The organism is Aerococcus viridans (genome assembly GCF_002083135.2).
GTDB classification, from domain to species: Bacteria; Bacillota; Bacilli; order Lactobacillales; family Aerococcaceae; genus Aerococcus; species Aerococcus viridans_C.
The window spans coordinates 1,211,097-1,441,782 of record NZ_NBTM02000001.1 but is presented as its reverse complement, the minus strand read 5'-3'; the positions used below and the strand labels follow the sequence as shown (position 1 = coordinate 1,441,782).

Genomic DNA, 230,686 nt, shown 5'->3' with positions numbered 1-230,686 from the left:
AACAGATTACCATTTAAGGTATGACTTATCAAGTATAGGAGAATTATGCATGGCTTTTTTGTGGAATCAAGCTATAATATTAAATAGAGAGGAGTTCATCTCATCATGTCCTTAAATGATTCTTCAAGCAGAAGTCGTATTATTGAAGTTGCACGAAATAAGTTTATGTCAAGTGGTTATAAGGCTACCTCTACCAGAATGATTGCGAAAGAAGTTGGGATTACACAACCAAACTTGTATTATCATTTTAAAAACAAGGAAAGTCTTTATCTTGGGGTTTTAGATGAAATAGGTGGGGAAGTATACACTGACTTATTAGCGATTGTTGAAAATGACCAACTTGACCTAACTGGTAAACTATTGCAGATGTCTTATTATCTACAAGATAACCAAGACATGGATATATATACTATGATGCAAGATCTAGAAGCAGACATTTCCATTGAAAGTAGACGCATCCTATACCAAATCTTTCAAGAAAGTTATAAACGGCCATTCATTTTATTATTTGATGATTACGAAAAGCAATTAAAACACCAGCTTACTGGAGAGAAAATCGCCACATATTTCTTTGTGACACTAGCCCCTTATATTTCTTCTAAACACATAATCAGCAAAACGATTGCTTTAGAGGAAATGATTGATTTATTTCTACACGGGATTATCTAATAGAGTAAGTTGTTTTTTTCCAGAATACCTCCCGACTATCGGGCCAAAAAAGAGTTGTTCTGAGAGGTTTTAACTTAGTTCAATAGTTAGTTGGGCTGTGGTGAATACAAGGAGGTCATATAGATGTTATCAATCATCACAACCGCTCTAAGCGTGTTTGCAATGGTTATTGTTTCTTTCATGCTATGGTTTTATTTTAAACCGTTCTTTATAGGTATATGGTATATATTCTTAGCCTTTGCTGTAGTATGCATGATCATAGGAGCAGTTAAGGAGTTCAATGCAGGGCGTTCTGCTAAAGACAAAGAATAGCAGGAGCAGGACCTGTAGCATTAACAATAATAACTATACTAAGGAGCTCAGCAGTTTATACTGCTGGGCTCTTTTTATTGTTTATAAGCCTTTATATGTCTGTATAAGCCTCTATATCCCTGTATAAGCCCCTGCTTGCCCTCTTGCACCTATGCCCTAATATGTTGAAATATGATATATATCATATAAGTATTTTTAAGGGGCATTATAGGTGTTTTAATAGCTTGTAAGGTATTATTTTTATGCTAGTTGACGTCTAAAAGCTCTTACACAGACTTATTTTGCCTCTAGTGAGAAATCAGGGAGGGATAATACCATTATTGAGCAACAATAGTATTAGGGCATAAAAAAAGCAGAGGTTAATATCCCCCTGCTATGCACTTTCAATTATTTTATTGTTAACCTTATATCTCGCTATTGAGAGTTTGCCTCTCCCTGACATCTTAGCCTCAAAAATATCAGTACCGTTACCGGTCAGTCCATCCAATCTATCAAGCAAAGATCGCTTATTAAGTTGGCGGATCTCACATATATCTGCATGTTTGATAAAGTCATCCGCATATACAAGCCATTTATTTACTTCTTTCACGAGGTAAGCGCTATGCTTACGCAAATGTAAAATGCTTTATTATTGATCAGCTCCTATACATATACCTCTCTGTAGACCCTGCAGGTATTGATTGTAATAGCGCTGCAATTAGCCCATTAGTAGCCTTGCTGAGACTGTATCATAAAGAGAGGGTAAAGATTTTGCTTTCAAATCTTTACCCTCTCTTTTATTTGTATTAGAAAAGCCAAAATGAACACTTTATCAGTTTTCATCTCTTAACGAATTGAATAATAACTAAGTTGTGTGTCCATTTAGCATTTCATTTATGTATCTTTATATAGGATTATTATTCTACTGATGCTAAGAAGTGGTAAACTGGTTGGCCACCGTCTACGATCTCAACTTCAATATCTTCGTTGGCTTCTTCGACAGCTTCAGCGATCAATTCAGCTGTTGCTTGGTCGGTTTCTTCACCAAAGATTAAAGTCACTAACTCTTTGTCTGTATCAATCATTTGATTAATCATGTTGATGGTTTCTTTGACTAAGTCAGCATCTTCAGAGACGATTTTACCGTCTATGATGCCCATAAAGTGATCTTTATGGATTTCTAAGCCGTCAACTGTTGTATCTCGAACAGCCACTGTGACTTGACCACTGGTTACGTTAGCCATTTCAGCAACCATTGCTGCTTTATTATCTTCTAATGTCCCATCAGGGTTGTAACCTAACATAGCTGTTAAACCTTGAGAGATATATTTAGTTTCAACGACGGCAGCTGGAGTTTCTGAAACTTCAACAGCTTGGTTAGCAGCCATAATGATATTCTTATTATTTGGTAAGATGATCACGTTATCTGCATTCGCTTTATTGATAGCATCTAAGATGTCATTTGTTGATGGGTTCATCGTTTGACCACCAGAGATGATTGATTTAACACCCAAATCTTTAAATAGGTTTTCAATCCCTTCACCGGCTGCAACAGCGATAATTGCTAGATTCGTACGCTCAGCTGCTGGTGCTGATTCAGTTTGGTTTGATCCTTTTCCATCTAAGATATCGTCATGTTGTAGACGCATGTTATCTACTTTAATTTTCACTAATGACCCAAATTTTTGGCCATAGTTCATGACTTCACCTGGTGTTTCTGTATGCACATGAACTTTTACAATCTCGTCATCAGATACAACCAATAATGAGTCACCGATACCATCTAAGTGGTTACGGAATGTGTCATAATCAAATTCATCAGTAACGGCTTCACCTTCACCAATTTTGACCATGATTTCAGTACAGTAACCAAATTGAATATCTTCTGATGCTACAGAATGAGAAGTATTGAAGAAGTTTTCTTGGTGGGCTAATTCTGTGACATTCGCTTTGTTTGGATCAGCTGATTTAACTGGAATAGATTCACCTGTTAATGATTCTAAGAAACCATGGTAGATATATACTAACCCTTGACCACCTGAATCGACAACGCCTACTTCTTTTAACACAGGTAGTAAGTTAGGTGTGTTTTCTAGTGACGTTTGTGCTTCTTCTAATACAGCAGTCATCACTTCAATGATGTCATCTGTTTCTTCAGCCTTTTGCATACCTGCTGCTGCTGAATCACGTGCTACTGTTAAAATAGTACCTTCTACGGGTTTCATAACAGCTTTTACCGCTGTATCAATACCGCGTTGGAAAGCATTCGCTAAATCTTGGGCTTCAATGGTTGTTTTACCTTCGATTGCCTTAGCGAAACCACGGAATAATTGGGATAAGATAACGCCTGAGTTACCGCGTGCCCCCATCAATAATCCCTTAGCTAAATCTTCTCCAACCTCACCAACGGTATCGGAATGTTGTTTAATTACTCGTTCGATACCTGATGTGTATGTTAAATTCATATTTGTTCCGGTATCACCATCTGGCACCGGGAAAACATTTAATGAATTCACGTATTCAGCATTCTCTGAAAGTCGGTTACCCCCAACTTCAAGCATAGATATGAACGCTTCAACGTCTAATACTGTTCTTTTCACCTAAAAATCCTCCTTGATTACCGCAACTAGTCTTCAATCACACGGACGCCTTGTACGTACACATTCACTACGTTTGCAGCAATACCTAATTGACGACCTAATTCGTATTTCACAGAACTTTGTACATTGCGACAAATTTCAGAAATTTTCGTACCGTAGTTGACGATAATATATACATCCACTACTACTAAATCGTTGTTATCTACTGAAACAAGTACCCCTTTGGTATAGTTTTCTTGTTTAAGAATTTCTTGGATACCGTCACGGATTTGATGCTTGCTTGCCATACCAACGACACCGTAGTTTTGTGTTGTTGCCATACCTACGACTGTTGCGATAGATTCATTTGTAATATCAATTTCACCGAAGTCTGTTTGCATTTTTAATGCCATAAAAATTGTCCTCCTTTTGAAGGGTTGTCTTGCTAGATTCATCTAAAACTTTATCGTTCTAAACAAATATAACTTCATTTATAACACTCATTTTACCACATACTAGGCTATTATACCTAAATATTTGACAAGTCGCAATCCCTTATAAAAGGCACAAAAAAAGCCGTGGTCTTCCCTCACTGGAAAACTACGACCTTAATTTTGATTTTTATTAGATTCAAAATCTCTTAATGACTCAAATAATTTGATTGATTTTTGATGTAAATCGGTAACAATTTCGATTTTAAAAATGTAACTAGCGCCTTCTTTGTAATCTGCTTTATGCCTATAGTCTTTCATTTCCTTTAATTCTCTAATTATTTTTTGTTTCTCTCTTAAAGTTAAATCCACATTATAGTTTATAATTTTATCTATCACGTCATTATGAGAATTATTTCCACCACCTACCGTGGAATATCCATGCAGCTCGTTTAATTGTTTAACTTTGTGAAAGCAAGCATAGTAATCATTATGAATAATCGTTCGTAATGCAGCCTCTCTATGTTTAGCATCGATATTAGAAAAGTTTTCTAATAGATAACTACTAAACGCTAAATGATTCTCCCATAGATACATATCTATTCACCAATTACAAAAATAAAGTTTTTCTGCTTTTGGCTAGCAAATTCATTTAACGCTTTAGAATAATTATAGATTTCAATGGCGTTATCTTCATTGGCTGTTAAGTCTACATATACATAATCATTTTCATCTTTATAAATATTTAAATGAAAAGGTAATGACTTATGTAAATTTTCTTGGATAAACCTTGAGACTTCTTCTTCAATAACTTGAGTATTAATAAAATCTGCATCAGCTTGTTGCGTAATATCTCTTTCTAAAGAATTTGAATAAAGCTGAACTCTAGAATCCGTATCTGACATATACGATGAAGAGTAGGATAATGACCCTGTCATAGCTAAAGTTTGCACTAATTTAGGTGTTTTAATTTTTGCTGACATCGGTACTCTCCTCCTATATTTCTATATTCTGGTTGAAAACAGTGAAAGAATACTCTGCAACTTGTTCATCTTCAACATACAAAATCACTTTATGCAGACCATCATTTTTAAAAATAACATTTGATAAACTAAAATCAAAACTTAAAGTTGAATTCTCACTATCAGAATTGTCTGCGGATACGCCACCTTCTAGAGCTCCAAGCAGGTAATCAGTATGATCAATAACCTCTAATTTTATATCAAATTTTCTTTGATTTGAGTTAACAAAAAAACTACAAGAAATTGCAAATGATATAGTAGTAGGTAAAAATGGCACTTGAAGTGCAACAATAGGATTCACAACATGTAATTCACCATTAATATTTTGTGTTTTTTCACTAGCTATTACTTTACCGTACATGAACTCACCCCTTATCTGTGACTATATAAATTATACTTGACTCTGTTCATTTAAACAATTAATAAAATTGTACATTCTTTACTCTATTAATGCTTAATTATGCACAAAAAAAGCCGTGGTCTTCCCTCATTGGAAAACTACGACCTTATTTGATTATAATCATAAATGGATTACGCGCGGGTAACTAAACCAGCTTTGATTGCGTGTGCAGAAACCCATACACGCTTTTTGTTACCATTTTCGTCGATGATACGAACTTTTTGTAAGTTTGCTTTAAATGTACGTTTTGTAGCATTCAATGCGTGTGAGCGGTTGTTACCTGAAGTCGCTTTACGTCCTGTGTAATAACATTCTTTAGCCATTGTCATAATCCTCCTCTACAAATTTTCATACCATAACATATTACTATATTTAACGTCATAAATCAAACTTATTTATGATTTTAATGATTATTGTACTTAATCTCGGGCTTGGATAGCGAGGATAAGACCATCACTGAAGGCAATTTTCATGGTATTTTGACCTGGTAGAAACTCATTTGAAATCAAGGCCAAAGGTATTGGCATTTGATAATTGTCTAGTGGATAGACAACATTTTCTAAACATAAGTCTTTAACTGGCGTCATCGCCACGAAAGACAAATATTTCATGTCTTTTAAACGATCAAGTTGATGTTGCCCTGGTCTTAAGAATGAAACAGCATTATTTTCTTCTACTAAGTGAACACGATCAATAATCGACGCAAACCGTTCTTGATAGATGAGCCATAAGTTAGATAACAAATGGTCTACCCTACCCCCTAGCATACCAAAGAGATGGTATTCAGCCTGTGGATATAAGTCTGCAACAGTGCCTAAAGCATGTTCAGTGTCCGTTTCATCTTTCATCGGTGGTAACTTTTCAATTTTTTTGGCCTTATGTTCAACTTGTTGAAGGACACTTTCTTCAATTGAATCAAAATCGCCTACCGCTAAGTCAATGGGGAAATTAAGGTCTAACAGCTGTTTAGCCCCTAAATCAACCCCAACAAAGGCGGTTTCCGCATCTTTATGGGCTACTTTTCGTCCTTCTACATAGGCTTTAAAATACGCTGGGTCAAAAGGTCCAGACCCGATAAGGTAAACTTGCATGGGTTCACTTCTTTCTAGGAGTGCTTGGTAAGATGGAAGACAGATAGATCTATTTGATTGCCATTCTTAAGGCATCAATTGGTTGTTTCACGTCGTCTTTATTGAAGATGTATGAACCTGCTACAAAGGCGTCTGCGCCGTTTTCTGCACAGATTCTAGCAGTCTCATCGTTAATGCCGCCATCTACTTCGATTAAGAATGTTGCGTCATTTTCCGCCCTAAAGGCACTTAACTCAACCATCTTATCAACCGTCGATTCGATAAATGATTGGCCGCCGAATCCAGGGTTTACGGTCATGACTAAAATCATGTCGACGTCTTTTAAAATTGGCGCAATGGCTGATACAGGTGTTGCTGGATTAATGGCCACACCAGCCTTCATACCGTGTTTATGAATGGTTTGGATTAAGCCGTGTAAGTGGCTAGTGGCCTCGTAATGAACCGTAAAGTAGTCTGCCCCCGCGTTAGCAAATGTTTCAACATGTGCTTCTGGGTTAGCTACCATTAAATGGCAATCTAAAGTCATTTTTGTATTTGGTCGTAAGGCTTCAACGACGCCAGCGCCAAAAGTTAGATTTGGCACAAAATGGCCGTCCATGACATCAATGTGAACCCAGTCAGCGCCAGCTTCTTCGATTCGATTTACTTCGTTAATAAATTTACCAAAATTTGCAGATAAAATAGATGGTGCAATATACATGTACATTCCTACTTTCTAATATTTGGGTTTTGCATTATCAATTTCTTGGAAGATTTGTAGGTAAGAGTCATAGCGACTTTGTGCGATCTCACCAGCTTCTAAGGCGGCTTTCACTGCACATTTAGGTTCTTGAATATGGGTGCAACCACGGAACTTACATTGGTCTTGAATGGCCCGCATTTCAGGAAAATAATTTGACAGTGAAACCTTATCCAACTGGTCGATATCGATACTAGAGAAACCTGGTGTATCCGCCACTTTCCCTTCAAATATATCATGTAATTCGGTATGGCGGGTAGTATGGCGACCGCGTCCGAGTGATGTTGAGATTTCGCCTGTTTCAATGTCTAAATCAGGCAATAGTCGATTTAATAAAGTCGATTTTCCAACACCCGATTGACCAACAACCACCATGGTTCGATTGGCAACAATGTCTTTTAATTGATTGAAGTCCTCTTCATTTAAATCAGTTGATAAGATTACTTGGTAACCAATTTGACGATACACCTTAATAAACTGGTCGATCCGGTTTTTATCCGCTTGACTAGCTTGGTCAGTTAAGTCCATTTTGGAAAAATATAAAATCGGTTCAATATTCTCTGACTCTAAATAAACTAAAAAACGGTCTAATAATTTTGGTTGAATCTGGGGTTCGATAACAGATGCTACCAATAAGGCCAGGTCCACATTAGCTACTGCCGGTCGAATCATTTGGCTATAGCGTGGTAAGATTTTCATCACGTAGCCCTCTTCGGTATTGTCGGCTTGAAATTCCACAAAATCGCCCACCAATGGTGTTGTTTGCGTATTTCTAAATTGGCCACGTGCCCGTGTAGTATAAATCACTTGGCTTTCTTTCTCTTCTACATAATAAAAACCAGACAAAGCCTTAATAATCTGGCCCGTGTATGTCGGCGCATTTGGTTGAATATAATCATCTTTTCTCTTCATGCTTTTGAAAAATACCTCCTTATTGATTGAATTGTATATAGTCTAAATAGATATAAAAATTTGTGTCTGCATACTTATGCCTTATTTTAACCTAAATTCTATATAAAAAACACTCCGACAATTTTTATTCATTTGAAAGGTCTTTAAAATGACAAAAATGGCGTAAACAAACTGTCTACGCCTTTCTCTTGATTGATTTATTGATTTAGCTAATCTTCTACATTTGAACTTTCACGTTGGCTAGATGATGAACTAGCACTCGATGATGAGCTTGACGCTGAAGAACTTGAGCTTGAACTGCTATTAGATGATGAACTTGATGATGAGCTATCATCGTCTTCGTCGTCATCATCGTCATTGGATGATGAGCTTGAGGATGAAGATGAAGATGAAGAGCTTGAACTTGATGAACTAGATACTGGTTCCGGTCCATCAGACATCACAATATATAATTCATCTCCTACTACAAATTCTGTACCTGGTGTAATCGATTGCGAAATCATAACGCCATCCGGTACCCAACCTGAATATTGAGAATCGAATGAAGCAACTAAACCATTTGAATCAGCATATTGTTGAATTGACGCTCTATTCCAACCAGATAAATCGGCCATCGTAAAGGTTTCAACACCCGCAGAAACAACAAAGTTAATAGTTGTCTCACCAGGTATGACTGCTTTACCTTGTTCGATAGATTGACTCAAGATGTCGCCTGCTTCAACTGAATCAGAGTAGTCTTCTTCTTGGGTGACGGTAAAGCCTAATGCCGTTAATTCTTCTTCAATTTTCGTAAATGGTTGACCAGTGTAATCCTTTAATTCATACGGCTCAGGACCTTGCGAAATATTGACGTCAACTTCCGTATCATGTTTCACTTCTGTGTTTGCTGAAGGACTTGAGTTAATCACACGACCAGCTTCGACTTCTTCATCGTATACTTCTGTTACATCTCCTAGAACTAAATCTAAGCTTTCTAAAGTTAAGGAGGCCTCTTGCTCTGTCATACCCGCCAAGTCAGGTACAGTAATATTGCGGCCTGCCATATAGTTATAACCTAGGAAAGCAATCAATAGGAGTCCAACGATGATTCCTGTAATAATGGCAAGTGGTTTACGACTTTTCGGCTGTTTATTACTAGGTTTGCCACCTTGTTTATTAGGTTTACTTGTTGGCTTGTTACCACCGTTCTTACCCGTACCATTACCACTAGGACTTGGGGACGGGTCTGCTTGTAAACCGCTAACACCAGCTACATCCGCAGCGCCTGCGCTTCCACCACCTGCAGCCGTTCCTGTACCCGCTAAGGCGGCTCCAGCTAAACCAGCGCTTGCAGACAAAACAGCCTTATCTGCAATATCATGTTCATCTGAATCATCTAAAACAGTATCTTCAGGATTTTCATCGGTTGTATCCGGTGTGGTATCGTCATCAACTGCTTTTTCGCCAGCTGCCATTAACTTTACTTCATCGGACTCCCCTAGACGCATTTGATTTTCGATATCTTCCTTAGCCATGACAATCGTTTCATTGGCCATGTTAGCTGGGATAAATACGGGCTCATTTTTCCGGTTGTCAGAAAAGACCGTTTCTAAGTCATCAATCATTTCTTGTGTAGTTTGATAACGAGCAGATGGTTCTTTAGCTGTTGCTTTGGCCACCACATTAATTAAACTTTGTGGGGCGTCTTCCCGGTAAGCTTCGATTGGTGGTAGTGGCTCTTGGAAATGTTTTAAGGCTATTGAGACTGCTGATTCACCGTCAAATGGTACCCGACCTGTCAGCATTTCAAATAGGACTACACCTAATGAGTAGATATCTGAAAGAGTAGTGGCCATTGAACCACGTGCTTGTTCTGGCGATAGATAATGGACTGAACCAATAATCGAATTGGTTTGGGTGATACTTGTTTCAGAAGTCACCATAGCAATCCCAAAGTCCATAATTTTAATTGTACCATCGTGGTTGACCATAATATTTTGTGGTTTCAAGTCACGGTGGACAATACCGATATTATGGGCAGCTTGAACACCTGATAAGATTTGAATCATCAAGTTTTGGATAATATCTACTGGAATTGGATGGTTTTCACGGATATAGGCTTTTAAGTCCATACCGTCCACATATTCCATCACGATAAACTTGCCTTCCTCATCTTCACCCACGTCAAATAAATTGACTACGTTTGGATGGTTCAACTCTGATACGGATAGGGCTTCACGCTCAAATCGTTTGGTGGCATCCATGGCATCTGTTTTCCCTACACGCAAGAATTTGATGGCAACATCACGCTCTAAAATGGGGTCGTAAGCAAGATATACATCTGCCATACCGCCTGAACCGATATGGTTAACGATTTTGTAGCGTTCATCAATGACTTGACCAGATCTCATTAGCATTCACCCCTTTCATTTTCGATTTCCTCATTATAAAATGTTTCTTCAATTGTCTCTTTTCTTTCTGTAAATGGTGGTTTTCTATGGGCAATCACCACCGAAATATTGTCTCGGCCTCCATGGTCATTGGCCACATCCACTAATTGGTCAGCTTTTGCTTCAATTGATAGACTTTCATCCGTCAAAATAGCCAAGGCTTCTGTTTCCTCAACCATATCAGTTAATCCGTCTGAACATAATAGTAAGGTATCATCTACTAAAAAGTCTACAACATTAATATCTACATCAACGTTAGCAGCAATACCCACTGCCCGAGTCACGATATTCTTTTGTGGGTGAACCTGCGCTTCTTCTTTAGAGATCATATCCATATCTAATAATTCTTGGACAAAAGAATGGTCTTTGGTAATTTGCTTTAGTTCATCCACTTGATGAATATAGATACGCGAATCCCCTACATGGGCTAAAACCACTTGTGCCAAGTCCTCTAATGGTACAGCTGCGACGATTGTTGTACCCATACCTGATAAATCATGGTATTGGTTGGCTTTTTCAAATATATGGGCATTGGCCGTCTTAATTTGATCAGTCAACCATTCAGAAATGATATTGGCGTCCGTCATGTTTTCAGTGCTTTCCCAAGCATTTCCTACATGATAAATAGCCATTTCTGAAGCCACGTCTCCCGCGTTGTGGCCACCCATCCCGTCACAAAGCAATAAGATTGCTGCTTGGTCTTGGTTATAAAAAACGCCTACTTGGTCTTGGTTTTGTTTTCGTTCGACACCGACATCAGTTTTGCTTGCGATTTCCATGTATGCTCACTTTCCTTCGCTAGTTTTTTTCAAAGCTGGCGATAAAGAAACCATCAGACATATAGGTATGCGGTAGGATTTCAATTGTTCCATCTGCACCTATTGATTGGTCTAGGTTATCTCGCCAATGTTTAAATGACTTCAATGTTAGGTCTGGATGTTGGTCTAAAATGGCTTTGACCACATCTTCATTTTCTTCTCTTGTAATTGTACATGTAGAGTAGGTGATCACGCCACCCTTTTTCAACAATGGTAATGCTTGGTTCATAATTGTCACTTGAATATCATGTAAAGCATCCAAATCTTGTAATGTTTTATGGTATTTGGTGTCAGGTTTACGGCGGAATAGGCCCACACCTGAACATGGTGCGTCGACTAGAATCTTATCAAAGCTTGTCGGTTCGCTACCATTTTCCCCAAAACGGTCTAATAAGGCAGTTGCATCTTGATGGAGAATTTCCACGTGGTCAGCTACCTGCATCCGGTCCACATTTTCTTGAATTAAAGGCAATTTATTTTCTGCTATATCACAGGCAATCACATGACCTGTTCGGCCAACTGCTTCAGCAATTTGCACAGTTTTTCCACCCGGTGCGGCACATGCATCTAGGACGACTTCGCCTGCTTGTGGGTTCAACGCTTCTACAGCTAGAAGTGCTGATTCATCTTGAATGGTCATTTCTCCGTTGATGAATAAAGATGAATGGGCTGGATTTCCCTTAGTTACCCGTAAGGCAAATGGCGTTAAAGGACTAGGCGCTACTGTAAAACCTTCTGCCTCTAATATCTCTTGATATTCGGTCATTTTTTCTGTGTTTAGGTTATTAAATTTATTGTTGGCCCGTACTGTAATAAATGGCGTTTGATTGAGTGAATTAGCCAATTTTTCGGCTTCATCTAAGCCAAAACGGTCCACAAAATAGTCTACCCATACAGGCGGTAATGAGGCCTCTAGGGTTAATTTCTCTCTTGGATCTTCTTTGGTTTGGATAAAATCGGCCATTGTTTCATAACGTCTGGTGAAATTCCGTAAGACCCCGTTAGCGAATTTAGCCAGGGTCTGATTTCCACGTTTGCGGACAATCCGTACCGCTTCGTCAACTACCGCATAATTTGGAATATTATCTAAATAATACATTTGGTAAGCCGAAACAATTAGTAAAGACCAAACCCATGATTTGACTTTATTGGGCTTGGCTACAAAATCACGGACAAAAGCATCCAATGTATAGTAGTTTTGCACAGACCCATAAACCAAGTTGGTATAGAGGTTACGGTCTGCTTCTGCTACAGCTTCTTCAGTTAACACCCGATTTACTTCTTGGTTGATGAAGTGGTTGTGGCGGATGATTTGATTAACTGACTCCATGGCTTGAAAACGAGCGGATAATTTTAGAGGTGTTTGATAGCCCCCACTATGGCCGCCATTTCGAGCATTTGACCCTGGTTCTACTTGATTATTCTCCATCTACATCGTCCTCCACTTGGTCAAAGCTATCGCCGACCGTTAAGTTGCCGGCCCCACCGTTAATGAAGGCTGCAACATCCATTTGTTTCTTACCAGCTGGTTGTAATTGTTCAATAGCTAGAACGGTTTTGTTGCCTGTTGCTACCCATAATTGAGCCGGTTTCTTTTGAATTTTGACGATTGTGCCTGGTTTTTCGTCAGTCGATTCTTCTTTGACTGGTGCTACCTGCCAAATTTTCCACCGCTGCCCGTCCACTTTTGTATGGGCAACTGGCCAAGAATTAAAGGCCCGGACTTGGTTGTCAATTTGCTGCGCTTCTTTACGCCAATCAATTTGTTCTTGTTGGCTGGTAATATTTGGGGAAAATGTCGCCTCTTCCTCAATTTGGGCTTGCGGTGTAATTTCACCGGCAAATAATTTAGGCAAGGTGTCCATCAACAAATCAGTCCCTGCAGTCGATAATTTATCGAACATAGTCGCAACGGTATCGTCACTTTCAATTGGGACTATCACTTGGGTTAAAATGTCCCCTGCATCCATTTTTTTCACCATTCGCATGATGGTCACGCCTGTTTCCTTGTCCCCGTTCCAAATAGCATAGTGGACTGGTGCGCCACCACGATACTTGGGTAGTAATGACGCATGGACGTTTATTGCACCATATTTTGGCGCCTCTAATATGCTCGTCGGTAAGAATTGACCAAAGGCTGCAGTGACGATTAAATCGATGTCCTCAGCTAATAAATCTTTAATTTCTTGGTCCCGGCCGATTTTTTCCGGTTGGTAAACTGGGATGTCGTGTTTTAAAGCCGCTTCTTTCACTGGCGATGGGGTTAATTTCCGTTTGCGCCCTACTGGACGGTCGGGCTGTGTCACAACTGCAACCACTTCATACTGGTCATTTTGCGCCACTAATGCGTCTAATATATTCACTGAAAATGCGGGTGTCCCCATAAATACAATTCTTTTCAATTGTGTCTCCTTTAAATAAATCCTGTGCTTTCTTCCTATTATACCATTATTTTAATCTGAGATTTTCGCTGATCAGTGTCAGGTTTAGATTGAAATGACTTGCTTTTTTTACATGAAGGTTTGTGGGTCTACGTCAATGGATACGTAAATTTTGTCTTTAGACCAATCTTGAGCCTTGTCTTGAATTTCTTGCAAAACAGCTTGGATGGCCTGGTTGCCTCGGTGCTGGTACAAGAGTTGGTAATAGTATTGATTATTAATTCTTGAAATGGTTGACTGAGCGGGACCAATCACCTTGGTTGAATGAATGTCAGCCTGCTGTAAAATTGCAGCCACCTTAGCAGCCGTCGCTTGCGTTGTATGGTCGTCAAAATTAGAAATAGTAAAGCGGACAGTGTAGTAATACGGCGAATACTGGTTGAGTTTTCGGTATTGCATTTCGGTTTGATAGAAACGGTCATAATCATGATCTTTAGCCAAGGTTAAGGCATAATGGTCCGGATTATATGTTTGAATCAAGACTTGCCCGTCTAGGTCCCCACGGCCTGCCCGTCCTGACATCTGAGTCAAGAGCTGGAAAGTCCGTTCAGCTGCCCTAAAATCTGGCAGATAGAGTGTAGTATCTGCATTGATAATGCCTACTAAAGTAATATTTGGAAAATCCAGCCCCTTGGCAATCATCTGGGTACCTAGTAAAATATCTGCTTTTTTATCAGCAATTTGCTTTAATATCCGTTCGTGACTCCCTTTACGCCGGGTGGTATCCATATCCATTCGGGCCACGGTTCTATTCGGGAACAGCTCATTAATTTCTTGTTCCACCTTTTCTGTCCCCGTACCAAATTCCCGTAAGTGGGTTTGACCACAATGTGGACAGCGTTGTGGCCGTGGTTGGTTAAAGCCACAATAATGACACTGCAACTGTTTGTCATGATAATGGTAAGTCAGTGATACATCACAATTTGGACATTGGAAGGTATAACCACAGTCTCGGCATTGCATGAAATTGGCGAAACCACGCCGATTTAACATCAAAGCAACCTGTTCGCCCCGGTCCATTGTAGCCTGCATTTGGTCACGTAATTGCCGTGAGAATTGATAGTAATTTTTATGTTTAAATTCTTCACGCATATCAATCATTTCAACAGGCGGTAGTGGCTTTTGATTTGACCGTTCGGGCATTTCAAGTAGTTGATAAACCCCATTTTGGGCTCGTGCTCTAGATTCTAGACTAGGGGTTGCTGATCCTAGGATAACGGGCGAATGGTGGTAAGCTGCCCGCCATTTGGCCACTTCACGTGCATGATAACGAGGATTATCTGACTGTTTGTAGGTAGATTCATGTTCTTCATCTAAAATAATCAAACCGATATTGTCTAATGGTGCAAATATAGATGACCGGGCCCCAACAGCTATTTTAGCTTGGCCATTTTTTAATTTGCGCCACTCATCAAAGTGTTCACCTGTTGATAATTGACTATGCAAGACCGCTACTTGGTTCCCGAAGCGACTTTTCAACCGGTTGACCATTTGCGGGGTTAAGGAAATTTCTGGTACCAGTAAAATGGCTTCTTTATCTTTATCTAAGGCTTCTTGAATCAGTTGCAGGTAGACCTCTGTCTTCCCTGATCCTGTTACCCCTTGTAGTAAGAAGACCCGGTCTTCATGTTCGTCCATGGCTTTTTTTACAGCATTAAAGGCAGCTTCTTGTTGGGCTTGTAAGGGTAACTTTTCTGATTTTTCAATCGCAATATCTGCATAGGGATCACGGTTAACTTGTTGGTCGTAAAGTTTTAACCAACCCTTTTCACTACCCGCTTTTAAGGTAGCTGTGTGCAAGTCAAATTCATCTCTTAGGTATTTAGCCGGTACTTTCTTACCGTCAAGCTCCATTAACACTTCCACCAAGGCAAGTTGCTTCTTAGCTGTTTTTCGGATGCTGGTGACTTCTTCCTCTAGTTGGTCAAAGTCCATCAGTGGTTGTACCCATTTTTCCGTTTTATAGCGTTTACGGTCTTCTACCCGATAGTCTATGGACAGGTGACCTTTGTTTTTAAGGGCTATCAACTCGGCGAGAATTCCCCTTTTTTCGGCTTCAGACCAGGCGATTTCACTGAGGTCATCAAAGTATTGCTGATGGTCCAGATAGGAAATTTCAGGGGTTGGCAGGAAGAACTTTTCATAATTTACCTTGAGCAAGTTAGGCAGCATGGTGTGATAGGCTTCAACTAAGAAACAAAAGTTTTGCTTGGCCATATCCTTACCTAATTGCAACATTTCCGCGTTTAAAACCGGTTCATCGTCTAAAAGTGCAGTGATTGGCTTCAATTTGCCTTCAAAATCGGCGGTAGCTTTAGCTGGGGAAATGACATAACCTAAGAGGTTTCGACTGCCAAATGGGACTTGTACCCGCATACCTGGTTGAATAATATCCACCATTTCTTCTGGGATTTGGTATTCAAAAGGATGGTCCGTCTGCATGGTGGGGACGTCCACAATCACTTCTATTACATTTGCCTCAACCATTCCAGTCGCCTCCTTCATCGTATTCATCTATCTATTGTATAGTAATTGGTTGGAATTTAACATTAATTGCCTATGACATACATTTTCGCTTTTGCTTTGTATATTTGTTCGTTAATTTATCCTTTTTGTAAATAGATACTGATTAATTTGAAATATTATATTTTATTTACGAACATTCAACTTTAAATCTATTTACTTGTTCGTTAATTTATCTTAAAATGAGAAAGAAGGAAATATTTTTATTTAAAGGGAGCACAACATGATTGGATTAGAAAAAGCCATTTTAGCAACTTATTTTCATACGCCAGCACATGGTCAACTGGCATACCAAGAAGATGCACTCATTACCATTAATCAAGATGGTGTGATCGATAGAATTGTACCGGCTGATGACGGTGATTACATCCCCCTCATTCAACTATTTGAAGAACGTGGCACTTTAATTCGTCTACCAGACGGTCAATACTTATTACCAGGTTTCATTGATACCCATATCCATGCACCTCAATGGCCACAGGCCGGGATTGCTTTAGACGCCCCATTAGATGTTTGGTTAAATGAACACACTTTTCCATTAGAAGCTAAATATAAAGACGTTGACTTCGCGAAAGAAGTTTACGCAGACTTAGTGGCGACCTTACTCGCTCGTGGCACCACTACTGCCCTTTATTTCGGGACTATTCACAAAGAATCATCTTTTGAATTGGTTAAGATTGCCGCAGAAAAAGGACAACGCGCCTTAGTTGGTAAAGTTGTCATGGACGATCCACAAGGTAACCCTGATTTCTACCGAGATGTGTCAACAGAAATCGCCTTAAAAGAAACCGAAGAATTCATCCAAGAAGTGAGATCCTTCGGGAAAGACGTCATCCAAGGCGTTTACCCTGTTGTCATGCCACGGTTTGCCCCGTCTTGTACTGATGAGGCCTTGGCAGGTTTAGGCGCATTAGCACAAAAATATGATACTCATGTCCATACCCACTGTAGTGAAGGCCAATGGGAACATGATTTTACTTATGAACGCTTTGGTAAAACTGACACAGAAGCGCTTAGAGACTTTGGTTTATTCGGCAAAAAATCAGTCATGGCCCATTCTAACTTTATCAATGACGATGATGCTGCGATTTTTGCAGAAAACCAAACAGCAGTTGCCCACTGCCCTATTTCTAACGTTTATTTTGCTAACAGTATTATTCCCATTAAACACCTAAAAGAATTAGACGTACAAGTTGGCTTAGGAACAGATATTTCCGGTGGCTTCTCACCGTCTCTATATGACGGGATTAAACAAGCTGTGATGAGCTCACGTCAATTAGAAGACGGTGTTGATACCCGTTTACCGCAAGCCAAACGTGGTGTGCCAGATTCTCGCATTTCTGTTGTAGAAGCCTTTTCTCTCGCTACACTTGGTGGTGGTGAAGCCCTTGACTTACCAATTGGTTTAATCAAAGAAGGCTATGCTGCTGATTTCCAAGTAATTGATACCACAGTCAAGGAAAATCGTATCCAAGGATTTGGTGTCTTTGAAGACCTAGGACAAACCTTTGAAAAGATCCTATATTTAGCTAACCAAGCCAATATCCAACAAGTATATGTTCAAGGTAAATTAGTATTTGAAAGATAATGTTCAATTGATAATTAGAGGTGTGCTCATTTTGATGGTCACATCTCTTTTTTCGTATATTTCAATAGCATAGTCACTTCGTCTGTCCAGATTGAATAAGCAAAAAAACCAAGCAACGGGAAGCTACTTGGCTTAATTGAAGTTTATGTTTGTCAAAACTATGACTAGTTTTGTGATAGTGAATCTGGGTCAATCACTAGGTCATTAGAAGCGATTTCTTCTAAAGCTTGACCCACAAATTTAGGTGATTGGTATTCACTTAACATTGGGTTTTTCTCAACTTGTAATTCAGTTGCGCGTTTTGCTGCAATTGATACTAATGAGTATTTTGAGTCGATGCGGTCTAATAATTTGTCAATTGATGGATAGATAATCATTATTTTTCGTCGCCTTCCTTTAAGTAATTTTCTACAATATCGTCGACAAAGCGGTCAGTCTTTAAATGCTCAGCATTTATGATGGTTTGAATTCGTTCAACTGCTGAGTCTACATTGTCATTTTCAACAACATAGTCGTATTGCGTAACCAATTGTAACTCTTCACGTGCTTGATGCATCCGTTTTTCAATGACTTCTGGCGCGTCGGTACCACGGTTAACTATTCTAGATTCTAACTCATGCATAGTAGGCGGTGCAAGAAAAATGAATACCCCATCTGGCATACGTCTTTTAACCTGCAATGCACCTTGAACCTCTATTTCAAGGAAAACATCCTTACCTTGGTCAGTCATTTCTTCAACGTATTGAAGGGGTGTTCCATAGTAGTTGCCTACATATTCAGCATACTCCAACAAACGTTCGTCTTCAATCATACCTTCGAATTGGTCGCGCGATACAAAGAAGTAATCTTTTCCATCTACTTCGCCCGGGCGCGGTTGTCGGGTTGTTGCAGAAACTGAATAATAAAACTGATCATGATTTGTATCAGTCTCGAACAGCGCTTGTCGCACTGTTCCCTTCCCCACTCCAGAGGGACCGGATAATACAACTAATAGTCCTTTCGATTTCATAGAACACCTTTCACCCTTCACATTTTGATATAGCATTAATAGTACCACAAATTTAAGTATTTTTCTCAAAGACCTGAAGATTTTCTTTAATGTTAGGATTAATTTTCAATTAGAATGATACCATATTTAAGCTTCTAAGTAAAAAGTGAACAGACGTTCGAAAAAAGACTTGCATACCGAACAGATGTTCTTTATAATATTAATTGTAAAGCGAACAGACGTTTGCTAAATCGAGTTACGTCAATTCGTATCCATCGTTTTGATTACTGTTAAATATAAGGAGGCATATCATGCAAAACCCATTATCTTATCAATCAATCCGTAGTCTATTCATCCCCGTTGATCCAATGTTGCTTGAAGCTGAACAAACTAGCCAGTCAAATATCCTTTCTTTCAATAGTGAAGAGCGCAAAGCGAAAAAGGAAAGCAACGTATTGACAACCATTATGCCAATCAAAGACATTATCAAACACATTAACTATTCAAACGAATTAGCTGAACCCCTATATATTACCGTTACCCGTCAAATCGGTTCTATCAACACCAAAGATATTTTATTTGGTATCTTTCGGTCAAAATATACAGATAAAGACATTGTCCTATTTGAAGACGTTGATAACGATGTGATGCGGATTATTAAAGTCGATGAAATCATGGCTGTTCGTTCTGTTTATGATGATTAAATTAATCATCGTTATCACCAACAATTTCATAACACCGCAAAAAACCAGCTAATCAGATAGCTGGTTTTTTATTTTACCTATTATAAAACTGGTGAGAACAATCTCGAGAACCCTTGGCGGAATTTCTTCCATTTTGTTTGGTTTTTAAAATAATCCATATCTACTTGTGTAGATTCTTTTAGGTCATTTTGAAAAATTTCTTCTAGTTGAGCAACAAGTTTACGGTCATATACAAAGGCATTGATTTCAAAATTCAAAGCAAAGCTTCGAATATCAAAGTTTGCTGTACCAACGCTAGCTATATGACCATCGACGCACAATGTTTTGGCATGTAAAAAACCATCGTCACGATATTTATGGATATGTACCCCAGACTTTAATAAGGATTTTACGTAGTATTCCGTTGCTCGATAAACTAATGGGTGGTCAGGTTTTGACGGAATCATGATATGTACTTCCACGCCTGATAAAGCCGCCATTTCAACTGCCTCAAATACGGCTTCATCCGGAATAAAATAAGGTGTTTGAATATAAATATATTCTTCAGCGATATTGATCATTTGTAGGTAGCCCATTTTTATTTGGTCAGATTCTTCGTCTGGACCTGATGAGACAATCTGCATAGCAGTGTCCCCAGTAATTTCGGGCTCTGGAAAGTATTCATGGTCAAAATCACTTGGTTTAGCTTTCTTAGAAGCAAACCAGTCTACCATAAAACGGCTTTGTAAGGTTTTGACGGCATCGCCTGTTAGACGAAAATGGGTATCACGCCAATAACCTAAAGGTCCTTTACCAATATATTCTTTGGCAACATTAAAGCCCCCTACGTAACCGACTAAACCATCGATTACTACAATCTTACGGTGATTACGCCAATTTAGGCGAAAATTAAAAATAAAGAAGGGACTTTTTGAGAAGAAACTTTCAAACTGTACCCCTGCCTCTTCCATGCGTTTGACTGATTTCTTACTTAGCCGACGACTACCTACTGCGTCAGCCATCAGCTTGACCTCTAATCCCGCTTTGGCTCGGTCAACTAAAGCGTCTACTACCCGCATGCCCACTTCATCATCAGTAAAGATGTAGTATTGGACATGCACAGAATCTGTTGCGGCATAAATATCTTCTACTAGTCTGTCCATTTTTTTTCGACCATCAATAAAGATTTCGACATGATTGTTTTCAGTCAAGATTGAATAGTCACTCTTAAACAAGACACGCATCATCTTTTGAATACCACGCGGATAATGGTCAACATTTTTCTGTTTACCCTTGTCATTTAGGTACTTATCTTTTAATCCGTTCAATCCATAAACTTCTTGGTTTCGGATCCTAAAGATATTTTGGTCGGAAATCTTTCGACCAACAAAGTAGTAAATGATAAACCCTACACCCGGTAGCAGTATAAGGACCAGTAGCCAAGCCCAAATAGTCGCCACAGGACGGTCTTGTCTAAGGACGGTAATAACTGCGGCGATGGTATTTAGCACGAAAAGAATTAAAATCCCATAAAAAATATATAAACCCATGTTTTCCCCTTTTTTAAAAGTAAAAGAGCAAACAAGGTGGCCAATTGAAAATGCCAAGGACTAGTTGTTTGCTCTTACTTACTATTTATTGTTACAACGTATGTTTAGACTGATTGACTTAATCATTCAATAAACGCGAACGTTCTTTGCGCGAAATATATGGCGTATTCTTTGGAATCCAATATTTCGATGATACGTTCAAGATGATTACTAGGATGATTAGGGCCAAGGCTAAGTTAGCCAAGAATGACCATAACATACTCATCGCATACGTACCATCAGCCACTTGACCAACATTTAGCACATATTGATTAAAGATAAATTTTAGGATGAAGAATGCGGCAAAAGTCATAATTGTCCCGGTAATCAGGTTTAGATATACACTAGACATACGGCGGTTGAATAACGTCCGCTGTAAGTTTCGAGCAAATTTACCTGATAACCCAACCATAGCTGTTTGGATTGCACTAGCCACTAGCACCATCCACTCTGTTTGTACATTCTCTACTTGTAAATATCCCACTACTGCACCAAGTACTGCTCCAGCGATAAAGCCCGCTGTTGATCCTCTTCTATATGAATAGAAAACCAATAGCGTTAATGAAATCGCTACGGTAATATTGTAACTTGTAATGGTTTCTGGGAAGATACTTTCAATTAATAAAGCCAGGATGACAAACAATAAGCCTTCAACCCAGACTACTAGTTTTTGTGACGCGTTCATGCCGGACCCCCTTAGTTTTGTTTCCCATTTTTCTTATCTTTTTTGTCAGGATGGTAGTTTGAAGCTTCCATAATGACTGGTAAAATCATCGGACGACGTTGTGTTTCACTATATAATTTCTTACTTAGTGCATCACGGATGTCACCTTTCAATTTAGACCATTCAAAGTTCTTGTCTTTAAGATTTTCCTCAGTCACTTCAACGACAACGTCTTTTGATTCATCTAATAAAGTTTCAGAAGCCTTCATATAGATGAAACCACGAGAAATAATTTCTGGACCAGATAAGATTTTACCTAGACGACGTGAAATAGTTAGGACAACTAAGAAAATACCATCTTCAGATAAGATACGGCGGTCGCGAAGAACAATGTTGCCAATATCTCCAACACCTGATCCATCAATCAATACATTTGAAGCTGGTACGGCACCACCGATATGGATATTGCCATCTTTATAGGTCAAGATATCCCCTTTGTCTAATAAGAAGACATTCTCTTCTGGAATACCTACCTCTGTTGCCAAGTGTTTGTGGGCAGACATTAGACGGTATTCACCTGAAATTGGGACCACATATTTGGGTTTCAATAAACTGATCATTAATTGTAAGTCTTTTGGACTCGCATGACCACTTGACGCATACGCTTGAGCTAATTCAACCACTTCACCGCCTGCACGGTAAACATCGTTTTTAGTTTCTGCTACCACCTTTTCCATATCATAAGAAGGTGTTGTCACAATAATGACCTTATCACCGTCTTTAATAGATACAGCTGTGTGGCGACTTGAGGCCATTTTTTGTAAGGTTGTTAATGGTTCACCAGATTTCCCAGTTTCTAGGAAAATAATTTCATGATCTTCAAAACGGCCAAGGTCTTTCAAGTTGGCAATCAAGTCTTTTGACGGAATCGATAGTTTGCCTAAGCGAATAGCTACGTCAATAATTTCTTCCAATTCAGTATCATCTAAGAAAACACGACGCCCCAGTTTACTTGCAACATCTAAAACTTGTTGAATACGCATTAAGTTTGAAGCCACCGCCGCAACGATAACACGACCTTTAGCATTACGCACTTCCTTCAACAAACCTTGTTCAATTTCAATTTCAGTGGCATTAGGTTTCATATTTTCTGCTGCATTGGAATCTGATAGTAAGGCGAATACACCGTCACGACCAATTTCAACAATACGAGAAAAGTCTGTTTTATATGCATCTGAAACTGTCATATCAAACTTGAAGTCACCTGTATAAACGATTGAACCCTCTGGGGCAGAGACTTCAATCCCTACTGATTCAGGTACAGAGTGGGTAGTTTTAAAGAATTTGATCACGACATTACCAAAATCGATTTCATTATCTTCTGAAATAATATGGAAGTCTTGATAATTCTTCAAGCCAATTTTCTTCGTTTGAATTTTCGCTAGTTCAATCGTTAATTCTGTACCAAATACGGGTACTTGAATATCTTTTAATAAATACGGTAAAGCACCAATAGCATCCGCATGGCCGTGGGTTAAAAATACCCCTGCTACACGGTCTTGGTTTTCTTTTAAGTATGTAAAGTCTGGAATCATCATATCGATTCCTAATAACTCATCTGGTGGGTATACAAGACCACAATCTAAGACATAGATTGCTTCGTCAACTTCGACTAGGTACATGTTTTTCCCGTTTTCACGGACACCACCTAGAGCGATGATATTAATATCACTCATATTATTGCCTCCTAATATATTTGGTTTATTTTTATAAAGTCTGGATGCACGCTAAATAGTTAGTGCAGCCTGTATCCAAGCTGACGCAAATTGTTAGTCAGGTTGGATATATTTTTCACTCAAAAAAAGTGCGGTGCAATGACGCTTCGCCACATTGCCCGCACATCGCTAGCTTAAGTATACCATAAACTAGATTAAATTATCAGCTACCATTTGTTCTGCAATCTGAATTGAATTCAATGCGGCACCCTTCCATAAGTTGTCAGAAACAACCCACATATGGAATCCACGTGGGAAGTCTAAATCTTTACGGATACGGCCAACAAATGTTTCAGTTTTCTTCTCAGCATTCACTGCTTGTGGGTAAAGTTGTTGGTTGATATCATCTTCCAATACAACACCAGGTGCGTCTCGTAAAACATTTTGGATATCTTCAAGTGTCACGTCATCATTATCTACTTCAAAGTAAACAGACTCTGAGTGACCGTAAACAACCGGTACACGTACACATGTAGCAGAAACATCAATTGTATCATCGCCTAAGATTTTTTTGGTTTCATTGGTCATTTTCATTTCTTCATAAGTATAGTGGTTGTCTTGGAATTTATCGATTTGCGGCAATACGTTGTAAGCCATTTGATAATGTTTCTCGTCCCCACCAACTGGCAAGATTCCTGGTTCTTGGATGTCATTGCCCGCTTCGATATCACGGTATTGTTGACGCATTTCTTCAATAGCTGTCGCCCCTGCACCTGATACCGCTTGGTAAGTAGACACAATCACACGGTCTAATCCAAAGGCATCACGGATTGGATTTAAAGCCACAACCATTTGGATTGTTGAACAGTTAGGGTTAGCTATCAAGCCATTATGATTTTTCAATGCTTGTGGGTTTACCTCTGGCACTACTAAAGGCGTATTTTCATCCATCCGGAAGGCAGAAGTATTATCAATTACAACTGCACCAGCATCAATGGCTGCTTGGCTAAATTCGATTGAACGGTCTCCACCAGCTGAGAAAAAGGCAATATCCACACCTTCAAAAGCATCTTTTGTCAATTCTTCAACAACATAGTTTTTATCGCCCACTGGTAATTCTTTCCCCGCTGAACGCGCTGATGCTAATAGTTTTACATTTTTCACTGGGAAATTTGCTTTTGCAACTAAGTGACGTAATTGTTCTCCAACTGCCCCTGTTGCCCCGACAATTGCTACATTATACTCTTTTGCCATAATTGATTCATCCTTTTGTTTATATTCGATATTATTCGCACTCGCTGTTTCATTTTATCAGAGCTTAGTCTTTTTCTCAATGAAAATGACAGGATTATGAAATAAAAATGAGAAAACACTCAATTAATATAGAATAATTATCTGTTAAACTTCTTCATTTTGCACAATCAACAATTTAATGGTATCCACCCTTACTTAGCCCATGTCATGAGAATAGGAAAAGTATCAGTATTTTGATTGATACACTTTTCTTAGAAGTTAATCTCTTAACATTCATGACTTCCATATAAATATTCCATACCATTAGCACATCAAAAGTTTCTCAAAACTATGTAAATATAGCTCAACCTCGCCGTCATTTTGTTTGAATGGCATCCTGAATAGTCGAATTTTTGTATTTCAGTTGATGGCATTTATTGATGATACTGAACCTACTTTTCTTTATCCCTATATAAAAAAGCATCCAGCTAGAAAACCGGATGCTCTCTTATATAAAATATCTGAATATTATTCAGCGTCTAAACCTTTCATCGTCAAGTTGATACGACCACGGTTGTCGATTTCTGTCACTTTTACGCGGACTTTTTCGTCCATTGACACTACGTCTTCCACATTATTGGTTCGTTCTTCTTGCAGTTGAGAAATGTGCACTAAACCATCTTTACCTTTAGCGATCTCAACAAAGGCACCAAATTTTTCAATGCGTTTGACAGTTCCTTCATACACTTCACCTGCTTGAACTTTCAAGGTCAATTCAGCAATAATTTCTTTAGCGCGTTTGATCATTGCCGCATTATCTGAAGCGATATTCACGCCACCCTCTTGATCGATATCAATTTTAACACCTGTTTCATCGATAATTTTGTTGATGGTGTCGCCACCTTTACCGATAACCACTTTAATGTCATCTGGATCAATTTGCATTTGCTCAATTTTTGGTGCATAAGGACTTAATTCAGCACGTGGCGCGTCAATTGCAGTTGCTAGGTGACCTAAGATTTCAACGCGCGCTTTATGGGCTTGGTCTAAAGCTTCACGTAGAATTTGTTCCGTGATCCCTTTAATCTTGATATCCATTTGTAGCGCAGTAATACCGTTTTCTGTACCGGCTACTTTAAAGTCCATGTCACCTAAGTGGTCTTCTAGACCCTGGATATCAGTTAAGACTGTATAGTTTTCTTCGTCTTCATCCATGATTAGACCCATAGCGATACCGGCAACTGGCGCTTTAATTGGCACACCTGCGTCCATAAGCGCTAAAGTACCCGCACAAATAGATGCTTGTGATGATGAACCGTTAGATTCTAATACTTCAGCAACTAAACGGATTGCATAAGGGAAGTCTTCTTCACTCGGCAATACTTCGTTTAAGGCACGGTAACCTAAAGCCCCATGACCAATTTCACGACGACCAGGCGAACCGTAACGGCCGGTTGAACCTACTGAGTATTGAGGGAAGTTGTAGTGGTGCATGAAACGTTGGGTAACATCACCAGATAAACCATCAATACGTTGTTCTTCAGATAAGGGTGCTAATGTCGCTACTGACAAGGCTTGGGTTTGTCCACGGGTGAATAAACCAGAACCGTGTGTACGTGGCAATAAGCCAACTTCTGAAGCTAATGGACGAATTTCGTCAATTTTACGACCATCAGGACGTACTTTATCATCAGTAATTAAACGACGAACTTCTTTATATTCTAATTGGTTCGCAATTTGACGGACTTGGTCCATTAATGTCGCAACATCTTCATGTTCTGCATATAATTTGCTGTAGTGGTCGATAATCGCTGCTTTAACCGCTTCGATATTTTCTTCACGTTCCAACTTGTCAAACGTTTGGATTGCTTCAACCATTTGTTGGTTGTATTGTGCTGTTACTTCAGCAACCAATACGTTATCTGGTGTATTTAATTGGACGTCCATCTTCTCTTGACCAACTTTTTCACGGATCTCGTCTTGGAAGTAGCATAATTCACGGATTGATGTATGTCCAAACATTAAGGCTTCAAGCATTTCTGTTTCAGATAATTCTGCAGCTGAAGACTCTACCATGTTGATGGCATCTTTAGAACCAGCAACAATTAACTCTAAATCAGATTGTGCTTGCTGTTCTACAGTTGGGTTAATCACCAAATCACCATTTACACGACCAACGTTCACCCCTGCAATTGGACCGTCAAAAGGAATATCTGAAATCGTTAAGGCTGCTGATGAACCAAACATTGCGGCCATTTCTGGTGAGCAGTCTGGGTCTACTGATAAAACAGTATTAATCACTTGAACTTCATTGGTGAACCCTTCGTCAAACATTGGACGGATTGGACGGTCAATCAAACGTGCTGTTAATGTTGCATGTTCGCTTGGGCGACCTTCACGTTTGATGTAACCACCAGGAATTTTACCTACTGAGTACATTTTTTCTTCATAGTTCACTTGTAATGGGAAGAAGTCTTGCCCTGGCTTAGCTTCTTTTGCCCCTACTACGGCAGTTAATACGACAGTATCTCCGTAACGAACCAATACCGCCGCATTGGCTTGTTTAGCTACCTGACCATATTCGATCGATAACGGGCGACCGGCCCAATTCATTTTAAACACTTGCTTTTCTTTCATGTTCTAACATGCTCCTTTATTCGCTTACTGCCAACAAGTTTGCTACTAAACAAATTTCTAAGATCAAGACTTGATACTCACAAATTTGCATAGTAGTGAACAACTGTTGGCGTTTTTATTCCATACTAGTTTATTTTCCTATAAAAAGGGTTAAAAATCAACAAAAGCGAGACACAAAAGTATCCCGCTTTAAGATCATATTTATAAGAATTAACGACGTAAGCCTAATGCTTGGATTAATTCACGGTAACGTTGAACATCTTTGTTACGTAAGTAAGCTAACAAATTACGACGGTGACCAACTTTTTTCATTAAACCACGGTAAGAATGGTGGTCTTTTTTGTGTGTGCGTGCATGTTCGTTAAGAGAGTTGATATCTTCAGTTAAGATAGCGATTTGTACCTCTGGGCTACCAGTATCTCCTTCGTGACGTGCAAATTGTTGGATTAATTCGTTTTTACGTTCTTTTGAAATTGCCATGTGACAACACCTCTTTCATAATATTCGCCGTAAACTGCGACAAGCGTTGGTGATTCAACTCGCGAAGTAAACGGTCATAAGACATTATACACACCATTAACTTAGAATGCAAATAAAATTCTAGCGATAATCATCCGTCTTTAGTCTCTTGCTTAATTTATAGAAGCTATATACAATAAGGTATATTATTAACATGGAGGCATTGAATGAAAAAAGACCCAATTAGACCCTATCTAATAGCTTCGGCTATTGCTGGCATCCCTTTTATATTTATTTGTTTAACTGCAATGATTGATATCGAATTCCTTACTAGCGTGGATCAAGTTATCGGTCAACACTTCTATCATTGGGGTAACGACATTTTCACGTACTTTATCCAAAACTTTACCCTATTAGGAAACGCCCAAGGTATCATCCCCACCGCTATCATTATTGGTGGCTTATTCTATTACATCAGTCGAAGATGGCAGGTCTTCATCTGGCCTATTTTTACCATCCTAGTAGGTGTTGGTCCTGCCGTAGACCTCATCAAATATATCGTTCAACGACCACGACCAAGCTACATCGCACATTTAATTGACCAAGGCGGCTATTCCTTTCCCTCTGGTCACTCAGCAGGTGCAGTGATGGTTTGGGGCAGCCTGGCCTTTCTCATCTGGCACTATTACGGCGACAAATATCCAAAATTAGCCCCATACCTAATTGGTTTCGTCACCTTTATGATGGTTGCATTAGGTGGCTCAAGACTATATTTGGGCGTCCACTATCCATCTGACGTCATTGCTGGTTGGTCCCTAGGTGGCGTTTGGCTAGGTCTATGTATTTGCTACTTCAAACTCTTTGTACCTAGCCAACCAAAATTGGCAAAAGAACCCGGAAAAGCTAAGCTGACAGAAAAATAACATATAAAGTAAAAGCAGACACGCTGATTTTAACCAATGTGTCTGCTTTTTATATTTTGTACTAACTTTATAAGGATAACATAGTTCCTTTTAATAACTAATTCACTCCATATCACCAGACATATCAATAAATTCAACTTTACCTTCTTTTTGGACTAAATTTACAAAGTTCATTACCGGTAAAGTTAATGCTGGAAATTCATTAGATTTCAATGTTATATCGCTAACCATATTTCGCACATACGGATATAGTATGGCTAATGCGTTTGATGATAACATCTGTTTAAATTCAGACATATTATCATTTTTTTCAAATTTAACATCATCTAATTCAAAGAAGCCTGAAATTGTTACTTCTAGAGCAAACGGCGCATTATCTTGGTTTTTATTAATTTCCACATTAATTTCAACTACTGCTCTAGTGTTGGCATAATAAATTTTTGCAGAAAAATTGGGATCTATGGCAATATTGCCTTCTTCATTTTCATACTCGTCATTTCGAGTATAATCAATATTATTCACAATATAGTTTTCAAATTTAATCGCTACCATTAGGCTGCCTCACTTATTTTTAAATCAGGTTGATAAATGTAATTTCCCACATTATTTTCGTACTCGAAATCTGCCCTGGCATCTTTAATATAATCTTCTGATACATCGATCTCATAGTATACATCAGTTTGAATCGGATTATCCCCCTCAATAAATCTTAAGCTTGTAGCCTGAACTTCCTTTAAAGATAATTTTGAATGGTCTAATACCCCATATAAATCCATAACCGCTAAAATATCATCCGGTGAAACCTTCCATGTCGCTATTTCTTCTGTAGAATATGGTATTTTCATTGGCATTTCACAGTTCCTCCTTCTCATATCGTTCTATACTCTTTATAATATCTTTATTTCGTATATTCATTTCAGTACCATTTGGAACAGTCAAGTTGATACCATATCGTTCTTTCGTATAACTCTCCCCCATGACAACATTTACATGATAATTGCGTTTCCGTAATTCATGTATGAAAAGTTCTACTGCAATTCCTGTTGTCAAAACTTCGGGTTTATTAGAGGTTTTTCCAAATTTTTTAAGGTGATTTACAATTGCCCTTTCATTGGATTGGGCATATGACAGAAACTGTTTTTTCAGAATTTCATGTCTCAAATCTAACACGTTGTTCTCATCAACTTTGCAAAATACAGAACATACTTGTATATTTTCAGCAGCGTGAAATTTCTTTGCAAACTTAAATGCTAGTTGAGGATCACCTAAGAATGTATAAAACCCATACCCAAAATTCCCAGGTTCATTTCTATAATTGCCATTCAAAAATCCAGAAATGGAAACATTTGGTCCAGATTTTCCTATAATTTTCTGTGCGTTTGAAATATCCGTACCATGAAATCCATGATATTCCTCAATACTCATCTTTTCACCTTTTATTTTTTCTGCTTATACCTGTATATTTTACCACATTAAATCATTACATAATAGCACCAGCTACTCACAAAATTTTAAAGACTCAATCTCTATATCGCATATTCTGAATTAAGTCATCGACTAACGTTGCAACTATTTCTTCATTTCTGCTTTTAATTCCATAATAATGTCACGAAGTTCAGCCGCTTTTTCGAAATTTAAGTCCTTGGCAGCTTGTTTCATTTCTAATTCCACATTCCGTAGAGCTTGTTCTCTGTCATCCCGTTTTAAAGCCCGTAATTGTTCTGTTAAGGAATTACTCATTTCTTCAGAATTCACGTGGGTAATCCGAATAGCATCACGAATTTCTTTCTTGATTGTTTGCGGTACAATCCCATGTTCCTTGTTATAAGCTTGTTGGATAGCACGTCGACGGGCCGTTTCATCCATGGCCCGGCGCATAGAGTCGGTGATCCCATCAGCATACATAATTACATGACCATTTTGATTACGAGCTGCCCGTCCAATGGTCTGGATAAGAGATCGCTCATTACGCAAGAAGCCTTCTTTGTCTGCATCTAATATCGTGACTAAGGATACTTCTGGCACATCAATCCCCTCACGCAGCAAGTTGATTCCGATCAATACATCGAACACGCCTAGACGTAAGTCACGAATAATTTCCGTACGCTCTAACGTCTTGATATCAGAATGCAGGTATTTTACCTTGATGCCCACTTCTTCCAGGTAGTCAGTCAAGTCTTCTGCCATTCGTTTCGTTAAAGTAGTAATAAATACCCGTTCTTCTCGTTCAATCCGGTCATTAATCTCACTAATAATGTCGTCAATTTGACCTTCAATTGGACGGACTTCCACAGTAGGATCAAGCAAGCCAGTTGGTCGGATGATTTGTTCGACAATATCTTCTTCCCCTGCTTTCTCAACTTCATAATCAGCTGGTGTTGCAGATACGAATAGGGTCTGGTTTAATTTTCCTTCAAACTCTTCTAATTTTAATGGTCGGTTATCCAAGGCTGAAGGTAAACGGAAACCATGGTCAATTAAAACTTGTTTTCTAGCCTTATCTCCATTATACATCCCACGCACCTGTGGCATTGTCATATGTGACTCATCTACCATTAATAAGAAATCTTCTGGGAAGAAATCGAGCAAAGTATATGGTGCTTCCCCAGGTTTACGCCCGTCCATATGACGAGAGTAGTTTTCGATCCCGTTACAGTAACCCATTTCAAGAAGCATTTCGATGTCATAGCGGGTACGTTGTTCTAGACGTTGCGCTTCAAGCAACTTCCCTTCATCATTCAACTCTTTCAAACGATCTTCTAATTCAGCCTCGATTGATTTAACTGATTTCTCTACTTGTTCATGGTCTACCACAAAGTGGGTCGCTGGATAAATGGGAAAATGTTCTACTTCAGAATGGACTTCACCTGTTAAAGCATCCACTTCACGGATGCGGTCGATTTCATCACCAAAAAACTCCACTCGAATCGATGAAGAATCATGAGATGATAAGAACACGTCGACAATATCCCCGCGTACACGGAAAGTCCCACGCTGGAAGTCGATATCATTTCGTTCATATTGATTTTCAACTAAACGACGCATAAAGGCATCGCGCGATAATGTTTGCCCTTGTCTAATTGATATCACATGGTCCCGGTACTCGACTGGGTTCACCAACCCATAAATACATGAAACTGAGGCAACAACAATTGTATCCCGTCGCTCCAAAATAGAAGACGTCGCCGAATGACGCAACTTATCAATTTCATCATTCACTGAAGCTGACTTTTCAATATAGGAGTCACTTGACGGCACATAAGCTTCCGGCTGGTAGTAGTCGTAGTAAGACACAAAATACTCCACCGCATTATTTGGGAAGAACTCTTTCAGCTCCCCATATAATTGCCCTGCCAAGGTTTTATTATGGGCTAAAACTAAGGTTGGCCGATTTGTCTGGGCAATCACATTCGCCATAGTGAATGTCTTACCCGTTCCTGTACCACCCAGTAGAACTTGCGCCTTATCGCCAGCCTCCACTTGTTCCACAATTCTTCTGATGGCTTCCGGTTGGTCACCACTTGGTTCATATTCCGAAACTAAATCAAATTGGTTTATCATCATGAACCTCTCTTCCTTTTAAAATACACAATTACATACCCTAATATTATACCATCTAAGTGATTAAAGCCGAAACCTTAGCCCTTGGAAAAAGGGGGTTCGCGACTTGGCTGACGGTCCAATTGAAACAGGTATCAGTTTTCAAAATCACCGGGGTGTTTCCCTTCCTAATCCCAATAAATTTTTGACCAAAATCCTTTTACATGAGACAGATCATATTCACAATGATAGCTATTAGCTCGCTATTTCCACCAAGTTTGATCTGCCCAAGACAATTTCCCTTATGAATACTTAGGACATTATCACTTATTAATAACAGGTTAGATAAGACTCATTAAATTTACCTTGACTTATCCCTTATTATTTCTGTATAATATTGTCTGTTAGTGACAAGTTCACTTTTATAATTTGACAGGAAAGTGGGTGTTTTTAATGCCAAATATTGAATCAGCAATCAAACGTGCTCGTCAAAACGAAACTGCTAACGCTCGTAACAGCGCGAAAATCGCTTCTGTACGTACAGCTGTTAAACGTTTTGAACAAGCTGCTGCAGAAAACGCAGACAACAAAGACGAATTATTCCGTAACGCTTCTAAAATGTTAGATCAAGCTGCTAGCAAAGGATTAATCCACGCTAACAAAGCTGCTCGTGAAAAAGCTCGCTTAGCTAAAAAAGCATAATCGACCTTGGTAAATGGTGTTACCAAAACCGATCATTATAAAAAGCAGGAAAATGACGTACGCATTTTCCTGCTTTTTTTGTTGCCTGTTTTTTCTCATATATATGTCTTAACTAGCTGCCTTACCTGAACAAAAGTCTAAAATAAACCACTCAATCCCAAGATGCTGGTCTACCTTCCCCTGTTTAATATCAAAGTCCAATTCAATCAACTTCATATAACCCACCATGAGTAAATTCGGCGAATAAGGATGAATCGATTGGCCAGCCATTTTAATCCTGTATGGATGAACGCCAATGGTTTCAGCCATTGATCCCTGGTCGTAACCCGCTTTCTTCAATTGGATAATTTGCGTATACAAGCGGAAGTTAGACTGGAGTAAACCTAGAATGGCAATGGGTTGATTTTTCTGTGCGATTAGTTCGCGGTATAACCTTAAAGCAGCAGCCGAATCTTGACGCATTATATAGTCCGTTAGATGAAAGATATTGTCATCCAATGACGGTGTCACCAACAAGTCAACATCTCGCTGGTTGATCCTTTTCTCATCCCCTACATATAAAATCAACTTGTCCATTTCACGAATGGACTGGGAGAGCTGGTAATTGGTTCGTTTCAAGAATAGGGCCATAGCTTCTCTGGTCATATCGACGCCTTCTGATGCCACGTACCGCTGCATATAGTCTTTCACTTGGGGTTCGGCCATGACAGAGGTATCCACAAATGTGGCCTTCTTCTTCAGTTGTTTCACAATTTTCTTCCGGCCATCTAAGGATTCATAATCTGCCACAATGACTAAAACCACACCATCAGCTGGATTATCCAGGTATTCGAGTAAGGACGCGTCATCCTGCTTGATGGCATTCTTCTTCTGTGACCCCGTTAAAAAAGCTGGTTGCCGCATTAAAATCAGCCTCGGTTCATTGAAAAATGAAATGGTGTTGGCTTCAACCATGACGTCCGCCAAACTGTCTTCTTCCATATCAAAGGACATGTAATTCATGGCATTGGCGTCTTCTTGTAAGTACTGGCTTTCAATGGCCGTTAAAAACCGGTTGATTAAGTAGGTTTCAGGCCCTTGTAGTACATATATGGGGTCAATTTGCCCGTTATTTAGCGCCTGTAATGCCTTTTGTAATTCCATAACCTACCTCCTAATTTGATTGCACACTGTCTATTTTAGCGGATTTGGGCCAATAAATATAGTGGACAGCGCCCATTGTATCCGTCCGATATATTTTTGTTTGATTGGCTTCTAAATCAGCCACCACCCGGTCAGCTGGATGGCCATACCGGTTGTCCTTACCCACTGAAATCCAAGCGATTTTTGGGTCAGTCCTCTCGATAAAGTCAGCTGGCGTTGAATGGTCTGATCCGTGGTGAGCAACTTTTAAAATATCGACCGGTAGACTCGGGAGGGCATTTTCTGCTGCCCCATCAATATCTCCTGTAAATAGAAAGTCATGAAGTCCTATTCTACCATATAAGACTAAAGAATCCGCATTTTCTCCTGCACCTGATTTATCCGGCGCTAAAACCTGTAAGTTGGTTTTTTGGTCAAGGGCCACCTGGTCTCCCGATTTGAGCCAGACGATATTCATTTTAGGATTCTTCCCCACCTCGATTGCTTCCTGCAAGGTAGTTAAGGATTCTGTGTCCGCGTCCATTCCGATTGGTAAATATAAGGTTTCGATTTTAAAGGCCTTGGCGATTTCACCGAATGATCCGATATGGTCGAAGTCTCCGTGAGTTAAAAACACCCCATCAATCGTCCTTGTCCCCGTTGCTTTAAGCGCTGGAATAATTTGCCTTTCAGCGACACTTTCACTGTCCCGTAATTGCCATGATTTGGATGGATCTTGGTCAGCTAAAAGTGTAGTGAAGTTGATTTTCCCCGCTAAATCGATTAAATAGACCTTTCTTTGGTAAGGCATTTCCAGGAAAAAGGTATCCCCCTGCCCAATCGCTAGCATGGCTACTTGCCCGTATCTGTGTAAATAAGGGTTCAAATACAGTAAAACTAAGCTAATCGCTAATAGTCCGTGCAAGCTTTTACTGACTTTCGCTTTGGAAAGATTCGCTAGATACATGAGTAAAGTGACCACAAAAAATACCAAGACTGCAATTTGTGGTCTACCAGTCACCCACTGAAACCAAGTCCATTTTTCAGCGAAAAGAGCTAGCATTTCTATTCCCTCAATCAAATAAGCTAATCCAGCTTGTAGCCAGGTGAAATAAGGGCCTAAGCCGGTGATTTGAATGAGTAAAATCAAAAGGAGTCCGGGAAATAAAAAGGTGGCGAATAGCCAGGAGTAGCCGTAATTTAAGATAAGGGACACCCAGGAGAATTCAAAGTAGGTCATGGTTAAAAAGGGAATGGTGACTAAACTACAGATGAAACTTTGCCAGATTTCGACTTGTAGAGAGTGCCGGCATTTGGCTTGGATAAATTTCCCGGTAAATAAAATGGTATAGGACAGGGCATAAGTTAACTGAAAGGACATGGTAAAGATAATGCGTGGATCTATCATTAGGAGTAAAATCATGGACCAGGAAGTGCCTACGAGTGATGAAGGTTGCCCGCCCCGCCGCTTCTGGAGGACGTTATAGGTATAGGCCACAAAGGACCGAATCATGCCGTAGGGCCAACCTAAAAAGACGGTATATAGGAGTAGGATGGCAATGGCGAAATAATCAAAAGATTCTACTGTGATGCCTAATCGAAGAAGGATTTTCTTGAAAAAAGTTAAGAAATACTGGACGTGAAAACCGGAAATCGAAAACAAATGAATCAGGCCAATCGCTTGATAAGCGTCTAACACCTCCCCTTCAAGTGCATCCATTTTATTGAAAAAGAGAGACAAAGTATAGGCTGATACGGTCGGATTTTGAATGGTCCCCAGCCAGTTGATTATGGCTTGTCTTTGGTTGGCTAACCAAAATTGCCAGTGATTCAAATGACCCATCACGTTGATGGCATCCGGTGACATAATCCAATAAATATCCTGCCGTTTTAGATAAGTCCGGTAGTTAAACAGGTGAAAATTTTGGTTTTCATCGGCCATTTCCAAAGTACCCGTAATTACAGCTCGAAATGATTGGTCTTTGTTTAACCATGCTTTTTGGTCCGCTTCTTCGCCCAGCATATAAAATACTTGCACCTTTTCATTCTGTCCGTCTAAACGCACGGTCCCTTGAAAAGACAAGAGGTTCCCTTCGACTTTTACATCAGTGATGGCTACGTCCATAACCAATTCTTCTTCTGATCCAGTTAGGATACTGTGTCGACCTGCTTCTTGATAGACAAAGTAAGTGCCGAGTAAACAATGTACAAACACTAGTTGTAGCAGAAATTTACCCTCTTTTAAAGCAAGCACACGGACCATAAATAAGCCATAACAAAGCCAGGCCCAAGGACTATTGGTCAGGGCTACAATGGCAAGTAGAAGTATACCTAAACTATGGAGGACTAACTTATATTGCATCTTAATTCACCGTGATTAAAGGTCGTAACTTCTCCATCGTTTTCTCCCCAATACCTGAAACTTGGTCTAAATCATCGACGGTTTCAAATAAACCGTTCGTCTCCCGGTAATTAATGATATCGGCTGCCCGCTTCTCCCCTATACCAGATAAAGTCTGTAGCATTGTAATATCTGCAGTATTAATATTGACCAGGTCCCCGCCACTTGTAGCGTCCCCAGAACTCTCGGATACAGCACTTTCTGTGACCTGGGAATCAGCAACCAATGCTTCAGTTGGAGGACTGACCTCTTCGCCAACTTTAGGGATATAAATCACCATTTGATCAGTCACTAATTGAGCTAAATTCACCTGACTTTGGTCAGCCTCTCCAGTTACCCCACCCGCCATTTCAACCACATCATGAACCCGCATACCCGGGGTCACTGGGACAACTTGCGGAACTTTGATAGCCCCTTTAATGTCTACATACCAGGTTTCATTGGCTGCGCTATTAGCGTTAGTTTCGGATTCTTCATTAGCTTCTTCTCTAGAGATTTCGCTTGCTATACCACTCACCGCACTTGATGAAACTACAGTATTTTTAGACAAACGTTCTTCTGTCGCTAACGAGTCAGATGTTACTTCGTCCGTTTCTGCCTCTACCACTAAGGCGTTATTTTGGCCTTGTCTGCCTTGAAATACCTGACTAAGTCCGTAAATGCCTAGTCCACTCACAGTCAAAAAGACAACAAAAATACCCAGCAAGTAGGATCTATACAAGAACCACACTTGTTTGATATTCATTTCTTTGATATCTAACTTAAATTGTCTTAGCCACGCTCGCAACTGATTCATTATGATCACCTCACCTATTATATACGGCAAGTTCAGTTAAAAGCGTTGGCTCATTTTCCAAAACTTTGAACATTTATTTTCTAATATAGGTCAATCAAAATAAGGAAATCTCATAAAATACACTTCTCACATATACGACCTTAGATAATGAGGGTATTTTCCTGTCTTTTGGAAATATCTCCTTTCGGTGAAAAAGCCACACAAAAAAAGACTTATGCATATCACATAAGTCTAAGCCAGGTATATTTTTATTTTTTTAACTATTTACTTGTATTTTGTTCACCTTCAAGCATCCTGCGTCCTTCTTCAACAGTAGTGTTTGGATCTTCAGGTGGCGTATTTCTTAATATTTCTGGGGCAGCTGTTAAATCAGGTTCACCACCTGCCATAATGGGGTCACTACTATAGTGGAATTTGTTCCCATCACGGGCAGTTTCTCCTTCGAGTGCTTGGGAGGCTTCTCCTTCTGAGAAATTGTAAAGTGTATGTGTAAACTCCTTACCTTGTTTTTGTAAGTCTTGAGTACCATGTGGTACAACTGGACCGTATTTTTCTTCCAATTCTTCACAAGCTTTTAAGAATTGAAGCTGGTGCTGCGTTTCACGAGCCATGAGGTAGCTTAGCATATCACGAACACCTTTATCCTCAGTTTGCAGGAAGTTACGTGATACTTGAAGGCGAGCCTGTGATTCACGGACAACATTGAAACGCATATCAGCGAGTAAATTACCGCTTGAGGTGATGAAATTTGCGCTCCACGGGTTTCCGTTAGAATCAGATAGCCCTGCACCAAGACCATTGACGAATGCATGTTGAGGGTCCATACCACCAAGTATTGCAGCAGTGGCTGGATCACTATTTCTCGCAAACTCTTCTATCGTATCAGTAGGAGCGTCACGTAACAGGTCATTGATCATGGTAGCTAACATTTCCATATGGCCTATTTCTTCCGTACCAGTGTCTAATAATAAATCTTTATATTTTTCATTGCCAACGGTGTTCCAACCTTGAAGCGTATAGGCTAACATTCCTGTAGTTTCTCCCCATTGACCCCCTAAAATCTCCTGTAAACGTCGTGCGAGAATAGGATTACTTTTCTCAGGTTTTGCATGATATTGTAATTTTGCTTTTCTAATGTACATGTGACAGTCCTCCTAATGTATTATAATGTCTTACGTCGCATTAATTTCTTCTAAATAAGGATTACATAGTCAATGGTAATGCACATATATTCATATTTCAAATGAAACGATTTCAAAAAATATTATAAAAGAGGCCTAGATTGACTTAATTGAGAACGTCTTTTATAACTGATATATTCATTTAGTATTGTTCTATCGTTCTATAACTTAAAAAATTTAACCATTTAATTCAGCGTATTTGGCTTTAATGGCTTCGTTGACATTTGGCGGCACAACGCCAGACACGTCCCCGTTAAACTTCGCCACTTCCTTAATAATAGAGCTTGAAACAAAACGATATTTCTCACTTGATAACAATAGAACTGTCTCGATATCTGGTGCTTGATGCTTGTTCATTAAGGCGATGTTGGTTTCTTGTTCAAAGTCACTACCGTTACGCAAACCGCGGATCAAAATACCGCAGTCCAATTCTCTAGCGAAATTCACTGTTAGGCCAGATTTTAAGTAGATCACTTCCACATTATCTAGGTGTTTAGTGGCTTCCTGAGCTAAAGCAAATTTCTCCTCGCCAGTAAATAAAGAGGTTTTGGTGGTATTTGTTGCGACAGCGACGTACACGTAGTCAAACATCTTGGCAGCCCGTTCAATCATGTCCACATGGCCCATTGTTAAAGGGTCAAAAGACCCGGCGTATAAGGCTCTTCCTTTTGTTGTCATCTAGTCTTCCTCCATTTGGTATACCAGGATTCTAGTGATTCCGTAAGTCACATCTTTGATCAGTTTGAGTGGTCCAAAGGCTTCTGGCAGTGTGTCTCGCTTGTCTAATTCACAAATTAAGCGGGCATCCGGTGCCAGCCAATTATCCGCTAAAAAGCCGTTGATCACATCTTCTAATTGTTGGCCTTTATAAGGTGGGTCCAAAAATACCAAGTCAAATTGCAGGTCTTTATCTGCTTGACGTAATTGTTGGATGGCTTTGCGGTTGTCCCCTGACTTCAAAACATATTGGTCCTCAATCCGCACAGCAGCCACGTTTTCCTTAATCGTCGCTTGTGCTTGCCGGTTCTTTTCAAAACCGTAAACGACTGCTGCCCCTCTTGAAATGGCTTCTATTCCAAGCGCCCCAGACCCCGCATAGAAGTCCAGAACTCTTGTGTCCTCATCAAAATAAGGACCAATAATATTAAATAATGATTCTTTGATTTTATCAGTAGTTGGTCGGGTATTATCCCCTGGAACCGCCTTTAAACGATGTTTCCCAAATTTTCCAGCTATGACGCGCATAGACTTGTCACCCCACGATTTAAAATTTGTCTATATTTTACCATAGCAAAGCCCTCCCACCTATAAGTGACCCTTTGAAAAAAGAATCCCCAAGATTAAGCTGTGCATTTTTCTGATTTGAACCTCATCAAAAAAGAACGCCGTGCTTAACCACGTGACGTCCTTTTCCAATCAATATTTAAAAGATTCTAGACCATATGACCTAGGAAATAAGGCAGTTGCTGGCGCCACCAAATCCAGTCATGAGACACATTTGGCCCCCATTCTGCGAACCATGCTGGGATATTTTTGTTCTCAAAAGCTTCACGCAACTTGTAGTAACCGGGTAGACCATCTGCCTCCCAGTCACCTAAACCGGTACAAATGACGATATCTGCTTGGCGCAAGTGGTCGATAAACCATGGATCGTTCAAGGTCCAAATATAGTCCACTGGAGAGTTGTAGTAAACGGCTAGGTCACCGCCGAAATCACCACCAAAGTAACGGACGTCGTAAACGCCTGATAAGGCAAGGGTTTTATTAAAGACATCCGGATGCTTCAATTGAAAATTCAGGGCATGGTAAGCACCCATTGAGCAACCTGTTGTCATCATTGGGTCAAACCAACCTGTATAGTGCTTGATGAATGGGATAGCTTCATCAATAACATAACGTTCGTAGGCATTGTGGGCTTCAGCTCGGTCATGTTGGGACTTGCCCTTGTGTAACCAAGATTCTTGGTCATGGGATGATAAGGTGAAGAATTGAACTTTTCCTTCTTCGATAAAATAATGTGCGGCTTCAATCATGCCGAAGTCCGCAAATTCATCTTTAGAACCACCAGATGACGGGAATACCACTACCGGAATACCTGCGTGCCCGTAGCGATTTAAGTACATTTCTTGATTTAAGTGACCTGAATAATGGTGTAAGAATTCTGCGTTCATGGGGTTTCCTCCAGTTTTGGGTAAAATGACAGTCAATGTAAAGCTAGCCTTCTTTATGTTGGTGGACGTAGTTGAAGATCTCTTCAACTTCCTTTTCTGTATCCGCTAAAATACCATAGAATTGGTTACCTTGTAAGGCCGCAAAAGCGTCTGGTAAACGTTTTGAGAAGACAAGACGGTCGCCGTAATGACTGCGTAGATCCGCTTCATCGTGAGCATAAGTATTTTGATCACGGTGGGTAATAGCCACGCAATAACGAGCAGAATCAGTTGGTGTTTCAAAAGGTTGACCGTCCACAATGCGGGCAAATTGACGGAATAAATCCACATGGTTGGCATAGTTATACATATCAATAGTATAACCACCGGCCACTCGGTTGTTGTATTCAACCACTAGGTAGTCGTCCCCATTTTCAAAGAATTCAATATGGAAGAACCGCTCCTTCATACCGAATTGTTTGACGATAGCTTGACCGTACGTCCGTAATTTTTCTGGAATTTCCTTTTGAATAATATAGCCGTAGTCTAATTGGTACTTTAATACCTCCAAAGTTGGGTCACGGTAATACAAGCTTGTTTCAAAGACGACATTCCCATTTTGATCGATCAAGCCGTCATAAGATAGTAATTTTGCATTTTCAATATAAGGCTCAAAGAAATAGGCCTCCTTCTCATCCCACTCTGCAACAAATTTATCCACTGCTTCTTGGTCTTTTAACTTGTATGTCCCTGAAGAACCAACACCTGAATTGGGTTTAGCCACTAAGGGTAGTCCAAATTCTTTTACAATTCGATTAACCGTAACCTTCTTATTGGCTACCTTACCAGGGACAGCTGGAACCCCTGCTTTAGCAAACAACTTCTTCATTTCAGACTTAAATTTAACCTTACGCAAATCTTTGGGCTTGTTGCCAGGAATATTAAACTGTTCACGAATCTCAGCTTCCAAATTCAACCAATACTCATTTTGCGACTCAATCCGGTCAATTTTCCCGTGCTTGAAAAATAAGTAAGCAACAGCTTTTTTCACTTCTTCAGTATTTTCTAAGTCGTTGACTTTGTAGTATTCAGTCAAATCATCTTTTAATGATTGTGGTAATTGGTCATAGGGTTCTTGACCGATGCCAAGAACGTTGAACCCTTGCTGTTTTAACCGGTTAGTAAATAATTGAAAATTCTCTGGATAAAAAGGTGATGTCACAATAAAATTCATGTACTTTCCTCCGCTCAAGGTCTTTTGCTTGTATTCTACATTAATTTTTGATTAGAATCTCTCTTTCATTATAAGCGGTAATGGGTGCAAAAGCAATTGCAGTTAAGTTATGGGAAACGCATTCATTCGCCCTTTTTAAGCACCACACAACGGGCGCTCTGTATCATTTGAACTTAATATGCTCATCGGTTAGAATGTAAAATGGAGGTGTTTTATGACACAAGAAGTTACTTTAAGATCTGCCCAAGCTGCAGACTATCCAGCATTACACGCATTAAACCGAGGCGCTTGGTTTCAATCAGACTATGAAGAATACCCGGAGGCAACTGATGCTTACGTTGACTTAAACTTAAACAACTCATTGAGTGATGCCTCAATGGTAACCGTTGCGGAAGTTGACGGCCAGATTGCTGGTGTTATTTTAGTATCCGCAGATTCAGAGCCTAAATACGGCCGGATGCTGATGCAATCCACTATCGAATCAGCTGCAACGATTCATGCTCAAGGTCCTGAAGTTGCCGACTATTTTTATAACCGGATGAAAATAGAAAGTGAATACGATGCAAAATTACTAGAAAATGCTAAAAAAGATGTAGCTTACGATGGCCGTATTGTGCTATTTATTATGGATCCAAATTTTCAAGGTCTAGGAATCGGCAGCAAATTATTCCAAGCCGCTAAAGATTATTTTGAAGCTAAAAATGTAGCAAATTATTACCTATTCACTGACTCTTCATGTAATTATCCTTTCTATGATTACAAAGGAATGCGTCGCGCTGGTAGTTTAAGATTTGATCAATCAGGTTTATTCGAACAATTTGATGGTTCAGAATCAACGGAACCATTCGAGTTTTTCATATATGACAATCAATAATCAAAAAATCATGGACATTCATCCATGATTTTTTTAAATTTAAACATCTCGTGTTTATTTATTCGGGCAGAAAGACTAGGCCATTAAAAAGCCGCTGGACCATACCACCCAGAGCCATAGTTGGATCATCCTTTGACATCGGCTCGTGCACTCTGAATGTCTCTAGTTTCAAGAACTTCGCTGTTAGCCTAACAGCGACTTCATCACTAACCCTAACTAATTCACATTTTATCCTCTTAAGCGGCTGATGGCTAGTTATCCCTTCCCGTGTTTAAATAAATACATTGCACATAACTTTTCCAAACTTAGTGTACTTTTGAAAATGTACACTAAGGTCTTTAATCAAAAGTATGATGCTCTCGATATCTCCTTTAATTATCAAAGTTAACAACACGTATAAGTTATGCACCTTCTATTAAACCCAAACTATTAGAAAAATCTACGAAACGAAGCGATCCGTGATTAATCAAAACTACTAGTAACTATCGAAATAACAGTGTTTTTAATGATGTACGATTATTCATTTCAAAATAAGTCTCAACATCCTTGATGGGCTTAATCTGAATACTAAATATACTTGGGTTAGTAATTCAGAAGTCAAGACTGGTGCTTGCCCAGCATCGCATCCTGATTTTAAAGCAATGATAGGCAAAGCTAAAGCCGAAGGCTTCTTATTCTATACATAAAGTAATAGTTACGCTGAACTACATAATGTAAAGAGTAAGCCTTCGGCTTAGTTTATTGAAGCATGTCTTCAAAGTATTGCGGATCTAAGTAGTAGATGGCTTTACGTTTGAAGGAGATGCGCTCTTCTTCTTTGAGGTCATGGATAACTCTTGAAGCTGTTTCTCTGGTGGTGCCGGCTACTGCTGCTAGCTCATTTATTGTTAGCGGGTATTGAATGATATTGCCATCTTTGTATGGCTTTGCCATGTCATATTGCCAGAGAGCTAGGACAAATTGTACCCTTTCATAGGCGCTAGACCTAGTTGTGACTTGCAATCTTTTTTCCAAAAAATTAAGGTTCTTGGTGATTTGACTGTACATATACCGCAGTTGGGCGATGTTGACGTGCAGAATTTCTTCCAAGATATCGTTAGGAATCAATAGAATATCAATGTCTGTGGTGGCTGTGGCATCGTAAGTGTATTCCTTTTTGCCAAAGACGGACCCATATGGAAAGAAGGTCTGCTTCTCGATAAAATCGATATAGGAGAAGTCGCCTTGGTAAGCCACACTTTCGAGCTTGACCAGTCCTTTCAACAGATAGTAGGAATGGGTGCGGGGATCAGATTGAAAGAATAGGACTTGTCCTTTATTGTACTGATGAAACCTTGCTTTGTTCTCCAACAAGTTCATTTGCTCAGTGGTAAAATTTTCAAAGAATGGCTCGTCCTCTAACGACTCCATATATAGTTCTAAATCTCTGTTTACCAAAGTTCATATCCTTTCTGTAACAATCTCATTCTATACCGTCATCTCTAAGCCTAGTAATCGAAAGGCTAGATTGAATTCGTTCAAGGCTAATTGAATATCAGTAGTCATAACTGGCGGATACTTGTCCACTTCCTGGCACAAAATATTGAGGTATTGGGCGATGTAATAGGGTTCGTCTGCCATATAAGCTTGGTAAATCGCTTGTTTGAATGATTCACTTACATCTCCTGTGTTACTTGATGCAGTTTCTCCCAATTCTGCAAGTAAGAGATGGTAAGTTTTTGTTATATGTAAGGCGGTTGCCCCTTTTTCATCTACCATGGTGTCAAAGTCTAGGTCGATGCCTGCTAATCGTTTTTGATTTAATAAGGCATAGATTAGGCTATTACTAGCTATTTTGGCGATTTGATCATCCGTGTTCAGGAAAGTAAAGTCCCTGCTTTTACCTCTTAATTCTGCTTCTAATTTCTCTAGCAGATCATGAATATCTTTAATTTCATGCTTCAAATTGAAGTAGCGTTTACCCAATACGGCCGTATAGCCAAGCGCGTCGTGGATAAATTCGGCAGCGTCCACGTCTGTATATTTGTCTAAAGAAGCGACAACTTGATTAAAATGCGTGGTTTGTTCATTACCCACGACGTATAAGTTAAGGTTGCTTTGATATTTTTTAGCGGTGTCCGTAGCGGAAACGATATCCCGCGCCAAATATAACGGCTGGCCATTTTTCAACAAACCTAATGGCAAGTCATATTGTTCTAATGAAAGGGTCACTGTTTCTTCGTCCGCTTCGGCAATCCCTTTAGCCACCATCTTATCAATCCAGGCTTCTGCTTGGTCTAAATAGGCAGACTCATACCGATTTAAATCAAAGTGTACGTTAAAACGGTTGTAAATGCCATCAAAGGCTTGATTACTCTGCTTGTAAATATCTGCTAGAATTTTAGCAGCAGCTGAATCTTCTTTAGCTAACTGCTGCCTAACGTAATATATTTGATCTTCTAACTCCGGATTGAGGTCTACTTCTTCGTGGAATTTCCGTAATAACCGAGTAAATGCTCTGAGTGGGCATTTTTCAATGGTGACCTCGTCGCCCCAAGTTTGTATGGCGAAAACAAGGAGCGTTAAGTAGTCACCGGTATCCCCTTTATGGTTAATTGTGACGGTCTTATATCCTGCGTATTGATAGATATTTTGTAAAGCATGCCCAGTAATTGTCGAGCGAATATGATTTAAACTCATGAGCTTTCCAATATTTGGACTCGACATATCAATGGTGACACAAGCTGGTTGTGGGTAATTTTGGTCCGTGATATCGGCATGATCTGCGTGATTTGCATGATTTAACCAATAAGTCTCTTTAAAGTGGTCGATCTTTTTAAGTCTTGTTTCATTCGATTGAAATTTTTTCTGATCTTGCATGGATGCATTTGTTCCTTTCACCAACTCACCATCTTTCTCCGTACATATTCATATTTCTTTCTATTAAGGAGAAGTGATAACAAAAGGCGGTGTGACATCAGCAGCGTGTCGCCTATTTTATTTATGGTCTAAATTATTAAGGTCTGATCATTCATGTCTAACTTTTATGGTCTGTCTTTGACGATAATGGTACCTGCTTCATTCTCTATTAAGTTGCTTAAGTTTTCAAGAGAAGTGATGATGGCTTTAGATGCCGGCTTGTCTTTGACGAAGGCTTGGGCTGCTTGAATTTTTGGTAGCATAGAGCCCGCTGCGAATTGGTCTTCTGCAATATATTGGTCTAATTCTTCAACGGTGACAGTATCTAATTTTTGTTGGTTGTTCTTATTGAAGTTGATGTAGACATTGTCTACCCCTGTTAGGACAACAAACATATCTGCGTCAAGGTCTTTGGCCAAGATTTGTGAAGCAAAGTCTTTATCAATAACCGCTTCTTTCCCTTCAAGCTGGCCATCTTTTTCAATAACTGGAATACCACCTCCACCAGCTGCGATGACCACGTGTCCGTGATTGACAGCGTCGCGGATTGACACTAATTCTTTAATAGCTACAGGTTTTGGTGAAGCCACTACTTTTCGCCAGCCACGCCCTGCATCTTCTACGAATGTGGCGCCTGATTTGGCCATTTCTGCTTTTGCTTCTTCTTCCGTGTAAAATGGTCCGATTGGTTTTGTTGGTTTGTCAAAGGCTGGGTCATTTTCGCCCACAATGACCTGAGTAACCATTGAAACTATAGACTTATCTAGCTTGCGTTTAGCTAATTCATTTTGCATGGCAGATTGTAACCAATAGCCAATAGACCCTTGTGTCATAGCTACTAAAGAATCTAGTGGAAAGGCTGGGTTCTTGTCAGAATCCGCTGCGATATTTTGTAATAATAAGTTCCCTACTTGGGGACCGTTTCCGTGGGTAATGATGAGTTTATCCCCATTTTCAATGAATTTGACTAAATGGGCAGCAGTTTCTCTAAGGGTTGCTTGTTGTCCTGCTGCACTCGGGTCATCTTTTAGAATGGCGTTACCACCTAAAGCTACAACGATCTTCTTACTTGTCATTATAGTACACTCCTTTTCAATACGCTATTCATTTTCTGATTTATAAACCTAATAATGCGAACGCTACCAACAACACGACTGACACTAGGAATACCCCGGCAATCAATTTTGCCATGAACTTCCACCAAGTGGTCAATTCAATACCGGCGATGGCTAAGGCACCCATGACAACACCTGACGTTGGGGTAATCAAGTTAACTAAGCCGGCTGCTGATTGGTAGGCAGTAACGATTAAACTTTCTGCAACACCGGCGAAATTACCTAGTGGCGCCATAATCCCCATGGTCGCTGCTGCTAGTCCTGATGTTGATGGAATCAGGAAGGACATTGGGATGTAGAAGATGTAAGTAATGGCGATAAAGATACCTGATGATAGATTGGCTAATAAAAGTTCGCCCCAGTGCAATACGGTGGCGGTGATTTGACCGTCATTCATGATGACTTGGATACCGCGGGCAACCGCACAAATTAAGGCTACGCTCAAAATGTCTTTGGTCCCGTCGATAAAGTCATTAATGAATTTTTCTTCTGGAATTTTCGCTACGAAACCGATGATGATAGACATTAAGAAGAATAACACGGTAATTTCACTTAGGTACCAAGAACCAAATGGTAGTAAAGATTGACCGATTAAATCACCTAGGATTGGTGTGCCCATTATCATTCCGTGGAAATCTTCAAAGAATGTCAAATTACTTGATAAATCGGTCCAAGGAATCAGCCCCATAATCATGATGACAAAGCCAAGGATAAATAATGTTAAGACGGATTTTTGGGTTGATGTGATGTCACCTAAGTCCTCTTTAACCTTGAATTTCTCTTTCTGTTCGTCCATTTGATCATAGATAAGAGAGTTTTTAGGATCTTCTAGGACCTTGCTGGCATAACGTGATACGTAGAAAGCCCCAATAATGTACATGATGACAAACATGATTACACGCGGTAAAATCCCCTCCCCTAAACCGATGCCGGCCATAGAAGAGGCAATACCAGTCGCAAATGGGTTAACAGTAGATGATAGAACGCCTAAACCAGACCCCACTAAAATTACTGCGACTGCAACTAGTGAGTCATAACCAACGGTCACCATTAAGGGTATCAGTAAAGCATAGAATGGAATTGTTTCTTCAGCCATCCCGTATGATGAACCCCCTAAGGCAAAAATGAACATCAATATCCAAATAAGGCGAGTCATGTTATTCTTGTTATTTTGGATAACCGCATTAATTCCCGCGTCAATGGCCCCTGTTTGAGTAACCACATTCAAAAAGCCCCCTAATACCAGAATGAATAGGGAAATTTCAATTGCTCCTTGGGTTAAATCGTTTCCAATCATGCCGATAAAAGGTGCACTCAATACTTGCCAAATCCCTTGTGGCACTTGGTCTATGGTATAGTAAGTCCCTGCAATAAAACTACCATCTGCTGTGGTATCGTATTGCCCTGCTGGCACAATCCAAGTTAAGACTGCGATAATCGCTGTAATGATCATCAAAATGGTAAAAGAATTGGGCATTTTAAATTTCTTACCGGTTTTCTTATTATCTTTCTGATTATTTTCCTGGATTGCATCTGAATCGATATGGCCTTGTTTGATTTGTTCTTCAGCCATTTTTCTTCCTCCTTCTAAAAAATGTAAAAATGGATACCAAATAAAAAGCAGGCCAGCAAAGCTTTTATATTAAAAAGTCTGCTTGCCTGCTTATAGAAATCTATGTATTTTGTCGAATCAATGCTAATGAACACATAGAATGACTAAGTTGCTTCCAAAGTTTTTAATGCATCTTACACTCGGATAAATTAAACTTTTGGAATAAATAAGTGACCGTTAGTTGCTGCCATAATGGCTTTGATTGAATGCATCCGGTTTTCAGCTTGTTCGAATTGACGCGCTTGTTCGCTACGAAATACATCATCAGTCACTTCCATTTCACTGTAGCCAAATTGGTCTAGAATATTCTGACCGTATTTAGTTTCAGCATCGTGAAAGGCTGGTAAACAGTGTAGGAAGATATAGTCGCCTTTAATTCCGTCCACCAACTCCTTGTTAATTTGGTATGGATATAATAAGTTAACACGTTCTTCAAACTTATCTTCTTCACCCATTGATACCCAAACGTCTGTATACAAGGCATCTGCATCGCGGACAGCTGCTTTAATGTCTTCTGTCACTTCTAATTTAGCGCCAGATTCTTTAGCATATTTCTCCGCTAAATCAACCACTGATTGATCTGGGAATAATTCTTTTGGTGCTGCGATGGTGATGTTTACCCCAAGTAAGGCACCTGTTACAAATAATGAATTGGCCATGTTGTTACGACCGTCACCACAGTAAACCAATTTGCGGCCTTCTAATTCACCAAACTCTTCTTTCAAAGTCATGAAATCAGCGATCATTTGAGTTGGATGCCATTCGTCTGTTAAACCGTTCCAAACCGGGACACCAGCATATTTTCCTAGACCTTCAACAACTTCTTGGCTAAAACCTCTAAATTCAATCCCGTCAAACATTGAACCTAGAACTTTAGCTGTATCTTCAACAGATTCTTTCTTCCCTAATTGAATATCATTAGCGCCTAAGAATTCAGGTGCTGCCCCTAAATCGTTGGCTGCCACAGTAAAGGCTGAACGTGTACGAGTAGATGTTTTTTCAAATAGTAAGGCGATGTTTTGCCCTTTTAAATATTCATGTGGAATACCGCGCTTCTTCAAGTCTTTTAAGTGGATAGAAAAGTCGATTAAGTAATTTAATTCTTCCTTTGTAAAATCAATTTCTTTTAAAAAGTTACGTCCTTGAAACATATGTTTCCCTCCTATTAGTTGATTGGCGGATTATTTTTCAGGTAAATCTTCACGGTAGAATGGCATTGACATGCAGCGGGGACCTCCACGACCGCGAACCAATTCACTTCCGCGTAATTTATGCAATTCAATTCCTGCATCTTCTAACTTTTTGTTGGTTACTGTATTGCGGTCATAGACTACAACAACACCAGGTGCAATTGCTAGGGTATTTGAACCGTCGTTCCATTGTTCACGGGCTGCGGCAACGATGTCGTCACCACCGGTACGAATCAAGGTCACTTGTTCAACATCTAATGCATTGGCTAGCACATGCTCCAAAGTATCTTCCGTCAAGTCGATATTAACTTGGCCATCTTCACCTTTAGTAATTTCATAGACCTTCAAGCCTGATTCAATTTCTGGATGAATAGTAAATTTGTCGTAGTCAATCATGGTAAAGACTGTATCTAGATGCATGAACTTACGATTTGATGCAATAACAAAGCCTAAAACGCGGGTGAACTCAGTTTGTTCGAAAATATTTTTCGCTAATTTCTCTACTGAACGTGCATCAGTTCGTTGTGAAATACCAATTGCTAGGGTGTCTTTAGATAAAACTAATTCGTCCCCACCTTCAATACGAGTGGTCTCGTTGCGGTCGTAATATAAAGGAACTGCGCCGCCACCATAAACTGGATGGTGTTCGAAAATGTATTTACCGTAAATAGTTTCGCGATTACGGGTTTCTGAATACATACGGTTTAAGGAAACACCATTACCCATAGTTGCAAACGGGTCGCGCGTGAAATATAGATTTGGCATTGGGTCTACTAAAAGCGGGTAGTCCGTTTCGATTTCATCCGCTAGGTTTTTACCCTCACAAATATCTAACTCAGTCTTTTTGAAGCCTTCCATTGTTTTCAAGACCATCTCAAATGTATCTTCAATCGCTAACAAGTAGTCGCGGATAGCCTCTCTAGCCGCTTGACTGGCAACATCCGCCTCGTCCAACCATTGATCTACAAATGTTTCTCTTACATCCGCATGGTCAATGGCTTCAGCCATTAATTTCTCTAGGTACAATACCTCAACCCCGTTATCTGAAAGGATCTCTGCAAACGCATCGTGCTCGCGTTGTGCCTCTTCCAAATAAGGAATATCATCGAAAAGTAATCGATCAAGATAGTCTGGCATTAAATTTTCTAATTCCTTACCAGGTCGATGTAGCATAACTTTCTTCAATTGACCAATTTCTGAAGTAACATGAATTGGGTTGTTCATCTTATTGCCTCCTATAGTTTATTTGTTTTTCTTTATACTTTTATTATAAATATTTATAAAAACGCTTACATGATATCCTTGGTGTAGCTCGTGTGAAATTCTTAGGATTTCAAATGTGACGAATATCACATTATCTTTCGTGAAGGCCCAGAATTAGCTCGTTTTGACCTTCAATTGTCAAATTAAGTGCAACGATTCATTAAAAAATAACTCATAAGGGGTTTTCCGATTTAGACATTTCCGTGGTCGCGTGGTTAAATTATTCGCCCATTCTTGAATTTGACTATCGAAAATACCTGAAATATTTTCACCTTTGGGTGAATATTCTCGTAATAAACCATTAGTATTTTCGTTTGAACCACGTAGCCATGGAACATGTGGATCTGGAAAATGCACTTTAGTGCCATTTAACTCTAGCGTTATTCGACTAAGTTGGGAGAAATCTTTTCCTCTATCGGGTGTAACGGTTTTACATTTACCTTCTCCAACATTTCTTAGTAGATTGATCATACAATCAATCACATTTTTAGAGATTTTCTTTTCAACCTTACCAAGTAGGGAATAACGAGATTTACGATCGACTAGAGTTACAATACAAGCCCTACCAGTTTTACCGGCTACAGTATCTGCTTCCCAATGACCAATCTCAAGGCGCTCATTGGCAGCAGATGGCCGTTCATGAATCGTATTCGAAATTAGTATTTTTCCACGACGCTCTTGATAATTTTTTGTGTGCCGTGTTTTACTTCGATGTCTTAACTTACGAATGGCACCTTTATTGCCGTGAGAGAGATTCGGTTCATCAAAATCTCCGCGATATATTGCACGATAAATCGTATTATAACTAAGCGCTTGCTGATTTATTTCCAGTCTCATTCGGGCACTAATCTCCTCTGGAGACCATTGTTCTTCCAAAAAGAGTCGTTTTACCCGAGAATGAATTTCTGTATCTAGAAGTATGCGTTTATGACCACACTTTCTAGTCTTTCTTTGCTGATACTTTTCTTGTGCTTTTGAGGGAGAATAACTTTTTTCTTGAATAGTATTTCGCTTTAGTTCTCTTAAAATTGTTGATTTTGCACGATTTAGTTGCTTAGAAATATATCCTAAAGACTTACCTTGCTCATGCAGTAGGAATATTATTTCGCGTTCATTAATGGTAAGATGACAATATGGATTCATAGTTTTCTTCCTTTCTGTAGTTGGTGGTACATCTATTTTAAAGGAAAACTATGGTTCTTTTTTTGAAATTTTTATGTGTTGCACTTAAATTGTAAATTCGTCCCATAAAAATAGACCCCCAAAAGTTAGATTTTTGGTCTAACTTTTGGGGGCCTCTACATTATTCTCTTACGGTTTTATTCCACACTTTAATTATATTCCTAGAATTTCTAAAAAGTTATTACTTTTAGTTTTTCATGAATAACGAATATTCTTTTTTACTAACTAATTTACAAATAAAACCACTCTATTAATTCCCCTTATTAATTCTATTTTTTGATAGAGTTCACTTTAACTCGATGCAAATAATAATTCATCTAGATCAAATATTTCAATATATTTATGCGTATGTTGTTTAATTAAACCTTTATCCTCTAACAAAGAGAACTTCCGACTTATTGTTTCGGGTGTTGTACCCAAATAAGAAGCTAGCTCTTTTTTTGACATTGGTAATGTCACATAAGTATGATTTTCCTCATCTTCAACATATTCTGCTAGAAAATTAATAATACGAGACTCTACCTGCTCCATACCAACCTGCATCGTCTGCTTTTCTGATACCTGTAAACGTTTCGTAACATCTGAAAGTATTCGTCTCATAATTTCTGGGTAAGCGTCTAGATAGTTATCCATATCTTTTTTATGGATTCTACATATGCTTACTTCTGATATTGCTTCAGCATAATTAGAATGGTAACTGTCAGTTTGAAAAATAGCCACTTCGCCCATAAAATCACCAGGATTTAGTATGCGTACCGTTTGTTCCCGACCGGATTCATTTAAGTTATAAATACGTACACGCCCATTATTTACGATATATAGTGTGTCATCTTTATCACCATTTCCAAATAACAACGCATTCTTTGCATAATGTACTTCATGCGCTGATTGTGCAATTAAACTCATTTGTTCTTCGTTTAGATGGTTAAAAATTGGTACTAACCGTATACAATCTACATGACTATGGTGATGATGGTGTGCCATACAACTTTCCTCCTAATTAATCGTTATCTATATAATCATCGTCTTCTAACGCATCCTTATTAACAAAGGCTTGAAGTTGCCAAATATTTACATCTAAATAATCTTTATAACTAATTAGTAAATCCTCTAATGCATCATCTGCTTCTTCTTGAGCTAAACGCAATGCACGAACGGTAAATTCACGATTAGTTCTAAAATCTTCTACTAACTGTAACACCATTTCTTCAGCAGAATAATATTTTTCAGACGGATCTTCAGAAATTATTGTAAATTCCTGAAATTCAACAGTTGTTGATGCTGGCTTAAATCCTGAAGCTAGTAAACGTTCTGCAATTTTATCAAACCATATTTCATTCTCATTATACAGTTTTTCAAATAACTCATGCAATGAATAGAAATTTGCCCCTTTTACATACCAGTGATATTGATGTAATTTTACATGTAAGGTATGAATATTAGCCAGTACATGGTCTGTAACAGCTGCAGCATTAATCTTTGTATGGTGTATATGTTCTTTATAGGCTTGTTCAGCAGCTAATTTTTCTTGTCTTTCATTTACTGTTGTCATTTTATATACCTTCCTTCACTTTTGAACTAATAACGGAATATCCTAAGTTTTCAATAGCGTTTTCAATTGTACTCAAATTGACTTGTTCTTCATCAAAATCCACTTTTACCTTACTTGCATTGAACAGCACTTTTACAGAGTCCTTTTCTACACCAGCAGTTTGCTTTAACCCACTTTCAATTTTTTGTAAACATGATGGACAAGTTAATGTTTCTAATTTCAATGTTGCTTTAGTCATATCTATCACTCCTTTAAATAAATTATATAAGGTATTTTTTAAAAAATAATTGACACGGATCAATTATTTTAATTGATATCCTCTTAATCTCATTGCATTTAAAATAACGACCAAAATACTTGCCTCATGAACTAACATACCAATTGACATAGACATCCATTCACTGAATATTAAACTAAAGAGTAATATTATCACCACACCAACAGCAACAAGAATATTTTGTCGCATATTCGCATATGTCCCTTTAGCTAAACCTAAAGCATGGGGGAGACGATTAAAATTGGAATTCATCAAAACAATATCTGAACTTTCAATGGCTACATCTGTTCCATTTCCCATAGCTATCCCTACTTCTGCAGTAGCTAAAGAGGGACTATCGTTCACACCATCACCAATAAAAGCAACAATTTCACCATTAGACTGTCTTTCTTTTAGAAATGCTTGCTTGTCCTCAGGCAGCATATCGCCATGGGCCTCGGTTAATCCTAGCTCTTTTTTAACTAAATTAACTGTACCTTGATTATCCCCTGATAATACAATGAGATTTTTAACACCAAGTGATTTTAATCTTTGTAGGTCTTGTTTAACACCTGGTCGAACCTGGTCACGGATCCCCATTAAAATCATTAACTGATGATCAACTGCTGTTAATACAATTGAACTACCGTCTCTTTCTAATGTATCTAATTTTTTAAGCACATCAGCAGATAGTGGTATCCTTTCTTGTTCCATTAAGTTTTTATTCCCTACTGCAACGATGTGTCCATCAACGTGAGCAATTATGCCCCCTCCTTTTATAACCTGTGTACGCTCTACAGGTCGTAGTTTATATTGCGCTAACTTATTCGTAATAGCGACTGCTAAGGGATGATCAGATTCCCTTTCAACCGAGAATAATAGAGACAAATCCTCCTCTTGATTATTTCCATAGTAAACAAATTCACCCACTTCAGGCTTTCCTTCAGTTAAGGTACCTGTTTTATCAAATAGGACTGTATCTACATTCGCAAAATGACTCATCACTTCAGAACCTTTAAACAAAATACCATTCTTTGCACCATTTCCTATACCCGCCACGTTTGAAACAGGTACACCAATGACCAAGGCTCCTGGACAACCAAGTACTAATACAGTAACTGCTAGTGCCGTATCTTTAGTTAGTACCCAAACTAATAGCCCAATGATAAGTACCACAGGTGTATACCAACGAGAGAACTGGTCAATAAATCGTTCAGCTTCTGATTTAGAATCTTGTGCTTCTTCTACTAATTCAATAATTCGACCAAATGTAGAATCCCCTCCAACTCTATCAGCGACTATTTGAATAGTCCCATTATCCATAATGGTACCGGCAAATACTTCGTCACCTTTCTCTTTCTTTAGAGGTAAAGATTCGCCGGTGATATTAGCCTCATTTACATGTCCCTTTCCAGTAGTTACCCTACCATCTACTGGAATCTTAGCCCCAGTTTTTACTAAGAGAATATCTCCTTCCACTACTTCATCAATATTTACTTCTTCAAATTGTCCCTCCTGCAACTGCTTAAAAGCAGTCTCTGGAGCCATTTCCGTCAACTCTTTAATAGCAGATCGTGTTTGCTTAAGTGTACGCTGTTCTAAATATGAGCCAAATAGAAATAAAAAAGTAACAATAGCTGACTCTTCATAATTTTGGATAAAGAAAGCGCCAATAACCGCTATCGTTACTAAAACATCAATACTCACTACTTTTACTTTTATAGCCTGAAAAGCCTGTATCGCAATTGGCAAAACACCCAATATGGATGCAATGATAAAAGCACTATTAAAGATAACCGTATTAGTAAAAATGAAATGTGCAATAAAACCTATCATAATAAGTAAACCACTAATAACCGTAATATGATTTTTATGTTTCAAAATAGTCTGTTGCATATAAATCCCTCCTATACTTTTGTACAACTACAGTGTATTCATTTTTGAGAGATATAAAATTGATGCGCATCAATTTTATAAACACAATATAAAAAAGTTAAGATTTTTATTTTAGTCATTTTTCCAAAACTAATTATTATCCTAGAAACAGAGATGAAAATTATACTTGAATAAGAGTTTACTATTTATGGTTGATTGAATCTTTTTTATTTTTTTCGATTTTTAAAGATAAATACATCTCCTACAAAAAAGTCTTACACACTTAATAAGACCGTCTAAATTCTGTATATCATAAAGGATGGTCTGAAGAGTTTTATGCACTTGGTAGCTTTGTTCATCCTATTAACTACTTTAGATATTGAATTAATATCTTTATAGATAGCCCAAATTTACCGCAAAAAAAAAGAGGATTTACGTAGCTTGAATCTCAACCCGAAAACTGAACACTCAAAAAAGAGTGTTGTAAGTTTTCGGGTTATTTTTATGCAAAATTTTCGGTATACTCTATTTGAGTTATACAGAAGGGAATGGACAGGATGAGTAAAAAGATATATAGCCAAGCTGAGATTCAAGCTTTAAGAAACAATCCTAATGTGAAAAGTGTGACAGAGAAAAGTATTACCTATTCATCAGAATGCAAAATAAAGGCCATTAAACAAAGCAAACAAGGCATGAAATCCACTCAGATATTTGAACTTGCTGGACTTCCTTCTCATTTAATCGGAAAAGGAAAATCCGATCAATCGCTATCACGTTGGAAAAGATTATATAAAGATCACGGAGAAGATGTATTGTTACAAGAGGCGCTAGACAAAGCAAATGCCCGTATAGCCTATCTAGAGGGGAATCTTGAACTAGTTAAAAAATTAGAACTGCACGAGAGGAGCGTGAAAAACGACAAAAGAAACGACTTAAGTAAACAAGAACGCTTTAGATTAATTAACCAAATTATTCGTGAGAATCAACTTGCTGGGATGGTGAATCATTTATGCGACCTTGCAGGGGTAAGTAAAAGCGGCTACTATTACTGGCTAAATAGTAGCGATAAACGTGCTGAGCGTGTTCGAAATGATTGGGAAGATTTCCAATTGTTATATAGAATTTTTCTGGATAAGAAGAAGTGTGGGATTGATGAAATAAAAATGGCGTTAGAAACTGAATACGATGTAGTAATGAATCATAAAAAAATCAGAAGAATTTTGCGCAAGAATAACATCATATCATCAATACGATCAGCGAAACCATACCGTAAAATGATGAAGGCAACCCAGGAAAATGCTACCAAGAAAAACCTTGTCAATCGTCAGTTTGATCAAGGTATCCCGTACAAAGTATTTCTCTCAGATATCACTTATCTTCCTTATGGAAGTGGACAATGGGCCTATCTTTCAGCGGTTAAGGATGGTGCTACCGGCGAAATTGTTGCACATCACTTCTCAACTAGCTTAAAAATGAATTTAGTTTATGAAACGCTAGATAAATTAAATAATGTGATTAAGGATATGCCAGTAATGGAAAGGTATATCCACTCAGATCAAGGGGTTCATTATACCTACCCTGTTTTCCAGGAAAAAGTTCAGAATATGGGGCTAATTCAGTCTATGTCGAGGCGCGGTAACTGTTGGGACAATGCACCTATGGAATCATTCTTTGGTCATATGAAGGACGTTGTATTATCTGAAAAAACAGAAACACTACAAGATCTTTGGTATGCAGTTGAAGATTATATTGAATTTTACAACAATCGTCTCTATCAGAAAAAATTAAAAAAGATGACCCCGACAGCTTATCGGGGTCATCTTTTGTGGGTAGCGTAACTCTCTTTTTTATTTGTTCAGTTTAACGGTAGGGTTTCAACCTCTTCTTTTACTATTTTTTTAAAATGATTTGGTGGATTGTATCAGTTAAAAGTTTCTTTGTGAATTGTCCTGTTCTAAGTAAAAAGGCAAAATTTGCTACATTTTCTTTGATCATTTCATATTCTTCCTTATCAATTTTCGCAACTATTGTATCTGCTTCCTCTAGTGAATCAACGATAAAACCTAATTGATGGTCTTTGATTAATTGCGCATTGGATAAATTTCTTGAAACGATAACAGGAATCCCTGCTGCTAAATAGGTACCCAATTTATATGAGTTACACAAAGCAAAATATTCCTGAATATCGGGATTTTCTGTCCAAACTAACCCAAACCCTCCTTCAGACAAATGGTGAACTAACTTAGTATCTGAATACCATCCTAAATAAGTTACTTTTTCATTCAAGTTTTCCTCTACAGGATTTGAATATACCTTAAGTGGCGTCTCTCCAGACCAATCTTTTACAAAATCAAATTTTTCTGCATTTCCAGCAAAATGAATTTCTTGTTTAAAAGTTGTTTTGGCTAAATCATATGCTATTGGATGATCCCACATATGTTGAATAATGATATTTTGAACAGTTAATCCTTCTTCAATAAGACGATTTTTCATATTTTCTGACGGTACAATCAAACAATCAACTTGATTAAAAAGTTCAATATAATCGTTCATTAAATAATAATTAGATTTAAACTGTAAAGGAATCACATCGTGCAAATAAATAGCAATTTTTATATGCCAATAATTTTTTAATTTATTTACTAAGGCTTGTTCAAATGCTAACGAGTTCCATGTGGGCAGTTGTAGAATAACAATATCTTCTGCAGAGACGGAAGCAATAATGCCATCTAGACGTGTTGATAGTTCACTAGGACTGTCCACAGTTATGGGATAGTTATAAATGCCTAGCTCATTAACACCCAACTCTCTAGCTATTTGAGCCGTCATATTTTGCGATATCATTGCAGTCGAATCACTTGATTGGCCGTATAAATTTGTAATATGTGCGCGCATGTCTACCTCCTCTAAAATAACATCACAAGAATTCTAAGTAGTCCGAAAATCACCGATCCACCAATTATGATAGACATTAATGTCCCAATGGTATTCTTTGGTTTCTTTTTATTTGATTTATGATTTCTATCACGTTCAGCTTTCATTTGCTGACCAATTCTTGTTTGAAATAGGTCTTTACTTTTATTAGACATCAAAATATCCCTCAATCTCTCTAAATATTTTAACATAATCTCTTTTTGATACTGAATTCGCTGCTAGTTTTTGACTAACAAGCAACTTACTATGAATCTCAGGATTCTCAATACTCATTTTTAATAATTGAACCATTTCATCAAGTTGCATACGTTGGAATATAAGATTCGGATACATGAACTTTTGATTATGCGTTGTTTCATCAAAACTCACTATAACCATTTGATAATCAAAAGCAGATCGAACTGCATTCACTATTTCATTACCATAATTTAAATCTAAGAGCCAACCTACTTTTTCATATAAATTTCTGATTTTCTGCATGCTAGCGTTGGGATATAATTGAACATTTTCATAACGATTCAAGTTGGTTAATTTGGTGGACATCTCTGTTAGGGCTACTACATGGATTTTTAACTGAGGTAGTCTTTGAACTATCTCTTCTAAATGTAAAATTTGATCCGAATTTGTCGCAATGATTGCTTCATTTATCAGGTGATCATTCTTTTTAAATGTATAAATGTATCCCAAATCATAGATAGGAATATCACTGTCACTTGAAACAAGTGCCTTAAGATGATCAGCGTATAATTTATCTGTCACAACAATCTGTTTGGTACTCGTAGAACCATTTAAAATAAGCTGCATATTACCAGGTATTTCATCTCTCGTATCTTCTTGCCAAATTAGGGTACTTTCTTTAGTTTCCTTACTATGTAACACAACTAAGAAAGGCAATGCTAATGTATTATAGATGATATTTGAAAGGTCTACGTTGTGCGATTGTAGCGTATAAATGATAAAATCTATTTCTGTTTGGAATAATTGTAGTCCATATTCCTCCATTAAGATATAGGTCTTGGTGTGATGGTTATAAATAATTTTTTCACGACCTTTATTATCGAAATAAGTAGTCGTCACCATACGTTGATCCCTTGTTAAAACTGTCTGTTTATAACGTATGCCTTGTTTATTATAACCATCTATCCACCGTATATTTCCTTGCTCATCAAGCCATTCTACACGTCCTATAACCCTATCTTCACTTATTTTTGCAAAATGAATCTGTCCTCTTTTTTTATGATAGTCTACAATTTCACCTAACTGATTTGTCGCTGATATTTCCCAAAACTCTGGTACTGCAAGTTCATTAAAATAAAGTGGTTCACCATCTAACGGATTATCTAGCCAGAGTTGATAAATACTTTGTACATCATCAGGCAAAAAACCATCATCTTGGCAAACAAAGGTAGGATAGGAAAAGCCTGCTTTTATTAATGATTGGTGAAAATCTTTACTTTGTGAACTATAATCATTTAATAAATTAATCATCTAAAAGCTCCTTTACTAGGTTTTCCCACTTTTCTTGTACTTGATCTTCTAAAAATTTTTCTGCTAAAGCATAAGATACTTGTTGCATTTGTTGAATATCCTTTTGGTAAAACCGCACCAATGCATCTGATAAATGTTGAATGTGTTTTTCATTATTAAAAATATCATCAAATGGTAAAAGATAGCCATTTTCTCCATCGTTGATGAAAGTAATATTCCCATAGCGAACATCGAAACCTATTATTGGTAATCCAGAACCCACAGCCTCCATAAGGGTGAGCCCAAAGCCTTCACTTGTTGAAGCACTCAAATACAATTCATACTGCTTATATATATATTTTAAGTCAGCATGTCCTTTCAATTGAATGTAATCTGAAGCATCTAATTCTTCAATTAATTTTAGCAGTTTTTGCTTGCTACCCCCTTCACCATAAATATCAAATGTTAATTGTGGTAGTGTTTCTTTTGCTTTTGCAACTGCTTTAATTAACCAATCAATATGTTTTTCTTCAGCTAATCTAGAGGCCGTTAAGATTGCGTATGGGCTACGATGATCAGTCGGCTTCACTAATTCTCCTAAAGCACCTACTGGAATAGTAAAGATCTTAGACATCGGCTTGTTGTCTCGTGCAAAATGTGTGTTTAAGAGATTTTTTTGTGTTTCGGTTGCTGTAATGAAAAAGTCCATAGCTTGACGATTAGTGAATTGATACTCATAATAGTTATTCCACAATAAGTGTTTATCCGTGGAGCTTGATTCACTAAAATGCTCTGCATGCACAACTGTCCCAACCTTTGCAGTGCCTTTATTTTCAAGAATCGCTTGTGCAATATTCGTTGCCCGGTCTATGATGATAATATCATTGGCAGTAAGATTTAGTTGACGAATAAAATAGCCGATGAATTTTTCTTTACTATCAAAAATTTGATTGTGGGTTAAGAAAATCGACCCTGATTCATCAATAATTTCTTCTAACGCCGTCGTACCATCTTGGTTAAAAAATCTGCGTTGATATACAGTTGCTTTTTTCTCATGTGGTAGGTAATACTCAGAAAATACTCTTGTAAATGAATAATAGTCTTTTCTTGTTAAAATACCATTTTGAACAAATTCTACCCTTTGTAGAAAGTCGTCTTCTTCATTAGAGAGATAACCTGTACAATAATTTTGTTCCCCAGAAAAATACCACCGATATATTTTTCCATTACGTTCTTCATTAATAATAGGTTGACGTATAGTTTGTTTGAAATCATTAATTGTATAGGTTGTGGCTGCAATCGGGATATCTGAAAAATATTGATAAAGCCAAATAACTTCATCATCTTGAAAGCCGATATTCTCAGATAGATGTTGGATGTTCTCTCCGGTAAACATATCCGTAAAAATAAATTTTGCAGGTATTTTAGCACGATTTAGTAATTTTGCACGGTAAGCTTGTGCATATTCAACACCACTACTTGCCCAACCTAAACCTTTGTTAATGTTATAAATTGTCATCTAATCTCTCCTATGAGAATTGTATTATCCATTCACCTTTCTGATTTCTTTCAAAATAAGATAAGGCTAAATATTTTACCATGTTAGTATATATATTCTCTTTCATTTTTTTAAAAGCACAAGTTGCTTCTTTTTCATATTCTGTCATAACATTTCTTTGGGCTACTTGGCGACTGGTTACAATCTTCTTATATTGTTCCATGTAATCCACTTGCTCTATCCAACCTTCATCTATTGATTTTAAGACCGCTTTCTGTAAAAAGACCGCTAGTAAATCTGGATCCGTAATTTCCAACTGCTTAGTATGTAATTGATCTGCGAAAATTTGATGCAACAGTTGTTTCACTTCATCTAAATTCATCAAATCTATTTGGTTAATTTCCTGTGGTAGTTGATAGGATAGATGGTCAAATATATACCGTTTTAATCTTTTTTTTGTTAAAGGATGGTTATTTCTCAGAAAAATATCAAAAGCTTCATCAACTTTAGTCCGGATCATTTCAAAGGATAATTTCTTATCTCCGTTGATAATTTGGCTTCGGTCCTGATAAATAATTTCTCTTTGTATACGTAAACTCTCATCAAATTCCATAGACATATGTCTGTTAGATCTTCCGGCTGAGTCACTTGCATCCTGGGCTAAATCAAAAATTCTTATCATTTTCTTTTGACTCAAAGGGCGATTACCTTGGTTATACCTATCAATATTTAACTGTTGATCACTCCATTTAGTAATTAATTGGTCTTCTAATGAGCCAAAAAATTTACTTTTTCCTGGATCCCCCTGTCTCCCAGAACGTCCTCTCAGTTGTAAATCTATTCTTTTACTTTCCATCCGTTCTGTCCCAATAACATATAAGCCGCCAATTTCGGCAACTTTATTTCCTAACTTAATATCAGTTCCTCTACCGGCGATTGAAGTCCCGATAGTCACTGCACCCAGCTGTCCAGCTTCCTTGATAATCATTGCTTCCTTGGGTAAGTTATAAGCATTTAATACATTATGTGGAATGCCAATACTTAATAAAATATCTGAATACAGTTTAGACATACCAACTGAACCTGTAGCTAATAGAATTGGCTGGCCAGTAGCATGAACACTATTTACTAAATCGATTACAGCAGTTACCTTTTCTTCCAAAGTCATAAAGAATTGATCAGGTTCATCAATTCTTGCTACCGGTTTATTAGTTGGCACAACGGTCACATTTAACCCATAGGTTTCTTGAAATTCTGCTTCCGCAACTTTTGCAGTACCACTCATTCCAGCAATTTTTGGAAATCTTTTAAATAGATTTTGATAAGTAATAGAAGCCATAGCTCGTTGGTTAGCTGTTAATTCAACCTCTTCTTTAGCTTCAAGCGCTTGGTGGTACCCAGACTGTAATTTTGTACCTTCCATTATACGTCCGGTTTGATCATTTAATAACTTTACTTCCCCTTTAGAAACAATATAGTTACGATTTTTTTCATATAAAAAATTAGCTCTTAAGGCTAAGAATACATGACGGTTTAGCTCTATATTTTTGGGGTCAAATAAATTATCTATTTTAAAATATCTTTCACAAGCTATTATGCCTTTTTTAGTTAGCCAAACATTGTCCCTATCTTCATCAAATTGATAGTCAATATATTCATCTAATGTCCGAATAAACTGGTCGGTGATAACATATAAATTTGATTGCACACGTGGCATTCCTGAAATAACTAGAGGTGTTTGCGCGCCATCCAATAACACTTCATCTATCTCATCTATAATGACATAATCTATATTTCTTAGATATTGGTCATCTTTACTAGCTGCCAAGTTTTCAAATAAATAATCAAACCCATAGCCCGCATGCGTCGTATAAATAATATCTGCATCATAAATCGCCTTTTTTTCTAAGGCGGTCAATTTATTGTCTTTACCAGAATCTTCTATAGCATTTGAAACAGATAAACCTAACCATTGAAAAACAGGACTCATTTCTTCATAATCACGTTTACTCAAGTAATCATTCGTCGTCACAATCATAGCTCCAGCACCATTTAAAGCATTTAGATACAAGGGAAGAGTTGCTGTTAAGGTTTTCCCTTCTCCTGTTTTCATTTCGGCGATTTCTCCTTTATGGAGAACGATTCCACCGAGTACCTGTACATCATAGGGATAGTAACCTAAAACTCTCTTATCAGCTTCTCGTACAACTGCAAAAGCTTCAGGCAATAAATCATCTAAGCTTTCTCCTGCCACTAGTCGCTCTTTAAATTGTGCTGTCTTAGCTTGTAATTCACCATCACTTAAGTCTGCCATCTCTTTAGCCAAGTGATTAATTTGCTTTAAAATAGCGACATACTTCCTATGAACGGGTTGATTTAATCGCATTTTTTCACCTACCTTCACACTGTTTTATCCTAACAACCTTTACCTATATCCAAAGGCATATAAGTACGTTTATAGAGAGGTAACATCAAATCATCTCTATCTGCTTGTCCATTTGTTAGAGAATATAGGTTTGGTGTTATTCCTTCTTCTTTTAAATCCTTCACAATTTGCCAGATATTTATATTTTTCTTTTCAACGAATAATAAATTTACTAGTTCCAATGATGGAAATTCTTTCACAATCTCTTTGATTTCTTTTGTAATACATGTTTCACGATACTTAATAGCGGTTGTTAATAGAGAAATAGCTTGGTCCGAAAATCTACTATCTTCAATCTCAGTTATCACTCTGCCTGTAACAGGCTCTCTACCAGTTATCTGTATATTTAAAACATCTTTATTTAAATCAATATGTTGAAGGGTATTTCGCCATAACTTTGCATTGACTAGCGTCTGAATTTTCTTATCTTCTTCATAAAGAACTAATTCTCTAAATATAAAATTATCCAGTCCAGCATTAATGAGCGTAACCTTATAAAATAAACATTGAGATGGTATAGAAAATTCAATTTGATTCAAATCAAAAAATATTTCTTGAATTAGATTATGATGATAGTTATAAAATGCTATCTTGATCTTTAACTTTCCTTCAACATTATTTGAAACTACAGCTTGTAAAGCATAGTGATTACCTGGTACCAAAGTCGGTAATTGAATTGGTTCGCGTGTTTCTTGATAATGAACCCGTGAGGACCATTCGTGAATAACCTTTCCAGAAGGCATTAAAGTATTTTCCCAATACAGTAATTCTGAGTCGGTGCTATAGCGAATTTGGCTACCATATAAAAAATCTTCTTGTCTTAATTGTCCCCACTTAATAATATTGATTGGTTTCCAGTTAGACATAATTCACCTCCCATTTATCCAATACTTGTATTTAACCTTTTCAATTGTGCGAAAAACCATTGGTTGATACCAGGACTATTGTCATTATGTCGACCTACTAATCCTTTACTAATAATGTTGATGTCTTTTTCGCTGAGATAGTTTAATAAATCAAAATATGCCTGGCTGTCGTAATCATCCTGCATCATATAAGCTATGGCAATGGTGCTATCTTCTGGAAATTTCGCTTTTTCTAAATATGGTACAATTTTATTGTTTAACTTTTCGTAACGATCTTCCCCTTGGTCAATAAATTCATTGACCAAATCTAATGAAGTTTCAAAGGCTTCTGGTCGGTGTAAAGGTACGTTTCTTGCAATATCACCTAAATTAATTAATGGCTTACCCACTACGATTGCACGAGCTTCTAATCTAGCGCCATAATAAATAGCACCGTAAGTACCCATTGATAAACCAGAAACAACCAATTGTTTAGTAGAGAATGATAACAAATCTAAATAAGTTTGAATGACATTCTCAATTTTTTGCTCATATTCTACTGAACCTATATAGAAACGCCCACCTTCCAAACGTGGGTCACTAATTAATAGGAATGGTTTACCTAAATTCTTCATCATCCAATAGCCTTCAAAACCTTCCGCAGTTCGATAGCCAGAGAAATAAACATTTAATGGCGGTTGTAGGTCTCCTGGATTAAAGTAATAAAAGAATTCTTTTCGCTGGCTATCCCGACCAACTTGCCCACCTAACAACATTTCACCATATTGTTCGCGAGATTTCCGATAATGAAGCGGACCAACTTTAACAATACCTTGTCCTTTTACCTCAATAGATACTGCTAAATAGGTAAACTTTTCAACATTCACATTGATATAATGTTCCATTTCTATTTGTGTAAAAGTACGACGTGTTACTTCGCCTGCTGAGTCAATAAAATGCAAAACTAATCTCAAATCTATTTGATTATCAGCATCATACTCTAACCATAAATCAGTAGTTGCATCACTTCCTAATCCTATGTTGTAGTTCCAATAAAGCAATTGAACGTAGTCACTTTGATTAATTTCACTAATTTCAACATAGTTATTACCATTGTAGTAAATATTAAAATTATCGACATGGTTTACCACAGTATTTTTCACATGCAATTTCGTACCATTTTGTCCGATAAAAAAATCTTTTTTTACTGTAGCAATTACACTTGTAATATCCTGCATATCAATGTAATGCACGAATAAATATTTAAATATAGGGAAATGATCAATGAAAGTATCAGAAAGTTCCTGATTTACTAAAATGGTGTAGGGTTCTATATATTGCTGAAGATAAGAAAAATCAAAGTTTGTGCTCAATTCAGAAATTATAACGGTATCAAATGATGCTAATTTTTCCTGGTGATCCTCTTCTTCATTATCTTCATTTGCGTTTAAAACAGCATAAAGCTTCTCTTGTTGCGCATCCACATCATCACAAGCATCGATATAATACCAAATTAAACCATCTTCATTCCGTGATTCCCAACGCTCTCTACCAATTTGTAAAATATGTAGCTTTTTCTCCATCTATTCAATCTCCAAGTATTTTGCCCATTTTTTCACTAGTTGTTCACTATTGTTTTCTGCAATCTTTTCTATCGCAAAAACCAAAGAACGATTCCAATTTTTCAACGTATCCAGATAATAATGAATGGCTAGTGGTAGGTCTTCAATAGACTGAATAATATAACCATTTTCTGCATGTTTTACATACGTTGTTTCTCTTTGGTTGATTTGAGGGATTCCTGCACTAATGCTCGCAATTTGAGTATAAAGATGTGGGTTTTCACTTAGATCAATTACTAATCTAACAGTAGAAAATGAGGAAATGACTGTCAACTCTTCTCTTACTTGTCTGAACACAAAATATTCTTCATCTTCTATTTCAATATTCAGTGCATTTATCTTTTCATTAAACGATTCTTCGCTGATGAATCTATTATTTAAATTTTTCATAAATTGTACTATCTCAGAATTTTGGTCATTCTGTTCGTTATAGCTAGCAAATATCACTCGAATATTTTTATTACGTTGAATTTCTTTGAACATCAATTCTCCAATTTTATATATTAAGTCCTTTTGAATGTTATCGATATTTACCCATATATTTAATTCTTTAACTTCTTGACTAACACCTAAATTCAATCGACTATCATATGGCGAAATAATAGCAGTAGGTACTTGATCAGTTAATGGGACTACATTTTTTAAAATATTGTCAGAATCGGCAACAAAAAAATCAACACTTTTAATATTCTCATAATCTATATAAGCATCATCATTATTTCTTTCAGAAAAAAATGACATAACTTTTTTTCCTGGTATTTCATTATCTAAAAAGTATCGATTATGTTCTTTACTAGCAGCTATGACGACTACGTCTTCTGCTGTAAATTCTTTGATTTTTATTTTCAAAACTGCTTCAATGAGTGAGGTTTTAGAAGTAAAAAATCGTTGTTTTAATTTGGCTTGTATCTTAGCATTTTCAGATATTTCAAAAGTACCCTCTTCTACAAAATATATAAATTGTTTTTCACCTAATAAATTTAGGAAAGTAGTAGATATGTGTTCACCTTGTTCATATAATTGGATACTAGATATAAACCCCCTATCGTCAATAACATATCTATTATGAATAAGGCTTTCTTCAAAATGATCAATCCATAACACATTCCCTGCTTCATTAAAGTAAATTTTTGCATACATGGCATTAGCGCTCATCGCTACAACAACGTATGGTGTAGTGATAAATTGAATATCCTTAGGCCAATTTAATTCCTTATAATTAAAAGGTTGTATGTTACTCAATTTATCTTGTTCAATCCCTTGTAACTGATCAAAAAGAGACCAACATGAAATATTTAATAATTGTTGTCGATTTAAAAAGGTTCTTAAGTTTGGTAGATAATTTAATACTAATAACTCAGTTGACAATGATTGAGCAGCAAACATTCTACTTTGATTCACAGTATCATCAAATTCAATTTCTTTAGAAAGATATTGCCAAGCTAGCGATAATTTTTCTTGATACCATGCTGGTATAAAGTAATACATCTCATACTCCTTTCTACAAGATTGACGCATATTGCTCTCTTATATACACAGTTTGAATCTCTTGAATAATTGTAACCACTATTGATACTAAAATAACAACATTAGCAACCAAGGTACTTACTTCACTTAACGAAGGTTCTAATAATCCAATAATCCAAGGTACGGTCGTTGCTATAGTCAGCCAAGTTGCGCCGACAAACGCCATTCTACCCACCTTTTTTGTTAGATAATCGTAAGTAGGTTTTCCACTAGGTACATTAGCAATATAATCTCCAGATTTTTGAAAATTCTCAGCTAGATCTCTAGGACTAATATTGACGAAAGCAAAACCTATACCTAATCCAAAGATCAAACAAGCATAAGTAATTACACCCAATGGATCACTCATCTGTAGGTGTAAAATTAAATATTGTAATACTTTATTATTGGGAATGATAAGCGTGAGAGCTTGAAATAAATATTGCGGTAAGCTCATTACTGTCAAGGCATACATAATGGGCAATCCCCCAGCAGGATTAAGCTTTATAGGTAAATAAGAGTCATTTGCAAACTGACCGCTAAGTGTTATACGGTGTAAAGGAACGCGTTGTTCAGACAATTCAACAAGTATTGAGGTAATAAATATAAAAACTATCCAACAACCCAAAAATAGTAGAAACCGTAGTTGCACTTCAGAAAACATTGTACTATCTATATAAAATAGTTCTTTTATAAAATCAACCCATTTAAGAATAATACCCGCTAAAATAATAATTGTTGTATTACCGAATCCAAATAATGCATTTTTATTACCTAGCCATATAAGAAAAAAAGTACCTGAAACTGAAAATAAACAAGTAACCATTAAGACTAACCAATAATTATTTAAAAAACTTATTTGTTGATTAAATTGCACATTTGATAAAATACCAAGACTTTGAATAATAGCAATAATCAGTGTAAGTATATTTTTCCATCTATCTACTATCCTACTTGGCATTTTACGCTCGTCAATGAAATCACCTAGAGTGATAAAACGCCATAAAATCATCATAGACATGTATGGACCAATACCTAAAAGAAAAATAGAAAGATTGGCTATATCTCCTCCTGTAGCCATACTAATTGTTTCAAAAAATTGAGAATTATTTACTGACTGTTCTACATCTACTAAAGGTAATGGAATATTCCTTCCTATAATAAAGATGGTTAAAATGATTAAAGTAAAAGTTATTCGAGTACTTAGCATACTTTGATTGATTGTGTGTCTTTTATTATTCATTAAAAACTTCCTCTATAGAATATTTGCTCACCCTTTACTTTCTTTAATTATTAAAAAGAAAATAACTCATTGTATATTTTACAGGAAATTATTCGAAATCGAATGTCATTTTCTCGTTTGAAATACTTTGAAATGAAATCACCTTTATTATTTTACTCAAGTAATTTATATTGGCTCTTCGTCAAATAGGACTGATGATAACTTTTCCAAGTAATCATTTGATTGCTTGGTTTTTTATTTATCATTTATTTCCATTATTCATTGTGCTTAATATTTACTTTCTATATCCAAGCAGCCCTTAGGCTGCTTGCGCAATAGGTAGTTCATTTAAGTAGAGCTTGTTTGTCAGTAATATTCTTGTTCTAAAGTTTTGAAAGTTTCGATAGCCGTAAGCAATACGTTTGAGTACTTTAATTTTATTGTTTAGACCTCCAATACGTCCGTTCGTTAAATCCTTATATTTGAAAGTATTGCCAATAAAGCGCTGTAGTTTTATAAACGTGCGTAATACTCGTTTAAGTCCATTAGGGATTATAGATAGCTTCGCATGTGCAAGCTGGGTTAGAAATCCTTCAGAATCGTTCTCCTGACGTGCTTCCCGTAAGTTGTGTACAATGTTATAGGATGCTTTCAACATCGGATTCTTATCTAATAAATATTCGACAATACCACCGGTATTTGTGAGCCAAGCAAATAGCTTGAAGGATTGATAATGCCATGTCTCTAGGCTTTCTCATGGTATCAATAATAGCCGCCAGTAGTTCTTATATTTATTGTAAAGTCTATGATTTGGATTTCTGAACTCGTTCATCACGGCTACACTCAATTTATTTAATTCTCGATTGAAGGCTTGCACTAAGTGGAAACGATCAATAATAATTTTTGCATTAGGAAAAAGCTCTTGAACAACGTCCATATATGGCGTATACATGTCCATCATCACAATTTTAATACGTTGTCTTGTCTTCATGGATAAGCAAGGAAATAATCACGTAAATGTACTTTTCTTCGATCACTGAATATATCTACAATCTGTGAGCTTATGTCATCGATAAAAATAAAGCTCATATTTTCTTCGGTATTCTTCACGCCTTTGAATTCATCAAAAGCAATATGTTCAGGCAACGGATCAAATATGCTAGGTTTAAGCTTATCACCAACGCCGTCAATCACGCGCTGTACAGTATGATCGGAAATACTGCATGTTTTAGTGTCAATGATTTTGTTGCTAAGTCCATAACCATGCGCTTTACACGCTTTGAAATGAAGCAGTTTTCACCCACAATATTTGATTTTTCCGTAAAATAACTTGCGCATACTTTGCAGTAATAACGTTGTTTCCGTAGTAATAGATAAGCAGGAAGGCCAGAAACTTTTGTCAGTGTAATTCTTGATGTTTTAGCGCCATTTTTAACGACATTATGCCCTTCTTTTACACAGCCGCAGGCTGGACAATACTGAGGATTTACATCTAACTTGCCGAAATAGATCAGTGACTTTATATTCTTAACTGTCACTTCTTCAATTTTATCTTCGAAGATTATATTTTCATCTTTCAATTGCAACGTTCGGGAATCTCCTATTCTATGGTTGTGGTTAACTTTATGATAATGGAGATTCCTCTTTTTTTGTAAAAAAATGTAGAACCAATGACTTTTTTTGAAGTCATCAGTCCTATTTGACAAAGAGCCAAAATGATAATTCATCACAGTAAAAAAGTGCTAGAGACTATCTTTAAATATTCTCTAGCACTTTTAATATACTCAAGCAGTTTTTATCATTTTCAATATTTGAAACTAAAAAACTTCACGGTAATAATTTATTTTTCATCTTTTTTCTTTTTAGTAAATAAACCACCCAATCCGAGTGCTGTTAATAATGCACCAATATTTGAAAAACTATTAAACATTGATCCAGTATTCGGTAACATTCCACTCGTATCAAGTAAGTCATCAGCTTCATTTTCTGCACGATGGATTTCAGATTCAATCGCTTCTTCAAGTGATTCGGATGCACTCATTGAAGTTAATTCAGACGTAGACAATGATTCTGAAGGGGCTTCAGAAATTGACTCAGACTCACTCACTGATGTGCTTGTCGATGGCAACTCAGACGCACTTACTGATGCAGATTCAGATGCACTTACTGATGTTGACTCAGATGCAGATTCAGATGCGCTTACTGATGCTGACTCAGATGCGCTTGTTGATGCTGATTCAGATGCGCTTGTTGATGCTGACTCAGATGCGCTTACTGATGCTGAAGCACTTACTGATGCAGATTCATACGCAGACTCAGATGCACTTACTGATGCTGACTCAGATGCGCTTGTTGATGCTGAAGCACTTACTGATGCAGATTCAGACGCAGACTCAGATGCACTTACTGATCCTGACTCAGATGCGCTTGTTGATGCTGATTCAGATGCGCTTACTGATGCTGACTCAGATGCGCTTGTTGATGCTGACTCAGATGCGCTTACTGATGCTGAAGCACTTACTGATGCAGATTCAGATGCTGACTCAGATGCGCTTACTGATGCTGATTCAGACGAACTTGTTGATGCTGAAGCTGAATCTGAAGCACTTACTGATGCTGATTCAGATGCGCTTGTTGATGCTGACTCAGATGCAGACTCAGATGCACTTGTTGATGCTGATTCAGACGCTGACTCAGATGCACTTACTGATGCTGACTCAGACGCACTTGTTGATGCTGAAGCTGAATCTGAAGCACTTACTGAAGCAGATTCAGATGAGCTTACTGACGCTGACTCAGATGCACTTACTGATCCTGACTCAGACGCGCTTGTTGATGCTGATTCAGATGCAGATTCAGATGCACTTACTGACGCTGACTCAGATGCACTTACTGACGCTGACTCAGATGCACTTACTGATCCTGACTCAGACGCACTTGTTGATGCTGACTCAGATGCGCTTACTGATGCTGATTCAGACGCACTTGTTGATGCTGAAGCTGAATCTGAAGCACTTACTGAAGCAGATTCAGATGAGCTTACTGACGCTGACTCAGATGCACTTACTGATCCTGACTCAGACGCGCTTGTTGATGCTGATTCAGATGCAGATTCAGATGCACTTACTGACGCTGACTCAGATGCGCTTGTTGATGCTGACTCAGATGCGCTTACTGATGCTGATTCAGATGCACTTACTGATGCTGACTCAGACGCACTTGTTGATGCTGAAGCTGAATCTGAAGCACTTACTGAAGCAGATTCAGATGAGCTTACTGACGCTGACTCAGATGCACTTACTGATGCTGACTCAGATGCACTTACTGATCCTGACTCAGACGCACTTGTTGATGCTGAAGCTGAATCTGAAGCACTTACTGATCCTGACTCAGATGCACTTACTGACGCTGACTCAGATGCACTTACTGATGCTGACTCAGACGCACTTGTTGATGCTGAAGCTGAATCTGAAGCACTTACTGATCCTGACTCAGATGCACTTACTGACGCTGACTCAGATGCACTTGTTGATGCTGACTCAGATGCGCTTGTTGATGCTGACTCAGATGCACTTGTTGATGCTGATTCAGATGCACTTACTGATGCTGATTCAGACGCTGACTCAGATGCACTTACTGATGCTGACTCAGACGCACTTGTTGATGCTGAAGCTGAATCTGAAGCACTTACTGATCCTGACTCAGATGCACTTACTGACGCTGACTCAGATGCACTTGTTGATGCTGACTCAGATGCGCTTGTTGATGCTGACTCAGATGCACTTGTTGATGCTGATTCAGATGCACTTACTGATGCTGATTCAGACGCTGACTCAGATGCACTTGTTGATGCTGAAGCTGAATCTGAAGCACTTACTGATGTTGATTCAGATGCGCTTGTTGATGCTGACTCAGATGCACTTGTTGATGCTGATTCAGATGCAGATTCAGATGCACTTGTTGATGCTGACTCAGATGCACTTACTGATGCTGACTCAGACGCACTTGTTGATGCTGAAGCTGAATCTGAAGCACTTACTGAAGCAGATTCAGATGCGCTTACTGATGCTGACTCAGATGCACTTACTGATGCTGATTCAGATACACTTGTTGATGCTGACTCAGATGCAGATTCAGATGAGCTTGCTGACGCTGACTCAGATGCACTTGTTGATGCTGATTCAGACGCTGACTCAGATGCACTTACTGATGCTGACTCAGACGCACTTGTTGATGCTGAAGCTGAATCTGAAGCACTTACTGAAGCAGATTCAGATGAGCTTACTGACGCTGACTCAGATGCACTTACTGATCCTGACTCAGACGCACTTACTGATGCTGACTCAGACGCACTTACTGATGCTGACTCAGACGCACTTGTTGATGCTGAAGCTGAATCTGAAGCACTTACTGAAGCAGATTCAGATACACTTGTTGATGCTGACTCTGATGCAGATTCAGATGAGCTTGCTGACGCTGACTCAGATGCGCTTGTTGATGCTGACTCAGATGCACTTACTGATGCTGACTCAGACGCACTTGTTGATGCTGAAGCTGAATCTGAAGCACTTACTGAAGCAGATTCAGATGCGCTTACTGATGCTGACTCAGATGCACTTACTGATGCTGATTCAGATACACTTGTTGATGCTGACTCAGATGCAGATTCAGATGAGCTTGCTGACGCTGACTCAGATGCACTTACTGATCCTGACTCAGATGCACTTACTGACGCTGACTCAGATGCACTTGTTGATGCTGACTCAGATGCACTTGTTGATGCTGATTCAGATGCACTTACTGATGCTGACTCAGACGCACTTGTTGATGCTGACTCAGACGCACTTGTTGATGCTGAAGCTGAATCTGAAGCACTTACTGAAGCAGATTCAGATGAGCTTACTGACGCTGACTCAGATGCACTTACTGATCCTGACTCAGACGCAGACTCAGATGCACTTACTGATGCTGACTCAGATGCACTTACTGATCCTGACTCAGACGCAGACTCAGATGCACTTACTGATGCTGACTCAGACGCACTTGTTGATGCTGAAGCTGAATCTGAAGCACTTACTGAAGCAGATTCAGATGCACTTACTGATGCTGATTCAGATGCGCTTACTGATGCTGAAGCTGAATCTGAAGCACTTACTGAAGCAGATTCAGATACACTTGTTGATGCTGACTCAGACGCACTTGTTGATGCTGAAGCTGAATCTGAAGCACTTACTGAAGCAGATTCAGATGAGCTTACTGACGCTGACTCAGATGCACTTACTGATGCTGACTCAGACGCACTTGTTGATGCTGAAGCTGAATCTGAAGCACTTACTGAAGCAGATTCAGATGAGCTTACTGACGCTGACTCAGATGCACTTACTGATGCTGACTCAGACGCACTTGTTGATGCTGAAGCTGAATCTGAAGCACTTACTGAAGCAGATTCAGATGAGCTTACTGACGCTGACTCAGATGCACTTACTGATCCTGACTCAGACGCGCTTGTTGATGCTGATTCAGATGCAGATTCAGATGCACTTACTGACGCTGACTCAGATGCACTTACTGACGCTGACTCAGATGCACTTACTGATCCTGACTCAGACGCACTTGTTGATGCTGACTCAGATGCGCTTACTGATGCTGATTCAGACGCACTTGTTGATGCTGAAGCTGAATCTGAAGCACTTACTGAAGCAGATTCAGATGAGCTTACTGACGCTGACTCAGATGCACTTACTGATCCTGACTCAGACGCGCTTGTTGATGCTGATTCAGATGCAGATTCAGATGCACTTACTGACGCTGACTCAGATGCGCTTGTTGATGCTGACTCAGATGCGCTTACTGATGCTGATTCAGATGCACTTACTGATGCTGACTCAGACGCACTTGTTGATGCTGAAGCTGAATCTGAAGCACTTACTGAAGCAGATTCAGATGAGCTTACTGATGCTGATTCAGACGCTGACTCAGATGCACTTACTGATGCTGACTCAGACGCACTTGTTGATGCTGACTCAGATGCGCTTACTGATGCTGATTCAGACGCACTTGTTGATGCTGATTCAGATGCACTTACTGATGCTGACTCAGACGCACTTGTTGATGCTGAAGCTGAATCTGAAGCACTTACTGATCCTGACTCAGATGCACTTACTGACGCTGACTCAGATGCACTTGTTGATGCTGACTCAGATGCGCTTGTTGATGCTGACTCAGATGCACTTGTTGATGCTGATTCAGATGAGCTTACTGACGCTGACTCAGATGCACTTACTGATCCTGACTCAGACGCAGACTCAGATGCACTTACTGATGCTGACTCAGATGCACTTACTGATGCTGACTCAGACGCACTTGTTGATGCTGAAGCTGAATCTGAAGCACTTACTGAAGCAGATTCAGATGCACTTACTGATGCTGACTCAGATGCAGATTCAGATGCACTTACTGATGCTGATTCAGATGCGCTTACTGATGCTGAAGCTGAATCTGAAGCACTTACTGAAGCAGATTCAGATACACTTGTTGATGCTGACTCAGACGCACTTGTTGATGCTGAAGCTGAATCTGAAGCACTTACTGAAGCAGATTCAGATGAGCTTACTGACGCTGACTCAGATGCACTTACTGATGCTGACTCAGACGCACTTGTTGATGCTGAAGCTGAATCTGAAGCACTTACTGAAGCAGATTCAGATGAGCTTACTGACGCTGACTCAGATGCACTTACTGATGCTGACTCAGACGCACTTGTTGATGCTGAAGCTGAATCTGAAGCACTTACTGAAGCAGATTCAGATGAGCTTACTGACGCTGACTCAGATGCACTTACTGATCCTGACTCAGACGCGCTTGTTGATGCTGATTCAGATGCAGATTCAGATGCACTTACTGACGCTGACTCAGATGCACTTACTGACGCTGACTCAGATGCACTTACTGATCCTGACTCAGACGCACTTGTTGATGCTGACTCAGATGCGCTTACTGATGCTGATTCAGATGCACTTACTGATGCTGATTCAGACGCTGACTCAGATGCACTTACTGATGCTGACTCAGACGCGCTTGTTGATGCTGATTCAGATGCAGATTCAGATGCACTTACTGACGCTGACTCAGATGCGCTTGTTGATGCTGACTCAGATGCGCTTACTGATGCTGATTCAGATGCACTTACTGATGCTGACTCAGACGCACTTGTTGATGCTGAAGCTGAATCTGAAGCACTTACTGAAGCAGATTCAGATGAGCTTACTGATGCTGATTCAGACGCTGACTCAGATGCACTTACTGATGCTGACTCAGACGCACTTGTTGATGCTGACTCAGATGCGCTTACTGATGCTGATTCAGACGCACTTGTTGATGCTGATTCAGATGCACTTACTGATGCTGATTCAGACGCTGACTCAGATGCACTTACTGATGCTGACTCAGACGCACTTGTTGATGCTGACTCAGATGCGCTTACTGATGCTGATTCAGACGCACTTGTTGATGCTGAAGCTGAATCTGAAGCACTTACTGAAGCAGATTCAGATGCGCTTACTGACGCTGACTCAGATGCACTTACTGATGCTGATTCAGACGCACTTGTTGATGCTGAAGCTGAATCTGAAGCACTTACTGATGCAGATTCAGACGCAGACTCAGATGCACTTACTGATCCTGACTCAGATGCGCTTGTTGATGCTGAAGCTGAATCTGAAGCACTTACTGATGTTGATTCAGATGCGCTTGTTGATGCTGACTCAGATGCACTTGTTGATGCTGATTCAGATGCAGATTCAGATGCACTTGTTGATGCTGATTCAGATGCGCTTACTGATGCTGACTCAGATGCGCTTGTTGATGCTGATTCAGATGCGCTTGTTGATGCTGACTCAGATGCGCTTGTTGATGCTGAAGCACTTACTGATGCAGATTCAGACGCAGACTCAGATGCACTTACTGATCCTGACTCAGATGCGCTTGTTGATGCTGACTCAGATGCACTTGTTGATGCTGACTCAGATGCGCTTGTTGATGCTGAAGCTGAATCTGAAGCACTTACTGATGTTGATTCAGATGCGCTTGTTGATGCTGACTCAGATGCACTTGTTGATGCTGATTCAGATGCAGATTCAGATGCACTTGTTGATGCTGATTCAGATGCACTTGTTGATGCTGACTCAGATGCACTTACTGACGCTGACTCAGATGCGCTTGTTGATGCTGAAGCACTTACTGATGCAGATTCAGACGCAGACTCAGATGCACTTACTGATCCTGACTCAGATGCGCTTGTTGATGCTGATTCAGATGCGCTTACTGATGCTGACTCAGATGCGCTTGTTGATGCTGACTCAGATGCGCTTACTGATCCTGACTCAGATGCAGATTCAGATGCACTTACTGACGCTGACTCAGAAGCACTTACTGATGCTGATTCAGACGCAGACTCAGATGCACTTACTGATGCTGACTCAGATGCGCTTACTGATGCTGAAGCTGAATCTGAAGCACTTACTGATGCTGATTCAGACGCACTTGTTGATGCTGATTCAGATGCACTTACTGATCCTGACTCAGACGCGCTTGTTGATGCTGATTCAGATGCGCTTGTTGATGCTGACTCAGATGCACTTACTGATGCTGATTCAGACGCTGACTCAGATGCACTTACTGATCCTGACTCAGATGCACTTACTGATGCTGACTCAGACGCACTTGTTGATGCTGACTCAGATGCGCTTACTGATGCTGATCCAGACGCACTTGTTGATGCTGAAGCTGAATCTGAAGCACTTACTGATGCTGATTCAGATGCACTTACTGATCCTGACTCAGACGCACTTGTTGATGCCGAAGCACTTACTGATGCAGATTCAGACGCACTTGTTGATGATGATTCAGATGCACTTACTGATGCTGATTCAGATGCTGACTCAGAATTTGGATTTCTATCTGGTTGTGCATTTTTAATGTAATGCGTGCTCCGAGCACCATTTGGTGCAGGCTCCTGTCCAATTCCAAAGTTATACAATTGCCCTTTTGTAATACCCAATTCTGTCAACGTAGCTGTCTTCGTAACTTTTCCATAGTTCATTGTTAAAACGTTGCTAGCAGAATCGAAAGATATAGTTACAGTATTCCATCCCTGTCCCCTAAATCCACTAAAAGAATTTGTAGCGTAGTCAAAAATTGTTCCGGAATTTTTAGCGCCAATCATACTAGTTGTTCCCGATGCATCATTTTTAACAGCGACTGCATATCCTCTTTTAGAAGCATCACCTTTTAAGGTTGTAGCATTTGAATCAATATTTGACATAGGAGACCTATTAGTGTCTAATTTGAACCCAGAAACACCTGGCATCCCTTTGTCTCCTATGATACCTCCATTTTGTATAATGCCTTCAGGATCCCCTTGGTAAAACATAAATTGCCATCCACCAGGAGCTTGAGTTGTCCCTATATCTGCATTTGCAATATCAAAAGAAATATCAAAATCTGATGTAAAATCATACTTTGATGGCGCTTGTAGTAGTCCTGGATTAACGCCATCTATATGTAGTCCTGGATAACCTTCACTATAATTTCTTATAATTTCCCAATTTCCATATCTTAGAAAATCTTCAACGTTAGTATAACTCCGATTCGTATTGCTAGTGTCTGTAACAAGAGCTGCAAGTGTAGAAAGGCGAGATATAAAACTATCATTGGTTGTAGCCATCATGGTCTGGATATTACTTAAATCTCCACTACCTAATTCTGTAACCATAACTTCTTCAATAGCCTTATCTAATTGACGCAACTCTTCTTTAGAGTAGTTCAAATCCTTTATGACAACAACATTATCTTCTTTATAGTTATCAGTGTTTGCTATTACTTTCTCTATTATCTTATCTACGTTGCCTTGATTAATGTCACCAGAATTAATAATTTCATTAAATTCTTCATCAGACATGATTTGATCTTTCACATTTTGGGCTTTTTGACTTTCTATGTCGTCATTAATTTGCCCAGAATGTTCATCACTCACTCCGTCTAATTCTAAATCATTTTGAGTTATAGCACCATCTTGTACTGTTAGATCATTTTCGGTACTTTCACTATTAACTCTCTCTAATTCACTTTCATTTTTACTGTTACTCAGTTCACTATTACTTACATCATTAGCTACGTCTCCTAATAAGTTATCATCCGATGATTCACTTTCAATTGCTGAAGTACTTGCACTAATTGATTCACTTTCACTTACTGAAGTTCTTGTACTAATTGATTCACTTTCACTTACTGAAGCGCTTGTACTAATTGATTCACTTTCACTTACTGAAGTGCTTATACTAATTGATTCACTTTCACTTACTGAAGTGCTTATACTAATTGATTCACTTTCACTTACTGAAGTGCTTATACTAATTGATTCACTTTCAGTCGCTAAAGCACTATCAGTGACTGTTTCATTAATATCACTTTGCACATCAGATGTTAATTCTTCTTTATTTTCTTGCTCATTAATTTCGCTGGCCAGGTTCTCTTCGATGGAGGTAATAGATTCTGATGATTGTAATAACATAGAGTCTGCTGTTACTAATATATCCCTACTAGATTCTACTTCATGTGAAATTTCATCAGCATGCATAACAGGGGTATAGATAGTACCAATCCCAAATACCGCTCCTGCACCTATAGTCCCCGAGAGCATACGTTTATATTTATTATCCTCTAATTGAAAGGTATCTGCATCCTTTAACAAGGTATCTGCATCCTTTAACTCGGTATCTTGTTCTACCGATGAAAATAACTTCAATAAGCCAAAGCGGCTAACACAGGTTTTTACCCAGTTTTTACCACTTTTATGCATTTTAACTCTTGATTTTCTTTCTGTCTCAAAAAAATCTCCATGTCTAAACTTATTCCAATTCATACTTTCTTCCTCCAAAAAATAACATAACAGTATACATATAGTGCATAATATAATTATTAATATATTAAAAGAAAAAAATTGGAAAAGCATTTTCTATTTTATGTTTAATAAACATGTTTTTGAATTCTGAAAAAAGAGATTAGTAAACAATTAACTCAAAAACTAGAATATATCATCAATTTAAAATTGATAAAGAGAAAAACGGTGCTGAAATGATTTTTCTTCAGCACCGTTTTTATTATATATATCGTATTAGAACGCTTATTTGATTTACTCCAAGCTTTAATGCAACAAGCATTTTATATTTCAGTATTTTATAGATTCTATCTAAATCTTTCATTGTAAGAACATCATCATGATAGGTATCATATAATTTATGCTATCTACCCTATCGATGTTCAACCAAAGTTTACAATGGCCAGCCCTGTGTAATAAATCGTAGACAATCTGGTAAGTGCTTAGACCAATACGCTTCTGAATGTTCGTCCCCATGGAAAATATTCAAGGATACATTCTCTGGCGCCACACCTGCCTGAATCACCTGTTGGCTATATTTAATGGCATCCGTAATATAAGCTTGTTCAGTATATGGACCAATAATCATCTCATCCACTTCATCGCCTTCTTCAGTACCACATTCAATATAAATTCGTTGATCTTTTGGCAAGCTAATTCGCTGGATATAGCGGTCAAAGTCTTGTGCTACTGCCCAATTCGTCAAGGAGAAAATACCCAACCGGCCGACTTGGTCTTTATAGGCTGCACCCAAATAAGTAGAAATAGTTGCCCCAAAAGACGAGCCTATTATGGCTGTATGGGCTGCATCTGACATCGTTCGATAATGCTGGTCCACAAAGTTTTTGACGATGGTCATCACAAATTCAGAGAACTCTGCTCCTCTTCCGCCTTCTCCGGTTAGTTGTGGATCGTAAGCATCCTTTATAGACCACGGCAAATATTCTAAGGTACGCAACTCCTCGCCATTATCAATACCTACAATAATCATGCTTGGTAAATCTGGATTTCGCTTAACCGCGTGAATTGTTTTCCAAGAATGTTTCGAAAAAGCTTCCTTAGAATGGAACACATTCTGCCCGTCATGCATATAAACCACGGGATAATGCTTGTCCGGATGAGCTTCATAGTCCTTGGGTAAGAGGACACGAATTCGCCGCTTAGCCAAGGTATAAGGCACATCTAAAATATGTTCTTTAAGTTCCAAATAGAAAAATGGGGCAAACTCCATCCTGACTCTCCTCCAACTATTGAAAAAGGACCCTGGGCACATTCAATCCCAAGGTCCCTTCAAACTTTCATTTACTATATATTTGATTATATATTAAGCATACCGTTCATTCAAACGATCTTTATCATCCGAATCCTTCTTGGCCATCAAGTCTGCCGCATAGGCATCAAAAGCCGTTGCATAATCCATCGCCATCGCCTGTCTAGGTGACACATCAACTCGACGTACGAAATGAAGCTTCTCCAAATTCTTCTGAATATGGTTAGCTTCCTCAATATCAGTATAGACAATTGCATACTTCATCTTGCGCGATACATAATAAACAAAACCGTACTTTTGTAACTGTTTGACTTTTTTATTCGAATACATCCACACAATCAATGCTTGTCGTGATTGTGCTTGGTCATAAATACTCATATCATCGACTTCCTTTAATCACTAGCTTTAATCTCATTATAACAGGAATTCATCTGCCAGTAACCCTTAAACCTCTTTATAGGAAAATAACGGACCTATCATTGTTGGTCCGTTATTCTCCCTTATTATATTATTCCAAGACTAATAGTAAGTCCCCCGAATTTACTTGATCGCCGTTGGCAACAAGTAATTCTTTCACAACAGCCTTACGCGGTGCTTTCAAAGTAGTTTCCATCTTCATGGCTTCAGAAATCAACAGTAATTGACCTTCTTCAATTTCATCACCTTGTTGTACCTGAACATCAAGGATGGTTCCTGGCATTGTCGCTGCAATATGGTTGGTATTGCCGTGATCAGCCTTACGACGAACAGCAGCCGTCGTTTTGGCATTGGCGTCGCGTACAATAATTTCACGAGATTGTCCGTTTAATTCAAAGAAGACAATTCGTTGACCAGTTTCATCAAGTTCACCAATTTGGATTAAGCGGATGTATAAGACTTTACCCTTTTGAATTTCAACATTCACAGTTTCACCAGTCTTCATACCATAGAAGAAGCTTGGTGTTGGGATGATTGAAACGTCAGAATAGCGTTCAAGTTTATGACGGTAGTCTACAAAAACATCAGGATACATAATGTAAGATAAGACGTCTTGGTCGTCTACATCTTCATCACCTAATTTAGCAATCAATTCTTGACGAGTAGCTTCAAAATCAATTGGTGCTAAGTGTTCACCTGGACGATCAGTTGAAGCCTCTTCACCTTTTAAGATGATGTCAGATACATCTTGCGGGAATCCACCTTCTGGTTGACCGATTTTACCTTTAAATAAATCGATAACAGATTGAGGGAAGTCGTATTTTTTCCCTTCTGCGAAGAATTTATCAATTGTTAGGTCATTTTGAACCATAAATAAGGCCATATCACCAACAACTTTAGATGAAGGGGTAACTTTAACGATATCACCAAACAAGAGGTTTACATCATGATACATTTGTTTTACTTCGTCCCAACGACTACCCAAACCAACAGATTTCGCTTGTTGTTGTAAGTTTGTATATTGACCACCAGGCATCTCTGTATTGTAGATTTCAGTTTCTGGACCCTCTAAACCTGAAGTGAATTCATCGTAGTAAGAACGCACACCTAACCAGTATTGGTTAATTTTCTCTGCATTTTGTACGTGGATATTTGGTTTACGGTCGTTATACTCCATCGCATAATATAGTGATTGCATAGATGGTTGTGAAGTTGTTGAAGCAAAGGCAGAAGATGCCACATCAACAATATCCACACCAGCACGAGATGCTTCAGTGTAAGTTAAGATACCGTTACCTGCAGTATCATGCGTGTGTAAATGAATTGGCACATCGATATGGTCTTTCAATTCTGAAATTAAAGCATAAGCAGCTTGAGGTTTTAATAAACCAGCCATATCTTTCACTGCAATAATATCTGCGCCCATTGCTTGTAACTCTTTAGCCAACTTCACATAGTAGTCTAGAGAATATTTAGTACGCTCTGGATTTAAGATATCACCTGTATAACACATTGTCGCTTCAGCGATCTTACCAGCATCTTTCACATATTGAATTGGTTTTTCAATTTGTTTAGTCCAGTTTAATGAGTCAAACACACGGAAGACGTCAATTCCTGAAGCAGCAGCCTGGTCGATAAAGGCTTTCAACGTGTTATCTGGGTATGAAGTGTAACCTACCGCATTTGAACCACGGAATAACATTTGTAGCAAGGTATTTGGCATTGCTTCACGCAACTGCTCTAGACGGCTCCAAGGGTTTTCAGTTAAGAAACGGAAGGCTGCATCAAATGTCGCCCCACCCCAAACTTCCATAGAGAATAGGTTTGGCAAAGCATCTTCCATAACTTTAGCTGGTTTCACCATGTCACGCGTACGCATACGAGTCGCAATCAACGATTGGTGTGCATCGCGCATTGTCGTATCCGTTAATAATAAATCTTTTGAATTTTTAATAAAGTCTTGAACACCCTTAACACCATCACGGTCTAAAATTTGTTTAGCCGATAGGCCATTACGGTCCACCAACTCAATTTTAGGGGTTGGGATGGTTTCGAATTGCCCTTTTTCATTTTCAATACCCGGGAAGCCATTTACAGAAATGTCTCCAATATATTGTAAGACTTTGTTCCCACGGTCGCGGTTACGTTCTTTAGGGAAGTTGAACAATTCAGGCGTATTGTCGATAAATACAGTGTTTGCAGTACCATCTTGGAAAACAGGATGGTTTACAACGTTACGCAAGAACGGAATATTGTTCTTAACACCACGCACACGATACTCTCTTAAGGCACGGTCTGTTTTTGCTACCGTATCTTCGAAATCTGTACCATAAGTGATTAACTTAGCGATCATTGAGTCAAAGTACGGACTAACAACTGTATTTTGGAAACCATTACCCGCATCTAAACGGACACCAAAACCGCCTGGAGAACGGTAAGTATTGATTTTACCTGTATCTGGGAAGAAGTTGTTATTTGGATCCTCTGTAGTTACACGACATTGGATTGCAAAACCATTTAATGGTAAGTCTTCTTGTGCTGGTAAACCAATTTCACTTAAGCTTTCACCTGCAGCAACACGGATTTGTGTTTGCACAATGTCCACACCAGTGATTTGCTCTGTAATTGTATGTTCTACTTGGACACGAGGGTTTACTTCGATAAAGTAGAAGTCATCGCCATCTAACAAGAACTCAACAGTTCCAGCATTAGCGTAGTCCACTGAATCTAAGAAGTCACGGGCAGAATTACAGATACGGTTACGTAATTCCATTGACATGTTTACAGTTGGGGCAACCTCAACCACTTTTTGGTGACGACGTTGAACTGAACAGTCACGTTCCCATAAATGCATAGTATTTCCTTGCTCATCAGCCATGATTTGAACTTCGATATGTTTAGGTCCTTCAACGTATTTTTCAACGTAGGCTTCACCTGAACCAAAAGCTTTAGTCGCTTCAGAAACCGCTAGACGGTATTGTTCTGCTACTTCATCTTCTGAACGTACCACACGCATTCCACGTCCACCACCACCTAGGGCAGCTTTGATGATAATTGGGTAACCAGCAGTCTTCCCAAATTCAACCACTTCTTCAAGACTTTCAACTGGTCCATCAGAACCTGGAATCAACGGAATATTCGCTTTTTTAGCAGCTTCACGAGCTTTTACTTTATCCCCAAACATATCTAAAATTTCGTGTGAAGGACCGATAAACTTGATGCCCTCTTCCTCACAACGACGCGCAAATTCAGTATTTTCAGACAGGAAGCCGTAACCAGGGTGAATCGCGTCAGCATTCACATCTTTAGCAATTTGAATAATTGACTCGATATCTAAATAAGCCTCAACAGCTTTTTTATCCTTAGACAATAAATAAGACTCATCCGCCTTGAAACGGTGAACTGATCCTTCATCCTCTTGTGAATAAACTGCGACAGTATTAATGCCTAGTTCATAACACGCTCGGAAAATACGAATTGCGATTTCCCCACGGTTCGCAACTAACACTTTATTAATCATTTATAGTAACTCCCTCTCTTACGCCTATAACAAGTTGACGCTTGTTTACACTTGCCAATTGTATCATAGTTTGCCATATTTTGAACAATTTTGATATAGAAAAATGAAAGAAATCTCATTTTTCTATCATAATTAACAGTAGTTAGCGCTTTACTTTTCAACAATAGGATATTTTTGTTCTTTTGTACTTCATAATCATTTAGCCTACGGCTAAAAAGAAAGTTTTTTCTTCTATAATGATTTAGTAATTAATCCTTCGGCTCACACTTTCCTATCATTGCCTTAGGTGCAGTGGGACCCCTCAGGCATAGTTAGGTTCGAATCTCCAGAGAGGACTGTATCTCAGATTAAGTTGCAGCTGAGGTTGTCAGCCACTGCCTTAATCTTCCAATGTTCCTCTCTTGGCATCGCCTCTCGCACCCTAAAAGTCTAATGGCTAGTCTGACGATTCAATCTGTAAGGGCTGAAGCCCGTAACGGATTGATATGGGTCAAGCCGTTCTCTACCACTGCGAAGGCATGATAGGAAGTTCCAGCCCCGGCATTCGAGTACTTAAAAATCCTCGTAAAATATGTTTATATTTGATCCAAATTACTTTTGATACCGTTCAAAATATATAGTTAATTGATTTAAGGCCCCCCATTTCTTAATCTGCAAATTGTGAAAAATTACTATCCAACTATGAGAAAAACATTGTTGCTAACTAAAAATAATTCATAAAAAAAGAAGCTGAGTTTTACCCCAACTTCTCTTAAATATTATTGGTCTTCTATTTTTTTCATTTCATCGGCAACGAATTGAACGTCTGTACCCACAATGACATGTAGGTGGTTTTTGTCTAAGACATTGACGCCCGGAACACCAAGACCTTTGATTCTTGCTTGATCGACTTGGTCAACATCATCTAATTCAAAACGTAGTCGTGTTGCACAATTATAGTAACTACGGATATTTTCTTGCCCGCCAACAGCATCATAAATAACATGGGCCATTTGCGCATATTTACTGTTGCTAGTTGAAGATGCAGTTGTCTTTTTACCAGAAGAGGTTTCATCTTCAGAATCTGTAATTGCAGCTTCAGTTACAGCATTCTCGCCGCGTCCTGGTGTGGCAAAGTCAAATTTACGAATAGCAAGGTCAAATACAAAGTAATAAACAGCGAACATCACTAAACCTAGAACTAACAGCATTAATGGTTGGTTAGCTATCGGCACATTCAAGCTTAATGCAAAGTCAACTAACCCTGCTGAAAACCCAAATCCAGCGGTCCAGTGGAAGGTTGCTGCGACAAACATTGAAACCCCTGTTAGGAAGGCGTGAACCAAGTATAATCCTGGCGCTGCAAACATAAATGAGAATTCTAGTGGTTCAGTAATTCCTGTAAAGAATGAAGCGAAAGCACCAGCAATCATAGTACCAGCTGCAATTTTCTTAGCTTTAGATTCTGCATTCTTATACATAGCCAAAGCTGCGCCAGGTAAACCAAACATCATGATTGGGAAGAAGCCGGCTTGATACATACCAGTAACCCCTTTAACCCCCTCAGATGCCCAGAAGTTTCCAATATCATTAATACCGATTAAGTCAAACCAGAATACTGAGTTTAGCGCATGGTGTAAACCGGTTGGAATCAGTAATTTGTTGAAGAAACCGTAAATACCAGCACCTAGCGCGCCAAGGCCTGAGATGAAAGTACCGAATGCTACTAAAGCGTCATAAGCTACTGGCCAAACTAAGTACAGCAGTAAGGATATGATTAACATAGCGCCTGCTGTTAAGATTGGAATCAACCGTCTACCTGAGAAGAATGCGAGCGCTGTTGGCAATTTAGTACCTGAATAGCGGTTATATAAGGCTGCCGATACTGAACCAGAAATAATGGCCATAAAGACATTTTGTGTTGCGCCGAAAGCCATTGGTACTTCTTCAACTGGCATGTTGAGTAAGACACTTAAACCATCTGTTGATAATAGGTTTGTTACAATTAGGTAACCGACTAAACCAGATAGCCCGGCAGCCCCATTAGCATCTTTTGATAAACCTGTAGCAATACCGACTGAAAATAGAATCGGTAAATTATTGATAATGGCAGTCCCTGCTTGAATCAGGAATACAGCCACTTGGTTAGACCCCTCACCAGAAAGTCCAGCTGGATCAATCCAATAACCTATCCCCATTAATAATGAAGCAACAGGTAAAATCGATACCGGTAACATGATCGATTTCCCTAAATTTTGTAAATAATTTTTCATATTATCTTATCCTCCCTTTTGATAAAGACAATTTTTTATATTTTTTGATGACGTTTTAACGATTAACGGACTGAGCCATACGAAAATAAGTATGACGTTTACCCCGCACCGCCAAACTCAAAGCGGTGATATTTTCTGGATCAGGCATCCGACCGTAGGCACCATCACCAATGTGGTGACAGTCTACGCCAACACGTTTATTGGATAAACCTATCGCCTCGATCACCGAAGCTTGGGCAGACTCTTGACTAGTCCCAATCGTCGCCATCACCAATCCACCGCGTGCATGCACACCTTTCGTGACCATCTGGTTTTCAAGCTCATTCACCCCAGGCACCGTATTGACAGCTGGGATTAAGACCCCATCAGCACCTTCATCCATAAAACCAAGTAAGGCTTCCTCATTGACGATACTTTCAGTAAGCCCAGCACCGTGCATTTTACCCGCAAGGACTAGCCCTGAAAAATGTGCTTTCGTCACCTTAACAGCCTCACGGATTGCCGACATGGTTACACCAGTTGCTGGATTCCCCGTCAGTAGAATCATATCTACCCCTAATTCGTCTGCTGCTTCTAGACTTTCTTTTGAAACTAAACGTCCTGGATTCAATTTCACACGGGTTTCAAGCAAATCTTGACGCTCATCAACAGGTTCTAGATTAATGGCAATTGGTCGACCAATCAGTCGCTTCAATTCTTGAATAATCCCTTTTGACCCAGAAAATTCTTCCAAGCCAGGAATTTCTGGATTAAAGATATCCAATTCATTTAATACAATGATATCTGCACCAAAAGTCGCCATTACTTCTGGATTTGATAATCCTTGAATCAATGGTGGAGACGTCACCACTGTTTCAGCAACAATTGTCCGTCCTTCACTGGCAAAAATGGCTTGCTTCAATTGGCTAGCATCCATCTGATTGATTTCACTGGCACTAGCCGAAATTAAACGTTTCATTTCATCTCTCCTCCCTTTGCAAAAGGCTAGCTCTCCAACAACTAACCGATTACATTCCTATCTGAATATTATATCAGTATTGATAGCTATTACGGAACCTATAACAAAAAGAAACTGGATTTGTATACCTAACTTCTTTGTTAATTTTATTCTTCTCGACCTAAATTTAGCAGATTTCTTAGCTATATAGGTTAGTTTTACCGCCAAACACAGCTTGTACACCATTTTGTACTTCAAGTACAGCTTTTGTACCTAAGCCTTTTAGGCACCATTATCAAAAATCCCCATTAGGAATGGTATTAAGGCCTTGAGAGATAGACTCCTACATCCTTAACATCGTTCTCTTAATGTATATCAGAATAATGAACGAATTTCGGTTGATAAAGCTTAACAGCACCAGCCAAATGTATTAGAAACCCTTATTGACAATCGCTTTTAGAATTTACTTTTGCATTTACTTAATTTGCAATTTTATCCGTAATTGTAAAAAAAGCAGACCTTTTAAAAGATCTGCTCTTAGAGATGATGTTATTTTTCATTTTTAGCCAGACTAATTTGATGAGCTTGCTTCTTTTTCATCTGGAGACTACGTCGCCACGAGCGATCAGAGGCAATGACGGATAAGGCGATACCTGTCATCATACTCGTTACAAGAAGGCTAGACCCTCCATAAGACATGAAGGGGAAAGTAACGCCTGTTAAGGGAATTAATCCTAATACCCCACCCAAGTTTACAAAAGCTTGAATTAAAAAGTATGAACCAACACCAACAAGGACGGTTTGGTCATATATACGGCGCATTTTAATGGCTTTGTGGAAGATATAAACCACTAGTGCAAAGTACAAAACAAGTACAAGCATCACGCCCCACAAACCAAATTCCTCTCCAATAATTGCCATAATAAAATCATTATGCGCTTCAGGCAAGTAACCAAGTTTTTGGATAGAGTTTCCTGCACCCCGGCCAAGGATGCCACCATTTGATAAAGCATAATAGCCATAAACTAATTGCAATCCTGTATCCTGTGCATCCGCGAATGGATTAATAAAAGAGGTAAAGCGGGCAATCTGATAATTATCTATATGCGATAAATCAAATAGATTCAAGATAATAACAACTGAAATATATACAACAATTGCTGCTAGAACTGATTTAGTCAGCCATTTCAGTGTTAGGCCAGAATTTAATAGGAGGATTACAAATAACGACCCAAGAATGAGTACACCACCTACATCTGGGAAGAAGAATACGAGCGCTAACCAAATACCAATAGCTGCAGCCTCTTTTTTGTATTGAGCAATCAATTTAAATGGACTATTTACTTCAGCAATCGTGTTCTGAACCTCATCCTTCGCTAAGAAATTAGCGACTAATAGAACTAAGGCTGGTTTTGCAAACTCTACTGGCTGAATGGAGAAGGCACCAACCCCAATCCAACCTTGAGCCCCATTAATGGTTTCCCCAAATATGAAGGTAAAAACTAATAGGACCGTGACCCCTACATACATTAACTTTTGAAAACGTTGATGTCGCAATATTTCTGGCTTGATAATATAAATTAGAAAGATAGCGATGATACCAGCAACCGCAAAGAGGCCCTGTCTCTCTAAATAATAGTATGTCACTTGACCTGATGATGTCGCTAGATAAGATGATGCAGTTGTCACCATCAATAATCCAATTGTCAGCAGCAAGCCATATAATATCAAAATCTTCCCATCTAAATCTTCACAATGGGCAATGACGCGTTTAAACCAGGATGGTCCTTCATGATTTCTTTCTTTTTTAGCTTGCTTACGCGCATTTTTAGATTGTTTTTTTGCTTTCTCTTTATCTAATGCATTTGATTTTTTTTGTTTTTCCTTATTTGCTTGGGCTTTTTTTCTTTTAGATTCTGTTGGCACAATAGCCCTCCTTTATGGATTTTGTATGATGTTATACATCCGTTGATACTAGAAATAAGTAGTGGTATGGACAGCCATTACTCAGTTATCCATTATAGCATAATCGGCCCATACATTAGCGGAATCCTATTACAATTTATTGAAAAATCAAACATGATTTATTGGTCAACCTACTATGTAATCTTCTCTGTAAAAAATAACCATAAAAAAGACGCAGACAAATCGTCTACGTCTTAAAAAGTATTTATGTACGCTATAGCGCATTAATCAAATTAACCTAAGTTCTTTTTCTTAGCTGCTTTTGCACGTTCAGCTTCGTTTAAGATTGATTTACGTAAACGAATGCTTTCTGGTGTTACTTCACAGTACTCATCTTCATTCATGAATTCTAATGATTCTTCAAGTGTCAGTAGTTTCGGTGCTTTGATTGAAGCTGTTTGGTCTTTGTTTGAAGAACGAACATTAGTTAAGTTTTTAGAACGGATAATGTTTACAACAATATCTTTTTCACGTGTACTTTCACCAACAATCATACCCCCGTATACTTGTGTACCTGGGTTAACAAAGATTGTACCACGGTCCTCAACTTGCATGATACCGTAAGTAGTTGCTTTACCAGTATCTGTTGATACTAAGGCACCGTTACGACGACCACCGATTTGTTCGTTGATGTATGGTGCATAGTGGTCAAATGTATGGTTCAAGATACCGTAACCATGTGTTAATGACATGAAGTAAGTTGTGAAACCAATCATACCACGAGCTGGTACGTGGTAAGTTAAACGAGTTGTACCTAGACCTGTAGAGATCATGTCTACCATATTACCACGACGTTGGTTTAAGGCGTCGATAATTGAACCTTGGTATTCTTCAGGTGTATCGATTTGAACTAACTCAAACGGTTCAGATTTCACACCATCGATGTTACGGATGATAACTTCTGGTCGAGATACTTGTAACTCGTAACCTTCACGACGCATGTTTTCAATCAAGATAGATAAGTGAAGCTCACCACGACCTGAAACAACCCATGCATCCGGAGATTCTGTATTGTCTACACGTAATGAAACGTCAGTATGTAATTCGTAACGTAAACGTTCTTCTAGTTTACGAGAAGTTACGTGTTTACCTTCTTGGCCTGCGAATGGTGAATCGTTTGTTAAGAAAGTCATTTGTAGTGTTGGTTCATCAATACGTAATGGCTCTAAAGCCTCTTTGATGTTTGAATCTACAACTGTTTCCCCAACGAAAATATCTTCCATACCAGAAACGGCAATAAGTTCTCCGGCCTTCGCTTCGTTAATTTCAACACGTTCTAAACCTAAGAAACCGAATAATTTTGTTACACGGAAGTTTTTCTCAGTTCCGTCAAGTTTCATTAAGGTAACTTGGTCACCTACACGGATAGTACCGCGGAATACACGACCAATACCGATACGACCAACGTAGTCGTTATAGTCTAGTAATGAGACTTGGAATTGTAAACCTTCTTCAGAGTTATCAACTGGTGCTGGGATTTCTTCAAGAATTGTATCGAAGATTGGATTCATTGTTTCTAATTGGTCAGCTGGATCGTCAGAAAGACTTGAAGTACCACTTAAAGCTGAAGCGTATACTACTGGGAAGTCTAACATTTCATCATCTGCACCTAATTCGATAAACAGGTCTAATACTTCGTCTACAACTTCTGATGGACGAGCTGATGGTTTATCAATTTTGTTTACAACAACGATTGGTGTTAAGTTCGCTTCGAACGCTTTTTTCAATACAAAACGCGTTTGCGGCATTGTACCTTCATAAGCATCTACAACTAAAACTACACCGTCTACCATTGTCATGATACGCTCAACTTCACCACCGAAGTCCGCATGTCCTGGAGTATCCATGATGTTAATGTGGTGACCCTTGTAGTTTACAGCTGTATTCTTAGCTAGGATGGTGATACCACGTTCTTTCTCGATATCGTTAGAGTCCATTGCTCGCTCATCAATTTTTGTACGTTCATCTAAAGTATCTGATTGTTCCAACAATTGGTTAACCAAAGTAGTTTTACCGTGGTCAACGTGGGCAATGATTGCAACATTACGAATATCTTCACGTTTTGCCATTTTTAAAAATTCCTCCATTTATATAACAAATACAAAATTTGTATCAATTATTTGTCAAGTTTATGAAACCGTTTTACCCTAAAACCCCTAGTTATAAACTTTAACAAAGTTTCTCGTAATAAAACCGCCATAATATCGTATCACTTATCAATTGAAATTACTAGTTTTTTCGATTATGTCGACCAAATAAATCACAAAGTACAAGCCCCTCTTGATATGAAAAGTACAATGCTTGCTTATCTTGGTCCCTTCAAATTTTCAATCATTCGTCGGTATGCTGATGGGTAGGCTGCTAAAACCCGATTTCGGTTCAATAAATCAACCGGTTCGCCAGTAAATTGTGACACTTGAATGCCCACTTCGTTTGTCAAGACTTGGCCGGCAGCAATGTCCCAGGGCTGCAGCCTTGGTGATACGTAAGCGGCAATTTCACCCTTCAACAAGGCGATGATTTCAATTCCTGCTGACCCATAAATGCGAAGACCCATAGATTCTTTGACTAGTTCTTGTATTTTATAAGCGTCAGTCATGACCATGCCCCCATTGACCGCGATCAAGGAGTCTTTTAGGATTTTGTCCTTGAATGGTGGTTGAAAGACTTGACCGTTTCGTTTAATGCCTTGACCAGCGATGGCTTCAAAGTAGTCGTCATTCATCACGTCGTACACGACACCTAGCTTTCCAAGGCCATCCTCGTAGTAAGCAACCATGATGGCAAAGTGATTTTGTTGTAGGACAAAATTGGCTGTGCCGTCGATGGGATCAACGATCCATACACCGCCAGCCAGATTGGACGGGGTGTCACCCATTTTCTCCTCACCGATATAACGGTCGTCTGGAAAGTTCTCTGCAATCTTGTTTCTAAATAGTAATTCAACTTCTTTATCTACGTTGGTAACGAGATCTTTTCGGTTGGATTTACTTTCTATTTCGATTTCACTATTCAATTGGTCGTGGATATAGGTTGTTGCTTCTTCAATCCACGCTTTCACCAATGCTGCCCGCGCTTCTAACATCTATTAACATGCCTCCTACTTTACTTACAACACTTTATCTTTTCGCCCTTATGGCATTGAAATGGATTTTGTTTCTAAATTTTTAGCTTTTTTGATCGTGCCATAAAGTTGGTAGCCAGAAATCTTTTCAAAGCTATTGCCTAATTGTTTTTCTTCCATTTTGCTTGGCACAACTTGCTTAAAAGACTTATATCTACTCAACAATTCTTCGCGGTTGATGCTTGATTCATAAGCTTGTTCCAAGCCATTCCACATTTTTACTACAATCGCCATTTCTTCACTCGTCCAATCTAAATCGATCGGATATTGATAATTGTTAGACATCGTATTCCTCCGCTTTCGTTTTCATATTTATTATAGCGGAAAATATGTAAAAGAGATAACTTAGCCATCATTTTTCCAAGTTTTCGTTGCACTTTAATGCTGGTACCCTATTAATTAGCCAATTTGCTCCAACCGCACTCAGTTTAAAAAGCAAGAGCGCAATCATTAAAATCTACTTCGTTTCATATGGTTGTTCGCTATCTTATATTGCAAAATCCGTAACATTTGAATTGCTATTGCTTATATTTTTAACGTCATTTAAAATAAAATCATTATGTTATGAATGGGGAGAAGTATATTGGATATTAGAAAAAGTTTAAAATTATTCCTAGCCTTTGGTAGTGCTTTAGTACTTGCTTCTTGCGGTAATAGGAGTAGTGATAATGAATCAACAGGCCAAGTAGATACTGACGAAACTCGGTCATATTCTGTTGGGGTTGTTGGAGATGTAACTGCTGAAATTTGGGAAGACGTTGCAACAAGATTAGAAGATCAAGGCATCAATCTAGAAGTAGTAACCTTTTCTGAATACTCACAACCAAATCGTGCTTTAGAAGATGGGGAATTAGACTTAAATGCCTTCCAACATATTTCATTCTTAAGTGCTTATGCTAAGGACCTTGGTGACTCACAAATCACGCCAATTGCTTATACGATTGTATCACCTATGTATATTTTTGCAGTTCCTGAAATCACTGACGTCGAATCCATCCCTGACGGTGTAACTGTTGCGGTACCTAACTCTGCTACGAATGCAGAGCGCGCTTTCTTAGGCTTACAAGATATTGGTTTAATCAAGTTAGATGAGGAAGCTGGTTTTGCGCCAACTAAAGCGGATGTTGTAGAAAATACTAAAAACATTGAAATTGTCGAAATGGACCCATCTCAAATCGCTCGTTCATTAGGTGACGCTGATTTGATTACGATTGGTGGCGATATGCTGATGGATGCTGGTTTAGATCCAGAAGATGCTATTTATACCGATACAGATGATGCTTCAAATATTGACCCTGTGAAGAAAAATATCATTGCAACCACAAAAGATAAGCTTGATAATCCTGATATTCAAGCTATTATAGATGCTTATCAATCTGATGAAACTAAAGCTAAAATTGAAGAAATTTCAGGTGGTTCATCAATTCCTATTTGGACAGCTGAAGATGATCCTCAAGCAGACTATGAAAAAGAATTAGCTAAGAACTAATAGCAAGCAATACATACAGCAAAAAGGCTTGTGGCGCATGCGCCACAAGCCTTTTTTATAAATATATTTAAAGATATGATCTTGTGGCATCATCGCTTTTGGTTCGTTCAATTGTACTTAAGTAGTGAAACCTGTTTTGTCTGTAAAGTCATCTTTACCAGCTTCCATTAATTGATTTCCTAAATTTGTTTTGAATTTTATAAGTATTATTCCACCTGACTTCATAAGATGATAACATAAAAGAAATCGCTTTAATCGTTTATATAGTTCTATTTGGATCCCTCCAACATTTGACTGAAATTGATTTTAACCGTATTTACACTCGAGTACTGCAAATAATTCAAAAATAACCCCGCGTAAGTCAAACTTACACGGGGTTTTCTCGTCTCAATATTCAAGTTATTGCTTATTGAGATGGACTACATGTGAATTGGCATACCCAATAACCCTTCAGCGGCATCCATTACAGCTTCTGATAATGTAGGATGACCGTGGATTGTTAAGGCAATGTCTTCTGCGTTCATGCCTGCTTCGATTGCTAAACCAACTTCAGCCATAACGTCTGAAGCGGAGATACCAACCATTTGCGCGCCAACTAATACGTCATCTTCTTTAGTCGCTACTAAACGGATGAAACCTTGGCCAGCGTTTAATGATAATGCACGACCGTTACCCGCTAGTGGGAATTTCACAGTTTTCACGTCTAAACCTTGATCTTTAGCTTCTTTTTCAGTTAAACCGTAAGAAGCTAATTCAGGTGTAGTGTAAGCTACCGATGGCATCACTTTGTAGTCGATAGCTGCTGGTTTACCTGATATTGCTTCTGCAGCAATCTTACCTTCGTAAGATGCTTTATGTGCTAAAGCAGCACCAGGAGTAATATCACCGATTGCAAAGAAGTTTTTCACTGAGGTACGACCTTGGTTGTCAACTTTCACTAAACCACGTTCAGTTAATTCAATCCCAATTGCTTCTAAACCTAAATCAGCTGTATTCGCACGACGACCAACAGATACTAATACATAGTCAGCAGTGATTTCTTTAGCTTCACCTTTAACTTCGTATTTAACTGTTACTGAGTCACCGTTGTCTACAGCTTCTTTCGCCATAGCGTTGACAGTTGTTTCAATACCGATGTTCTTCATTTCTTTTTCCACAACTTTTACCATATCTTTTTCAAATGTTGGTAATAATTGAGGAGAGCCTTCTAAGATTGTTACCTTAGAGCCTAGATTAGCGTAAGCCATACCTAATTCAGATCCGATAACCCCACCACCGATAACAACTAAGCTTTCAGGAACTTCTTCAAAGTTTAAAGCGCCTGTTGAATCTACAACACGGCCACCAAATTTGAATCCAGGGATTTGGATTGGTGTAGAACCTGTTGCAACGATTGCGTTGTTGAATGAGTATAATTGGTGAGTATCATCGTCACCCATTACAGTAAATTCATTTTCGTTGTTGAAGTATGCTTCACCACGGATGATTTCAACTTTGTTCTTTTTAAGTAACATTTCAACACCAGAAGTTAAAGTATTTACTACTGTATTGTTCTTCCAGTATTGTGTTTGCGCGAAGTCTAATTTAACGTCACCAGAAGTTACACCAAAGACAGCGTCGCCGCCTTTAGCGTTGTGGTAAGCATGACCAGCTTGGATCAAGGCTTTAGATGGAATACATCCAACGTTTAAGCAGACACCACCGATGAACTCACGTTCAACGATAGCTACTTTTTGGCCCAATTGCGCGGCACGGATGGCAGCTACATAGCCACCAGGTCCAGAACCAACAACAACTGTATCTAATTCAATTGCGAATGCGCCTACTACCATTCTAAAATCATCCTTCCATTAATAATAATTCAGGGTCAGCCATTAAACGAGCGATTTCATTAAGCGCTTGTTGACCAGTTGCGCCATCAACGATACGGTGGTCAAAAGTTAATGATAGTTTCAATACGCGACCAGCAACAACTTCACCATCAGCGTTAACTACTGGTTCAGATTTGATTGCACCAAAACCTAAGATTGCTGTTTCTGGGTAGTTTAAGATTGGTGTAAAGAATTCTCCACCAACAGAACCGATGTTAGAAATAGAAATTGTACCATCAGCCATATCTGGTCCTTTAAGTTCGCCAGCATGTGCCTTAGCAGCATTTTCGTTGATGATATCAGCAATATCAAACATTGAACGCGTATCTGCATTCTTGATGTTTGGTACGTATAAACCAGCATCTGTATCTGTTGCGATACCAATGTTGTAGTAATGTTTGTGTACAAACTCTTGACTTGCATCGTCGATTGACGCGTTTAATTGAGGGTATTTCTTAACTGCAGCAATTAAAGCTTTCACTGCGTATGGTAAGAATGTCAATTTAGTACCACGTTCAGCCGCAATGCTCTTGAACTTCTTACGGTGATCCCATAATTTAGAAACTTCAACGTCTTTGAACAATGTAACAGATGGTGCTGTATGGTTAGCAGTATCCATTGCTTTAGCGATTGCTTTACGCATTGGTGTCATCTTGATACGTTCTACGCGGTCTGAGTTGTCAGCAACTGCGGCAGCTTTCTTAGCTGGTTTAGCTGCTGGTGCTTCTGTTGTCGCTGCAGCTTGTGCAGTTTCAGTAGCAGGTGCTTCAGGAGCAGTAGCTGCTGCGCCGTTAAAGTTGGCAACGTCTTCACGTAAGACACGACCATTTTTACCAGTACCAGCAACAGCTGTAATGTCAACACCTTGCTCCCGAGCAAATTGTCGTACAGAAGGCATTGCTAATACGCGTTTGTTAGGGTCTGAAGCAACTGGTACGTTACCAGCTGATGCGTTTGTAGATATGCCAGCTGCTGGATCTACTGCTTTAGTTTCTTGTGCAGGTGATTCTGGAGTAGAGACTGGTGCTGATGCTTCTGAGTTATGACCAGGTGCATCGATTTCAGCTAATACATCACCAACGTTAGCAACTGTTCCAGCTTCAACTAAGATACGAACGATCTTACCTGTTACAGGGGAAGCTACTTCTTCAACTGATTTATCGTTTTGGATTTCAACTAATGAATCTTCTTCATTTACTTCGTCGCCTTCAGCAACCAACCAAGAAACGATTTCACCTTCAGCCATACCTTCACCTACGTCTGGTAAAGTGAATTGGTATACGCCGCCACCTGTTGCAGGTGCAGCTGGTGCTTCCGCTTCTTTTGCAGTTGCTTCTGCTTCTTTTGCAGGCGCTGATGCGGCTGCGTTGTCTTCTAATCCATCACCTTCAAAAGTGATTAATGGTGTACCAACAATGGCAACATCACCTTCACTGTAATGTAATTCAGTTACTTTACCTGAAACTGGTGAGTAAATTTCTTCTACTGATTTATCGTTTTGGATTTCAACGATTGGATCTTCTTCGTTGACTTGGTCGCCTACAGCTACTAGCCATGAAACGATTTCGCCTTCCGCCATACCTTCGCCGACATCTGGTAAATTAAATACAAAGGCCATATTTGTTATTCATCCCTTCTAATTTGAGCTTAAAGTTTATATTTTAACAAGTAATAAAGGGGGCTTTGACATTAGTGTCACGCCCTTAATTGCTATTTACCTGTAATTTCGTTAGCAGCTGCAACAATGTCAGTTGCATTTGGTAACCAAGTATTTTCAGCCATACCAAATGGGAAAACTGTATCTGGCGCAGCTATAACTTTAATAGGTTCTTCTAGAGATAGAATGCTACGTTGAGAAATTTCTGAAGCTACTTTATCAGCAACACCTGCTTGACGTTGTGCTTCTTGTACGATTACTACGCGACCAGTTTTTTCAACTGATTTTGTAATTGTTTCCATATCCAATGGAGAAACTGTACGTAAGTCAACGATTTCAGCAGAAACGCCATTTTTAGCTAATTCTTCAGCCGCTTTGATTGCTTCACGAACCATGTAACCGTAAGCGATAATTGTTACATCAGAACCTTCTTGAACTAGGTTAGCTTTACCGATTTCTAATTCGTATTGTTCTTCAGGCACTTCTTCACGGAATGAACGGTAAAGTTTCATATGCTCTAAGAATAATACTGGGTCGTTATCACGAATAGCAGCTGTTAATAAACCTTTTGCATCGCGTGGGTTTGATGGAATAACAACTTTCAATCCAGGTGTCTGTGCCATTAAACCTTCTAATGAGTCCGCATGCATTTCTGGTGTATGCACACCACCACCAAATGGTGAACGGATAGTGATAGGTAAGTTACGAGTTTGGCCCATACGGAAACGTGTACGGTTCATTTGACCAGCAATTGAGTCAAATACTTCAAATACGAATCCAAAGAATTGGATTTCCATTACTGGGCGGAAGCCGTGTAATGCCATACCAATTGCCATACCACCGATAGCTGATTCAGATAATGGTGTATCGCTTAAACGTTCTTCGCCATATTTGTCAAATAAACCTTTAGTCGCACGGAAAACACCACCGTTTTTACCAACGTCTTCACCAAAAATATATACTTTTTCATCGCGAGCCATTTCTTGGTCTAGCGCTTCAGCGATCGCTTCGATCATTGTTAAGTTAGCCATAATTATTTAGCCTCCTTCACTGAATATGCTTCAATTTGTTCTTGAATATTTTGTCCAGGCACTTCGAACATGTTTTCTAAGAATTGAGTAACTGTTTGTTTAGGTGCCATGTCAGCTTCTTTAGCAGCTTCTTTGATTTCTTCACGAACTTGTTCTACATATTCATTTTCGATTTCTTCAGACCATAGACCTTTACCTTCTAAGAATGCACGCATACGGATTAACGGCTCACGTTTAGTCCAGCTGTCGATGTCTTCTTGCGTACGGTAGATCTTAGGATCATCACCTGAAGTAGAATGAGCGCCTAAACGGTTTGTAACTGTTTCAATTAAAACAGGACCGTTACCAGCTAATGCCCATTCACGTGCTTGTTTAGATACTGCGTAAACTGCTAAAGCATCGTTACCATCTACTTGAACTCCTGGGATACCTACAGATACAGCTTTTTGTGCTAAAGTTTCAGCAGCTGTTTGTTTGTAACGTGGTGTTGAAATCGCAAAACCGTTGTTTTGGATAAAGAATACGATTGGTGCTTTATAACGTGAAGCATAGTTCATACCTTCGTATACGTCACCTTGAGATGAACCACCGTCACCTGTATATGTAAATGTTACAGCTTTATCACCATTTAATTTTTGTGCGCGAGCAGAACCCATCGCTTGGATGTATTGTGCACCAATGATAATTTGTGGTGGCAATGCATTTAGATCAGCTGGGTAGTTATTACCTTCAACATGTCCACGAGACCATAAGAATGCTTGAGAGATTTTTAAACCGTGAGCGATTAATTGAGGGATATCACGATATCCTGGGAACAACCAGTCATCTTTTGTAAATGCATAAGAACTTGCCATTTGAGAAGCTTCTTGACCTAAAGTAGGTGCGTAGAAACCTAAACGACCTTGTTTTGCCAATGCCATTGAGCGTTCATGGAGTGTACGTGAGAAAACCATACGTTTCATTAACTCAACTAATTCTTCATCTGATAGATCAGGCATGATGTCAGGGTTAACAACATTTCCATCTTCATCTAAAATTTGAACCATTTGAAATTGAGCACTGATAGTATCTAGCTGCGCTTCATAATCCACTGGTAATTTAGCCATTTGTAACACATTCCTCTCTTTTATAAAAATTACACATACTACCGTTAATCTGTGTTATTTTATTTACCTTACTGATTTACTTTATCAAATCATGCGAGCCTTTTCAATCTTTTTGCAATTTTTGCAACAAATTCTATTATAATACAGAAACCGTAATCGGAAACCCCTTCCATTGTTAGTTTTATAGTAATCTTTATCTTTTACTACTACCAAGCCTTTTTCACCTAAATAGAAAATAGACAATTTCATAGGTGTTTTTAAACTGTACTAGTCGTTTTTAAACTTCTGTTCCATCTCGTGAATCAGTTTACATAGTATCGGATTTTTGCATTCAAAGTCTTTTTATGAGAAGATATATCAGTTATGATAGAAGAAAAGGAGTTGTTCAGATGATTACTATGGAAGACATTGTTCGCGAAGGACATCCTACCTTACGAAAGAAAGCTGAAAAAATTACTTTCCCAGTTTCTGATGAAATTCGTCAGTTAGCTGATGATATGATGGAATTTTTGCGCAATAGCCAAGATGAAGAATTAGCTGAGAAATATGGTTTACGTGGTGGTGTTGGGATTGCTGCGCCACAATTAGATGTATCTATTCAAATGACTGCCCTATTAGTGCCAGACTTGATGGATCCAGAAAATGCCGAGCCATTATTAAATGGTGTATTCTTAAACCCACGCGTTGTCAGCCATTCTGTTGAAGGTGTTTGTCTTCGTGAAGGTGAAGGTTGTTTATCTGTTGACCGCGACGTACCAGGTTATGTCCCTCGTCACGCCCGCATCACAGTTACTTATAACGATATTGACGGTAACGAATATAAGAAACGTTTCTCTGGCTACCCAGCTATCGTATTGCAACATGAAATTGACCATTTAAATGGGATCATGTTCTACGACCACATCAGTGAAGAAACACCATTCGCCCTTGACGAGCATACCCACTTGTTGGGCGACGAATAATTGAGAATTATTTACCTATATATGAAAAAAATGATGCTGGATTTCAATTCCGGCATCATTTTTTTGCGTTATTTGAGTTCGTCTTGTATACGGGCTAACAATTCAACTGCTACACCGATTTTACTTTGTCTTTCTAAAGGTCGTTCACTATCTTTAGTGATTAAAGTCACTTGGTTGTCATCTGTATTGAAGCCAATTATTTGGTCTGAAACGTCATTAGCGACAATCATGTCGACCCCTTTTTTCACTAATTTGTTGCGACCATATTCAATCACCTTTTGAGTTTCAGCTGCAAAACCCACTGTATAATGGCCTTCTTTAGGCAAACTAGCTAAAATATCAGGATTTTCGGCCAATTGAATGGTCAACCCATCCTGATTAGATAGCTGGTCTTTTTTCATTTTTTGATCAGCTGGATGGGCAGATCGGTAGTCAGATACAGCGGCAGACATGATTACAATATCCTTGTCTGTGACATGTTTGTGCATGGTGTCATACAATTCTTGAGCTGATTCGACGGTGACCACTTCTATGCCGGGTAGAACAGGCAGATTTTTAGCGTGGTCAGTGCGGACTAGAGTCACTTGTCCGCCAGCAAGCGCGGCGGCATTGGCGATAGCCAAACCCATTTTGCCAGAAGAACGGTTGGTCAAGAACCGGACGGGGTCTAATTTCTCGGTAGTCCCGCCGGCTGATACCAGTAGTTTATGCCCGGTTAAATCAAGAGTTTGACCCTGCTTATCGATGGCAATATAGGCTAATAGGGCTTGGAATACAGCTTCAGGCGCTGGCATCCGGCCCTTTCCTTCATAGCCCTCTGCTAAGAATCCGGTATCTGGTTCTACCACAAAATGGCCGTCTAAACGGAGTTGGCTGACGTTACGTTGAGTAGCCTGGTTAGTCCACATTTTCTCGTTCATAGCGGGTACAAATAAGAGTGGCGATTTCAAGGCCAACATCATGGACAAAGCTTCGTTATCCGCAATGCCATTGGCAAATTTCCCAATTGTATTGGCGGTTGCTGGCATAATAATAGCGTAGTCAGTCCAATCGGCTAAAGCGATATGGGCCACGGTATCCGGGCTGTGGACACCTTCAACTAATGGTGGATATTTGGTTAGGACTTCAAAGGTATATGGTGTGACAAATTGCTTGGCAGATGGTGTCAAGGCAACGCGCACATTAGCCCCTGCTTTAATGAGGGTACGGACAAAATCTGGGATTTTATACGCTGCGATGCCACCTGTGACAACGACTGTTAAATTTAATCCTTTAAGCATGGTCTCCTACACTTTCCAATTGACTTATTCTCTAGTTAAAATACCCACAACTGTTGCCTTCATATCCGCTACAGTCGACACACGGTTGTGGCGTACTTCAGCAGTTTGGATTTCTTTGATGGCATTTGGATAATCGCGGTTTCCTGCAGATTTAATGTTGGCTACCAATTCATCGTCAGTCGCATTTTCAACATCTTGTCCAATAGATGTCAAAACAGCTTGCGGGAACTTGTATGGGCTAGCTGTTGACACAACAACGCTCGGTCCACTTAGGACATCTTTGGCTTTCAATTTTTGTAGACTCGCTGATGCAACACCAGTATGCGGATCCATTAAATAGTCGTATTCTTGGTATACGCGGTCAATTTCAGCTTTAGTTTGGTCCTCGTCGGCAAATTCGCCAAGGAAGGATGCAAATTTCTCGCTCACGTCAGCTGGGAATTCGTACCGCCCTTTTTCATCTAAGTCATTCATCAAGCCCACCAATTGGGCCACGTCATCCCCTAAAGCGTGGAATAACATCCGTTCGAAGTTGCTTGAAACCAAAATATCCATAGACGGTGAAATAGTTAACTTGAACTCACGGTTTTTGTCGTAAACACCTGTGTTGAAGAAGTCGTATAAGACAGTATTATCGTTAGAAGCACAAACCAATTTACCAACTGGTAGACCTAATTTTTGTGCATAGTAACCAGCTAAGATGTCCCCGAAGTTTCCTGTTGGGACCACAAAGTTGACCGGACTGCCCGCTTCAATTTCTTCATGTTTCACTAATTGGGCATATGCGTAGAAGTAGTACACCACTTGCGGAATTAAGCGCCCGATATTCATTGAGTTAGCTGATGAGAATTGGATGTTTTCTGCCGCTAAATCAGCGCGTAAAGCTTCATCGTTAAATAAGCGTTTCACTTCTGTTTGCGCATCATCAAAGTTCCCTTCAATCGCCACCACAAAGGTATTGTCCCCTTTTTGGGTTACCATTTGTTTTTCTTGAATAGTAGAAACGCCACCTTGCGGATAGAAAACAATGATCTTTGTACCTGGTACATCTGCAAATCCAGCCATTGCTGCCTTACCAGTGTCGCCTGAAGTAGCTGTCAAAATAGCAATCTCTTTGTCGTTGGCATTCATTTCTGCTGATTTTTTCATTAAATGCGGTAAGATTTGTAGCGCTAGGTCTTTAAAGGCAATCGTTGGACCGTGGAATAATTCTAAATAGTAGTCATCCCCAACTTTTGCTAATGGCGCAATTACATCCGTATCGAATTTTTCATCGTAAGCACCATCAATACAAGCTTTTAAATCTGCTTCTGAAAAGTCATCAAAAAAGATAGACATAACAAAATAAGCCAATTCTTGGTAGGTCATCTCTTTTAATTCAGACCAATCAAGGTCAACGCTAGGCCATTCTGTTGGGACGTAAAGCCCGCCATCAGTTGCTAATCCTTGAATAATGGCTTGTGAAGCTGTCACGATATTATCCTGGTTACGTGTACTTTTAAATTGCATCATATTCCTCCTAAGCGACTCGTTTTACCCTTTTTATCCATACCAGTCACTCTTTATATTTGCTTCATTTTACCACAGAAGGTCCCTTTATGGCAGTGTGGGCTACTTTTTCTCATAATTCTCTTATTAGACAATCCAAATGAATTATTGCATGTTTATAGCTTAAAATAGATTTTATTACTCATATATGTTAACATTAAGTGTGTTTCTAAATTTTTAAATTGTAGGAAACGTAAATACAAACGTATATACTCAGGAGGTATTCGAATGAAATTTACAGCTCAAAAACGTGATGGCGCTGGTACTTCAGCAGCTAAACAATTACGTAAAGAAGACTTAGTTCCCGGCGTTGTGTACGCAAGTGATATGGAGCCAACTAACATCTCATTGTCAGTATCTGATGTAGAACAAATTCGTCGTGAATTAGGTCTTAACTCAGTATTTGATTTAGAGTTAGATGGTAAGACACATACAGTTTACGTACGTGAAATTTCACAATCAGCGTTAAAACCAACTATCTACAACATTTCTTTACAAGCAATCAAAAAAGGTCAAAAACTTGAAATGCCATTATCTATCGTTATTGTTAACGAAGATGCTTTAGCAGATCAAGAAGGTGTAGCTTCTACGACAACACTTGAAATTAACGTTGTTGCTGACCCAGCAACTGCGCCAGATTCAGTTGAAGTAGACGTTACAGGCTTAGCTATTGGTGACTCAGTAACTGCTGGTGACTTAAAACTTGCTAGCGATATTGAATTAGTAACAGATGCTGAAGAGGTTGTTGTAGCTATTTCTGCGCCAGTTGAAGAGCCAGAAGAAGTTGACCCAGATGCAGAGGTTGCTGAACCAGAATTAATCGATGAAAAAGAAGGCCAAATTGTAGAAGATACTGAAAACTAATACTTTTTCAATTCCTTTCATTACATAAGAACCGGAGTGATTTATTTCACTCTGGTTTTTTGTTTTCTTTAAAAATTAGAAATTATTCGGCTTTCACTTTACCTGTCATGCCCTTAAATCCTGCGAGGCCAAGCCCTTAGCCTTTGTCTAAGGGCTTGGCTGACTATCCTACTTCACTGCGTCGGCATGCCAGGTAAGTTTCAGCCTATATTGGGAATGCTATTCAAAAAACAGTACTTGAAATTTTTTTCAACTGTAGATCATTTTGAAAAATCTAGTTTATTTTGGATAATTACGGGGTTACATGAAACGTTGCCTTATTCTGCACTCCCTAAGGATATTCTTTCAAGTCATTCTACCGTCAATATGTTAATTCGATTGAATAATTCTATCCATTCGCTCCCAAAAACAGGGTCAAACCACACGTACGCTACTCCGCTATTCAACACAAGATTGATAACGCTACGTAACGCATTATTTAAGAACAATAATTACCAAAGTTGTGCATTTGCACTGCACATTTTCAAAGAATTTACGTCATTAACCAAATAACTACATGCATCAAAAAACAGGGCGTGATTTCTACGTCACGGCCCTGTTTTGCTTGCGGATATTTATTTTTCAACTAGGATAATTTTCTTATTGGTTTTGATTAGTAGGTAAGAAATAGCATAGCACGCGCCCCATGTCGCAAGTCCTGACATGGCGTTCATTACACCTGAGTATACCCATGGGCTCATACCTTCTGGTGCGTATTGGCCCCAAAAGGCTACACCGGCTAGGAAGTGGACAAAGTATTCTGCAAATATGGCGATGAAAGTTGCTAGTCCTACGTATAGGAATAAGTTTTTTTCATGATTATTCTTTGCTGCTTCTTGGATTTGTAGGGCAAAAATACCCGCTAATCCAGCTAAGGCAAAGGCAAATATATATTCTATGATACCTTGTACTGGTGTTAAAATACTGGCAAATCCAGAAATAAATTTAATCAGTCCTAACAAGAATCCTGACAATAAACCAGCACGAATCCCTCTTCTAAACGCTACAATATAAATAATAGCTAGTGAAATTTGGACCCCAAAGCTTGGGCCAATTTCAATCGGTATCATTGATACTATAAAAGCAATTACTGCTGCAATAGCAGCCTCGATATTTTCATTTAACTTAACTGATCTCATTTCTTCTTCTCCATTCCTTTGTATGCACATTGAAAGCTATTTTGAAATATCATCAAAGTAAATAAAAAAATCGCATCTATCACAATTGTGACAAACACGACCTCTCAATGTATTCAACGATTTAACGCATTAAATCATTCACCAACAGATGGCTATTGAACACTTCCTTCCGCCAGTATAAACCGGATCAAGTTATGAGGGTCTGTTTTTAATCATCTCAGCAAAAGCTCCCCTAGTGCATACAAGTATATTATTTCTTTTAGTATATGCTAATCTTGCACCTTTAGCAAGTGGTAACCCAAACATTTTATAATCGTTCAGACTTATTGTATAATAGAAATGAGCGCTGGTTCATCACAACCACACTATTGTATTTATATCATCAATATGATATATTTTTAAGAACATATTTTTGCATTCTTTTATTTTGAGGCCTATGGGGGGATGAAATTTGAAGCTATTTTTTTCGAATAAAGCGATCAATAAATTACAATCATTATCACAATTTGAACATATTTGCTTAAATGATACACAATATTTACATATTTCTAATGAACAGGAAGTTGACCTGGTTTTGCGGACCAATGAGACGGATTTTTCCGCCTACGACGAGGTACTAGAAACCCATATTGGCCAAGTTCACGTAAGAAAGAGTGCTTTAAAATTTTTAGGCCATGATAACCGCATTGATTTCGATGACTTTAGACAAGTTTTCGTTTTAATCGTTGATGGTCATGTAATGAACGATAATATCTACCTACAAAAAGCGTCATAATATATTATTTTTAACCAAGCGGGCTAGGCATACTGGTCCGTTTCTTTATTGAAAAAGGAGTTATCATGTCTGAAAATCCATTCAAATCCTACTATAAAAAGTCTCGTCAAGACCGTATCGATGTCTTAGTGGACCAAGAGCAAATCACTAGTGACCAAGCTGAATTTTTGAAAGACGGCAAGGGTTTACCCACTGAAATTGCTGATAATATGATTGAGAATGCCCTCTCAACCTACGGGCTACCCTATGGTTTGGCCCTAAACTTTCTTATTAACGATCAAGAAATCCAAATTCCTATGGTGACTGAGGAACCTTCTGTGATTGCAGCTGCTTCAAATGGCGGTAAAATTATCCAGCAGGCAGGCGGTTTTAAAAGCCTGGTCAACCAGCGTTTGATGAGTGGGCAAATTGCTTTTACCGGACTTGAAGATGACGCACAGGCCTTACGCTTTGAAGCGTATGTGACTGAATTTGCAGATGATTTACTGGCTGTTGCCAACGCTGCCTACCCTTCCATTGTGGAGCGCGGTGGTGGCGCGCGGTCCATCCGTAGTCACTACTACCCAGCAACCGCTAGTAGTGCCCCTTTTTTCATTGTATATCTAACGATAGACACTCAGGAGGCGATGGGGGCCAATATGATGAATACCATGTTAGAGGCTTTGAAAGCGCATATTCTTGGACAGGTGGATTTTATTGCGAATCTTGATGGTTTGATGGCTATTCTATCCAATTATGCGGTTGAAGCGACTGCGACGGCGACTTGTGAACTTCCGGCACGTTTACTGGATAAAGGCCCTATTTCTGGGGTTGAAGTGGCTAGCAAAATCGCTTTAGCTAGCCAGTTAGCGCAGGTGGATGTTTACCGGGCGACAACCCACAACAAGGGAATCATGAATGGGGTCGACGCTTTCGTATTAGCCACTGGAAATGACTGGCGGGCAGTTGAAGCGGGTGTCCATGCCTACGCAGCTCGAGACGGCCAATACCGAGGATTAGCCAAATGGACTTACGACAGTGACCGAGAAATTTTATCTGGTGAACTCACCCTACCACTAGCCTTAGGCGCTGTTGGCGGGTCAATCGGGATCCACCCAACTGCGCAAGTAACTAAGTCAATTTTAGGCCAATCAGACGCTAAACACTTGATGAAAATTGCTGTTTCACTAGGACTAGCGCAAAACTTCGCCGCAGTTCGGGCCCTTGTCACTGAAGGGATCCAAGCTGGCCACATGCAATTACAAGCTAAATCATTGGCCATTCATGCAGGTGCTGACGGCGACCAAGAAATTAACGCTGTAGTGACGGCCTTAGAAAACGCTGGCCATAGGAACCTGGCTGCAGCCAAAGAAATTTTAGAAAAATTACGACAAGAATAATCGAAATAAGCAAAAAAAAATCGTTACCCACTTGAAGTTGATACTTCTTCTAGGTAACGATTTTCTTTATTTATACAATCGTTTGTGGCCTTCTACCCCAGCTAATTGGAATTGCTCTTCATCTTCAGATAAGACTAATTGACTACCATCTGTTGGTAATTCTTCTTGGAAAATCAATTCGTAGTCGGCAACCGATAGTTGGACGCGGTTATCTAACATGGCTTGATGACTTTCGTCAGCTAACATGTCCTTGAAGCCTTCCACTAAAGTAATAGAGAAGAACTCACCTACTGCGCCTGACCCGTATGAATAAAGGCCAATAGTATCGCCTGCTTGTAGGTCTTGGCTTTGATCCAATAGGGAAATTAAACTTAGATACAATGACCCAGTATAGATGTTTCCAACCCGTTTATTGTAGACGCGGCTGGCTTCAAATTGCTCTGTTAAGGCTGCTTGTTTAGCTTCGTCCACTTCTGGCAATAATTGACGCAAGCCCTTTAAGCCCATTTTTGAATATGGTAAATGGAAGGCTAAAGCCTTAAAGTCATCTAAATTTTTATTGGTCCGTTTTTTATATTCAGTCCACACTGTCTCTAAGTATGATAGGTATTGTTCATTAGAGAATTTACCATCCACTTGGGCATATGTAGAATAATTTGGACGCCAAAAGTCGTAGATGTCCCCTGTGTAAGAAACGGCATCGTCGTTAATGACTGCAACGCGTGGGTCTTTACTAATTAACATAGCTACTGCACCTGCACCTTGTGTCGATTCTCCTGAAGTATTCAAGCCGTATCTAGCAATGTCAGTTGCAATCACCAACACTTTTGACTCTGGATGACGAGCGATATGGGATACAGCAGTTTGAAGACCAACAGTTGCTGCATAACATGCCTCTTTCATTTCAATAGCACGGGCAAATGGGTTAATCCCCAAAAGCTGGTGCACATGGACTGCCATTGCTTTTGATTGGTCGACACCTGATTCTGATCCCACAATAATGAAATCAATCGCTTCTTTATCCTCATTTGATAAAATTGGCCAAGCCGCGTTGGCTGCCATTGAAACTGGATCTTGGGTTAAAGGCGCCACTGCTTGCTGGGTTTGACCTAAACCAATCGTATACTTCGCTGGCTCAACATCTCTTGCTTCAGCCAGTTCTTCCATATCCACATAGACATGCGGTGTGAAGAAATGTAGTTTGTCTATACCAATGTTCATATTTAATACTCTCCCAACATCATTTTTATACGCATAACGTACTTTCTCAACTATCATTTTATCATATTTCACCCTCCCTATCCGCATTTGTCGCATTCTTAGGAAATTCTGAACATATTTTTCCAGAAAAAAAGAGGAAACTGTCCGATCAATTAGGTTAATATTTTAGTTACAAGTCATCATTTATCAAAAAGTCTTATGTTGATAGGTTGTTAGCTTCATCAAAATACGGTACTGCGTTGTTGAAAGAAACGTCAGTGATTAATTTTTCTAATAATATTTCATCATCAGGAATATCACCACGTTCAACCAAGTCACCGATATAATCGCAGAATAAACGACGGAAGTATTCGTGACGAGTGTATGAGATGAATGAACGGGAGTCAGTTAACATACCAACAAAGTTCATTAATAAGCTACCTTCTGCTGGATCCATACGTTCAACATTTTCTTTAATGATTGCTAACGATTTAGAACCATCTGGTAAGTCATGGTTTAGGTTGGAACGAGTCCAGTCAAATATTGACATAAAGTTATAACATACAACAGGTATTGTTGCTTTACCTAAGTTAGTTAAAGTTGTTTTGTAATTTTCGATTAATTGGTCCCGGTTAGGTTTACCTTGTTTGATATCCTCGTGAACTGGTACTGATTCGATAAGTGAAATATGTAGACCTGTATCTTCAACATCTTTCTTAAGTTGTTCGATACGCGCCATTGGCCAAACTTCACCTACAGGAATATCGTAAATCGCTGTAAGGATACCTTGTATACCTGTTATTTCACGGATTTGTTGTAATGTAACAGGATCGTCCTATCCATACCATATAAAACTCATTTCCATAATATAATACGTCTTTTTATGTGATATAAACTCGCACTATATTTTATGAGCAAACACTGACGCTCATTCAACTACATTCTACAAAGTGAAGAAAACATGTTTAATAGTAAGATAACAATAAATGCAATTTTTTGTAAAAATGTTAGAGAATACATATTTATAGGTTATCACTTTAAACTTTAATCTTTTTCATGGTATAATAAGACATACCAAAAAAGTTATTTATCTGTAAGGGGGTTAAGCATATGCCAACTAGTAAGGCACAGAAAAAAAGAAACCGTAAAATACTATGGTATCTATTGTTAATCATTTTTACGATTGTACAAGGTTTTCTGATTTCAGATGATGATCAGGCATAGTTAATTGAATATACGATAATTAGAACGTCAAAAAATGGTTTTCCTTATTTTTTGACGTTTTTTTATGAATATCTATCATTATCAAAATATGCAATGATATTGAGCATTTAAGAAAAAATATGATCAAGTAATAATATTTTGAAGATAAGTAGTGCAACAGAATCCTACCATTTAAAAATATTTTACTGCTTTATAAAACTACCTTTCTCATCTTAAATCCCCCCATTTCTATCCACTCGATTTCGGTCTAAATTCATATATCCCTTTAATAAAAACTGCATAAAAAAAATAGAGCTAGGAAAATTCCTAACTCGACATTAACTCATTTACTACCCATTAAATTCTACGACTTGCCCCTCATTGGCCATTAAGACTTTGTCCGCTATTCCCAAGAATAAGCCATGTTCAACAACACCAACCATTTGAATCAAATCGTCAGCCAACTTGACTGCGCCTACTATTTTTTCTAAATGAAGGTCAATAATAAAGTTACCTGAATCAGTTACAAATTTAGTGCCATCGAGTGATAAACGGAATGTTGGAGCATAGTTTTTATCCTCAAATGCATAAAATAAGTGTTGACTAGCTGCTGGAATCACCTCTACAGGTAAGGGAAAGGCCCCCAGTTGGTCTACTTGCTTGCTGTGGTCGCAAATCCAAATGACGCGTTTGCTGTTAACGGCGATGATTTTTTCAATTAAATGGGCACCCCCGCCGCCTTTTATACCGTTTAAGGCCGGATCAAATTCGTCTGTGCCATCAATTGTTAGATCAATGGCTGGCACATCATTTAATGAGGCTATTGGAATGTTTAGACTGGTTGCTAATTCGGCTGACTGAATGGAGGTTGGTACACCGGTAAAGGTTAAGCCTTCCTCTTTTATCCGTCTGCCTAGTTCTGTAATCAGGTAATAGGCTGTTGAGCCTGTGCCTAATCCAACGACCATACCATCTTCAACGTATTGGGCTGCTGCAACCCCAACTAATTCTTTTTCGTTCACCATATGACTCCCTTATTTATCTTCCTACCCTAATTGATCTGCTTGACCAAGTTGGATGAAAGCATCTGTGTATAATTTTAATAAATCTTCTAATGTATCCATTTCGATGTATTCATCGGCTTGGTGCGCTACATGTGCATCGTGCTGGAAGTTCATTCCAAATGATACGCAAGTCGGCATTACTTTACTATATGATACCCCACCAGAGATAATAGGTTCAATAGCGTGGTCTGGGAAATGTTTGTGGAAGGTATTTAATAATAATTGATTGGCTGGTAAATTCACGTCAGACAGAATTGGTGCTGTATCAAAGGATTTCACAAATGGGATATCCGCGAATTCTTTGGTAAAGGCAGCTGTCAATTCTGGTTCGGTAATATTGGTTGGGTAACGAACATCGATGGTAAAGGCAATTTGCCCATCTGCCGTTTTTTCAATAACGCCTTGGTTTAAGGTCAATGGCCCCATAATATCGTGGTTACGGGCTACGCCAAATCCTGACCCATCATAAGGTCGAAATAGGCGTGTCCACTTGTTGGCCAAGTCATCTGAATAGGTACTAGCGATGATTTCAAAACCACGGGTGATCGCTGAGTCCCCTGCTTCAGGCGTTGAGGCATGGGCAGAAATTCCGTAAACTTTTAGGATTGTTTGGCCGTTTTCTTCTTTGATTGCGATTGGCCATTGTTTCTTATTAGCATAAGCTTCTAGACTAAGATTTAAGGTGTCAGCGATGACAAATGTCGCTTCTGATGGCACTACATTTGACCCGGCCCCACCAACAACACTTTTAATGATGGTAGCTAGCTTTAAATCGCCTTTGAAGTTCCAAGTTGTGGCCCCTTTTTCCCCGATTTGTAGTGGGAATTGCCCGTCTGGTGTGATGGCGAAGTCAGGTGCGCCTTCTTTGATTACGTATTGCGGGATGTCCGTCATGTCCGATTCTTCGTCAGACCCAATCACGATACGGATGGTATTCTTTAAGGGAATTTGGTAGTCCTGTAAGATTTTAACGGCATAGTATGACAGAACGGCATTCCGTTTCATATCTGATGTTCCGCGGCCATACATACGACCGTCGATAATTTCAGCGCCAAATGGTTCTTTGGTCCAATTTGACAAGGCCCCTACTGGTACGACGTCAATATGACTAGCAACATCCACCCGGTGGTTAGTCCCCGCATTTTGGGATTCCATGTGAACGGTATATGGGTAAACATCCCCTACCTTCATGTCGTCACGGACAGCTAAATTGTGCATAAAATCTAGCGCTTTGCGGACTTCAGGTCCATAAGGGGCATCAGCTGTGGCCGCCTCATCATCGCGAATAGATGGGATGCGGACTAAACCTTGGATGTCTTCGATCATTTGAGGTATATATTGTGCGAAATCTATTTTATCTAACATGTTATTCTCCTAGTTTTTCTAAATTTTAAATTTTGTGTGTTATATGAATAGGCTAAATAATGAAATAACGGGCAATCAAGCCGAATATCAGCAGATGAATAGGGTAAATCCAATACAGCCATTTGGCGTTGTAACGGCCCCTTAATCCATTGTAGAAGTAGGTCATTACAAAAGATATTGGTGCAGTCACTTCCCATAGCACGAGTACCGCCCCAGCAAAGGATTGGATGAATCGTTGGTCTCGGGTAACATAAAGGGCACCAATTAAAATTACACCAAACATGCCGTAATCCGTATTGAAATACTCTGCAGCGATTGCTAATAATACGATAGGGATAATACCTAGCCAGTGGTATTTCATTATACTAGCCAACCAGATTGCTAATAGCCCCAACAATAAGGTAAAGAATACATTTTGATAAGCCAAATCAAAAAATTGTTGGCCAATGGCTAGGTTAAAAGGAATTTCCGATATCAAAGCAAAAATCCCTAACCTTATAGCATATTTTTGTTTATTAGAGGTATGAAAGAAACCTTCAACCAATAGGAAACAAAATATCGGAAAAGCAATCCGCCCGATAAGCCGAAAGCTGGTATAAGCCGTATAAGCCAAGGAATAATCAAAGGTTTCCAGTTGTCCACTATTCAATAAAGGCAGTAATATGGCTGCACCCATGTGGTCAATAATCATGGTGACCATGGCAATCCATTTCAAGGTAGAACCCGAAAGCCCGCCCTGTTTATTTTGTGCGTTCATTGCTTGAGCCAAGCGACTACCTCCTTATTTTCACGATTTTCATGATAGTGTTATTTTATCATAGTTTCTTCATTTTTCTTTATTTATCACATTGTTTGGGCAAAGAAAAAGGCCGAGAAAAAATCCCGACCCCTTGTTGATATTAAAAAAATTATTGAACACAGATTTGGTTTTTTTGAATCCCTAACCTATGTTCAGCTTCATGAAACCATTTAGGCCCAATCTTAAAAAACTATCCTATTTTACAATCAACCTACATATTCTTGTGGTCTTTTGAAAGAATGACTTCTTCCAGTGCTATCTGTCTTAACGCTCTGGCTCGCATCTTGGTTCAAAGGCCATGATAGAAAAACAAAAACCAACGACTTGAACTGTTCTATGCCGGTGTTTTCAAAGCGCCATCTTTTGCTGTGGCCTTGTTAGAACGTCGGTTTGATAGGTATTTTGAAAATTTAGACAAGGTATAACATACCAACCAATATAGGAAGGTCATGATCACAAACATTGGAATCACATATGCTGTATTTTGGTTGTAGATAATCTTCGCATTATGCGTCAATTCCGGTAAGGAAATAATTGTCGCAAGCGATGTATCCTTAATCAAGGCAATCAATTGCGACACAATCGAAGGTGCCATAGACCGCACAGCTTGTGGTAATAAAATATATACCAAGGTTTGAACACGGGTTAAACCGGTTGAAATCCCTGCTTCTGCCTGCCCTTTTGGAATAGCATTCAATCCACCACGAATAATTTCTGAAATCATGGCTGATTCAAATATGGTCAAGGCCCCTACTGCTGCCCAGAAAATATTTAAGCGAATCCCTAATTGTGGCAAAGCAAAGTAAGTAAAGAAGATAATCAATAGTAAAGGTAAGTTACGAATAATGTCGACAACTAGCCCTAAAGCTTTAGATAAAATTGGAATCCCCATAAAACGAACAACCCCAAAAATACCACCTAAAATTAACGAGAATATGATAGCGTAAAACGTTACTTGAAGCGTAACCCATAGACCATCAAGTAAAAACTGGATATTCATCCATTGAAATGCACCTGCAAAATCCATCTATTACCGCTCCTTTCTAACGTACGTCCTGTTGTGCTAATCGTTTTTCAATATATGAAACTAATAAAGTCAAAGGTACTGTAATGATCAAGTAAATACCTGCAATCATTGTGTAGGTCCCTAAAGTATTAAAGGTTTCACTGGCAATTAAATCACCGTAATACATTAAATCTAACCCAGCTACCATAGCTAGAATAGAAGAGTTTTTTACTAAGTTGATAAATTGGTTACCTAATGGCGGAATCACAATTTTCACAGCTTGTGGTAAAACCACGTACTGCATCGTTTGTCTGTAAGTCATCCCTTGTGAAATAGCTGCTTCTCTTTGGCCTTTAGGTACAGCGTCAATCCCTGAACGAACAACATCCGCGATAAAGGCAGATGTATAAAGGGTTAAACCGATAATCCCTGATTGGAATCCGGTAATTTCCACCCCGTATAAAGGAATAACTACATAGAAAAACATTACAATAATCAATAAAGGAATATTACGGAAAAATTCTACATAGATATCCCCAATTTTAGCTAAAACCTTATTATCTAAGGTTTGGATAATCCCCATTAAACCACCAATAATTAAGGAAGCAATCAGAGCAATCACTGATGCAATCAAGGTATTGATAAATCCTTCAATAATTAAATCAGAATAATTTGTTAATAATTCAAACATGTGCTCAACCTCCCTATTCTGCAATTGATGACTCAGTATCGTCACCAAACCATTTTGCATAGATTTCTTGATAAGTACCATCAGCTACCATGTCATCAATGGCTTGGTTTACTTCGTTTAAGAAGCCATCTTGACCTTTGTTGATGGCAATACCATATGGTTCTGTTGTAAAGGTTGAGCCAGCAATTTTGTAACCTGGATTTTGTTCCATGATGCCTAATAAAATCGCATTATCAGTAGTCATCGCGTCCCCTTGACCTGATTTTAAGGCCGTGAAGGCTTCAGCGTAGTTTTCTAACTCTAAAATATTCGCATTTGGCGCTGCTTCTTTAATTCGTTGGGCTGATGTAGACCCTTTTACCGCCAAAACGGTATGTTCACTCGTCAAGCTTTCAACACTTTCAATATCAGAATCTTCAGGCACCATCAAGGCTTGCCCGGCGTCAAAGTACACTTGACTAAAGTCAACTTGTTTTAACCGCTCTTCTGAGATGGTCATGGTGGCAATCAAAGCATCTACGTTCCCATTTTTCAGTAAAGGAATACGGGTTTTGGAGGTTACCTCAACAAATTCTGCTTCGGCATTTTCCCCACCGACACGCTTAGTAATTTCTTTCGCCATATCGATATCAAAACCTTCGATGCGGTTTTCTTCAATATTATATTTCCCAAATAAGTTGGTATCGACTTTTACCCCCCAAGTGATGACCGGGTAGGCTTCGCTGTCGACTCGCTCAGCAATATCCTGTTGGCTTGCAGCAGAGCTTGTACAGGCCGTAGCCAAGAAAGCAAAAGCCACTAGCGCAACAATTCTCCATAGTTTTTTCATAGTATCCCCCTCTTTCCTTAAGCGTGACTTGGTGATTAGACTAAGATCTTGCTTAGGAATTGAACGGCACGTTCATCATGAGGATCTTCGAAGAACTCTTTCGATGGACGGTCTTCTAAAATTTCTCCTTCTGCCATAAAGATGGTTCTATTCGATACTTCTTTAGCAAAGCCCATCTCATGCGTTACAACAACCATAGTCATGTTGTCCTCAAAAGCGATACGTTTCATTTGATCCAATACTTCCCCAACCATTTCTGGGTCAAGTGCTGAAGTTGGTTCATCAAATAGCATCATTTTCGGACGCATAGCTAGGCCACGTGCGATGGCCACACGTTGTTTTTGCCCACCAGATAATTGACTTGGGTATGCGTCACGTTTATCCCACATATTTACCCGTTGTAACAAACGCTCTGCTCTATCTTGGGCATCTTTATCGGTTTTCTTCAAGACTTTTAAAGGTGCCAATGTCACATTTTCTAACACAGTCATGTGAGGATATAATTCGAAGTGTTGGAACACCATACCGCAGTCGCGGCGAATTTGACGGATGTCAGTGTTGCGGTCTGTAATATCTTTCCCATCAACAATTAAATGGCCTGAATCTACCTTTTCTAAAGCATTTATCGTCCGAATTAAAGTTGATTTACCGGAACCAGAAGGTCCAATCAAGGTCACAACTTCACCCTCATTTATCTTCAGATTAATGTCTTTCAACGCGTGGAATTTACCATAATATTTTTCAACATGATCAAATGTAATCATCATAGCACCTCTTCTTAATTTGATTTTTCCTTTTGAATACAATTGAAATAAACTTGAATGTAAACAGGATTTTTGCATAAAGATAAAATAATTCTAATCATTTCTTAAGCAGGTGTCAAATTTTTTGATAGATTTCTTAACATGTACCGATATCAATGTTAATTTATATTTCATAATCGAATTATTTGAACAGCTTTTTAACTTGATATGACGCCCTGTTGAAATTTTGAATTGTCATTCTTTTTACATAAGTATTATAATAAGTGTAGAACTATTTGAAACACCCATTCAATCAATTAAATGGAGGTTATAACGTTGAATCAACCAAAAAACGGCTCTCAAAATATCTCTTCGCAATTTAGAAGCGATATGGTGATGGTGCCAGAAGTTATTAACGAAGCATCCGGTATTCGCGTGTTTGGACGAACTTTAAAATCATTCGTTTTTACAACTGACGTCGCCACAATCCTATATTGTAATGCGGATGCCGTCTTAGCTGTCTACCCATTCTCCCCGCATCCTGCAATCATTTCAGCAGTGACATCAGTAGCCAGTCAACCTGTATTTGCTGGCGTTGGTGGCGGTACAACTCAGGGTAAGCGTAGCGTAGATATTGCCCTTTTTGCCGAAGCGACAGGGGTTCAAGGGGTTGTGGTGAATGCCCCGATGACCGCAGAAAATATTCTAGATATTGAACACACCGTTGACTCCCCAATTGTAGCGACAGTTGTCTCTGCCTATAACGATATTGATGCGCGAATTTCTGCCGGTGCGGATATCCTAAACGTTTCAGGTGGCAAAGAAACAGCCGCTATAGTTGAACGGATTCGCCGGGATTTCCCAGATGTGCCGATTATCGCAACTGGTGGTCAGAATGAAGACACCATTCGTAAAGTGATCGAAGCTGGCGCCAACGCCGTTTCTTGGACACCGCCAACTACTGGTGAAATATTTAAAGAGAAAATGGTCAAATACCGTAAAGACCGTCGCGAGGACTTCCTTGAAACCCATGATGGTATGACCTTACGTGAATTTGAGGAATATATTGAGGAACATCCAGAAGCTGAAGAGAAATATAGTGAAGATTCTTCTGACGGCTATCTGTAACACGAGATGGAGGACATATGGATCAAGAGCATAGCAACCGACTAACAACCATTCAACAACAAGTTAAAAACCACAACTTAGATGCCCTAATCATTAGCGACAAGGCATCCATCGACTACTACACCGGTGTCATTTTTGACCCCATGGAACGTTTTTGGTTATTAATTATCCAACCGGAAAAAGATCCACAAATTATTGCTAACAAGCTATTTGTATTCGACGAATTAGCTGAAATTGACGTCACTTGGGTAGATGATAACTACACAATAACTGAAGCCTTCGCAAATCTAGCGGATTTCCCAGCAACCGACGCCCCACTACGAATCGGCGTGGATAAATTGTGGCGGGCTGACCAACTACTAGCCCTCGCCAAAACATACAACCAAGCCACTTTTGAAGTAGGTTCTGACTTAGTTGATGCCCAAAGAGCCATTAAAACTGCTGAAGAACAAGAAAAAATGCGTAAAGCTTCAGATATTAACGACCGTGCTATGGCTCGTTTAATCGAAGAAGTCTTACCACTTGGTTTGGACGAATTGGCTGCCGTAGATAAATTAGCCCGCATTTACGATGAAGAAGGTGCAGATGCCGGTTTTTCATTCGAACCCATTATCGCTTACGGTCCAAACGGCGCTGACCCACACCATGAATCTGACCATACCTTGCCGAAGCGCGGTGATTCGATTGTCATTGATATCGGCTGTAAACATGAAGGATACTGTTCCGACATGACCCGTACCGTTTATTACGGTGAGCCTAGTGCTGAGGCAAAAAGGGTATACGACATCGTGCTGGAAGCCAATTTACGCGGCATTGACGCGGTCAAAGTTGGCGAAACTTCGGCAAATGTGGACGCTGCAGCGCGTGATTACATCACAGCCCAAGGATACGGTGACCAATTTACCCACCGACTAGGGCATTTCATTGGACGCGAAGTTCATGAAAAAGGCGATGTGTCAAAAGCTAATACAGATACCATTAAAGATGGCAATATCTTCTCCATCGAACCTGGTATCTACCTGACTGGTAATACAGCCGTTCGTATTGAAGATTTAGTGATTGCACATGATGGTCGCACTGAAAACTTGAACCACTTCACCAAAGATATGATTATTATTCAACCAAAATAAAATATTGCACACTAAAAACACGACGTTCGTCGTGTTTTTTTAGTTCTATGTTCATATACCCTATGTAGTAATTTTGATTTATTTCGCAATATAGAATCCTTTATCTTCTGCTTTGCCTATCATTGCCTTAAAAAGCAGTGGGGCCGCACTCAGCCATAGTCGGGTTCGAACCTTCAGTTTATGGCCGAGTTTCCCCTTTAGTACTTACCAAGCTTACTTAATCTATTAATCCTAAAAATGATTACTGGTCAATAAAATTCGACATTTAACGAATTAGCATTTGTCAAAAATGCAGAATAAGTCATGGTCAATATTAATTAAGTGATATTATATAAATCTAATTTCACTATCCTTCAATCTTGGATGCTAACCATTTTTTATTCTTAAAAAGTCTTATTATATACTTGGTTCACCATGTAAGTGAGTAACCCCTCCTTAAATCATCTGTCTATGATTTGTGGACGAATCAAATTTCACTTTTTAATTCTATACATTTAAAATATGCGATTCAAAAAAGCGCCCACCACGACAAGTGAAGGGCGCTTTTCCTTTTGCTTTTGCTTTTATTTCTTAACGACTCCTGTCGCACTTTTTCTACTTAAAGATCATTTGGAAGAATTCGAATACGCGTGGCCCAAGCAAGGCTACTGCTAGGATGGCGAGGGCTAGGATAATCCATACCAGTACTTTGCGCGAGTGATTGCTTGAACCTGACCAAAAGTACTGTTTTTGTCTTTGTCTTTCAAAGAAGATTTCATTGGTGTCTAAGTCTTGGAAGGTTTCTTTTGGCACAGGTGTTTCCGCAAACGTTTCGACGTTAAATTCAGTTGTATCCTGTGTGAGTGTTGTCCCAGAGACTGAGGAGTTAATGTCATCTGAAAAAGATTTTCCATACTTTTTTTGGTTATTCTTCTTCTCGCGTTCAAGCGCTTTTTTCGCTTGGCGATATGTTTGCCGCTTCACCTAGTGCACCACCTTTATTATTTAGTTCATTTCATCAAGTATTCCTAGTATAATCTATTTACAAGAAAATTCAAATTGTGGAGAAGCGGAATTTTTCAACTTTCTCTCTTAATTAAAGGAGCCTATTTCAGTGAAACAAAATTTTCATGTTGGTATGCGGACCCTAAAGACTTCTTTGAGCGTCTTTGTAATAGTCCTTGTTTCAGCATTTATCCCTATTGACCCGCAAATTGCTGCCCTTTCAGCAGTATTTTCCCAAAGGGCTGACGTCACTTCGTCGCTTTCTTTTGGTTTGCGTAGAACCTTAGCCATTGTTTGTGGGGCTTTTGCCTCATTGGTTTTTATTTTTTTACATAACTTATTGCCTGACCATTATTTAATTACTGCACTTTTAGGCGGTTTAGGTATTTTAATTACGATTCAAACCAACCTTCTGGTTAAGAATCCCCAAGGGGTTATTGGTGGTAGCGCCACTTTTCTTGTCATTGTCTTCAATATTCCAGCGGACAATCAATATATCTATGCCCTGCTTCGGGTATTGGATACCTTCCTTGGTGCCATTATCGCTGTTGGTATCGAGTACATTTTTCCAAGAGACCGAGTTGTCCCTTGGATCCTTACTTACAATAGCCATGTACCGAGGTTTCTACAAATCTCTACCTCTGAAGACGTTTAACTGACAACTAAAGTTACCTTAGGATTGGACTAACTTAGCTTTTCCTTAAATTAGAGACCCTTCTTTCGAGTTTTTACCCACAAGTGTTATAATAAATGAGAAGTGAAATGCGCGGTATTAACGCCATTTCCTATCTATTTCGATCAATCCACATGATTAAAGAGAGGTTTAAACTATGACCATTGGTTATCATCGCCCTAGTAAGGCCATCGTGTCTCTAGATGCGATTACTCATAATTATTTCGCTATTAAAAAGCATATCGGTAATAAAGCTGTCATGGCAGTCGTTAAGGCTGACGGCTATGGTTTAGGTGCCGTAAAAATTGCCGACGCCCTCCAATCTCGCGGTGCGGACGGTTTTGCGGTCGCAGTTGCGGATGAAGCTTTAGAACTAAGAGATGCCGGGATCATTGCCCCTATCATGATTTTAGGGTTGACTGATCCAGACGATGCCTGGCTTTTAGCCAATTTAGAAATTGGCGTGACAGTGTCTAGCTTGGACTATTTAAAATACGCCAAGAAACACGATAAAGACTTTTCTCGCCTCCATCAATTGAATGTCCACCTTAAAGTGGATTCTGGGATGGGTCGGATTGGTGTGCGGTCTGCTGAAGAAGCGCAAAAAATCATTGATTACATTGCCAAACATCCGAAGAAATTTAAGTTGGCTTCAGTCTTTACACACTATGCTACAGCTGATTCCTTCACTGACCATGGTAAGGACAAGGTTCAAGCCCAATCTGACTTTTTTGGAGATTTACTTGGTCAATTGGACTACTCAGCATTAGGGTACACCCCCCTTTTCCATCAATCAAACTCTGCCTTAAGCCTTTGGTACCCGGAAAAAACTTTGGATGCTGTGCGACTTGGCCTGGGTTTATACGGATCCATTCCAAGTATGGAAGATGTGGCGTCGCCTGTTGATTTCAAGCAGGCATTGACTTTGGAGACGGAAATTATCTACGTTAAACAAATGCATGCGGGCGATACGATTTCCTACGGGGCTGATTATGTGGCCGGTGCGGATGAATGGGTGGCTACCCTACCGATTGGCTACGCGGACGGCTGGCAAAGAAGTTATTTGGGCTTGGATGCCATTGTAGACGGCGAGCGGTGCCCGAGTGTGGGCCGGATTTGTATGGACCAGATGATTATTCGCCTACCCCATGAGATGCCTGTTGGCGCTAAGGTGACTTTAATCGGAACAAATGGCGGCCAGACTGTTGATGTAGTGGACGTTGCTAATCACGCTGGAACGATCGCCCATGAAGTCTTGACGAATTTAGGTCAACGATTACCCAGAGAATATACGTCTAATAAAAAAAGAAAATGAAATAACGCTTTCGAAATCTAATAATTTTTTCATTTAGCCCTTGCCTTTAGTGGATAGTCATGTTAGTTTTAAACTAACGATTATACGAATAGAAAGTATAGATATAGAGGATGCGCAACCAATCAGTAGCCGATGGTGAAAGGTGGTTGTGCCGAAATGCAGATTTTCTGTGTTGGGGGTAATACCTAAGAGGGTTATCCCTGTCAAACCTTAATACCCATTAAGGTGCGGAGCGCTTGTCTTATGCTAGGGATTAAAAAACTGTTAGGGTTATTGAATGCTATCAGTATTTTTTGACACGTTTTCCTAGGTAGACACAGAGTGATGCTCTTGTCTGCCTTTTTTTATACTCAAGCTATCTGATCGTTTTTCATAGAGACAATTACAAAGTGCGAACAATTTAGGAGGATTCTCATGACAATTTTTAAAGGTTCTGCGGTAGCCATCGTTACCCCTTACGATAATTCATTAGAACAAAATATCAATTACGATGTGTTTGCGGAGTTGATTGAATTTCAAATTGAAAATGGTACAGATGCCATTGTCGTTGCCGGAACAACTGGTGAAGCTTCAACACAAACTGACGAAGAACAAGTTGAATTAGTAAAATTCTGCGTGGAAAAAGTCAATGGTCGTGTGCCCGTGATTGCTGGTGCTGGGTCTAATGATACTGCCCACGGGATCCAATTAACGAAAGACTGTGTAGCCGCAGGTGCAGATGCTATTCTTTCTGTAACGCCTTATTATTTAAAAACGAGCCAAGCTGGTTTATTGGCGCATTATAGTGCCATTGCAGATGCTGTAAAAACGACGCCTATTATCCTATATGATGTACCAGGCCGTACAGGAATGTCTATTGCCCCTAAAACATTGGCGGAACTTAAAAATATCGACAACATTGTCGCCATTAAAGATGCAACTGGTGATTTAGCCAATGCAGTGGAGGCGCGTTACAACGTTGGTCCTGATTTTGATGTGTACTCTGGAAACGACGATACGGTTATTCCATTAATGAGTTTGGGTGGCCAAGGAGTGATTTCTGTTTTGGCTAACATTGCACCAAAACAAGTACATGAAATGACTCATTATGCCTTAAATGGCGATTTTAAAAAAGCGACTGAAACTCAAACGGCTTTTAAACCGTTAATCGATATTTTATTCAGTGAGCCAAATCCAATTCCAATCAAAAAAGCCCTGTCTATGCTTGGTTTCGATACAGGTTCAGTGCGTCTACCACTAGTCCCTGCCCAAGAAGAAACAGTGGCTGCACTTGAATCTGAAATGAAGCGTTTGAATTTGCTATAGTCTTTCCATTTAAAAGCTAAACTGTGGTATATTAAAAGGGTGTGTATTGAATTAAATGCACACTCTTTCTTATTTCTGCAAGTTATAAGTAGTAGCTGGATTGAATATATATAATAGGAGTTTTGATTTATGCCAACTAGAACACCACCATTTCGAATCAAACTAAAAAAAGTTGATCAACAAAAGGTTGACATTTATAATCGTTCTTCTTTCCATCGAAACGAACTCTTGATTCCTCTTAGGCCCTTCTCTATTGAGTTAGCCGACAAGAAAATTGACGTCTCTGTACGTCAAATTGTTGTCTTACCTGAACCAATTATGAGACGGTTAATCTTACCGGAAAAAGACTGTGGTCCTCACGTTGACGACCACAAACTAACAGAAGAAAAAATATATGCCTATATTTTATCCCTAGGCGAACCTTACTTAGATGCCATCGCCGATGATTTTGTGGAAACACCTGAAGTTAAACATGTTTTTGATGAACCACATGTCTTCAGCTTCTCATTTGTCACTTGGCAACATCTATTACAAAATTTGATTCAATTACAGTTGGAATTGAAACGACCTGAAGACAACATTCAAAAGAAAATGGTCTTTAGTATTGTATCGACCATATTCCTTGAATTGTATCGACTTTCTTCAGCTTCAAACCAAAACCGGTTCGAGATGTCTGAAAGAGAGATTTTAGCCTACGAAATTAAACATTTTATTGTTGATTCCTACCGAAAAGACATAACCCTTCAAGATATCGCAGACAAGTTCGACATTTCAACTTCAACTGTCAACCGCGTCTTCCAACCTTACTTCCATTCAACCATTTACCAATTCATTTTGGAGTTGCGGTTAGGTTATGCCTATACCTTGATTGAAAGTGGTTTGTCTATCACGGAGTCATGGCAAAAAGCGGGTTTTAATGATTATAGTAACTTCTATAGAGCCTTTATTAAGCATTATCATATTAGACCGCATGAAGTACCAAAAAAAGGAGAATCGTAAGAGTCTCCTTTTTTTGATTATAGTTTTATAGACTTATAGATTTCAGCCTTCGCCTATCATTGCCTTAAAAGCAGTGGCACCACCATCAGCCATGGTCTGATGGTTTGGCTGATTACTCATTCTGTAAGGTCTGGAAGTCCAAACAGAATGACGTACATTAGTCCATGCTCTTTCACTGCTAAGGCACACTAGGCGAGTTCAACCTCAGACCAAAATAATGCTGATTCATGCTACTTGGAACAGTTTTTTATACACTAAAGAAAAGGGTCACGGTACTTGCCCTAATCTGGGTTAAGTACTGTGACCTTTTTGTATACAGTCATCACGATTTTGTTAATAATCTAATCTTCTACTAGTCCTAATTTTTCGAAGATGCCATCTACTTTTTGGATGTGGTAATGGTAGTCAAAGGCGTCATCAATAGCTGCTTGATCTAGGTGACTAGTGATTTCTTCATTGGCTTCTACAAGCCCTTTAAAGTGCTTGCCTTCATCCCAAGCGATTGCTGTTAATGGTTGAACTAAATCGTAGGCTGCTTCGCGTGATAAGCCTGCATCAACCAATTTTAGCAATACACGTTGTGAGTAGATTAAACCGTGAGTAGCATCCATGTTGCGTTTCATATTTTCAGGGAAGACGGTGAGTTTTTCCATAATGTTTGCGAAACGATTTAACATATAATCTACTAAGATTGTTGTATCTGGTAGAATAATCCGTTCAGCAGATGAATGAGAGATATCTCTTTCATGCCATAAAGTCACGTTTTCATAGGCAGTCATGACGTGACCACGAACGACACGGGCTAATCCAGCCATGTTTTCTGAACCGATTGGGTTACGCTTATGTGGCATAGCGCTTGAACCTTTTTGCCCTTTTGCAAAGAATTCTTCCACTTCCCGCGTTTCCGATTTTTGTAGCGAACGGACTTCTGTCGCAATATTTTCTATCATTGTAGCAATTAAAGCGAGTGATGAAATATATTCAGCGTGTAAGTCACGTGGTAGGATTTGCGTTGAAATCTCTTGTGGGTTAATGCCTAAGTGTTCACATACATAAGTTTCAATAAATGGCGGTACATTGGCGTAAGTACCTACTGCACCAGAAATTTTACCTGCTTCAACACCTCGCGCAGCTGCTTCAAATCGTTGGATATTTCGTTTACATTCTGAATACCAACGCGCTACTTTCAAACCAAAAGTCGTTGGTTCAGCATGCACACCGTGGGTACGACCCATTGTAACCGTGTATTTATGTTCAATCGCACGTGCTTTTAACACCTGCAAGAATCGGTCTAAATCTTTACGAATTAAATCATTTGCTTGTTTTAATTGGTAACCTTGAGCTGTATCCACAACATCAGTAGACGTTAAGCCATAATGCACCCATTTACGTTCTTCGCCCAATGATTCAGACACATTACGGGTAAAGGCAACCACATCATGACGGGTTTCTTTTTCAATTTCTTCCACTCGTTTTGTATCAAAAGTGGCCTTTTCACGAATAGCTTGCGCATCCTCTTTAGGGACTTCCCCTAAGGCTGCCCATGCCTCTGTTGCAAGAATTTCAACTTCCAACCAAGAGGCATATTTATTTTCTTGTGACCAGATTTGCCCCATTTCAGGACGGGTATATCTAGGTATCATAACATTCTCCTTTATTGCACGCGCTCAATTTTTGTACGCAACAATTATATCACATGCCAGCTTTCTGGCAGTGATTATTTTTCGCAAAAAAAAAAGACGAGTCCCAATATTGAATCTCAAATTGGTCTCGTCTCTGTAATTTTTATGGCTAATGGTGATGGTGGTCATGATCGTGATCATGGTCCAATTCTTCCATCAATAAATCAGGGTGGTCAGCTTCTAGTTGGTCTAAAACTGCCGTCACTTGCGGGTCAACATTGCCTAAAATATCTTCATAAATGGCTAAATATTCGTAGGCCGCTTCATATTGGCCGTGCTCATTAAAGCGGAATGCTGCTTCTTTTAAAGCTGTTAACATATCCACTGATGGATAGTCGTTTAAGCCAAGATCCTCAAGGAAGGCTTCTTGTTCCTTACCTTCAAGAATTTCTGGCCACTCACGGTCTAATTCTGCTAAGACTTCTAAACCTGCTCTGGCATTATCATTTTCATTCCACATAAGGGAAATATGGTATAACATGTAGGCTTTCTCAAAGTCTTCTTTACGGTAGTAGAAGTCCCCGATTAAAGCAAACCCATAAGCTAGGTCCTCTACTCTAAGTGAATAACTCAAACCATTAAGAACGGTTGGGTAAGACATCCCGTACTGTTCCATTTCTTGGTATAGTTCCGCTAAGGCGTAGATAGTGTCTACATCATAGGGATTCCATAATAAGGCTTGTTGGTATGAGTCAATCGCTTCACGCCATTCATTGGCTTGAATTTGCACCTTGGCATATTCTACATACATCCCAGCATAGTCACGCGTTGTTGGTTCTAATTCTAGACCTGGTTCATTATGGTAAATAAACTGGAATAAGTCTAATTCCTCATAGATACTTAAGTTTTTTATGTTTTTCTTAGGTGTGAATTGGTCAAAATCGTCTTCCATCCGGCGAATATATAATGACATTTCAAAATTGGCACGGACTGGGTCGATTGCCATAATATTGCGAATGCGTTTAACGAATTCGACATCATCTTGCATTTTAATTTCAGCAATCATTTGATTGTAATCTGTTGATTGATTCGGGAATTTTTCCGCCATCACTTCATTAAAGGCTTTTATAAATTCATCATCGCTGGTGTGTTTGTGGTTATCTCTTAAAATTTTAGAGATAACTTGAATGCAGTAGCTGTAATCATCAGTTGGCACAGCTTGAATTCTTTGTATAAGTTTTTCTTGGTCCTTATCCATAAGCTCGTCTCCTAAAGCAATAAATTTCAGCATAAAATAAGTTCTTCATTACACCAAAATTTATTGTACTGTTTTTTTTGTGCTATTGAAACCAAAAAGCCTTTAAAATACTCTTTCATTTTTGATTTTAAAGTTGCGCAGTGTTGAAAATTGTATTTTTCCTGACTGTTGTAAAATACTGTATCGCATGAGATTAAAACTGGCATTGGTTATCAAAGGCCTTATTTTCCCTTAAATTATAACATATATTACAGATTTTTTACGGCACAATCCCTTTCTTAAAATTAAATTATAAAAAGCCTTGAAACCGCTTGTAGAAGTTTAGTACACTATAGACATAAGTTAAATATTGCAAAGTATAAATTATTATGACGAAAGTTAAATTAGAAGGTGAACTCTTGGAAGCAATTGCCGTTAATACATTTCAGAAACATTTATCTCTTAGCTATCATGATGAACGACGCACAATGATGCTTAAATCTTATAATAATATCCCTTCGCTTGAGCAAATTGGTATGGATCTTGCAGAATACTCTAGAATTACTGCCAGTATGCATTATCATGACCATTTTGAAATTCTATTTTACTTAGGTAATCAATGTCAGTTTATCGTTAATGATATCAGTTACACACTTTACAATGGTGATATTCTGATCATTCCACCTAACACTCCGCATTTAATGACTAGTGAAGAAGGTATTAATAATACTCGTTTTATTTGCATGGTGCCTGAGATGTTGATTGATCAATATGCTATGGTAAATGATAATCTTTATGAAGATATTATTCGCTTTTATAATGAACCGGGGCATTACCGTTTAGATAAAGAAAATCTGGATAAGACAATTACTCATTTAAATAAAATTCTTACTTATAGTGATGAAGAAGTAGAAGAAACTACCTTCGCAACTGCTTTTCACCTATACCATTCATTGATGAACGTCTACCATGCGAAGAAAATCCCGTCTATGTCTGGTGATTATAAAGAGGACAAACACTTTAGTCACATCATCTACTATATTGATCAACACTTTAAAGAATCTGACTTACAATTAGACCGGATTACACAAGTATTTGATATTTCGCCATATTATTTATCAAAACTATTCCGTAAAGAAATGAACCAAAACTTCCACGAATATTTGATTGAGAAACGTGCCAACTATGCTGCACAATTAATCGATCATATGAGCACCAACAAAATGTCCTTACAAGACATATCCAACGCATCAGGATTCGGAGATTATTCTACTTTCTACCGTTCATTCAAGAAGGTATTCAACACCTCTCCGAAGAAGTATGCACAACAAAATACGCAGACTATTCTTTAAAATTTAACACAAAGAAGAACCACCCTATCCATACCGACTAGCGCTGATAGAGTGGTTCTTTTGTTATAGGTCCTATTGGTCAGGTTGGTCATCGTCAGATTTTTTTCTAAAATCTGAAATATCATGGACGTCGCCAAGTGTCGCGTGGCTGTCCTTGTTATTGTTATCGCTGTCATCCTTAGCGTCATCTTCCGCTTCATCAGCCCTACTGTATGATGGTTCTGCCTCAGGCATATCCAGATTATAGCGGTCATGGATGTTTTGCGAGAATTCTTCATAAGAAACAACTTTAACAAATGAATCTGGCGTAAAACGTGGCCGGTATGCCTCTGGGAAATCATCAAATTCTGACATTGAGAATAAGAAGCTTTCTCTTTGTTCTGGTGTTAGTGTAGTAAAATAAGCCAATGGAATCATATCGTCCGTTAAACGTTTGTTTCGTAGACGTTTAATAAAATGCACAATATTATTTAAATCATGGTAATAGGCAAAATATAGGGCTGACTGACGTCCTTCAATTGGTGTTTGTGCATAGCTGATGAGTAAGTTTAATAAGGCTTGTTTTTCGAGTTCATTTCTTGCCTCGAAACCTTCATAAGTTGTACGAATCATGTATGGTTGGTCTAAAGCTACTTCAGCCAGCTTGGCGTCATCATCATAAATTTTCAAAATCCGGTGTTTTGACCCATCCTTATATTCTTTGCTAGCCACATAGTAGTTTTCTATAAATCCTAAATTGATCAACTTTGAATATAATTCATCTGTTCTCACACTAGCCCTCCGTTCGTATTGCTATCATTCTTATGATATATATCTTTATTATACATGATTATTGGAACAAAAAGGCTAATTCTTGATACTAGAATTTTTTCCTTTCAAAGCATGCTCTCTTAGTTTAGCAATTCGAGACTGTTTTTTCCTCACTTCAAAGGAGAATCCGCGCCCAGTCACTTCAGATACTGGCGATACATACATAAAAGCATTGCTATCTATTTCAGTAACAAAATTTTTCAGACGTAGTAACTCTTCCCGGTCAACTACCGTTGTAATAACTGCCCGCGTTTTCTTCGTATAACCACCCTTAGCCGTATAGATTGTTGTCGCACGGGCCAATTCTATCAAAATAAAATCGTTGATTTCCCCAGCCATTTCTGACGTAATATTCACGTTGTATCTTGCAGAACCACCAGTGATAACGCGGTCAACAACGACATTGGCCAGTAGGACCCCGATTGTGGCATACAAACCACGTTCAATCCCAAATACCACCATATTCGCAAACAAGATGGTCATATCAGAAATCATGACCCCTGTCGCAAAGCTGATAGGTAGGTACATGTTCATTATTTTGGCAATAATATCTACCCCACCAGTTGTGGCACCAGCATTAAAAACCAGGCCGACACCAGTTGAAAGGAGGACTTGACCCAAAATCAAGTTGACCAAGGGATCATCAGCAACTGCCCCTGTCACTGGTACAAACCGTTCGAACAAGGCATAAAATCCTGAATAGAGGATGACAGAATACAGGGTTGTCCCACCAAACTCCTTACCAATCACCATAATCCCAATGACCAGTAAGACCATATTAATGGCAAAGAGGATCACTGAATAAGGTAGTGGAATAAAAGGTGCAAATACCTGCGCCATACCTCCAGTACCTCCACCGACAAGGGAATCAGGTACTAAGAAGAAATACAAACCAATGGTCATGCTTAATGTCCCCAAAGTGATGATGAATAATTGCTGAATATCTAAAGATGCTAGTACTTTTTTCAATTTACTACCTCTCTTTCTTGTCTAATCTAATACACAAAATATAACAAAATACCCTTGGGCAATCAATCAGTGCCCCTCATTGTTTACATTACAATTAAAGCTTGTGATAAAAGTTGACAAAGTGACAATTTCAAATTAAAATACCATTAAATTTGTCAATCGAAAATATACGAAGAGATGAATAAGAATTAAATCCGAGAGGGATGAGAAAATGGCTGAAACAACAGCAACTGCAAAAGTTATTGTAAATGATTTAAAGAAAAGCTTCGGTAAAAATGAGGTCCTTAAAGGGATTGACTTAACCATTAACCAAGGTGAGGTAGTTTGTATCATCGGACCATCAGGGTCTGGTAAATCAACATTCTTACGTTGTTTAAACCGTTTAGAAGACATCAACGGTGGTGAAGTTTTAGTAGATGGCACAAATATTGCCGACAAATCTATCGATATTAATAAAGCACGTCAAAATATCGGCATGGTGTTCCAACACTTTAACCTATTCCCACATTTAAGCGTTTTGGAGAATATTACCCTAGCGCCAACCGAATTAGGTAAGACACAAAAAGATGCCAGCAAAGAACAAGCTTTGTCTTTATTAGAGCAAGTAGGCTTAGCGGATAAAGCAGAAGCTTTTCCAAACTCTTTATCTGGTGGACAAAAACAACGTGTGGCTATCGCCCGCGCTTTAGCAATGAATCCTGACATCATGTTGTTTGATGAACCAACATCAGCACTTGACCCAGAGATGGTTGGTGACGTATTAAACGTTATGAAAGACCTTGCTAAAGAAGGTATGACCATGGTCGTTGTAACACATGAGATGGGATTTGCCCGAGAAGTAGCGGATCGTGTGATCTTCATGGACGGCGGATACGTTGTTGAAGAAGGTAAACCTGAAGATATCTTCAGTAACCCACAACACAACCGTACAAAAGAATTCTTAGATAAAGTTTTATAATATATTGCCACAGAAAAAGGTATGTGATGTTTTCTATCACATACCTTTTTCTGTATTCACTTTAAAGACTATCTTACAGCACCATACAAGGCTTTGTCCGAAATACCTGAATTATTGGCTAAAGCAGCTTTGCGTAACCCTTCATATTCGAAGTTTAAGGCTAAAGCCAATTCTCTGTCAGCTTTGTTTCGACTATCTTGATCAAAAGACAAACGGTTCATTTGCACTTCTTTAAACAAAAAATGCACAATATTTTCTAAAGCTTCCTTCGCTAAGCCTTGGTCTTTATAGGCTTGACCCATACAGAAGGTTAAGTCGGCAGCCTGGGTGTCTTTATGCACTTCAGTCACCGTAATTTCACCTACCGCTTCTCCAGAAGATTTGTCTTCCACACACCATCTGTAGGTTTTACTTCTGTCCTTGCGTTTATCCCATTTCTCTAAAATACTTTTACTATCAGAAACGGATTGGTGCTTGTCCCACGTAACAAATTCTGTATCTGCCATATTCCCTGCCCAATTCTTAAACATGTCCTTGGCATCACTTGTTTTGAACTTACGTAACAATAGATGTTGTGTTTCTATTGTCTTGGTTCCTTTATGATTCATAACTAACCCCTACTAACGATTTACTTGAAAATTCATGTAATCGATACATATTTCACAATCCATTATAGCATGTTTTTCTAATGTAAAAACAGGCTTGTGAACTTTTTTCAACATTCGAAACAAATTTAGTACTTGTTTATCACTGGTTTATGCCTTATAATGTAATCCGTAAAAACTCGCAGTCATACCTGCAATATGATGGAGGAATAATAAATGAATAATAACGAATTCCAGGTACTACTTTACTATAAATATGTACCAATTAAAGACGCAGAACAACTCGCCAAAGACGAATTACAATTCTGTAAATCAATCGGATTAAAAGGCCGTATTTTAATTAGTGATGAAGGGATTAATGGTACTGTATCTGGTCCAAAAGAAGTGACTGTACGCTACATGGAACACATGCACGCTATGGAAGAATTTTCTGACCTATGGTTTAAAATTAACGAAACGGATGACTACGCACACAAAAAAATGTTCGTACGTTACCGTGAAGAAATCGTTTCTTTAAACCTAGAAGAAGATTTAAACCCTAACGAATTATCTGGTACCCACCTAGATCCAGCTGATTTCCGTGAAGCAATGTTAGATGAAGATACTGTTTTATTAGATACACGAAACGACTATGAGTATGATCTTGGTCACTTCAAAGGCGCTATCCGCCCTGATATCCGTAACTTCCGCGAATTACCTGAATGGGTACGCGAAAACAAAGAAAAATTCATGGACAAAAAAGTCCTTGTATACTGTACTGGTGGCGTACGTTGTGAGAAATTCTCTGGTTGGATGATCCGTGAAGGTATCGAAAACGTTAGCCAATTAAACGGTGGTATCGAAAACTACGGTCAAGACGAAGAAACTCGTGGCGACTTATGGGAAGGTAAAATGTACGTCTTTGACGACCGCATCTCTGTACCAATAAACCATGTTGACCCGTCAATCGTTGGTAAAGACTACTTCGACGGTACTCCATGTGAACGTTACGTAAACTGTGGTAACCCAGAATGTAACAAACAAATCTTAGCTTCAGTAGAAAACCAAGAAAAACATCTTGGTGGTTGTACACACGAATGCCGTGTTCACCCACGCAACCGTTACGTACAAGCTAAAGGTTGGTCTCACGATGAAATCGTTGCACGTTTAGCAGCAATCGGTGAAGAACTAACCGTAGAAGCCTAATTTAGAAATCAAAAGACCGCTAGGCAAACCCTGGCGGTCTTTTTGCGTCTAAAGGAAGACAATATTATTCATGATGAGTCCATCATCATATCTTGGTGAGTTTGAATCGTTATCATCATTTATGGAACATCATTTTATATCATGATAGCCAAAGACTTACTAAACTACAATTGCACCCATTCAATCAAGTCGAGTTCACTCGACCAGCTCAAGTACACTTCAGCCTAAGTTGCACCACACTGCATGTGGTACTGCCTTAGACTGCCATCAATATTGAGCTGAACGATTTCGCGCTCATCCTAGTATTAAAGCGTCATCGTTTAATGAACGTCCTGATTGTTTTTTGAACATGTCTAATAATTGTTGTACGGTTAATTGTTTCTTCTCTTCACCAGAGATATCAATCAAAATGCGGCCATTGTCCATCATCAACAAGCGGTTACCCATTTGGATGGCTTGTTCCATATCATGTGTAATCATCAAGGCTGTTAATTGGTCTCGTTGGATCACTTCTTCCGTTAATTTTAAAACCATGTCCGATGTTTTAGGGTCTAAGGCGGCTGTATGCTCATCTAATAGTAAAACTTTTGGCTTTTTCAAAGTCGCCATCAATAATGTTAATGCTTGACGTTGTCCACCAGAAAGCAAGCCAACTTCAGCGGTTAATCTGTTTTCCAATCCTAAGTCCAATAGTTTTAAGGCTTCTTTAAATTGTTCACGTTGCTTGTTGTTGACTCCTCGTCCAAAACCAAATGAGTGGCCGCGACGGTCTGCTATAGCCATGTTTTCTTCGATAGTTAAGCGACTAGCAGTCCCCATCCGTGTATCTTGGAATACGCGTGATACTAGGCCTGCGCGTTTGTTGGCAGTTAGGTTGGTCACGTCTTTATCTTCAATTTTAATAGCCCCTTGGTCTACCAATAGCGAACCGGCAATGGCATTTAGGAAAGTCGATTTTCCGGCCCCGTTACCACCAATAATCGTAATGAAGTCCCCTTTTTCCACCTTTAGATCGACCCCTTTTAATACGTGGTTTTCGTTTGGTGTCTTAGCTTCAAATGTTTTATGTACATTTTGTAATGTTAATACGCTAGTCATTGGTCAATCTCCTTTCTACGCTTCTTTACTTGTAATTGAATTTTTCACAACTTTTTTACCGTGTTGACGAACAGCTGGTACCCCAAGCGCTACGGCTAGGATTAAGGCTGAGAATAGACGGACGTCGTTTGGATTGAAGTTTAATTCTAATACCAATAGTAATAGTAAACGGTAAATGATTGACCCTAATACAATCGCTAATAAGCGTTTAACAAAGGTGATGTTTTTCCCAATGGCTTCGCCAATGACTACTGAGGCTAAACCGATAACCATTGCTCCAACACCCATGTTGACATCTGCATAGCCGTTGTTTTGCGCTAATAAACCACCTGATAAACCAACTAATCCGTTGGCTACCATGAAGCCGATAATCTTTGTCCAGTCTGTATTGATCCCGTTGGCTTCACTCATCATGTAGTTATCACCTGTGGCACGGATGGCTAAACCAATTTGCGTATCAAAGAACCATTTAAGTAAGGCCACGATGGCTACAACAATGAATAAACCAATAACGATAACTGCTAAAGTCTTGTCTTCAATTAATTGACGCATTTGAGTGACCAAGGTATTTTGACTTAATAATGGTAAGTTGGCTTGACCTAAAATACGTAGGTTAATAGAGTACAAACCAGTCATGGTAATAATAGATGCAATCAAAGCTGGCACTTTCAATTTCGTATGTAATAAACCAGTGATTAGTCCAGCACCTGCTCCAATGACAAATGATAGTAAGGTGGCAATCCAAGGTTCCATGGCAAATTCAAAAATTAACCGTGATACCAAGGCTGCCCCTAAAGAAAACGATCCTTCAACTGTCATATCGGCCACATTTAGGATTCGGTAAGTTAAGTAAACCCCCATCGCCAATAATCCCCATAACAATCCTTCTGATATACTGCCTAAAACAACACTCATGTTAAAATCCTCTCTCTTCCCTTTATTCTGTCACTTGGATGCTGCCCGGATCAATGCCCAACGCTTCCGCCATGTCTTCATTTACGTATAATTCTAATTCTTTAGCTTGCTCAATCGACATGGTCGAAGGATCTTCACCTTCAATTACCCGTGCTGCCATTTCAGCTGTTTGACGGCCCAATTCGTAGTAGTTTAATGAATAAGTCGCTAGTCCACCATCTTCCACTTGGTCAATTGATCCAGCAACAACCGGTACTTGGTACTGTTCAGAAACCGCACCCACCGTTGACGCTGTCCCTGCCATGATATTATCTGTTGGAATATATAGCAATTCCGCTTCTGACATGACAGAGTTCAAAGCTTGCTGTACATCATTAGTTGAGGTGACCGTACGAATGACTGGCGTTTTACCGGCCGCTACAATAGTTGCTTCAGCTTGTTCTGCTTGAATTTGCGAGTTGACCTCACCTGTGTTGTAAATGATGCCAACTTTTTCCACTTCAGGTTTAATCGACATTAATAGCTCAACTTGCTTCTCAACCGGCATCTGGTCGCTTGTTCCCGTCACATTTCGGCCCGAACCATCTAGTGATGCCGCCAAACCAGCTGTTATAGGGTCAGTCACAGCTGTAAAAAGGAGTGGTTTCTCCTCTTCCGTCACGGCTAGTGCCTGAATAGTTGGCGTTCCGATACCCAAAATTAGCTCAGAATTCTTCAACAATTGTCCTGCCATTGGATACAAATTAGCTTGCTGCCCTTGGGCATTCATCCGGTGGTAAACCACGTCAATGCCCTCTTCATAACCTAGTTCAGTCATTCCATCAATAAAACCTTGCTCCGCATCATTTAAGGAATTGTGGTCCATAATCGACAAAATACCGATATCTAAAATGCCATTATCTTCAGCATTCTCACAGCCAGCCGCAAAAATCGCCAAACTAGCTACTAAAGCTACCAAGCCTTTCTTTAAGCTCAATCTTTTCATTATTTACTCCCCTTTACAATCAATCCAAAGAAAAAGCACCTATCCAGATAAAATCTAAATAGGTGCTTATAGCGCTAAAATATCTAGCTATGCCACAATAGATTTTATCTCTACGTGGCCACTTGTTACGCAACAAAATGTTTAGCCATCATAGATACGGTTCAGTTGTTTACTGACGTTTGTATCTATGATCTAAAACAGATTTCATAAATACAAACTACCTAAAATAGCTAAAGTAAAAGCGATTATTCGTATGTAGGCTGTTCATTTTCATCAATAAATCCCCTCGAATATGGCTGTCATTCATCTAGTTGCGTCTTTCAATAGCATTATCATAGATTTAATTAAAAAAATTGTCAAGCCAATTCACATAGATTTTTCATATTATTGCTTTTTTTATAAGGTCATTACCAGTTAAGGATTCTAAACTTGCATAAACCACCTTTTTTCTTCATAATGAGAGTAAGATTAAATTTAAAGGAGACAACAATTCATGCAAAACAAACGTCCATTTACTAGCCTGGCAAAAGTTGAAGAAATTGCTGCTGAAATCCCTACTCCATTCCATTTATACGACGAAGCCGGTATCAGAGACCGCTGTCGTCGTCTGAAAAAAGCTTTCTCTTGGAACCCTAACTTCCATGAATATTTCGCTGTTAAAGCCACACCCAATCCACACGTATTAAAAATTATGCAGGAAGAAGGCATGGGTGTCGACTGTGCATCTTATACAGAACTTGTATTAGCCGACAAAGTTGGTTTTTCAGGTCATGATATCATGTTTTCATCTAACGTAACGCCAGCAGCTGATTTCAAAAAAGCAGCTGAACTTGGTGCGATCATTAACTTTGACGACATCACGCATATCGACTTCTTCAAAGAACACGTAGGCGAATTTCCAGAAACTGTTTGTATCCGTTACAATCCAGGTGGGACATTCGAAGTTGCGAACGGCATCATGGACAACCCTGGTGACGCCAAATACGGTATGACACCAGAACAAACCCGCCAAGCCTTCCAAAAATTAGCAGACTACGGCGTGAAAAACATCGGTATCCACTCATTCTTGGTTTCAGGTTCGACATCAAACGAATACTATCCAAAATTAGCACGTACATTATTTGAATTAGCGGTTGAATTAAAAGACCAAACTGATTTAAATATCACCTTCATCAACCTATCAGGTGGTGTTGGGGTGGCTTACAAACCAGAAGAAACACCTGCAGACATCGACATCATCGGTGACGGTGTGCGCCAGGCATACGAAGACATCATGGAACCAGCTGGCTTAGGTGACGTTGCCATCTTTACTGAATTAGGTCGTTGGATGTTAGCTGAAAACGGTGGTTTAGTAGCCAAAGTCCTACATGAAAAAATCACTTACAAAGACTACATAGGATTAGACGCATCTGCCTCTGACCTATTACGTCCAGCAATGTACGGCGCTTACCACCACATCTCTGTCTTAGGCAAAGAAGACGAAACTGCCGACCAAACATACGATGTAACAGGTGGTCTATGTGAAAATAATGATAAATTCGCTATCGACCGTCAGTTACCAAAAACAAATATTGGCGACTACATCTGGATCCACGATGCCGGAGCCCACGGTGCCTCAATGGGTTACCAATACAACGCCAAATTGCGGTCAGCAGAAGTCATGTTAAAAGAAGACGGCACATTTAAACAAATCCGTCGTCCTGAAACACCAGAAGACTACTTCGCAACTATGGACTTTAATTTCTAAAAAATATATCCCGTAAAAAGCGCCCGAACATGATGTTTGGGCGCTTTTTGCTTTACTCTTTTAGTTTGTGAACAATTAAGTCAGTCCTTTAAACTAAGCCTTCTTCAGTTAATGCTGTTTGATAGTTTACTAGGGCTAAGAATTCTTCTAATGTGATGTCATACTTAGTGATATATTGCGCAGCTTCTACACCAACATAACGGTAGTGCCATGGCTCAAAGCTATACCCCGTTACCTGCTCTTTTCCTTGTGGGTACCGTAAAATAAAGCCATAATCTTGGGCATTTTCTGCGAGCCATTGAGCTGATGGTTGGTCTGCATAAGCCTCATCTAAACTGCCACCTATTCCTGTCCATTCAGTGCCTAACCAGTCAAAGGCTAGTCCAGTTGAATGTTCACTGGCTTCTGCTGGTGCAAAATAATCATTTGTTAGGTCACGCGCTTCTGATTCTGAGTAGCCTTGAGCTAAGTAATCTTGAAAACCATTCTCCACATTTTGTGCTTGGTAAGCTATTGTTCGGTGGGCAGAAATAGTAGCGAGTGTATATCCAGCATTTGTAGCACCGTCGATTAGTGCAGTATAAGCATCTGTGATTGTGGCGTTATAGGGTTTACCTGAACTTGCATAAGCAAAATCCATCACTGGTTCGGTAAGTAATGGGTTAAGTTTATTGACTAATTGATTTTGTGCTGAATCTACATCAACTTCTTTAGGTAGGTCTGTCAGCAACTGGGCTAAGGCTGCAGTTTCGTCCAGTTCCAGCGCAGCAGCTACATTTGTTGCAATATCCTTCACAGAATAAGTTTGGATATCATCTGCATAGTCGGCTGAATATTCGGCCATTTGACTGACTTCTTCATCGGTTATCGCATTTGAAGCGACTGGCGTAGTAATGGTTTCTGCCAACTCAGCTTTATGTGCTTCAGCCTTTTCCCCATCTTCTGAAGAGGCAGCAGAGGCACTCTCTTCAGTGGCTGTGGTTGTGGTTGCGGTTTCTGTTGGCTGGTTTGTGGTCGTTTCTTTATCGGCATTGGTCTTGCTATAGCTGATATCATAGGCGCCGATGGCTAAAATAAAGGCCAAGACGACGGCGATGTAGGCCTTGTTAAATAGACTGATATTCATTTTTGACACTTAAGTCACTCCTCGTTTTTCCCATTTCTCTTTTACCTGCCTAAAATTCACAGGTCCTCTATGCTATAATAACAGAGTGAGATTTCAATTCGATTAAAAAAGAGTAAAACACTTTTAATATACAAAATTTTTAGGTGAGGGTGAATGAGATGAATCGTGAAGGAATTTTAAGCGCAGAGAGAATTGTTGTGAAAATTGGGACACATTCTCTTTTGAATGATCAAAATCAAATTAATTATAACCGGATTGACCGCCTAGCTTTGGCCCTTTCTACCTTAATTCAAGAAGGTAAAGAAGTAATTCTTGTAACCTCGGGTGCGATTGGTGTTGGTTCTGTCAAAATGGGCTTAACTAGCCGACCTACCGATATGGCATCACAGCAAGCGACTGCCGCTGTTGGACAAGTAGCTTTGATGAATTTATATAGTCGGTCATTTAACTACTACAGCCAATTTATCGGGCAAATCTTGTTAACACGGGATATTATCGACTTCCCGGATTCTTACAACAACTACAAAAATGCCATGAATGCCTTACTAGGTCAAAAAATCTTACCGATTATCAATGAAAACGATGCGGTAGCAGTTGATGAACTGGACCATCAAACCCGTTTTGGTGACAACGATACCCTATCTGCTTTAGTTGCTTCGACGATGGACGCGGATTTGTTGATATTTCTAACAGATGTAGACGGCTTTTATGATGACAATCCGAAGCGAAATCCTGATGCGGTTCGCTTTGATGTCTTGCATGAGGTGACTGACGATTTAATAGATATGGCTAAGGGTGATGTTTCGGCTTTTTCAACTGGTGGAATGGAAACGAAATTAACAGCTGCTAATGAATCTTTAAAATCCGGACAAATGACGGTGATTATGTCATCTGAAGATCCTATGCAGATTTTAGACTTAGTTAAGGGCGAATCAATTGGGACACTTTTCATACCAAAATAAGCGAATCCAATAGCCTTTCTCAAGAGAAATGGTTATAATTAATGAACACAATGAGAAAATACTCATAATTCTAATGTAATGGAGGTACAGACATGATTGATGCACAAGGTTTAGTGAATCTTGGTAAAGCGGCAAAGTTAGCATCACGGGAATTAGGCAAGTTGCCAAGCCAACAAAAAAATGCGGCTTTACTAGCAATGGCCAAGTCTTTACGGGATAACCAAGCGGCTATTTTAGCGGCTAACCAGGCCGATATTGAAAATACACGAGAGGCTGGTCGACGCCCCGAAAGCTTTATTGAGCGCATGACCTTAACTGAAAGCCGGATTGACAATATGGCCGCTGGTTTTGAAAAGGTGGCGAATTTGCCGGATATCATCGGGCAAACGGATGAAATGTGGTTTACTGAAGATGGCATTGAGATTGGGAAGAAACGTGTACCACTTGGGGTTATCGGGATTATTTTCGAATCACGTCCAAATGTAACAGCTGATGCTACTGCTCTAACCTTTAAAGCGGGTAATGCCGTGATTTTGCGTGGGGGTAGCGAGACTATTCAATCCAATTTAGCCATTATTGAAGCCATTAAAGCTGGTTTATCAAAAGCTGGCGTGACAACAGATGCGGTCAACTTGATCGACAATCCTGACCGGGCTTTAGCGACCCAATTTATGCAGATGAACCAATACTTGGATGTGTTAATTCCACGTGGTGGTGCAGCCTTAATTCAAAATGTCGTGAAGAACGCAACTGTGCCAACTATTGAAACCGGTATTGGAAACGACCACCTGTACGTACACGAAGCGGCTGATTTAGACAAGGCTTTAGCCATTTTGAAAAATGGGAAGCTGCAGCGGGTTTCAGTATGTAATGCTTTAGAAAACCTACTCGTCGACGAAAAAGTCGCGGAATCCTTCTTGCCACAAATCGTTGAATCCTTTAAGGCGGACAAGGTTGTGGTGCACGGGGACCAAAGAACGCAGGAAATCTTGCAAGGAAAGATCGACATCTTACCTGTCAATGAGGAAGATTATGCGACGGAGTTCTTAGCTTATGAAATTGCGATCAAAGTGACTTCTGGCTATGATGAAGCGGTTGAACATATCCAAACTTATTCATCTGCCCACACAGAAGTGATTGTAACCCAAGACTACTCGGTAGCCCGTCAATTCGTGGATGATATTGATGCTGCTGCGGTGGTTGTCAATGCCTCATCTCGCTTTACAGATGGCGATAAATTTGGATTCGGTGGGGAAATTGGAATTTCAACGCAGAAATTGCATGCCCGTGGACCAATGGGGATTGAAGCTTTAACGACTTATAAATACGTGATTTATGGGGACGGACAAATCCGTCTGTAAGGTTCAATTCGATTATATTACAATAAAGAGACTCTAGTGGATACACCTGTCTACTAGGGTTTTTCATGTTATAATGGCCCTAAACGATTTTTATGAGGAGTATGACATGACCAAGCGCGTTTTATTTATACTAACTGGTGGGACCATTTCGGCACAAGATTCTGACCACGGGCTCGTTGCCGGGACCATCAACCAAGAACTAACTGAAATCCTAGCGTCTTCTGGATTAGACTTTACTTATGATGCAGTCAATCTATTGTCTATCGATTCAACCAATATGCAGCCGGAAAATTGGCTTCATATGGCCCAAGTGATCCAGGACCAATATGAGGCTTATGATGGCTTTATTGTGGTGCATGGGACAGATACCATGGCTTACGGGGCTGCTGCCCTATCTTACCTGGTTCAAAATAGCGCCAAACCAATTGTCTTTACTGGGTCACAAGTGCCCCTATCAAAAATTGGCAACGATGGCGTGAAAAATATCCTAGATGCTGTAACCTACGCTATTTCTGACCAGGCTTACGCTGTATCGATTGTATTCCATGGGGAAGTCTTGCTGGGCACCCGGTCGCGCAAAGTCCGGTCGCGGTCTTATCAAGCCTTTCAAACCATCGATTTCGCCAACCGGGCAGTTGTCCGTTCACAAAGGGTTTTACCTATTTTAAATCAATCTAATGATTTAGGGCCAGTTGAATTCTACAACCGATTGAATCCGCGCGTGGGCTTGATTAAATTAACGCCCGGCCTTCCTGCTCAAGTCATTGAAGCCTATTGTCAAATGGTGGATGTGATCATTATTGAAGGTTTTGGGATTGGTGGGATTCCGCAATTGAGTGCTCTTGATTATGCAGGGCAAATTTGGGCAGCCGTTAAACAAGGCAAATATGTGATTTTAACCACACAGGTCCCAATGGAAGGGTCTGATTATGAAGTTTATGCAGTTGGCCAGTCTATTTTAGGAGAAAAGCATATTATTGAAACAGCCAATATTACCAGCGAAGCCCTAGTTATGAAGGCTATGTGGGCGCTTGGGAATTCGGAAGATTTTGACCATTTCAAAGCTATGATTCAAAGACCTATTGATTATGACTATCTGAAATAAAAAATAAAGCAGGTGCATCCTTTCAAGATGGTTGGGTGCACCTTATTTGAATATTCACTTTGTAAATATTGTTGTAAGCTCTTACAATGAGAATGATACGGCAAAAAGATAGCGGTTTTAAAGGTAGTTTGTATTCTTTTAAACAAAGAAAAAGAGCTGAATTGGTTATTTTCAGCTCCTTGTATTTTTATATATTCACAATGTTATATTGAATTATTGTTTTACACTAGTTTTTCTTAGTATATTTCTTCACTTCAGGAATGACCTTTTCACCTAGTAAATCAATGGTTCGTTTGATTTTACCAATAGGCACCCCACCCATATCAATTTGGCCGATATACCGGTCCATACCATAAACTTCATATTGGTAAAGCAATTTATCAACAATCGTTTCTGGACTGCCCGCCATCATCGTATCTTGAACAGATCTTGATTGAGCGAATTGTTGTTTAGGGAAAATTGAGCCGTTTGAATGTAAGAATGATGATTTTACATGGGGGTAGAATTCCGCCAAAGCTTCTTGACCTGTAGGGGCAATATACATAGGGCTAGCTGTCGTTAAAGGATAGGTTGTTGGGTCTATACCTAGGTTGGCTAATTCTTCACGATAGGCCTCTACAGCCGGATAAAAAGCCATAGCCGGCCCAGCTAGTGTAGTGAGAACCATAGGAATACCCGCACGTCCTGCTTTCACTGCAGAAGCTGGTGATCCACCTACACCCCGCCAAATTGGAATAAAGTGATTTTTTGGTTTAGGGAAAATTTCTGCTTGGTTTAAACGGTGGCGGAATTGCCCTTCCCAAGTGATTTTTTCACCCTTTTCAACTTGCTGGTTGATGTAATTCAATAACTCAAATTTTTCTTCGAACAATTCTTCATAGTCACGTAATTCATAACCTAATAGTTCAAATAAACCAATTCGAGATGCACGACCACCTACTAATTCAACCCGTCCGTCAGAAATTAAATCTAAAGTAGCGAAGTTTTCGTAAATTCGAACCGGGTCAGATGTCGATACAACAGTTGATGAAGAGGATAATTTAATCTTACTCGTCGCTTGAGCAATGGCCCCTAAAATGACTGCATGGGCTTGAGAGACAAAGTGTTCTTGGTGAGATTCACCAAGGGCAAAAATATCTAAGCCTGCTTGTTCAGCGTGCTGAGCTGTTTCGATTAATTCTTGAATTCTTTTTTGTTCCCCTACCCCTTGGTTGGTATGTGGGTTTAGGGCATAGTCACCTAAAGAATATAGGCCAAATTGCAAGCCTTCATTTGGTTTAAATCCAAACTTCTCTTTTATTGTTGTCATCATTATTCTCCGTTCATTTTTGAATATATCTTTAGATAGCTCTATTATAATTTCAAATCCGAATTAACACAAGAATTTAGCTTACAATTTGTTAGTTAGGGAACTTTCTGTTAGTCATACACCATTCATTTTACAATCAGACGGACATAGACCTTATTTATTGAAATCGAACAAATTCAAACCGGTTTCTGCTTCGTCTTTCGATCGTTCCACCTCACCAGAAATCATATGGACAAAAATTTCACCCGTACCTGAAATAATGGCTTCGTTCAAGTGACCACCAACTACTGACCCATCTGCACGGCCAAATGTAGCATGTAGGTGGTTATATTGTTCGCCGTCCATTATCGACATATTGCCGGTCAATGAAGTTAACTCTAACTCTTCACTTAGTTCGTTAGGGCTGTATGAACGCTCTGCCACATTGTATAGGCTGTATTTCACCTGGTCACAAGCGCCAATCCCTTGAACAGTTGCTAAAGAGATTTTCTCACGCTTAGCTAATTCTGCCAAAGTAGCAATAATTTCTTCGCCTCTATCAAGTCGTACAACTAACACATCACCAAATCGTCTATAATCCATTCGTATATTCTCCTTTGCCGAAATTCACAAGTTATTTTACTTCTCCGACTAGGATAACATACCCAGAATCAAAAGCATTATCAAAAGTCATCCAAAAAATGATCGAAATCCCTAGCATTCCTGACTAAACCGATTCGCGAGCGCAAAAAAAGAGATGGAGCCGAAACTCTATCCCTTAGTTTGAAATCTATTATTTGCTTGTTTCGCTTTGACCATAGCCATAACCGTAGCCATAACCATAACCGTAGCCTAATTTATTGGCATCTTCACCGTTATATACGGCACCAATGACGTTGGCATTTACCACGTCCAATAAATCTTTTGTTTTGCGTACTTCGTTTTTGTTAGCAATTCCTGAACGCACAACCACAATCACGCCATCTACACGCGTTGCAACAACTTGTGCATCGGTAACAGCTAGAATTGGTGGTGTATCAAAAATAACTAAGTCAAACATTTCTTCTAATTCGCCGATTAATTCAGCCATACGGTTTGAACCCAATAGTTCAGACGGGTTTGGTGGAACTGGACCAGCTGCTAAAATGTAAATATTTGCATCCGCAACATAGTTTACAGTATCCATGATGTTTGCATCACGGTCTGTTAGTAAACTTGTCAAACCAACAGTTGTGTTGATATTGAATGTTTTAGCTACTGTTGGTTTACGTAAATCAGCGTCTACTAATAAGACACGCAAGCCTTGTTGCGCCATTACAGCAGCAGTGTTAGCTGTAACAGTTGATTTACCTTCCCAAACACCAGATGATGTGAACATGATTGATTTAAAATCATGGTCAACCATTGAGAATTGGATATTTGTACGGATTTGACGGAAAGATTCAGAAATGGCGTCATTTGGTTGCGTAACAGTAATTAAACTAGCGCCTAGGCGTTGTTCTGCATTCATCTTGTCAAAATGTTTTCTTTTATTCTTAAACAAAATTGAACCTCCTAGACACGACGACGGTTTCTAGAACCATCTTTGACTGCATTACCTTTGAAGCGCGTATCTTCAACTTTACTTTTATCCATTTGTGGAATAGTTCCTAATAAAGTCCAACCAAGCTCTTCAATGATATCACTGCTCTTAACTGAATTATCTAACATTGCATTGACTAATTGCCATACAACACCGACAATTAATCCTAACAATGCACCAATAATGATATTTAAAATGACATTTGGTGAAGTTGGCGATTGACCAGGCTCCGCAGGTGTCACAATTGAAACATTCTCAACTTGTAATACTTGTTGTACAACTTCAGAGAAAGATACAGCAATTGCGTTGGCTAAGTTAGCAGCAACATACGGTGATTCATTTTCTACAGAAATGGTAAATAGTAATGAATCGGAATCCATAGAAACTGTCACGTTTTCTGCTAATTCACTAGCCGTCATGCCTTCTGCTTCAGGTACATTTGCAATGGCAGGATCTAAAACCAATGGCCGACTAACCAATGATTGGTAAGTATTTAAAAGCGTCAAGTTTGCTTGTAAGCCTGCTTGTGTGATTGTATTTTCTGTAGTAGCGGTAGCAGTATTATTTACAACAATATCAGTTGTAGATGTATATTTTGGTGACATTAAGAAAAATGTCACTAAGGCTGCTAATACAATCCCAATGATAGTGGTTGAAATAATCTTCCAAATATTCGCAGTAAGAATATTCAGTATCTCAATTAAAGAGATTTCTTGGGTGTCGTTCATCTCGTCCTCCTCGAGCAAATATAATTGATATTATTTACTTCCTATTTGAATATATTATCATAACTATGTCAGTCTACCATACCAGTTTTTAAGTTTTCAATAAGATATTGATTTATCTATCATTTTTTTACTTGATTCTCATTATCCATTATCAGATGTCTTTGCATCACGATGGACAAATTCAACTAATTTTTTATTTAAACTATCATCATCTACCGCAGTTAAATCTAATGTTTCAACAAATTCATAGATTTCTTCAACCGGTCGACTCTTAATTTTTCCAACAAAAATTTTATCATCAACTTTTTGTCCAGTTGTTTCATCCGTTAATAGTAATTCTTCATATAATTTCTCACCAGGACGAATACCACTTTCAACAATCGGAATTTCTTTTTCAGTGAAGCCTGATAATTTAATCATTTTCTTAGCAAGGTCCAGAATCAATACATCTTTACCCATATCTAAGATAAATAATTCACCACCCTGTGCCTTGGCACCTGCTTGGATAACCAAGCGACTAGCTTCAGGAATCGTCATAAAGTAACGACGCATTCTAAAGTCTGTAACTGTAACTGGGCCACCTTTTTCAATTTGCTTTTTGAATACAGGAATAACGGAACCACGCGAACCTAGTACATTACCAAAACGTACAGCAGCAAATTTAGTGTGGGGCGAAATTTTATCCATACCAGTAACTAGCATCTCTGCAATTCTTTTAGAAGCGCCCATCACATTTGGTGGATTATTCGCTTTATCTGTAGATACCATAACAAAGACATCTACATTCGCTTTTTTGGCAGCATTGGCAACATTCATTGTGCCGTAAACGTTATTCTTTACTGCTTCAGTTGGATTAGCTTCCATTAACGGCACATGTTTATGCGCTGCTGCATGGTAAACGATATCTGGTTTGTAGGTTTGCATGATTTGTTCAATATGTTCTTTATCTTGAACGTCCGCAATGATTGGAATAATCCGGGTATTTGGTAAGTCTTTTTGAGCAAACTCTTGATTGATCAAGTAGATTGAGTTTTCTCCGTGCCCTAAAAGATAAATCGTTTTTGGTGCGAATTTAGCTACCTGACGACATATTTCAGAACCAATTGAACCACCGGCACCTGTAACTAAGATGTCTTTACCAGAGATTTGACGGAAGGCATCTGAATCGTCTAATTCCACTTCGTCACGACCCAACAGGTCAGAAATTTCAATTTCTTGAGGACCAGATACTGTATCCATTTGATAGCCTAAAAGTGTTTTTTCAACTGAAGGCATCTGACGAACGTCTACATCGTATTCAATACCCCAATCTAAAATTTGTTCAATTTTTTCACTTGGCAAAGTTGGTGCAGTAATAATGATATTTTGTAAATGGTATTGTTCAATAATATCTGGAATATCATCCACACAACCTAGAATACTTAAATTATCCATCTTCTTATGTAGAAGATCTTTATCGTCATCCACAAACCCAACAAAGCGATAAGCCCCATCATTTTTAAATTGTTTAAGGAAGGTATTCCCTCCTCGACCAGCACCAACAAGCAATGTCGGTTCAAAGACGCCTTCACCATTCGGTACGTTATTTCTACGATCCATTGCAAATCGCCATAACGCACGTGACACAAATGTTAACCCAATGGCGAATACAGTTAATAAAAATACTAAACGAATGGAAAAACTTCTATAAATGATAGCTGCAGACGCTAAAGTTAAAATTGACGCAATAAAATGGGTAATTAGTAAATCCGATGCCCCTTTGAAACTCATATAGCGGATAATCAGATTGTAGTTTTTGGTTGCTAAACTAGCTAGTATATAGGCGATGAAATATATAATAGACAAGCCTGCCGTCATTGACACGGTTAAACCTACATACATCTCAAGTAATAAATATGCCGTAAAACCAGCGACTAATATTGATACAAAATCAGCAATCGCTAGTATCGAATATTTTTGATATTTAGAAAAATTCATTTACGCATTACGCTCCCAACTTTTTCTTTTCTTTTTTCCTGATACATATTTATAACAAACTATAAATCCAATAAACTAAAAGAGACCGAAGAATTTCTTCTTACGTTTTGGTTGGTCTAAAACAAAATTGGTGATCATTGGATCCCCATTCACCAAACTTTTAGCATTGGCTTTAAAATCAAACACGATACTAGTCCCATACTCAACCTGCATTTTATTGAAGGCTGCCTCCATATTAAAGCCCCTAGGTCCATGTGGACGGTGGGCATCTGAAGCCAGCATATGGACAAGATTTTCTTCAATCAACAAACGACTCGTTTCTTCAACACCAGAACCAAACTCCCCTAAATATGAAGCTGCTGTTAACTGTGCGTAACAACCCATCTCCACAAAACGTTTTAATACTTCTGGTTTTTCAATAATCCTTTGATTTCGTTCCGGATGAACGATGATAGGACGAATATTACGGGATAACAGATCAAAGAAAACTTGTTCTGCATAATGCGGTACTTCATGGCTTGGAAATTCAATTAAAATATAATGGTCATCTAAATCTGTAAATAAAATTTCAGCTTGGTCAATATGGTCCAATAATTCACCATGAAGTCTTACTTCTTGTCCTGGGAATACAACCAAATCAATGCCTCTACGGTCCAACTCTACTTGTAATTGACCAACCGCCTCTTCAACCTTAATACGTTCATTAACGAATTCTGAATTACGGTGGTGAGGTGTGGCTAAAATATGGGTAATCCCTTCTTGGACAGCGACATTCGCCATCTCTATTGACATTTCAATATCTTTAGCACCATCATCCACCCCAGGTAATATATGATTATGGATATCTATCATTACATTCCCTCCTTTTCATTTAGTGAATGAAGTATTGTGATCACTACATACCTAAAAAAGATTCAGGATACATGAATCTTTCTGTAAATAGGGCATTTTCATTTCTACAATATACTATATATAAACAATTCATATGTAAAAAATTGGTATAGTCACCTTACAATTTCACAACAATCACTTATTTCCAACTACTATATACTCTACCGCTTCTCAACCAATTTTAAAACATCATTTTCATCATATACTAATTTAATATCTATCAGAGCGGTGGTTTGGATTAATTCTTTAAGAAAAATACGGTCGCCTGCCCAAAGGGTTAGGTCAAAAATCTTATCCTTGTCTACCCAGGCTAAGTCCCCTTCTCGAGTTTCCCCAACTTCATTATTTTCTAATTGACCCGTATATAAGAAAATATACATGGGTTCTTGGTCAGCGTAGATAAAAGTGACTACCCCTCGAAAAACGGCTGATTTCAAGTTTTGGCTAGCCTCTTCCTTGACTTCTCTTTCCAAACATTCCATAGGTGATTCACCTTGTTCAAATTTACCGCCAAGCCCAATCCATTTCCCGTGGTTGACGTCGTTGGCTTTTTTCGTCCGGTGGAGCATCAAGTATTGGTCTAAGTCATTTTCCAAGTAAATAAGTGTTGATAACATATTGCCCTCACTTAGTCTAAGTCAGCGTCTACTAGTAACCCCATACCTAAGGAGCCCTTACCTCCGTGAACCCCCAAAACAGGTGTTAAATAACGGATAATGATGTCTTCATTTGGATAGTGTTCTAGGAAAAAGTCTCTGAATTCAACGGCCTTATCATAAGCATCACCGTGGGCAAAGCCTAAATGCAGACGGTCACCGAATTGGTCACGGGCTTCTTCATAGATATGCAACCAAGATTTTTTAATCTTTCCTTCAGTACGGATTTTCTCAAAAACGTCTACTGTACCGTCATCTTCAAATCGTAGGATAGGAAAGATTTTTAATACCGACCCGATAAAGGCTGAGGCTGCTTTGGCCCGGCCACCTTTAACTAAGTTGTTTAAATCTTCAATAAAGATATAAATTTCTGAATCTTGAATCATTTGGTTCATTGCTGGAATAATTTGTTCAGCTTTATAGCCTGATTCAATCAGACGAATCAATTCTTTCACTTCGTGAGCAATAATAATGGATACAGCCTTGGTATCGATTAAGTGGACATTGATTCGATCTTGATATTCTTGCATGACCATACGGGCTGTTTGGAAGGTCCCACTCAGTTTACTAGACATAAAGACCCCATAAACCTCGTCGTAACCCTTGGCTATTAGTTCATCCATAATTCGGTAATAGTCCGCTGGTTCGGGTTGAGATGAGGTTGGCAATTCGTCTACACTCACCATTTTGTGGTAAAAGTGTTTCAAACTCATTTCGTTTGTGGTATCATCCATCACTTCGCCATCTTTAAAAGCGACCTTTAAAGTTACCTCGTACACATCGGGATGGTTTTTTAATTCGTCAGGCAAACTAGATGTACTATCTACAATGATTGCTGAGCGCATAATATTCTCCTCCTTGTAACACTTGGTGTTGTGTTTATTCAAGGTACATTATAACAAAAAAAATGCGATAAATCGCATTTTTCTCGAATATTACAATTCGGCATCTACCAATAAAAAGATCCCAATCGAACCGTTCCCTACATGGGTCCCTACAACCGGCGTTAAAGCAGAAATAGTTACTTGTGACATATCCATATCATCTGACATATTGGCAACAAGTTCTAAGGCGCGTTCTGAAGCGTTTGAGTGGGCTATAGACACATGTAAACGGTCGCCATACTTAGCGTGGGCAGTCTCGTAAATCCCTTTGAATTTTTCTTTCATTTTACGATCAGTACGGATTTTATCAATCACTTCTAGCGCACCCGTTTGGTCAATTTTAATTAAAGGTGTGATTTTTAATAGGTTACCAAAGAAGGCACCGGCAGCTGATAACCGGCCTCCTTTTACTAAGTTATCTAATGAACCCACCAAGATGTAAGTTTCACTTTCATTAGCAACTTGTTTTAGGGCGGGTACGATTTTTTCCGCCTTGTGGCCTGCTTCTAGTAAACGTAGGCATTCGCGAACTAGGTGTTGCGATACCCCTGAAGTCGATTTAGCATCGATAATATGGGTAGTTACTTGGTCAGTAAATTCACGTGACACAGCTTCTAATGAAGATTTAGTCCCACTTAATTGCCCTGAAACGACCACGCCATATACTTCATCGTAGCCCGCTTTGACGATTTCTTCATATACGTCATATATTTGACCGTTTGTCGGTTGTGATGTTGTAGGCAGCACTGTCATTGTTTCTAATTCATTGTAGTAGTCAGAAATCACTTGGGGATCGCTTGAATCTTCACGGACTTCTCCGTCTGGAAAAATAACGCTCAGTTTAATTTGGAATACATTTTCCAAATTGCTAAGGTCTTCTGGTAAAGTTGCTGTTGAGTCAACGATAATTGCTGTTTTCATATTTACGGGTCTCCTTAAAAATACATCATTGTACTAAAAATGGTGTCGTCATAGTTTACCATGACCGCGAGACAAAAAAAGAGCAAGTTTTAACAACTACTCCTTTTACTAGTTATCATAACTAGATCATTCGTAAAGTTTCATTAGCCATTGCGACGCGCTTCAAGTTCAGTAGTATTTTTATCACAGAAGATAGGCGTCTAAAAGATACTATTATCATAGCACTAGAAGAAAATATACATTTATTATATTTTTGTTGGAATACGTAACAGTTCATATATGCAATAAAAAATAATCTCTATAAGGTTTATAAACGATAGTTGAATGTTGCAAACAAAAAACACCTCACTTCAAACCAAGAAGTAGAGGTGTTTTCGATTCGTTTAACTAGCTCTTTTTTCTTTTTCAGTAAGAATAATACCTATAACGAGTCCAAGAAGAGCTGGGACTAGCCAGCCGAATCCGTAGGCGTAGAATGGTAAGACTGCTTCGGCAAAATGACCGATTGCGTCCCCACCAATTAGGTTGAAAATGCCATCTGGTAATGTTTTGATGAAGTCAAACAAGGCAGCAGCCATAGTAAAGCCAGTTACCCAGCGGTAGACATGCTTACTGGTGTAGACGGGTTCACTTAGGGCTAAAATCACAAGTGAGATCGCCAATGGGTATAGGAACATTAATACTGGCGTAGATAAGCCGATTATCGTTGTTAAACCAACGTTTGAAACGATAAATGATAGGCCAGCGAATAAAAGCGTCCATTGTGTTGATGATAATTTACTTGGAAATAGCTCTTCAAATGTTTCCGCACAGGCTACGATTAATCCAATAGCAGTTTTCAAGCAAGCAAATACCATCACAATGGCTAATAAGATTGAACCAGCTGTACCGAAGTAGTGTTGGGTGATCAATGAAAGCGCGACGCCCCCATTTTCCTGAACATCAATAAAGCCACGACTTTGTGTACCTAAAATAGCTAAGCTGAAATAAATTAAACCCATTAATATAGCAGTTAACAAACCAGATTTTACTGTTGAACTGGCCAAGTTTTTAGGTTCATTCACGCCTAATTTACGGATTGAGCGAATAATAATGATACCAAAAGCCAATGCTGCTAATACGTCCATCGTATTATAACCTTCCAAAAACCCTTGGAAAAAAGCTTGATTTGAATAGCTAGCAATCGCTTCAACTTCAGCTACGCTTATTTCTGGCATCGTAAATGCACGAATAAAAATAATTGCTAAGAAAATAAGGAACACAGGATTTAAGAATTTACCTATATAATCCATAATATTTGATGGCCGAAGTGATAATGCTAAGGCTACACCGAAAAATAAGGCTGAATAAATCAATAAAGCAACGGGAGACTCAGCGAAACTTGTTGTCGCAAAACCCACTTCAAAAGATACAGATGCCGTCCTTGGACTAGCGAAGAACGGCCCTATGGTTAAATACAATGCTACCGTGAAAAAATATGCATATTTTCTAGAAATCTTACTAGCTAAATGAAAGACACCCTCTGAGTGCGTCATCCCCATAGCAGCTACTGCTAATAAAGGTAGCCCAGTTGCAGTAATGATAAATCCTAGACTTGCTTGCCAAACATGGTTACCAGCCATTTGTCCCATCAAAACAGGGAAAATAATATTACCAGCACCAAAAAATAAGCCAAACAACGTGGAAGCTACGACAATGAGCTCGCGCATTGTCAGCTGTTTATTTAAATTTGGTTTCATAATTGTAACTCCTTTTCGTATTCAACAAAAATACCATATCCTAACATAAAACAACATTACATTAAGATAAAATTTAGGGAATTCTAATCCTATCCTCTTTTGATCTACAAATATTTCGTGGGCGTTTCTTATAAAATATAGGAATGTGCTATAATTTATAGCGATAATAGAGTGGGGAAAGTAGACGCAATAATCAAATATATTTCAATATACTTTCGTCCGTACAAAAAATTTTTTAACAACATTTAAGGAGAACACTATGCAAATCGCGATTGTAGGATTAGGTGTAGCTGGAAATGGCACCCTAAAAGCCCTAATTGATTTTAAAAACCAACATCCAAAGCAGTCCTTAACAATTGATATTTATGATGAATCTACGTCCTTAGGCAGTGGTTTCCCCTATCAAGAGGACGACCATAAGTTAGTAATGAATTCATATGCGAAAGATTTGTCTATCGAAGCAGATAATCCTAATGATTTATTAGACTGGTTGTCATACCACCACAAAGAATACTGTAATCCAGGAGCCTTTATCCCCCGTGCAATGTACGGTGATTATCTAAAAGACCGTATGAAACATTATTTAGACAATGACCACGTTCATATCCATTACCAACGTATTCAAGACATCCAAGTTGTAGATCAAGCAGGTAGTCATATTACAGGCAGCCAGGAAAAGAATTACCACTATCAATTACAAACAGCTGATGGTCATTGGCAGAACACCATCTATAACGTCGTTTTCTTAAATATTGGGCATCCACCTTATGCAGATCGCTATCACTTAATGGGGCACAGTGGATATATCCATGATCCATACCCGGTAAAGGAGAAACTTGCCGCCATTCATCCAAATAAAAAGATTGGCATCATTGGATCCGGCTTAACTGGTCTAGATGTTATGCGTTACCTGCAATATCACTATGCTAATCAGCTCGCTCGTTCAATCACCTTCTTTACACGATCTACACCATTCTCCTCTGTCAAACAAGGGCCATATGATGGTTATATTCAGGCTACGTTTAATATGGATTGGATTAAAAATCAGCAGTCAGCCCATAATGGTTATATCCCGCTAGATAATATTTTGGAAACTTTTATGGGAGATATGGCAGTTAATAATGTAGATGTTAAACGCGTAATTGACCGATATAGTAGTGGCTCTATCACGCAGATTCGTCAAGAATTAGCCCACTACGATCGCGATTTACATATATTCCAAATTTATGCAGGTATTGTCACGCCTTATTTGCCTTATATATACATGGGCATGTCGGTACTGGACCGCAATAGATACAAGCAAGAATATATGCCTATTTTTGAACATTTCAGAAGCCAAATGATACATGAAGCCCTAGAGGATATTATGCAGTGGTATGATGAGGGGAAGGTGACCTTCCACAGTAAACTGGCGGATATCAAACCGTGTAGTGACGGTGGGTTTGAACTGATTTTTGAGAACGGTTCAAGTAAGCATGTGGATATTTTAGTGAATGCAGCTGGATTTGAAAGTCAATTACTACCGGCAACACAACAAGTTGTATTCATAAAAAACATGGTTAACCGTGACATATTTACCCCTGCCTTAGACGGTGGTGTGCTAGTCACCTGGCCTCAAGGACAAGTCATTTCTCAACGGTATGGAACACTCGACAACCTCTTCTTGACAGGACGTTGGATTATGACCACACAATACGGAAACAACAATGCACAAATGTCTTTTGCCTTTGGACAACAAGTCGCAAAACAATTTCTAGATCGGCAAGTAAAAGCGTATAAATAAATAAAAGTCTGACTTGATTGCAATGCTTCTTAAATCAAGTCAGACTTTTCATTTTATACTGCTAATTGATTGGACCCATCGCTATAATCAATTTCAATCCCTGGTTGAACATTTGGAATATAGACATGGAATTGCAATTCACCACCATCCTCAATGGAATAAGCCTCCATGAAAATCCCGCGCGCCAGTAGTTCATCCCCCATGAATAAAGGGGTAATCCGGTAGCGGACATGATTTTCACTATCTTCCACGTAGGCAGCCACATAGTTTTCAAAAGGTAGCATACCTTCCACATTGAAATACCGGGTCCCAGTCATCAAGTTCAGCAAATTATCCTGCTGACCAGTCAACTGAAAACCAATTAAATGACTTCGGTTATACAGCCAGCCAGCCGACACTATATCATACCGGTTTTGTTGCCAACCAGTTGGGGTAATTGCGGTCAAGGCTTCTCGTTGTTCCGATTCAGCCGGCATCAAGTCCGCCCCTAACAAGGCACTGGCTTCAGACACCCGCCCCAAATCATCCAAAGGGCTATACCGCTCCCAAGATTCTTCAACATCCGTCAAATCCGCATCCGTAAAAATCGGCACATTGTCATTGACTTCAACATAAGCCTGCCCATCCGGCACACTAGGCGAGTTCTGGTGGTAGAGCTGACCTAGATCCTCAGCCTCCTCTAGCGAGGAAGCCCCTTGTTGGCTTTCAGATGCCGATTCACCACCAGATTCTGATTCAGATGAAGAACTTGCCCCATCCCAACTACTGTCTTCTATAGAAGAAGATGCTTGGTCATTCTTGTTCCCTTCATCTGCTTGACGCACCCGCGACGACTCAGACGCTAATTGGTGGTCCTCCAAAATCTCCTGGTAAATCGACGACGTCCGGGACACCTCTTTAGCCACCTCAACCGGCTCACCCAACCGCTCTTCCGCCATCCGGTTACCTACCCATAGAAATAGAATCAATCCCGCCAGGACCAGCATGGCCAATAACCGCTTATCCTTAGGTCCATTCTGCTGCTTTCTCGCCACCATCAACACCTCCCTCTCACAAAATATCTACCCTTTATCATACCATATTTCCCTTTTTTCTGGGCAAAAGGGCCAGAACTTTCATGGCTGACAAGCCAATTTATCCGAATTTTTCGTCAAGAAAAGGACTGTAGCTTTTAGCCACAGCCCCTGTAAAATTTTATGATTAACGATGGTTATAGTATCGGGCTTAAAATTAGTCACCGTTGTAAATAGTTGGTACGATCATGTAGTCAACCGTACGTAAAGCACCTAGGTCACGACCACCTGCGTATGAAATACTTGATTGTAAATCTTCTTGCATTTCACGCATTGTGTGCCATAAGCTACCGCGGCTTTCAATCAACATTTTCTTACCTTCAACGTTTTTGTAGATACCTTTTTGGAATTGAGATGCTGAACCAAAGTACTCTTTGTAAGTTACACCATCTTGCTCTACAGTTTCACCTGGTGATTCAACGTGGGCAGCTAATAATGAACCGACCATAACCATTGATGCACCGAAACGTACAGATTTAGCGATATCACCATTTGTACGGATACCACCATCAGCGATAATAGGTTTACGCGCTGCTTTAGCACATAATTTAATCGCTTGTAATTGCCAACCAGCAGTACCAAAACCAGTTTTGATTTTAGTGATACATACACGACCTGGTCCAACCCCTACTTTAGTAGCGTCAGCACCAGCGTTTTCTAAATCACGCACTGCTTCAGGTGTTGCCACGTTACCAGCAATCACAAATGTTTCCGGAATTTGTTCTTTAATGTATTTAATCATATCGATAACAGTCTCAGAATGACCATGAGCAATATCAATTGTAATGTAGTCTACGCGTTCACCACTTGCTTTGATTTCATCGATGAAAGTATATTCTTCTGGTTTTACACCAACAGAAATTGAAGCAAATAAACCTTCAGCATTCATATGCTTGATAAATGGCATACGTTTTTCTGGTTCAAAACGGTGCATAATATAGAAGTAACCTTTGCGGGCCAATTCTTCAGCTAACGCTTCATTTAATACAGTTTGCATGTTTGCTGGCACAACTGGTATTTCAAATTCACGACCTCCAAATTTAATTGAAGTGTCTGCCTGGCTACGGCTTGTAATCACACATTTAGCAGGTATTAATTGGACTTGTTCATAATCAAAAGTTTCCACGAATTCAACTCGCCTTTCTCTCTATCAATATCTTCAACAACAAAAGGTGTCCGTAAACACCAATTCGTATTCTACACACTTACTTTCTGAATTGCAAGTTTTATTTATTCGTTTTTCAGTAATTTGTCAAATTTTATCCGAACCAAGGCATAAATCGACTGCTTTTTTCACTAATAAACGAACATTAAACTCTAAAACTAACCGGAACATTACTAAATTCAAAACAAGCAGTTTTACCTCCGCAAAATTTGTATTGAAAGACGAACTTTTAATCTCACAGAATTTTTATTTAAACAAAAAAGAAACTAGCTTTTCACTAGTCTCCCCCTTGCAAAAAAATCTACCTTTATACTTGCCAGCTATCATTAAATTTTTCATGCGCTTTTAAGGCATCAATCGTTGGCATCCCACCTTGGGCCCCAAATTTTTGAACTGATAAAGAACCTGCAATTGAGGCAAATTGAATGGCGTCAGCTAAGCTATTACCTTTAGATAAGGCCACGGTAAAAGCACCTGAGAAGGTGTCGCCAGCACCTGTTGTATCGACTACATTCCCTTTAATCGCTGGCACATGGACAGCCACTTCTCCATCATGGTAACGCACCCCGTCACCACCCATTGTAATCAATAACTGGGCTGGGTATTGCCCCAATAATACATCCGTATCCAAATCACCAAACATCTCTTTGGCTTCTGTTTCATTTGGCAATAAATAGTCCACTTTTTCTAAATAGCCTTTGTCAATTTCAATAAAAGGGGCTGGATCATAAGTCACCTTAATGTCATGCGCGTCTGCCAAATCGATTAAATACTGAATAGATGGCATAGGGATTTCATTTTGAATCACGAAATAGGTACAAGCTAACAAGTCCGCTTCCACTGATTTCAAGTAGTCAACGGTCACTTCTTGGTTAGCACCAGGCACATAAACGATGGCATTATCCCCTTCAAAAACGGTAATATGAGCTGAACCTGTTGTCGTATTTTCAATTGTTCTAATAGCTGTCACATCCACACCATTTCGCGCTAAATTGGCCTTAGTTTCTAGTCCAAATTGGTCGCTACCAACGCAACCAAACATTTGCACCTGTCCACCTAGTCTTGCTGCTGCTACCGCTTGGTTGGCTCCTTTACCACCAAAAGTTGTTTCAAAAGCTTGACCATAAACCGTTTCACCTTGCTTTGGCACACGGTTTGTCGTCACCACGAAGTCTGTTGAAATACTACCAATTACACCAATCATTTATAATTCCCCCTCATGTAGCACTATTACCTTTATTATACGTTATTCATGCCAGCTAAACAGAATTTTTCCAAAAAAAGAAGCCGCGCACTACACACGACTCCCATTGTACAGATATTCAACTATTCTAATTCTAAATGTTCTCTAAGTTCTGTAGAGGTTTCTGAAATTTGCGATTCAGATAGGATATTGTAGTAAATACCTGTCGACATATCGCCCGTACCTACTAAAGTAGTAGATTCAACATTTTCAGAGTCAACTCGGTAGTTCAAAGCTAATTGGGTCATATCTGAAACAGTTAAGTCAGTAACCACATTGGCTTGTACTGTGTCAAACAAGCTACCTAGAGACCCAATATTTGATACATCAGAATACTTATCTAAGATGGCTAATAAAACTTGACGTTGACGGTCAGCGCGACCATAGTCACCATCTGGATCATCGTAACGGTTACGAACGTATGCTAGGGCTTCAGCACCTGTTTCCAAGGTGATTTGACCTTCTGGGAAGGTATATTCATCTTGAGAGAAACTGAAATCATTGTATAAGGATACCCCACCAATTGCATCGATGATGTTCATCATGCCCGTCATATTCACTAAGGCATAGTAGTCAACCGGCACGTTCAATAGGTTTTGAACTGCATTGATTGAACCAGATGCCCCACCGGCCATAGCATAAGCACCGTTAATCTTGAAATCAATACTTGAAACATAAGTATCACGTGGAATGGATACCATTTTAGCAGTTTGTGTATTCGGGTTAATGGTCACAAGAATCATGACGTCAGTATTTTGTTCACCAGTCGTTCTCGTCCCCCCTGAGTCCATCCCCATGAGTAAAATAGAAATTGGCTCTTTATCCGAAACAGTCACTTCTTTTTCACGGACTTCTTCTACCGGTTCCGCACCATCGGCGTCCGCAGGTTGATAAATCGCGTCTCCTGTTTGGTCAATTCGGTAGTATGAGTATGCAAGAATCCCACCCCCAATAATTAAAAAGGCTAACAAAACCCAACCAAAACAACCCAATAAGCCACGACGTTTCTTACGAGGACGCTCCTCATGATACGCTTCCCCTTGACTTCTACGATGGCGACTTTCTCTATTTGCCATATAATCCCTCCTCCTCAAAGATAGATATAAAAACTTTTACAAATTTTATGCTGTTTAGTATTATATGATTTATTCTGTAACGGTACTTTCTTCAACAGGCATATCGGTCACAGGTTCTTCAGATGTAACCGGCGCTTCTGACGTGGCAGGTGCTTGTTGACCCGTTTCTGGCACGCTTTCTTCAGGTACTGTCGTTGATTCTGATGTCGCCGCCGCTTCATTACTATAAGTGTCGCTATAGGTATCTGTATAATCTGATGTTTCTGAATAAGTAGATGAATCGTAATATGTTCCCGTGTCTTTTTCCGTAGCTGTGTCACTGTAAGTATCTAACTCAGTACTTGTATCCTCAGTCACAGTGCCACTTGGGTCAAAGCCAGCAGTAATATGTTCTAGCAATTCATCATCTAAAGTAGTTGGAATTGTTTGATTTTCATTTTCATCGATTAAGGCTGTGTTCCCTGTTGATTCTAAGTAGTCATTAATTGAATAACCAAATATGTATTTGACTAGTTCGTTCAAGTCTTCCCTTGAATATACCCCTGCCTCAATGGCCATTTCGTCATCTGTTAAGACGCCGTCCCAATTCAAGTCAGACACTGGGAAGTAGGTTGATTCAACCCCATACTCTACAGGGTAAACAATAGCTGAGTTAGTTGCTTCATAGTCTAAATTGTCTTGCATGATGGATACAATTTCTAAACGTTCTAGCTCTGGAATTAACATATAGTAACCAAAATCAAGGTTTAGGTCAACATAGTCATCAAAGACTAATTTATTTAAATTATCCAAAGCTGGCAGGTAATTGGCTTGTAAGGCAAACATATTATCCACTGTAATATTTGTTTTGATATCGTCACCTACGGCATCTAAGATGTCATTGTAATTGGTAATGGTCCCAAGTGAAATGACCTTATCTACTACCTCTTCGATTAATTGTTGTTGTCGTTTTTCACGGCCAATGTCGCCTTCAGGATCCGATTTACGCATCCGTACGTATTGTATGGCTTCTAAACCAGATAAGGTACGTGTTTCGCCTTCTGTAAAAGAAACCTCGTTTTGAGTAAAAGTTAAAGTTGGTGTAATATCCACACCCCCAAGGGCATCAATCACATCCATAAACCCTTGCATATTGACATTCACATAATAATCAATTGGCATATCTAAATAGCGCTGTAGAGAGTTGATTGTCCCTTCAATCCCATCATAATTCATATAAGCGTGGTTTAATTTATCAAATTCATCCCTATCACTTTGGACCCCTAAGGCATCCCTTGGAATAGAAACGACAGTTGATTCGTTGGTCTTTGGATTAATGGTGAAGACCATCATTACATCCGTCCGTGTCTCCTCAACATCTTCATAATAAAGTGCCCCACTATCAAGGCCTGTTAGTAAAATAGTAATCGGTTCGCCATTTTTTAATTGGGTATCCGCATCACGAAGTTGCTTTGAATTCACATCTTCATAAATATCAGAACCGAATCCAGAAATATCAGCATATACTTTAAAGGCAACCGCACATATAACGACTACCAAAGCCGCGACGCCTAAAATCCAATAGGTCTTCTTTTCTTTAGGTAACCATTTTGAAGATCTTAGAGCTTTTAAATTGAATGATTTCTCTTTTCTATTATTGCGCCGGCTAGTGCCCTGATTGTTTTGATTATCTTGCTTTGTCATAAGCGCTCCTCTGGAGAATTATTAGGAAAATTGCTGGGTTCTCTTTGCTAAAAATATCTGGTTTATCTTGTGAAACTTAAGCAATCTTTACCAATTTACATTATAGCATAATGAAAATTAACTTCATTTCAATTTAAATAATCTTAATAATTATTTATGGCAAAAAACCATTAAGTTTGCATGACAGCCCTTAATGGTTCCGTTATTGTGATTAATCTTTTTGTTGCGTTAAAATAATCGGCCCATCTTCAGTAATGGCTAAAGTATGCTCATACTGTGCTGAACGCCCGCCGTCAATTGTACGCGCAGTCCATCCATTGGCATCCATTTTGGATTGCCATTTACCAGTATTCACCATTGGTTCAATGGTAATCGTCATCCCAGCGCGTAAACGTTGTCCTTTACCTGCTACGCCGTAATGTGGTACAGATGGTCCTTCATGCATTGTTGGTTGAATACCATGACCCACGAACTCACGCACCACAGAGAAACCTTCCCCTTCGACATATGCTTGAATTGCCGCACCGATATCTCCAATACGGTTACCTACACGTGCCTGTTCAATACCTAATGCTAATGCTTTCTTAGTAACATCCATTAAACGCTGACCTTCTTCGTCCACTTCACCGATACCATAAGTCCAGCAAGAGTCGGCAAAGTATCCATCTAATGATAAGACAGTATCTACACTAACAATGTCCCCATCTTTTAATGCGCGATCAGGAAATGGAAAGCCATGACAAATTTCATCATTAATAGATATACAAGTTACATATTCATAACCTTCAAAGCCTACTTGTTCCCGAATACCACCTGCTTCAGTAATTTTCTTATCGAAAAAGGCTTCTATTTCCATTGTGGTTACACCAGGAACCATCATTGGACGCAATTGTTCATGGATACTAGCTAGTAAAGCTCCTGCTTTTTTCATGCCTTCTATTTCACGGGCAGATTTTAATGTTATCATTCACTCTCGTCCTTCCTTTATATTCACATTCATTATACCCTAAAATCAAACGGAATAAAATTAATCAATAACCCATTCTACCATGTAACCGTTTTAGTTTTTTATAACTTTTAATGATAATATTTGGCTTTTCCCCTATTAAACTGGTATGATTAAGTTAGTAATAAAACGTTTTTGCATATTTTTAACAGGCAAATATGAAACGTATCAACCAATGACCTGAGCGAGGTGAATGGCATGGGAAAAACACAGAAACTAGAACAAGTTGCCTACTTACACATAAAAGATCAAATACTTAGCGAAAACTGGAAAACAGGATTCCATATTGTTGAAGCATTTATCTCTGAAGATTTAGACATTAGTCGTAGTCCGATTCGTGCTTCTTTAAGTACGCTAGCGGATGAAGGTTATGTAGACATGATTCCATATCGTGGATTCTTTGTAGCCGAAAACCCACCAAAAATTGACTTTGTTGCCCATCGTTTACGTTATGAACTAATCATTAGCTACAGAATGTTAGACCAAATGATTAAACAAAAAGTAAAAGGTGAAGAATACAAGACCCTCTTAGAAGAAAAAGTGATAGCAGTTAGAAAAGCTTACGATGAAAAAAACTTCGACGATTTCTTAACTACTAGCGAAGCCATATTGAAGACAATATTGGATATTGGTAACCACGACTTTTTAGTCAAAGAAGCATTAGAATGCTCTCGGACTGTCATGACAGCTATTTTAGAAAGATACCAGTCGGATGAACCTACTGATTTCATTTTGGATATGTATCCATTTATGATGTACTTAGGTGATATCGTACGGTTGATTTCAGAAAACCGCTTTAACGATGCTCGTGTATTATTTGAAATTATCTTTAACTATTTAAAAATTCAACTACCTGAAGAGACTCAAGTAGCATTTGAAAACATTGATAGCTATCGATTGGCTTAGACAATTGCCTATATATTAAATGAAAGCACTCTATATCGTCAAAGAGTGCTTTTTTTGCTATAATTTAATTGGGAATGAAAATTATAATTGAAAGGAGCGAACCATATTGCCAAAGGCACTAGTTACCTTTGCTTCTTTAACTGGAAATGATGAAGAAATAGCAAATATTATGACCACATCCTTAGTTAATTTGGGCGTAGATGCACGTATGGTAGAATGCCAATCTGTATATGCGACTGATTTTCTAGAAGAAGATATCTGCGTTGTCGTTACTTATACTTATGGGGCTGCAGCAGATCTACCAGATGAAATAGTGGATCTTTATGAAGAATTGGCGGATGTAGATCTAACAGGAAAAATATTTGCAACATTAGGGTCTGGTGAGTATGATTACGAAGAGTTCTGTAAATCCGTTGATGATTTTACCTTACAATTCAAAAAAACCGGTGCAACCCAAGCTGGTGAAGCTGTGAAGATTGAGTTGTATCCTGAAGATGAGGATATCCCTCTAATTGAACAACTTGCTCAGCAATGTGTAAATACCTATCAAAAACAACAATAAGTATTAGGAGGATTTAATCTATATGAAAAATTTTGACCAATTATTAGACAAATATGCAAACCTATTAATCGAAAAAGGCATTAATGTACAAAAAGGTGACAATGTAATGATTTACATTGCTGTCGACCAAGCCCCTCTAGCCCACTTCTTAGCAAAACATGCTTATGAAAACGGAGCTCGTCGTGTACACTTCACTTGGAAAGATGATTACACTAATCGCTTAGACTTCGAATACCAAACTACAGAAGATTTAGCCGAAGTTGCAGACTATACTGTAGCCCGCCAAGAAGATTTAATTTTAAATCAAAAAGTGTCACGCCTTTCAATCGTATCTGGTGACCCAGATTTATTAAACGGTATTGATCCAAGTAAGATTGACACAGTACAAACCAACCACGGTCAAAAATTAAAAGTTGTCCGTACTGCGACAATGAATGATCAAGTTAAATGGACAGTTGCAGCAGCTGCTGACTACGGCTGGGCGAAACACGTTTTCCCTGAATTAGCTGAAGATAAACAAGCAGCAACAGATGCATTATGGGATGCCATTTTCAAAGCTAGTCGTGTATACGAAGCTGATCCAGTAGAAGCTTGGAACAACCACCGTGACTTGTTAGACGAAAAAGCACAAAAATTAAACGATAAACAATTCAAAAAATTACACTACACTGCACCTGGTACAGATTTAACATTGGGTTTACCTGAAGGTCACATCTGGGTATCTGCTCAAAGCTTTAACCCTGAAGGTTCACCATTTATCGCTAATATGCCAACTGAAGAAGTCTTCACAGCACCAGATACAAACGTGATGGATGGCTATGTGACTTCAACAAAACCACTATCTTACGCGGGTTCTACGATTGAAGGCATCAAAGTAACCTTTGCAGACGGTAAAATTGTAGACGTTACAGCTGATAAAGGTGAGCAAATCATGAAAGATTTAGTCTTCAACAATGATGGTGCACAAGGTTTAGGTGAAGTTGCCCTAGTGCCTCATAAATCACCAATTTCTCAAAGTAACCTAACATTCTACAATACCCTATTTGATGAGAATGCTTCAAACCACTTGGCAATCGGTGCTGCTTACCCAACTAATGTTAAAGGTGGAACTGACATGTCAGAAGAAGAATTACAGGCAGCTGGTGTCAACCGTAGCCATGTTCACGTTGATTTCATGATTGGATCAGCTGAAATGGATGTCGATGGTATTGACGCAGATGGTAACGTATTCCCTATCTTCCGTCAAGGAGAATGGGCTTTCTAATCACCTAGTCATTAATTACTTTTACACACAAGTTAAAGGAGGTTGACCATGTCACGCGATCAAAAAAATAACGAAAACGACTTGAATGAACTATATAATCGTTTAAAGAACATGGACCGACAAAAAGTTGAGGAAACCCTGGAATATCTAGACAAAGGGTCGCCCAAGTTAAACTGGTTATATATCACCCTTGCCGTGGCCATTATTTTTCTTTTAATTTGGTTAATTATGGTAATGAACCCTAATGAAGATGTGGCGCCAACAATCGATAGTTCTAAAGAAATCAATCTTCAAATCCAAGAGATGGAATCTCGTATCGAAGCCTTAGAGGGCCAAGTCGACAGTTTAGAAGAAGCAAATAATTAGTATAAACAATAAAATCGCTACCAAGTACCTAGAAAACTAAGTACATTGGTAGCGATTTTTTAGTGATTAACATCATAATTTATTTGAATATAAATACTTTACTAAAAATATAATTCAACAAGACGACCACAATTTGTGTTACAAGTTTTGCCCAACCTTCTCCTATACTTAGGTAGGTTAATAAAAACATTAACAACATGTCAATCAAAAAAGATAATAAACGGAAAGTGACAAAGCTGGCAAATTCTTTAAGAATTATACGTATTGACCATTCTCTTGCTTTAAACACCCAAATCTTATTGGTAATATAAGCAAATATAATAGATAAAATCCAAGCCACTGTATTAGAAACAAAAAGACTTGATACTTGTCTCATTAGAAAGAATGACACAATATTGACTAATGTTGTTAATACGCCAAAAACTACATAGATAACAAATTCTTGATTAAATAACTGTTTCTTCAACTTATCTATAAATGCCATCATTAATCCTCGTTCCACTCTTCTCTTAAATCTGCTTCAGTTTCTTTAATAATAAATATGGGTCTATTTTTAGTTTCTAGGAAAATTTTGCTAATGTATTTTCCGATGATACCGAGACACAATAACTGAATACCGCCGATAAACAAGATAATCACTACTAGAGAAGGCCACCCCGCAGTTGGATCTCCGAATATTAAAGCGCGTAATATTATGATCAATCCTGCAATAATAGAAATGACGAACATCAAGGCTCCAGAATATGAAGCAATTGACAAAGGTACTTCAGAAAAATTGATGATTCCTTCTACTGAATATTTAAACAAGCTCCAGAAAGACCAAGTAGTATTACCAGCGACTCTTTCTCTATTTTCAAATTCAAGATAGATAGTATTAAATCCTACCCACGAAAATAATCCCTTTGAAAAGCGGTTGTACTCTGTCAACTCAAGAATAGCATTCACCATCTGTCTGGTCATTAACCGATAATCACGTGCCCCATCTACAAATTCCGTATCACTAATTTTATTCATGAGGGAATAAAATTTTTTAGCAAAAAAGCTACGGATAGGCGGTTCCCCACCGCGGTCTACTCTTCTCGTTCCAACACAATCAAGGGTTGGATCTTGGTATAGTTTATCAAGCATTACTGGCAGTAATTCAGGTGGATCTTGCAAGTCTACATCCATTAAAGTAACAAAGTCCCCTTTAGCTTGTTTTAAACCTGCATAAATCCCTGCTTCTTTACCGAAATTTCTTGAAAGCGAAATATAGCGCACTTGATCATTCTCTTTGGCTAGCTTTCTCATTTCATTTAAAGAATTATCCGATGAACCATCATTCACAAAAATATATTCAATATCTTGATCCATCAATTGCTTTACCTTTTCCATTTCTTTGTAGAAAAGATGAATAGATTCTTCTTCATTATAACACGGTACAATTACTGATAACATATATCTCTGACTCCTCCTTTTAGTTGACCTTTTGACTAGTGATTTTAAACAACTTACTGAATATTTTGCTGTCTAGCAAAATTAAGATCAATAGAGACACTAGACTCACAACTATTGAACTATATAAATATGGTTGTACAAACTTCATTTTGATATTTAATTGACCTTTTGGTATTTTAAATCCTATCATACCATTGTTAACATTTTCTATTGTGATTTTTTCATTATTGATCTCTAATTGCCAACCGTCTTCATAGAATATTGGTAATACTAAATAGGTATAACCATCACTGTTATCAAAGTTAATCTCTAATTTATCTTGTGCTAGTTCCAAATTGTAATCTAATTTTTTATCTTCATTACTTCTTGCTTCCAACTGATCATATGATAGTCCATAAATATGATTGATTTCAAAATCGTAGCCGCTACCACCAGCAAAATCAAATAAAATTTGGTCATTAAATGGGATAGTTACTTGGTGATGAAATTGTTGCAGAGCATATTTATCCTTTGGTGATTTCATTTGAAGTTCCATGCCATTAATTAAATAGTTATAGTTACCAGTATAATAATCTGTATCAGCTTTTAACGTATAATCAATTATAAGCTCATCATAGGATTGACCTGCATCGATGTTAGCAACTAATTTGATACCTTCATCCGATTTTGAAATATAATTATCGTGATAGAAATTATTCTTTTCTATACTAAAATTTAGGTCATTTTTTAGGTCTATAGATAGCGGCTGATTTTTACTAGAAGTAGTATATACGCCATCAATTAATTGTAAATCCTTGAAGTCAAGGGATGTATTATTAGTTATTTGATATTGATTTTTTACTGGATGTATAAAAGCAAAAGGATATTTATTTTTATAAACGGATAATTCACCAAAACTTTTAATTTTCTCATATCCAGCAGGTACAATATATTGCTCATCTTCTTTAGCGATAACGTAATCAATTTGAAATAAACTATTTGTTATCTGTCTAGCACCCAATCCATCGATAGAAACACTGCTATCCTTAATATTAGTTAAACCGAAAAAATCTATAAAATCCTGTTCATATTTATTTTGAAAGCTCGAATAATTATTAAAGGTACTTTGCTCATATGCTATGCCTAAATTAGCCATGCCCGCATATTCTATACGATAAAAGCTATTTGCATCATTCTCAATAAAGTTAATAGCTTGTGATATATTCGTGTTTGGATTTTCAAATGTATCAAATAAATAATCTTTAGTGACTGCTTCCATATTATATTGTTCAAATAGTCGTAAATTAAACTGATTGATGAACGGTATTGTGAATAAGAATAATGCTACCAAAGCTATGAATTGTGTTCTAGCTTCTTTTGTATATCCAAGAACTACATAGAATAGCATCGCAATACCTATAAGCATCATAAAATATTTTCTATTAATGTTATAACTATTATCCATAGATTTTAAAGTACTGTAATAAATCAATAATGTAAGCCCCGAAGCCAAGATACTTGATTTTAGAGATTTATGTTTCAATAATTGTTCAATACCAATGCCAATTGTAATAGCAATAAATAAATAAGTTATGTAGTGCCACCGATATTGTGGTGTACTTAATCCGTTGAAAATACTAGCCACTTTAGGGCTATAACGAATGATAATTAATATTGTCGTGAAACAACTAAAAAATTGAAATATTTTTGATCGATAATTTTTAACATTAAAAATTACGAGTAAATATATAAAAGAAACAACTTGTATGGGGTCTGAAATTAATATCCTTTCAAATGAAAAATTCTCTTTATCCCAAAGTGGTGCGATTACATCTACACTACTTCTACTGTTATCGAGAAATCCTTTAACAAATACTATAAAACCTATAGATGAAATACCTACTCCAAGCATCCCATATATTATTATTTTCTTTAATTTTTTATCCCAGGCTATTTCATCTTTATTTAATGGTATGAACAATCGCATAATAGCATAGCAACCACATAACAATAAATTTGCAAAGGCAAAGTATCCGTTATTAAATAAGGTCAAAGCTACACCTAAACTAAATAACCAACCCTTTTTGCCTTCAAAAATCCATTCTACTCCTAACAAGATAATCGGCAACCATAACATGGCATCTGTAAAAAAATCCCAGAGAACAGCATGTCTGAAATAAATAGGAGCAAATGCATAGAATGTAGCTGCAAAGATAGACACGGATCTGCGTACTTTAAATTTCGAGATGCTTATACTTGCGAAATATGCAATTAAGCTAGATTTGATAACCGAAAGAAATAAGGAGATTTCTCCCCAGTATACAATATCTGGAGTGCTAATTATCTGACATTTTTCCAATATCCAAGTTACCAATACCGTCATATAATAAAATATAGAAGTTGTATAATAGTAACTTAATTTGGTTAGAAAGTTTCCACCTCCACTGTAGTTAAAACTGTAGAAAAAATTACCTTTAGTAAATTCTTTATATAAGAAATCTTTGAAAATTAACATTTGTTGCGTCTGGTCATTCGGCCCAGCCATTAATAAATTATCGTGCCATTGATTGTTAATAAAGAAAAAATGCATCAAAATTGATGCACTTATCAATAATAAAATCACAAAAAATTCTTTAAAAATTATCTGCTTATTTATTTTTTTTATTTTCATATATTCCTTTTCTCCCCCAAAATAAACTACGAAAATATCTTTTCTAATCTTCCATCTTTACAATTTGTTGGAAAATATCTTGTAACTCTACTCGCTTCATAACCAAAATAATAGCTAAGAAAATGGCATATGCAAAGAATCCAATGTAAGTATTTAATACATTCGCCGTAAAGTAAAATACTAGTACATGACTTATGATCAACAACCACTCGTTGGTATCACCCTTCATAGCCGTAAACTCACGCCGTGAAGCATAAATGTACCACAAGAAATAACATAAGGTTGTCGCCCATGCAATACCAGATAATGATTTAGTGATAAAGAATACGATGGCTACAAAAGCAAAGGCCAATACCGCATATAAAATTGAGTCGCGGATATATTTTCGCTCACTTCGTTTAGCCTTGTATAGATTGGCCACAACGATTTTTGAAATCATAATATATGGAATCGATACAAAGGTAATGGATAATAACTCGATTGAAGCAACATAGTTAGGTAAGAAATACTCAATAATCCACTTAAATACAAAGAATCCTAATCCACCAAAAATACCTAGTAATAGCGTCAATTGTTTGATTACATTAGCAACTCGAGGTGAATCCGTCTTTGATATTAAATTATAAAAAACTAGAGCCACAGCGTTAACGATTAGAATAATAACGTTTAACACTGAGTTTTGGAACGAATATTGTGCGAATTCTTCAATTGGGAATCCCCAGTTAGCAATCCACGAACCAATATTCCCAACAAAAGTTAACGACATATTTGCTAACAAGATTAAAAATCCGACTCTAAAAATTTCAAATTTATCTTTTACAGTAAAGGCGGGATTAAAACCTAATTGCTTAACAAATCGGAATTCATAATAGATGTACATTAACACATAAGACAATACATTTAATATGATATAGAATACGTAGTCTTCCGATTTAAAAATAAAAATTCCGATCAACAACAGTGCGATATAAGATACTGACCGGAACATTGATGCTACGGTAAATGTTTTAAATTGACCAACTGCTTGTAAAAAATTTGATTGATACGTTGTCACATTAGAAAAGAAAGTAACGATAGAAAATAGAATCAGTACCGGATCTTTTGTGATTAAAGAAATCAGAAACATCCCTATAAACATAATAAATTGGAAAAAGTTGGCAAAATTATGTTCATCTCTGATAACATTTTGATCTAAGTCATTTAATTCCTTACCACCATACTTAATATAAATTCCATCCGCAAATCCTAAATGGAAAAGGTAGGTAAAACTCAGGTACAAGGTATATTGCCTATAAGACCCGTATTGCGCGACAGTCAAGATCCCCGGCAAGATGAAACCAACGATAAAGCTAGTCCCGAAACCGACAATATTAGACATTGCAACGCTTAAAATGTTCTTTAAAGTCTTCATTTTTATCCTCACAATATTTCTGCTTTAATTTTGTTAACGGTCCCGAGAAGATTCGAACTTCCGACACCTCGTTTAGGAAACGAGTGCTCTATCCCCTGAGCTACGAGACCAGATAATGTAAGTGGATAGGCCACTTACATTCATCATTATAATCTTCTTAATATCGCATTGACAACATAGGAAGCGAAATAGTAACTTGCTTTTGGTAGTGGTAATTTTTCTAAATTGTAATAGGTATTCCAAGTACGTTTTAAGGCACCTACTCTGTCACTTGAAATTGACCCTGCAACTTGTCGATAAGAATTTAAAGGTTGAGTAATACCAAAGGCTGAAATGCCCGTTTCCCGCATGATCTGTAACCAAGTTGCAGTATCTTGACCTTTTCGTACAAGAGGCATCCGGAAATCACCAATGATATTTCGATCAATCATCACTGTTGAACAAGCAATAGCCGTATTTTTCAATAAACCAGTATAGTCCAAGGAAATGGGTACATTGGCTTTTTCTTTCAGCACTTGACCCGTTTCATCAACAAGACGAAAGTCCGTGTAAGAAAAAGCGATGTCACCTTTTTTCATGAATGTGATTTGTCTGATTAATTTATCCTTATCCCACACATCATCTGAATCGACGAAGGCAATATATTGACCTTGGGCCGCTTCAATACCAGTGTTTCGAGCTACAGCGGCACCACTATTTTCGGCTAAATTAATCAGTTTAATTCGGCTATCTTCTGCTGCAAACTGTTCGATAATTTCCAGGCTGTTATCTGACGATTGATCATTCACTAGTAACATCTCCCAATTAGCATACTCTTGGGCTTGAACACCTTTAATCGTTTCACCAATGAATCGTTCAGCATTATAGACCGGTGTTACTATTGAGATTAAATTGGATTGGAAAGTCATCTGCTTTGCCTCCTATTTCAAGTGAATAATCTTCACTCTTGATTCATACAACTTACTCAATTCAAATTGATTTTGATACCAATCTTTATCAGTAGTACCTGATTCAACAAAGATAATCACTTCTTCAGGCGCTTGATCTTCAACATTTAATTGATTGCTAACTGGTAGCTGTGTGTTTGAGAAAGCTTGGACAATTTCATTATCTGTCGTTTGCGCTAAGGCAACTCTACTTTTATCAGCTGGAATCATTAACCAGTTATTTAAATTTTCTGTATTAACCTTTTTGCTATCTACTAACCATTGGTAGTCATCAAAATCCCAAATGTAATCATACGCATAGGTAATTTTCTTACTGAAGAAATGTAAGACAAATAATACGACTGTTGATAAAATCACACCTAGAACCCCACCTAAAACAGCATAGATGAGTAATGAGCCACCAGTTTCTTGTGGTTGAAGCCCTGATAATGTCTCAGGTGTTGGAATCATCATATTTTCTTCAACAATTAAATCTTCACCGATATCTGGTGTAGATAAGAAAGTAATGTCGTAATTTTCATAAATTGGTACATTGCCATCAACAATATATTGATAGATAGCTTCTGCCACAGCTAAGTTTTCTTCTGCAGTTTGCCCCACTAAGACACGCATAGTGATTTCATCCGTAGAGGTATTTCGAACGGCTGCAAGTCCTCCACGGAAGTCGCGTGATTTTTCTAGTCCAACATTTTCTTGTGCTTCTAGCGTAGTGGTAATATCGACACCAGAAATCTCTTCTAACTCAGCCACAATATCTGGACGAGATAATAATTCATCTAAAATAAATGAATTACCTAAAATTAACCCTTCTGGATTGATGCCCACAAAAGAGAATTCTGCTGGCTCTTGTTCATATACCGTTGCTAAATGGTTATATGATGCTTCGATTTCTTCTGGTGTTAATTCTGCATTCGCAGATGTTTCAGAAGTTGCTTCACCAATTGCAGAGTTTTCAATGTAATTGGTTAAAAGCATCCGAGCACCTAAGGTCAATCCCATGACAATGATTGCGCCGATTATAATTTTGATGATGTTATTGATGAAAAATCGCCATAGTTCAGCAATTATTGTTAATAAACTCATTTATTCTACCCTCTTTTTCTTTCCAAAAACTTGTGCTTCCATAATACCAATGTAGGCAATAATTAATCCGAAGAATACCCAATGCCATTCAATTAACATATTATTAGCACTTGTAATACTTGCACCAATAAAAACAAGTAAAAATGAAATGAATGCATTCATAATCTTCTGGTGCATTCTATTGACAAATTTTTTCAAATTGAATAGACGATATATCATCAAGGCGTATCCTAAGACATAGGCGATAAATATGAAGGCGCCATAGCCCACGAGGATTTCTAACCACCAATTGTGAATATTAAAGATATTATTGGTTGGTAATGGTCCAAATATCTCCATCCACACTTCTATATTACCAGCACCTACACCAAGACCGAAAGTCTTACCTAAGTACATTAACCCATTTCGCCACATATTCATCCTACCCACATCTCCAGAAATTACCGGTCTAGGTAAAATATAAATTAAGTCAGTAACCATCCCTCTAATTGGCGGGACGAAAGCAAAAGCGAGTATAGCTAGTGTTAAGACAATACTTCCGGTAGTTAACACTTGCTTTCTTGTGAAATCCCAACGAACGCCTAATAAGACATATATACCGTAAAAGGTCAGTGCCATTAGTAAACTCATCCGTGAGCCGGATTGGAAAATTAAAAACGTTGATAAAAGCATACATAAAAGCGTTAATAATTTCTTCAAACTATCCTTCGTTGTATTCATAAGAATTAAGTTAATTGGTAATGTCGCTAATAATATTGTTGCATAGTCATTTTGGTTGGCAAGATAAGTGATTGGTATCCTCGTCCACGGTTGCGTCACGAAGGTCGAATATTTGTCCAATTTACCCAGATCGGCAAGTAAATAAATATTTGTGGTGATTTCAAATAATCCCCAAATACTTAAAAAGGTCATCATGATCCATACTGCTTTGATTAAAGTCCGCCATTGGACATAATCTCTAGTCCATAAAAAGATACCAACGATACTGGATATCCCTAAAGTCAACAAGACCATCGCTTGAAGCCAAGACCCTAGGCTCATCGCCCAAAGGACCGAGCATAAGGCCCATACCCACCAAAGTAGATAAACAGCTACCATTCCGGTAGCATAGGAATTACGGTGGATTTTAAAAGCTTTTCTATCTTTAACTAAGAAAAAGATGACCATTGGAATCACTAATAGCGAAAATATCCGATATATTGAAATCTGACCTACTGGTAAAGTAACGGCAATTAAATTGGACCCAAGGAAAACACTAGATACCAAAATAATAAGATATGCTAGCAAGGTTTAATCGCCTCCTGACTATTTAAAGCACGATAATGAATTTTAAAGTTTAAAGTCATCGATTTTCTCCACAAAGAAATCTACATACAGTTTCGCTGATGCCTCATTTGAAAAATAATTATTCTCCAAAGCAGCTAACCGTTTTTCTACTGATGGAACTGATGAATTGGCCATTTGTTGTAATGACTCAAGCCATACCTGTCCATCATCGTCTAAGCTACAAGTAGCAACCATACCCAAGTCTAAGTCAACTTCAGAAGTAATTATATCTGACATCACTGTTGGCACACCTGCGCCTTGCACTTCGACAACAGTCGTTGGCAAGCCTTCAGTAAAGGACGGTAGCAGTAAAACATCTAAAGCTGGATAGAATTCAGAAATTGGACTGATTCTACCAGTAAAAATAACGGTATCGAGAATATCCAAGTCTGCTGCTTTCGCCTTCAATTCTTCTTCTAAGTTGCCTGACCCGATAATTAGAATCTTTGCATTAAGATTATTTTCTTGAATGGCTTTTGCAATTTCAAATGTTTTATCGTGATTTTTCACAGGCATTAAACGCCCAACATGGCCTATTACAAGGGTATTTTCATCAAGGTTATATCGCTTGCGCCCCGCTTCTCTATGTTGTGCATAGACATTATCCGGATTCGCATACTCCTTCAAATCAATAGAATTTGGAATAACCATAGAAGTATCTAAATTGGTCTTTGGACCAAATACGGATTTAATGGCTAAGCGACCACAACCAACAATATCAGTAGAAATCCGGGTGTTTAGTTTTTGATTAAAACCATGAACAAATTGGTCTTTCTTATTTTTGATTTTATAATCATTCACTAGATGGGCATGAATATAGAACTGTTTAACGCCATATTTTTTTGCTATACGGTAATAGGGAATTGCACGATAGCCTTCAATATGACAGTGAACTAAATCATAGGTCTCCTGTTCAAATGGTTTTGAAAAAGAAGATTTAAAGGCTTTGAATCCATATTTTTTTGGATTAACCAGACGGAAAATCCGACCGCCAGTCGCTTGAATAGCTTGTTCAAATTCTTCGCTACATTCATCATAGGTGGCCACATCAAAGGTCACATTATACTTAGGCATTTGCTTGGCTTTATTTAAAATAAACGAGGAGATGCCTCCACCAAAGCCACTCATCACATGTAAAATGCGTAATTGTTTTTTATTTTTCGCTTCTTGCATCTGATACTCCTCCCTGAGTTCTATTAACGCTCATTTTCAGAATCTTAACTATTATACTATACATTTAAAAAGTATAAACGGATAAAAAATAATGTATCTAGAAAACTCTAGATACATTGTTTAATCTATCCATTTAAAAATTAGTTGTTGTGGTAAACGTCCCGTGTAAATACTTTGTTCGGAACATCAGCTAATTCATCAGTCATTCTATTTGTAATGATAACGTCCGCTTTATCTTTAAAGTCAGCTAAGTCAGCAACTACTTGATAATTATCGTATGTTGCTTCTTTCCAAGTTGGTTCATAGATAATGACTTCTAGACCCTTCGCTTCAAGTTGACGCATGATGTCTAGGACAGCTGATTCACGGAAGTTGTCAGATGATGATTTCATTGTTAGACGGAAAATACCAACTGTTTCAGGTGATCTTTCAGCAACTGCATCCGCAATAAAGTGTTTGCGCGTTTTATTTGCTTCAACGATAGCTGAAATAATGTTATTTGGTACACCTTCAAAGTTCGCACGCAATTGTTTCGTATCTTTCGGTAAGCAGTATCCACCATACCCAAATGAAGGGTTGTTGTAGTGTGTACCAATACGTGGGTCTAGTGAAATACCATCAATAATAGATTGGCTATTTAAGCCTTTCATTTGTGCATAAGTATCTAATTCATTGAAGAAGGCTACACGCATCGCTAAATATGTATTTGCAAACAATTTTACGGCTTCAGCTTCTGTTGGTTCCATAAACAAGACATCGATATCTTCTTTTTCGGCACCTTCAGCTAATAAGTTAGCAAATTGTTTTGCTTGATCAGTGTGGTCCCCAACAATAATACGAGAAGGATTTAAGTTATCGTATAAGGCTTGTCCTTCACGTAAGAACTCTGGCGAGAATAGGATACGGTCTGTACCTTTAGCTTGACGCATTTCTTGGGTAAAGCCAACTGGAATTGTAGATTTAATAATAATTGGCGCTTTAGTATCTTGTAATAAGACATCGTCAATTACACCTTCAACTGTTGATGTATCAAATGAATTTGTTGTTTCATCGTAATTAGTTGGTGTTGCAACAATGACAAAATCAGTATCTTTATAAGCATCGTCTTTATCAGAAGTTGCTCGTAAGTTTAAAGGTTTTGTTGCTAAGTATTGCTCAATTTCTTTATCAGCGATATGTGCTTGTTTATTATTTAACATGTCTACAATTGTTGGGTTCACTTCTAACGCTACTACCTCATTGTTTTGTGCTAGTAAAATGGCATTCGCCAATCCTACGTATCCTGCTCCCACTACCGTTATTTTCATTCAAATTGCCTCCTGCGAATGTATATATTTAATTTTTTACATACTTCCATTGTAACACTTGTCGTTAATACTCTGAAATAAATTATATCATACCTATACTTACCCAATATTTAAAAAAAAATTAAATAGCCTTTTGGTATACTAGGTATAACATAAATTGAGGAGTTTTACCCATGAAAATCTTACATACTTGTTCTTACTATTCAACATCACCCTTGTTTCAGCAATTATTTGATCGTCAAGTAGCTGACGGACATGATATTAATGTATACGTCCCTATTTCAAACCAGTATCCTGAAGAACGGATTGCTTCTAAAGCACCCTATGCAGAGACTGTTCGTGTCTTTAACCAAATCGAGCGATTTTTTTACTTCTATAAGCAAAACAAAATCTATCAAGATTTAAAAAGCCGCTATAAAACGGGCGAATACGACTTAATTCACGCCCATTCATTATTTACTAACGGATATATGGCCTACCAAATTCACAAAGAATATGGTACACCCTATGTCGTAGCCGTTAGAAGCAATGAAGTTGCTGACTTCTTCAAAAAAGCTTTTTGGTTAAGACCCATTGGTTTGAATATTTTGAAAAATGCTAGTCAAATTATTTTTATCTCACAAAATAATTTTGAGAATACCTTTGAAAAATATATTCCCAAAAAGCTAAAAAAAGAATTACTAGCAAAAACTCTGGTCATGCCAAACGGTATCGATCAATTCTGGCATGAACATGCCTTTGAAAATCGCCAAGGGACTTTAAATGAGCCTTTAAAAATTGTTGCGACCGCAAAAGTTCAAAAGGCTAAAAACTTACTTACTTTAGCAGATTATGTTGCTACCTATAACCAGGATGTAGCGCCAGCTGAATTACATATTATCGGTCCTAATTGGGACCAGGGTATTTTTGATGAATTAATTAAAAAACCATACGTGAATTACCACGAGCCAATGGATAAAAATCAATTAATTGCTTTTTACCGAACGGCAGATATCTTTGCCCTGCTGTCTTCTCCAGAAACCTTTGGATTGGTGTATGTTGAAGCGATGAGCCAAGCTTTACCAGTAATTTACACAAAAGGCGAAGGGTTTGATGGTTTCTTCCCCAATAAAAGAGTTGGTGTTTCGGTAGATCGATTTGATGTTGCTGCCTTTAAAGACGCTGTCGACTACATCAAAAAGTACTATCCAGAAATTTCTAAAAATGCATTAAAAGAATCCAAAAAATTCCAATGGGATGATATTCATCAAGACTATATCGATATCTATAATAGAATATTACAAAACTAAAAAAATGTGCATTGGTTGATAGCCAGCGCACATTTTTCTTTATTTATTCATCTATTCAATTGTCGGATTGCCCGCTCTAGTCTCTAATACATAAAACACAAACTGTTCAACCTTGTTATATAAGTTGGTTAGCGTATAGCCGATAATCCATGATACTGTGAATACAATTACTGCCACAAAGATGATAGCTGGTATAAATGTAAATGGCGACCACTGTATAATTTGGTGAATAAATGGCAAATTCCAAATAAATTCACGTATTTCTGCTTGCTCATGCACCAAATATACACTTAAAGTATAGGTAGCAATTGTGTTTATTTTAACAGAGTTAACTTTTACATTTTTGATATACATAAAGATAAAATAAGACATTGTGAACTCAAATGGACCATTATAATTTAAAAAATCTATCTCTGGTAAAGCAAATTGTAATATACCTGTCACTAAAGCAAGCATCAAATAACCTATTAAATATTGATTGCGTGTAAAGTCTTTGAAGAAAGCGCCATATAAACGAATGTAAGCACCGACAAAGTATAAAAAGAAAAAGAATATTAAGGAAAAACCTGAATTAAAGGCTACAAACTCCTTACTATCTACAAAGAATGGCCATATAATACCAACTGACGTAAGTAAAAAGAGAAATTGTTGAAACTCTTTTTGACTTAACGTGTGAATTATTTTATTTAAAAAAGGAATAAATAAGCATAGGGCAAAATAAGTTGAAATAAACCAGTATTCACCTCTAAAAGTAGCAAATAATTTGCCTACTATCCGCCAGATATCAAAATCAATAACCCCAAATACCATTAATACCATAAGCAAAATCGCCGAAATAAATCCTGGTAACAAAGCTGCATTCATTATTTTCTTTATTTTTAACTGTTTAGAATTAACTGAAAAATATCCTGTAATAATAATATAAACATTTACACAAACATATATGACGGCTCGCAGTAGGCTTAGTAAGAAATTATTCACGCTACTTATTTCAATATCTGCTTTCATGATATAGTGGGTAATTACATGTGATACTACAATCATGAACATCGCAATAATTCTAAGCAATTCAAAGTTCTGTTGTCTCTTTTCCATAATAGTTGCCTTTCTAAAGGAATAAGTGTTAAAAATTGAGTTAAACTACAATAGATATAAAGCTTATTCTTTCTTATGTAGACTTTCTTTTGTATAAAATCAAAATTATTATACTAATTAAAGCACACGAAGATATTAGTATGCCAATAATTAAACCTTTCGGCATAAAAGTTAATGAAACTCGTTTACTGTTACTTGGTAACTCAATCCCTAAAAGAGCATCTGCGTACTCATAGGTGCTTACTTCTTTACCATCTACCTTAACTTTCCATCCAGGATCGTATGGTATGGTCAATAATAAACTGTTACCTTCGTAAGAACTAGGAAGATTTCCTTCAATTTTTGTAGGAGAAACCTTAGTCAATTCTAACTTATTATTTTCCGCATAAGAATTCATTTTTACCAAACTATTATATGAACTGTAATAAAAATAACTATTATCAAAAGGTATTAAATCCCCTTTAAGTTCTAAAGTTAACTTAGCAACATCTTTATTAGAATCGAATGAATGCGCAGTATGATTTTTTATTTGTAAATTTGTGTTATTAAACTCATTATCATGATATATATCAACACCATACTTATTTTCTCCATCAAAATAGTAATTTATCGTTTGACCATCCGGATTTTCAATATATATATGGATTTTACCAGATTTTTTGCTATCTATTTTCTGTAAAATCACTTCAGATCCTGTGTTTAAACGCTCTACGTTCTCAAACTCCATTCGAATTTTATCACTCGAAATAGGTGTATAATAATGATCTATATCAAATATCTCCGAAATAAGTCTATTTTGAGACGCCATTGTGTTATTTTCCGAAATATTTAAGTTTTTATTTTGTTGGATCGTAAAACCTAAAGGAAAAGCTGAGGTATTCATATAGATGTATTTTTTATTTTCTTTTACGGTAACTACATCATTGATCTTTAAATTTTGATTATATAATGGCATATTACTTACAATATATTTAACGCCCATTAGTGAATCAGCAAAAGAAGTAGAACCATAACTATACCTGGACCAGTTTGCAGTACGTGTAAAACCTAAATTTTCCATAAATTTTAAGATATTTGAAGTTTCATTAGATGAATAGTGGGATAAACCTGGATAATTCAATAAGAGTGGATCATTATTATCATAGTGCTGATTTTTCTCTATTCGATATAATGACATTTCATTTGGCTTTAAAGTTTCCATAATTGTAGAATATTGGCTTACAACATTAGAATATGGTTCATAAGGTTGATAAGAAATCTTACTTTGCGTTATATAAGCATTCAGCCCCGTTTCAATCCCTGTTATACACACAATTATCGTTAGAATAACTTTTCTGGAAATACCACCTTTATTTTTGTCTAACATCCAGAATAAGGTAAATAAAATAACTTGCACAATAAGAATAAGCACCAGCTTTTTTATAGTGATGTATTCGAAATTTTGTGCATTAATATAATAAATAGAGATGATTACAATGAACAATGACAATAAACTAGTAATCCTATCAATATTCCAATATTTAATTTGCTGTGCCGCTATTAACAATAAAATTGTCGTAAATAAAAATGAGAAACGATATGGAAACCATGTAGGTTCATTAAATCCATGCCAAATTACATTAAGAAGTGAGTATTTTAATGAAAAGAATATCAGTAATAACATTACAAAATATTGCATTTTATTGCCTAAATTTATATTCCTATTGAAGAAAAATAATAAACATAAAAGTAATATACCTGAAAAAACATAGATATTAGGTAATCCATGTTGAATATCTGAGGTTACATATGCTCCAGGAATAAATTTACTGATAAATTCTCCTAATGTAAATAATTGATTTGTATTAAGAAATTCGCGTAATGCAAATCCTGCCTTACCGCCCTGTAGTGACATGATACTAGGTAACAAACTAACCATAGATAACGCACCACCAACTACCGAACCTATAACAAAATTTCTAAACACTGTTATATTCGATAAATTAGAATCTGGATTAGATTTTTCATATATATTAACCACTAAACTTGATATAAAATATATGCTAGAAAAAATACAAATCATAAAACCCATATAATAATTGAGCAATATAATATAACCTAAAGTTATTGCGTATAATATCCATGAACCACTCTTCACTAGCTTATCAAGCGACCAAATTAGTAGAGGTAAAAGAATCAGAGTATCTAGCCACATTATGTTTTGCTGATAAACAACAGAATATGACATCAGTCCATAAGATATACCTAGAACAATTTGCCCCCAAGCAGGAAGTTTGTTTTTATTCATCAACCAAGTGAAGCTTGAGGACATTAATCCTATTTTTAAGAGTGTAAGTAAGGTAATAGCGATTGGAAAATGTTCCAGTTTGAAAAATAAAAAAATAATATTTAAAGGACTTAACAAATAATAACTCGTTAATCCAACCATGTTCCCACCCATAGTTTTGGACATTGAATATAATAAGTTATCCTCTCCTTGAAGACTATTTTTCAAATAAGAAAAAAAACTAATGTACTGTCCCTTCAAGTCGGTTGTAAGTATTGTATTTTCTCCAAATGGAGCTATTTCTAACTGGTAATACACTACACCCTGTATAACAATTGCAAGTATTCCTGCCAATATAATTGGCCAATACCTTTTCATATTTTTCAAAGATTATTCTCCCCTTCTAAAATATAACCCTTACTTGAGTTATAGCATTATTTTTTAATTATTAAATAAAATCCTAGACTAACTCAGTTAGGCTAGGAAATTTTTTATAATTTATATTAATTAAACATTGTACCTAATGTTAATTCGAATCCTTTGGCAAATGAAGGGTCTTTTTGCACTTTAATCAGTGACTCGTATTCAAAGTCGATTTCACGGTCTGGGGTATCAGATTCACACAATACGGCTATCCCAGCACATGTTGAGTTGAATTCTTTTAACATTGAATTCATCCCTGTAATGGTTCCCCCACCGTTCAAGAAGTCATCGATGACTAATACGTGTGAGCCTTGTGGTAGTGAAGATTTTGTTAGTTCCATTTTTTCTACGCGGGTTGTCCCTTTTGTAGCGTAGTTAATAGAAACCGTTGAGCCTTCAGTTACCTTTGAGTCACGACGCACAATAACGAATGGAATGTTTAGGTATAGTGCAACCATTTGTGCGATTGGCACACCTTTTGTCGCAATCGTCATGATAGCTGTTGCTTTTGATTCTGCATAATAGCTTGCAATGATTTTACCTATTTTGCGTAACTGATCTGGGTCACTTAATAAGTCAGTTAGGTAGAAGTATCCACCTGGTAGAATCCGGTCATCTGAAGCTTCTAATTGGTAAATCAGATTTTCCACTTCAACAATCGCGTCTTCTTTTGACATTGTTGGAATATAGATGACACCACCAGCAGCTCCAGCTACAGTTTCGATTCTCCCAAATCCACTTAATTCAAATTGTTCTTTTAAAATCGTCAAATCTTCAGAAATGGATGATTTCGCTGATTCGTAACGTGACACAAAAAATGTTAAAGACACTAGCTTATGCGGGTGTGATAATAAATATTGTGTCATGTCCACTAGTCGCGGGCTACGTTTGATTTTCATATAGTCCAACCTCTCAAATTCTTTTATATTGATATTTATTATATATTGAAAATAGTCAATTTGAAAGGATTATTTGTGATAATGTTCGTTTATTTTTTGTAAATGACAAAAAAATGAGCTAATTCTCGAAATAACTAGCTCATTTCCTAAACATTCGTAATTAGCCTTTAGTGATTTTAAGAAAACCACTTTCGATAATGAATATTAAAACGAAGATGGCGACAATTGTTGCACCTGGTGGTGTGTCTAAATAATAAGACGTTGTCAGCCCAGCAAACATCCCAAACATGGCAATAATCACACCGACGATGATGACTGAATCAAAGTTTTTCACTAGTCGTAGTGCAATGGCTGCTGGCATAACGATGATTGCTGATACTAGTAGTGATCCTGCAATTGGCATGATTAAGGCAATGGCCATACCCGTGATAATTGAAAAAATGACTGAGATCATTCGAACTGGCAAACCTGCCGTATAGGCGGTGTTTTCGTCAAATGAAACGAGGTATAAAGGCCGTTTAAAAATGAAGTAGCCAGCTACAATAAATACCGCTAATCCAACCAAGATATAGACTTGTAATGACGAAACGGTCACGATAGAACCGAATAGGTAGGCGTTAATAGAGGCTGCTGAATCCACTTGGTTCAATAGGAGTAAGGCTAAAGCCATCCCACCAGACATCATCATGGCAACCGAAATATCTGAATAGTGGGCATAGACGACCCGCAAGTATTCTAAGATTAAGGCAGCTGCCGCTACGAACAAGATGGTCGTAATGGTTGGTTCAACCCCTAGTAAATAACCGAAAGCCACTCCGGCTAATGAGATATGGGCTAAGGTATCCGCCATTAATGATTGCTTGCGCATGATTAATAGGAGGCCTAGGATTGGGGAAATAAATGAAATAGCGGTCGCGGCTATGAATGCCCGTCCCATGAACTCATACTGAAACATCTCCACGGCGAATTCTCCTCTCTTACTAAATGCACACGTTTATCATAGTATTCATCTATAATATTATCGTCATGGGTTACCATCAAAATAGCTTTCCCATGTTTTTCTGTGTTGTGACGTAATAGGTCATAAAAGGCCGCTCGGGAATTCTTATCCATCCCTGTTGTCGGCTCATCTAAAATGAATAAATCTGGATCGGTCGCGAAGACGCGCGCCAAACCTGCTCGTTGTTTCTGTCCACCAGAAAGGTCCCCAATTTTCTTATTGCGTTGTTCTTCCATACCGACTGATTTTAAGGCCCTTTCGACATGTGATTTATCGTTATCATCTAGTTTTTTAAACCACCGATCTTGTTGAAAACGACCAGAAGCCACAAATTCATAGACTGTACTTGGAAAACCAGCATTAAAGCTGTTCAAAGTTTGCGGCACATAGCCGATTTGTAATTTTTGACCAAAAGCATTGGTTTTAGAAATTGTAGCGGACCCTTGATCAGGTGATAAAAGGCCAAGTATATTGCGTAATAAAGTTGATTTTGCTGCGCCGTTTTCCCCAGTGAGGATGACAAATTCACCCTGGTCTACGGTAAAGGAAATGTCGTTTAATACGGGTTCGTTGTCCCAGGAAAAGCCTAATTTTTTCACCTCTATGTAGTGCATTGTATCCCTCCTTCTTCTATATTTAAATACCTCATTGGACACCTTCTGCTAAACTCTCTAAATTATCTTTCATGATTGCAATAAAACCGGTGCCATCACCTGGATATTGACTAGTGTCAACACTCTCCATTGACTGCAATTCACCTACTGTACCGCCCACTTCTGAGGCAATTGTTTTGGAAATTTCAGTAGCACCACCAGCTTGACCGTAAATCACTGAGATATTGTTTTCTTTCATATAAGACACGATTTCTGCAATACGTTTAGGCGATGGCTCAGCTGACTCAGTTACCCCTGTAACTGCTGCTTGGTGTAAGCCGTAGCGATTTGCTAGGTAACCAAAGGATGCGTGTTGGGTTAGGAAAGTTTTTGTTTCAGCTGATTCAAATAGGCTGTCGTATTCATCGTGAACGGTCATCATATCGCTAGCAAATTGTCCGGCATTTTCTTGGTAGGTTTCAGTGTTATCAGGATCTACCTCTGTTAATGCATTGGCAATTGTCTGTGCTTCAGTGACCGCGTTGACTGGGTCTAACCAAGTGTGTGGGTCCGTTTCGTGGCTGTGACCTTCATGGTCGTGGTCTTCCTCTGTTTCAGCATCAGTATCCTCATCTGTATGTTCTTCTTCAGAAGTCGTTTCTCCGACTGTTTCCACGTCACCATCGATTAATTCAACTTCTGAAGCTGCTTCAATAATGACTAAATCTGGGTTATCAATCGATTCTAATAAAGTTGGTACGAAGGTTTCCATGTCTTCACTGTTATAAACAAAGACATCTGCTTCATTTAAAGTCGCAATATCTTGCGCACTCGGCTCATATTCATGGGCATCTGCATTCTCCAACATGACCGTTGCCTCAGCACTATCCCCAACCACTGCATTGGTTAAGGCCTGCATTGGGTAAAAAGTTGTCACAATCTGTAAGCTGTCATCATCACTTGAAGTGGACGCCCCGTTGCCACATGCTGCCAAAAAGGCGATGGCTGATAAAGATAGCAGCCCAACTAAACGTTTAAATTTATTCACAATGTCCTCCTTTTTAAAAATTACTATCTGTATATATGAATACTCCTTCATTAAATCGTAATCGGTACGATTTGATAAAAGCTAATATAGCATACTTACAAAAAGCTAGCAAGTAAAAAAGAGTCGATTAGTAATTCGACCCCTTTCCAATACTTACGATGGTTTACTTTCCTCATTAGATTCGTTTCTAAAGACATCATTAATTTCTGGCATGACACGTACCATATAAACTTCTTGGCAAAATCCTCTTAAGGCGTTATAAATCCGTTGACCACGGCTATAAACCTGGGTAAAGCCAATGATTGTTGGACCTGAACCAGACATAGTGACCCCGTCTGCACCAAAATCGAGCATCTGTTGTTTCAACTTAGCCAATTTCGGGTGTTGGCTAAAAGTCACCGGTTCCAAGGAATTCCCAATTGCTGCCATGAGGTCTTCATAAGACCCTGACTCTAGGGCTGCCAGTACTTTTGGCGCATTGGGTTCATAGTTTAATCGTTCAACATCTAGTTGGTTGAAAATTTTTCGTGTTGAAACCGAGATAGCTGGCTTAGCTAAAATAATCCAACATTTAGGAGCTGGTTGAATTTGGCGGATTTTTTCCCCTCTACCTTCAACTAAAGCCGTGCCGCCCGCAATCGAATAAGCCACATCAGACCCAACCTGATTAGCCAACGCCTGCAATTCTTTCAAGGGCAAGTTGATATCCCATAGGGTGTTGAGTTTACGAAAGACTGCTGCTGCGTCCGTTGACCCACCCCCCAAACCTGCTGCGACAGGAATCCGCTTTTCAATCGAGATATGAACACCCGTCTTGATATTGCCCACTTTTTTCATGAGTTGGGCCGCTTGATAGGCATGGTTGCGGTTATCTTCTGGCAAAAAGGCGCGACTTGTCTCTACGATAATCTTGTCTTCTGGAATCAGCTCAAAAGTTAGGTAATCTGACAAATCGATTGACGCCATTACCATGGCTACTTCATGGTAATTGTCTGAACGACGAAATAATATATCTTGAGCAAGGTTGATCTTTGCCGGTGCTACTTCTCCCACGATCATAAGCAAACCTCCCGTCCAATATTTTTTCCGTATAATTACTAATAAGTTTACCAAAAAAATCTCGGATTAAAAAGAAAAAACCACAATATCAAGCACTTCACAGATGAAGCAAGATACTGACGGTTTTCAATGTCGTATATAATATATATATCATTTCAATCGCTTATTCGAATTCGATTTCGACTGATTCAGTTAACACATCGGAATAGCTATAGCAGATGCGTTCAAATTTGTTTTCTTCTTGGTCTAGTTCAACCACGAAAACAGCAGGGAAAGTGTCACTTAGCACCCCTTGGCGTTTCATCACGCGTTTACGACCAATCTGTTGTGTTAGATGGACGCGTTCACCGATTTTTCCTTCAAGTTCCGCTTTAATAGTTGCAATATTATTTGGCATGCCCTCACCTCTCTGCCACACAGTATACCATAAAATGCAAGATATTTAAATACCATTTTTGTCTTTTATTGTCAACAATTATAATGGTAGAAATAGGTGAGAATTTTAGCCAGATAATCTTAATCTTGGAAGATTAAGTCTTCTTTATACAGGGCGTCTGCCAAGTGTCCAAAATCTGCAATCGTTAACGTTTCTGCCCGTTGTTTTTGGTCAATACCTGCAATCTCAAGGGCTTTTAACATTTTTTCAACAACGGCTTCCTCTTTTCCAAAGGCAGCCCGTAAGTTATTCCAAATGGTCTTACGTCGTTGTTTGAAACTCGACCGTACTAATTGGAAGAAAAATGCTTCATTTTGAACAGTAATTCTTGGTTTCTCCAGCTTGTTTAAAGCTAAGATAGCCGAGTCTACATTAGGCTGCGGGTTAAAAACAGTCCGTGGTACGGTAAAGGCGATTTCAGCGTCACAGTAGTATTGAATAGCCACTGATAATGACCCGTAAGCCTTTGTTCCTGGGGCTGCTGTCAATCGTTCTGCTACCTCTTTTTGCATCATCAAGATGAATTGGTCGAAGTGGAAGCTAGCTTCAAGCAAGTTGAAGATGATTGGCGTTGTAATATAATACGGCAAGTTAGCCACTACAACCGTCCGCTCAGCAGGTGGGAAAGCCGCCATTGTCGCATTCAAGTCCGCTTCCAAGATATCTTGATGCTTGATTGTTACGTTGTCGTAATCACTTAGGGTATCGGCTAAAACTGGCAACAAGCGTTGGTCAATTTCAAAAGCCAATACTTCCTTGGCGTTGATGGCTAAGAACTCCGTTAAAGCACCAATCCCCGGTCCGATTTCAATGGCGTTGGTATCCTTGTCCACCCCTGCTACGTCCACCATATGTTGTAGGATTTGCGGTTCAGTCAGGAAGTTTTGCCCCAAAGACTTTTTCGCATCTAAATTGAATTTCTTTAAGATGGCACCCGTTCTTGAAGGCGTTGCGATATATTTAAATGGTTCATTCATAATTTTCACCTATTTCTTTTGGTAATTTTCAAGCACTGCTGCCACTTGGTCTAACGATATCCGGAAAAGGGCTAACCGTTTCGCAAGCTGTTTGCCGTTGACATAACCCAAGTGTAGCTGGCTAGATAAGTATTCTCTTCTGTCTTTGGCATCCGGCGTCCCAATCAATCTTAAGGCAATCAAGTCTTTTTGTGCGATAGGTTCAACCGCATTTCCTTCTGGATCAGCCAGCTGGTAAACATTGGCCAGCGCCTTTTCAATCGCTGTATCAGAGGCATGCTCAACCCCTAAACTTCCCTTATGACTTGGCTTCGCCTCATCTCGTTCAATAAAGGCATGTTGAACACCAGGTACAGCATCCACAACCGCTTGACGAATCTTAGTACCTGAGATATCTGGATCTGTAAAGACAATCACCCCATGGAGTTCATGAGCTTTCTTGATTTCAAGCAAGGTCCGTTCATTAACCGCTGACCCGTTAGTTTCAATAGTTGTGACTTGGTAGAGCCGGTTTAACCGTTGGGTATCTGACTTGCCCTCAACCACAATCACCTGTTTAATCTGTTTCTTTTGTTTTGCAAATGGTTTTTCAGCTTTCGCCATCTCTCCCTGTTTGTCTTCAGCTGTCATATCACGCATCTACTTTCTCTTAACCAATTGTTGGCCATCAAAATCCAGTGCGAATACATCCAAAGCATTTTGGAAGGTTTGCGCTTCAAAGTCTGCAATTGAACTTTCACGTGTTGCTGCCAAAGTCTCTGCCACATAGGCTACAAAGGCTGACTCATTACGTTTGCCTCGTTTTGGTACCGGCGCTAAATACGGCGAATCCGTCTCAATCAAAATCTTATCATCAGGCACCAATTTAGCAGCTTCCCGCACTTCGACTGTCTTTTTAAAAGTCGATACCCCGGAAAAAGAGACGTGCATGCCTAAATCTAGGAATTTCTCGGCCCATTCAGGTGTTTCACCAAAGGAATGCATAATGCCACCGAAGTCGCCCACTTTTTCTTCTTTTAAAATGCGGTAGCAATCAGCCGTCGCGTCCCGGTTATGGATGACAATAGGCAACTGTAATTCGCGGGCAATCGCTAGTTGACGGCGGAAAGTTTTTTCTTGTACGTCACGGGGACTAGTATCCCAGTAATAATCCAAGCCTGTTTCCCCAAGCGCCACTACCCGTTCATCTTCTAAAGTAGATAATAGGTATTTTTCAGCATCAGCATTGTAATCCACCGCTTCAGTTGGATGCCAGCCGTAAATCCCTACCATGTCCCCATTTTCCTTGACCATTTCTTGGGCTCGGTTAATGGTATTATAGTTAAAACCTACTAGGGCAAATCCCCTTACTCCAGCATGTCTAGCCCGAGTGATGGTTTCATCGCGGTCGTCATCAAAATCATCTACATTTAAATGTGTGTGCGTATCAAATAACATATTTTTCCCTTCTTAACTTAGAAAAAGGGACTGTGACAACCAGCCCCTTCATCGCGTTATCATTAAGCTATTTCACTACCATTTGCAGCATCTTCAGGTGCAAATACAACTTGTAGTTTACCCTCGTGTTCTGCAGAAAGAATCATTCCTTGAGAAACTTCACCCTTCATCTTACGTGGTTTTAAGTTAGCGATGATGCAAACTTTTTTCCCGATTAAAACACTTGGATCTGGATAGAATTCACGAATACCAGATAGGATTTGACGGTGACCCTTGTCTCCTGCATCCAATCTGAATTTCAATAATTTGTCTGCCCCTTCAACGAAGTCAGCATCAATCACTTCAGCAACCTTGATTTCAACTTTATCAAATACATCATATTTGATTTGGCTATCTTTAACGGATACCAATTCAGTTTCTTCAGGGTTGAAGCTTTCATCCTCTTCCTCGTCGCCAGCTGGTTTATTGGCAGCCATTTGCGCTTGGATATAAGCAACTTCTTCATCGTGATCTAGACGTGGGAAGATTGGTTGCCCTTTTTCAACTACGTTCGCAGTTTCTGGGTATAAACCAACTTCGGCATTTTCAAAACCTGCGTCAGCGTCGAAATCCAAACCTAATTGTTCAAAGATCTTAGCTGGTGTTTCAACCATAACTGGTTGGATTAGGATGGCAATCACACGTAATGAGTCCACCAAGTGGTACATCACTGATTGCAATTTGCCTGCTTCTGCTTCATCTTTAGCCAAGATCCAAGGTGCTGTTTCATCAATGTATTTGTTGGTACGAGAGATGATTTCCCAAACATGGTCTAAGGCTACACTGAATTGTAGGTCATCCATTGATTGACGGTATGTAGCTACTTCAGATGTGATTAAATCTTCTAATGATGCATCAAAGTCAGTAATTTGACCTGGGTAAGCACCCACTTGACCACCCAAGTACTTGTTAACCATTGAAACAGTACGATTCAATAAGTTTCCTAAGTCATTGGCTAAGTCATAGTTAATACGGTTGATAAAGTTGTCAGGGGTAAAGATCCCATCATGACCAAATTTCACTTCACGCATTAAGTAGTAACGTAAGGCATCTAGGCCGTAGCGCTCAACTAACATTTCAGGGTAAACAACGTTCCCTTTAGATTTAGACATTTTACCGTCTTGCATCAATAACCAACCGTGACCAAAGATTTGTTTTGGTAGTGGTAAGTCTAATGCCATCAACATAATTGGCCAATAAATCGTATGGAAACGAACGATTTCTTTCCCTACAAAATGGATATTTGCGGGCCAATATTTGTCAAAGTTTTCAGCATCCGCATTGGGATAGCCTAAAGCTGTAATATAGTTGGCTAAGGCGTCAATCCAAACGTAGACAACGTGTTTAGGGTTAGATTTAACCGGCACCCCCCAGCTGAATGATGTACGTGAAACCGCCAAGTCTTCTAAACCTGGTTTAATGAAGTTGTTGATCATTTCATTTTTACGGGTTTCAGGTTGGATGAATGTTGGGTTCTCTTCGTAGTATTGTAGTAAACGATCAGCGTATTTACTCATCTTGAAGAAGTAAGATTCTTCTTTCACTAATTCTACGTCGTGACCGGATGGCGCTTTACCACCGATTACTTTGCCGTTTTCATCTTTGTAAACTTCTTCTAATTGGGTTTCAGTGAAGAACTCCTCATCAGAAACTGAGTACCAACCTTCATATTCACCTAGGTAAATATCGCCTTGTTCTAATAAGCGTTCGAAGATGTATTGAATGGCTTCAATATGTTGTTGGCTCGAAGTACGCATGAAAATATCGTTTGAAATCTTCATTGTCTTCCAAAGTTCTTGCATGCCAGCCGCCATACCATCAACGTATTCTTGCGGTGAAATGCCTTGTTCTTCAGCTTTTTGTTGGATTTTTTGGCCGTGCTCGTCTGCACCAGTTAAAAACATCACATCAAACCCGTTTGCACGTTTGTAACGCGCAAGTGTGTCAGATGCTACTGTTGTATATGTATTTCCGATATGTAATTTACCACTTGGGTAATAGATCGGTGTTGTAATATAAAATGTTTCTTTATTTTCAGCCACGAATGAGTGCCCCCTAATATTTGTCTATTCTCTTTCCGTAATAGTATATCATAATTTACCAGTATTTTAATGGGGTTCGACGACATTTAAGATCACTCGTGTCACGAATAATTGATAATATGCTAATGATTCAATTTGAAAAATGGCAAATCTACCCTAAGTTGATTCACTAGTCTACTTACTAGACTAATTATTTACAGATCATTAATCACCCGGTTAGCGAACTGTGGGGCAAATCGGCCAACATGGCCGTATGAAACAGCCTTTCCTGGGCTTGGAGCATGTAAATAATAACCATCCTCAAGGGCCAAGGCGACGTGGTAAACCTGGTCGTCTTCTTCAAAAAAATACAGGTCGCCTGGTTGAACATTGTTTAAGTCTACAGGCTGGCCAAAATATTGCTGTTGATTGGTTGTGCGTGGCATATATAAGCCGTTTGCCTTGAAAATATATTCAATAAAACCGGAGCAATCAAAACCAGATAGGTCGTTACCACCCCAAACATAAGGGGTTCCAATTAAGTCATTGGCTGTGGTCAGGATGGCTTGCCGTTTAGTAGTTGCCGTATTGTATGGTAGGTGCGCATTTTGGTCACTAACTGGTAGAGACTCTATTGTGCCCTTCCCCTTGGCATGAATGGTTTGTGCGGGAAAGGCGAGTGCAGCCACTGTATATAAGGCGGCCAGCAAGTACAAGAGACTTCTTTTTCTAAACATATTGATCACTCCTTTATTGGTTATAACAGGGCTATCATATCAGGTTGAAATCCTTGTTTCTATAGGCTTTACACAATTTTTACCAAGCATTTTTTTGGTGTTTTTACGTATACGTTGTGGGTTCAAAATGCGTCAAAAAAAGACCTGAACCGGGGTCCAAGTCTTTCATCGTTTCTACCTCAATATTTACGCGCCTTCGATGGTAACTAAGAAGTATTTTTTCTTACCGCGACGAACGACGATGTATTTGCCTTCGATGGCGTCTGCTGCTGAGATTTCGTAGTCGACGTCTTGCAGGCGTTGACCGTTAATGTAGATGGCGCCGTTGTTAATGTCTTCACGTGATTGACGACGTGATCCTTCAATGCCTGCGTCTACTAACCAAACGGCTAAATTGTTGCCTTCTTTAGGCATTGTTGATCCTGGCATGTTACCGAAACCTTGCTCAATTTGTTTGGCTGATAGGTCTGCGATATTGCCTGAGAATAAGGCTTCTGTGATGGTTTGGGCATCTTGTAAGCCCGGTTGACCGTGAACAAAGGTAGTCATTTCTTCTGCTAGACGACGTTGTGCTTCACGTTTTTCTGGTTCAGTAGCTACCTTTTCTTCTAGGGCATCGATTTCTTCTTTGCTTAAGAAGGTAAAGTATTTCAAGTATTTCACGACGTCTGCATCGTTTTGGTTTAACCAGAATTGGTAGAATTCGTATGGTGACGTTTTTTCTGGGTCTAGCCAAATCGCACCACCGGCTGTTTTACCGAACTTAGTACCGTCCGATTTCAACATTAATGGAATAGTTAATCCAAAGGCTTCTGCGTCGGCACCAGCTTCTTTACGAATTAATTCTAAACCTGATGTGATGTTCCCCCATTGGTCAGCCCCACCGATTTGTAGACGAACGTCCTCGTTTTCAAATAGGTGCAGGAAATCCATTGATTGAAGGATTTGGTATGAGAATTCTGTAAATGAAATCCCTGTTTCTAAACGTGAAGCAACGATGTCTTTTTTGATCATGGTATTCACGTTGAAACGTTTCCCAATATTACGTAAGAAATCAAGTAAAGTCAGGTTTTTAGTCCAGTCGTAGTTGTTGACCATACGGAAATCGGCGTCTTTTTCTTTCAGGAATAAGTTTTCCATTTGACTAGCTAATTTGCGAGCGTTCTCTTCTACCTGCTCCATAGATTGTAGGTTACGTTCTTCCGATTTACCTGAAGGGTCACCGATTGAACCTGTCGCTCCCCCAATTAAGATAACTGGACGGTGTCCTGCTAATTGGAATCGTTTAAGGACCATAAATGGAATTAAGTGACCGATATGTAGTGAGTCACCAGTTGGGTCAACACCGCAGTATAGGCTGATTTTGTTGTCTTTGATGTAGGCTTTTAGGCCGTCTTCATCAGTTTGCTGGTTGATGGCGCCACGCCACTCTAATTCTTCAATAATATTCATGTTTTTCGCTCCTTTTTCCTTTTATAAAAATAAAAAAGCCCCTGTCTAAGCTCTTCCAATTGGAAAAACTTAGACAGGGACGATCAATTACCGTGTTACCACCCAAATTGTTATAAACATTTAGTTTACAACCTCTCTTTGTGCGTTATCGGGCACTAGCCGGCGGAATTTGTACTACTATGTGTAATTCACTATCAATCCTTGACTAGTTCTCACCCACCACTAGTTCGCTAATTACCAGATTCATCGCTACTCCACCAATTAAATTGGTGCCATAGTGCATTCCTTGCACAAGATTATTTGCGTGTGAAACTTTCGCTTCTCACTGAATTTTATCAAAGTCATTGGATAAGTCAAGGAGTTTTGAAGTCTTTTTCTACTATCGATTGATACTGATATGCTATCTTTTCTATCCAACTACCATTCTTCGTGGTTCCATGCTAGGCCGTCTAATTGGCCTTGGGCTTGGAATAAACGTTTGTCGGTTTCAGCGATTTCAGCTTTCACTTTTTTTAGTATGGCGATTGTTGCATAGTCTGTTGCCGTTTCGATGGCTTCATCAATGATCGCCTCGGTCCATTTCAAGTCATTTTCCATTCCGCTTCTAGTCTCCTTGTTTAATGCCGTCATATGATGTGCCCCCTTAACGCCAGCTTGTTTTAGGTAGTTGCGCTTCAATGTCGCCTAGATTGTCCATTTCACCTGCCCATTCTTCAGCAACCAGATTTAATTGCTCTTGTAATGGTTGATCAAAATCGCCTGCAATATCTTTTAATTGGGCAATCAACCAAGCGTTTCGCTCGGCAAATTTTGCCTGGGTTGGTAGTTCTAGGTATTGTCTAAAAAGGACTAGGTTGTCTTGCTGGATATGTTCTGGTTGGTAGGAATGTTGGGCAAGGACAAATGGTGGCAGGTAATCTAAGCCAATCGCACGTGCAAAGGATTGGAAAGGTCGAAGTAATTCTGAAATGGTTACTTGTTCCCGGCCACCTGCTTGGTATTGTCTTAAAGGTACACCCACCGAGATGATTACACCAAATTCTTTGCCTTTTAAATTTTTACTATAGGTATCTAAAAATTCTTTGCTAAAGACTTTCTGAATAAAGTCTGATACTAAACCGGGTGCTTGATACCAGAATAATGGAAATTGAAGCAACCATCTGTCTGATGCTAGGATAGCTTCTTGATAAGCTGTCACATTTGCTTCAGTGAATGGTCGTTCAATTTGGATAAAAGGAATGGTATTTGGTCTTGCTTCATACAGGAATTGGTGGGACGCTGAGGTCTCCATTTCTGGATGACCACCAAAGATTACGCTTGTCATTGATTCGCCTACTTTCTCATTTATATTTTTCCATGCATTTCTAGTCATTTTATCATAAGACTATTTTACATAAGAAAAGCAGCCTAACCAAGTAGACTGCTTGCACAATTTATATTGAATGATTTTTATAATAAAACTGGTGAATTTGGTCCAACTGGGATACCGATTAGGTACCAGATGACTGCCATAATAATCCACGCAATACCGATGGCTACTGAGTAAGGTAATACGTTAGACATTAAAGTTCCTAAACCAGAACGCTTGTCGTATTTGTATAATACTGCTAGAACTACCGGAATGTAAGCTTGCATTGGTGTTAACGGGTTAATAATCCCATCACCAATACGGTAAAGAATTTGGGTGAATGATGGGTGGTAACCTAATAGCATGAACATTGGGACAAAGATTGGTGCCAGGATTGCCCATTTTGCCGAAGCTGAGCCAATAAAAAAGTCAACAAACATTGATAATAAAATGAATCCGATGATTAAGGCGATACCATTGGCGCTTTCTAGTAAGGCTGCTCCTGAAATCGCAATGACTGTCCCCATATTAGACCATGAGAAGTAAGCCATCATTTGACTTGAGAAGAAGATGATCACAATGAAGCTACCCATATCAGCCATTGACGAAGATAACATCCGAGACAAGTCGTGTGAGTCTTTGACTTGACCGGTCATCTTACCGTACACGAAACCTGGCACGAAGAACATAATTGTCATCAAGACTGTGATCCCGTCCATAAATGGCGAATCAGAAATTAATGAGCCTGTTTCAGCATTTGCTAAGAATGAATTTGGCATCAAGGCTAAAACTGCAACAATTGCGATTGTCGCTAGTAATGACCAGTTTGCATATTTGACTGCTTCGATTTCTTGGTCTGATAATGACCCACCATTGTGAACTGCTGGTGTTTTCTCGCCGGCAAATTCAGGTTGATACTCACCCATTTGTGGTAATGAAATTTTAGTCAGTACGAAGTAAATAACTGGTACTAATACAAATGTTGAAGCGAAGATGAAATAGTAGTTCATCGCAACATTTAGTTCAATATCTGGCAAAATAGTCTGTGCTGCTGATTCTGTAAAGGGGAATACTAAGGCATCAGACATCCCCAACATCACGTTGGCCGCAAAGGCTGCAAGTGATGATACATAACCTAGAACTGCACCGGCCATTGGGTTTAAACCAATTTTTAAGAAGGTTAAGGCTGCTAACGGTGGCAATACGATTGGACCAGCGTCCCCAGCGATATTGGCAATTACCCCTGAAAAAATGATGATTAGCAAGATATATTGCTTCGGCGCTTTTTCCACTACGTTAGTTAAAACGGCTTCAAAGTAACCTGTTTTTTCAGCCATACCAACACCAAGCATAATAACTAATACGGCTGACAAGGCTGGGAATCCAGCAAAGTTTGCGCCTGCTTCTGATATCATGCGGGCAAAGTACTCACCAGTTAGCAAGTTATTTACTGCAACCTCTGAATTATCTACTGGATTGACAACCGATACCCCAAACATACTCATTACCCATGACGCTAGAATGACTAGAATACTTAGGTAAATGAAGATCATAATTGGTGAAGGCATTTTGTTCCCTACACGTTCAATTGCATTAAGAATACGGAGTAACCGTGATTCTTGTTGTTTTTCTTCCACTTATTTCATCTCTTTTCTTATTGTAATTCTTGCCTATCTTTTCACTATTGTTTAGATTATAAAGATTCCATTAAATTTCTTCAAGTCTTTGTTAAATTTTGCATAATTTTTAAACTTTCTTCAGAAGGTAATCTCCATTTTTCAAACAAAAAAGACCCATATCATCTTTATATGGATCAATCTTGTTAGATTTATTGACGACTAGATACCGTTTTTTTAATATAAGTCACATTTATTTGTTTCAACCCTACCGTACCGACGTATGAATCCTAATAATTTTTAATTGTTTTTGTTCGTAATGTTCACCTCCTTTCTCTATTGGATTTGTATTTCCTGTGAAAGAAGGGTTTGTAAATCATAGGACTTTTAACGACTGGCTACCGTTTCTGTGATTGTTTTAATTGCGGCTTCACTTCTTTGAATCAAGTCTTTTCCTTTGGCGCCTAATGCGGCTTGTAGGTTTTCGTCTTTTAATAATAAGACGTTTTCTTCAACGTTTTCGTTGGCTGCTTGGATAGCCGTTTTCAGCATGGTTGTACCAACGGTGACATCGGCCATCACAGACTTGCGTCCTAGGCTAGCGACTTGGGTCATAATTTCTAAGGCTTGTGTTGCATGGTCCATGATTTCCAATGGCACTTCTGTGGCAATTTTTAAGCCTGCTTGAATTGCCTGTACACGGTCAGCTTTTTCTTGGTCAGTGGTTTTTGGTAATTTGAATGCACCGAATAGTTGGTTTGATGCGTCTTCATCCCCTTGCACCAAAGCGAACAGTGCTTCTTGGTGGCTAGTCATTTGATTGCCTAGACCCGTCAGCAAATCAAGGTCCGCCCCTTTTTGCTTTTCAATAGTAATATTTAGGACCATGTTACCTAAGGCTGCGCCCATTGTTCCGGCGTATGCTGCTGCTGACCCACCCCCTGGTGCTGATTGGCTTGAGGCTAATGCTTCGATATAAGTGTACATTTCCATGATAATTTCTCCCTTTAAATGATTTTTTGAGTGATAATTTGAATAAATTCTTCTATATAATATTAAAACAAATTGAATAGTGGAATTAAAACGATTGGTACGAACATAGATGGTGCGATGTTCATGACTTTGATGTCTGTGATTTGTAAGAGATTGAAGCCTAATCCCATAATAATGAGGGACCCTACTGCACCGATTTCTGTGGTTACGACATCACCTAATAAGGGCGCGATGGATGCGGATAATAGCGATAAGGCTGCTTCATAAAAAAATAATGGGATAGCGGCAAAGGCTGACCCGATCCCAAGCGTTGACGACAAGACAAAGACGAACACAAAGTCTAAGATGGATTTGGCGTACATGGTGGTGTGGTCTAGGAATAGACCAGACTGCAGGGACCCGATGATGGCCATTGCGCCGACTACAACGAATAAGGTGGCCGATACAAAGGCTTCTTGAAAAGTCGATTCACCTTCGTTAGCTACTCTTTCTTGGAGTCTTAAGGCAAAATGGTTCAATTTCCCGTCGAAGTCAACTGTTTCACCGATTAAGGTCCCAATCACTAAGGAGAGTACCATGACGATTAAGTCGTCTGTTTCAAGAGCACCCTGGATACCAATAAATATAACAACCAAGGCGACGGCTGTCATTATGCCTTTTCGCGTGTTGTTTTTTAAGTGATGACCGAATATCGTTCCCACACCTGCCCCAAATACTACGCTAATCGCGTTCACGATTGCCCCAAATATGACCATGTCCTAACTCCTCTTATCTTCGTTATCTTTTGAATTTGATTATAACAAATAATGAGATTTTTATGTGGAACTTGTTAACATTTTATAAAACTCGATTCCCATGTTATATTTTGTGACACAAAACGTCAATTTACCCTTGCATTCTATTAAAAATACATTCATAATACAAAAGTAGTTAAATTTAGGACGACAATAAAGGAGCAAAATTTATGCCAACATGGACAAGAGAAGCAATCTTTGAAGACGCACAAGAAAAAAATGTACATTTTATTCGCCTAGCTTTTTCGGATGTTAACGGTATTTTGAAAAACGTTGAAATCCCAGTATCACAGCTAGACAAGGCCTTAGACAACGAAATGGCTTTCGATGGTTCTTCAATTGACGGTTTCGTCCGCATCGAAGAAGCAGATATGAAGCTATACCCAGATTTAAATACTTGGACAGTATTCCCTTGGGGTTCTGATGATAGAAAAGTTGCCATCTTAATTTGCGATATCTATACAACTGATGGTGAACCATTTGCGGCAGACCCTCGTGGTAACTTAAAACGCATGGTTGAAAAATTAGACGACTTTGGTTTCTCAGCTTTCAACTTGGGACCTGAACCAGAATTCTTCTTATTTAAACTTGCAGAAGACGGCAACCCAACGACTCGTGTAAATGATGTTGGTGGTTACTTCGACGTTGCGCCTGTTGATTTAGGTGAAAACTGTCGTCGTGAAATCGTATTGATACTTGAAGATCTTGGATTTGAAGTAGAAGCTTCTCACCATGAGGTTGCGATTGGGCAACACGAAATCGACTTTAAATATACTGATGTTGTTGATGCTTGCGATAAGATTCAATTATTCAAGTTAATCGTTAAAACTGTTGCGCGTAAATACAACTTGCATGCTACTTTCATGCCAAAACCTATATACGGTATCAATGGTTCAGGTATGCACTGTAACATGTCTCTATTCAAAGGAAGCGAAAATGTCTTCTTTGATGCAGATTCTGAAACACAATTATCTGAAACAGCTATGCAATTTATCGCCGGTGTCTTAGAACATGCTAAAGCGATCACTGCAGTTGCTAACCCAATTGTAAACTCATATAAACGTTTAGTTTCAGGTTACGAAGCACCAGTAAATATTGCTTGGTCTACTCGTAACCGTTCACCACTAATCCGTATCCCAGCTGCTCGCGGGAAATCAACACGTGTTGAATTACGTTCAGTTGACCCAGCTGCTAACCCTTACTTAGCACTTGCGGCTATCTTAGGCGCTGGTCTTAAAGGTATCGAAGACGAAATGGTTGCACCTGCACCAATTTCTCGTAACGTATACAAAATGACTGCTGATGAATTAGTTAACGGTGGTATTGATAAATTACCTAGCTCTCTATCTCGCGCTTTAGACGAATTAGAAATCGACAGCGTTGTACAAGATGCTTTAGGTGCACACATCACTGCAAACTTCATCTCAAGCAAACGTATTGAATGCCAAGAATACTTACACCAAGTAACTGACTGGGAATTAAATACATACTTAGAACAATATTAATTTTGTAAAAATGAACACGACTTGGCTCAAGCTAAGTCGTGTTTTTTAATTGTATACGAATAAAAAAACGCATGACCTAGAGAGGAGTCCAGATCATGCGTTTAAAATTGGTTATTGATTTTTTAATGGCTTATGTTGCACCCTTTAATTGGGTTTAAGCCCACAGATTATGGGTGAGTTCGCGCTTTAGCGTTTATTCGCCTAAATGCGTTAGAAAAGTACTGCTTTTTAGCCTAGGTTGGACTGACTGTGTCAGCCACTGCCCTAATCTTCCCACGGAACTAGTCTTCCAGTGATGCATGCCTTAGCGCCAAAGCTCGCACCCTCTTTTTAAAAGTCGTTCCAGTTTTTGTCGTCTGTATACTTGTCATTCACAAAGTTGTAGTTGGTTTTGTATGTGGAGATTCTTTCTTTTCTTGTAAATCCGCGGTATGTGTTGCCTTGTTTTTTGGCTTTGCGGTCTGGTCTCAGCGTGTATTCGTCTTCTTCTACAAGGATTTCTTTGGTCCGGTGCTTTCTAGCTTGGCTTAGTCGGGATACTTTTTCCGGGTAGCCAGTTTCATCTAATGCTTCTTCGTAGAAGTTGATTAAGGCTAGGCTGTGGTAGGGTTTGACGTAGAAGTAGGCTAATCCTAGCGTGAATGGAATCAATATGTACCATCCTATAAAGCGGAGATTTAGCCAGATAAATCGCCATTTCCGTCCGCGCATCATCCGTCGGGACTCTGTGATGGCCTCGGATGCTGTTAGGATTGGAAAGTCGACGATTAAATAATCGGTCAATGCATATCCTATACTTTTATAAACCGCTGGGAAAAATAACAATAATGACCACATGAGTAGGTAAAAGCCTCGTAGGAATCTTGCCCAAGCAAATTTGATTGAATCACGCATAATTGGCCCAATGATGTCACGGTGGATTCGTATCGGTCGTTGGTTATTCTTCACCATTAATGACCGTAGATAAGCCATTTCAGCTCCGGCAATAAAAATGATCTCGATGATTATAATCAGGATGCTGATGGGGAAAAGGACGAAGGATACTGCAATTGGTACAGTCCCAATTATCCATACGATTGCCCAATAAATAATGGTAAATAAGACAAACCAACCTGCATTTTGGCTTAGCGTCTCTTTAGCTTTCACTTTTAAATTTTTTCGCAATCACGGTCACCTCCTCATAAAAATAATCAATTGATTGGGTTCATATAATACTTGTCTAATCGATGAACTGGTAGACACCAATACTTACCTTTCAGACTAGCTAATCTTATATAAGTATTTTATCAAATTCTCAAGTTTCGCCATCCACCCTAGGACCTATTTCGCGCAAAAGAATAACCTTGAATACCGTGGTAGTCAAGGCTGTCTTTTTGCCGATATTAATGGCTAAATCTTAGTCGCGAGAACGACCGCCAAATAAAATCAAGACACGTAGTAGTGACAAAGCACCTGCGATAGTTGAAGCGACGTAAGTCATAGCTGCAGCGTTCAAGGTTTTACGGGCATACGGTAATTCTTTGGATGTTAAAATATGCCCATCTTCCATAATTTGTAGCGCACGTTTAGAGGCGTCAAATTCGACTGGTAAAGTCACTAATTGGAAAAGTAAGGTTAATGAGAACAAGATAATCCCAATATTGATAAAGGTCTCGTTAAAGCCCGCGATGGCACCTAGCATTAAGATTGGCCAAGACAGTTGTGAACCAATACTAACAACAGGTACAATCTTTTGACGTAGGGTCATCATGAAATAACCTTGGGCGTCTTGAACCGCGTGACCACACTCGTGGGCTGCAACCCCGATAGCAGCAATCGATTTTGAATCGGCTGTTGCGTCTGATAAACGCAATACTTTATTGCTTGGATCGTAGTGGTCGGTTAAGTTACCAGAAATTCGTTCAACACGAACGTTGGTAATACCAGAATATTCTAGAATGTATTCGGCAACTTGGGTACCGGTCATTCCTTTTGCAGTGGCATATTTACTATATTTATTAAATGTTCGATTTACGTTGGCACTTGCGATGGACGCGATTACAGCACCAATAATAATTAAGATATAAGTCCAGTCAAACATCATGGGGAAAAACATCGAATCACTCCTTCTCTCATATTATAACAGCTAACCTCGCCCTAACCAATGCAGATGCTGGGTTAGGGGTTCATAATTTGTTGGTGGATGATGTCGATAACTTCCTGACTTTCTGGTAGGTTGTTCAGGTAGAATTCATGGTGCATGTAATCAAACTGGTAATAGTTACTGGTATGATTATGGGCACGTAATCGACGGTGCAGCCAACGGCCGTCGCAGGCGTGGCTGTCATCCGATCCGTTAATAAAATCGACTGCTGGCATTGAGTCAATTGGCATTTTGGCATAGTTCAAGGCAGGGTTTTTATCCCGCCAGATCGTTTTTAAGGCATTGACCTTGGTGGCGTCAAATTGCACATCATTCGGGTTGATGTTGACGTCATCAAAACTAGTATTTAGCCATGGTGACAGTAAAATCACTCGTTTCACAGGCTGGCCGATTTGGTCCATCCGGTCCGCAACCAATAAGGCTGGAATCGCACCTGTATCAGAAGCGAGGAAGTAGACATCTTCTAATGACCGTCCCTTTTTGTCAGCGATTTCTTCTATTAGAGCTGTAATCCGCCCGGCTTCAGCGCGTAAGTCATAATTAGCGAATGACCGCAGCAAGGGAATTGATACATTCGCTTCATCTTCAAAGCGGTTAGCTATTTTTCGGGCGAAGGCCCATTCACGCTCTTGTAAGGTATGAATCCCGCTACCGCCATGAAAATAAATAATCCAGGGCTTGTCATTCTTTGTAGGCGTGTCTTGTGAGTCCAAAACCGGTTCGGTATCAATATCCGTCAGCTCGACGATGACACCCTTTTTGCCACGGTGAATCTCTGAAGCATGGTCGCGGGTAATAAAAAATAAGTTTTCGTGGTTAATGCTCCTTTTAGCTAGGTCTTCAGTTGCTTGTTTCTTGCTATTGGCAGGGGTTAATCGATTAGCTTCTCGCTTAATCCTCATACCATCTTGTATCACCTTGCTGCGCACCGATCGCTCTTGACTCATGGCATGATAAACATAGCCGACGCCTGTTGCAGCAGCTGCTAACCCTAGTCGCCAAAGTCGGTTATTGTCCTGCTTACTCATTCTTGCACGCTCCTCCCCATTTTCTTCATCATAAAACTTGCACAAGCTCTTTAGTCTATTATAACTGAACACCAGGCATTGGATAGGGACTAAAGTCCTAATTTCTAGCAAAAGAATTCCTACATTTTCCTTAGCATTTTCTAAAAATTATATTAATTTCTTGAGATATTCGCGTAAGTCTCGTATCATTAAGGGTATATTATACTTTATGGGTTATTATCGCAATTCTACACACAAAAATACAGCATTCATTTCTGTTATTCACTGCGGTAATACGAGAAAAAAATAGAATAAGGAGATAGATAATGGTATTGAAGAAACTATCCACCCTTGCAATCGTCGGGGCGAGCATTGGGGTATTAGCAGCCTGCTCTAGGACACCAGACCAAGTGGTAACAAAGTCAGCCGAAAACGCCCAAGCTATGATGGGGCAATTAGAATCCATTCAAACGCAGGAAATGGCTTTACAAGATGCTTTTGAAGAAGATTTAGCAGCTGACGAAAGTCTACCCAACTTGACTGAATCAGGTACGGGTGCCACACGGGAAAACTTACAAACCAGACAAGAAGAATTTGACGAATTAAAATCGCTTTTTGAAGATTTCCAAGGTCAGGTTGAAAGTTTAAATGAATTTGACGAAACAGACTTCACAGCTGGGGAAGATTTCGCCAACTTTGATGCGTCTCGGCAATTAGCTGACAGCGTGAACACGCAAATGAGCGCCTACATTGAAAACTACCAAGCTGTTTTGGAGAGAGAAGAGGCCTATTACACAAGTTTAGCAGCTGAAGACAGCGATCTAACGACCTTCTCTGACGGCCTAGCGGAAATTAACGGCAACTTTAAAACGTCACAAGCAGCCTTATCTGAAATATTGCCTGACTTAACGGAATTGGCCAAACTTTCGCAAATAGAAAATCAAGCACAATAAAATGAAATAGAACGGAGGCCAGAACCTTGAAAGACAATCAATCCAATCCAAATTCGGATATTAAGACAACTTTAGACCCAAAAAACGAAGGACCTAAATTCAATTGGAAACTTGTTTTAGGACTACTCACAGCCATTGTATTAGGTTTAGCCTTAATCTTTGGCATTCGAACAGACTGGTATGGCTTAGCCAATGAAAATAACCAAGAACAATCCGCAAGTAATGAAAGTTCGTCTGAACAAAACTCTGAATCTACCAGTGAATCTGGTGAATCAACTGAAGCAAGTCGTGAAGATGCTAGCGCTACAGCGACAAGCGGTGAAGGTGACAGTACACAATTACCAAATGTTTCTACAGAAGCAACGGCTTTATTAAACCAACCAAAAAATTTACCCTCAAAATTCCAATACGATTCAGGTTACGATATTGCCTATCCTGAAGACGGGGTAAAAGGGATTTACCTATCAGCTGCCGGTGCCACCGACCAAGCCCTATTTGATGAAAATATGGCCCTTTTAGATGAAACCAATCTAAATTCAGTCGTACTAGATGTCAAAGACGACTACGGGAATATTACTATGGACCTACCGTCAGAAGATGATACGGTCAACAACAACGAAACAGATAGTATTGACGGCGAAGGCATGATGCAAACTTTCGAAGACAAACAAATCTATCCAATCGCTCGTATCACAACCTTTAAAGATACCAACCTAGCTAACGCTGATCCATCACGTACCTTCCTAACAGAATCTGGTGAAGTATGGACTAACGATGGTGGCGATGCCTTCTTAAACCCATACAACAAAGATAACTGGGAATACCTTGTAGAAGTCGCTAAATCAGCCGCTCGCGCTGGTTATAAGGATATCCAATTTGACTATGTCCGCTTCCCAGAAGGATTTGAAACTTTCGGTGAAACCTTAACTTACGATATGGGTGACTACGCTGAATATGGAAAAGCTTCAACTGAAGCCCGTCAAATGGTTATCGCAGACTTCCTAGCTTTTGCCCGTGAAGAACTTGAACCATATGGTGTAGATGTTTCTGCAGATATCTTTGGTTACGTGACAGATGTTGTCGCAACACCTGGTATCGGTCAAAACTACAACATGATCGCAGAAAATGTCGATGTCATTTCATCAATGATTTACCCTTCTCACTGGGGTCCTGGCTACTTCGACTTAGACTACCCAGACTTATACCCATATGAAGTTGTACAAGCTTATATGGAAAAAGAGAATGCTTTAAATGCTGAGCTGGAAGATGCACCAGTATCTAGACCTTGGTTACAAGATTTTACCGCATCATACCTGGCGGAAGGTACTTATGCTGAGTACGGCGCGGCCGAAGTACAAGAACAAATTGACGCTGTTATTGAAAGTGGCGCCAAGGAATACCTACTTTGGGATGCATCAAACACCTACACAAAAGGTGTAGATTACAAATAGTACTTATGATAACAAAAACTCGACGTCAGCTGGCGTCGAGTTTTTGTTTTATTTTAAGTAGTGTTGGTAGGCGTTTTTAAGGAATTTTCACCAACACTATTTTTGTACATACAAAATGGCCATGCTTTCCTAAAATAAAGTAAAACACCACATCATACTTGAAAGAAGGAAAATCATGACCTATTCGTTTATTATACAATTGTTATGCAGACTTTACGAGACAATTTCTACTTAATGATTTCAGTGTGGAAACACCGTGTCATATGTTCAAGCATAGTGTCCCCTAAATCTGTAAAGGTTGCAACACCATTAGCATGGACTTTCGTTTGAAAACCATAGGCATCCGCCCCACTAACCGTATTGAAAACACAAATATCTGTGGCTACACCAACAATATGGACTGTATCAACGCCTTTATCAAGCAATAAATCCGCCAAACCAGTATTAAAGAAGCTATTGTAATTTTCTTTAGGCAGGTATGTGACCAATTCATTGTCTTGGTTGGCTTGAAACCAGTCTTGCAATTCACCATAAAGTGCTTGTCCTTCTGTACCCACCACATTATGGGCTGGCCACAATTTAAAGTGGGGATCATCCACTTGATGAGCGTCCATGGCCACGACCACATCCTTCCCTTGGCTGATAAAGTCTTCTGCCAGAGATTTAATGTAAGGAACGATGGCTTGACCTGGTTGGCCAACGGTTAATGAACCGTCTGGTGCCACAAAATCGTTACTCATATCTACAATGATTAATGCTTCTTTATCCATGAAATCAACCCCTCAATCGTCATTTGTATCATTCTTTGAAAAATAAATTTGCATTTCTATACACAATATTTATCCTTGTCTTATTTGTTTCTTAGCTCGGTAATGAATTCTTCTATTTTGTCCATGGCAATCGTCAATTCTTTAATTGAGTAAGCGTATGAGATACGTAAGAATCCTTCCCCACCCTCACCAAATGCTGAACCAGGCACAACTGCCAATTTCTTCGCATCAAGGAGCGCCAAGGCAAATTCTTCACTGGTCATATCAAATTCACGAATGTCAGGGAAGGTATAGAAAGCCCCGCGTGGTACGAAACAAGGAATACCCATATCACGGAATCGGCCTAATAAGAAGTTACGACGTTTTAAATAGTCTTTCCGCATCGCTTCTACATCGTCATCACAATCTTCTAAAGCTACAACTGACGCATATTGCGATACAGTTGGTGCAGCCATAATCGTGAACTGGTGGATTTTCAACATTTGTTCCACTAAAACTTCTGGTCCACATAGGTAACCAATTCGCCACCCTGTCATTGAGAAGGCTTTAGCAAATCCGTTAATGTAGATTGTCCGTTCTTTCATCCCTTCAAATGAAGCGATTGACGTGTATTTATCTTTGGCATACCAGATTTCAGAATAAATTTCGTCCGTTAAGACATATAAATCATATTTCTTAATTACATCAGCCAATTTTCCCAACTCTTCCCGAGTTGCTGCTGCCCCTGTTGGGTTGTTTGGATAGTTTAAAATAATAGCCTTGGTCTTTTCTGTGATCAATGCTTCAATATTTTCCGGCTGTAAAATAAAGTCGTGCTCACTTGGTAGTTTCATTGGTACGGGAATCCCGCCAGCAAGCTCAATTGACGGTGTGTAAGATACGTAGGACGGATCCATACACAATACTTCATCACCTGGGTTAATTAATCCACGACAAGCAAGGTCAATGGCTTCAGAACCACCAACAGTGACAATCACTTCCGTATCCGGATCATAATCCAAGTCATATTTGCGGTCTAAATAATTTGAAATTGCACGTCGCAATTCAATCAAACCTGCATTGGCAGTATAATAAGTTTTACTTTTTCTAATGGCCCGAATCGCTTCTTCACGAATTGACCAAGGCGTTGGAAAGTCAGGCTCCCCTACCCCAAGCGAAATCACGCCTTCGATTTCATTGGCAATGTCGAAAAAACGGCGTATACCAGATGGCTCCATATCAATTACGGTTTTATTTTGAGATTTTGTCATTGTGAGATCACCATACGTCCGCCATGTTCTTTGATATCTTTATAGACAACCCCTTGTTCTTTATAGCGGTTCATTACAATGTGGGTTGTTGTAGCGCTAACTTCGTCGATAGCTGCTAATTTAGAGATAAATTTAGAGATATCTACCATCGTTAAACGCTTGGTTAATAATAGGAAATCATAAGTACCTGACATCAAGTATAAAGATTCTACTTGATCATATTGGTAAATGGTTTCTGCAATGTCTTGATAAGATACACCGTGGTGTAAATCAACATTGACTTCTACCATCGCTGATAGCAAGTTGTCATCGGCAACGTCCCAGTTGATCATGGTGTGGTAGCCGGCAATCACGTTATCTTTTTCATAAGCAGCGATTTGCGCAACGACTTCTTCTTCGTTAGCTTCAATCATGTTAGCAATAGTTTTAGGTGCTAATCGCGCATCCTGCGCTAAGATAGCTAACAATTCTTTTTTCTGTTCGATGTTCATTTTTATCCCTCCAAAAACGACATAACTTGTAGCCTTAAGCATACTTTTAAAGTGAAATTTTGTCACTTCATTTGAATAATTTTAATAAAAATTTTTGATTTCACCCCAATTTCAAAAACGCTTCCTCTTCTAGTATATATCAACTACTCTCTGTTAAAACAGAGAGTTTGTCCTAAACATGGTGGTTGTACAAACGATATAATATCTCCAACCGTTTAAAGACACTAAGGGATGGTTGACTGGCACCCCATCAGTAAGCGGTCTGTAGACACTTACCGAATATTGTTTTACGTTTAATAATTTTGTATTGGCACAACTTTTTCAAACCGCGGGTTTTTCTCACTCGACAGATATCGGTGACCCAATTCTTGAATATTGATAGCTGCCACACGGTCATCATTTGATTGATACCCACAATTCTGACAAGTAAACAAGTGCTTACCTTGTTGTCTATTAGCTTTATCAATTGATTCGCATTTCGGACAACGTTGGGACGTAAATTGTGCGGATACTTTTAAAACTTGCGAACCACTTTCTAAAGCTTTATACATTAACTTTTCTTCAAAATCGAAGAATCGCCAAGAATGGTGTTCATACCGTGCATCTTGCTTACGATGGTGAGTCGTGTTAAAAGTAACGTTCGTAAGATCTTCCAACACAAACAAGGTATTGGCCCCGTATCGATCAACGAGTGTCTTTGATAATTGATGGTTCACATCATTCATCCAGCGGTTCTCTCGTCTTTCAATTGTTTTAAGGCGTCTACGACTTGATTTGGTGTTCTTCGCTTGTAAGGACTGGCGCAATTCCTTAAAACGCCGTCTTTTCTTCATCAAGCTTTTACCCGAATAGAAGGTAGTATGAGTTGTATCATCCGCAATAGTTAGTATCTGTCTTAAACCACGGTCAATGCCTACAATCCGTTGAATATTAGTTTCATCTGGGCTGTCTATCTCTTTACTTGCGGACACGTGTAAGAACCACTTACCCTTACGACAGAGTAATTCAGCTTGACCGAACTTGTAAGCATTCTGGCTAAATTGTTGAAGATAAGCGATATGTTGCTTATCACAAGACACTTTAATTCGTCCTTGATTGGTCGTCAGTGAATAGGTATTGTTTTGGTGATAAGCGTAGTTACGATTACGTACGAACACAGCTACTGGTTGCTTAAACCCTAGGGGTTTCGTTAAATGGTAAAGGTCTTTATATAGCGTATGATATTTACCTGTATGGATATCTTTATAACGCTTAGGTTTTTGTTTAAACTGTGTTTTCACGGTCTTATATCTCGCGATTACCGTACGCATCACGGACTGGGCCATTTGCGATTGCAGCCCAAAATCCTGACGTATCTGATGATACAAGGCGTTGTGCAAAGTCGTTTGACCTAATTCAAAGTCATGGTCAAAGATATATGTCGAAACAAAATTACAAGCGTTTAAAAACTGTTGTTGGGTTTCTTCGAACTTTTCAATATCACTAGCACTTGGGTATAATTGCACTTTAATCGTTTTCGTTAACTGCATCTTATCACCTCTTTTCTCTTAAAATACATTATACTATCTATTTAGAGAAAACATAAACGATAACCTAGTAAAATCAACAAAAAGAGCTGTCTATTTTGCTAATTCCTCCTAGGTATCAATACCTAGGTTTCCTTAGCTGACAGCTTGTAAATGAAATAGATTATTTTTGTAGTGATATGGCTAGTAACCCATTTTTTCTGATTATTAACTTTCAGGTTATGCTTATGCCTAACATAGTCTTAAAAAGCAGTGGGACCGCCCTCACCCTAGTTAGGTTCGAGTCTCCAGAGAGGTCTCTCGCACCTTAATCATATTACTCCTAGACAGGAAGCGTCGTCTTTCGCACTCCTTTTCTCCTTAAACAATTTTTATATCCTTGTTAACAGTTTTCTAAAACCCTTTCCAATTTAAAATGATACAATGGGCTTACCGACAACTACGACCTTCATGGTCATAATCAGTCTGTAGGAGGAAACATACAATGGAAAAGTTTACAAAACGAATTTTATTAACTAGTGGTGTTTTAGCTTTGGGACTTGCCGTAGCTGCACCAAATAAATTAGCAGATAAGATTGCTATTGACCCGATGTTTACATACGGGGAAACTTTAGATGATAGCCAATATACTGAAACAAAAAAATTATTAGGTGTTGAAGATGGCGCGACTGAAATCGAAGTGGCTGTTAATGAATTAAATGACTTATTACAAGATAGCTACCCATACAACCAAGTCTACTCTTCAGCTTATATCACACCAGCTGATAACGATGGTGGCGTAACGGTTGAAATCGAAACACCAGATACAATAACAGATATCACTGAAGCCCAATATGAGAATGCGGCCATTACTGCGGGTGCAATTGACGTAGATATTAAAGTGGCTTCTGCTGTTACAGTAGATGGTTCAGGTGCCTTAGCGGGTGTTTATAAAGCCTTTGAAGATGCTGGTTATTCATTAGATGATGATGCCCGTCAAGTGGCCCAAGATGAGTTAGCGGTAACTTCTTCAATTACACAAGAGAATGAAGATACTGAAGGTTACTCTGATAGCGACATGAACGCTGCGATTGCGGATATTAAAGCGCAAATTGCTGACTTGAAAGACCAAAATGGTGGCTCAATTTCAGTGGATGAAATTACTGTTATCGTGAATAATGTTGTGAATAACTACAACTTAAATGGTGTGATTTCTGAAGACAATATCCAAGCGATTATTGATCAAATGAAAAACTTCTCTAACCTTGAGTTAAGTGAAGAGCAAAAAACACAATTATCTAACTTAGCAAGCTCATTGTCTGACGCTGCAAGTAACGTTGCCGCTTCTGCTTCATCTGCAATCGAAAATGCAGATACTGAGCAATTACAAGAAGATGCTATAGGTATTTGGGACCGTATCCTTTCTATCGTAGATAATATCTTTGGTACAAGCTTCAGTTCTGCTAGTGACACAACAGCTGAATAATCTATAAACAAAATTGTCCTCAACGACTAAGTTTCCATACAATTCTAGCCGTTGGGGGCTTTTTTTCACCTTTTTGAATCATCTGTGAGTGAACCAACCCACCATCTATATATGAAAGCATATAATAAAACTAAATACTTATGGAGGTGTAGCAATTGAGTGAACAAAGTAAAAAAGAATCTTTGATGAATGGCAATTACGTGAAAAGTATGGTTTACGGTGGCCTCGATGGTATTGTCACAACCTTCGCCGTCGTTGCAGGGGCAACTGGTGGTGCCTTATCACTTGACGTAGTCATCATCCTTGGCTTCGCCAATCTATTAGCAGATGGTTTATCTATGGCCGTTGGTGACTTCCTTTCAAGTAAGTCTGAGGGAGAGTTTGTTGAGAACACCATCAAAAAACGGCGTCTTGATTTTAAGAATGATTTTTCAAGTGAAGTGGCTAAATTATCTGCAAACTACCAAGCAAAAGGCATTTCAAAGGATGACGCCGATCAGATTTCAGCAACCCTAGCCAATTATCCTGAAATCTTTGAGCAAGAACGTGTGAATAGTGAGTTTGGGGATGAAGAAATCGAAACACATCCAATGAGAAATGCTTTAGTAACGTTCTTCTCATTTTTAATATATGGTTTTATCCCATTAATTGCCTACGTATTCGCCTCAACTAATACTTTTTTGATGGCCAATACCTTTGCAGTTGCATGCGTCTTAACCGCCATCACCCTATTTATCCTAGGTGCATCAAAATCACGTTTAACGCATACCAATTGGTTTAAATCTGGTATGGAAATGCTTCTGATTGGTGGTGCAGCCGCCCTAGTTGCCTATGGTATCGGTGTACTTTTAGGTAGCTAAGATATACCTGTAGTGACTATGCTGATTAAAAAAACACCATAAAAATACCGCCTCGGCCTTAGAAGACCGAGACGGTATTTTTTATTTATTTTTCATTTACTAATTCTGGATAAAGCGTTTGAATTGATAACTGGTCATTAATTAATTTAGACGAAGGATCTAATTTCGCTTTTTGGTCAATACCTTGTTTCCAGAATAGTGCGAGAATAATTAAAGTAATGGCTGCCCCGCCCCAGTAGGATAAGTTACTTAATCCTAAGTTAAAGCCAATTGGTTCACTTAACAAGTAGACTACAACGGCATATAACATAAAGACACTTGGCACTAGTGTGACGAAGTAATTTCTACCCTTTAGGAATAAGTAGCGTGTTGTTACTAGTAAAGCTAGTACCGCTGTAACTTGGTTGGCCCAGTTGAAGTAACGCCATAAGATATTAAAGTCCACAAAGGTTAAGAAGAATGAAATCACATAAATTGGTAAGGTGATTGTCATTATCTTCGGCAATGTGTCCTGTTTCATGTGGGTATAGTCTGCAATAATAATACGCAATGAACGGAATGCAGATAGACCAGAAGATAATGGTAACACAATAACCCCAATAATTGCCAAAGTACCAAATATTGGTCCTAACAATTCTAATGACACGGCATTCACAACTGCTGAAGCAGTACCTGCATCAATCATACCTGATAAAGTTTCACCGTCAAATAAGGCTAATGAAGCTGCCACCCAAATCATCGCGATAACACCTTCAGCGATCATCATACCATAGAAAGTGAAACGCCCTTCACGTTCATTTTCCATTGTACGAGATACCATTGGTGCTTGGGTTGCATGGAAACCTGACATCGCTCCACAAGAAATAGTGAAGAAGATACCTGGGAAAATAGCCAAGCCTTTAGGATGAAAGTTCGACATAGTAGCTGAAGACAATTCAATCATTGAGTGATCTCCAAAGATTAATGTTAAACCGATTGCTAAAGTTGAAATGATAAGTATTGCACCAAACCAAGGATATACTTTCCCCATTGCTTGGTCAATTGGTAAAACAGTTGAAATAATGTAGTAAATAAAAATAGCAATTATAATGATAATTAAAGCAACGTTACCTGGAAGCAAGCTTTGAATAAGCGCTGCAGGCGACGAAACGAATACAGTACCTACCAATAATAATAGTAAACAAGCAAACAAGTTGACTACATGCATAGTCCCTTTATTAATATACTTACCTGCTAAAGCGGGTAGTTGTGCGCCATTATTCCTAAGAGATACCATCCCCAACATGTAATCGTGGACCGCCCCAGCAAATATACAACCAAAAACAATCCATAAATAAGCGACCGGCCCATATAAAGCACCCATAATTGGTCCAAATACAGGTCCTGTCCCTGCGATGTTTAATAATTCAATAATTGCGTTCTTCCATCTAGGCATTGGTACAAAGTCCATGCCATCTTGTAAAACCTCCGCTGGTGTTGTCCGTTCAGGATTCGGCTCGAAGTTTTTCTCGATATAGCGACCATAGGTGAAGTATCCTACAACTAAAGCGACGACACCTATTATAAATGTCCACATAAAAATTTCCTCCCTTTTTTATCAATGTAAGCGTTTATACCATTATATTATCACGCTATATTGATATACAAGTCAATTTTACTTGAAGAAAATCATTGTTCCGCCATTTACTCGTACATTGCTGTTTTTATGAATATGAGAAAAAGAGTAATTTAAACACTGAGATACAAACCTTCTCATGCTTTATTTTCATTTTCCCCCCCTGTCAGCTTCATGCTTCTCTTATATAAAAAACGCAATATACAGTACAAATTTGTATCCATCACTACTCCAAATACTTATGTAGTTGAGGATAAATAAAAAAAGAGAGGTAGCTTACCATCCGCTACCTCTCCATAATATTTTTCCACATTGAATGCTTTAAAAATTATCCCGTAAATTTCTTAAATCTTTAAAAGCTGTGACATCTTCTGCTTGCATAAAAATGTTAATGATTTTTTCTCTACCAATAGTTGAAGGATAGGTAGGATGGTTTACAGCATTTAAAACTTCTGCTTGCCCTAAGGCTTCAGCAATTACTTCATTTTCTGGAAAGATTGAATGGGCGAATTTTAAATTGGTTAAGGTGTACTCGTGTCCTGCAAAGACAGCAATGTCATCGTCTAACCGACTAAAAGTTTCTAAGGCATCAAATGCTGCTTGGTAGTCGCCCGTAAATACACGACCACAGCCGGCTGAGAACATTGCATCACCAGTAAATAGAAATTGATTATCGACAATATAGGCTAAGTGACCAGCTGTATGGCCCGCTGAAAGTAAAGCGGTTACTTTATGGCCTAAAATATCTACCTGGCTACCATCTTCTAAAATTGTCATATCGTCAAAACCTGGCACCTCACTTGGACCATAAATATTAGTTTCTGGGTAGGTCTGGATAATTTCCTCTACACCACCAATATGATCGTCGTGTTTATGTGTTAATAAAATAGCAATTTGGCTAGGTTTTTCTACTTCGATATAAGATAAAACTTCTGCTGCTTCACCCGGGTCAACAATCATAACACTATCTGTATCTTCAATCATCCAAATATAATTATCTGCTAATGCATGTATTGGAAAAATATTCATATGTAAACTCCTCACTACTCCGTGTATACTTAACGTAATCTATATAAAAAATGATCTTTCTCTTGCATCTTAACATATCATGCATACTATCCGCCATTTATCCTACTGAAACGAGTTTTATTTATGATACGGTTCATTATTTTGTATTCTAAAGGCGCGATAAATTTGTTCTGTTAACACTAAGCGCATCAATTGGTGAGGTAAGGTCATTTTCCCAAAAGAAATGGCTTGATTGGCCCGCTTGTTGACAGCGTCACTGGTTCCTAAAGAACCACCAATCACAAAGACCAGTGTCGATTTCCCCTGAGTCATCTGAACTTGCATCGATTTGGCCAATCCTAAGGACGACAACATTTGCCCATTAATAGCCAACAGATAAACAAAGTCATCCGGTTTTATTTTATTCAAGATACGTTCACCTTCCGCATCCTTCACCATTTCATCTTCTGATTCACTAGCATTTTCTTTTGTCGGTTCATCTTTCACTTCAATGATTTCAAACTTTGTATACCGAGATAACCGCTTAGTATACTCTTCAATGCCTTGTTTTAGGTACTTTTCTTTCAATTTACCAACTGAGATAATTTTAATTAACATGCAAAAATAACTCCTATCATGCAAATATTTCGTTATTAACTTTTTTATTTTTTATTTTACTAGATTTTTCTGCTAAAGTGTTTATAATTAATCGTATTTGAAAAATGAATCTTAAAATTTCTTAAAGTCATCAAGCTTTATGGGAGGTTATCACAATTAATTTAATACATCGAGCGCTACATTATTTTCTAAAACCAGTAAGCCAATTATCTAGCGCTAAAAAAATTGCTTTATCGTTTGCTGTCGTCATCTTTGTAGGTTCACTACTACTGAGTCTACCAATTAGCCAGGTGGCCACATCAGATGCAACATACTTTGACCATCTATTCATTGCTGTTTCTGCTGTCTGTGTGACAGGTTTGTGGGTTGAATCCATTTTTGATACCTATAATACATTTGGACAAATTATTATGTTGATGTTAATCCAGATCGGTGGTTTAGGTTTGATGACATTCATCTCGCTCATTTATTTTAGAATTGGCCAAAATGTCCGCATACGTGACCAAGTTGCTGTTTCCGGTGCTTTAAACAACAGTTCACTAAACGATATTGCCAATTGGCTAGGTAAAATTTTCCGATACACTTTTATTATTGAAGGTGCTGGTGCTTTACTCTTTGCTACTTATTTTATTCCTGAATATGGTTTAGGTCGCGGTACTTTTCTAAGTATCTTTATGGCGGTTTCTGCTTTCTGTAATGCTGGGTTTGACCCACTTAGCAATTCATCTATGATCGCCCTACAAACACAGCCCGTAATTAACTGGACTATTATTTCTTTAATTATTTTAGGTGGTATTGGTTTCTCAGTATGGTTTGATGTAACCAATCAAATCAAAAAGTTAGACCGGTCTAGACCTAAGTTTGCCTTAAAAAATGCGATTCGTCATTTACGGCCACATACTAAATTGGCATTGAAAATGACCCTCCTAATCATTACGCTAGGGACTTTATTATTTCTAGCCTTCGAGTGGAACAATACCGGCACAATTGGAGAGATGAGTATTGGTAACAAGTTGATGACTGCTGTTTTCCAAACGGTTACGATGCGTACCGCTGGATTTGCTTCTATCGATTATACTTTAGCACACCCTGTTAGCATATTGATATTCATTGTTACCATGTTTATCGGTGGGAGTCCTGGTGGTACTGCCGGGGGTTTAAAAACAACAACATTTGCTTTAGTATTAATGATGGCCATTGCAGAAATTCGCCAGAAAGAATTTATCAACTTTGATAAACACACGATTCCAGCAAAACTATTACGTCAGGCATTCGTTATTTTATTACTATATACCACTTTATTAATTATCGGTTCTGGTTTAATCTTAACTTTTGATCCCCAAGTGGATTTCTTATATATACTATTTGAAGCCATTTCTGCTTTTGCAACCGTTGGTGTAACAGCCAATTTAACACCAACGCTTTCTATGGCTAGTCAAATTATTTTAATGGCATTAATGTTTATCGGACGGATTGGTCCAATGACTATGTTCCTTTCTTTATTACCAAGTAAACAAGATAAAAAACGTGATATTAAATATACAAACACAAATATTTTAATAGGATAGGTGTTATAAAATGGGAAAAATGAATTTAGTAGGTATTTTAGGTTTAGGTATTTTTGGTTCTACAATCGCTAAAGAATTATCCGAAAACGGCGTTGAAATCATTGCCTGTGATTTAGATGAAAAAAATGTTAACCGTTTAGATGGTTACTTAACAGTTGGTTCAGTTGGAGACTTTACTGATATAGAATATATGCGTAACCTTGGTTTTGGCCAATGTGATGCGATTGTTATTTCTACAGGTACCAACCTTGAAGCTTCTGTATTAGGTGTTATAAATGCAAAAGAATTAGGTATCGACCATATCATCTGTAAGGTTAAAAATAAAACAAATCGTAAAGTTTTAGAAGCGCTAGGTGTAAATACCATCGTGCAACCAGAAAAAGAATCTGGCGTTCAAATTGCTCGCCGTATGATTCACAACACCATTGAAGAAATTATTAACCTAGATGACGAAACATCTTTAGTAGAATTCCGTCCACCAGAAGAATGGGTGGGCAAATCACTCACTTCATTGAATACACGTCAACGTTACGACATCAATATCATTGGTATCCGCAAACGTCGTCGTGAAGCATTAACCACAACCTTCCCTGCTGACTATATCATCCAAGCAGATGATATCTATGTCGCTATTGCTAATACTGACAAATTTGAAAAAGCTGACTATTTACGTGAAATTCGTTAATGGCCCTTATGCAACTATTAGGTTGGGACGCTGGTCTCAACCTTTTTGTTATTCATTTACCTAATGTTTATGATTATCCACAATTTCCACAGCCATTAGACGCGATTTATGGGCATTTTAAAAAAAGTACACTCCGCCCCCCATAGTTATCCCCACTATCCACATAAAGGTTCACAATTCACAAAGCTTATCTCTCAATGTTTTAAGCGGTACCAACATTTTATACACATCCACACCATTTTATCCACATCTATGTGGATAAGGTATGGGGATAAGTGGATAAGTCTCTAAGTTTTCTATCCCTCGATAAATCAAATGATACTTTCCACCTGATGCAAGTTATACCATCGAAAAAGCTCAACCGATATTAACTGACGGTTGAGCTTCATTTATATTATTTAATAATTCTGTGTAATTGAACAAAATTTCTTCTTTATTGGGTTGCGGAACTGTTGTTTTGTGGTTGTAACTGTACAGTCGCTGTTTGTAATTCACCATTGCGGTAGAAGGAAACCTCTACACTTGCATCAGATTTTTGTTGGTATAAAGCTTGACGTAATGATGCTGAATCCGTTACAGCTTCACCCGCAAATTCAACGATGACATCATCAGCTTGTAAACCAGCTGCCTCCGCCGCCGATCCTGCTGATACTTCTGCAACATAAACACCACCATCAACATCATCAGGTAATTGTAAGTTTTGTGATTGATAATCTAATGACACTCGGTTAAGGTCAACCATAGATACACCTAATTCCGGACGAACAATTTTGCCATTGACTTCCAGTTCACCAATGATTGTTTGCACCTCACCTGCTGGGATGGCAAAGCCCATACCCTCTACTTGGTCACTTGATACCTTCATCGAGTTAATCCCAATCACTTGTCCAGCAGCATTTAATAAAGCACCACCAGAGTTACCAGGGTTAATCGCTGCATCCGTTTGGATAACATTGGCCACCCAGTCGGATGTGCCGTCGCCATCTATATCAACAGGTACCGAACGGTCTAAACCAGAGATAATCCCTTGCGTCACAGTTGTTGCATATTCAGAACCTAAAGGTGAACCAATGGCAATCGCAGGTTCCCCTACTTTCAAGCTATCAGAATCCCCAAATTCAGCAACTGTTGTCACAACATCTGAAGAAATCTTCAATACCGCTAAGTCAGTCCATGGATCAGAACCAACCACTTCAGCCTCAACTTGGGTACCATCAGCCATAATAATATTAATCGCATCTGCCCCGTCAATTACATGGTTGTTAGTGACAACATAAGCAGTGTCCCCATCAACCTTGTAGACAACACCTGAACCCTCAGAAGAAGTTTCTAATTCTGAAGACTCTGTTGTAGTTTCTCCTTGAGTTGGTGAAGTAAATCCGAATAAATCATACGTTGACACAGACTCTGTCATGTTCACAACAGAAACAACTGAATCTTGTACATTAGCTACTGTTTCAGAAACATCCGTAGTCACATCAAGTGAAGTCGATTGGACTGAAGAAGCTGTATTATCTGCTTGCGCACTAGAAACTGCCTCATCTACAATCGATTGCACTTCTTCTGTTGAAATCTGATCATCCGTATCGTTGGCAGTCGTCACAGCATAGCCCACACCAGAAATTAACACAGCCGCAACTGCACCACCAATTAAGCCTGATTGTAAGGCGGTCAATTTACGTTCTTTCTTTTCAGGTCTATGTGGTTCATTTGGGTTTTTAATTGGTTCATCATTTTGGTTATCTACTGATGATTGGTCATTTAAATTATTTGGATTATTTGACTGAGACATTTGCTCATCTCCCTCGATTTTTATTTTAGACTCTTAACACTTTGATTATAGTAGGTATATTTGAATTGTTTATGACTTTTTACAGGCGATTCTATAAATATTTATAAAAATTTATAAGGTAAACAAGCTTGTTGGCTTGTCTGGATTTGTATCATATACTTCAAATTGATCATGAACACCAAGATCAGCCTGAAGCATTGCGGATACGCAAGTTTGGTGGGCAATGGCTTTCATATTATTCTCTTTAGATAAATGGCCTAGATAGATACGTTTCGTTCTATCCCCAATCATATCAATCATGGCTTGAGCACCGGCATCGTTTGATAAATGGCCCTCATCACCGAGGATACGTTGTTTTAAAGACCATGGATAAGCACCCATCCGCAACATATCCAAATCATGGTTGGACTCGATTAAATAACTATCTGAATTCTTCAACAAGCCAATTAACCGGTCACTCACATAACCAGTATCCGTTAAAATCGTAAACTGGCGGTTATCCTTTTGAAAGGCATAAAACTGCGGTTCAGCAGCGTCATGGCTCACACCATAGGACACAATATCCACATCGCCTAAAGTTAGTATATCACCTTGCTCCATGACATGCTGTTTTTCTACTGGAATAACCCCAACCTTACTCCCGATTGCTTGCCAGGTCGCCTCATTAGCATAGACATTTAAATCGTACTTACGCGCTAGAACCCCCATCCCCTTAATATGGTCAGAATGTTCATGCGTAATAAATAAACTATCAATCTCATTGATATCACGGTTAATGCCGGCTAACAATTCCTTCATCTTTTTCCCACTAAATCCTGCGTCCACTAAAATCTTCCGCTTAGGGGTTTCAATATAAGTAGCGTTTCCGCTAGAGCTACTGCCGAGCATGGAAACACGCATTGTAAAATCATTTTGTGCAGTCTCCATGATTGCCTCCTTCTAGATCTAAATACTGTTATTTTTTCATTTATATTCTTCATCTTGTCACCGGCTATTCAGCGACGTCATCATCCGAAACTTCCTCAGCCTGTGGTTGCCACTTCAATTTCTCTAACTGTAAATGGTCAATCGCTTGTGCCGAACCCATCAAAGGTAACTGGACAACCTGCGCCTCTTGTTCCAGCGCCTTAGCAACCTTCACATTCGACCCCGCAACCCAAGCATATAAATATTGATGGTCCAACCATTCTGCCGATTGACGGCCCCAAGCATCCGGATTCATTAACTGGCTGCCGATGCCCTTCAAATAACCCTGCCACAACTTGAATAAGGATACCCCTTTATCACTCCGCATTGGTAAGACATTTTTTTGTAAAAGGGCAACCAAAGCCACGCTGACAAACAGCAATAATGAAGCCCATACATTTAAAGCTTGCAGCTGCAATTGCCAGTAAATCACGAAACCTGTTCCAAATAACCATGCTACCATATAGAGTGTTAGAATAGCCATGTAAACTTGATTCATTTTACTATAAACACCGTCTTTGGTTAAGGGTTGTTTAGCTGCTTGGTTAATCTTACGGACTAATTTCCGGCCAAAGCGTGACATCATCGTTACCTTTCCGGTTTTGTTAAAGACTAAGTCATTTAAAGACACCACATCACGACTGGTTTGACTTTGATTTTGAATTGCACTCAATAAGAACTGTCCCGCCGGTTGGTTGACTTCTGGCTTCAAGATGGACACTTGAATATCTGCCAGCTGGCCCTTTTTATTGACTTCAAAATGGGCCGCCAAAACTTTTGCTTGAATCATCTCTAAGACTAACAAGACAATCTTTTGATGGTCCGAATACCCTTTACCCATTAACCGCGCCACAGTTTGCGGACCGTAAGCATTGGGTTGACTCTCCACAAAGCCTTTCTTATTCGGCACCGCAATCACAATTTGGCGTTTCTTCATATATAAATAAATGGTATAAGCAAAAATTAAGACAAATAAAGTCCCCGCCACAGCCCAGATTTTCATGGTTTGGCGTCTTTGTAAACGCGTTGCTGCTTCTTGACTAGCCTGCATACTTTCAATAGTAGATTGGCCTTCAGAGTCTGCCCCCACCTTTTGGTTATCAGGTAGAATGGACACCGGCATGTACATTTGAAGGGCCACGTTGTCATCAGCTTTTAAGTTTTTCACTGTGATTGTAAATGATTTTCTATCGTCAGCCCATTGCAAGTCCGTTTTGCCTGGACCCGAAATGATTAAATCAGACTGGTCTTCCGGCACGGCTTGCGGGAATGTGACAGTTAAAGTGGCTTGATCGACGTCATAAGGTAATGCTAGAAAGCTATTCTTTAAAATTGACCACTCTGAATAATTTGTCCAAGCATCCGAAATCGTCGCTGAAACCTGGGTGATATGTGGTGCAGCCGTCACCGTATTGTAGATGGTGATGTCCGCCACTTGATCATCGGCAGTAGAAACCGTAAAAGTCCCCACTTCATTTGAATCACTCTCCACAAAAGTGAAATAAGAATCCGCCGACACACTCTTCATATCCACGCCAAGATTGGCCAACTTGCTCATATCCGTTAGGGCAATCCGGTGGTTAAATTCTTCAACCGTCCCCTTCACGTCAAAGCTAATCGTCTCCTCTTGCTGCATGGTCCCATCGGCCTGCACATTCACAGTCGCCGTGTAATCACTCACCGAAGCCACCGCCTGCACGGCTGTCTGGTATCCCGTCAAAAAGAATAATGCGATTAAGCTGACTGCAATAATCGTCAACTTGTGCCAGTAGTTACTGACTTTTTCTTGATAATTTTGAAACATGAATCGTCCTCTTTCCAATTATTGGGTCATAATTGCCCCATTGATACCATCTACAAATACACGCTGCGTCGTCCCTTCATTCGTGCGAATCAATAGGGTCCACACTGGATGGTAGAGGGTCATTTCATCAAGCACTAGGGTCACGCGGTATGATAAGAATGAACGCACAATCGTTGATTCATCTGGAATACTGTTGTTTAAATAGGCATTTTCAAGGGCTTGTTGTTCACTAATGACCGTCCGTTCCTCGCCTTGAATCGCCGTACCACCAGCAATCGTCTGGTCATAGGCGTAAACTGTAAAATCATTATTCACCTGGAACACAATTTCCCCAGTCCCATCCGCAATCACTGCACCTGATGCCGTCTCTTGCATGTAAGTCACCCTACCTGCATTCTTATCATAGGTAATAAACCGGTATTGGTTTCCTTGATAAATTTCACTATTGATAAATTGATTCAAGCTGGCTAAGGCAGAATCAGAAAGTTCTCCTGCTGTTGTTTCCCCAGTCACCCCTTCCAATTGAATAGGGGTATTAATCTGCCCTAGAATTTGATTGGCATTCACTTCAACACTTTGCGTATCTTCTGTGACGGCTAACACATCTTCTTCATTTAAGTTTGTATTCAGAGCTCTAATAAAGGGTATCCGCAAGATCTCATCTGAAATCTCATCATATTGAATATTATTGGCTTTAAATTCCGTCACAATATCCACTGACTGATTTTCAATTGCTTGATTCGACGTCCCCACATACTTATTCATAAAAATATTAATCAGAAATACATTTAAAATCAGGAAGGCTAGAATAAAAATGATTTCTACTTTTTTAAAATTCATCGCTAGCTCTCCTCCTCATCACTATCTGATACCGGCGGGTTCAAAACTTGAGAATAACCAGCTTCGCCTGCATCAGAAGAGAAAGATTCTGAAATACTTTCGTCTAACTGGGTCTTCACTTCTTCCTCACTCACCTGTTGGCCTAGATTGTCAAAATAAAGAGATAAATCAACGGCCTTTCCAGATTCAGTATAAGTAGTTTGCAGAGATGGATACTGACTCATATCAATTAAATCTTCAAGCATAAACCACTTATTACCAATTTGAACGTGCCAAGACGGGATTAATTCTACTAGGCGGCTCGTTTCAGGATTCTGTACCCAACGATATCCTAAGACCAATTCCGAAATATCTTCATTAAAATAACCTGCATTATTCAGTAAATCCAAAGCGTCCGCACCTGACATAACCTTATAAGATTCTGATAAATCAGTCACCTGGGTTTGAATAGTCAAAGCAGACATATAAATGTTTTGAATGGTATTACCAGGCATGACAAACTGTGCTTTTGAGACGTAATTATTCCCAAAAACCGGCAGTGAATTCACATATTTACGGTAAGTGATCATTTCATTTCTGTCGTCACCATTAGATTCTGCATACAACCATGACGTGTGGTCAGCTAAGATATCCGCCATGGCAGCTGATGTGACCTCAAGTTGTTGGTTTAAATTCGTTTCCTCCGCTTTCGTATTATCTTGTAGCAATACTACTTCAAAAGTTTCCATATTGATTGTTAATTGACGACCTTCTGTATAATAGCGTGAAATATTATTCATTGAGTAATCATGGATATCTTCTGGTGTTTCAAAGAAATGATTCAAGAAGTAAGTTGTTGGTTGACGCTCTTGTAAATAAGTTAGCCGATCAATTTCCTGTGCTTCTTTTGATACATAAGACACCCCATTGGATAGGATAACTGGCACAACTGGTTCCATTAAGTCTTCATATGAAGATAAATAATCATGGACCCGGGCCATTACATCATCTACATTATCTGAAATATTCATCGAATATGCCGTATCTGTCACCTCATTCAATAGATATACTTCATTGGTCTCCATAACATAAATATAAGAAGTGATTGATATTTCCTGTAATTCTTCAGGCAGTCTAGACACATCCGCAATCAAAAAGTTAATCGGTGTTTCATTGTTCAATTTATCTTCAACATAGGATTGAGTTTGGACGTAGTTGCGGATATTGTAGGCAGAATCTTCTTCTATTTCACGATTATAGTTAAATCCTGCAGCAACATGTTTCAGCTCTTTTATCGCTGACATATTATCAATCGCTACGTATTCATCCGCCTCACTATGTAAAATTAAGGTCTGTGAGGCTGTAATTTCAACATCTTCAGTCGAATTTCCGTCTGTTGTTTCATTAGAAATCGCCATATTATTCAATTCGGTAGTGGTTTCCCCATTACTTTCTTGATCAGCCTGACTAAACAAGGCATTTAAGGCACTAGGCCCATAAAGGTTACTGACTGAAGCAGCAACCGATATAAGCGCTAGTATGGCAAGTATCGCATGAAGGATCCAATTCCATCTATCCTGCTTCATCGGCCCATTCATCCTCCCCTGCCCAATCATCACTATCAAACTCCTCAAATGGAAGTGAGATAAAGAATGTGGTTCCTTTATTTTCAATCGAATTTACCCAAATTTTCCCGTTATGCAATTCAATTTCTTCTTTTGCAATGGATAAACCTAACCCACTACCACCTTGAGCACGTGAACGCGCCTTATCTACTCGGTAGAAACGGTCAAATAAGTGTGGAATTGATTCTTGAGGGATACCTAACCCTTGGTCTTGAATACTTAAGACCAGTTGGTTATGTGTAGACATTAAACGCACATAGATTGTCCCACCATCTGGCGAGTATTTAATGGCGTTATTTATAATATTATCGATAACTTGAATTAACTTATCTTGGTCAATTTCTACCCAGACCTCTTCTTCCATTAATTCACGTTTAATAATATAATTTTTACCTTCATAATCTTCAGATTGAAGCATCATATCAAAACGGTCTAAGATATGGTTCACCAAGTCTTTGAAAATAATCAACTCTCGGTTAATCACCTGTTGCTTAGCGTCCATTCTAGAAAGATGTAGTAAGTCTGAAATCATCCGAATCATACGGTCAGTTTCAGTTTGAATAACATTCAAGAATTCAACCGCTACTTTTTCATCTTTAATGGCCCCGTCAACCAATGCTTCACTATATGAACGCACACTCGTTAGTGGTGTACGCAACTCGTGTGAAATATTTGAAACGAATTGCTTACGGTCACGTTCAATTTTTTCATGTTCCGTAATATCTGTTAATACCCAAACCAAACCGGAAATAAAGCCAGATTCTCGTTGAATAACTGAATACTCAGCGCGAATAATTGTTTCACCTTCATCATTTGCATAATTTAGTAGGATGGATTCATGTTGGTCAAATAATTCTCTGAATGAGAAACGATCAGAAAGGTCTAGAGCTTCAATAATAGATTCCCCAATCACCTCTTCTTGTGTCTTATTCAAAATATTCAATGAACGGTCATTAATAATGGTAATTTTTCCGCGTCGATCGGTGGCAATAACCCCATCCGTCATATGACGTAGGACTGAATCCAACCGCTGCCGCTCTGCTTCAGTTAGGTCTTGTGCGTCCCCAACACGAACAGATAAGTAGTTGATAGATTCTGCCAACTGCCCGATCTCATCTTCTGAATTGATATCCAAAGTAGTTGAATAGTTTCCTTCAGCAATTTGCTTGGTTTGATCGCGCATTTTTTGTAGCGGATTGATGATCTGACTAGAGATTAACACCGCTAATCCTGTCGTAAACACAAGTGAAATACCTGATGCAATCAAGAATAGAGACATAATATTTTGAATCTGGCTATAGATAGTCTCTAGATTTGCAGTCACATTTAAAATACCAATCATGGCTCCTGAAGATGCCGTAGAAAAAATTGGTGTCACAAATTTTTTGATGCGGATTTCTTGATTGGAATCATAGCCTGACGTTTCACTACGAATACCTGTATATAACGTTTCTTCTATATCTTCATCCACCGTTCTTTGCCCAATATAGGCTTGCGAAGTGGGGTTTGAAGTTGCTAATAAGAAACCATTGCTATCGAATAATTGAATTTCTAATACACTATCATTATTAAAGCGACGCAAGATTGAATTCACCTGCGTCTCTTTTTCATCCTCATTCAAATCTTCATCTTCCATCACCGTTTGAATATTATCAACGATAAACGTCGTTTGGCTCGTTATTTGGTCATCAAAAGATGTTAACATTTCTGTTTCTAGCGAACGAATAAAATACGCTCCGACAATTTGGAGCGAAATTAGTAGTGTTAATATAAAAATAACCGGTATTTTAAAATTAATAGATTTGAAAAAAGGAATCCCAGATTTCTTCCTTGTTTTTGGCATGACTGACCTCTATTCTTGAGTTGGAATTTTAAGGAAATAACCAACACCCCGTCTAGTAATTAAAATCTTAGGATGACTTGGATTTTCTTCGATTTTTTCGCGTAAACGTCTAACAGTCACATCCACTGTACGAACATCACCAAAATAATCATAACCCCAAACAGTTTGAAGCAAGTGCTCCCTGGTCATTACTTGGTTAATGTGTTGTGAAAGATAATGTAGCAACTCAAATTCACGGTGTGTTAACTCAACATCTTCCCCATTTTTAGAAGCAATATACTCATCCTCATGGATCAATAAATCGCCAATTTCAATAATATTGTCTTTCTCCGTCACTTCGTCAGCTACTACTGGTTCAGCAACTACCGCAGTACGGCGGATATTGGCTTTTACGCGCGCCATTAACTCACGGTTTGAGAATGGTTTGGTCACGTAATCGTCCGCCCCTAATTCAAGCCCCAATACCTTATCAATTTCACTATCTTTAGCAGTTAGCATAATGATTGGCACTTGGCTATCTTTACGGATTTGACGGCAGACTTCTAGCCCGTCGATTTTTGGTAACATCAAATCTAAGACCACTAGGTCGGGTTGGAATGATGCGAATTTTTCTAAAGCTTGCTGCCCATCATAGGCAGTGTCTATTTCATAACCTTCATTTTTTAAGTTGAAAGATATAATATCTGAGATTGGTTTCTCATCGTCAACAATTAATATTTTTTTCATTAATGTGCTCTCCTTGATTGTGAACATATGATCTTGGAAAATTTGCTAGAACTTATCACCTTATTTTAACACCTTTAGATGAAAATGCCAATTATGCCTACTAAAGGGCTTTCATAGCTATTGACATGTGATTTTGATACCAAATTTTTCTAATAAAAAAAGGCCGAGGGGGGTAATCATCTCGACCTTTCATATTTTATATTTAAAAGATTGCTTAGTTATAAGCAGCCATACTTACAGCAAATGATGGTGCCCAGTATGGATTGATTGATTCTGAGTGAACTGTTTCCCCAGGACGTTGTGAATGGATGTATTGTCCATTACCTAATGAAATTGCTACGTGGTATGGAGAACCATATGAACCCCAGAAAATTAAGTCGCCTGGTTGTGCAGATGAAACTGAGATTTTTGGACCAGCGTATTGTTGTTCTCCAGTGTAGCTACCAACGTTTACGCCGTAAGTTTGTTTGTAAACATAGTTTACGAAACCTGAACAGTCAAAACCTGAAGGTGTTTTACCACCCCATAAGTAAGGTACACCAACTTGTGCGTAAGCATTGTTTAATAATGCGGTTACGTTACCAGTTTGCGCTTGAGCTGCTGCTTCTGCTTCCGCCGCTGCTTGTGCTTGAGCTGCTGCCTCTGCTTCCGCTGCTGCTTGTGCTTGTGCTGCTGCCTCTGCTTCCGCTGCCGCTTGTGCTGCTGCTTCTGCTTCCGCTGCTGCTTGTGCTTGTGCTGCTGCCTCTGCTTCCGCTGCTGCTTGTGCTTGTGCTGCTGCCTCTGCTTCGGCTGCCGCTTGCGCTTGTGCTGCTGCTTCTGCTTGTGCTGCTGCTGCTTCTGCTGCCGCCTCTGCTTCGGCTGCCGCTTGCGCTTGTGCTGCTGCTTCTGCTGCTGCTGCTGCTTCTGCTGCCGCTTGTGCGTCTGCTTCCGCTTGAGCTGCTACTTCTGCTTCTTCCGCTGCAACTTGTGCTTCGATTTCTGCGTCAGCAGTTTCAGTTTCTTCTACTGTATTTGCAACGGGTGCAACTTCAGCTTCTTCTGTAGCTACTGTTGCTTCAACAGATGCTACTTCAGCAACTGCTTCAGTCTCTTCTACTACTGGTGCTTCTTCAACAGCAGGTGCTGCAGCTAAACCAGGTATAGCTAATGATTGACCTACTAAGATCAAGTCAGATGATAAATTGTTTTGTGCACGTAATTCAGACGCTGAAACGCCAAATTGACCTGCAATTTTGTTGATAGAGTCCCCAGCAACTACAGTGTAGTTAACATTTTCGTCTGCTACATAGTTGTTAACAGTTTCTTCTACTACTGGAGTAGCTTCTACTTCTGTTTCAACTGTTTCTTCAGCTACAGGAGCCGTTTGTTCTACTGTTGTTTCTTGAGCTACTTCACCTTGAACTTTTAATTGTTGACCAACTAAAATCAAGTCACCTGAAATACCATTTAAATCACGTAAGTTTTGCGCTGTTGTGTCAAAATCTGCAGCGATTTTGTTTAAAGTATCGCCTGCAACAACTGTGTATACGTTAGAAGCGTCTGCAACACGTTTAGTGCTTGCTACTACTGGCGCATCAACAGTTGGAATATTTAAAGCGTGACCTGCGATAATTAAATCTTGGTTATCAATTGTGTTCACTTCTAATAAGTCAGCGATTGATAAATCAAATTTACGTGAAATAGCAGTTAAAGTATCTCCCGTTTCAATTGTATATACTTCGTCTGCTGAAACATTAGTGGTTGCAAAGGCTGCTAAAGCCGCTGACGTCGCTAACGATGTCCCTACCATTTTTTTTACTGAAAACTTCATCAAATTTCTACCCCCTGAAATTTCTAATTACAATAGCTATTATATACAAGCAAACTGTAATTTTCCGTAACAAACAGGTTACAAATCATTTACTCTTTCTTACACAAATCCTTCATTTTACGCTATGTTTCGCTAATAAAATTTACCCTACTTGAACTAAAATCACAAAAAATATTAAAAAACTTTAAAAAAAGGTTAATAAATCAATCTTTTAAGAAAATCTTAAATTCAAATTAAAGCTTTCTTTTTTAAATATAAACGCCATATTTCTGTAACAATAATGTAATATTGGACCCAACAAATGTAAAAAAACTCTTTAAAGTAGTATCGATATCCCATCAATACCCTTCAAAGAGGCATTATTCAAGCAAATTTTCCTAAAATAAACCAAATATAATCATGATTGCCCCTGGTAAATTATTCAAGAAATGAATAAAGATGGCATCATTGATATTTTTCTTTCGCCAATAAGCCATGTAACAAGCTGCCCCAATTCCGGCATATATAATGAATGAAATGAAGTTACCTGAAAGATGCATACTTGAAAAGAAGACTGAAGAGATGATAATAGCTGCAGAGAAGAAACTATCCTTGAACATCCCTTTACTGATCATACCGCGGAAAATGATTTCCTCCATTACTGGGGCCATAGTAATCACAGTTAAGCCCAGGTTTAAGGCCACTAAAATATTGCTATTACTACCTAGCAGACCAAAAATCATATCATCATTTACCGTTGTCTCTACTCCGTACATATTACTCATAATGACTGACATAATCATTTTAAAGGCTAAAACACCTGCAAAAATAGCTAAGTCCTTTAGAATATCATCCCAAGTTAAACCCACAACATTTTCTGGATTTTGCTTTTGGTATCGGCGATAAAACCAGTAGCTCACAACAAGCATATAAATAATACTTAAAATGCCCAATACCGTTAACCAGGTATTATCCAAATTGCTACCAAACATGACGTATAATTGAGGAACCGAGGCCATTAAAGTATACGCAATCGTCCACAAAACAACCTTAGCCGCGCCAACTATCCAACCCGTCCACTTCTGTCTAGTTTGATCTTGGTAATAAGCATCCGTATTTCGATTCTTCCTCTTCCCCATATAATACCCCTAACTTTTTTATTAATTACAACTTTCTTCTATATAAGATAAAAGACTTACTTATTGTTTATATCAAAATAAATTACAATAACCTTACCATACCTGAAAAGTGAATTCACTAGACTAGTAAAAATACTTTCAAAAACTAATTACCATTAACAAGCGTAACGATATTTAGAACGATGGCACTGTAGTTAGAAGCATATGTAATTGTAGTAGTGACAATAGTATGAAAATAAATGCTAGAAAAAACTGTAGTATTGAAAACATAGCATCTCTCCAATAAGCGTTCATTCACTCA

Annotated in this window: 190 protein-coding genes, 1 tRNA gene, 4 pseudogenes and 2 riboswitches; of the genes and pseudogenes, 39 read left to right on the top strand and 156 right to left on the bottom strand. The window is 38.7% G+C overall.

Features of this window, described 5'->3' with window-relative positions; translation table 11 throughout:
- The first annotated feature begins 105 nt into the window (after positions 1–105).
- Together A6J77_RS06775 and A6J77_RS06770 are read left to right on the top strand one after the other, a co-directional pair.
- Complete coding sequence (locus A6J77_RS06775; protein ID WP_083069326.1) at positions 106–669, top strand: TetR/AcrR family transcriptional regulator; 564 nt, start codon at positions 106–108, stop codon at positions 667–669.
- Between the two features lie 123 nt (positions 670–792).
- Positions 793–981, top strand: coding sequence for a hypothetical protein (locus tag A6J77_RS06770; protein WP_083069324.1), 189 nt, complete (start codon positions 793–795; stop codon positions 979–981).
- Positions 982–1,877: 896 nt separating this feature from the next.
- Here the strand turns inward: A6J77_RS06770 and A6J77_RS06760 are convergent.
- The 14 genes from A6J77_RS06760 to priA form a co-directional block, all read right to left on the bottom strand.
- A complete protein-coding gene (locus A6J77_RS06760; RefSeq protein WP_083069320.1) occupies positions 1,878–3,560 on the bottom strand; it encodes a DAK2 domain-containing protein in 1,683 nt (560 codons plus the stop codon).
- 26 nt (positions 3,561–3,586) lie between these two features.
- Positions 3,587–3,952 carry an Asp23/Gls24 family envelope stress response protein gene (locus A6J77_RS06755; protein ID WP_003143306.1) on the bottom strand — a complete coding sequence of 122 codons (366 nt, stop codon included), beginning with the start codon at positions 3,950–3,952 and terminating at the stop codon, positions 3,587–3,589.
- A gap of 195 nt (positions 3,953–4,147) precedes the next feature.
- Positions 4,148–4,567 carry a hypothetical protein gene (locus A6J77_RS06750; RefSeq protein ID WP_083069318.1) on the bottom strand — a complete coding sequence of 140 codons (420 nt, stop codon included), beginning with the start codon at positions 4,565–4,567 and terminating at the stop codon, positions 4,148–4,150.
- A gap of 2 nt (positions 4,568–4,569) precedes the next feature.
- On the bottom strand, positions 4,570–4,953 hold the full coding sequence (locus A6J77_RS06745) for a hypothetical protein (RefSeq protein ID WP_083069317.1): 384 nt from the start codon (positions 4,951–4,953) through the stop codon (positions 4,570–4,572).
- A gap of 13 nt (positions 4,954–4,966) precedes the next feature.
- Positions 4,967–5,353, bottom strand: a complete 387-nt coding sequence (locus A6J77_RS06740; protein ID WP_083069316.1) for a DUF6941 family protein — start codon at positions 5,351–5,353, stop codon at positions 4,967–4,969.
- A 170-nt stretch (positions 5,354–5,523) separates the two neighbouring features.
- Entirely contained in the window at positions 5,524–5,715 is a 192-nt protein-coding gene (gene rpmB / locus A6J77_RS06735; RefSeq protein ID WP_016896758.1) for a 50S ribosomal protein L28, read from the bottom strand.
- Between the two features lie 96 nt (positions 5,716–5,811).
- Complete coding sequence (locus A6J77_RS06730) at positions 5,812–6,483, bottom strand: thiamine diphosphokinase (RefSeq protein WP_083069315.1); 672 nt, start codon at positions 6,481–6,483, stop codon at positions 5,812–5,814.
- A 49-nt stretch (positions 6,484–6,532) separates the two neighbouring features.
- Entirely contained in the window at positions 6,533–7,183 is a 651-nt protein-coding gene (gene rpe / locus A6J77_RS06725) for a ribulose-phosphate 3-epimerase (protein WP_083069314.1), read from the bottom strand.
- A 15-nt stretch (positions 7,184–7,198) separates the two neighbouring features.
- The gene (rsgA, locus tag A6J77_RS06720; RefSeq protein ID WP_083069313.1) at positions 7,199–8,134 is read right to left on the bottom strand and encodes a ribosome small subunit-dependent GTPase A; all 936 of its coding nucleotides are present in this window, start codon (positions 8,132–8,134) and stop codon (positions 7,199–7,201) included.
- 209 nt (positions 8,135–8,343) lie between these two features.
- Positions 8,344–10,524, bottom strand: a complete 2,181-nt coding sequence (locus A6J77_RS06715) for a protein kinase domain-containing protein (RefSeq protein ID WP_083069312.1) — start codon at positions 10,522–10,524, stop codon at positions 8,344–8,346.
- Positions 10,524–11,342, bottom strand: a complete 819-nt coding sequence (locus A6J77_RS06710) for a Stp1/IreP family PP2C-type Ser/Thr phosphatase (RefSeq protein ID WP_083069310.1) — start codon at positions 11,340–11,342, stop codon at positions 10,524–10,526. The genes A6J77_RS06715 and A6J77_RS06710 overlap by 1 nt, the downstream gene beginning before the upstream one ends.
- A 19-nt stretch (positions 11,343–11,361) precedes the next feature.
- Positions 11,362–12,810, bottom strand: a complete 1,449-nt coding sequence (gene rsmB, locus A6J77_RS06705; protein WP_083069308.1) for a 16S rRNA (cytosine(967)-C(5))-methyltransferase RsmB — start codon at positions 12,808–12,810, stop codon at positions 11,362–11,364.
- A complete protein-coding gene (fmt, locus tag A6J77_RS06700) occupies positions 12,800–13,783 on the bottom strand; it encodes a methionyl-tRNA formyltransferase (protein WP_083069307.1) in 984 nt (327 codons plus the stop codon). The genes rsmB and fmt overlap by 11 nt, the downstream gene beginning before the upstream one ends.
- A gap of 108 nt (positions 13,784–13,891) precedes the next feature.
- Entirely contained in the window at positions 13,892–16,309 is a 2,418-nt protein-coding gene (priA, locus tag A6J77_RS06695; protein ID WP_193756648.1) for a primosomal protein N', read from the bottom strand.
- Between the two features lie 259 nt (positions 16,310–16,568).
- Between priA and guaD the strand changes: the two genes are divergently transcribed.
- Positions 16,569–17,933 (top strand): guanine deaminase, encoded by a 1,365-nt coding sequence (gene guaD, locus A6J77_RS06690; RefSeq protein WP_083069305.1) that lies wholly within the window; start codon positions 16,569–16,571, stop codon positions 17,931–17,933.
- 164 nt (positions 17,934–18,097) lie between these two features.
- Here the strand turns inward: guaD and rpoZ are convergent, their stop codons facing one another.
- Both rpoZ and gmk read right to left on the bottom strand, forming a co-directional pair.
- Positions 18,098–18,310, bottom strand: coding sequence for a DNA-directed RNA polymerase subunit omega (gene rpoZ, locus A6J77_RS06685; RefSeq protein WP_083069304.1), 213 nt, complete (start codon positions 18,308–18,310; stop codon positions 18,098–18,100).
- Positions 18,310–18,942 (bottom strand): guanylate kinase, encoded by a 633-nt coding sequence (gene gmk / locus A6J77_RS06680; protein ID WP_083069303.1) that lies wholly within the window; start codon positions 18,940–18,942, stop codon positions 18,310–18,312. The genes rpoZ and gmk overlap by 1 nt, the downstream gene beginning before the upstream one ends.
- 290 nt (positions 18,943–19,232) lie before the next feature.
- On the opposite strand from gmk, the gene A6J77_RS06675 reads away from it, so the two are divergent.
- A complete protein-coding gene (locus tag A6J77_RS06675; RefSeq protein WP_083069301.1) occupies positions 19,233–19,625 on the top strand; it encodes a hypothetical protein in 393 nt (130 codons plus the stop codon).
- A gap of 80 nt (positions 19,626–19,705) precedes the next feature.
- Here the strand turns inward: A6J77_RS06675 and cls are convergent, their stop codons facing one another.
- The 6 genes from cls to rpsO all read right to left on the bottom strand — a co-directional run bounded on the left by cls (position 19,706) and on the right by rpsO (position 27,922).
- A complete protein-coding gene (gene cls, locus A6J77_RS06670; protein ID WP_083069299.1) occupies positions 19,706–21,154 on the bottom strand; it encodes a cardiolipin synthase in 1,449 nt (482 codons plus the stop codon).
- A gap of 118 nt (positions 21,155–21,272) precedes the next feature.
- Positions 21,273–21,878 carry an energy-coupled thiamine transporter ThiT gene (locus tag A6J77_RS06665; protein WP_083069297.1) on the bottom strand — a complete coding sequence of 202 codons (606 nt, stop codon included), beginning with the start codon at positions 21,876–21,878 and terminating at the stop codon, positions 21,273–21,275.
- A gap of 11 nt (positions 21,879–21,889) precedes the next feature.
- Positions 21,890–23,593 (bottom strand): ribonuclease J, encoded by a 1,704-nt coding sequence (locus A6J77_RS06660; protein ID WP_083069295.1) that lies wholly within the window; start codon positions 23,591–23,593, stop codon positions 21,890–21,892.
- A 189-nt stretch (positions 23,594–23,782) separates the two neighbouring features.
- Complete coding sequence (locus tag A6J77_RS06655; protein ID WP_083069293.1) at positions 23,783–24,826, bottom strand: aspartate-semialdehyde dehydrogenase; 1,044 nt, start codon at positions 24,824–24,826, stop codon at positions 23,783–23,785.
- Between the two features lie 507 nt (positions 24,827–25,333).
- Complete coding sequence (gene pnp, locus A6J77_RS06650) at positions 25,334–27,442, bottom strand: polyribonucleotide nucleotidyltransferase (RefSeq protein ID WP_083069291.1); 2,109 nt, start codon at positions 27,440–27,442, stop codon at positions 25,334–25,336.
- Between the two features lie 210 nt (positions 27,443–27,652).
- Complete coding sequence (gene rpsO, locus A6J77_RS06645; protein ID WP_083069289.1) at positions 27,653–27,922, bottom strand: 30S ribosomal protein S15; 270 nt, start codon at positions 27,920–27,922, stop codon at positions 27,653–27,655.
- A gap of 206 nt (positions 27,923–28,128) precedes the next feature.
- Between rpsO and A6J77_RS06640 the strand changes: the two genes are divergently transcribed.
- Complete coding sequence (locus tag A6J77_RS06640; protein ID WP_083069287.1) at positions 28,129–28,824, top strand: phosphatase PAP2 family protein; 696 nt, start codon at positions 28,129–28,131, stop codon at positions 28,822–28,824.
- 102 nt (positions 28,825–28,926) lie between these two features.
- On the opposite strand, the gene A6J77_RS06635 is transcribed toward A6J77_RS06640, so the two are convergent.
- From A6J77_RS06635 to uvrB, 4 genes are all read right to left on the bottom strand, one after another.
- Positions 28,927–29,376, bottom strand: coding sequence for a protein-export chaperone SecB (locus A6J77_RS06635; protein WP_083069285.1), 450 nt, complete (start codon positions 29,374–29,376; stop codon positions 28,927–28,929).
- The gene (locus A6J77_RS06630) at positions 29,376–29,675 is read right to left on the bottom strand and encodes a hypothetical protein (RefSeq protein WP_083069283.1); all 300 of its coding nucleotides are present in this window, start codon (positions 29,673–29,675) and stop codon (positions 29,376–29,378) included. Before A6J77_RS06630 ends, A6J77_RS06635 begins: the two co-directional genes overlap by 1 nt.
- A 1-nt stretch (position 29,676) precedes the next feature.
- Positions 29,677–30,249: a hypothetical protein gene (locus A6J77_RS06625; protein ID WP_083069282.1), complete on the bottom strand. Its 573-nt coding sequence runs from the start codon at positions 30,247–30,249 to the stop codon at positions 29,677–29,679.
- Between the two features lie 144 nt (positions 30,250–30,393).
- Complete coding sequence (uvrB, locus tag A6J77_RS06620; RefSeq protein ID WP_083069281.1) at positions 30,394–32,388, bottom strand: excinuclease ABC subunit UvrB; 1,995 nt, start codon at positions 32,386–32,388, stop codon at positions 30,394–30,396.
- 429 nt (positions 32,389–32,817) lie between these two features.
- On the opposite strand from uvrB, the gene rpsT reads away from it, so the two are divergent.
- Positions 32,818–33,066, top strand: a complete 249-nt coding sequence (gene rpsT, locus A6J77_RS06615; protein WP_003143716.1) for a 30S ribosomal protein S20 — start codon at positions 32,818–32,820, stop codon at positions 33,064–33,066.
- A gap of 108 nt (positions 33,067–33,174) precedes the next feature.
- Here the strand turns inward: rpsT and holA are convergent, their stop codons facing one another.
- The 8 genes from holA to A6J77_RS06575 form a co-directional block, all read right to left on the bottom strand.
- Complete coding sequence (gene holA, locus A6J77_RS06610) at positions 33,175–34,209, bottom strand: DNA polymerase III subunit delta (protein WP_083069280.1); 1,035 nt, start codon at positions 34,207–34,209, stop codon at positions 33,175–33,177.
- 10 nt (positions 34,210–34,219) lie between these two features.
- A complete protein-coding gene (locus A6J77_RS06605) occupies positions 34,220–36,550 on the bottom strand; it encodes a DNA internalization-related competence protein ComEC/Rec2 (RefSeq protein WP_227645138.1) in 2,331 nt (776 codons plus the stop codon).
- A gap of 1 nt (position 36,551) precedes the next feature.
- Positions 36,552–37,385, bottom strand: a complete 834-nt coding sequence (locus A6J77_RS06600; protein ID WP_083069279.1) for a helix-hairpin-helix domain-containing protein — start codon at positions 37,383–37,385, stop codon at positions 36,552–36,554.
- A 260-nt stretch (positions 37,386–37,645) separates the two neighbouring features.
- The gene (locus A6J77_RS06595; protein ID WP_083069278.1) at positions 37,646–38,527 is read right to left on the bottom strand and encodes a manganese catalase family protein; all 882 of its coding nucleotides are present in this window, start codon (positions 38,525–38,527) and stop codon (positions 37,646–37,648) included.
- 216 nt (positions 38,528–38,743) lie between these two features.
- A complete protein-coding gene (gene coaD, locus A6J77_RS06590; protein WP_016896729.1) occupies positions 38,744–39,244 on the bottom strand; it encodes a pantetheine-phosphate adenylyltransferase in 501 nt (166 codons plus the stop codon).
- Entirely contained in the window at positions 39,245–39,811 is a 567-nt protein-coding gene (rsmD, locus tag A6J77_RS06585) for a 16S rRNA (guanine(966)-N(2))-methyltransferase RsmD (protein ID WP_083069277.1), read from the bottom strand. It abuts the gene before it with no gap.
- A 188-nt stretch (positions 39,812–39,999) separates the two neighbouring features.
- Positions 40,000–40,737, bottom strand: a complete 738-nt coding sequence (locus A6J77_RS06580) for an esterase family protein (RefSeq protein ID WP_083069273.1) — start codon at positions 40,735–40,737, stop codon at positions 40,000–40,002.
- 43 nt (positions 40,738–40,780) lie between these two features.
- Complete coding sequence (locus A6J77_RS06575) at positions 40,781–41,950, bottom strand: ATP-grasp domain-containing protein (protein ID WP_083069271.1); 1,170 nt, start codon at positions 41,948–41,950, stop codon at positions 40,781–40,783.
- A 214-nt stretch (positions 41,951–42,164) separates the two neighbouring features.
- On the opposite strand from A6J77_RS06575, the gene A6J77_RS06570 reads away from it, so the two are divergent.
- On the top strand, positions 42,165–42,824 hold the full coding sequence (locus A6J77_RS06570; protein ID WP_083069269.1) for a GNAT family N-acetyltransferase: 660 nt from the start codon (positions 42,165–42,167) through the stop codon (positions 42,822–42,824).
- Between the two features lie 738 nt (positions 42,825–43,562).
- Here the strand turns inward: A6J77_RS06570 and A6J77_RS06565 are convergent.
- The 11 genes from A6J77_RS06565 to A6J77_RS06515 form a co-directional block, all read right to left on the bottom strand.
- Positions 43,563–44,261 (bottom strand): Crp/Fnr family transcriptional regulator, encoded by a 699-nt coding sequence (locus tag A6J77_RS06565; protein ID WP_083069266.1) that lies wholly within the window; start codon positions 44,259–44,261, stop codon positions 43,563–43,565.
- A gap of 30 nt (positions 44,262–44,291) precedes the next feature.
- Positions 44,292–45,683, bottom strand: a complete 1,392-nt coding sequence (argS, locus tag A6J77_RS06560; RefSeq protein WP_083069264.1) for an arginine--tRNA ligase — start codon at positions 45,681–45,683, stop codon at positions 44,292–44,294.
- A 164-nt stretch (positions 45,684–45,847) separates the two neighbouring features.
- Complete coding sequence (arcC, locus tag A6J77_RS06555) at positions 45,848–46,798, bottom strand: carbamate kinase (RefSeq protein WP_083069262.1); 951 nt, start codon at positions 46,796–46,798, stop codon at positions 45,848–45,850.
- Positions 46,799–46,838: 40 nt separating this feature from the next.
- The gene (locus A6J77_RS06550; RefSeq protein WP_227645194.1) at positions 46,839–48,314 is read right to left on the bottom strand and encodes a YfcC family protein; all 1,476 of its coding nucleotides are present in this window, start codon (positions 48,312–48,314) and stop codon (positions 46,839–46,841) included.
- A gap of 284 nt (positions 48,315–48,598) precedes the next feature.
- The gene (gene argF / locus A6J77_RS06545) at positions 48,599–49,600 is read right to left on the bottom strand and encodes an ornithine carbamoyltransferase (protein ID WP_083069257.1); all 1,002 of its coding nucleotides are present in this window, start codon (positions 49,598–49,600) and stop codon (positions 48,599–48,601) included.
- A gap of 30 nt (positions 49,601–49,630) precedes the next feature.
- Positions 49,631–50,863 (bottom strand): arginine deiminase, encoded by a 1,233-nt coding sequence (gene arcA / locus A6J77_RS06540; RefSeq protein ID WP_083069255.1) that lies wholly within the window; start codon positions 50,861–50,863, stop codon positions 49,631–49,633.
- A gap of 177 nt (positions 50,864–51,040) precedes the next feature.
- Entirely contained in the window at positions 51,041–52,045 is a 1,005-nt protein-coding gene (locus A6J77_RS06535; protein ID WP_083069253.1) for an IS30 family transposase, read from the bottom strand.
- Positions 52,046–52,375: 330 nt separating this feature from the next.
- Positions 52,376–53,068, bottom strand: coding sequence for a Crp/Fnr family transcriptional regulator (locus tag A6J77_RS06530; RefSeq protein ID WP_083069251.1), 693 nt, complete (start codon positions 53,066–53,068; stop codon positions 52,376–52,378).
- Positions 53,069–53,084: 16 nt separating this feature from the next.
- Positions 53,085–53,636, bottom strand: a complete 552-nt coding sequence (locus A6J77_RS06525) for a Dps family protein (protein ID WP_083069249.1) — start codon at positions 53,634–53,636, stop codon at positions 53,085–53,087.
- A gap of 1 nt (position 53,637) precedes the next feature.
- Positions 53,638–53,874: a heavy-metal-associated domain-containing protein gene (locus A6J77_RS06520; RefSeq protein ID WP_083069248.1), complete on the bottom strand. Its 237-nt coding sequence runs from the start codon at positions 53,872–53,874 to the stop codon at positions 53,638–53,640.
- 63 nt (positions 53,875–53,937) lie between these two features.
- Positions 53,938–55,788, bottom strand: coding sequence for a heavy metal translocating P-type ATPase (locus A6J77_RS06515; RefSeq protein ID WP_083069244.1), 1,851 nt, complete (start codon positions 55,786–55,788; stop codon positions 53,938–53,940).
- Between the two features lie 536 nt (positions 55,789–56,324).
- Here A6J77_RS06515 and A6J77_RS06510 point away from each other — a divergent pair.
- Positions 56,325–57,605 carry an IS3 family transposase gene (locus tag A6J77_RS06510; protein ID WP_227645137.1) on the top strand — a complete coding sequence of 427 codons (1,281 nt, stop codon included), beginning with the start codon at positions 56,325–56,327 and terminating at the stop codon, positions 57,603–57,605.
- Positions 57,606–57,657: 52 nt separating this feature from the next.
- Here the strand turns inward: A6J77_RS06510 and A6J77_RS06505 are convergent, their stop codons facing one another.
- The 21 genes and pseudogenes from A6J77_RS06505 to A6J77_RS06400 form a co-directional block, all read right to left on the bottom strand.
- Positions 57,658–58,662, bottom strand: a complete 1,005-nt coding sequence (locus A6J77_RS06505; protein WP_083069241.1) for a sugar transferase — start codon at positions 58,660–58,662, stop codon at positions 57,658–57,660.
- A gap of 186 nt (positions 58,663–58,848) precedes the next feature.
- On the bottom strand, positions 58,849–60,189 hold the full coding sequence (gene gtfB / locus A6J77_RS06495; RefSeq protein ID WP_083069237.1) for an accessory Sec system glycosylation chaperone GtfB: 1,341 nt from the start codon (positions 60,187–60,189) through the stop codon (positions 58,849–58,851).
- Entirely contained in the window at positions 60,182–61,687 is a 1,506-nt protein-coding gene (gtfA, locus tag A6J77_RS06490) for an accessory Sec system glycosyltransferase GtfA (RefSeq protein WP_083069235.1), read from the bottom strand. Before gtfA ends, gtfB begins: the two co-directional genes overlap by 8 nt.
- A 10-nt stretch (positions 61,688–61,697) precedes the next feature.
- Positions 61,698–64,052 carry an accessory Sec system translocase SecA2 gene (gene secA2, locus A6J77_RS06485; protein ID WP_083070268.1) on the bottom strand — a complete coding sequence of 785 codons (2,355 nt, stop codon included), beginning with the start codon at positions 64,050–64,052 and terminating at the stop codon, positions 61,698–61,700.
- 29 nt (positions 64,053–64,081) lie between these two features.
- Positions 64,082–64,957: an accessory Sec system protein Asp3 gene (gene asp3 / locus A6J77_RS06480; protein ID WP_083069233.1), complete on the bottom strand. Its 876-nt coding sequence runs from the start codon at positions 64,955–64,957 to the stop codon at positions 64,082–64,084.
- 14 nt (positions 64,958–64,971) lie between these two features.
- The gene (gene asp2, locus A6J77_RS06475; protein ID WP_083069231.1) at positions 64,972–66,519 is read right to left on the bottom strand and encodes an accessory Sec system protein Asp2; all 1,548 of its coding nucleotides are present in this window, start codon (positions 66,517–66,519) and stop codon (positions 64,972–64,974) included.
- The gene (gene asp1 / locus A6J77_RS06470) at positions 66,520–68,046 is read right to left on the bottom strand and encodes an accessory Sec system protein Asp1 (protein ID WP_193756647.1); all 1,527 of its coding nucleotides are present in this window, start codon (positions 68,044–68,046) and stop codon (positions 66,520–66,522) included.
- Between the two features lie 13 nt (positions 68,047–68,059).
- Positions 68,060–69,307 carry an accessory Sec system protein translocase subunit SecY2 gene (gene secY2 / locus A6J77_RS06465; protein WP_083069225.1) on the bottom strand — a complete coding sequence of 416 codons (1,248 nt, stop codon included), beginning with the start codon at positions 69,305–69,307 and terminating at the stop codon, positions 68,060–68,062.
- A 298-nt stretch (positions 69,308–69,605) separates the two neighbouring features.
- Positions 69,606–70,277, bottom strand: a pseudogene (locus tag A6J77_RS09565) (transposase).
- Positions 70,278–70,476: 199 nt separating this feature from the next.
- The gene (locus tag A6J77_RS06450; RefSeq protein WP_193756646.1) at positions 70,477–70,872 is read right to left on the bottom strand and encodes a transposase family protein; all 396 of its coding nucleotides are present in this window, start codon (positions 70,870–70,872) and stop codon (positions 70,477–70,479) included.
- A gap of 254 nt (positions 70,873–71,126) precedes the next feature.
- Positions 71,127–78,230: pseudogene (locus tag A6J77_RS09560) on the bottom strand (LPXTG cell wall anchor domain-containing protein); the annotation flags it as partial.
- Between the two features lie 1,845 nt (positions 78,231–80,075).
- Positions 80,076–80,207 (bottom strand): annotated as a pseudogene (locus tag A6J77_RS09520) (KxYKxGKxW signal peptide domain-containing protein); the annotation flags it as partial.
- 409 nt (positions 80,208–80,616) lie between these two features.
- Entirely contained in the window at positions 80,617–81,453 is an 837-nt protein-coding gene (locus tag A6J77_RS06440; RefSeq protein WP_083069218.1) for an alpha/beta hydrolase, read from the bottom strand.
- 93 nt (positions 81,454–81,546) lie between these two features.
- Positions 81,547–81,870 carry a YlbG family protein gene (locus tag A6J77_RS06435; protein WP_083069217.1) on the bottom strand — a complete coding sequence of 108 codons (324 nt, stop codon included), beginning with the start codon at positions 81,868–81,870 and terminating at the stop codon, positions 81,547–81,549.
- Between the two features lie 130 nt (positions 81,871–82,000).
- Complete coding sequence (locus tag A6J77_RS06430; RefSeq protein ID WP_193756645.1) at positions 82,001–85,429, bottom strand: pyruvate carboxylase; 3,429 nt, start codon at positions 85,427–85,429, stop codon at positions 82,001–82,003.
- Between the two features lie 758 nt (positions 85,430–86,187).
- A complete protein-coding gene (gene nagE, locus A6J77_RS06425) occupies positions 86,188–87,681 on the bottom strand; it encodes an N-acetylglucosamine-specific PTS transporter subunit IIBC (protein WP_083069210.1) in 1,494 nt (497 codons plus the stop codon).
- A gap of 55 nt (positions 87,682–87,736) precedes the next feature.
- Positions 87,737–88,639 carry a PEP phosphonomutase gene (locus tag A6J77_RS06420; protein WP_083069208.1) on the bottom strand — a complete coding sequence of 301 codons (903 nt, stop codon included), beginning with the start codon at positions 88,637–88,639 and terminating at the stop codon, positions 87,737–87,739.
- Between the two features lie 528 nt (positions 88,640–89,167).
- Complete coding sequence (locus A6J77_RS06415) at positions 89,168–90,544, bottom strand: FtsW/RodA/SpoVE family cell cycle protein (protein ID WP_083069206.1); 1,377 nt, start codon at positions 90,542–90,544, stop codon at positions 89,168–89,170.
- A 272-nt stretch (positions 90,545–90,816) separates the two neighbouring features.
- Positions 90,817–92,652, bottom strand: a complete 1,836-nt coding sequence (gene typA, locus A6J77_RS06410; RefSeq protein WP_083069204.1) for a translational GTPase TypA — start codon at positions 92,650–92,652, stop codon at positions 90,817–90,819.
- A 236-nt stretch (positions 92,653–92,888) separates the two neighbouring features.
- Complete coding sequence (locus tag A6J77_RS06405; protein WP_083069202.1) at positions 92,889–93,668, bottom strand: inositol monophosphatase family protein; 780 nt, start codon at positions 93,666–93,668, stop codon at positions 92,889–92,891.
- A gap of 48 nt (positions 93,669–93,716) precedes the next feature.
- Positions 93,717–93,992 (bottom strand): UPF0223 family protein, encoded by a 276-nt coding sequence (locus A6J77_RS06400; protein WP_083069199.1) that lies wholly within the window; start codon positions 93,990–93,992, stop codon positions 93,717–93,719.
- Between the two features lie 298 nt (positions 93,993–94,290).
- Here A6J77_RS06400 and A6J77_RS06395 point away from each other — a divergent pair, with 298 nt between their 5' ends.
- The gene (locus A6J77_RS06395; RefSeq protein WP_193756644.1) at positions 94,291–95,196 is read left to right on the top strand and encodes a MetQ/NlpA family ABC transporter substrate-binding protein; all 906 of its coding nucleotides are present in this window, start codon (positions 94,291–94,293) and stop codon (positions 95,194–95,196) included.
- A gap of 419 nt (positions 95,197–95,615) precedes the next feature.
- Here A6J77_RS06395 and lpdA read toward each other — a convergent pair whose 3' ends face one another.
- The 4 genes from lpdA to pdhA all read right to left on the bottom strand — a co-directional run bounded on the left by lpdA (position 95,616) and on the right by pdhA (position 100,861).
- Positions 95,616–97,028 carry a dihydrolipoyl dehydrogenase gene (gene lpdA / locus A6J77_RS06390; protein WP_083069195.1) on the bottom strand — a complete coding sequence of 471 codons (1,413 nt, stop codon included), beginning with the start codon at positions 97,026–97,028 and terminating at the stop codon, positions 95,616–95,618.
- Between the two features lie 7 nt (positions 97,029–97,035).
- The gene (locus A6J77_RS06385; protein ID WP_083069193.1) at positions 97,036–98,685 is read right to left on the bottom strand and encodes a 2-oxo acid dehydrogenase subunit E2; all 1,650 of its coding nucleotides are present in this window, start codon (positions 98,683–98,685) and stop codon (positions 97,036–97,038) included.
- Positions 98,686–98,777: 92 nt separating this feature from the next.
- Entirely contained in the window at positions 98,778–99,755 is a 978-nt protein-coding gene (locus A6J77_RS06380; protein ID WP_083069191.1) for an alpha-ketoacid dehydrogenase subunit beta, read from the bottom strand.
- A gap of 2 nt (positions 99,756–99,757) precedes the next feature.
- Positions 99,758–100,861 (bottom strand): pyruvate dehydrogenase (acetyl-transferring) E1 component subunit alpha, encoded by a 1,104-nt coding sequence (gene pdhA / locus A6J77_RS06375; protein ID WP_083069189.1) that lies wholly within the window; start codon positions 100,859–100,861, stop codon positions 99,758–99,760.
- Positions 100,862–101,250: 389 nt separating this feature from the next.
- Here pdhA and def point away from each other — a divergent pair, with 389 nt between their 5' ends.
- Positions 101,251–101,823, top strand: a complete 573-nt coding sequence (gene def, locus A6J77_RS06370) for a peptide deformylase (protein ID WP_083069186.1) — start codon at positions 101,251–101,253, stop codon at positions 101,821–101,823.
- A 68-nt stretch (positions 101,824–101,891) separates the two neighbouring features.
- Here the strand turns inward: def and coaBC are convergent, their stop codons facing one another.
- Together coaBC and thrC are read right to left on the bottom strand one after the other, a co-directional pair.
- A complete protein-coding gene (gene coaBC / locus A6J77_RS06365) occupies positions 101,892–103,103 on the bottom strand; it encodes a bifunctional phosphopantothenoylcysteine decarboxylase/phosphopantothenate--cysteine ligase CoaBC (protein WP_083069183.1) in 1,212 nt (403 codons plus the stop codon).
- A gap of 24 nt (positions 103,104–103,127) precedes the next feature.
- Positions 103,128–104,612: a threonine synthase gene (thrC, locus tag A6J77_RS06360; protein WP_083069181.1), complete on the bottom strand. Its 1,485-nt coding sequence runs from the start codon at positions 104,610–104,612 to the stop codon at positions 103,128–103,130.
- A 267-nt stretch (positions 104,613–104,879) separates the two neighbouring features.
- Between thrC and A6J77_RS06355 the strand changes: the two genes are divergently transcribed.
- Complete coding sequence (locus A6J77_RS06355; protein ID WP_083069179.1) at positions 104,880–105,515, top strand: 50S ribosomal protein L25; 636 nt, start codon at positions 104,880–104,882, stop codon at positions 105,513–105,515.
- Between the two features lie 614 nt (positions 105,516–106,129).
- Here the strand turns inward: A6J77_RS06355 and thiT are convergent.
- Positions 106,130–106,693 carry an energy-coupled thiamine transporter ThiT gene (gene thiT, locus A6J77_RS06350; RefSeq protein ID WP_227645136.1) on the bottom strand — a complete coding sequence of 188 codons (564 nt, stop codon included), beginning with the start codon at positions 106,691–106,693 and terminating at the stop codon, positions 106,130–106,132.
- A 147-nt stretch (positions 106,694–106,840) separates the two neighbouring features.
- A riboswitch (TPP riboswitch) is annotated at positions 106,841–106,937 on the bottom strand.
- A 207-nt stretch (positions 106,938–107,144) separates the two neighbouring features.
- Here thiT and A6J77_RS06345 point away from each other — a divergent pair.
- Positions 107,145–107,468, top strand: a complete 324-nt coding sequence (locus A6J77_RS06345; RefSeq protein WP_083069175.1) for an iron-sulfur cluster biosynthesis family protein — start codon at positions 107,145–107,147, stop codon at positions 107,466–107,468.
- 65 nt (positions 107,469–107,533) lie between these two features.
- Positions 107,534–108,847 carry a hydroxymethylglutaryl-CoA reductase, degradative gene (locus A6J77_RS06340; RefSeq protein ID WP_083069173.1) on the top strand — a complete coding sequence of 438 codons (1,314 nt, stop codon included), beginning with the start codon at positions 107,534–107,536 and terminating at the stop codon, positions 108,845–108,847.
- Positions 108,848–108,913: 66 nt separating this feature from the next.
- On the opposite strand, the gene A6J77_RS06335 is transcribed toward A6J77_RS06340, so the two are convergent.
- The 9 genes and pseudogenes from A6J77_RS06335 to A6J77_RS06295 all read right to left on the bottom strand — a co-directional run bounded on the left by A6J77_RS06335 (position 108,914) and on the right by A6J77_RS06295 (position 117,768).
- The gene (locus tag A6J77_RS06335; protein WP_083070263.1) at positions 108,914–110,068 is read right to left on the bottom strand and encodes a hydroxymethylglutaryl-CoA synthase; all 1,155 of its coding nucleotides are present in this window, start codon (positions 110,066–110,068) and stop codon (positions 108,914–108,916) included.
- Between the two features lie 196 nt (positions 110,069–110,264).
- A pseudogene (locus tag A6J77_RS09555) lies at positions 110,265–110,912 on the bottom strand (mannonate dehydratase).
- A 688-nt stretch (positions 110,913–111,600) separates the two neighbouring features.
- Positions 111,601–112,275, bottom strand: a complete 675-nt coding sequence (gene rpiA, locus A6J77_RS06325; RefSeq protein WP_083069171.1) for a ribose-5-phosphate isomerase RpiA — start codon at positions 112,273–112,275, stop codon at positions 111,601–111,603.
- A 21-nt stretch (positions 112,276–112,296) separates the two neighbouring features.
- A complete protein-coding gene (locus A6J77_RS06320) occupies positions 112,297–113,679 on the bottom strand; it encodes a Sapep family Mn(2+)-dependent dipeptidase (RefSeq protein ID WP_083069169.1) in 1,383 nt (460 codons plus the stop codon).
- A gap of 52 nt (positions 113,680–113,731) precedes the next feature.
- Positions 113,732–114,448, bottom strand: a complete 717-nt coding sequence (locus A6J77_RS06315) for a TraX family protein (RefSeq protein ID WP_083069167.1) — start codon at positions 114,446–114,448, stop codon at positions 113,732–113,734.
- 364 nt (positions 114,449–114,812) lie between these two features.
- Complete coding sequence (locus A6J77_RS06310) at positions 114,813–115,505, bottom strand: amino acid ABC transporter permease (RefSeq protein ID WP_083069165.1); 693 nt, start codon at positions 115,503–115,505, stop codon at positions 114,813–114,815.
- Between the two features lie 16 nt (positions 115,506–115,521).
- Positions 115,522–116,175: an amino acid ABC transporter permease gene (locus A6J77_RS06305; RefSeq protein WP_083069163.1), complete on the bottom strand. Its 654-nt coding sequence runs from the start codon at positions 116,173–116,175 to the stop codon at positions 115,522–115,524.
- Positions 116,176–116,188: 13 nt separating this feature from the next.
- Positions 116,189–117,004 carry a glutamate ABC transporter substrate-binding protein gene (locus tag A6J77_RS06300; protein WP_083069161.1) on the bottom strand — a complete coding sequence of 272 codons (816 nt, stop codon included), beginning with the start codon at positions 117,002–117,004 and terminating at the stop codon, positions 116,189–116,191.
- A gap of 35 nt (positions 117,005–117,039) precedes the next feature.
- Positions 117,040–117,768 carry an amino acid ABC transporter ATP-binding protein gene (locus A6J77_RS06295; RefSeq protein ID WP_083069159.1) on the bottom strand — a complete coding sequence of 243 codons (729 nt, stop codon included), beginning with the start codon at positions 117,766–117,768 and terminating at the stop codon, positions 117,040–117,042.
- A gap of 315 nt (positions 117,769–118,083) precedes the next feature.
- On the opposite strand from A6J77_RS06295, the gene A6J77_RS06290 reads away from it, so the two are divergent.
- Both A6J77_RS06290 and A6J77_RS06285 read left to right on the top strand, forming a co-directional pair.
- The gene (locus A6J77_RS06290; RefSeq protein ID WP_376715918.1) at positions 118,084–118,875 is read left to right on the top strand and encodes a hydrolase; all 792 of its coding nucleotides are present in this window, start codon (positions 118,084–118,086) and stop codon (positions 118,873–118,875) included.
- 17 nt (positions 118,876–118,892) lie between these two features.
- Positions 118,893–120,005, top strand: coding sequence for a M24 family metallopeptidase (locus tag A6J77_RS06285; RefSeq protein WP_083069155.1), 1,113 nt, complete (start codon positions 118,893–118,895; stop codon positions 120,003–120,005).
- Positions 120,006–120,599: 594 nt separating this feature from the next.
- Here A6J77_RS06285 and A6J77_RS06280 read toward each other — a convergent pair.
- Positions 120,600–120,968: a hypothetical protein gene (locus tag A6J77_RS06280; RefSeq protein WP_083069153.1), complete on the bottom strand. Its 369-nt coding sequence runs from the start codon at positions 120,966–120,968 to the stop codon at positions 120,600–120,602.
- A gap of 130 nt (positions 120,969–121,098) precedes the next feature.
- On the opposite strand from A6J77_RS06280, the gene A6J77_RS06275 reads away from it, so the two are divergent.
- The 4 genes from A6J77_RS06275 to A6J77_RS06260 all read left to right on the top strand — a co-directional run bounded on the left by A6J77_RS06275 (position 121,099) and on the right by A6J77_RS06260 (position 125,281).
- Positions 121,099–121,644, top strand: a complete 546-nt coding sequence (locus tag A6J77_RS06275; RefSeq protein ID WP_083069151.1) for an FUSC family protein — start codon at positions 121,099–121,101, stop codon at positions 121,642–121,644.
- Between the two features lie 175 nt (positions 121,645–121,819).
- Positions 121,820–122,977 (top strand): alanine racemase, encoded by a 1,158-nt coding sequence (gene alr / locus A6J77_RS06270; protein WP_083069149.1) that lies wholly within the window; start codon positions 121,820–121,822, stop codon positions 122,975–122,977.
- Between the two features lie 96 nt (positions 122,978–123,073).
- Positions 123,074–123,222: riboswitch (Lysine riboswitch) on the top strand.
- A gap of 169 nt (positions 123,223–123,391) precedes the next feature.
- A complete protein-coding gene (dapA, locus tag A6J77_RS06265) occupies positions 123,392–124,282 on the top strand; it encodes a 4-hydroxy-tetrahydrodipicolinate synthase (RefSeq protein WP_083069147.1) in 891 nt (296 codons plus the stop codon).
- A 129-nt stretch (positions 124,283–124,411) separates the two neighbouring features.
- Complete coding sequence (locus A6J77_RS06260; protein WP_083069145.1) at positions 124,412–125,281, top strand: AraC family transcriptional regulator; 870 nt, start codon at positions 124,412–124,414, stop codon at positions 125,279–125,281.
- A 341-nt stretch (positions 125,282–125,622) separates the two neighbouring features.
- On the opposite strand, the gene purB is transcribed toward A6J77_RS06260, so the two are convergent.
- Entirely contained in the window at positions 125,623–126,924 is a 1,302-nt protein-coding gene (gene purB, locus A6J77_RS06255; protein WP_083069143.1) for an adenylosuccinate lyase, read from the bottom strand.
- Positions 126,925–127,072: 148 nt separating this feature from the next.
- Positions 127,073–128,161 (bottom strand): hypothetical protein, encoded by a 1,089-nt coding sequence (locus A6J77_RS06250; RefSeq protein WP_227645135.1) that lies wholly within the window; start codon positions 128,159–128,161, stop codon positions 127,073–127,075.
- A 368-nt stretch (positions 128,162–128,529) separates the two neighbouring features.
- Here A6J77_RS06250 and A6J77_RS06245 point away from each other — a divergent pair, with 368 nt between their 5' ends.
- Positions 128,530–129,492, top strand: a complete 963-nt coding sequence (locus A6J77_RS06245; RefSeq protein ID WP_083069139.1) for a helix-turn-helix domain-containing protein — start codon at positions 128,530–128,532, stop codon at positions 129,490–129,492.
- Positions 129,493–129,564: 72 nt separating this feature from the next.
- On the opposite strand, the gene A6J77_RS06240 is transcribed toward A6J77_RS06245, so the two are convergent.
- The gene (locus A6J77_RS06240; protein WP_083069137.1) at positions 129,565–130,263 is read right to left on the bottom strand and encodes a hypothetical protein; all 699 of its coding nucleotides are present in this window, start codon (positions 130,261–130,263) and stop codon (positions 129,565–129,567) included.
- A 75-nt stretch (positions 130,264–130,338) separates the two neighbouring features.
- On the bottom strand, positions 130,339–131,271 hold the full coding sequence (locus A6J77_RS06235) for a YitT family protein (protein WP_083069135.1): 933 nt from the start codon (positions 131,269–131,271) through the stop codon (positions 130,339–130,341).
- A gap of 211 nt (positions 131,272–131,482) precedes the next feature.
- Between A6J77_RS06235 and A6J77_RS06230 the strand changes: the two genes are divergently transcribed.
- Positions 131,483–132,229: an amino acid ABC transporter ATP-binding protein gene (locus tag A6J77_RS06230; RefSeq protein WP_016896446.1), complete on the top strand. Its 747-nt coding sequence runs from the start codon at positions 131,483–131,485 to the stop codon at positions 132,227–132,229.
- Between the two features lie 68 nt (positions 132,230–132,297).
- Here the strand turns inward: A6J77_RS06230 and A6J77_RS06225 are convergent, their stop codons facing one another.
- A complete protein-coding gene (locus tag A6J77_RS06225; protein ID WP_083069133.1) occupies positions 132,298–132,837 on the bottom strand; it encodes a GNAT family N-acetyltransferase in 540 nt (179 codons plus the stop codon).
- A gap of 213 nt (positions 132,838–133,050) precedes the next feature.
- Here A6J77_RS06225 and A6J77_RS06220 point away from each other — a divergent pair, with 213 nt between their 5' ends.
- Positions 133,051–134,019 (top strand): rhodanese-related sulfurtransferase, encoded by a 969-nt coding sequence (locus tag A6J77_RS06220; protein ID WP_083069131.1) that lies wholly within the window; start codon positions 133,051–133,053, stop codon positions 134,017–134,019.
- 294 nt (positions 134,020–134,313) lie between these two features.
- On the opposite strand, the gene A6J77_RS06215 is transcribed toward A6J77_RS06220, so the two are convergent.
- From A6J77_RS06215 to A6J77_RS06205, 3 genes are read right to left on the bottom strand one after another with little or no spacing between them, the layout of a single operon-like run.
- The gene (locus A6J77_RS06215) at positions 134,314–135,117 is read right to left on the bottom strand and encodes an ABC transporter ATP-binding protein (protein ID WP_083069129.1); all 804 of its coding nucleotides are present in this window, start codon (positions 135,115–135,117) and stop codon (positions 134,314–134,316) included.
- 15 nt (positions 135,118–135,132) lie between these two features.
- Positions 135,133–136,032: an ABC transporter permease gene (locus A6J77_RS06210; protein ID WP_083069127.1), complete on the bottom strand. Its 900-nt coding sequence runs from the start codon at positions 136,030–136,032 to the stop codon at positions 135,133–135,135.
- Between the two features lie 22 nt (positions 136,033–136,054).
- Entirely contained in the window at positions 136,055–137,017 is a 963-nt protein-coding gene (locus A6J77_RS06205; protein WP_083069126.1) for an ABC transporter substrate-binding protein, read from the bottom strand.
- A 493-nt stretch (positions 137,018–137,510) separates the two neighbouring features.
- On the opposite strand from A6J77_RS06205, the gene A6J77_RS06200 reads away from it, so the two are divergent.
- Complete coding sequence (locus A6J77_RS06200) at positions 137,511–138,764, top strand: diaminopimelate decarboxylase family protein (RefSeq protein ID WP_083069124.1); 1,254 nt, start codon at positions 137,511–137,513, stop codon at positions 138,762–138,764.
- A gap of 88 nt (positions 138,765–138,852) precedes the next feature.
- On the opposite strand, the gene A6J77_RS06195 is transcribed toward A6J77_RS06200, so the two are convergent.
- Entirely contained in the window at positions 138,853–139,890 is a 1,038-nt protein-coding gene (locus A6J77_RS06195) for a M15 family metallopeptidase (RefSeq protein ID WP_083070262.1), read from the bottom strand.
- Between the two features lie 158 nt (positions 139,891–140,048).
- Here A6J77_RS06195 and proB point away from each other — a divergent pair, with 158 nt between their 5' ends.
- The 3 genes from proB (at position 140,049) to A6J77_RS06180 (ending at position 143,318) form a co-directional block, all read left to right on the top strand.
- Positions 140,049–140,852, top strand: coding sequence for a glutamate 5-kinase (gene proB / locus A6J77_RS06190; RefSeq protein WP_083069122.1), 804 nt, complete (start codon positions 140,049–140,051; stop codon positions 140,850–140,852).
- Positions 140,853–140,944: 92 nt separating this feature from the next.
- Positions 140,945–142,213 (top strand): glutamate-5-semialdehyde dehydrogenase, encoded by a 1,269-nt coding sequence (locus A6J77_RS06185; protein ID WP_083069115.1) that lies wholly within the window; start codon positions 140,945–140,947, stop codon positions 142,211–142,213.
- A gap of 106 nt (positions 142,214–142,319) precedes the next feature.
- Complete coding sequence (locus A6J77_RS06180) at positions 142,320–143,318, top strand: asparaginase (RefSeq protein WP_083069113.1); 999 nt, start codon at positions 142,320–142,322, stop codon at positions 143,316–143,318.
- A gap of 226 nt (positions 143,319–143,544) precedes the next feature.
- Here A6J77_RS06180 and A6J77_RS06175 read toward each other — a convergent pair whose 3' ends face one another.
- From A6J77_RS06175 to brnQ, 10 genes are all read right to left on the bottom strand, one after another.
- The gene (locus A6J77_RS06175) at positions 143,545–144,627 is read right to left on the bottom strand and encodes an LLM class flavin-dependent oxidoreductase (protein ID WP_083069111.1); all 1,083 of its coding nucleotides are present in this window, start codon (positions 144,625–144,627) and stop codon (positions 143,545–143,547) included.
- A gap of 153 nt (positions 144,628–144,780) precedes the next feature.
- Positions 144,781–145,209: a PPC domain-containing DNA-binding protein gene (locus A6J77_RS06170; protein ID WP_083069109.1), complete on the bottom strand. Its 429-nt coding sequence runs from the start codon at positions 145,207–145,209 to the stop codon at positions 144,781–144,783.
- Between the two features lie 190 nt (positions 145,210–145,399).
- Positions 145,400–146,149, bottom strand: a complete 750-nt coding sequence (locus tag A6J77_RS06165; protein WP_083069107.1) for a CpsD/CapB family tyrosine-protein kinase — start codon at positions 146,147–146,149, stop codon at positions 145,400–145,402.
- An 11-nt stretch (positions 146,150–146,160) separates the two neighbouring features.
- Entirely contained in the window at positions 146,161–146,916 is a 756-nt protein-coding gene (locus A6J77_RS06160) for a YveK family protein (RefSeq protein ID WP_083069105.1), read from the bottom strand.
- Positions 146,917–147,057: 141 nt separating this feature from the next.
- Positions 147,058–148,893, bottom strand: coding sequence for a polysaccharide biosynthesis protein (locus A6J77_RS06155; RefSeq protein WP_083069103.1), 1,836 nt, complete (start codon positions 148,891–148,893; stop codon positions 147,058–147,060).
- A gap of 75 nt (positions 148,894–148,968) precedes the next feature.
- On the bottom strand, positions 148,969–149,745 hold the full coding sequence (locus A6J77_RS06150) for a tyrosine-protein phosphatase (RefSeq protein WP_083069101.1): 777 nt from the start codon (positions 149,743–149,745) through the stop codon (positions 148,969–148,971).
- Between the two features lie 200 nt (positions 149,746–149,945).
- Positions 149,946–150,401: an NUDIX hydrolase gene (locus tag A6J77_RS06145; RefSeq protein ID WP_083069099.1), complete on the bottom strand. Its 456-nt coding sequence runs from the start codon at positions 150,399–150,401 to the stop codon at positions 149,946–149,948.
- Between the two features lie 11 nt (positions 150,402–150,412).
- Complete coding sequence (locus A6J77_RS06140; RefSeq protein WP_083069093.1) at positions 150,413–151,285, bottom strand: DegV family protein; 873 nt, start codon at positions 151,283–151,285, stop codon at positions 150,413–150,415.
- Positions 151,286–151,375: 90 nt separating this feature from the next.
- On the bottom strand, positions 151,376–152,245 hold the full coding sequence (locus A6J77_RS06135; protein ID WP_083069091.1) for a DegV family protein: 870 nt from the start codon (positions 152,243–152,245) through the stop codon (positions 151,376–151,378).
- A gap of 383 nt (positions 152,246–152,628) precedes the next feature.
- The gene (gene brnQ, locus A6J77_RS06130) at positions 152,629–153,984 is read right to left on the bottom strand and encodes a branched-chain amino acid transport system II carrier protein (RefSeq protein ID WP_083069089.1); all 1,356 of its coding nucleotides are present in this window, start codon (positions 153,982–153,984) and stop codon (positions 152,629–152,631) included.
- A gap of 259 nt (positions 153,985–154,243) precedes the next feature.
- On the opposite strand from brnQ, the gene A6J77_RS06125 reads away from it, so the two are divergent.
- Complete coding sequence (locus A6J77_RS06125) at positions 154,244–155,767, top strand: FAD/NAD(P)-binding protein (protein WP_083069087.1); 1,524 nt, start codon at positions 154,244–154,246, stop codon at positions 155,765–155,767.
- A 53-nt stretch (positions 155,768–155,820) separates the two neighbouring features.
- Here the strand turns inward: A6J77_RS06125 and A6J77_RS06120 are convergent, their stop codons facing one another.
- The 6 genes from A6J77_RS06120 to map all read right to left on the bottom strand — a co-directional run bounded on the left by A6J77_RS06120 (position 155,821) and on the right by map (position 162,974).
- A complete protein-coding gene (locus A6J77_RS06120) occupies positions 155,821–156,804 on the bottom strand; it encodes a DNA/RNA non-specific endonuclease (protein ID WP_227645134.1) in 984 nt (327 codons plus the stop codon).
- Positions 156,805–156,997: 193 nt separating this feature from the next.
- On the bottom strand, positions 156,998–157,966 hold the full coding sequence (locus A6J77_RS06115; protein ID WP_083069085.1) for a GMP reductase: 969 nt from the start codon (positions 157,964–157,966) through the stop codon (positions 156,998–157,000).
- A gap of 346 nt (positions 157,967–158,312) precedes the next feature.
- Positions 158,313–159,209: a ribokinase gene (rbsK, locus tag A6J77_RS06110; RefSeq protein WP_083069083.1), complete on the bottom strand. Its 897-nt coding sequence runs from the start codon at positions 159,207–159,209 to the stop codon at positions 158,313–158,315.
- Positions 159,210–159,331: 122 nt separating this feature from the next.
- On the bottom strand, positions 159,332–160,324 hold the full coding sequence (locus tag A6J77_RS06105) for an LCP family protein (protein WP_083069082.1): 993 nt from the start codon (positions 160,322–160,324) through the stop codon (positions 159,332–159,334).
- Between the two features lie 69 nt (positions 160,325–160,393).
- Positions 160,394–162,007 (bottom strand): LCP family protein, encoded by a 1,614-nt coding sequence (locus tag A6J77_RS06100; protein ID WP_083069080.1) that lies wholly within the window; start codon positions 162,005–162,007, stop codon positions 160,394–160,396.
- 211 nt (positions 162,008–162,218) lie between these two features.
- Entirely contained in the window at positions 162,219–162,974 is a 756-nt protein-coding gene (gene map, locus A6J77_RS06095; protein ID WP_083069078.1) for a type I methionyl aminopeptidase, read from the bottom strand.
- 237 nt (positions 162,975–163,211) lie between these two features.
- Between map and A6J77_RS06090 the strand changes: the two genes are divergently transcribed.
- The 4 genes from A6J77_RS06090 (at position 163,212) to A6J77_RS06075 (ending at position 166,111) form a co-directional block, all read left to right on the top strand.
- The gene (locus A6J77_RS06090; protein ID WP_083069076.1) at positions 163,212–163,919 is read left to right on the top strand and encodes a GntR family transcriptional regulator; all 708 of its coding nucleotides are present in this window, start codon (positions 163,212–163,214) and stop codon (positions 163,917–163,919) included.
- A gap of 106 nt (positions 163,920–164,025) precedes the next feature.
- Positions 164,026–164,481: a flavodoxin gene (locus A6J77_RS06085; protein WP_083069075.1), complete on the top strand. Its 456-nt coding sequence runs from the start codon at positions 164,026–164,028 to the stop codon at positions 164,479–164,481.
- Positions 164,482–164,497: 16 nt separating this feature from the next.
- On the top strand, positions 164,498–165,745 hold the full coding sequence (locus tag A6J77_RS06080) for an aminopeptidase (RefSeq protein ID WP_227645192.1): 1,248 nt from the start codon (positions 164,498–164,500) through the stop codon (positions 165,743–165,745).
- Between the two features lie 48 nt (positions 165,746–165,793).
- Positions 165,794–166,111 carry a hypothetical protein gene (locus tag A6J77_RS06075; RefSeq protein ID WP_083069071.1) on the top strand — a complete coding sequence of 106 codons (318 nt, stop codon included), beginning with the start codon at positions 165,794–165,796 and terminating at the stop codon, positions 166,109–166,111.
- A 79-nt stretch (positions 166,112–166,190) separates the two neighbouring features.
- Here the strand turns inward: A6J77_RS06075 and A6J77_RS06070 are convergent, their stop codons facing one another.
- The 10 genes from A6J77_RS06070 to A6J77_RS06025 all read right to left on the bottom strand — a co-directional run bounded on the left by A6J77_RS06070 (position 166,191) and on the right by A6J77_RS06025 (position 177,445).
- Positions 166,191–166,595, bottom strand: a complete 405-nt coding sequence (locus tag A6J77_RS06070) for a GtrA family protein (RefSeq protein WP_227645133.1) — start codon at positions 166,593–166,595, stop codon at positions 166,191–166,193.
- Between the two features lie 2 nt (positions 166,596–166,597).
- Positions 166,598–167,548 carry a glycosyltransferase family 2 protein gene (locus tag A6J77_RS06065; RefSeq protein ID WP_083069067.1) on the bottom strand — a complete coding sequence of 317 codons (951 nt, stop codon included), beginning with the start codon at positions 167,546–167,548 and terminating at the stop codon, positions 166,598–166,600.
- Between the two features lie 19 nt (positions 167,549–167,567).
- Complete coding sequence (locus A6J77_RS06060) at positions 167,568–170,198, bottom strand: YfhO family protein (RefSeq protein WP_102950025.1); 2,631 nt, start codon at positions 170,196–170,198, stop codon at positions 167,568–167,570.
- Between the two features lie 43 nt (positions 170,199–170,241).
- A complete protein-coding gene (locus A6J77_RS06055) occupies positions 170,242–171,609 on the bottom strand; it encodes an oligosaccharide flippase family protein (RefSeq protein WP_083069064.1) in 1,368 nt (455 codons plus the stop codon).
- Between the two features lie 37 nt (positions 171,610–171,646).
- A tRNA-Arg gene (locus A6J77_RS06050) sits at positions 171,647–171,719 on the bottom strand.
- 36 nt (positions 171,720–171,755) lie between these two features.
- On the bottom strand, positions 171,756–172,517 hold the full coding sequence (locus tag A6J77_RS06045) for a glycosyltransferase family 2 protein (RefSeq protein ID WP_083069062.1): 762 nt from the start codon (positions 172,515–172,517) through the stop codon (positions 171,756–171,758).
- A 12-nt stretch (positions 172,518–172,529) separates the two neighbouring features.
- Positions 172,530–173,639, bottom strand: coding sequence for a hypothetical protein (locus tag A6J77_RS06040; protein ID WP_083069060.1), 1,110 nt, complete (start codon positions 173,637–173,639; stop codon positions 172,530–172,532).
- Positions 173,640–174,926 (bottom strand): O-antigen ligase family protein, encoded by a 1,287-nt coding sequence (locus tag A6J77_RS06035; protein WP_083069059.1) that lies wholly within the window; start codon positions 174,924–174,926, stop codon positions 173,640–173,642.
- Between the two features lie 42 nt (positions 174,927–174,968).
- A complete protein-coding gene (locus tag A6J77_RS06030; protein ID WP_083069057.1) occupies positions 174,969–176,138 on the bottom strand; it encodes a glycosyltransferase in 1,170 nt (389 codons plus the stop codon).
- Between the two features lie 140 nt (positions 176,139–176,278).
- Positions 176,279–177,445 (bottom strand): nucleotide sugar dehydrogenase, encoded by a 1,167-nt coding sequence (locus A6J77_RS06025; RefSeq protein WP_083069056.1) that lies wholly within the window; start codon positions 177,443–177,445, stop codon positions 176,279–176,281.
- Between the two features lie 173 nt (positions 177,446–177,618).
- Between A6J77_RS06025 and A6J77_RS06020 the strand changes: the two genes are divergently transcribed.
- On the top strand, positions 177,619–178,734 hold the full coding sequence (locus A6J77_RS06020; protein ID WP_083069055.1) for a glycosyltransferase family 4 protein: 1,116 nt from the start codon (positions 177,619–177,621) through the stop codon (positions 178,732–178,734).
- Positions 178,735–178,785: 51 nt separating this feature from the next.
- Here A6J77_RS06020 and A6J77_RS06015 read toward each other — a convergent pair whose 3' ends face one another.
- The 19 genes from A6J77_RS06015 to A6J77_RS05925 form a co-directional block, all read right to left on the bottom strand.
- Positions 178,786–179,829, bottom strand: coding sequence for an acyltransferase (locus A6J77_RS06015; protein ID WP_083069053.1), 1,044 nt, complete (start codon positions 179,827–179,829; stop codon positions 178,786–178,788).
- A gap of 73 nt (positions 179,830–179,902) precedes the next feature.
- Entirely contained in the window at positions 179,903–182,473 is a 2,571-nt protein-coding gene (locus tag A6J77_RS06010; RefSeq protein ID WP_227645191.1) for a YfhO family protein, read from the bottom strand.
- Between the two features lie 125 nt (positions 182,474–182,598).
- Positions 182,599–183,417, bottom strand: coding sequence for a pur operon repressor (purR, locus tag A6J77_RS06005; protein ID WP_083069050.1), 819 nt, complete (start codon positions 183,415–183,417; stop codon positions 182,599–182,601).
- A 160-nt stretch (positions 183,418–183,577) separates the two neighbouring features.
- Positions 183,578–184,378, bottom strand: a complete 801-nt coding sequence (locus A6J77_RS06000) for a metal ABC transporter permease (RefSeq protein WP_083069048.1) — start codon at positions 184,376–184,378, stop codon at positions 183,578–183,580.
- Positions 184,336–185,031, bottom strand: a complete 696-nt coding sequence (locus A6J77_RS05995) for a metal ABC transporter ATP-binding protein (protein ID WP_083069046.1) — start codon at positions 185,029–185,031, stop codon at positions 184,336–184,338. Before A6J77_RS05995 ends, A6J77_RS06000 begins: the two co-directional genes overlap by 43 nt.
- A gap of 31 nt (positions 185,032–185,062) precedes the next feature.
- Positions 185,063–186,058 (bottom strand): metal ABC transporter solute-binding protein, Zn/Mn family, encoded by a 996-nt coding sequence (locus A6J77_RS05990; RefSeq protein WP_227645132.1) that lies wholly within the window; start codon positions 186,056–186,058, stop codon positions 185,063–185,065.
- 153 nt (positions 186,059–186,211) lie between these two features.
- Positions 186,212–187,117 (bottom strand): 4-(cytidine 5'-diphospho)-2-C-methyl-D-erythritol kinase, encoded by a 906-nt coding sequence (gene ispE / locus A6J77_RS05985; protein WP_083069042.1) that lies wholly within the window; start codon positions 187,115–187,117, stop codon positions 186,212–186,214.
- Positions 187,118–187,280: 163 nt separating this feature from the next.
- Positions 187,281–187,514, bottom strand: coding sequence for a Veg family protein (locus A6J77_RS05980; protein ID WP_003143068.1), 234 nt, complete (start codon positions 187,512–187,514; stop codon positions 187,281–187,283).
- Between the two features lie 119 nt (positions 187,515–187,633).
- Positions 187,634–188,530 carry a 16S rRNA (adenine(1518)-N(6)/adenine(1519)-N(6))-dimethyltransferase RsmA gene (gene rsmA, locus A6J77_RS05975; RefSeq protein WP_083069040.1) on the bottom strand — a complete coding sequence of 299 codons (897 nt, stop codon included), beginning with the start codon at positions 188,528–188,530 and terminating at the stop codon, positions 187,634–187,636.
- Between the two features lie 9 nt (positions 188,531–188,539).
- Positions 188,540–189,169, bottom strand: coding sequence for a ribonuclease M5 (gene rnmV / locus A6J77_RS05970; RefSeq protein WP_083069038.1), 630 nt, complete (start codon positions 189,167–189,169; stop codon positions 188,540–188,542).
- Entirely contained in the window at positions 189,170–189,967 is a 798-nt protein-coding gene (locus A6J77_RS05965) for a TatD family hydrolase (RefSeq protein WP_083069037.1), read from the bottom strand.
- 62 nt (positions 189,968–190,029) lie between these two features.
- Positions 190,030–192,048 (bottom strand): methionine--tRNA ligase, encoded by a 2,019-nt coding sequence (gene metG / locus A6J77_RS05960; RefSeq protein ID WP_083069035.1) that lies wholly within the window; start codon positions 192,046–192,048, stop codon positions 190,030–190,032.
- A gap of 194 nt (positions 192,049–192,242) precedes the next feature.
- The gene (locus tag A6J77_RS05955) at positions 192,243–192,764 is read right to left on the bottom strand and encodes a C40 family peptidase (RefSeq protein WP_083069033.1); all 522 of its coding nucleotides are present in this window, start codon (positions 192,762–192,764) and stop codon (positions 192,243–192,245) included.
- Positions 192,765–192,950: 186 nt separating this feature from the next.
- A complete protein-coding gene (gene tyrS / locus A6J77_RS05950) occupies positions 192,951–194,216 on the bottom strand; it encodes a tyrosine--tRNA ligase (protein ID WP_083069031.1) in 1,266 nt (421 codons plus the stop codon).
- A gap of 417 nt (positions 194,217–194,633) precedes the next feature.
- The gene (locus A6J77_RS05945) at positions 194,634–194,846 is read right to left on the bottom strand and encodes a hypothetical protein (RefSeq protein WP_083069029.1); all 213 of its coding nucleotides are present in this window, start codon (positions 194,844–194,846) and stop codon (positions 194,634–194,636) included.
- A gap of 13 nt (positions 194,847–194,859) precedes the next feature.
- Complete coding sequence (locus A6J77_RS05940; RefSeq protein WP_083069027.1) at positions 194,860–195,540, bottom strand: NAD(P)H-dependent oxidoreductase; 681 nt, start codon at positions 195,538–195,540, stop codon at positions 194,860–194,862.
- Positions 195,541–195,665: 125 nt separating this feature from the next.
- Positions 195,666–197,201 carry an AbgT family transporter gene (locus A6J77_RS05935; RefSeq protein ID WP_083069025.1) on the bottom strand — a complete coding sequence of 512 codons (1,536 nt, stop codon included), beginning with the start codon at positions 197,199–197,201 and terminating at the stop codon, positions 195,666–195,668.
- A gap of 366 nt (positions 197,202–197,567) precedes the next feature.
- Positions 197,568–198,173: a cyclodeaminase/cyclohydrolase family protein gene (locus A6J77_RS05930; RefSeq protein WP_102950024.1), complete on the bottom strand. Its 606-nt coding sequence runs from the start codon at positions 198,171–198,173 to the stop codon at positions 197,568–197,570.
- Positions 198,174–198,235: 62 nt separating this feature from the next.
- Positions 198,236–198,928 (bottom strand): DUF554 domain-containing protein, encoded by a 693-nt coding sequence (locus A6J77_RS05925; protein WP_083069023.1) that lies wholly within the window; start codon positions 198,926–198,928, stop codon positions 198,236–198,238.
- A gap of 209 nt (positions 198,929–199,137) precedes the next feature.
- On the opposite strand from A6J77_RS05925, the gene glnA reads away from it, so the two are divergent.
- Positions 199,138–200,472 carry a type I glutamate--ammonia ligase gene (gene glnA / locus A6J77_RS05920; RefSeq protein WP_083069021.1) on the top strand — a complete coding sequence of 445 codons (1,335 nt, stop codon included), beginning with the start codon at positions 199,138–199,140 and terminating at the stop codon, positions 200,470–200,472.
- 330 nt (positions 200,473–200,802) lie between these two features.
- Here the strand turns inward: glnA and A6J77_RS05915 are convergent, their stop codons facing one another.
- The 3 genes from A6J77_RS05915 to A6J77_RS05905 form a co-directional block, all read right to left on the bottom strand.
- The gene (locus A6J77_RS05915) at positions 200,803–201,636 is read right to left on the bottom strand and encodes a DUF975 family protein (RefSeq protein WP_083069019.1); all 834 of its coding nucleotides are present in this window, start codon (positions 201,634–201,636) and stop codon (positions 200,803–200,805) included.
- 232 nt (positions 201,637–201,868) lie between these two features.
- Complete coding sequence (locus A6J77_RS05910) at positions 201,869–202,567, bottom strand: zinc metallopeptidase (protein WP_083069017.1); 699 nt, start codon at positions 202,565–202,567, stop codon at positions 201,869–201,871.
- A 62-nt stretch (positions 202,568–202,629) separates the two neighbouring features.
- Complete coding sequence (locus A6J77_RS05905; RefSeq protein ID WP_083069016.1) at positions 202,630–203,643, bottom strand: alpha/beta hydrolase; 1,014 nt, start codon at positions 203,641–203,643, stop codon at positions 202,630–202,632.
- A 305-nt stretch (positions 203,644–203,948) separates the two neighbouring features.
- On the opposite strand from A6J77_RS05905, the gene A6J77_RS05900 reads away from it, so the two are divergent.
- Together A6J77_RS05900 and A6J77_RS05895 are read left to right on the top strand one after the other, a co-directional pair.
- A complete protein-coding gene (locus tag A6J77_RS05900) occupies positions 203,949–204,575 on the top strand; it encodes a YkyA family protein (RefSeq protein ID WP_083069014.1) in 627 nt (208 codons plus the stop codon).
- A gap of 26 nt (positions 204,576–204,601) precedes the next feature.
- The gene (locus A6J77_RS05895) at positions 204,602–206,026 is read left to right on the top strand and encodes a putative glycoside hydrolase (RefSeq protein WP_083069012.1); all 1,425 of its coding nucleotides are present in this window, start codon (positions 204,602–204,604) and stop codon (positions 206,024–206,026) included.
- Positions 206,027–206,253: 227 nt separating this feature from the next.
- Here the strand turns inward: A6J77_RS05895 and A6J77_RS05890 are convergent, their stop codons facing one another.
- The 4 genes from A6J77_RS05890 to A6J77_RS05875 form a co-directional block, all read right to left on the bottom strand.
- Positions 206,254–206,796: a cysteine hydrolase family protein gene (locus A6J77_RS05890; protein ID WP_083069010.1), complete on the bottom strand. Its 543-nt coding sequence runs from the start codon at positions 206,794–206,796 to the stop codon at positions 206,254–206,256.
- 80 nt (positions 206,797–206,876) lie between these two features.
- Positions 206,877–208,046, bottom strand: a complete 1,170-nt coding sequence (locus tag A6J77_RS05885) for a pyridoxal phosphate-dependent aminotransferase (protein WP_083069009.1) — start codon at positions 208,044–208,046, stop codon at positions 206,877–206,879.
- Positions 208,043–208,537, bottom strand: a complete 495-nt coding sequence (locus A6J77_RS05880; protein WP_039934560.1) for an Lrp/AsnC family transcriptional regulator — start codon at positions 208,535–208,537, stop codon at positions 208,043–208,045. Before A6J77_RS05880 ends, A6J77_RS05885 begins: the two co-directional genes overlap by 4 nt.
- 293 nt (positions 208,538–208,830) lie before the next feature.
- Complete coding sequence (locus A6J77_RS05875) at positions 208,831–210,066, bottom strand: RNA-guided endonuclease TnpB family protein (RefSeq protein WP_083069007.1); 1,236 nt, start codon at positions 210,064–210,066, stop codon at positions 208,831–208,833.
- A gap of 481 nt (positions 210,067–210,547) precedes the next feature.
- Between A6J77_RS05875 and A6J77_RS05870 the strand changes: the two genes are divergently transcribed.
- The gene (locus A6J77_RS05870; RefSeq protein ID WP_003143318.1) at positions 210,548–211,528 is read left to right on the top strand and encodes a DUF1002 domain-containing protein; all 981 of its coding nucleotides are present in this window, start codon (positions 210,548–210,550) and stop codon (positions 211,526–211,528) included.
- 155 nt (positions 211,529–211,683) lie between these two features.
- Entirely contained in the window at positions 211,684–212,388 is a 705-nt protein-coding gene (locus A6J77_RS05865) for a VIT1/CCC1 transporter family protein (RefSeq protein WP_003143319.1), read from the top strand.
- A gap of 85 nt (positions 212,389–212,473) precedes the next feature.
- On the opposite strand, the gene A6J77_RS05860 is transcribed toward A6J77_RS05865, so the two are convergent.
- The 3 genes from A6J77_RS05860 to rlmH all read right to left on the bottom strand — a co-directional run bounded on the left by A6J77_RS05860 (position 212,474) and on the right by rlmH (position 215,629).
- Positions 212,474–213,964 (bottom strand): carbon starvation protein A, encoded by a 1,491-nt coding sequence (locus tag A6J77_RS05860; protein ID WP_083069005.1) that lies wholly within the window; start codon positions 213,962–213,964, stop codon positions 212,474–212,476.
- A gap of 360 nt (positions 213,965–214,324) precedes the next feature.
- On the bottom strand, positions 214,325–215,032 hold the full coding sequence (gloB, locus tag A6J77_RS05855) for a hydroxyacylglutathione hydrolase (RefSeq protein ID WP_083069003.1): 708 nt from the start codon (positions 215,030–215,032) through the stop codon (positions 214,325–214,327).
- Between the two features lie 117 nt (positions 215,033–215,149).
- On the bottom strand, positions 215,150–215,629 hold the full coding sequence (gene rlmH, locus A6J77_RS05850; RefSeq protein WP_083069001.1) for a 23S rRNA (pseudouridine(1915)-N(3))-methyltransferase RlmH: 480 nt from the start codon (positions 215,627–215,629) through the stop codon (positions 215,150–215,152).
- A 149-nt stretch (positions 215,630–215,778) separates the two neighbouring features.
- Here rlmH and A6J77_RS05845 point away from each other — a divergent pair, with 149 nt between their 5' ends.
- Positions 215,779–217,197 carry a TrkH family potassium uptake protein gene (locus tag A6J77_RS05845; protein WP_415749488.1) on the top strand — a complete coding sequence of 473 codons (1,419 nt, stop codon included), beginning with the start codon at positions 215,779–215,781 and terminating at the stop codon, positions 217,195–217,197.
- A 10-nt stretch (positions 217,198–217,207) separates the two neighbouring features.
- A complete protein-coding gene (locus tag A6J77_RS05840; protein WP_016896371.1) occupies positions 217,208–217,882 on the top strand; it encodes a potassium channel family protein in 675 nt (224 codons plus the stop codon).
- Positions 217,883–218,315: 433 nt separating this feature from the next.
- Here A6J77_RS05840 and A6J77_RS05835 read toward each other — a convergent pair whose 3' ends face one another.
- The 9 genes from A6J77_RS05835 to A6J77_RS05795 form a co-directional block, all read right to left on the bottom strand.
- Positions 218,316–219,674: a S1C family serine protease gene (locus A6J77_RS05835; RefSeq protein ID WP_083068997.1), complete on the bottom strand. Its 1,359-nt coding sequence runs from the start codon at positions 219,672–219,674 to the stop codon at positions 218,316–218,318.
- 111 nt (positions 219,675–219,785) lie between these two features.
- Positions 219,786–220,601, bottom strand: a complete 816-nt coding sequence (locus A6J77_RS05830) for an MBL fold metallo-hydrolase (protein ID WP_083068995.1) — start codon at positions 220,599–220,601, stop codon at positions 219,786–219,788.
- A 64-nt stretch (positions 220,602–220,665) separates the two neighbouring features.
- Positions 220,666–222,444, bottom strand: a complete 1,779-nt coding sequence (locus tag A6J77_RS05825; protein ID WP_083068993.1) for a DUF2207 domain-containing protein — start codon at positions 222,442–222,444, stop codon at positions 220,666–220,668.
- An 18-nt stretch (positions 222,445–222,462) separates the two neighbouring features.
- Positions 222,463–223,284 (bottom strand): two-component system regulatory protein YycI, encoded by an 822-nt coding sequence (locus A6J77_RS05820; RefSeq protein ID WP_083068991.1) that lies wholly within the window; start codon positions 223,282–223,284, stop codon positions 222,463–222,465.
- A gap of 2 nt (positions 223,285–223,286) precedes the next feature.
- Positions 223,287–224,849 carry a hypothetical protein gene (locus A6J77_RS05815; protein ID WP_083068989.1) on the bottom strand — a complete coding sequence of 521 codons (1,563 nt, stop codon included), beginning with the start codon at positions 224,847–224,849 and terminating at the stop codon, positions 223,287–223,289.
- Positions 224,836–226,731: a cell wall metabolism sensor histidine kinase WalK gene (gene walK / locus A6J77_RS05810; protein ID WP_083068987.1), complete on the bottom strand. Its 1,896-nt coding sequence runs from the start codon at positions 226,729–226,731 to the stop codon at positions 224,836–224,838. The genes A6J77_RS05815 and walK overlap by 14 nt, the downstream gene beginning before the upstream one ends.
- A 9-nt stretch (positions 226,732–226,740) precedes the next feature.
- Positions 226,741–227,457 carry a response regulator YycF gene (yycF, locus tag A6J77_RS05805; protein WP_016896364.1) on the bottom strand — a complete coding sequence of 239 codons (717 nt, stop codon included), beginning with the start codon at positions 227,455–227,457 and terminating at the stop codon, positions 226,741–226,743.
- 214 nt (positions 227,458–227,671) lie between these two features.
- Positions 227,672–229,267, bottom strand: coding sequence for a LysM peptidoglycan-binding domain-containing protein (locus A6J77_RS05800; protein WP_083068986.1), 1,596 nt, complete (start codon positions 229,265–229,267; stop codon positions 227,672–227,674).
- Between the two features lie 377 nt (positions 229,268–229,644).
- On the bottom strand, positions 229,645–230,385 hold the full coding sequence (locus tag A6J77_RS05795; protein WP_083068984.1) for a CPBP family intramembrane glutamic endopeptidase: 741 nt from the start codon (positions 230,383–230,385) through the stop codon (positions 229,645–229,647).
- Positions 230,386–230,686: the final 301 nt, after the last annotated feature.

What these genes read in the sequence shown, in the direction of transcription:
- A6J77_RS06775 (WP_083069326.1), top strand. Translation starts at nt 106, where the DNA reads ATGTCCTTAAATGATTCTTCAAGCAGAAGTCGTATTATTGAAGTTGCA.
- A6J77_RS06770 (WP_083069324.1), top strand. Translation starts at nt 793, where the DNA reads ATGTTATCAATCATCACAACCGCTCTAAGCGTGTTTGCAATGGTTATT.
- A6J77_RS06755 (WP_003143306.1), bottom strand. Translation starts at nt 3,952, where the DNA reads ATGGCATTAAAAATGCAAACAGACTTCGGTGAAATTGATATTACAAAT.
- A6J77_RS06750 (WP_083069318.1), bottom strand. Translation starts at nt 4,567, where the DNA reads ATGTATCTATGGGAGAATCATTTAGCGTTTAGTAGTTATCTATTAGAA.
- A6J77_RS06745 (WP_083069317.1), bottom strand. Translation starts at nt 4,953, where the DNA reads ATGTCAGCAAAAATTAAAACACCTAAATTAGTGCAAACTTTAGCTATG.
- A6J77_RS06740 (WP_083069316.1), bottom strand. Translation starts at nt 5,353, where the DNA reads ATGTACGGTAAAGTAATAGCTAGTGAAAAAACACAAAATATTAATGGT.
- rpmB (WP_016896758.1), bottom strand. Translation starts at nt 5,715, where the DNA reads ATGGCTAAAGAATGTTATTACACAGGACGTAAAGCGACTTCAGGTAAC.
- A6J77_RS06730 (WP_083069315.1), bottom strand. Translation starts at nt 6,483, where the DNA reads ATGCAAGTTTACCTTATCGGGTCTGGACCTTTTGACCCAGCGTATTTT.
- rpe (WP_083069314.1), bottom strand. Translation starts at nt 7,183, where the DNA reads ATGTATATTGCACCATCTATTTTATCTGCAAATTTTGGTAAATTTATT.
- rsgA (WP_083069313.1), bottom strand. Translation starts at nt 8,134, where the DNA reads ATGAAGAGAAAAGATGATTATATTCAACCAAATGCGCCGACATACACG.
- A6J77_RS06715 (WP_083069312.1), bottom strand. Translation starts at nt 10,524, where the DNA reads ATGAGATCTGGTCAAGTCATTGATGAACGCTACAAAATCGTTAACCAT.
- A6J77_RS06710 (WP_083069310.1), bottom strand. Translation starts at nt 11,342, where the DNA reads ATGGAAATCGCAAGCAAAACTGATGTCGGTGTCGAACGAAAACAAAAC.
- rsmB (WP_083069308.1), bottom strand. Translation starts at nt 12,810, where the DNA reads ATGGAGAATAATCAAGTAGAACCAGGGTCAAATGCTCGAAATGGCGGC.
- priA (WP_193756648.1), bottom strand. Translation starts at nt 16,309, where the DNA reads ATGGTTGAGGCAAATGTAATAGAAGTGATTGTGGACGTCCCCACCATG.
- guaD (WP_083069305.1), top strand. Translation starts at nt 16,569, where the DNA reads ATGATTGGATTAGAAAAAGCCATTTTAGCAACTTATTTTCATACGCCA.
- rpoZ (WP_083069304.1), bottom strand. Translation starts at nt 18,310, where the DNA reads ATGATTATCTATCCATCAATTGACAAATTATTAGACCGCATCGACTCA.
- gmk (WP_083069303.1), bottom strand. Translation starts at nt 18,942, where the DNA reads ATGAAATCGAAAGGACTATTAGTTGTATTATCCGGTCCCTCTGGAGTG.
- A6J77_RS06675 (WP_083069301.1), top strand. Translation starts at nt 19,233, where the DNA reads ATGCAAAACCCATTATCTTATCAATCAATCCGTAGTCTATTCATCCCC.
- cls (WP_083069299.1), bottom strand. Translation starts at nt 21,154, where the DNA reads ATGGGTTTATATATTTTTTATGGGATTTTAATTCTTTTCGTGCTAAAT.
- A6J77_RS06665 (WP_083069297.1), bottom strand. Translation starts at nt 21,878, where the DNA reads ATGAACGCGTCACAAAAACTAGTAGTCTGGGTTGAAGGCTTATTGTTT.
- A6J77_RS06660 (WP_083069295.1), bottom strand. Translation starts at nt 23,593, where the DNA reads ATGAGTGATATTAATATCATCGCTCTAGGTGGTGTCCGTGAAAACGGG.
- A6J77_RS06655 (WP_083069293.1), bottom strand. Translation starts at nt 24,826, where the DNA reads ATGGCAAAAGAGTATAATGTAGCAATTGTCGGGGCAACAGGGGCAGTT.
- pnp (WP_083069291.1), bottom strand. Translation starts at nt 27,442, where the DNA reads ATGAAAGAAAAGCAAGTGTTTAAAATGAATTGGGCCGGTCGCCCGTTA.
- rpsO (WP_083069289.1), bottom strand. Translation starts at nt 27,922, where the DNA reads ATGGCAATTTCAAAAGAACGTAAAAACGAATTAATCCAACAATTTGCA.
- A6J77_RS06640 (WP_083069287.1), top strand. Translation starts at nt 28,129, where the DNA reads ATGAAAAAAGACCCAATTAGACCCTATCTAATAGCTTCGGCTATTGCT.
- A6J77_RS06635 (WP_083069285.1), bottom strand. Translation starts at nt 29,376, where the DNA reads ATGGTAGCGATTAAATTTGAAAACTATATTGTGAATAATATTGATTAT.
- A6J77_RS06630 (WP_083069283.1), bottom strand. Translation starts at nt 29,675, where the DNA reads ATGCCAATGAAAATACCATATTCTACAGAAGAAATAGCGACATGGAAG.
- A6J77_RS06625 (WP_083069282.1), bottom strand. Translation starts at nt 30,249, where the DNA reads ATGAGTATTGAGGAATATCATGGATTTCATGGTACGGATATTTCAAAC.
- uvrB (WP_083069281.1), bottom strand. Translation starts at nt 32,388, where the DNA reads ATGATGATAAACCAATTTGATTTAGTTTCGGAATATGAACCAAGTGGT.
- rpsT (WP_003143716.1), top strand. Translation starts at nt 32,818, where the DNA reads ATGCCAAATATTGAATCAGCAATCAAACGTGCTCGTCAAAACGAAACT.
- holA (WP_083069280.1), bottom strand. Translation starts at nt 34,209, where the DNA reads ATGGAATTACAAAAGGCATTACAGGCGCTAAATAACGGGCAAATTGAC.
- A6J77_RS06605 (WP_227645138.1), bottom strand. Translation starts at nt 36,550, where the DNA reads ATGCAATATAAGTTAGTCCTCCATAGTTTAGGTATACTTCTACTTGCC.
- A6J77_RS06600 (WP_083069279.1), bottom strand. Translation starts at nt 37,385, where the DNA reads ATGAATCAGTTGCGAGCGTGGCTAAGACAATTTAAGTTAGATATCAAA.
- A6J77_RS06595 (WP_083069278.1), bottom strand. Translation starts at nt 38,527, where the DNA reads ATGTACATTAGAAAAGCAAAATTACAATATCATGCAAAACCTGAGAAA.
- coaD (WP_016896729.1), bottom strand. Translation starts at nt 39,244, where the DNA reads ATGACAACAAAAGGAAGAGCCTTATACGCCGGGTCTTTTGACCCTTTA.
- rsmD (WP_083069277.1), bottom strand. Translation starts at nt 39,811, where the DNA reads ATGCGCGTCATAGCTGGAAAATTTGGGAAACATCGTTTAAAGGCGGTT.
- A6J77_RS06580 (WP_083069273.1), bottom strand. Translation starts at nt 40,737, where the DNA reads ATGAACGCAGAATTCTTACACCATTATTCAGGTCACTTAAATCAAGAA.
- A6J77_RS06575 (WP_083069271.1), bottom strand. Translation starts at nt 41,950, where the DNA reads ATGAATTTTATTGTGACATCACCTTTTTATCCAGAGAATTTTCAATTA.
- A6J77_RS06570 (WP_083069269.1), top strand. Translation starts at nt 42,165, where the DNA reads ATGACACAAGAAGTTACTTTAAGATCTGCCCAAGCTGCAGACTATCCA.
- argS (WP_083069264.1), bottom strand. Translation starts at nt 45,683, where the DNA reads ATGCAAGATCAGAAAAAATTTCAATCGAATGAAACAAGACTTAAAAAG.
- arcC (WP_083069262.1), bottom strand. Translation starts at nt 46,798, where the DNA reads ATGACAAGTAAGAAGATCGTTGTAGCTTTAGGTGGTAACGCCATTCTA.
- A6J77_RS06550 (WP_227645194.1), bottom strand. Translation starts at nt 48,314, where the DNA reads ATGCCCAATTCTTTTACCATTTTGATGATCATTACAGCGATTATCGCA.
- argF (WP_083069257.1), bottom strand. Translation starts at nt 49,600, where the DNA reads ATGTTTCAAGGACGTAACTTTTTAAAAGAAATTGATTTTACAAAGGAA.
- arcA (WP_083069255.1), bottom strand. Translation starts at nt 50,863, where the DNA reads ATGAACAACCCAATTCATGTTACTTCAGAAATTGGTCAATTGAAGAAA.
- A6J77_RS06535 (WP_083069253.1), bottom strand. Translation starts at nt 52,045, where the DNA reads ATGAATCCATATTGTCATCTTACCATTAATGAACGCGAAATAATATTC.
- A6J77_RS06530 (WP_083069251.1), bottom strand. Translation starts at nt 53,068, where the DNA reads ATGGCACACCATCATCACCATAGTCATGTAGATTGTATACGGTTAGTA.
- A6J77_RS06525 (WP_083069249.1), bottom strand. Translation starts at nt 53,636, where the DNA reads ATGACAACAGTAAATGAAAGACAAGAAAAATTAGCTGCTGAACAAGCC.
- A6J77_RS06520 (WP_083069248.1), bottom strand. Translation starts at nt 53,874, where the DNA reads ATGACTAAAGCAACATTGAAATTAGAAACATTAACTTGTCCATCATGT.
- A6J77_RS06515 (WP_083069244.1), bottom strand. Translation starts at nt 55,788, where the DNA reads ATGCAACAGACTATTTTGAAACATAAAAATCATATTACGGTTATTAGT.
- A6J77_RS06510 (WP_227645137.1), top strand. Translation starts at nt 56,325, where the DNA reads ATGAGTAAAAAGATATATAGCCAAGCTGAGATTCAAGCTTTAAGAAAC.
- A6J77_RS06505 (WP_083069241.1), bottom strand. Translation starts at nt 58,662, where the DNA reads ATGCGCGCACATATTACAAATTTATACGGCCAATCAAGTGATTCGACT.
- gtfB (WP_083069237.1), bottom strand. Translation starts at nt 60,189, where the DNA reads ATGATTAATTTATTAAATGATTATAGTTCACAAAGTAAAGATTTTCAC.
- gtfA (WP_083069235.1), bottom strand. Translation starts at nt 61,687, where the DNA reads ATGACAATTTATAACATTAACAAAGGTTTAGGTTGGGCAAGTAGTGGT.
- secA2 (WP_083070268.1), bottom strand. Translation starts at nt 64,052, where the DNA reads ATGCGATTAAATCAACCCGTTCATAGGAAGTATGTCGCTATTTTAAAG.
- asp3 (WP_083069233.1), bottom strand. Translation starts at nt 64,957, where the DNA reads ATGTCTAACTGGAAACCAATCAATATTATTAAGTGGGGACAATTAAGA.
- asp2 (WP_083069231.1), bottom strand. Translation starts at nt 66,519, where the DNA reads ATGGAGAAAAAGCTACATATTTTACAAATTGGTAGAGAGCGTTGGGAA.
- asp1 (WP_193756647.1), bottom strand. Translation starts at nt 68,046, where the DNA reads ATGTATTACTTTATACCAGCATGGTATCAAGAAAAATTATCGCTAGCT.
- secY2 (WP_083069225.1), bottom strand. Translation starts at nt 69,307, where the DNA reads ATGAATAATAAAAGACACACAATCAATCAAAGTATGCTAAGTACTCGA.
- A6J77_RS06440 (WP_083069218.1), bottom strand. Translation starts at nt 81,453, where the DNA reads ATGGAGTTTGCCCCATTTTTCTATTTGGAACTTAAAGAACATATTTTA.
- A6J77_RS06435 (WP_083069217.1), bottom strand. Translation starts at nt 81,870, where the DNA reads ATGAGTATTTATGACCAAGCACAATCACGACAAGCATTGATTGTGTGG.
- A6J77_RS06430 (WP_193756645.1), bottom strand. Translation starts at nt 85,429, where the DNA reads ATGATTAATAAAGTGTTAGTTGCGAACCGTGGGGAAATCGCAATTCGT.
- nagE (WP_083069210.1), bottom strand. Translation starts at nt 87,681, where the DNA reads ATGAAAAATTATTTACAAAATTTAGGGAAATCGATCATGTTACCGGTA.
- A6J77_RS06420 (WP_083069208.1), bottom strand. Translation starts at nt 88,639, where the DNA reads ATGAAACGTTTAATTTCGGCTAGTGCCAGTGAAATCAATCAGATGGAT.
- typA (WP_083069204.1), bottom strand. Translation starts at nt 92,652, where the DNA reads ATGGCAAAACGTGAAGATATTCGTAATGTTGCAATCATTGCCCACGTT.
- A6J77_RS06405 (WP_083069202.1), bottom strand. Translation starts at nt 93,668, where the DNA reads ATGTTAGAAGCGCGGGCAGCATTGGTGAAAGCGTGGATTGAAGAAGCA.
- A6J77_RS06400 (WP_083069199.1), bottom strand. Translation starts at nt 93,992, where the DNA reads ATGTCTAACAATTATCAATATCCGATCGATTTAGATTGGACGAGTGAA.
- lpdA (WP_083069195.1), bottom strand. Translation starts at nt 97,028, where the DNA reads ATGGTAGTAGGCGCATTCGCAATTGAATTAGATACAGTTGTTGTTGGT.
- A6J77_RS06385 (WP_083069193.1), bottom strand. Translation starts at nt 98,685, where the DNA reads ATGGCCTTTGTATTTAATTTACCAGATGTCGGCGAAGGTATGGCGGAA.
- A6J77_RS06380 (WP_083069191.1), bottom strand. Translation starts at nt 99,755, where the DNA reads ATGGCTAACTTAACAATGATCGAAGCGATCGCTGAAGCGCTAGACCAA.
- pdhA (WP_083069189.1), bottom strand. Translation starts at nt 100,861, where the DNA reads ATGGCTAAATTACCAGTGGATTATGAAGCGCAGCTAGATACTATCAGT.
- def (WP_083069186.1), top strand. Translation starts at nt 101,251, where the DNA reads ATGATTACTATGGAAGACATTGTTCGCGAAGGACATCCTACCTTACGA.
- coaBC (WP_083069183.1), bottom strand. Translation starts at nt 103,103, where the DNA reads ATGCTTAAAGGATTAAATTTAACAGTCGTTGTCACAGGTGGCATCGCA.
- thrC (WP_083069181.1), bottom strand. Translation starts at nt 104,612, where the DNA reads ATGCAATTTAAAAGTACACGTAACCAGGATAATATCGTGACAGCTTCA.
- A6J77_RS06355 (WP_083069179.1), top strand. Translation starts at nt 104,880, where the DNA reads ATGAAATTTACAGCTCAAAAACGTGATGGCGCTGGTACTTCAGCAGCT.
- thiT (WP_227645136.1), bottom strand. Translation starts at nt 106,693, where the DNA reads ATGAGATCAGTTAAGTTAAATGAAAATATCGAGGCTGCTATTGCAGCA.
- A6J77_RS06340 (WP_083069173.1), top strand. Translation starts at nt 107,534, where the DNA reads ATGTCTGAAAATCCATTCAAATCCTACTATAAAAAGTCTCGTCAAGAC.
- A6J77_RS06335 (WP_083070263.1), bottom strand. Translation starts at nt 110,068, where the DNA reads ATGAACATTGGTATAGACAAACTACATTTCTTCACACCGCATGTCTAT.
- rpiA (WP_083069171.1), bottom strand. Translation starts at nt 112,275, where the DNA reads ATGGTGAACGAAAAAGAATTAGTTGGGGTTGCAGCAGCCCAATACGTT.
- A6J77_RS06320 (WP_083069169.1), bottom strand. Translation starts at nt 113,679, where the DNA reads ATGTTAGATAAAATAGATTTCGCACAATATATACCTCAAATGATCGAA.
- A6J77_RS06310 (WP_083069165.1), bottom strand. Translation starts at nt 115,505, where the DNA reads ATGGATTTTGCAGGTGCATTTCAATGGATGAATATCCAGTTTTTACTT.
- A6J77_RS06305 (WP_083069163.1), bottom strand. Translation starts at nt 116,175, where the DNA reads ATGTTTGAATTATTAACAAATTATTCTGATTTAATTATTGAAGGATTT.
- A6J77_RS06300 (WP_083069161.1), bottom strand. Translation starts at nt 117,004, where the DNA reads ATGAAAAAACTATGGAGAATTGTTGCGCTAGTGGCTTTTGCTTTCTTG.
- A6J77_RS06295 (WP_083069159.1), bottom strand. Translation starts at nt 117,768, where the DNA reads ATGATTACATTTGATCATGTTGAAAAATATTATGGTAAATTCCACGCG.
- A6J77_RS06285 (WP_083069155.1), top strand. Translation starts at nt 118,893, where the DNA reads ATGGATCAAGAGCATAGCAACCGACTAACAACCATTCAACAACAAGTT.
- alr (WP_083069149.1), top strand. Translation starts at nt 121,820, where the DNA reads ATGACCATTGGTTATCATCGCCCTAGTAAGGCCATCGTGTCTCTAGAT.
- dapA (WP_083069147.1), top strand. Translation starts at nt 123,392, where the DNA reads ATGACAATTTTTAAAGGTTCTGCGGTAGCCATCGTTACCCCTTACGAT.
- A6J77_RS06260 (WP_083069145.1), top strand. Translation starts at nt 124,412, where the DNA reads ATGCCAACTAGAACACCACCATTTCGAATCAAACTAAAAAAAGTTGAT.
- purB (WP_083069143.1), bottom strand. Translation starts at nt 126,924, where the DNA reads ATGATACCTAGATATACCCGTCCTGAAATGGGGCAAATCTGGTCACAA.
- A6J77_RS06250 (WP_227645135.1), bottom strand. Translation starts at nt 128,161, where the DNA reads ATGGATAAGGACCAAGAAAAACTTATACAAAGAATTCAAGCTGTGCCA.
- A6J77_RS06245 (WP_083069139.1), top strand. Translation starts at nt 128,530, where the DNA reads ATGACGAAAGTTAAATTAGAAGGTGAACTCTTGGAAGCAATTGCCGTT.
- A6J77_RS06230 (WP_016896446.1), top strand. Translation starts at nt 131,483, where the DNA reads ATGGCTGAAACAACAGCAACTGCAAAAGTTATTGTAAATGATTTAAAG.
- A6J77_RS06225 (WP_083069133.1), bottom strand. Translation starts at nt 132,837, where the DNA reads ATGAATCATAAAGGAACCAAGACAATAGAAACACAACATCTATTGTTA.
- A6J77_RS06220 (WP_083069131.1), top strand. Translation starts at nt 133,051, where the DNA reads ATGAATAATAACGAATTCCAGGTACTACTTTACTATAAATATGTACCA.
- A6J77_RS06215 (WP_083069129.1), bottom strand. Translation starts at nt 135,117, where the DNA reads ATGACTAGCGTATTAACATTACAAAATGTACATAAAACATTTGAAGCT.
- A6J77_RS06210 (WP_083069127.1), bottom strand. Translation starts at nt 136,032, where the DNA reads ATGAGTGTTGTTTTAGGCAGTATATCAGAAGGATTGTTATGGGGATTA.
- A6J77_RS06205 (WP_083069126.1), bottom strand. Translation starts at nt 137,017, where the DNA reads ATGAAAAGATTGAGCTTAAAGAAAGGCTTGGTAGCTTTAGTAGCTAGT.
- A6J77_RS06200 (WP_083069124.1), top strand. Translation starts at nt 137,511, where the DNA reads ATGCAAAACAAACGTCCATTTACTAGCCTGGCAAAAGTTGAAGAAATT.
- A6J77_RS06195 (WP_083070262.1), bottom strand. Translation starts at nt 139,890, where the DNA reads ATGAATATCAGTCTATTTAACAAGGCCTACATCGCCGTCGTCTTGGCC.
- proB (WP_083069122.1), top strand. Translation starts at nt 140,049, where the DNA reads ATGAATCGTGAAGGAATTTTAAGCGCAGAGAGAATTGTTGTGAAAATT.
- A6J77_RS06185 (WP_083069115.1), top strand. Translation starts at nt 140,945, where the DNA reads ATGATTGATGCACAAGGTTTAGTGAATCTTGGTAAAGCGGCAAAGTTA.
- A6J77_RS06180 (WP_083069113.1), top strand. Translation starts at nt 142,320, where the DNA reads ATGACCAAGCGCGTTTTATTTATACTAACTGGTGGGACCATTTCGGCA.
- A6J77_RS06175 (WP_083069111.1), bottom strand. Translation starts at nt 144,627, where the DNA reads ATGACAACAATAAAAGAGAAGTTTGGATTTAAACCAAATGAAGGCTTG.
- A6J77_RS06170 (WP_083069109.1), bottom strand. Translation starts at nt 145,209, where the DNA reads ATGGATTATAGACGATTTGGTGATGTGTTAGTTGTACGACTTGATAGA.
- A6J77_RS06160 (WP_083069105.1), bottom strand. Translation starts at nt 146,916, where the DNA reads ATGAACGACACCCAAGAAATCTCTTTAATTGAGATACTGAATATTCTT.
- A6J77_RS06155 (WP_083069103.1), bottom strand. Translation starts at nt 148,893, where the DNA reads ATGAATTTTTCTAAATATCAAAAATATTCGATACTAGCGATTGCTGAT.
- A6J77_RS06150 (WP_083069101.1), bottom strand. Translation starts at nt 149,745, where the DNA reads ATGATAGATATCCATAATCATATATTACCTGGGGTGGATGATGGTGCT.
- A6J77_RS06145 (WP_083069099.1), bottom strand. Translation starts at nt 150,401, where the DNA reads ATGTTATCAACACTTATTTACTTGGAAAATGACTTAGACCAATACTTG.
- A6J77_RS06140 (WP_083069093.1), bottom strand. Translation starts at nt 151,285, where the DNA reads ATGCGCTCAGCAATCATTGTAGATAGTACATCTAGTTTGCCTGACGAA.
- A6J77_RS06135 (WP_083069091.1), bottom strand. Translation starts at nt 152,245, where the DNA reads ATGAAAACAGCAATTATCGTTGACTCAACAGCAACTTTACCAGAAGAC.
- brnQ (WP_083069089.1), bottom strand. Translation starts at nt 153,984, where the DNA reads ATGAAACCAAATTTAAATAAACAGCTGACAATGCGCGAGCTCATTGTC.
- A6J77_RS06125 (WP_083069087.1), top strand. Translation starts at nt 154,244, where the DNA reads ATGCAAATCGCGATTGTAGGATTAGGTGTAGCTGGAAATGGCACCCTA.
- A6J77_RS06120 (WP_227645134.1), bottom strand. Translation starts at nt 156,804, where the DNA reads ATGGTGGCGAGAAAGCAGCAGAATGGACCTAAGGATAAGCGGTTATTG.
- rbsK (WP_083069083.1), bottom strand. Translation starts at nt 159,209, where the DNA reads ATGATTGGTGTAATTGGTAGTATTTCAACAGACTTCGTGGTGACGACA.
- A6J77_RS06105 (WP_083069082.1), bottom strand. Translation starts at nt 160,324, where the DNA reads ATGGCAAATAGAGAAAGTCGCCATCGTAGAAGTCAAGGGGAAGCGTAT.
- A6J77_RS06100 (WP_083069080.1), bottom strand. Translation starts at nt 162,007, where the DNA reads ATGACAAAGCAAGATAATCAAAACAATCAGGGCACTAGCCGGCGCAAT.
- map (WP_083069078.1), bottom strand. Translation starts at nt 162,974, where the DNA reads ATGATAACATTAAAATCTGCCCGTGAAATAGAAGGCATGAAAAAAGCA.
- A6J77_RS06090 (WP_083069076.1), top strand. Translation starts at nt 163,212, where the DNA reads ATGGGAAAAACACAGAAACTAGAACAAGTTGCCTACTTACACATAAAA.
- A6J77_RS06075 (WP_083069071.1), top strand. Translation starts at nt 165,794, where the DNA reads ATGTCACGCGATCAAAAAAATAACGAAAACGACTTGAATGAACTATAT.
- A6J77_RS06070 (WP_227645133.1), bottom strand. Translation starts at nt 166,595, where the DNA reads ATGGCATTTATAGATAAGTTGAAGAAACAGTTATTTAATCAAGAATTT.
- A6J77_RS06065 (WP_083069067.1), bottom strand. Translation starts at nt 167,548, where the DNA reads ATGTTATCAGTAATTGTACCGTGTTATAATGAAGAAGAATCTATTCAT.
- A6J77_RS06060 (WP_102950025.1), bottom strand. Translation starts at nt 170,198, where the DNA reads ATGAAAATAAAAAAAATAAATAAGCAGATAATTTTTAAAGAATTTTTT.
- A6J77_RS06055 (WP_083069064.1), bottom strand. Translation starts at nt 171,609, where the DNA reads ATGAAGACTTTAAAGAACATTTTAAGCGTTGCAATGTCTAATATTGTC.
- A6J77_RS06045 (WP_083069062.1), bottom strand. Translation starts at nt 172,517, where the DNA reads ATGACTTTCCAATCCAATTTAATCTCAATAGTAACACCGGTCTATAAT.
- A6J77_RS06040 (WP_083069060.1), bottom strand. Translation starts at nt 173,639, where the DNA reads ATGAGTTTATTAACAATAATTGCTGAACTATGGCGATTTTTCATCAAT.
- A6J77_RS06030 (WP_083069057.1), bottom strand. Translation starts at nt 176,138, where the DNA reads ATGCAAGAAGCGAAAAATAAAAAACAATTACGCATTTTACATGTGATG.
- A6J77_RS06025 (WP_083069056.1), bottom strand. Translation starts at nt 177,445, where the DNA reads ATGAAAATAACGGTAGTGGGAGCAGGATACGTAGGATTGGCGAATGCC.
- A6J77_RS06020 (WP_083069055.1), top strand. Translation starts at nt 177,619, where the DNA reads ATGAAAATCTTACATACTTGTTCTTACTATTCAACATCACCCTTGTTT.
- A6J77_RS06015 (WP_083069053.1), bottom strand. Translation starts at nt 179,829, where the DNA reads ATGGAAAAGAGACAACAGAACTTTGAATTGCTTAGAATTATTGCGATG.
- A6J77_RS06010 (WP_227645191.1), bottom strand. Translation starts at nt 182,473, where the DNA reads ATGAAAAGGTATTGGCCAATTATATTGGCAGGAATACTTGCAATTGTT.
- purR (WP_083069050.1), bottom strand. Translation starts at nt 183,417, where the DNA reads ATGAAAATCAAACGTAGCCCGCGACTAGTGGACATGACACAATATTTA.
- A6J77_RS05995 (WP_083069046.1), bottom strand. Translation starts at nt 185,031, where the DNA reads ATGCACTACATAGAGGTGAAAAAATTAGGCTTTTCCTGGGACAACGAA.
- ispE (WP_083069042.1), bottom strand. Translation starts at nt 187,117, where the DNA reads ATGATCGTGGGAGAAGTAGCACCGGCAAAGATCAACCTTGCTCAAGAT.
- A6J77_RS05980 (WP_003143068.1), bottom strand. Translation starts at nt 187,514, where the DNA reads ATGCCAAATAATATTGCAACTATTAAAGCGGAACTTGAAGGAAAAATC.
- rsmA (WP_083069040.1), bottom strand. Translation starts at nt 188,530, where the DNA reads ATGAATGAACCATTTAAATATATCGCAACGCCTTCAAGAACGGGTGCC.
- rnmV (WP_083069038.1), bottom strand. Translation starts at nt 189,169, where the DNA reads ATGCGTGATATGACAGCTGAAGACAAACAGGGAGAGATGGCGAAAGCT.
- A6J77_RS05965 (WP_083069037.1), bottom strand. Translation starts at nt 189,967, where the DNA reads ATGTTATTTGATACGCACACACATTTAAATGTAGATGATTTTGATGAC.
- A6J77_RS05955 (WP_083069033.1), bottom strand. Translation starts at nt 192,764, where the DNA reads ATGTTTAGAAAAAGAAGTCTCTTGTACTTGCTGGCCGCCTTATATACA.
- tyrS (WP_083069031.1), bottom strand. Translation starts at nt 194,216, where the DNA reads ATGAATATTATTGAAGAATTAGAGTGGCGTGGCGCCATCAACCAGCAA.
- A6J77_RS05945 (WP_083069029.1), bottom strand. Translation starts at nt 194,846, where the DNA reads ATGACGGCATTAAACAAGGAGACTAGAAGCGGAATGGAAAATGACTTG.
- A6J77_RS05940 (WP_083069027.1), bottom strand. Translation starts at nt 195,540, where the DNA reads ATGACAAGCGTAATCTTTGGTGGTCATCCAGAAATGGAGACCTCAGCG.
- A6J77_RS05930 (WP_102950024.1), bottom strand. Translation starts at nt 198,173, where the DNA reads ATGGAAATGTACACTTATATCGAAGCATTAGCCTCAAGCCAATCAGCA.
- A6J77_RS05925 (WP_083069023.1), bottom strand. Translation starts at nt 198,928, where the DNA reads ATGGTCATATTTGGGGCAATCGTGAACGCGATTAGCGTAGTATTTGGG.
- glnA (WP_083069021.1), top strand. Translation starts at nt 199,138, where the DNA reads ATGCCAACATGGACAAGAGAAGCAATCTTTGAAGACGCACAAGAAAAA.
- A6J77_RS05910 (WP_083069017.1), bottom strand. Translation starts at nt 202,567, where the DNA reads ATGTTTTTCCCCATGATGTTTGACTGGACTTATATCTTAATTATTATT.
- A6J77_RS05905 (WP_083069016.1), bottom strand. Translation starts at nt 203,643, where the DNA reads ATGAGTAAGCAGGACAATAACCGACTTTGGCGACTAGGGTTAGCAGCT.
- A6J77_RS05900 (WP_083069014.1), top strand. Translation starts at nt 203,949, where the DNA reads ATGGTATTGAAGAAACTATCCACCCTTGCAATCGTCGGGGCGAGCATT.
- A6J77_RS05890 (WP_083069010.1), bottom strand. Translation starts at nt 206,796, where the DNA reads ATGGATAAAGAAGCATTAATCATTGTAGATATGAGTAACGATTTTGTG.
- A6J77_RS05885 (WP_083069009.1), bottom strand. Translation starts at nt 208,046, where the DNA reads ATGACAAAATCTCAAAATAAAACCGTAATTGATATGGAGCCATCTGGT.
- A6J77_RS05880 (WP_039934560.1), bottom strand. Translation starts at nt 208,537, where the DNA reads ATGAACATCGAACAGAAAAAAGAATTGTTAGCTATCTTAGCGCAGGAT.
- A6J77_RS05875 (WP_083069007.1), bottom strand. Translation starts at nt 210,066, where the DNA reads ATGCAGTTAACGAAAACGATTAAAGTGCAATTATACCCAAGTGCTAGT.
- A6J77_RS05870 (WP_003143318.1), top strand. Translation starts at nt 210,548, where the DNA reads ATGGAAAAGTTTACAAAACGAATTTTATTAACTAGTGGTGTTTTAGCT.
- A6J77_RS05860 (WP_083069005.1), bottom strand. Translation starts at nt 213,964, where the DNA reads ATGTGGACATTTATAATAGGTGTCGTCGCTTTAGTTGTAGGATACTTC.
- gloB (WP_083069003.1), bottom strand. Translation starts at nt 215,032, where the DNA reads ATGAATATTTTTCCAATACATGCATTAGCAGATAATTATATTTGGATG.
- rlmH (WP_083069001.1), bottom strand. Translation starts at nt 215,629, where the DNA reads ATGTTAATTAAAATTATCTCAGTTGGTAAATTGAAAGAAAAGTACCTA.
- A6J77_RS05840 (WP_016896371.1), top strand. Translation starts at nt 217,208, where the DNA reads ATGGGAAAAATGAATTTAGTAGGTATTTTAGGTTTAGGTATTTTTGGT.
- A6J77_RS05835 (WP_083068997.1), bottom strand. Translation starts at nt 219,674, where the DNA reads ATGTCTCAGTCAAATAATCCAAATAATTTAAATGACCAATCATCAGTA.
- A6J77_RS05830 (WP_083068995.1), bottom strand. Translation starts at nt 220,601, where the DNA reads ATGGAGACTGCACAAAATGATTTTACAATGCGTGTTTCCATGCTCGGC.
- A6J77_RS05825 (WP_083068993.1), bottom strand. Translation starts at nt 222,444, where the DNA reads ATGTTTCAAAATTATCAAGAAAAAGTCAGTAACTACTGGCACAAGTTG.
- A6J77_RS05820 (WP_083068991.1), bottom strand. Translation starts at nt 223,284, where the DNA reads ATGAATTTTAAAAAAGTAGAAATCATTTTTATTCTAGCCTTCCTGATT.
- A6J77_RS05815 (WP_083068989.1), bottom strand. Translation starts at nt 224,849, where the DNA reads ATGAAGCAGGATAGATGGAATTGGATCCTTCATGCGATACTTGCCATA.
- walK (WP_083068987.1), bottom strand. Translation starts at nt 226,731, where the DNA reads ATGCCAAAAACAAGGAAGAAATCTGGGATTCCTTTTTTCAAATCTATT.
- yycF (WP_016896364.1), bottom strand. Translation starts at nt 227,457, where the DNA reads ATGAAAAAAATATTAATTGTTGACGATGAGAAACCAATCTCAGATATT.
- A6J77_RS05800 (WP_083068986.1), bottom strand. Translation starts at nt 229,267, where the DNA reads ATGAAGTTTTCAGTAAAAAAAATGGTAGGGACATCGTTAGCGACGTCA.
- A6J77_RS05795 (WP_083068984.1), bottom strand. Translation starts at nt 230,385, where the DNA reads ATGGGGAAGAGGAAGAATCGAAATACGGATGCTTATTACCAAGATCAA.